This window comes from Pediococcus pentosaceus (genome assembly GCF_001437285.1).
Taxonomy (GTDB): Bacteria; Bacillota; Bacilli; order Lactobacillales; family Lactobacillaceae; genus Pediococcus; species Pediococcus pentosaceus.
The window spans coordinates 57,672-251,581 of the sequence record NZ_JQBF01000004.1 but is presented as its reverse complement, the minus strand read 5'-3'; the positions used below and the strand labels follow the sequence as shown (position 1 = coordinate 251,581).

The following is a 193,910-nucleotide window of genomic DNA, read 5'->3' as shown; positions in this document are numbered from 1 at the left end:
ACGGCCTCTTTTTATTTTTCTCAAAAAAATACTTACGAAAATTTTTTCTTTTTGCTATAGTGAACAAGCTATGTTTTTGAAGAAAGAGGTATTTTTTAATGAATAATGAAGAAAAAAGCAACGGCATGATGCAAGCGCGAGTACCAGTTGAACATCCAATGTTGGTAATGGCGAGCATGTTGATTGGGGCCTTCGTGGGAATGTTTAGTGAGACATCTTTAAACATCGCTTTACCACAATTAATGGATAATTTACATGTGACGACGGGTACTATCCAATGGTTAGTTACGGGATACATGCTTGTGATTGGTGTGGTATTGCCCTTTTCTAGTTTAATATCAAAATGGTTTACAACTAGACAGATTATTATTTTTGGTTTATTAGCGTTTATTGTAGGTTCTGTTATTTCAGCTCTATCATCAACCTTTGCATTATTACTGGTTGGTCGAATGATTCAAGGAATCGCTACTGGTTTAATTTTACCTATGATGTTTACCGTAGCCATGTTAGTATTTCCACCTTATAAATTAGGTGCTACAATGGGCATGTGTGCTTTGGTAATTATGTTTGCTCCAGCCATTGGACCGACATTGACAGGTATTATTTTAGCTAAGTTATCATGGAACTGGATTTTTTGGATGTTCGTTCCTTTCTTAGCAATTGCTTTGTTACTAGCTATTTTTGGATTAAAAGATGTTGGTGAACTTACTAAACCTAAAGTTGATGTAATTTCATTGATTGAATCAATTATCGGCTTTGCTAGTATAGTAACTGGTGTTAGTTTTGCTAGTGAAAAAGGCTGGGGTTCGCCAATCGTATTAGGTATCTTAGCACTTGGAATTATCGTTTTGGCATTTTATGTCAAACGTCAACTTTCGCTTGCTGAACCTGTCCTAAATTTAAAGATTTTTGCCATTCCTGCATTTAGAACTGGTGCAATCTTAGTTATGCTTGATTTTGGTATTATTTTATCAGCAATGTACTTATTACCAATGTACATTCAAAAAGGTTTATTATTACCAGTTGCACTAACTGGAATTATCATGCTTCCTGGTGGTGTAATTAATGCCGCTGTTTCAGCGGTTGCAGGACGTTTATACGACAAGATCGGTGCCAAAGCACCAATTCGTATTGGACTAGTGGTTGCATTAATTGGTGCAATTATGTTGGTATGTACTACGGTAAATACTTCAATTGCTTATTTAATTATTGCTCATGTTATTTTGATGATTGGTTGTCCTTTGGCAATGTCACCAGCTCAAACATATGCTTTAAATTCGCTTGAAGGTCCCCAATCTGGTGACGGTAGTACGATCATGAATACCATGCAACAAATCGTTGGTGCGATTGCAACTGCTTTAGCAACAAGTTTATTAGGAATCGGACAAGTAGCTTATCAGAATCATTTTGGTAAAGGTCATTTGAATGCTGCCTTCACTAATGGTACACACTATGGTTTCTACTTTACGATTGCATTAATTATCGTAGGATTAATTCTTTCCTTTAGTGTTAAAAGTAATAAAAAAGTTGCCAAATAAAAAAGATGAACGAGAATTCTGAATCAGAAATCTCAGTTCATCTTTTTTTGTTGAGTAATTATTTTGCGTCGTAAGCTTGTTGGAAAAGTTCCACAATTTGTTGCTTAGTAGCTTTGCGTGGGTTGGAGAAGGCATTACCATCCTTCAAAGCATTTTCAGCCATTAGTTCGAAATCTTTAGGATCAGCACCCAAATCTTTGATACTTCTTGGAATACCAACATCGTCGTTAAGTTGTTGCATAGCATCAATAGCTTTATCAGCGGCAGCTCTAATGGAAAGGCCGTCGATATTTTCACCCATGGCGACAGCTAAGTCTGCGAAACGATCAGGGCAAGCAACTAAGTTGAAGCGTTCTACAATTGGTAATAGGATAGCACAGCAAACTCCATGAGGAGCGTCGTATTGTCCACCTAATTGATGGGCCATAGCATGTACGTAACCAAGATCGGCATTATTGAAAGCCATCCCTCCCAACATTTCAGCTTCTACCATCTTAGTTCTAGCTTCTAGGTTTTCACCGTTAGATACAGCTTCACGAAGGCTTTCTTCCACTAACTTGATAGCTTGGAGACATTGGCCATCAGTAATATCGTTGCGGTTAGTAGAAACGTAAGGTTCAATGGCTTGGACAAATGTGTCCATCCCAGTTGCAGCAGTTAGAGCAGGTGGAACCCCAAGCATTAATTTTGGATCATTAAATGATACGAGGGGAACATTACGCCACGAAACCACTACGAACTTAAGATGCGTTTCTTCGTTGGTAATAACGCAGTGACGAGTTAATTCTGAAGCAGTTCCTGCAGTAGTATTAACCGCGATCAATGGTGGAAGTGCATTTTCGAGCGTTTCGATTCCAGCAAGTTTGGTGATATCGTCGCCATTCGTCAAAATAATACCAGTACCTTTTCCAGCATCATGAGCTGAACCACCACCAATAGTGATAATTCCATCACAGTCATTATCCAAATAAACTTGTTTTGCTTCTTGGATATTTCTAACTTTAGGATTAGGCTCTACTCCGTTGTAAATAACGTAATCGACACTAGCTTGATCAAGTGAACGAAGGGTTTGTTCAACGGGTCCATTTTCCATTTTTTCCAAAAATTTATCAGTAACGATCAATACTTTAGACATATTGACCATCTTAGCGCGGTCACCAATCTTTGCAATAACTCCAGAGCCAAAGAAGTTGACACTAGGCATAAGGAAATCAAAATTTTCTTTCATTTTAAACGCCTTCTTCTTATGTATTTTCTTACTTACGAGCTAATATTAACACGTAATGTATCCGTTTACAATCGTTGATATAATCGCAAGTTAAACGTTTTTATAGGGTTGAAAATAACTCCTATAAAGCATATACAATATGAACAAAAAAGCAAACAAACTCCTATGGAATTTGTTTGCTTAGTTAATATTAATAAATCATTAATTCATCAATATTAGTATTAGCTTTTGTAACGGCATCTAAGTCTTGAGTAATTCGTCCGTCTTTCATTACTAGTAATCGATTGCCATAGGTTACAGCATCAGAAAGTTGATGAGTAATCATGAGGGCAGTTAATTCGTCTTCAGTAACTCGAGTTTGCGTTGCTTCCATTAACTCGGCACTAGTCTTGGGATCTAGGGCAGCAGTATGTTCATCTAATAGTAAAATAGCTGGTTTCTTAATGGTAGCCATCAAGAAACTTAAGGCCTGTCGTTGACCACCAGATAGGTTGCCAGTAGGTGTTTTAAGACGTTCGCTTAAGCGATTGGGCATCGTTGCAGTAATCTGCTTAAACTCAGCGAGATGCTGCTTTAAACGGCGCAATTTAAGGTTTCGGCGGCTGCCTCGTTTAGTAGCAAGTAAAAGATTTTCGGCTACCGTCATGCGAGGGGCAGTGCCAAGTTTTGGATCTTGAAAAACGCGACTAATAAATTTAGTTCTTTTTTCTTCAGACATATTAGAAATATCGTGACCATTTACCAAAATCTGTCCTTCATCGATGGGTTGATTACCGGCAATGACATTGAATAAAGTAGACTTTCCGGCACCGTTGGAACCCAAAAGGGTGATGAAGTCGTTCTTATAGACTTTTAGATTAATGTTTTTCAAAATTTGAATTTCTTCAGTCGTGTGGCGATTAACATAGACTGAAACATTTTTAAGTTCTAAAATAACAGGTCGTTCCATTTTAATCACGCTCCTTAGTTGGCATGGCTACCCCATGTTTTAAAATTCGGTCAAAATGAAATTTTTTCCGTAACGTTGGTAGCATTAAGCAGAGCGCTAAGACCAACGATGAGATAAGGTTTAAATCGTTAGTATTGAATCCAGCCTTGAGTACCAGTAGGAGGACGAAACGATAAATAATACTTCCACATACTACGGCTACTAAACGTTGATTCATGGTTAATTCGCCAAAAACTACTTCTCCAATAATAATGGAAGCCAAGCCAATTACGATAATTCCAATCCCCATATTAACATCTGCGTATCCATCACTTTGAGCGATGAGTGCACCAGATACTGCAATCATACCGTTTGAAACCATAAGTCCCATATTTTTCATTTGATCGGTATTGATCCCTAAGGATTTCGCCATTTTTTCATTATCACCTGTGGCAATAAAAGCTTGCCCAAGATTAGTTTGTAAAAAGATGGCCAGTATAGCTACAACAATGGTAATAATGATCAGTCCAAGGACTACGCTATCAAAAAATTTAGGTAGTGACGCAAAGAATTGCCCACTGAATAAGGTTTGTTTTCCTAGGAGTGAAACGTTAGAAGTTCCCATAATCCGCAAATTAATGGAGTAACAAGCCGTCATAACTAAAATGCCGGCTAATAGGATTGGAATACGGCCTTTGGTGTAAAGGAGGCCAGTAATTAGCCCAGCAAGCATACCAGCTAGAAAAGCAAGTAATGTCGCGATCAGTGGATTGAGTCCGTTAGTGATGGCAGTAACGCTAACGGCTGCGCCAAGTGGAAAAGTTCCTTCAACCGTCATATCAGGAAAATCTAAAATTCTAAAGGTGAGAAATAGTCCTACCCCTAGAAGGCCCCAGAGTAGCCCTTGTCCAATAGAAGATGTGATTAAGTTCATTTGATTAATTCCCCTTTCTTTTGTGCTTCTTGCATTAAATCTTTAGGAATCTTGATACCTAGTTTTTGAGCTTGTTTAAGGTTAATAGTTAAATCACCATGCTTGATAAATTCAATGGGTGTCTGACTAATTTTTTCGCCGTTTAAGACGCGAGCAGCCATTTTACCAGTAAGGACTCCGAGTTGATATTGATTAACACTGTAGGTGGCAATTCCACCATCTTTAACCATAGAATCAACGGTTGGAAAGATGGGGACGTTGGCAGCATTAGCATTCTTAACGAGGGTTGACATAGCACCGGCAATCGTATTATCAGTAGGAACGAAGACAGCATCAACATTTTGAACCATATTTTGCGAAACTTGGTTTAAGTCATTCGAGTTTGAAATCGAATAAGCTTTAAGTTTAATTCCAGTCTTAGATACCAACTGTTTGAATTTTTTAAATTGAGTAATTGCAGAATTATCACTAGATGTGTAGATAATTCCTAATGTTTTTAAATTTGGCATTAATTTTTGGATTAATTCTAATTGTTCTTCTAGTGGTGCTTGATCGGAAACTCCCGTGATGTTTTTTTCAGGGTGCTTTAAATTTTGTACCAAGGAAGCACTTCGTGGATCGGTAACTCCACTCATTAAAATGGGGGTAGTCGAAGTTGTATTAGCCAAGGAAATTGAGGCGGGAGTGGTAATCCCGATTGATAAATCAACTCCTTCATTTTCGAATTTTTCACTCATCGTCTTCAAGTTGCTTTGATTACCTTGAGCATTTTGATAATCAACTTTGAGATTTTTTCCGACTGTATAACCGGACTCTTTTAGACCAGCATAAACTCCCTTTTGAATTTGTTTTAACGCTGGCTGATCCATATATTGTAATAAACCAATGCGTTTAGTCTCATTTCGATGGTTCGAGGTATGCTTTTGTTCAGCAACAAATGCATATCCTAAAAAAATAAAAATAATGGCGATAAAGCTAAGCATTCTCTTCATAACAAGTTCCACTCCTCTAAATTTATAATAAAAAAAGGCAAGCCCATGGGGTTTGCCTAAAAAAAGCCCACATGGATGTGTATAAAATCCATGCGGGCTTGTTGTTATCGTTTGTTCATCACAAATGAGCCGGCACAGATACGATCTGTCATTCAGGTCGTATCTTGCCTAGACAAAATTACAACCTAATTACCGGCTTTGCCAACCATTATTTACATGTGTTGAATGTAAAAGACTCATTTGTATTACCAACTTTCGAATTAATCTTCCATGAGTATATCTAAAATACTTTTCGTTTGTCAACTAAAAATTTAATTTAAAATAATCCGTTGGTTTAGCTTTGATTAGAAGCGTGGAAATAAAATCGAATTTTGCGGTCTAAATAATAAGTTTTAGAGAAATTAAACAACACATTATTTTTACGATAATGTGATTGATATAAAACAATATATTTATCGCCTTGAGGGAGCCCAGTAATGAAAGCAGCTTCCGAAGTGAAAGATTCAATTCCAACGTATTGGTCGCTAGTATCGACGGATACACCATACTCATTTCTAATGAATTCTAATAAGGAATCATGCGCAGCTTCGATTGGTAAAAAGGGGACCTCTTCGCGTTCGTAATAAGCATATTCAAGGGTATATGCTTGACGATTACGAAAACGATAACGAATTACTCGATACAAATCATCGCCGACTAAGCACCCAAATTCAGCTGCAAGAGCTTCATCAGCTACCACCCGATCGAAAGTGATAACGCGTGAGGTTAGTTTGAGATGATTAAAGCCTTCTGAAACTCCCATGGTTAGGTTAATGGTTTGATCAGCTCGTGGTCCAAAATCGTTGATATAGTAGCCACTACCTTGAACGCGGCGAACGAGTCCCTTTTGACTAAGAATATCGACTGCTTTGCGGATGGTATTACGACTAACATCATATTCTTGCATCAATTCGTATTCAGTTGGTAATTTTTCTTCAAATAGGTGATGTTTAATTTTGTCAATGAGATCATTTGCGATATTCGTATACAACGATGAACGCCTTCTTTCCTTATCAGTAACGCTAATTGATAACTTTTTAACGAATTTGAATTATTGGTACTTGTAAAATTTGTACCTACGTTTTATAATTCAATTGTATCGTAAGCGGTTTCATAGTCAACCGCCAAATTAAATAAAATTACAGGAGTGACTCATTATGGCTGAAAAAACAATTATGTTAGTATGTGCTGCAGGTATGTCAACGAGTTTATTAGTTTCAAAAATGCAAAAAGCTGCTGAAGCTGAAGGTGTAGATGCAGAAATCTTCGCAACAGCTGCATCAGATGCAGATAATAAATTGGCTGAAAAGAATCCTGATATTTTAATGCTTGGACCTCAAGTTCGTTACCTTGAAGGTAATTTCAAAGAAAAATTAGATATTCCAGTAGAAGTAATTAACATGCAAGATTACGGCATGATGAATGGTGAAAAAGTATTGAAGGAAGCTCTAACATCAATGGGTGTATAGGTTTAATTGGGCTTTGAATTAAAAGCGCTTTCGTTTTTTGAGGCGCTTTTTTATATAAATAAATTTAAGGAGCATAACAATGGGCGAACAAGAACAAAATCTAGAAGTGATCATGGGACTAATTATTAATGGTGGGAACGCAAAGAGCTCTGCATTTGAAGCTATCAACGCTGCTAAAGCAGGAGACTTTGAAAAAGCAGATGAAAAATTAAAAGAATCTGATGGTTTTTTGACTGAAGCTCATAACGTCCAAACCGGGATGTTAACTGAAGAAGCTAAGGGAAACCATGCTAAAGTTTCACTACTAACGGTTCATTCACAAGACCACATCATGAATGCCATTACTTTTAGAGATCTAGCTGGAGAAATTGTTGATTTATATAAAAAAATGGCCGAAAAATAAAGTGAGGTTTTAATCATGACTGAAAAGCATTATAAGATGCCGGAAAATTTCTTGTGGGGCGGTGCAGTAGCCGCTCATCAATTTGAAGGCGGATGGCAAGAAGGCGGTAAGGGAGTTAGCATTGCAGACGTGATGACCGCTGGAAACAAAGATACTGCTCGAAAAGTAACGGACGGTATTAAAGATGGAGAAGTTTACCCAAATCACTGGGGGATTGATTTTTATCATCGTTATCCTGAAGATATTAAACTTTTTAACGAAATGGGTTTCAAATGCTTCCGTACCTCGATTGCATGGACTAGAATTTTTCCTAATGGAGATGAAACCGAACCTAACGAAGCTGGTTTAAAGTTCTATGATGATATGTTTGATGAACTGTTAAAATACAATATTCAACCCATCATTACTTTGTCACACTTCGAAATGCCATATCATTTAGTAAAAGAATATGGTGGTTGGACTAATCGTAAATTGATTGACTTTTTCGTACGTTTTGCCGAAACAGTGATGAAACGCTATAAGGGAAAAGTTAAGTACTGGATGACCTTCAACGAGATTAATAATCAAACTGATTGGAGTAATCCTCATCATTTACTTCAAGATTCAGCCATTAAGGTTAAAGCTGGAACACCAGGAATGGAAGAAATGATGTATCAAGCTGCTCATAACGAAATGGTTGCAAGTGCTAAAGTAGTTGAACTAGGCCATCAAATTGATTCGGAATATCAAATTGGTGCAATGATTGCAATGTGTCCAATTTATCCACTAACTGCTAAGCCAGAAGACATCATGATGGCTGAACGTGCTATGCAAACGCGTTACTACTTTGGAGACGTTCAAGCTAATGGTGAATATCCTAATTGGCTTCCTAAATATTGGGAACGCCAAAACATCCATGTCGAAATTAGTGATGATGACCGAGAAATTTTGAAAAAGGGTGCAGTTGATTATATTGGATTTAGTTACTATATGTCATTTACAACTAAATCTACGGATGAAAATACCGACTATGCTTATAAAGAAGCACGTGATTTAGTCGACAATCCTTATGTTCAAAAATCAGATTGGGGCTGGCAGATTGATCCTGTTGGTCTACGTTATTCGATGAATTGGATGCAAGATCGTTGGCACAAACCTCAATTTATTGTGGAAAATGGTTTTGGAGCATACGACCAAAAAGAAGCCGATGGCGCTGTCCATGATGATTACCGCATCAAGTATTTCCACGATCATATTTTAGAGATGGAAAAAGCAGTTGCCTTAGATGGGGTCAACTTAATTGGTTATACTCCATGGGGATGCATCGATTTAATTTCAGCAAGTACTGGAGAAATGGCTAAACGTTATGGATTTATCTATGTTGATCAAGATGACCAAGGTAATGGTAGTCTAGAACGTTCGAAGAAGGATTCATTTGATTGGTACAAACAAGTAATTGCATCTAATGGTGAAGATTTATAGTAAGTTGTTTAAGAATAATCAAGTTTTAAAGAGGTGATGTTGATGTTTAGTTATGAAAAAGTTCAAACGTTGAATCAATTGGAATTGTTTGTGTATAAATACGTAACTAGTCATCTAGAAGAGTGTAAAACCATGACTATTCGAGATTTATCCACGCAGAGTCACGTATCTTCTACGACCATTTTAAGATTTTTGAAGAAAATGGGATTTGAGGGTTTTTCTGATTTTAAGTATGTTTTACGCCATCGAAATGATCAAACTCCTGCTAGTGAATTGAGCCAAGACTTAGGTCCAATAGGTCAATTTCTAAAACAGACTGCTACAACAGAATATACCGAAAAAATGGAAGAAGTTGCTCGCGTGGTTGCACAATCCAACACCCGTTTGTGCTTTGGAATGGGATCAAGTGGTAGTATGGCACAATATGGAGCACGAATTTTATCGAATTATGGGATGCTCACATTGGCCATTACCGATCCTTTCCAACCTCAACCCATCTCGGAACGCGACTATTCTAAAACATTGATTATTTTACTATCAGTCTCTGGCGAAACTGAAGGTGTTTTAACGCAGGCTAATTATTATCGCCAAAATGGGGCAAAAATTGTAGCAATTACTGCTAATAGTGCTTCAACGTTGGCGCAGATTGCGGACTATAGTTTAACTTATGATATTCCCGAAAATAAAGTAGGATCGTTGAATTTTACATCGCAAATCCCAGTTGTCTACCTGCTAGAGCAACTTGGTGAAAAAACTAGTAAATTAGTTTATCATCCTGAAATCAGTCATGAAATTTAAACTAATGAAACGATAATCGGTACTTGACGATTATTGTTTCATTTTTTTGTTCTAAAGGACCAGAGTTAAGTTGACAAAGCAATGAAAGCGCTTAATAATTAGATATAGACAAATAGGAGGTTAGTTAATTATGAAAATAGCAATTGTAGGTTGTACACATGCAGGTACCTTCTCAGCGCAACAAATTTTAACTGAGCACCCCGATTATGAAGTAACGGTATACGAACGTAATAATAATTTGTCATTTTTATCTTGTGGAATCGCCCTTTGGGTAGGTAACCACGTTTCAGATCCTAATAAAATGTTCTATTCATCACCGGAAGCCCTAACTAAGTTGGGTGCTACTATGAATATGGAACATGATGTACTTAGTATCGACCCCGATAATAAAACTTTAGAAGTAAAAGATTTAAAAACCGGTGAAATTAAAACAGATACTTACGATAAATTGGTGGTAACTACTGGTTCAGCACCTATTATTCCTCCGATTGATGGAATCGATAATAAACGAGTTAAACTTTGCAAAAATTGGGCTCATGCTGCGGAATTAAAACGAATTGATGATGACATTAACTCAGTAATTGTAATTGGTGCAGGTTATATTGGAGCGGAACTTGCTGAACAATATGCCTTGACTGGCCGCGAAGTAACCTTGATTGATGGATTACCAAGTGTTTTAGCTAAGAATTTTGATCCTGAAATCTCTGATCGAGTAGCTAAAGATTACACTGATCACGGAGTTAAATTGGCCATGAACGAAATGGTTCAAGGATTTAGTGGTGATGATCAGATTACTGTAAAAACCGATAAAGGCAGTTACACGGCCGACTATGCTGTACTTTGCGTTGGTTTCCGCCCACATACAGAATTATTGAAGGGCAAAGTGGATATGTTGAAGAACGGAGCAATTATTACTAATGAATACATGCAAACTTCGAACCCTGATATTTTTGCAGCAGGAGATTCATCCGTTGTTCATTACAATCCAACTGGAAAAGATGATTACATTCCATTAGCAACTAATGCAGTTCGTCAAGGAATTTTGATTGGACATAACATTGAAAAACCAACGATGAAATATCTTGGTACACAAGCAAGCTCGGCAGTAGCACTCTTTGGTAAGACGATGGCAAGTTCAGGATTAACTGTTGGTGCAGCTAAAGCACGGGGTGTAGAAGTAGACTCTGTAACCTTAGAACAAGACTATCGTCCCGAATTTATGCTTTCAACGACCCCAATCCTAATGCGGTTAGTTTGGGACCCAGAAACACGAGTGGTTCTAGGTGGATCATTCTATAGCGAATATGACTGTGCTCAATCAGCTAATGTAATTTCATTAGCTATTCAAAATAAGATGACGATTGATGACTTATCCATGGTTGATATGTTCTTCCAACCTAACTACGACCAACCGTTAAATTATATTAATGCGTTAGCAATGACGGCGGTGGCCCAAGCGGATGCAAAATAAATAATAAAATAGTTCAAAGAGGCGAAGGATGATGGCAAACAAAACCAAAGTTGCATTAGTAACGGGAGCAGGACAAGGAATTGGGGCAGCAATTGCGACCCGATTGGCTAACGATGGATTTGCGGTGGCAGTGGCAGATATGAATACTGAAACTGCTAACAAAGTTGCTGAAAAAATTAATAGCAATGGTGGAAGGACTCTTCCAATCGTGGTTAATGTAGCAGAACGTGATAATGTATTTGAAGCCGTTAGGACTACGATTCAGGAACTAGGTGGACTTGATGTGTTGGTCAATAATGCCGGCCTAGGACCTACCACACCAATTGATACAATTACACCAGAACAATTTGATAAAGTTTATCACGTTAATGTAGGTGGAGTACTTTGGGGAATTCAAGCAGCAACGGAAGCATTTAAGAAATTAGGACATGGTGGAAAAATCATCAATGCGACTTCTCAAGCCGGAGTTGTTGGAAACCCTAATTTGGCCCTTTACTCAGGGACTAAGTTTGCTGTCCGAGGAATTACTCAAGTAGCAGCACGTGATTTGGCGGATTTTGGTATTACAGTTAATGCTTATGCACCGGGAATTGTACGAACTCCGATGATGATGGATATCGCACATGAAGTTGGACAAAATGCTGGTAAAGATGACGAATGGGGTATGCAACAGTTTGCTAAAGACATTACCTTAAAACGTTTGTCAGAACCAGAAGATGTGGCAGCTGCAGTATCATTCTTAGCAGGACCAGATTCAAATTATGTAACTGGACAAACAATTATTGTAGATGGTGGAATGCAATTTCATTAAAATAAAAAAACTTTTGAAACAGGGGAACTGTTTCGAAAGTTTTTTATTTTTTAAGGATATTTTGAACGATTTTTTGTAATTCAGGCACAACTTCCTGCTCGAACCAAGGATTTTTAGCCAGCCAAATGTTGTTACGAGGTGAAGGATGCACCAAAGGAAAGTATTCGGGAAGAAAGTTACGATAATTTTGCACCAGATTAGTTGTAGTGGTAGAGCGAGGAACATTTAAATAATGTTTTTGCGCATAGGATCCAATTAACAGAGTAAGCTGGATGTTAGGCATAATATCCAGCATTTTTTGATGCCATTTTTCAGCAACTTCTTTACGAGGCGGAACGTCGCCACTTTTAGCTTTACCAGGATAATAGAAATCCATTGGAATTACCGCAATATCACCAGAATTATAAAAAGTATCCCGTGAAATTCCCATCCAAGCGCGTAAACGATCACCACTTTGGTCGTTCCACATAATTTCTGTATCTTGGACTTTTTTTCCGGGGGCTTGTCCCACAATTAAAATTTTTGCTTGGGGATTAATACTATAAATTGGATGCCATCCTTGGGCGGTATAAATTGCATTTTGAGGATCTTGCATGATTTCTTCGAAAAAAGGCATGTTGTAGTCCATCGTTAATCCTTCCTTTAAAACTATTTACAAATTATGGTAACACTAAATGGCACTGAGATAGTAAAAAACAAACATCGTTAAATATAGATGTTTGTTTTTTTTGAAGTAATAGTTTTAGCAATAATTAGAAATAATCTGCCAAAATAGGTTTCTGAGGTACGGTAATGGCATCTAAGTTTTTTACGTTATCTGATGTCCAACCGGCGATTTTTCCATGTTCTACAAAGGATGCTGCTGAGCGATATCCAAAAAGAATTTTAGTTAATTGTTGGATTGTAATCGCGGTATGGGTATCTAATGGTACGTTTGATTTTTGAACTGAACGTACTTTTCCGTCAAATTCAAAAGTCCAATGTCCATTATTTTCAGAAAGGACATCATCAATAACATCCAGGGTGAACTTAGCTGGAGTTGATGTAGGATACTTTTCTAAGAAGTCTTGCAAATTAACAATTCGGGCCATCATATAAGGCTGGACGGTAGTTGTCACGCTATAAGGTTCGTCAACTAGATCAAAATCGATATCAGCGACAGGGCTTTGATAGATAAAGTTTTCGGCAGTAGTTCCATGCTTGGTGACGAATTTCCAAAGTGCTTGGCGACTTTCGATATCGGTGTTAGCAACTTCGTAAATGATAAATTCGCTAGCGGTACGTTCGTAGATGACATAACCAGTAGGTTGTTGATGTTCAAAAGCTACGGCCAGTTGGCGATTAGCAAATTTTTTAGGTAGATAATCCCACCACCAATCGGCTCGGTTTAAACCTCCCCGTTGAGCTAGTGGAGACTGTTGATAGATTGATTTTAGTAAATCAGTATTTGAACTAAAGTCAAGGCGTTTAACTTGGACGTTTTCGGTATTTTTTGAAATACGTGGTAATTTATCGCTAGCCATAGTGTAGGTAACATGGTCAAAAACTTGTTCATAGCCAAAGCGTCGATAGTAACTGAAAGCAAATGGTGCGAGGTAGGACAAAGTTACCTGGTTGTCATACATATCCTGTAAAGCAGCTTTCATCAATTGGCTCGCGCCCCCTTTACCAGATGCTTCGGGAGCGCTCATCACATCGCTAATACCGTTCATTTTAAAATTGGTTCCAAAAAAATTCGTTTCAAAAGGAATACTTAAAATACTAGTTTCAATTTGACCGTCAACGGAGATTCCATAGGGAATAGCGTGTTGGAAACGACGATTCCAGAAATTGCGACGGTTAGCGCTATCTTGCGCATTAAATGCATATAGATATAGTTGATAAATTTCTTCTTGGTATTGTTGATCGAGAATAAAATTACTCATTACTAGTTCCCCCAAAACGTGATTAATACTATCATTATACCATTTTTGAAAACGTTATCTTAAAATTAGACGTCCCATATTAAAATTTTTTTGTTATAATTGATTATTGTAAATAGTAATTATTACTCTTTAGGAGAAAGAAATGCGAAAAAAAATAATTTGGTTAGTGTCAATGTTATTGTTTAGCACTATTTTTGTTGCGGGATGTGCTGGACCTAAAAGTAAGTCCAGTGGCAAAGTAGAAGTGATTAGTACACTTAACTTTTATGGAGAAGTGGCTAAAAAGGTTGGCGGAAATCGAGTGCAGGTTACCAACATTATTGATAATCCAGCAGTCGATCCCCATGATTTTGAGCCGACAACTAAGACGGCTAAATTAATGACCGACGCGGATATTGTAGTTGAAAATGGAGTAGGAACAGATACTTGGGTTCAAAAAATCACTCCTCAAAAAAAGCAGCTTAAGGTTTTAAATATGGGAAAACTCACGGGTAAAGTTGATGGTGATAACCCACATTTGTGGTATAAATTATCAACAATGAAAACCTTAGCTAACCATTTAGCTAAGGAATTAGGGAAAAAGGATCCAAAACATCAAAAAGAATTCACCGAAAATGCTAAGAAATATGTTGAATCACTTCAACCAATCCAACAAAAGATTGATCAAATTAGAGCAAAAAGTACTGGCAAAAAAGTAGCAGTTACAGAGCCAGTATACGATTACACGCTGGATGAGCTCGGGTATAAAGTTAGTGACCGAGCTTTTGCTTTAGCAATTGAAAATGAAACAGATCCATCGCCTAAAATGGTGGAAAAATTACAAAAAGATGTGAAACAAAAACGGATTGAATTTATTGTAAATAATCAACAAACTGGTAATAAAGTAATCGATGAGCTTCTAAAGCTAGCTAAGAAAAACGATACTCCAATCGTGAACGTCACAGAGACGATGCCGAAGGGAAAAAATTATCAAACGTGGATGCTTTCACAGTTAAACCAAATTAGTAAAATACAAGAGGGTAAAAATTAATGACTGAAACGCTTGTTCAGGTTCAAAAATTAGCAATGGATTTTCCAGGACAAAAATTATTTAATAATTTGAGTTTTGATGTAGATCGTCGTGACTTTCTAAGCATTATCGGCGAAAATGGGGTCGGAAAGACGACTTTGATTCGCGCACTACTGAATCAAGTTAAGCCTACGAGTGGTAGCATCAAATTTCGTAAAGGGACGAAGGTAGGCTATGTGCCTCAATTTAGGAATATTGAACGAGATTATCCCTTATCTATTCGAGATTTCGTAGCCTTAAATTTACAAAACGGAAAAATGCCGTGGCTATCCAAAATGGAACGAACGCAACTCGATGAAATTCTTGAAGAAACTGATTTAGTTGATATTCAAAATACTAGAATTGGGCGAGCTTCGGGTGGACAAAAACAGAAAGCCTATTTGGCACAAGCCTTAGTGGATAATCCAGATTTATTGATTTTAGATGAATCAACAGCTAGTTTAGATACAGTTCGTAAATATGAACTATTTAATTTAGTCCAACACTTTAATCAACAGCATGATTTAACCGTAATTTCCGTTACGCATGATTTTGATTTAATGCAACGCTACTCCAATCGTTATTTGATGCTAAAAGAAGATCACTACGCATTGGGAGAAGTAGCTGATATTAAAAATGAGGAGGACTTGCTAGATGTTTAGTTTTGAGTTTATGCAAAATGCCTACATTGCAGGGACCTTCATTGCCATTATTTGTGGAATTATGGGTGTGTATGTTGTAGGACGTAACATGTCATTTTTATCACACATGTTATCTGAGATTGGTTTTTCTGGAGCTGCTTTTGGTATTTTTATGGGATGGCAAGCCTTATCCGGCATGCTATTATTTACAATCGTTAGTTCGATTTTAATCGGTAAAATGAGTGTACAAGCTTCCAAACGAGAATCTGCAATTTCGGCAGTTTCAAGTTTATTTTTAGGATTAGGAATTTTATTCTTATCGATTTCCAATAAAAATGTTAGCTATGCTACAAATATTTTGTTTGGTAGTGTAATCGGGATTGGGCGAGATGAAGTTAATCAGGTACTGTTGTTAACGATCATTTCATTAGTATTTATTTTATTTTTATACCGGCCCTTAAAATATGATTCCTTTGATCATATCGGAGCTTCAGTCAAGGGAATTCATACTAATTTTGTTTCAATTTTATTTTTAGTTGTATTAGCGCTCAGTGTTAGTACAGCAGCCCAAATTGTGGGCTCATTGCTAATTTTTGTACTGCTAACCTTGCCGGCAGCTGCGGCTAAGATTGTTGCCAAAACGGTAAGTGGAATGATGCTCTTTGCGATTAGCGCCGCTTTAATTGGAGTCTGGTTAGGTTTATATTTAGGCTATGTAACTAATTGGCCAGTCAGCTTCTTTATTGCGCTAATTGAATGTGTAATCTATTTTGGTTCGATGATTATAAAAAAAGATAATTAATTAAAAAGACTGAATCCTAAACGATTCAGTCTTTTTATTATATTTTTGGTCTAAATCCGAACATTATTAATGAACTATGATATTATATTCATTGGTAAGTAAAAAGTAAGTAATTTTTTGCGAATAATACGCAAAAGAAGAGTGGAGTGAAACCAATGAAATTGAAGCGAAGTGAACGATTGATTGATATGACGAACTATTTAATCAATCATCCAAGAACGCTCATAACTTCTGGATTTTTTGTTACAAGATATTCATCCGCTAAATCTTCTATTAGCGAAGATTTATCCATTATGAAATTAACTTTAGAAAAACAACAACTAGGAACCATTGAAATTACTAATGGGGCTGCTGGTGGTATTAAATATCTTCCGGGAATTGGATCAGAGGAGGCTCACAAAGTTGTTGATGAGTTAACTGAACAATTAGCGGATCCGAGTCGTAAACTACCTGGTGGGTATCTTTACATGTCTGATTTGTTAGGCCATCCCAGTACCTTACGGGCCATTGGCCGAATGTTGGCTAGCGAATATATGCGTTCTGATGTTGATGCAGTTATGACTGTGGAAACTAAAGGGATTCCACTAGCTCAAGCGGTTGCGAACTATTTAAATGTTCCATTTATTATTGTGCGTCATGAATCCGTGATTACCGAAGGTTCGACTATTTCAGTTAACTACGTTTCACGTTCATCAGAACGTATCCAAAAAATGGAATTGTCTAAACGTAGTTTACAACGAGGAATGAAAGTTTTAATCGTGGATGATTACATGAAGGGTGGCGGCACGGTTCATGCCATGGTTGATTTACTGAAAGAATTTGAAGCCGAATTAACCGGCATTGCCGTCTTCGCAGAAGGTACATACAAGGGACAACGTGCGATTGAAGACTTTACTTCCTTGTTAAATGTCGATACATCTCAAGATGGACAGGTCCAAATTAAGGCCGGAAATTATTTTGAAAGAAACTTTAAGGATATTGAGGAGCGCTAGTAATAATGGAAAAAAATACAATCATTTTAGCTGCAGGTCAAGGTACTCGAATGAAATCAAAACTATATAAAGTTTTGCATCAAGTTTGTGGAAAAGCCATGGTGGACCATATGCTAACTCAAGTTGAAAAAACGAATATGGATCATATTGTTACCATTGTTGGGCATGGGGCAGAAAAGGTTCGTGAACTTTTAGGTGATCGTACAGAATATGCAATTCAAGAACAACAATTGGGTACGGGACATGCCGTTTTACAAGCTGAAAAAATTTTGGGTGATAAAGATGGAATGACCATGATCGTTAGTGGTGATACACCTTTATTTACAGCTAAAACTTTTGAAAATCTTTTTGAATATCACCGTCAAAAAGGAGCGGCTGCTACAATTTTAACCGCGCGTACTGAAAATCCATTCTCATATGGACGAATTGTCCGTAATGAGGTTGGCGTTGTTTCTAAAATTGTAGAACAGAAAGATGCTACCACTGAAGAAGCAGAAATTAAGGAAATTAATACCGGTGTATATTGTTTCGATAACCAAAAGCTTTTTGCGGCACTTCATCAAGTGAAAAACGATAATGCCCAAGGTGAATACTATCTTCCAGACGTAATCGGTATCATGAAAGATGCTGGCGAAATTGTTGCTGCTTATGAAATGGCTGATTTCTCAGAATCAATGGGAGTTAACGATCGTTTAGCACTTTCTAAAGCTACTAAGGTTATGCAACGCCGAATTAACGAAGAACATATGGTTAATGGTGTTACAATCATTGACCCCGAAAATACCTACATTGATTATGGAGTAGAAATCGGTCCAGATACCATCATTGAACCGGGTGTTCAAATACAAGGTAATACTAAGATTGGTTCTAGTTCAGTGATTGGAGCGCATTCGAAGATTGTTGATTCAACAATTGGAGATCGTGTAACGGTAACTTCATCACAAATTGAAAGTGCCATCATGCATGATGATAGTAACATTGGTCCACACAGTCATTTACGCCCTCAAGCTGAGATTGGTGAATTTGCACATGTTGGTAACTATTGTGAAGTTAAGAACGCTAAGTTAGGTGCACGGACTAAAATGGGGCATTTGAGTTACGTTGGAGATGCAGATCTTGGTACGGATATTAACATTGGTTGCGGAGTAGTATTTGTTAATTACGATGGTATGAATAAACATCACTCAACAGTTGGAGATTATGCCTTTATTGGAAGTAATTCTAATATTGTTGCTCCAGTTACCATCGCTGATCACAGTTATGTAGCTGCTGGCTCAACCATTACGAACGACGTTAATAAGTTTGAAATGGGTATTGCCCGCGGACGCCAAGTTAATAAAGAAGGCTACTTTAAAAAGCTTCCAGTTTACGATGCGGCATTAAAAGCGGAAGAAGAAAATAATAAATAATAAAAAAGGATTGCTATAGTGATAGTGACCGCTAAGAGTTAGACTAAATTCTAACTTTTAGGGTGGCTATCATGGCAATCCTTTTTTTGGTATTTAAATTTAGATTATGCACTAAGTTCTTGTTTAGTCGATTTACTTTCTGAGGCTGTCAATTCTTCCAGCAAGACTTGGTAATCAGCACTAATCAGTAAATCATCCTTACGTAATGCATCCATGAATTTAGCACCAATAAAATTATTTAATAGTTGAATCAAGTTATCATAAAAACCATTAATATTTAGAATGCCAATTTTTCTTTGAGGGATGATACCAAGCGCCATATTTGATAATAGCTGGCTTAGTTCCTCTAAAGTTCCTAATCCTCCAGGAAGAATTAAAAAGGCATCACCACTGTTAATTAATAGCTCCTTACGCTGAGCCATAGTAGTCGTTTGAATAAAGGACGTGGTATTTTTTCGAGGAAGTTCATCTTCAAATAGCCCCTCAGGATAAATACCGGTCACTTTTCCTCCATTTTCAAGTACGGCTTGACTAATAGCTCCCATCGTTCCAGATGTAGAACCACCATAGACTAGTTCAATCTTTCTTTTGGCAAGTTCATTGCCGATTAATCGAGCTGTTTCACCATAATTTTTTTGGTTCCCAAAACGTGCACCACAAAATACTGTAATTTTCAATTCTATCCCTCCAATAACATCAAGGTACTAATTATAGTGGGTGTCGTATTTAAATGTCAATATATGGTGTTCATTAATGTGTGTAAGAATATTTGAATGAACAAAATTATAATTTGAATGTGTTTTAGTTAAATCAGTTGCTAAGAACAATAAAAGCATAATATTCGTTAACTTAAATCAATAAATATAGTCTGAGTTGACATCGATGGTTGTATTTCCTTTAAAGTAAGCAATTTTATAACACAAAAACGGGGAAACCAACCGTAAGTAACTTGCTTTTAGGGGGCAAAATGAATTATGATATTATATGGAAAAACTGAATAAACTTAATATTTTATAATCTTTTGGAGGCAAACATGTCTGAACATTATTCCGATCCAAAGCTTAAAATTTTTGCTTTGAATTCGAACAAGCCCTTAGCAGAAAAAATTGCTAAGGCAGTTGGTGTAGAACTCGGGAAAACGTCGGTGGACCGATTCCGAGACGGTGAGATTAGAATTAATATTGAAGAGAGTATTCGTGGAGACGAAGTATATATTGTTCAGTCCACATCTGCTCCAGTTAATGATAATTTGATGGAAATGTTGATCATGATTGATGCTCTAAAGCGTGCTAGTGCTAAGACTATCAACATTGTGATTCCTTATTATGGTTATGCTCGCCAAGATCGTAAGGCGCGTTCACGTGAACCAATTACAGCTAAATTAGTTGCAAACATGATTGAACGTGCAGGTGCAACACGCATTATTGCATTGGATCTTCACGCAGCACAAATCCAAGGTTTCTTCGATATTCCTCTAGATCATTTGATGGGTGCCCCACTATTAGCAGACCATTTCATCGAACGTGGTCTTGATCAGGATACTGTAGTTGTATCACCTGATCATGGTGGTGTTACTCGTGCTCGTAAGTTAGCTGAGTTCTTAAAAGCACCAATCGCTATTATTGATAAACGTCGCCCACGCGCCAATGTTGCTGAAGTTATGAATATCATTGGTGAAGTTAAGGGCAAACGTTGTATCATGATTGATGATATGATTGATACAGCTGGAACCATTACACTTGGAGCTCAAGCTTTGATGGATGCTGGAGCTACAGAAGTATACGCAAGTTGTACACATCCTGTTCTTTCAGGTCCAGCTATTGAAAGAATCCAAAATTCTCCAATTAAGGAATTAATTGTAACGGATTCTATCCAACTTCCAGAAGAGAAGAAGATTGACAAAATTACTAGCATTTCGGTTGGTCCATTGATTGGTGAAGCAATTCGCTTGATTCATGAAAACAAGCCTGTTAGTCCGCTATTCAACAACCGTTTTAGTATTGAAAAAGAATAGTTTTAGATATCGCTAATTTTTATTAGTGATTATTAAAAGATCTCGAAATCTATTTTCGAGGTCTTTTTTGGTAGTAAAAGAATTAAATTTTAATAGAAATATTTAAAAAGTATAAAGAATTGCTATTAAATAGCTAAAAATCTATGGTCACTTTGAAGCGGGTGGAAAAATGTTTTAAAGTAGAAAATAAAGAATTTTAACTAGACTTAAATGAGGAATGGATAATGAAATATTGTTTGAATTGTGGCGAAGAGTTGCCTAAGAAAGCCAATTTTTGCCCTAATTGTGGGGTGACGCTTGAAAATGAAGCCAAAAATGAGCCTTCAACATTAACTCGGGCAGAAATGTACAAACAACGCAGTGAAGAAGCGGAAGAAATTGAAGAAGAACCTCAAACTGAAGAAGCTGAAACCAATAGTCACTCACGTACTCAAGCCCATGCCGGTTCTGAGTGGTTGTCACAAATTAAGAATTTTGTTCTTTGGGTGAAACATAATCCGTTAGTTTCACTTTTACCGATTGTGATTGCTCTAGTAGTCTTAATATGGCTCAATAGAATTGTAGGTATTGGTTTATTAGTTCTGATTGTTTTGTGTGGTTATCTCTATGCTTTAAAGGTTGGTCCAGCTGATAATCAAGCGGAATTAAAGTTACGAATGGGAATAAAGAAAGCTAAAAATGGGATTGCTAATTGGATTCAAGGTCTTAAAAACAAAAAAGATCGTAAAGAAGCTGAGGCTAGAAGTGACTCCGATGTAGAAGTAGAAGACTTCGAAGCCCCCGAGGATGTTTTAGAATCAGAAACGATGGTTACTGATCCAGCGACTTCAGCTCAAGCGGAAGTGAAACCCAAACCTAAAAAGGTGGGACATCCACTCCGTAGTAAACTTTTAATCGCTGGTGCGATATTGCTAATCATTTCTACTTATATTGGACCGTTTGCTTCTGCCGTAGTAGCGGGATATAGCACTCCAACTACATTATTGAGCATTCTAAAAACTTTAGGGCAACAAAAGGTATTGCTTGCGTTACTAATAGGCCCCGTATTAATTATTTTAGGTGCGTGGTTTAGATCGCAATGGATTGTTAAAATTGGTAGTTGGGTTAATCTAATTGCTTATGGGTATACTTTCTATATTATTTATAAAAATGAGGCAGAAACGTCAGGATTTCCAGGAATGTTTAATAACGTCCATCTGGGGTGGAGTGGTTATTTAGCAGTAGGAATTACTATTTTAATATTAGCCTTTGGAAGAGGGCGTAAACGAAGAAAAGTGGAACAATAATATTGCAGGAGGCGATTGAGCTTCCTGTTTTTTATTTGAGAGCACAAAAATAGGATTCTAGACTTCTCACACTAGAATCCCTTTATGAGGAAAGATGTCCCAATCTAACGACAATCTCTTTATTGGAAAAATTTACGATCTTTACACCTTCAACTTTACAAAAACGTATTAAATTGTTCAGCCGTCGTGCTTCTAACCTACCTGAGCTTCTGTTGATAACGTCTGCTGTTGTATCGTTCAATCAAACTCTAAATCTGATGAGGTATACACTGTTTCAGGCTAACGGTGAAATAGACGGTCTTGGAGTTTCATTAAGATATTCTTCGAAACGATAGACCTCCATTGAACTAATTTTTTTGATACTAATTAATCTTGTCTTCATTTAGACAACTTACTCATGTCATCGGACACACCTACTTGATTCAATGTTTAAATGACGTAGAAATTTTCGAACATTACACTTCATACATTTAAAGAAGCCGGCTATCGCAACTACCAACGAAACCATCGCGTGTAATCACTTTAAAACATCGATGCTTTTAAACATCAAAACCTTACATCGTACACCCATGATGGAAACGATTTGCAATAGTTACTCTAATTTGCCCCTTCACTAGATTCTGACAGCCTAAGAACCGAGGCACTTGAGAAGTTTTTGTTAGAAAGGAACTTTTCCTTTCCTCACTTAGTATATTAACACCTTCTGTAAGCGCTTGCAACAAATAAGTCAAAAAAAATATAATTTTTTTGAAGGACAATAATCCTAGTCCACCCAGACCTTTACTCCGCGATATAGATTGTAAATAAACATTCCTAAAATCAATAATCCAATGAGACCGACGATTCCAAATAATACTAGGGAAGACCCACTCAAATTAGCAGTAGAAAAGCTTTGCCCAGTTGCTAATAATCCTAAGAAGAAGGCCACTGGAACTAAAATTGTTGGTAATAAATGAAGCCAAAAAGCAGTAATGGAGTTGCGATGAGCTTCAGGGTGATTACTGTTAGAAGTTAAGGCAAATACGACGATGGGAAAGAGAATGGGCATAAAAAAGATACTTAAATATGATAATGAACTTAAGATTTTATTTTCTGTAGTCATATGAAATCTCCTTTGGGTATAAAAAATGCAAGATTGGGGTTGATTAAATTGCCTCAGCTCTTGCATCTAAGTTATTTGTTTTCTTGTCTAGCTTTAGTTTTTGCTCGTAGTTGATCTTTAAGTTTTTCAATGTCTTCAAAGTGTTTTTCTTGCCACTCCTTGAACGAATAACGCGCATCTGTATCAGTATCGCCAATCTTCATACCAGTTTCTAGCCAAAAAATGGCTTCGGATAAACTACCAAAATTACGCATCCAGAGCGTGTGACCGTTTGCTGAGTCTAGTGCCACGTAAGAGCGGAATTTCTTAGTTAAGTAGGTATGCTTACGGATTTTTAAAGCTTTACGTTGACGTGTTAACTTGTAATCAGGAAGAATGTAATGTCCTGGTTTTTCAAGAATAGGCACGTTGTCTTGTCGTTGACTTTTAAATTCTACAAGCATTTCCTTTGCGGTTGGATGGTCGATAATATGTACGTCAAATTTTGCCATGGGAACTCCTCCTGATTACGTTTATATCAATATTTTATCATAAATGTATAGCTAATTGAAAAAGATACGCTCAAGATTAATACATTTTATTTGAGAAAATGGTTAAAGTGGTATACAATTTTCGTACGGGTTTTTGCCTGTGGATAGGAGAGATTATTGATGAAGAAATATGTTTCAGAAATTATTGGTACGTTCGTACTTGTTTTTGTTGGTACTGCCGCTGTTACAATTGGTAAAGCCGACGTTTTAGGAATTGGATTAGCTTTTGGTTTGGCTGTTACGATTATGGCTTACTCTGTTGGTGCAATTTCAGGAGGACACTTTAACCCAGCTGTCACATTAGGTATGTGGATTAATAAGCGAATCAGTGGAGCAGATGCTATTTATTATGTTATTTCACAATTTATTGGTGCTGTGCTAGCTTCAGGAATGGTTAAGTATTTCCTAAGTGCTATGGGAGCTTCAACTAGCAATCTTGGACAAACTGATTTTGCAAAAATCTCAGCATTTCCAGCACTCGTAACTGAAACTTTGGTAACATTCCTATTTGTGCTTGTTATCTTGCTAGTTACAAGTAAAAAGTATGGTAATGCTAACTTCGCTGGTTTAATTATTGGATTAACGCTAGCATTCATGATTATTGCATCATTGAACTTAACTGGCGGTTCATTGAATCCTGCTCGTAGTTTTGGTCCTGCAATCTTAGTTGGTGGTTCAGCTTTATCTCACTACTGGGTTTACGTTGTGGCTCCATTATTAGGTGCTGCAATTGCTGCTTTTGTTGCTAAGGCAATGGGTAGCGAAGAATAATAGCTAATTAAAAAAAATAAGGATTAACGCTGGGCGAATAATTTCGTCTCAAAACGTTAATCCTTATTTTTTTCGCGTATTTTTACGTCGTTCTAGGTTGAGCTGACGCTGGAGATGGTCGATTTTATGATCAAGTTGATCGATTTTTTTGAAAAGCTTGGTCATATCATCTTCCTGCGTATCAGCTTCAGAAGTAAAGAATCCTGTAATTGTACTAGTGAGCAAACCAATGAACCCAACACCACCAATCATTAGAAAGGCGGCAATAAATTTACCAATGTTGGTGGTAGGTGAAATATCACCATAACCAACAGTGGTGGCAGTCGTAATGGCCCACCATAGGGCTGAAGGATATGAAATATGTTCTACCACAGAATAAAGGAGCGAGCTTAAAACTAAAATAATCATACTGACGGTAAAAAGGTTTAAGAAGCCCGAGGTATAGATAAACCGATGAACGGTCTTAGAAAATTTTCCATCTAATCCAAAACGCCATAATAAATGATGGCTGCGAATTAATTTGAAAACTCGACCAATTCGAAAGATAGCAAAAGCCGGATGTAGTGGGATTAACGATAACAAATCAAAAGTATTGTCAAAAAGATAACGATGAGCATTTTTATTTTTAGGCATTCTCGCAAAAAAATCGACCGCATAAATGATTAAAAATACATGCATTAGATTTAAAATGGTCGTATTTTTCAGACTAATACTCTTAGAAAAAAACGAAGCGGCAACGATTAGGAATGAAATAAAAGCAATCATAGCCAAACAACTATCATATAAAATTTGGAATCTGGTTCTATGTTTTATCATATTAACGTCCTCTGAATTAATAGAATTATTTTAACGCATTTTGAGGAGCTGTAAATAGCTAAGAAAATGATATGATATGAATAACTAATAATAAAGAGGAATTTGATAATGAAGAAAATACTAGCATTACATACAGGTGGAACGATTTCGATGTCTGCCAGCAATGATACTGTTAAAACTAATGAACAAAACCCATTACTAGATAGCCAATTTATCAACAAAAATATTGACCTAATTAACGAAGTGATTTTGAATAAACCTTCAGAACACATTACGCCAGATGATATGTTAATTATTAAAAAAAGGGTCAAAAAGGCACTAGATAACAATGAGTGTGATGGCATTGTAATCACGCACGGAACGGATACCTTGGAAGAAACTGCGTACTTTTTAGATTTAACGATCGAAAATAAAATTCCAGTTGTGCTAACGGGGGCCATGCGCTCTTCCAACGAACTAGGTTCGGATGGTGTGTATAATTTCCAAAGTGCAATTCTGACGGCTGCTTCTGATGAAGCCAGTGATAAAGGGGTTTTAGTGGTCATGAATGATGAGATCCATACTGCCCGTTTTGTTACGAAAACCCATACTACTAATGTAGATACGTTTAGAACCCCAACTTTTGGGCCGCTCGGAATTGTTTATAAACGGGATATCCGATTCTTTCAAGCTTTAGTTAATCAGCATGTTTGTGATATTGACCACCTTGAAAAAGGAGTCTATTTAATTAAAGCTTACGCAGGAATCCCTAAAGAAATATTTGAAATTATTAATCGCCCAGGGACCAAGGGGATTGTAATTGAAGGGCTAGGAGCTGGAAATCTACCAGTAGAAGTAGTCGAGCCCATTCAAGCATTAATTGATAATGATATTACGGTTGTAATGGTTTCACGTTGTTACAATGGCTTGGCCGAACCCATCTACGATTATGTGGGCGGCGGAATTGATTTAGAGAGAATGGGCGTTGTATTCTGCCAAGGTCTCAATGGTCAAAAAGCACGTATTAAGTTACAAGTGGCAGTAAGTGCTGGTATGAATTCCAAAGATATTGCTAAGTATATGCATGACGCGGTGTCATAGAAGTAGATAAGAGTATAATACAGAGTTAATAAGTTTTGAAAGTGAGGAATTAGAATGCCAAGTTCAATTAAAGACGATTTTTATGATGCAGTGAATGGTGAATGGCTAGCAACTGCAGAAATCCCCTCAGATCATTCATCAACGGGTGGATTTATGGACCTAGTTGATGGTGTGGATGAAAATTTGATGAAGGATTTTGCAGAAATGCGTTCAGGTGCCAAAGAACCTAATACGCCAGAATTAAAAGAATTTATCAAGTTTTATGAAATTGCAGCTGATTTCAAAAAACGGGACGAAGATGGAGTAAAACCACTTCTTCCGTACTTAAAACAAATTGAAGATTTAAAGAGTTGGGATGATGTAAATGCCAACTTAAAAGAATTATTTTTTAATGGCGTAGAATTACCAGTAGATTTAGGTATTGAACCTGATTTAAAGGGTAATGGAGCAGATAAACGCAATGTTTTATGGGCTGGTGGTGTAAGTTTAATCCTCCCAGATAAAACCTACTATGATCAAGATAATCCGTCTGGACCACAGTTGATGCAAGTCTTTACCCAAATGATGATGCAATTACTAACGAAGTTGGGTAAGTCTGAAGATGAAGCCCAAGCTATAATTGATGGAGCTAAACGTTTCGATGCTAGTATTGCTCCTTTCCGTAAAAACTCTGAAGAACTTAGCGATGTAGCTAAGCTTTATAATCCATGGGAGTTTGATCATTTCGCTGACATGGTTCAAGAGATTGATGTTAAAAAATTAGTCCAAGCATTGATTGGAACTGTTCCAGAAAAATTAATTATCACTGAACCTAAATTCTACGAAAACTTGCACCAAATTGTTAACGCCGATACATTTGAAGATTATAAAAAATGGGCCTACGTTAACATGGTCCGCTCGTTGTCAGGCTATTTGAGTGAAGAATTCCGCCAAATTGGTGGCACTTTTGGGCGAGCATTATCAGGGCAACAAGAATCAATGCCACAAGAAAAGAGTGCATTTTACTTAGCACGTCGCACGTTTAGCCAAGTCGTTGGTGAATACTATGGACATAAATACTTCGGAGAAACTGCTAAAAAAGATGTTCATGATATGGTGGTTTCGATGATTGATGTTTATGAAAAACGACTGGCAGAAAATACTTGGTTAGGGGATGCAACCCGTTCTAAAGCGATTACGAAGTTACGTTCGTTGAAGATTTTAGTAGGTTACCCAGATGAATTAAAAGCAGTTTATAAGAAGTTGAAAACTAAAACAGCCGCTGAGGGTGGAAGTTTAGTGGAAAACGTTCAAGAATTTTCACGAATTTTCTTAGAAGATCAACTTGCTAAGTATGGTAAGGAAGTCGACCGTAGTGAATGGCATATGAGTGCTGATACAGTAAATGCTTATTATTCACCAGAAGGTAACTTAATCTGTTTCCCAGCTGCTATTTTACAAGCACCATTTTACAGTTTAGAACAAACCGCTAGTCAAAATTATGGTGGAATTGGAGCAGTAATGGCGCACGAAATTTCACATGCTTTTGATCCTAATGGAGCTTTATTTGATGAATTTGGTAACATGGACAATTGGTGGACAGAAGACGATTTGAAACATTTCCACCAACTTTCAGAAGCAATGGTAAAAGAATTTGATGGAATTCCATTTGCGGGTGGAAAAGTAAACGGTAAGTTGGTTGTTACCGAAAATGTTGCAGATGATGGTGGACTTAAAGCAGCGTTGGAAGCAGCTAAGGCTACTAAAGATGCTAATCTAGAAGAATTTTTTACTAACTGGGCCACAATTTGGCGCACTAAGGCTACTAAACAACGAGAAGAGTTGCTATTAGCAATTGATGTCCATGCTCCTGCAAAGTTACGGGCGAACGTCCAAGTAAAGAATTTTGAAGAATTTTATGAAACCTTTGATGTAAAAGAGGGCGATGGAATGTATCTTGCTCCCGAAAAACGAGTTCAAATTTGGTAAAAAATCAAACTAAAAAGACGATTGCTAATCAGCAGTCGTCTTTTTTAGTTATTTCCAAAGTAAAATACGAACTATAAAAGTTTAAATAATCAATTTATGGCGTGCTTTACTTATATTTTAAATTAGTGTAGACTTTATTGGTGCTATTTTTGATTTAGATTCGAACTAAAAGGGAGAAATGATTTTGAAACAAATCGCTAAGTATTTTCAATTTGATAAATTGAAAACAAACTATAAAACAGAAATTATTGCTGGGATTACTACTTATATTTCAATGGTCTACATTATGTTCGTTAATCCGAACGTTTTAGGAGCATCTGGTATGGATAAGGGAGCGGTCTTCACCGCAACAGCATTGGCTAGTGCCATTGGTTGTTTCCTGATGGGGATTATCGCTAATTACCCAATTGCTTCGGCACCTGCCTTAGGAATTAATGCATTCTTTGCTTATTCCGTGGTTATTGGGATGCATGTGCCTTGGCAAACGGCCTTGGCGGGCGTTTTCGTAGCTTCCTTAATCTTTGTTTTAATCACCGTTTTTAAACTACGAGAATTAATTATTAACGCGATTCCAGTCGATTTGAAGCATGCTATTTCTTCAGGAATTGGATTGTTCGTGGCTTTTCTAGGTTTGAGCCAAGGTGGAATTGTGGTTGCTAACAAATCTACGATGGTTGGATTAGGTTCATTCTTAGTTCCTTCCACATGGTTGACCGTCTTTGGGTTGGTTGTGACAATTTTCTTGATGGTTCGCAAGGTGCCAGGGGCTATTTTCGTGGGGATGATTTTAACAACCGTCTTTGGTTTATTGACTGGTTTAATTCATGCACCAGCACACATTGTTTCAGCTGCACCAAGCTTGAAACCAACTTTCTTGACAGCTATTTCACATGTTGGGGATATTAATACTCTCCAACTTTGGGTAGTAGTCTTGACTTTCTTGCTGGTAACGTTCTTTGATACAGCCGGCACATTGGTTGGTTTGGCTACTCAAGCAGGATTTATGAAAGACAATAAGATGCCGCGCGTAGGGAAGGCATTGATGTCTGATTCAGCTTCAATGTTGACTGGATCATTATTAGGTACTTCTCCAGTGGGGGCTTTCGTTGAGTCTTCAGCTGGGATTGCTGTAGGTGGACGTTCTGGCTTTACTGTAGTTGTGACAGGAATTATGTTCCTATTAGGACTCTTCTTCTCACCATTGTTGACCGTCGTTACTTCACAAGTTACCGCACCTGCATTAGTGATTGTGGGGGTATTAATGGCTCAACAAACTCGTGAAATTGCTTGGGATAAATTAGAAATTGCTATTCCAGCTTTCTTAATTATCATTGGAATGCCATTAACATATAGTATTTCAGATGGGATTGCATTAGGATTTATTACCTACCCCATTGCCATGATTGCTGCTAAACGTGGCAAAGAAGTTCATCCATTAATGTACGCACTATTCTTTGTATTTATTGGTTTTATTGCTATTTTAAATGCATAAGTATAAAGTTTGAAAATAATCATTTATAATAAGAACTATGCTTTAAGGCTGTTGAATTAAAATAAAAATTCAACCCTTGGACATAGTTCTTTTTTTAATTTATGAGGTGATTTAATGGCAAAAAAAAGAAAATTTTATGCGGTAAAAAAAGGACGAAAACCAGGACTTTATTTAACGTGGGATGCAGCCAAACAACAGGTTGATGGTTTTGCAGGAGCGGTATATAAAAGTTTTTTGACCAAGGCAGAAGCTGAGGAATGGATGGCAACAGCTTCTAGAAGGGCCACTAGAAAAGTATCAACGCAGACTCCATCGACTGTGACCCCTTCCATTATTCTTTACACTGATGGCGGTTCACGTAACACTGGTAATGTCCGTGGAGGGCATGTCCGTAAAGAAGATGTAGCTGCGTGGGCTTTCTTAATCCAAAAAGATGGTGAAAGTATCTCTGGATCCAATGGGGAATTCGGAGCTACCAACAATCGAATGGAAATTATGGCTTTAATTAACGGTCTCCAAAAAATAATCGACCGCTATGGTGAAAAAGCAGCGGTATTAGTGGTAGCTGATTCTAAATATGTTTTGGATGCAATTCAAAGAAATTGGTTAAGTGGATGGCAAAGACGAGGTTGGAAGAAAGCTAACGGTGAAATTGTAGCTAATAAAGAACTTTGGCAGGCGGTGGCTAGCATTCTAAAACGAATGCCCAACCTAGAATATCGTTGGACTAAGGGACATGCTACGAATGAGGGTAATGTTTTTGTGGATCAATTACTAAATAAAACTATGGATAGAATGTTACAGGAACCAACCGAATTTAAAGCGCCTAAAAAAGCCGTTTCTAATCCTAAACCTAGTTTAGCGGTTCAAGATTCAACGGCTGATTTTGAGCAATTAGGGCTATTCCATAACCAACAAATTAGTGACGATTAAGTTCAAGGGTAATATTTTGATTATCAGTTTGAGAAGCAACAGCGCTGAAACCAACTTGTTCAAGTAAAGTACGAGCAATGGTGTTGTCTTTTAAGGCAGTGGCAAGTAACTTTTCGAGTCCTAACTCTTCAAAACTGAAAATGGACATCCGCCGAAGAACTTCACTCATAATTCCCTTATGTTGTTGATTTCGAAGAATTTCAAAACGTACGGAAGCTGATTTCTGTGCTTGATCAAAGTCCCAGATGCAAAATGTCCCTAAGAATTCATGGGTATTTTGGTCCGTAATCCCCCAAATTAATGCTTCATTATTCATGACCAAACGCATCATTTGGTTAACGTAGGTAGTTGTATCTTCAATAGTTGCATCAATATCACGATCACTAGCTTTAGCGATTTCTGGATCGTGACGCAACTCAAAAATGTCACGAACTTTTGAATGTGTAAGCCAATCTAAGGCAAAATGTTCGGTAAGAATTGGATGATATAGTTCAAATTTATTCATAATTGGGCTCCTTGTTTTTTAATCTTTCCTTTACTGTACACTAGATTCGAAAAAAACTGAATGAAAAAGGGACGATGACATGATATGAATGCCATCGTCCCTTATTTTTTGATTATCTTTGTTGTTGTTTCATAAAATCATTGATGCGTTTTAAGTCATCATCAGTTGGTTTGTAGGAATTTTCCTTGATTCGGTGTAGTTTTTCAACCGACAAATGTGCCCCAAATGCTACATCAGCATCTGTTAGATCATTTTTCTTTTGGCAGTTGATGATTTTTGCTGCTAGTTCTGTCACATCATTCATAATGAATTCCTCCATAAGCTCTTCATCTATAGTTAAAATCGTACCACAATTTTTATAATAAACCTAGGAATTATATTGTCAAAACGCTGAATTTATCCCAGTTTAAAAAAGTTGTCGATATTCGTTTTCGAAGAAGCTATCTTTAGCATATACCAATGAAATCGGACGCGTAAGGTCTAAACCTTGAATTTTGAGTAATGCGAGTTTTTTAGATTCTAATTCCGCTTGGACTAGAGATTGGTACATGAAACTGACCCCGGTCGTTTCTAGGAGTTTAATAATACCAGTGGAACTTCCCAACTCTAGCACTTGCGCAAAATCTTCCTTATAGATGTTAAAAGAACTGGCCCAATCGGTAAAAATTGAGCGGGTACCTGAACCTTCTTCACGAAGTAAAAGAGGTTCCGAAAGTACTTTTTCAAGTGCTAAGTTTTTTTGATTGGCGAGGGGGCTACTTGAACGTGTAACGGCTACAAATTTTTCGTGGGTAACGATTTGGCTACCATATGCATGTTTATCAAAGTTTCCTTCTAAAACAGCAAAGTCTAAAGTACCTTCGTTGATTTGAGATAAAATATCACGCGTGTTAGAAACGATGCATTGAATGTTGTGATATTTTTTTCGCCAATTTTGGATTAAGGCCGGAGCGATAAGGATACTAACCGAATGCGTTACCCCAAACTTAAGATTGGTTGTCGAAATCGGCTGGCGTAATTGGGTTAATAATTTATCTTCTTGGTGTTGAGTAGTTTCAATGAAATGAGCCAGTTGTTCACCTGCACTGGTGATTTCTAAACGAGGATGGTGGTATTCAACTAATTTTAGTTGTAGTTCATCCTCTAAGCTTTTAATTTGTTGAGAAACTGCAGGTTGCGTGATGAATAATGTTCGGGCAGTTTTAGTATATGATTTATTTTTACAGAGTAGTGCAAAAGTGGCGTAACGATTATCTAGCATCTTTTTTGTCCTTATAAGTTTAATTTATAAACCAATTATAAAACATAATTATATTTTATCTACCATTTTTGATACGATATTAAACGTGAAGTTAAGAGATAGGAGAGAAGAAAGATGACTCGAATGATAAAAGATTCAAGCTTTTGGGTAGCTATATTAGTTACATTACTTTGTGCAACAGCAGGATCGCTATTGGCGCAATTGCCTTACTTTAGTTTAATTGGAGCATTGGTAATTTCGCTGGTGTTAGGGATGTTTGTTCAAGTTAGCCCAGCAGTAGTTGAGCGTTCTAAAAAAGGTACTGGTTTTATTTCAAACAAGTTTTTGCGTTTAGGTATTATTTTATTAGGTTTTAAATTAAACTTGGTTGATTTAGCCGATGCGGGTGTTAAAACCATTCTATTAGCTATTTTCGTGGTTACATTTACAATTTTAGGTGTGTATACCTTGGCTCGTAAATTTGGTGTGGATTCTGATCTAGCAATCCTAGTTGCCAGTGGTACTGGTATTTGTGGGGCAGCAGCCGTAATGGGGGTTTCACCACAGATTCAAGTTCCTGAAGACCAACGTGAATTGAAACAAGAAAATGAGGTAATGGCCATTGCGGCGGTTGCCATCTTGGGAACGTTATTTACTTTTATTGAAATTGGATTGAAACCCATGCTTCACTTAACTCCAACTCAATTTGGGGTGGTAGCTGGTGGATCACTTCATGAAATTGCCCATGCGGTTGCTACTGGTGGAGCAGGTGGTCCGGTTAGTTTAGATACGGCGATTATTACTAAGTTATCTCGTGTTTTACTGCTAGCACCTGCTGCGTTAATTATTGGTTTTTGGCACCGTAGCCGTACAAATATAGATCGCGAAAACGTTGTTCGTGGGAAATTACCGATTCCATGGTTCATGGCAGGCTTTATTTTAGCTAGTGTAATTGGAACTTTTGTACCTTTAGGCGCAACTGTATTAGGCTGGTTAGTTAAATTTGCATACCTCTTCCTCGGAATGGCCATGGCTGCTTTGGGAATGTCCGTAAACTTCCGTGTTATTTTCAAACGTGGAAAAGGTGCATTTTTGGCTGCTTTCTTAGGTTCAGTTGTATTATTAATTTTCGTAATTATTGTAAGTAAATTATTCTTCTAAAAAAATAAAAAACGAATTGATGGATTTGCAAAAAGGAGCAGAATCATCAATTCGTTTTTTTAATGACTTAAAATCGTCATCATGATGGGGACCATTACCAGAGAAAGCAGCGTGGTTTCAGTTACCATGATTGACGCAAAATCTGCGTCAGCATCGTAAAGTTGGGCAACTACTGGGGCATTGGTCATCACAGGCATGCAAGATTGTAAAATAAATACTTCTTTCATCATCATGGGCATGTGACTTGGTAATACAAGTAAAGCCATGATGATTGGAGCGAAAATAAATCTTCCGGATAAGACACCTAAATTGTCTTTTTGGAAACGCATGTTTTTCAAACCAGCGTCATAAACAGAAATACCAATGAATAACATGGAGAGTGGGATGGTTAACCCACCAAGATAATTAAAACTCGACATTAGAAAATTAGGGAGTTTGATGTTTAAGACGATGAGAACAATTCCAATCATAAAACCTAATAGCGGAGCGGAAAAAATCTTTCGTAAAGCATCTTTAAAATTCATTTGAATGTGATTGGAACTATCACGTTGAATGAAGTAGACGCCTAGTGTCCAAAAAATTGTGGTATTTGCCATATAATAAACGAGGACGTAGGGAAGACTTTTATCACCAAAGATAGCTAGATTAATCGGTAAACCTACAAAAACGGTGTTGGAGTTGAAGAACATTGACATAAATAGTCCATGTCTCTTAGGATCAACTTTAATAATCCGAGCCACCAACCATGAAATTCCCATTAAAATAAACATTGATAGTACAGGATACCAAAGGTTAGGGAGCAGTTTAACTAATTCACTCTTAGTAAAATCTTTAGTAATCGAAACAATCATGTATGGCGGGAGGGCCACTTGGGTGACAATCTTGGCGATTAATTTTTTGGAACTTTCAGAAAACCAATGGAGCGAAGCGAGGTAGTAACCAACAGCAACCATGACAATGATTACTAAAACGCCTTGAATACTTTGTAATAACATAATTAAAAAATCCCTTCACAATTGTTTAACTACTATTCTAACTCAAAATTAATGGTAAAATTACATTTAGTAAATAAAATGGAGGACATTAAAATGGCATTTATTCAAATTCCACATGACATGACAGAACTACGGATTATGATGGAACAACTAAAAGAAATGGGTAAAGAGGCTAATGAGGATCAACTTATCGAACAAGCAGTGGTCGATAACGCGCAACAGTTGTTAGATGAAGCGCTTGATGGACACTACTTTACCTGTAAGTTAGAAGATGGAAAATTAGTCGTTTATGATGTGATCAATTTGCCAACTGGAAGTATCGAACCATTAGGTAAAAACTTTAAGGAAGACTTTATTACTGACGCGGATAACCTTTGGATTCATCTTTCAAGTAATTTAAACCGAATTGCGGGCGGACGTTAGTTATAGGAGGAACCGATGAGTATTCAATTAATTGCAAGTGATATTGATGGAACTTTTTTGAACGACCAACGTGATTTTGATCATGCTCGTTTTCAAGCGCAACTTGATGAACTTAATCGACGTCACATTAAATTTGTGGTTGCGAGTGGTAATCAAATGGCCCATTGCCAAGAGGTTTTTGCCGACGTAAAGGGCGACATGACTTTTGTAGCTGAAGATGGGGCTTTGACGATGGAACAGGGCCAAATTTTAGATGATAATCCATTGAAACCGGCTTTGTTGAGGGATGCAATAGACTATTTATTGACTACGCCAGCCTTTAAAGACGCTAAAATTATTCTTTCTAGTCAACATCGGGCGTTCACTAATATGGAAAAGAGTGGTTCCGACTGGTCCGCGAGTGCTTATTTCTACAGCCAGCTTACAGCCGTTGATCATTTTAAAGATATCACGGATCCAATTTATAAAATTGATACGCATTGGACCAATCTCGAAGATGTTCGAGAACAAGCCGCAATGTTGAAACGAGACCTTGGAGGAGATTTAGGAAGTGTGATGAGTGGTTTCAATGGAATTGATATTACAATGCCACATGTCACTAAAGCATACGGTCTCCAACAACTTCAAGAATTATGGAAAGTTTCGATGGATGAAACGATGGCCTTTGGGGATACCCAAAATGATGAAGCTATGTTAAAACATGCCCGCTTGGGTTATGCGATGAAGAATGCAGAACAAGAAGCACTTGATGCTACTGATTTAATTACACCGTTGGATAATAATGATAGTGGTGTATTGGATATGATCGATCGAGTGCTTAGTGGTGAGATTGCATAAAACCATGTAAAGTAAATTGGTCGAATCAAATAGACATACTTTAAAAATATCTTGACATTTCCGATTATTCTCAGTATGATTAGTGAAAATTAAATCGAGTCGCTTTAAGTTAATCCAGAGAGGTTAACAAGCTAGCAGAGTCGCCATCAACAGGTGGAGTGGACGCGGTTAGCGCCGGCCCATACCAACTTGTTGGTGGCTTTTTTTGTACCCAAATAGCGATATCGAAAAATTAAAAAGGGGATTCTTGATTATGAATGACGAACTTCGTAGCAAAATTATCCAGCAACTACTTGATTTAAAGGCGGTTTCGATTTCACCCAATGCACCGTTTACTTATGCTAGTGGAATGAAATCACCCATCTATACTGATTTACGAATGACGATTAGCAAGCCAGTTCTACGTTCAGATATTGCTAAAGGATTGAGTGCAGAAATCAAAAAAGCTTATCCTAGTGCTACGGTAATCGGTGGGGTCGCAACAGCGGGAATTCCGCACGCTGCATGGGTGGCTGAAGAGTTAGGCTTGCCATTAATCTACGTTCGATCCAAACCCAAGGATCATGGAGCTGGCAAACAAATTGAAGGTCAACTCCAAGCTGACGACCAAGTAGTTTTAATCGATGATTTGATTTCGACGGGTGGTAGCGTACTTAAAGCGGTTGAAGCAGTTCGTAAAGAAAAGATTCAAGTGATTGGAGTTGCTTCAATTTTTAGTTATGGTTTACCGGATTCAACTAAGAATTTTGCAGAACAAGATACTGAACTACTTAGTTTGCTCAACTACAATCAAATGGTGGATTATCTTCAAACTAGCAATGCCTTATCCGCTGAAGAAGTAGCTTCGGCTAAGGAGTGGCATCAAGATCCATGGAATTGGAAAAAATAGAATAACACTTTGTTTCAATTAAATCGGTTTCCCGAGAGGAACCAATTGAATCGGCTTTTTAAGCTACTCCCAGCGAGACGATTCGATTGGTGAGTAGCTTTTTTTTATAATAATTTAGGAGGAAAAATAATGAATATGCATGACTTAACCACTGTAGAAAGCTTTAGTGAAGAGGACGTATTACATAAAATTCGGTTAGCTGAGGAATTTAAGAACGGTAAGACAATTGAACTTACTCGGCCGGTCTATGCAATGAACTTATTTTTTGAAAACAGTACCCGAACTCATACTAGTTTTGAAATGGCAGAAAGTCGTCTAGGAATGCGACTCCTTGAGTTTGAAGCTAAAACTAGTTCAGTTACTAAAGGGGAAAGTTTATTAGATACGGTTAAAACAATTGATGCAATTCAGACTGATATTGCAGTCATCCGTCATCCGCAAAACGATTATTATAAACAACTGCTAGAAGCCGATTTGAATATTAGTATTGTCAACGGAGGCGATGGAAGTGGACAACATCCTTCACAATCATTACTCGACATGATGACCATTTATCAAGAATTTAACCACTTTGACGGTTTAAAAATTGCGATTGCCGGAGACATCGCACATTCCCGAGTAGCCCGCTCCAATGCAATGCTATTAAACAAGCTGGGTGCAGAAGTTTACTTCGCCGGTCCTGAAGCATGGATGGCCGAAGATTTGAAGGCTTATGGAACCTTCCTACCAATTGACGAATTAGTAGAGAAAGTGGACGTCATGATGTTACTCCGAATTCAAAATGAACGTATTTCTCAAGATACCGCAATTAAATTTGAACCACACGAATATCTTCAAGAATATGGATTAACCTTCGAACGAGCCGATCGAATGCAACCAACTGCTATCATTATGCATCCCGCTCCAGTTAATCGTGGTACAGAAATCGAAAGCAGCTTGGTTGATGGAGAAAAATCAAGAATTTTCAAGCAAATGACTAATGGAATGTACATGCGCATGGCAATTTTAACGGACGTATTAGAGGCCAAGGGATTGATTAAGGGAGGATTGCATTGATGAAAGTTTTACTTAAAAATGCCCGAGTAATAAAAAGTCATCAAGTGCAAAAAGCTGACGTCCTTGTGGAAAACGACCGAATCACTCAAATTCAACCCGAAATTAACGTTGAAGCTGAACAAATCATCGATGTAAAAAAGCAACTTTTAATGCCAGGACTGGTGGATATCCACGTTCATTTTAGAGACCCGGGCCAAACGGATAAAGAAGATGTAGTTAGTGGCAGTGCTGCAGCAGTTAAAGGCGGATTTACGACAGTATTAACTATGCCTAACGTTGATCCTGTCCCGGATACACCCGAAAAAATTACAGCGATGGTAAAACATAATCAAACTGCTGGTAGTCTTCATATCGGACAATACGGGTCCATTACTAAAAAACGGACCAGCGAAGAATTGGTTGATTTTAAAGCTTTAAAAGAAGCTGGTGCGGTAGCTTTTAGTAACGATGGTAACGGCATTCAAACTGCCGAAACCATGTATCAAGCAATGCTTCAAATTAAAGAAGTGGGGCTACCACTAGCTGCGCATGTAGAAGATGAATCGCTAATGCAACACAGGGTGATGAATCAAGGAACGGTAGCCGAAAAATTGGATTTACCAGGTATTTCAGAATTGGCAGAGACAGCTCAATTAGCACGGGACCTTGAAATTGCGCGTAACACTGGCGCTCATTATCACGTTTGTCATGTTTCAAAAGCTCGAAGTGTGGAATTAATTCGCCGTGCTCAGCGAGACGGTGTCCATGTTACCGCAGAAGTCGCACCTCATCATTTATTTCTTGATGAAACGATGATTTCGATGGATAACCCCATGATGAAGATGAATCCGCCACTACGGACCTTGGAAGATCGTCAAGCACTCTTAGGGGGGCTGCTAGATGGCACAATTGGCATGATTGCAACGGATCATGCTCCGCACACGGTGGAAGATAAGGCTGGATCGATGAAGACCGCCTCTTTTGGAATTACAGGGTTAGAAACAGCTTTCCCACTACTCTACACTAAGCTGGTTAAACCGGGACTTTGCACGGTAGAACAACTAGTGGAATGGATGAGCATTCAACCAGCTGAAATTTTTAACCTCAAGGCAGCTGGGCAATTGGAAGTGGGAGATGTAGCTGATTTAACGGTAATGAATGTTGAAGATGAATATGAAATTAAAGAAGCAGATTTTGCTTCAAAGGGAATCAATTCTCCGTTTATTGGTCAAAAGGTTTATGGACAGACACAACTGACCATGGTTGCTGGAAAAATTGTATATCAACGGGAAGGGTAATTTAAAATGAAACGTTATTTAATTTTGGAAGACGGTACTACATATGAAGGAAAGGCGATTGGAGCAAATCGTGAAAGTATTGGAGAGTTAGTTTTTAATACTGGGATGTCAGGATATCAAGAATCGATTACCGACCAATCATATAATGGGCAAATTTTAATGTTTACCTATCCGTTAATTGGAAATTATGGCGTTAATCGAGATGATTTAGAATCCGTTAAGTCAAGTTGCTTTGGAGTAGTGGTCCATGAGGTGGCACGTCGAGCAAGTAATTGGCAAATGAATATGAGTTTTGAAGAGTTTTTAGTATACCAAGATTTACCTGGTATTAGTGGAGTGGACACGCGAGCAATTACTAGACATATTCGCGAACATGGGGCGATGAAAGCAGCATTAGTTAATGAAATTTCAGACGCTAAGTTTGAAGAATTTCATGCAATTAATTTGATACAAAACCAAATTGAAATTAGCTCAACCCATAGCCCATACCCTAATCCAGCCAATGGTCGTAAAGTCGTAGTAATTGATTTTGGACTCAAGTATTCCATCCTACGTGAACTTGCTCGTCGCGACTGCAACGTAATGGTGCTTCCATATGATGCTACTGCAAAAGAAGTTTTGGCCTGCAATCCGGATGGAGTGATGTTTACCAATGGACCTGGCGATCCGGAATCAATGAATGAAAGTGTTCTAGAAATGATTCGCACAGTGGAGGCTGCGGTTCCAGTCTTTGGGATTTGTATGGGACACCAACTTTTTGCCCTAGCAAATGGTGCTAAGACAACTAAGATGAAATTTGGACATCGCGGTTTTAACCATCCAGTTCGCAACTTAGCAACGGGACGAATTGATTTAACTTCCCAAAACCATGGTTATGCGGTCGAACGTGCTTCCATTGCAAACACTGACCTTGAAATTACCCACGAAGAAATTAATGACGAAACCGTTGAAGGACTCAGACATAAACAATATAAGGCTTTTTCCGTTCAATTCCATCCAGATGCTGCACCGGGTCCTCATGATGCGGACTACCTTTTTGATGATTTTATGGAAATGATTGATGAAGCTAAACAAACCCAGGAGGACAAGTAAACATGCCTAAGAGAGAGGATATTAACAAAATTTTAGTACTCGGTTCTGGACCCATCATTATCGGTCAAGCGGCTGAGTTCGATTATTCTGGAACTCAAGCTTGTCTTTCCTTAAAAGAACTCGGATATCAAACAGTTTTAATTAATTCCAATCCAGCAACAATCATGACCGATACGGATATTGCCGATAAAGTTTACATTGAACCATTAACCTTACAATTCGTTTCGCAAATTTTACGTAAGGAATTACCAGATGCTATTTTGCCAACCCTAGGTGGTCAACAAGGATTGAACATGGCAATGGAATTATCTGAAGCTGGAATTCTGGACGAACTTGGAATTGAACTGCTTGGTACGAAATTAGATGCCATCGATCAAGCTGAAGACCGGGAACGTTTCCGAGCTTTGATGAACGATTTGAATGAACCAGTTCCTGATTCAGGAATCGCAACGACGGTGGAAGAAGCAGTTAGCTTTGCGGATCAAAGTGGTTATCCAGTAATTGTACGTCCTGCTTTTACCATGGGTGGAACTGGTGGTGGAATTGCACAAGATGAAGCTGAACTACGGAAGATTACCGCCAACGGTTTAACTCTTTCACCAGTGACTCAAGTTTTAATTGAACAAAGTATCGCCGGACTAAAGGAAATTGAGTTTGAAGTTATGCGAGATAGTGTTGATAATGCCATCGTAGTATGTAACATGGAAAACTTTGATCCAGTAGGAATCCATACTGGTGACTCAATCGTTTATGCTCCCGTTCAAACGTTAACAGATCGTGAAGTACAGATGCTACGGGATGCTTCACTAAGTATTATTCGAGCATTGAAGATTGAAGGAGGCTGTAATGTACAGTTAGCTCTTGATCCAGCCCAAGATCGTTATTACGTGATTGAAGTTAATCCTCGGGTTAGCCGTTCGAGTGCTTTGGCCTCTAAGGCGACAGGTTATCCGATTGCTAAAGTTGCTGCTAAGATTGCGGTTGGATTAACCCTAGATGAAATTTTAAATCCAGTTACCGGAACTACTTTAGCTGAATTTGAACCGGCCTTAGACTACGTAGTTTGCAAGATTCCTCGTTGGCCATTCGATAAATTTGTTCGGGCAGATCGGCGTTTGGGTACTCAAATGAAAGCTACGGGCGAAGTAATGGCGGTAGGGCGCAACGTTGAGGAAGCAACCCAAAAAGCAATCCGTTCTCTTGATATAGATATTAATTATATTGGCGATGAAGAACTCGCTGATTTAAATGAAGCAGACTTAGTCGATGGCATTATCCATGCGCGTGATGATCGGATTTTTTATCTGTATGAAGCAATTAAACGTGGATATTCTGTGGATAAATTAGCTGATCTGACTAAGATCAACGTTTACTATTTGGATAAATTATTGCACATCTACGAAATCGAACAGGAACTAATTGCTACGCCATTTAATGCTGATGTTCTTGAGTTAGCTAAAAAGAATGGTTTCTCAGACGAAGTTATTGGCAAAATGTGGAAAACTAACGAAAAAGAAGTACGAGCATATCGTGAACAAGTGGGATTATCACCTGTTTATAAAATGATTGATACTTGTGCCGGTGAATTTGAATCTCAAACTCCGTATTACTACAGTACCTACGAGCTAGAAAATGAAAGTACTGTCTCGAACCGCAAGTCAATTGTAGTACTAGGTTCAGGCCCAATTCGAATTGGACAAGGGGTTGAATTTGATTATGCTACAGTGCATTCGATTCAAGCCATTCGCCAGATGGGTTATGAAGCCATCGTAGTTAATAACAATCCAGAAACAGTCTCAACTGATTTTTCAATGTCCGATAAATTGTACTTTGAACCCTTAACTGTGGAAGATGTGATGAACGTTATTGACCTAGAAAGGCCGGAAGGAGTAATTGTTCAATTCGGTGGCCAAACAGCGATTAACTTAGCCGAACCACTCGCCGAACGGGGAATAAAAGTTTTTGGTACAACTGTGGAAAACGTTAATCGGGCCGAAGATCGGGATGAATTCAATAAGCTAATTCAGGCTAATGGTATTCGTCAGCCTCAAGGACGTACGGCGACAACAACATCTGGAGCAATCGAAGCCGCAGAATCAATCGGTTATCCAGTTTTAGTCCGTCCTAGCTACGTTCTGGGTGGACGGGCAATGGAAATCGTTCATGCCAAAGAAGAACTTGAAAATTACATGAAGAATGCCGTTAAGGTTTCCCATAACCATCCGGTTTTGGTTGATCAGTATTTAGTTGGTAAAGAGTGTGAAGTTGATGTAATCAGTGACGGTGAGAACGTTGTGATTCCAGGAATTATGGAGCATATCGAACGTTCTGGGGTACATTCAGGAGATTCAATGACGGTTTATCCTGCGCAAACTCTTTCTCAAAAGGTCCAAGATGAAATTGTGAAAGTTTCTATCAAATTAGCTCAATCGCTCGAATGTATCGGATTGATGAATATTCAATTCGTGGTTCATAATGACGAAGCTTATGTCATTGAAGTTAACCCACGTGCAAGTCGGACGGTTCCGATTATGAGTAAGGTTACTGATTTACCAATGGCTCGCCTTGCTACGCGTGCCATCTTAGGTGAAAGTTTGGTCAATCAAGGTTTGAAGCCCGGGTTGCATCCAGCTGGTGAAATTATTCATGTGAAAGCACCAGTCTTCTCCTTTACTAAGTTAGATAACGTAGACAGTTTATTAGGACCTGAAATGAAATCTACAGGAGAAGTCATGGGAAGTGACCGTACTATGGCGAAGGCGCTCTATAAAGCGTTTGAAGGCGCTAAAATGCACATGCCAGACCATGGTAAAGTCTTAATCACGGTTAAAGATGAAGATAAGGGAGAAGCCATCGATTTTGCCCGACGTTTTTGGGAACTAGGTTATCAATTGGTTGCCACTAAAGGAACTGCTCAAACACTTGCAGCACATGGTCTGAAAGTTGAGACGGTTGGTAAGATGACTGAAGAAAATAACATTGTGGACCGAATTCACGATCATCGCATTCAAATGGTGATTAATACCATTTCAGACAGTACTACTAGTGCTGCCGATGGAATCAAAATTAGAAGTACCGCATTAACTTATGGAGTACCACTTTTTACGGCATTAGATACCGTTGACGCTATTTTACAAGTGCTTGAATCACAAGCTTTTACAACATTACATCTTTAGGAGGAAAACAAATGGATCGCTTAGAAACGACAATTGCCGGAGTCAAGTTGAAAAGCCCGGTTATGAATGCTAGTGGGACGGCTGCATATGGACAACAAATGGCTAAAAATATTGATTTAAATGAACTAGGAGCATTCGTAATTAAGTCGACAACTATGGAGCCGCGTGCAGGCCATCCGTGGCCAACTACCGCGGCCACCACTGGAGGCTGGCTGAATGCGGTCGGTTTGAAGAATCCTGGTATTGAACATGTTTTAGCTTACGAACTTCCTTGGTTAGCTGAAAATTATCCGGATCTTCCCATTGTTGGAAGTATTGCTGGTTCTAATCCGGATGATTATGTTGAGGTAGCTAAACGCATGGCGACTGCCCCGAATGTGAAGTTCATTGAAGTTAATATTTCATGTCCTAACGTTGCTAAAGGTGGTCTAGCATTTGGTACTGATCCAGTTGTAGTTGAAGATATGACCCGGCGCATCAAAGCGGTAGTTCCTAATAAACCCGTCTTCATGAAGTTAACCCCGGGAGTAACTGAAATTGTTCCCATTGCTTTAGCTGCTGAACGGGGCGGTGCAGATGGCTTAGTAATGATAAATACCTTAATGGGAATGGAAATTGATTTAGAAACTAGAAAGCCACGTCTTTCCAATGGAACGGGCGGTCTTTCCGGAAAAGCGATTCATCCCATCGCAGTTCGCATGATTCATCAAGTACGCGAAGTAACTAATTTACCAATTATTGGGGTTGGAGGGGTATTTTCTGCTAAAGATGCGTTAGAATTAATGGTAGCTGGAGCAGGGGCTGTTCAAGTTGGATCAGCAAATTATGGTAATCCACATGCTTGCCACGACATTATTCAAGGCTTAGTTCCAGCAATGGATCAATATCACTTTAACAACATTGCGGAGTTTAGCTCCGAGAAATAAGCGGAGGTTTAGTAGTGACTGAACGAGTAGAATTTAAACCAACAAGTATTGATGATTTAAGTAGCCAATATGATGTAATTATTATCGGAGCTGGGAGTACGGGTTTAACCAGTGCTCTAGAACTGACTGAGTTGGGCAAAAAAGTGGTTGTCCTAGAGAAGATGGAGAAGCCTGGTGGAAACTCTATGCGGGCATCTTCAGGGATGAACGCCGCTGAAACAGCAATCCAAAGGCATGAAGGGATTATCGATAGTTATGAATCCTTTTATGAAGATACATATAAAGGTGGCGGCAAACAAAATGATGTCGAAATGTTGAAATATTTTACAAGTCATGCGGATTCTGCCGTTGAGTGGTTAAAAGAACATGATGTTGTTTTAGATGAAATCACTTTGACTGGTGGAATGAGTGTGAAGCGGGCTCATCGCCCTAGTAGCGCCCCTGCAATTGGTGGATATTTAATTCACCAACTACTAAATAAGTTAGCTGAAGAAAAGGTTCCAGTAGTTTGTGGAGCAACGGTTAGGGAAATTGATCGTGGGGATAATCATCAATTTAAAGTTGATTTTACCGACGCCCAAGGCTCAAACCATTTACTTAATAGTGCAGCAATCATTCTAGCCACGGGTGGTTTTGCTGCTAGTGATGCTTTAATTAAAAAATATCGTCCCGATCTCGTTCACTACAAGACAACTAATCACCCCGGGGCAACTGGCGATGGATTACAATTAGCGGAGAATTTAGGCGCTCAATTGGTAGATATGGACCAAATTCAAGTTCATCCCACCGTTTACCAAGATGGAGACCATGCATTCTTAATTGGTGAAATGGTACGTGGGGAAGGCGCAATTTTAGTTAATCAAAGTGGTCATCGATTTGTAAACGAGCTAGACACACGTAAAGTTGTAACGGATGCAATTAACGCTCAAACCCAACCAGATGCCTATCTGATATTTAATGCAGCGTTAGCTAAAAGAGTCAGTGCGATTGGTTTTTACGATCACATCGGTCTAGTTCAACATGGTGATCATATTGATGAGTTAGCGAAGACTTTGGGATTACCAGTTGCTAATCTAAAAGAAACGATGCAACAGTGGAGTGATGTGGTTGCTAAGCGTAAGGATGAAGCATTCAGAAGAACTATGGGATTGGTTGATGGTTTTGAAGAAGGTCCTTATATGGCAATTCATATTGCGCCAGCTATTCACTATACGATGGGTGGACTCAAAACGTCTGCTAAAGCCGAAGTTTTAGATAAAAATTTTAAACCCATCAAAGGATTATATGCCGGTGGGGAAGTTGCTGGTGGATTACATGGAAACAACCGTATCGGAGGTAACTCAATCGCCGAAACAGTGGTTTTTGGATTGCAAGCTGCTCGCCAAGCATTCAAAAATTTATAATAGATATTATGTACAAATATATATAACCAAATTAAAGGTAAGATTTTGTTAAATGTTCCAATTGACAAGGTCTTGCCTTTTTTAGACAATCAATATAAATAGGCTTTTTTTTATAAGTATTATTAGTATAATAATTGTTGAATAGTGAAACTTTTGCAAAGGAGAAAATTTTGACAAGAAAAATCATTTCTTTAGGAATGTTGATTGGATGCATCTTAATCTTAGTTGGTTGTGGACAAAAACAACCACAAACTAAGATTCCTAAAGCAGACGCCGATCATTTAACCATTACAACGCAGTATCATAAAAATAAACAAAACATTGAATTGTTACATAATTTTTTAAAAGATTCAATGGTTCAAAAAGCTGGTATCTACACGAATTTTAATAATAATCAAAAAAAATCCGATAATGCCACGGGACATGATATGTTATCTGAATCATCAGGTTTATGGTTAGAATACTTGGCGCAAACTCATCAAAATAAGGCTTTTCGGGAGTTCTACAAAAATACCAAGAAATATTTTGATCAAGGTCGGCAATTTAGTTATCGCATCGATGGTAAGACTAAGAAAAAGTCCGATGTGAATGCTACGCTGGATGATTTAAGAATTATTCGTGCTTTACAAATTTATGCGCAAAATAATAATAGTAAAAAATATCGACACGAAGCGGCTGAACGGTTTGCTATGCTACAAACAACAAGCATTCAAAAAGCACGGGTACTTAATTTTTATGATGTACGTACTAAAAAAGCTAGTAACGAAAGTTCTTTAGCCTACTATGATTTGGCTACCCTAAAGTACTTTGAATCTGTATCTAAAAAAGAGCGGGGATATTATCGAGAACAATTAAAGCTAGTTGAAAAAGGATATCTGGGAGATATTTTTCCTTTGTACGCTCCGAGCTACAACTGGAAAACAAACCAATATGGCACGAAAAATCTGAATACTTCAGAAGCTTTGATTACAGTCCTGCATTTGGCTGAAATTGGTAAGATGAAACCTGAAACAGTCAGCTGGTTAAAAATGCAAATTGATAATAAGAAGTTATATAACAGTTACACTACTGCTGGAGCAATCGAGGACCATGACCAATCAACAGGTAATTATGCTATAGCAGCAATGATTTTCGCCAGAAATGGTGATCGTAAATATTATCAAAAGGCCATGAACTTGGTTTGGGATGATCAGGTTCGAAATAAGAATTCAAAAATTTATGGGGCATTAGGTGATACAAAAGATAATGACGCTTACTCATTTAATAACCTATTGGCATTGTTAACATCGCAATACTAAAGGATGGGATGAAATGGTTTCGATTAAAAGCAGTTGGAAGGTATTTCAAAAACATATATCACCTGCTGCCGTTGCAACGGCTTTGGCAGCGATTATTTGTGCTGTCATTCTCTTTATACCACCGATTAATGGCTATGCCGATAATGGAGATTTTTATCGGGCAATGTTAAGTAACGGGATTTATCGACTACCAACCAAGGATAATCAGTATATTGGTTATGTGGTAACTAAGTTTGGGATTTTAAAGTATTTTAATGAAAATAACGTTGCTGTTTTTTCATCTCAAGCGCTTTTCGTTAAAGCCGCTGTAATACTAAATAAGTTACTTTATAGTCATCGTTACTTTGATATTCGCTTCTTAGGTATCGTCTATTATGTAGCTTTCTTACCTGGTATCTACCTGTTAACTAAAGCATTAACCGGAACTTGGCGACGTATACGAAGTTATGTGATTGCAATTCTAGTAGTACTTATCTTTGCGGATGCTTCATTTATTCTGTATTTTAATTCCTTTTTCGCTGAACCGGGAATGTTAATTTCATTCTTGTATGTGGTAGGGTCGCTCATTTTATTAGCCCGTGGAGATTATTCTAAACGCTGGAAATTGTTGTTATCCTACTTTATTAGTGTTGTGGTATTAATTACTAGTAAACAACAAAATGCTCCTTTAGCACTAAGTTTTGGAGTCATGTCAGTGGGGCTCTTTTTCCTGCCCGGTTTAAAAAAGGCTAAGAAATTAGCTGTTATGGGTGGTGTTGTTGCTACTTTGGGAGCGGGAGTTCTGACGTATAGTTTAATCAATAAAGAATTCAACGACGTTAATCAATATCAATCATTTTCTCATGGGGTTTTGATGGAAACAGGAGATCCGAGTAAAAATATTGCCAAAAGCGGGCTGAGTGAGCAATTTGCCTTAATGCGGGAGCAAGACTATTATGCTAAAACTTTTGATACCGTTGACCCAAGTTCTCACTACATTAGAAAACATTTGATTGGAAAATATAATTTTGCATGGATTATTAAATATTACGCTAGAAATACTGATCAATTTTTACGTTTACTAGATGTAGCTAGTAAGGATATTATGGTTACTCAAGTCAAGGCAGTCGGCGATTATACCAAGGATTCTGGGAAAAAAGCGGGTCAACAGAGCACCTTTTTCACACTTTATAGTTCACTAGCAGGAGCTTTTTTTCCGGGAAAATATGCCTTTTTGTGTCTTCTGGCTATCACATTTGTGGCTGTATATGCAGTTAGTGCTTATATTGACTTTGTAGCTGGAAGATTATTTGGCGTTGTACGTTTTTTTCTAATACTGGGATTGATGAGCATTTGTGTGTTTGTTCCAATTGTTTCAATTATTGGTGATGGTGATGCTGATTTAGCCAAACATTTATTCATGGTTCCTCTCAGTTTGGACTTTACCTTCATAATGTTTATTTCAGATATTCTAAATCATCAATTGTGGCTAACTGAACAGGAGGAAGATGGAGATGCGTAAAATAATTATGTTTTTTTTAACGATTTTCTTCATGACCCTTGGCGGAGTAGTACAAGCTACCCAAACGGTACATGGTAGTGAAAGGGATGATAATCGTGTTTTGCTCGTTTATGACTCTCAAAGTACTGTCGAACAAGGTGAAAAAAAGATTGATACCTTACAGCGAATGTTAGCAGGGATGGGACTTAAAGTTAAGACAGTTAAAGAAAGTGAATATCAAAAAGGTGAGTTAAACCATAGTTATCAAGGGGTAATTACCATGATTAACTGGAAACAAGCGTCACTGGATAATCCAACTTTCGTTAAAGATCGTAATCAATATGACGGTGTTAAACTTCATATTGGTGAAGGCTTAGATCGAACCGAACAAAAACAGTTACAGGTTAAGCTAAAGACGATTTATCAACAACAATTCATTTTAAGTGACGATAGCAGTACAGAAATGTTGCCATTTGTGGAACGCATGGATGTTTTAACTGGAGTTCCAAAACAAGCACAGAGTTACGGCATGTTAAAGACGCAAAATAATGAAGGTCAATCCTATAAGTATGGGGTAATTAATCAAAAACAAGGTTACTTGCCTTTCTTCAACAATAAAGGACTGGGATTAATTACAGCTAGCAAGATGATAGCTATTTTATTTAATCGTCAAGAAGAAACCAAACCGTTGTTAACGATTACGAATGTTTCACCTTATAGTAATCTAAAGCTGTTAGATCAATTAAGCGTATTCTGTGAAAATCATGGCATACCGTTGGCAGTCAGCACTTCCACAGTAGCTAAAAACACAGAAATGCACGCGTATAAAAGGTTTACCATGTATTTACGTAGACTTGAAGATCGAGGCGGTGTGATTTTCTTACAAGCTCCGGTGATCGGGGGAGCTACTGCGGATAACGCAGGAGAATTGAGTGAATTATTTGATAACTATCTACTTAATTTGGCACAAAATCAAGTTTATCCAGTTGGGATTAGTGCCCAAGGTTTTTGGAATCAGGATCAAGTCTTGAGAAATAGTGCTTTAAAAAAAGCTAATTATCAGATGCTACTTCCTAATAAAAAAGTAGTTTATCTCGATCAAGATAATCAAGGCGGTACCAATAGTCGAAGTTATTTAGCATTACCAGCCTCAAGTTTTAATAAGGTTAAACACCAAGCAGATGTACGATTTGCAATGCCCACAGCGCTAACTTTTAAGATGCCTGATAGTAAGGTTAAGTTGAAAAATTTAAAAGAACAAATTCAAGCGTTGAACTTTGAATGGCAAGCTCCGGATGAAGCCATTAATTCAAAAATTGATTTTGCAAGTTCATCACTTGCTTTTCAAAATGGACAGTATTTGGTGAATGGTAAGGAGACGGAAGTTGAGGTTAATTCAAATATGGAAAATACTGATAAGCCAACTCCTACGCCGGCGCTATTTAAAGGCTTTTTCAGAGTTGAAGGGCAAATTATTACCGTGTTCTTTGCTATTATCTTTACCGTCTTAATCATTTTTATCGCTTTTGGAAGAAAAATTTACAAGAATATGTTTAAGAGATAGGAGGAATGAATCATCACAATTTTGGATTTTTTCCTAATGGTAGCTATCATAGCCATTTGGGGAACGTTAATAATTAATTTGATTTTAACGGTAGCTGGATATACGTGGTATCTCCAAGAAGCTCCCAAACCGGATAAGCAACTTCCTGAAAAGATTCCCTTTGTGACGGTAATGGTACCCGCGCATAATGAAGGAATCGTAATTGTTAAAACTGTTTTATCGTTGCTCAGTTTTGACTACCCCCATGATCACTATGAGATTATTGTGATTAATGACAATTCAAGTGATAATTCGGCAGAGTTATTAAAAGAAGTCCAAAATGATTTTGGCGAAGAACGTTTGAAAGTTATTAATACAGATAATGTTACGGGGGGCAAAGGCAAGTCCAATGCCCTAAATATTGGTTTGAAGCAAGCCAAAGGAAGTGTTATTGCAATTTATGATGCAGATAACGCTCCAGAACGTGGTGCGCTTCGTCTTTTAGTAGCAGAACTTTTAGGAAATGACCGTTTAGCGGCGGTTATTGGAAAGTTTAGAACTAGAAATAAAGAAGCAACTATTTTAACCAGATTTATTAATATTGAAACACTTTCGTTTCAATGGATGGCTCAAGCGGGACGTCAACGGCTGTTTAGGCTATGTACGATTCCAGGAACCAATTATGTTATTAGACGCGAAATTTTAGAAAAAATTGGTGGTTGGGATGTTAAAGCCTTAGCGGAAGATACGGAAATTAGTTTTCGGGTCTACCAGATGGGATATCAAATTAAGTTTCAGCCACGTGCGGTTACTTGGGAACAGGAACCACAAACCTTAGATGTGTGGTTCCATCAGCGAACGCGCTGGGTGAAAGGAAACATTTACGTGGTCGTTAAAAATGCCAAATTACTCTTTAAAAAGGCCGGACGTCCCATTCGCTTTGACTTACTCTATTTCTTGTCAACGTACTTTTTATTGATGACCGCTTTGATTCTATCTGATGTAGTTTTTGTTCTTTCAGTCGCTGGGTTGGCCCATTCAGATTTACAAGGTTTTAGTAATGCTTTGTGGTTATTTGGAATAATAATGTTTGTCATCAGTACCTTTGTCACGGTCACAACCGAAAAGGGTGAAATGCGTTTTAGCAATATTCTTTATATTATTTTTATGTATTTGGTATACAGTCAAATGTGGCTAGCAGTCGCAGCATACGGAATGGTGGGGTATATTCGTGAACAAGTCTTTCATAAACAAGCAAAATGGTATAAAACTAAGCGGTATAAGTAAATTAATTATTTTAACATTAACGATATTATTAATGTCATTAGTCGGCGTGGGTCAAGTGCATGCTGAAGACCTAACTTATACTCAAAATTTTCAAAATGATACAACAACTTTATCTGGTAAATCAACAGCAACTAGCATGTACTTTACCAAGATGGATTATTGGAACGTCAAAAAAGCTACCTTTAATTTTAATTATCAAGTTTCGCAGTTAGCTGATAAAACAACGTCTGATATTACGTTATCAATGAACGGCGTTAAGTTCTATTCATTCCGTCCAGAGCATAAGAGTGGTTTCCAGAGTAAAGCTGTTGAGATTCCGCTAGAACTCCTGCAAGGTACTAATAAACTTGAAATTAAAGGACAAATTTTAAATAAAAAAGATGCTAAGAATTATGATTTAGCACAAACTCCAGCTAATTGGCTAACGGTTAAGTCAGGGTCTAATGTGAATTTCAAATATGAACTAAAAGATCCAGAAAACACGCTCCATTCTTTTTATGATCATTTTTCTGGTGAGGATACAGTAACCAACCAACATTCTAAAATTGTAACGCCTGATCAACCGACGAAGGGGGGATTAACAGCTAGTATGACGGCCTTAGCAGGTGAATCACGTGTGATTACTACTGATAATGATCAAATCAATGTTGTTCAAAATACAAATATGGATGCTACTAAAGGTGATTATATTTTGTATGTCGCTAAATATGATAATCTTCCTAAAGCTTTGAAGCAGGAAATTAGCGAAAAAGATGTTGAGAAAAGAGCGGTAATTAAAACTCACTATACTAAAAAAGGTGATTATTTAATTGTAACGGCCAAAACAGATGGCTTATTAAAAAAAGCTGCTCAGTTTTTTGCTAATTCGGAATTAATGCATCAGACAGATAAAAGTAAGGAAATAGTATCTTCCCTAACGAACACTTTTACATCCGAAATCCAAGATGAAGGTAAATATCAATTAACCAACGCCATTGATAAGATTAAGGGAGCGGGACATCGAGAGACTAGTTATTTTGTAACTTTACCTAATGATCGGACAAATGCAGATGGTTCTAAGGTGAGATTACATTTTCGATATAGCAAAAACCTTAACTTCAAACGTTCCTTAGTGACGGTGTACGTTAATGATACAACCTTAGGAAGTAAAAAATTAACCGCTGCTAAAGCTAATGGAGATGAAGTTACTTTGGAGGTTCCTAAAGGGACTTCCTTAGGAAACAGCTTTGAAGTCCGAGTAGCTTTTGATTTGGAAATGAAGGATCAAGAAACTTCAGATAATTCTGAAACCCCTTGGGCAGAAGTAGATACGAATTCTGAAATGAAGGTTAAATCAGAAAAGAGTAACGATTTACTCTTTACCAACTATCCCACAATCTTTATGAAGAACCAAACATATAACAACTTAGCAGTGGTTATACCTAAAAAATTAACTGCGATAGACTTCAAGAGTTTAACAAATATTTTTAACTTGATGGGCGCTTACGCTAAGAGTAATACTGGAAAAATTAAATTTTATACTGAACAGCCTAATCAAGATACAATGATTAATGATAATTTAATTGTACTTGGGACTCCTTCTAATAATGCAATGATTAAATCCTTGAATAAAGATTTGTATTTCAAATATTCTGATGACTATCGAGGGTTTGTTTCTAATGAAAAGCTCAGTATTGAGGAAGATTAAGGTAAGACGATTGGAACAGCGCAACTAATTCGTTCCCCTGAAAATAGTAAAAAAGGCATTTTAGTCCTAACGGGAGCTACTCCGGAAGCCAGTTATCTAGCTTCGACACAGCTTAATTTTAAGAAGAATATCGATCAATTTACAGGCGATGCAATTGTGGTAGATCAAAATAACACCCACTATAGTTACCGCTTCAAGAAAAACAAATACATTGATCGAAACTTAGAACACAAGCGGACCATTAGTAAAAATAGTCAATTAATTATTTATTTGGGAATTGTCTTTTTAGCTTTGATTGTCATCGGTTTTGGAGTTTACTTAGTTTTCAGAAAGCAAGCCATGATGAATGGAGGTCGTAAGAATGCAAAACAAAAATAGCAAAGAGCATTTGTATGAAGATATTGGGCTACTCCTACTTCTATTAATGCTTAGTATTACGGCCGTTTTGATGATGCTTTCTCAAAACATCGTTGTGAATATAATTTATTTAATCATCACCATGGGAATTTTAATTGTAACTTACTTTATGGGAATTATTCCCAGCTTGTTAGCAAATATGGTGTTTATTGCTTTTCAAACCGTAGTTATGTTGTATGAATATTTTGGTTTGAATCACGAAATCCAGTGGTCGCTGCTTTTCTGGCTAATCATGCCGTTATTAATTTCACTGACCATGTACCTTTCAACGCGAAGTCAGATTGCATTGCAAAAGGCGAATAGTGATTTACATGCGGCTTTGGTAGAGCGGGGCGCCTTTGATCAACAAACTAATTTGCGGACGATGGTTGCATATGTGGAAGATGCCGGAGTATTTATTGAAACTAGTCGACGCTTTGAGATTCCCGTATCCACGCTAATTATTAAAATAAGATATTTTAATGATTTACGGAGAATGATGAGTGATCGCCAACTTCAGCTTTTATTACAAATTGCTTCAGAGGTAATCAAAAGTTCGACGCGTGATAATGATATTACCTATATTTTGGAAAATGAAGATCCAACGTGGGCGATTCTTTTGTACACTAATGCTACAGGAGGAAAAATCGCTGGACAACGGGCTAAAGATGCGTTTGAAAAACGGATTAAGGAAAGCCCAGAGTTAGTGAATCTCGCTATTTCAATGGTTGTGGGTGTTTCAGAATGGAACGCAGAGGAAATGAGTAATCCATATGATTTAATGAATGATGGAATTAAAGAAACTCAATATGATGTTTAGAGCAGCATAAAAAAGAACCTTAACTTCAGAAAAAGAAGTTAAGGTTCTTTATTTTTATTAGCAAATTTTATTACCGATATCTTTCATATCTTTAGCGAGTTCGTCCTTAGTTTGGGCATCTGTTGGTTCGTAATTTTGAACAGTAACGGCACCATCTAAGATGCTACTATCATCACTGAGTTTAAGCAGTCCCATTTTATAATCTAATTTTAGCCCATTACCTAAATAATTAGCCTCTTCTTTACCAGTAGTAAGATTAAGATCCGCATCGTTTTCAATTGTATCCGTGTAAGCTTGATCAGGAACAGATGAGATAACTAGTTGGAATTTATTACCAATAGCACATGATCCACCTAATTTTGAAAATTTACTAGAACCATCATCAAGTGCTAAGAAGATATGCTTACCGTCGATATCTTTCTTTAATAAATAATCTTTTGCATTCTCTGTAATATTAATTTTCATAATAAAATTCCTCCTATGCGTAAAACAAACACTGAGCTCCTACGATTTGATATTACCTTAATTTAAAACAGAAGTTAAATATTGTGCTCAGGATTTGGTTCGGTAAATTAAATCAGTTGTTCTAGCTAGCCCTTCAGGCTAAAATGAAGGAAACAAGTTTTGAGGAGGAACCAGATGGAAGTTAGGGCTGTTAATCATATCGCAATTATTTGTACGGACTACGTTTTAGCTAAAGAATTTTATGTTCATAAATTAGGGATGGAAGTAGTTGCAGAAACGGAACGCGTAGATCGAAACGACGTAAAACTAGATTTAAAATATGGAGATTTGATGTTTGAAATTTTTATCAAACCAGACGCTCCTCAGCGGGTTTCATATCCTGAAGCAGCGGGGCTACGCCACATTTCGTTTGCTACGGATAACATCGAAAAAGATGTAGACTATTTACGTTCCGTCGGGATTAAAGTTGAAGATATTCGGCGGGATGAATTGAATCAGCAAAAGATGACGTTTTTCTTCGATCCAGATGGGTTACCTTTAGAATTACATGAATGATACCAAGGCAGAGTTACGATAATTAATTTTATCGTAACTTTTTTGTATGAAAACGTATTTTTACACATGTCTAAATTTAAACTGTTGCAAAAATAAATATGTGGAGATAGAATAGTTTATCGAGAAAAACATTTTTGGAGGGAATAAATGAAATATGATTTGACGAAAAAATCAACCAAAGGAGCGCAAAGAACTTTAAGAGCATTTTCGGATGCGATGTATAAGCTACTAGCGGAAAAATCGTATGACGATATTAGCATTAATGAAATTTGTAAGATTAGTAATTTCCCGCGGGCAACTTTCTATAACTATTTTGAAGATAAAAAAGATTTATTGAATTATTGTTGGTTATTATTCAAAGAAGAAAGCAATATTGAGCAGTATCATGACGTTGCTGACGAAGATCTTCAAGAATATGTATTGGGTCAAATCTTTGAGGCCATGGATCAGCATCGGGAACTATTAACTCAATTAGCAAAGCATAATGCTAATAATAGTTCGATCGTGAGCAGCATTTATGAGTACTTTAAAAACGAGGCTATTACGATTTTAAAGCAACATCTAAAAAATCAAACTTCGAAAGTACCACTAGAATTAGTAGCAGAGCATTATAGTAATACGATTTTGTTGGTACTTAAGTGGATTTTCATCGAGAATCATCCATTGTCTAAGAGAGAAGCGATGGAATATGTTGATGAGTTACTAGGGAAATAAGCATTAAGAGAAGAGTGAATTGATTAATTATAGATAGGAGAGAAGAGTATGAGTAAGTATATCAAACAAAACATTGCCAAGTTTGTGACTTGGATTATCGTTTTGATTTTAGGAATCGTAATGTTACCTAATATTTCTAGCTTAGTAGCTGAAAAAGGTCAAACCAAAATTCCGGATACGGCTAAAAGCCAAGTTGCTAAAACCATCCAAAAAGATTGGGGCCACAAAATTAGCAATACGCGCCAGGTCGTTTTGGTCTTTAATAATGGTGACCAAGCCTTAACCCATAAGCAAAAAGATCGTATCAATGACACTATTGATAAAATCAAAGATAATAAATCTAAGTATGATATTAAAGGAGTTACTGCTCCTAACGATAGTGAGGCAACTAAGAAGCAATTAATTTCAAAAGATAAATCAACCCAGATAGTGCAACTAGATGTAGGTAAGCGGGATTCAGTGCGTAAGATGAATCAAAAGCTGGTTAAAGAAGTTAAGACGAGCGGAGTGAAAACTTACGTAACTGGTAGTGATATCTTAAATGATGATTTCTCGGTAGCCATTGAAGAGGGTCTTAAAAAGACTGAAGTTATTGCCATCGTCTTCATTTTGATTGTGCTAATTCTAGTCTTCCGTTCCCCAATTGTTCCTTTAATTTCTTTAGGAACTGTTGGACTATCTTTCATCGTTGCTTTATCAGCAGTGATGAATTTAGCTAAATATACAGGATTTACGATTTCAAACTTTACCCAAGTTTTCATGGTCGTTGTTATGTTTGGAATCGGGACAGATTACAATATCTTACTCTATAACCAATTCAAGAATGATTTGATTGAGGGGATGGATAAAGAAACTGCCACGAAGCATTCACTTAAGGTGGCAGGAAAAACGATTCTTTATTCAGGAAGTACCGTTCTATTAGGATTCTTGACTTTAGCATTGGCTAAGTTCTCCATTTACCGTTCGGCAACGGGGGTTGGAATTGGGGTTGCTATTTTACTACTAGCATTATTGACCGTTAACCCCTTCTTTATGTCACTACTCGGGAATAAGGTATTCTGGCCTAGTCATAATTCAAAAGAATCAAACCACAGTAAGTTGTGGGATTGGCTTTCAGGACACTCAGCTAAAAATCCATTGATTGCTTTAGGCATCATCGTAATTTTAGCAATTCCAATGCTGTTAACTTATAACAATAAACTTAATTATGATACAGTCGTTGAACTACCAGCTAATTATTCTGCTAAGCAAGGATTTAAGACGGTGCAAAAGCACTTTAGCAAAGGAACGGCGGAACCTACTACCATCTATATCAAGAGCAATCACAAGCTTGATAATGAAAGTGATTTAAGGGTTATTGATAACTTAACCAACCAAATTAAAGGTATTGATGGAATCAAGACGGTTGCATCAGTTACTCAACCAGGTGGCGATAAGTTAGATCAGCTTTATGTTAATGATCAATTGAAGACGTTGACTTCCCAAACAAGCAAGGCTCAAGCGGGCTTAAAAGAACTTCAAAAAGGTTTAACTGGTGGAGATTTTGATGCTAGTCAACTTGAAGATATCGGTGCTAAAGCGACCTTAATTGGGCAAGAGTTGAAGAGTATCCAATCAACTAGTGGTAGCTCTGTAAGTGGTCAACAATTGATGACGGCCTTACAACAAAAGATGGCAGCGGCTGGTCAACCATTATCACAAACACAAATGACGATTCTTTCTGGAGCAGCTAGCCAAGAAATGGCTTCAGTAAGTTCAATGCAAACTCGCCTTCAAGCAATTGCCACTTATACCCAAGCAATCGGTAATGATGCTCAAACTCTTGGAAATGAACTTAAGGGACAACAACAAAAAATGGCAACCGCTGGTGGCAGCGTTGGTAAACTAAATGACGGGCTATCTGAATCCAATGATTACTTGAAAGAACTTCAAGATTCATCTGCATCTAACACATTATTTGTGCCTAAAGCAGTGTTAGAAAGTGATACATTTAAAGATTCAGAAGATGTCTACTTATCTTCAAATAAAAAGGCCGCTAAGATCACGGTGGTCTTAGATTCAGATCCATTAACTGCTAAGTCGATTAAAAAAGTTGAAAGTCTGCAAACGATGATTAACAACAATATCAAGGGAACTTCATTGAAGAAAGCTTCCGTTTCGATTGGCGGTCAGACTTCTGAAACTTCTGATACATCAAGTATTGCTAATCAAGATTTCTTACGTAGTGCAGTAATTATGTTAGTTGGCATTACGCTTGCATTGATGTTAGTAACGCGCTCTATCTTACAACCGTTCTATATCATTGCTTCATTGCTACTAGCATACGTAGGTGGACTAGGAATTACACGCTTTATTAGTAGTACATTCCTTGGGGAAAATCTATTAGGATGGAATGTACCTTTCTTCACCTTTGTAATGTTGGTTGCCCTTGGAGTAGATTACAGTATCTTCTTAATGATGAAGTACCGTGAATTTGGTAACGAGGATGCTGGAGATCGAATTGTTAAATCAGCAGGAATTATTGGAACCGTGGTAATTTCAGCTGCAATTATCCTAGGGGGAACATTTGCTGCCTTAATTCCAGCAGGAGTTCTGACCTTGACACAAGTTGCTGTTGGGGTAATTAGTGGTCTGGTTATACTAGTCTTCTTAATTCCAGCAATGAATAGTAGTTTAATTCGTTTAACTTATCCAAGAAAAAATTAATCATAAAGTCGTAACTCAATTTGGGGTTACGGCTTTTTATTTGCTTACGATTAATAACTCGTTTATTCTGGGGGTATAAATAATTAGGTGAGGTGATGTTTCATGAAGATTGGGATTATTGCGGCAAGTGGCAAAGCCGGCGCATTGATTACTAAAGAAGCAGTTCAGCGTGGGCACGAAGTGACCGCCATTGTCCGTCATCCAGACCGAGTTAAAATGGATGTTTCAATTTTACAAAAAGATCTATTTGATTTGACTACAACTGATTTAGAAAATTTCGATGTAGTAGTTGATGCATTTAGAGCGGCCGAAGGAAAAGAAGAACAATTTTTGACATCAATTGAGCACTTAGTAAAAATTTTGACAGGAACGTCAGTTAAATTATTTGTAGTGGGTGGGGCAGGAAGCCTATACGTCGATGATCATATTACCCATCTTTATGAAACTCCGACATTTCCAGAAGTGTTTAAGCCCACTTCAATCATGATGGGAAGAGGACTAGAAGTTTTAGAGAATCAGAATGGATTGAATTGGACTTATATTAGTCCGGCGGCTGATTTTAAAGCTGATGGTCCCAAGAAGGGACATTACGTTTTAGGAAATGAAATGCTAATGAGTGATGCTAACGGTAAAAGTGAAATTAGTTATGCGGATTATGCGATTGCTATGTTAGATGAAATTGAAACTGGAGAACATAACTGTGAACATTTAAGTGTAGTTTGGTAAAAAAAGATGGAATCATGCCCGATTTTAAACGAGGTATGATTCCATCTTTTTAATTGTTTTCTGAAATTTTAAATCTTTTTGCTAATATCGTATTCGATGCTGTTTTCAGTTTTTTCGGGATGACGATCCTTAACGTAGAAAATAGCGTACTCCTCATTTTTACTAGGATTATTAACAATTACTAGATCATCGTCTTGACGTTGCTTTTGTTTGTATAGATGTCCCTTACGAACAGCTTCATTATAATCATGGAAGTTACCAATTGAATCTCCGGGATTAAATAAAATGGTTTCACTCATTAAGTCCACCTCCTTGTTGTGCTACCTTAACTATAGCGGATGTTAACGCTATCAACAACCGAAATGGACTCTAATTTAAGAATTTAATATATCCAAAATTTCTTTTTTATAGTGAATGAAATCGGCAGTTAATTCAAAATCGGCCTGTTTACGTTTGGCAGACGTAATTTTAATTTCATGGCTGATGGTAGCTGGTTTACCACTCAGGATATAAATACGATCAGATAAAGTAATGGCTTCATCAACGCTATGGGTAATTAGTAAGGTTGAATTCTGCATTTGACGACTAATATCGGTGTACCACTGATAAATTCCACGTTTGGTTAATTCATCTAGCGCACTAAAAGGTTCGTCTAAAAGGGTTAAGTCCTTAGTTGAAAGGAAAGTTCTTAGCAAGGCTGCACGTTGTTTCATTCCACCAGAAAGTTCATGGGGGTATTTATTTTCATAACCCGTTAAGCCAAAGAATTCAAAAAGTGGTTCGGCACGGGCAATGGCTGCGCTTTTTTTAACCCCTTTGACTAAATCAGGCAAGATTACATTATTCATAATCGTTCGAAAGGGGAGGAGCAAGTCTTTTTGCAGCATGTAGCCTAGGTGTCCAGCTTGTCCAGTAATATCTTCATCGTTAAAGACGATATTGCCAGACTTGGGTTGATTAATACCAGCTATGATGTTAAATAGGGTGGTTTTACCAATCCCACTGACCCCGAGAATTGATACAATTTCGTTTGGTTTTACTGATAAAGAAACATCATGGAGAATTTCCTTGTCACCGAAACTTTGGTTAATATGTTGTACAAGTAATTCTGTCATTGTAATTATTCCTCGATAAGTTACTGTTTTGGTAAGTATTGATTAGTGAAGCCTTGATTTTTAGCGAGTTTTTGTTCAACAAGTTTATGATCATTAAGCCACTTGTAAAAGTTATTCCAGCGCATAGCGTCAATTTTTCCAAATTGGCCGTCTTTAGTTAAGTAGTATTTAGATAAGTAATTTTGACTCTTGTAAATTAACTTCTGATTACTCTTAAGTTCTGGAACGGCCTTCATTAATAAATCAGCAGAAGCTTTAGGATTTTTAGCGGCATATTGATAACCTTCGGTGGCTGCAGCCATGAATGCTTTAGCAGCCTTTGGATTTTGCTTCAAGAAACTATTGTTCCCAATAATGAGCGGGGTGTAGTAATCAAACACAGGATTAATAGATCTAAAACTAAAGTAATTAACTGGATAGTTTTTAATTTCGGCGTTAATACCTGCCCAGCCGTAGAAAATCCAGATTGCATCAGCAGCCTTGGATTTGAGACCAGCGACTTCATCAGTAATATTGTTAGGGACCGTTTTTACCTTAGAAAAATCACCACCATCATCTTTAACCACTTGTTTGATGGTTGCTAGTTCTGTAGGAGTATTCCAGGTTGCATAGCGATAGCCTTGCATTTTTTTAGGGCTAGTGATTCCATCAGCCTTACGCGACATAATTCCTGAAGTATTATGTTGAAGAATTGCTCCCATGGCAGTGAGGGGAAGGGGATTCTTTTTGCCAATTGCACTAGCTAAAGAATCTTGACCAGAAATCCCAATTTGAGCTTTGCCACTAGCTACGATTTGTTCGGCACTATCTTTAGAAGGCTGAACAAACTTTACTTTTAGATGATGTTTTTTGAAGTAGCCTTTTTCTTGGGCAACATAGAGGCCTGTATGGTTAGTATTGGGCGTCCAATCTAAGGCAACCGTAATGGTTTGAGTTTTAGCCGCTGAATTTGATTTTCCACAGGCAGTGAGTAATAGCGTAAAAATAGGTAAAAGGACGATTAGACTAAAAATTTTTTTATGCTTGAGCATGATTAGTTCTCCTCCATGGGGTAATAAGATACTGAATCCAGTTAACAAGTAAAATTAAGGCCAAACTTAAAATTGAAATTAAAAAGATTACCGCAAACATTTTGTCGTAAGCATAGGCCTTCATGACACGGGTCATGTAAACCCCTAAACCATTGAAACCGCCGACCCATTCTGAAACTACGGCGCCTACTAATGAATATGAAACGGAAATTTTTAAGCTAGCAAAAAATGAATCAATTGCATCGGGAAACTTGATGTAAAAATAAATTTTAGGTGTATTAGCCCCTAAAGTACGCATCAAGGTAATGAGATCTTTATCAGTTGAACGAAAAGCATCTAGCATGCCGACTGCAATTGGGAAGAAAGTAGTAGCAACTACTAAAACTACTTTTGGCAAAATGCCATAACCGAACCAAAGGATTAATAAAGGTGCAATCGCGACGGTGGGGATGGTTTGAGTAATCACTAGCAACGGGTAAAGCGCTTTATAAATGGGATGGAATAAATCCATGATTAAGGCTAATCCAACCCCTAAAAGCACTCCAAAGCATAGTCCCCAAAATGCTTCGATCAGAGTAACTAATGAGTTTGAAAATAAGGCGGAATAGTCACTTTTAAAAACTTCTAAAACCGAAAGTGGGGATGGTAACAGGAATTCAGGGATAATCTGGAAGAAACTAATTGCTTGCCAAATGGCTAAGATTAATAAAACAGCTACGATAGGTAGAAAATTAATGCTGGTATTTGTCAGTTTTTTCATGAATGCCAAGAACCTGTCCTTCTGGTTTGTAATTAATCTTTACATAAGACATTACTTGCGGAGCGCCAGCGTCAGCAGTTATTTTAGTAATATTCTTAACGATTTCCATCAATTGATCATAGTCGCCCTCAAGGGTGGTTTCAAAAGCACCTACTTGATAATTAACACCGGTAGATTTTATATATTTGATAGCTTGGTCGACGGCGGCGACTAGCTTCTTTTCGTCTTCCATTATAGGAAGGACTTGAATTGCGACACTTGTGTTCATAAATAAATTCCTCCATTTTTAAAATTTAGGTACAAAAAAAGCCGGCTTAAAAAGCCAGCTTCAATGCATCTTGTGTTAGAAAATAATCATTCTAATATTACAATTGAGTCTTCCTGCGCTGGCATTATCCATATCAGGTTCGAGGGTCAAAAACCATTTAGTTTTAATCTCAGCCAGGTAAAGCCCAGCACCCCTGTTACAAAATCAGTATATCTTAAATTCTAAATAAGTAAAGAGAAAGTTATTTTTAATTTTTTAGGATAAATCCTTGCATTTTGGTTTAGACCATTTTATAATTGGACTATACCAAAAACGAAAAAGGAGATTTGATCATGAAGGTTATTATTGTTAAAGATAACGTAGAAGGCGGAAAAGAAGGATACAAACTATTTGCTGATGCAAAGAAAAATGGAGCAACAACATTTGGGTTAGCTACTGGTAGTACACCGATTACCACTTATCAAGAAATTATTAAGAGTGATCTAGATTTTACGGACTCAATCTCAATCAATTTAGATGAATATGTTGGTTTGCCAGAAGATAGTGACCAAAGTTATGATTACTTTATGCACGAAAACCTCTTCAATGCTAAACCATTCAAGCACTCATACTTACCAAATGGTCGTGCAGCAGATCTTGAAGCCGAAGCCAAGCACTATGACCAAATTATCGAAGATAACCCAATTGATTTACAAATCCTTGGTATCGGACGTAATGGTCACATTGGTTTTAACGAACCAGGTACACCTGCAGACAGTACAACTCACAAAGTGTCACTAACTCAATCAACAATTGATGCTAACGCTCGTTTCTTCGAACATGAAGAAGACGTTCCACGTTATGCTATTTCAATGGGACTTGCTTCAATTATGAAGAGTAAGCATATTTTGATCGAAGCTTACGGCGAAGACAAAGCTGATGCAATCAAAGGTATGATCGAAGGTCCTGTCACAACTGACTTACCAGCTAGTGTTCTTCAAAACCATGATAACGTTACTGTTATTATTGATGAAGCAGCTGCTAGCAAGCTTTCAAACAAATAATTTAAAATATTCAGCCTAACATAAAGTCTTTGTGTTAGGCTTTTTTTATTGCAGTCAAAATGTAAAATTTGTCGATAGTTGAAAACGTTTACGCAAAGAGATATTATGAAATAGTATGTTGGTGGGATAATTGAAGCTAAAACGTCACGCTTAAAAAAAGTTTTTACGACATTTTAAAACCAAAATACATTGAAATATCAATAAATAATAATATTTAAAAATTCTAACGATGAATTTTACAAGCTTACAAACGGATAATACGTTACAATAAGCTATTATTATGAGAGAAGGGGCTATTTAAGTTGGAAAAGACAATTGCAATCAATGCGGGAAGCTCAACCCTTAAGTTTAAATTATTTGAAATGCCGGAAGAAAGGGTTATTTCATCAGGAACTGTCGATCGGATCGGTATTCCAGGATCAAACTTCACGATTAAGACCACTGATGGTAAAAAAGTTGAAATTGACCAACCAATTAAAAATCATGAAGAAGCAGTTAATTTACTCTTAAAAGAGCTATTAAAATTAGACATTATTAAGGATTACAGTGAAATTACCGGTGTAGGACACCGAGTAGTTGCGGGTGGAGAAATTTTCCAAGATTCTGCTTTAATTGATGACAAAGTCTTAAAGCAAATTGAAGACTTAAAAGAATATGCGCCTTTGCATAATCCAGCCAACGCAACAGGAATTCGTGCTTTCAAGAAGGTTTTACCAGATATCACTAGTGTGGCAGTTTTTGATACATCTTTCCATGAAACGCTACCTGAAAAAAATTATCTTTACAGTATTCCTTATGAATACTATGAAAAATATGGGGCTCGTAAATACGGTGCTCATGGTACTAGTCATCAATATGTAGCAGATCGTGCGGCTAAGATGATGGGCAAGCCATTAGAAGAACTAAAAATTATCACCTTACATTTAGGGGCTGGTAGTTCAATTACAGCTATCAAGGATGGAAAATCATTTGATACATCAATGGGCTTTACACCTCTAGCAGGGATTACTATGGCAACCCGTTCTGGTGATATTGATGCCTCTTTAGTAGTTTACTTAATGCAAAAACTTAATATTACTAATCCGGAAGACATCTTAACTATTTTGAATAAGAAGTCTGGTTTGCTAGGACTATCAGGAATGTCACCTGATTTGCGTGATATAATTGATGCCGCTGAAAAAGGTGAACATCGTGCACAAATGGCCATCGATATTTTTGTTAATAATATTGTGAAATACATTGGTTCCTATGCAACTGAAATGGGTGGTTTAGATGGAATTGTATTTACAGCAGGAATTGGTGAAAATAGTGTTCCAATGCGTGAAAAAATTACTTCTAAATTAGGAATTTTCAATGTTAAACTTGACCAAGCGCTTAATGAAAAACGTGGAGAACGTTTCATTAGTGCGGAAGACTCGGCTGTCCAAGTCATGGTAATTCCAACTGATGAAGAATTAGCGATTGCTCGCGATGTTGAAAAGTTTAAGAAAATGGGGGACTAACTCATGGATTTATTTGAAGGTTTGAAGTCAAAAATTAAGGGCCAAAATAGAACAGTTGTATTTCCCGAAGGTGAAGATGTTCGAGTTTTAGCTGCCGCTATTCGATTAGCTGATGATGGCTTAGTTCAATCAATCTTACTCGGAGTGGAAGCTGATATTAAAGCTACTGCTGAAAAGCATGGATTAAACCTTGAAAATGTGCAAATTATTGATCCGAGCCAATATCCGGAAGCCGATCAAAAGGAAATGATTGATAAGTTAGTTGAACGTCGTAAGGGTAAAAATACCGAAGAACAGGTTATCGAAATGCTCAAAGATGTAAATTACTTCGGAACTATGCTAGTTTACTTAGGCAAGGCGGATGCCATGGTATCTGGAGCAGTTCATGCTACTGGTGATACAGTTCGCCCCGCTCTTCAAATTATCAAGACTAAACCAGGAATGCGTCGAATTAGTGGAGCATTTATCATGCAACGCGAAAATGAACGCTATGTCTTTGGGGATGCAGCTATTAATATTGATCCCGATGCAGAAACATTGGCTGAAATTGCGATTCAAAGTGCAGAAACTGCTCGCCTATTTGACATCGACCCTAAGGTTGCAATGTTAAGCTTTTCAACTAAAGGCTCAGCGGCTGGACCAATGGTAGATAAAGTTCGCGAAGCTACTAAGGTTGCCCAAGAACGTGATCCAAAGACCCCATATGATGGTGAACTTCAGTTTGATGCAGCCTTTGTTCCAGCTGTTGGAGCAAGTAAGGCTCCAGATTCGGAAATTGCAGGACATGCGAACGTTTTTATCTTCCCTGAACTTCAGTCTGGAAACATTGGTTATAAGATTGCTCAACGTCTAGGCGGTTTTGAAGCAATTGGCCCAATCTTGCAAGGACTTAATGCACCGGTTTCCGATTTATCTCGTGGAGCTAGTGAAGAAGATGTCTATAAAGTAGCAATTATTACCGCAGCTCAAGTTTAGAAAATAAAAATAGGAATCGGAATTTTTCCGACTCCTATTTTTTTTGTGCACATTCAGGGCAATACCCTTCGACTTCAATATGATTGGCAATAATGTCGTATCCAGTTTTTTTAGCAGCAATGCGGTCGATTTTAGCTAAATCAGATGCGTATTCAGGATAATCAACATCAATGATTTTTCCACAGTTAACGCAAATTACGTGGAAATGAGGATGGCCATAGTAGTCGTAATGAATTCCATCTTCACTACTAGTTAATTCAATGACTAGACCTTGATCTACCAGAAGTTTAAGTGAATTATATACAGTGGCTAAACTTAAGCTAGGTTCTTTGGCGTTGACCGCTTTAAAAATAGTTTCCACAGTTGGATGATTTCTTTTTTCAATCAAATATTCCAGTACTAACCGACGTTGAGGAGTAATCCGTATATGATTATCACGTAAATGGTCAATTGCTTCATCAATAGTCTTTTTCATCATCCTATTTCTCCTATGTGTTATTAACTAATTGAAACACTTTTTAAGTTTGGTTTCAATGTGCCACAATCGAATTTGAAAAAAGTTTTCGTTGCGCCTTTACTTTACCTTTTTTAATTAATAAAATTATAATTAAGCTTATTTGAGGAGGGCGTATACATGAATAAGATTCGCCACCAGTTTGATCAATTGGTGCAAGGTGAATATCGTGAGGCCTTCATTCTGATTCTAGGAATGATTGTGATGCTGATTGGAGAGTTTTCAACCGCATTGGCAGTCACTAAAATTGTGGAAGCATTTGGAAATAATGAAGTTGTCGTACAACTGACTAATATTTTACCTTTGGCTTGGTTAGCTTTAATGTATCCATTGGGCCCAGTTTGGTTGCAAAAAAAGTCAGTCGTTCAGTTGTTAAAGTTATCCTTAGCTATTTTTATAATTGGCTCTTTATTAGTAGGGATAGCTTTTAATATGCCTATTTTATTACTGGGCCGGATTATTCAAACCACGGGGTGTGGAATTCTATTACCAATGCTTCCGAGTTTAATTGCGACAATTTTACCAGAAAAAAATGTGGGTTTAACCAAAATGGGAGATGTTATGTTAGGAGTAGCGCTAGTTTTAGCCTTATTTCTAACCGGAATATCCTTTTTATTGGGAAACTGGCAATTAATCAATATTTTCTTAATTGTTTTAAGTCTGATCATTTACCACAATGCGTCAAGTATTAAAATCGATTTAGAAATCAGTACATATAATATTGAACGGGTAAACGTAGTTCTTTCGAGTGGTTTTATGGTCCTAATTGGTTGGATAGTTACTTTGGGAGATCAAATCACGAGTAGCTGGTTTAGCTGGGGCTTATTGGTGATAGGTATTGGTCTAATCGCAACTTATCTGTGGCGTGAATTATCTGTACCCAATCCGTTGATTGATTTTAAAGGATTATTCAATGTTCGATACTTGCGGGCTGTATTACTCCAAGGAATTGGAGATGCTTCCTTAGTAGTGTTAATGATTATCGGGATTTTATATTTGCGTCAAGGATTACATTATTCAGTCATTATTATTGGATTAGCCTTGATGCCATCGATCGTCGTGATGATTTTAATGCATCATGCTACCAAACGATGGTTTAACAAATTCGAATCGGTCAATAACGTCAGAATGGCAATGAGCTTAATGATGGTGGGATGGGGATGTCTATCCTTATTCTCAACTTACTTAAACCTAATTTTATTTATTGTTTTAACTATAATAATTGAAGCTGGGCATGGATTGTTAATGCAGGTGGGTCAAGAACTCAGCCAAAATCAAAAATCGGCACGTTTAAATAACATGGCCGATATTTTTATGGCTCAGTTCAAATTGATGTCCTCAGGCATGATATTGGCAATTTTGTCAGTTGTTTTGCAGAATGTAACCAACAGTCACACTAGTAACGGATTACCAGGTAAATTATCAACCCTCGTGGGATACCGAGCTACTTTTTCACTTTTCTTTGTGATTACAATTTTAGGTTGGATTATCACGATGTTGGCAGGCAGAAACTTAAACTTAAGCAAACATATTGTAAAATAATTGGGGAATTCAAATGGATTTTAAAGTAGTTTTTAGAAAAACAAAAACGTTTTTAAGTGCTTTACTGAAGCGGTTCAACGATTCGGAAGTTGTAAATAATTCGATTGTTTTAGCGTATTATTTACTACTTTCATTTTTTCCAATGGTAATGTTGATGGGATCGTTATTACCATTGTTTGATATCAAAGTGAACACGGTGCTAGAATACATTGAAACAGTGGTACCGGTGACCATTTACAACATTACCGAGCCCATTGTTAAAGATTTTCTGGGGAGTGGAAATGGCGAGTTACTATCGTTCAGTTTGTTGTTGACAATCTATTCAGCTAGCCAAGCTGTGGCTGCTTTTCAACGGACAATTAATCGGGCTTATGATGTAGCTAAACATCAAAATCCCATTGTTAATCGGATTGTCGCGTTTGTTTTGACCGTAATAATCATTGCTATTATGGGGATTTTGGTATTCCTCTTTAGTTTTGGACAAACGTTGATTAGTTATTTAACTCCAATTCTGAATTTACCAACGCATCTGTTTGATTTGATCGGACAGTTGAAATGGCCTGTAACTATCGTGGGCTTATTCGTTGGATTAGCGTTGTTATACTACTTGGTGCCTAATGCTAAAATCAAATTTAAGTACGTTATTCCAGGATCAATTGCCGCAACCATTGGAACAATGATTATCTCGCAATTTTTCTCATTCTACTTACGAATTTTTGCCCGTTCAGTAACCAGTTATAAGACTTTGGGAACCTTTATTGCGATTATGTTCTGGCTAAATTTCTCGGCAATGGTAGTTATGTTTGGTGGAGTTTTGAACGCTACCTGGCAAGAGCTACGTGAAGGAAAGATTGTGGAAACCTCTGGCAGTCTTAGAAAAGTAGCTGGTAAGTATAAAATTAAAATCAAAAAATAAAAGTTATCCAACAGTGGAATTAACCGCTGAGGATAACTTTTTTATTTTTCTGAATAAACCACTTCAAAAACCTCGGAAACTACCGGCTTATCCTCTGTAAATTGAGTATCATATTTTTGCATGAGTTTAGTAAATTTAGCTAACGAACGTGCCCGCCAATCTTCAATCGATAAGTCGCCTTCACCCTCATTATAGGCATGCTCACCTGAGATTCGAAGGAAAGGTACTAATTCCGAGACGACCGTCTGGATGATTGCGATTGGTTTCATGTCACCATTTAAAAGGATGAAATAATCACCAACCTGAGGAACGGCCTCTTGTTCTGCTGAATAATAGGCAAGTGGTTTCGAGGTAGAACGTTTCTTACCACTTAAAATCAAAGCGTTAAGACGGTTAATTTCGTCTGGTTGATCTTGAGGACCAAACCACCGCGTCTGGTAAGTTTTACCTTCAATTTTATTTTTTGTAGTAAAATCATGCCACATTTTTTCTGCTGGAGTTGTCATAATATCATTCCTTTCGAATGTAATTAACCTATTTTAACATTGTGAAAACGTTTACGCAAAAACTGTGGAATTATGCTATTCTAAGTAAATTTGACGTAAGTCAGCTAAATCTTGATCTGAAAATTCGAGTGCTTCCTTGAAATAATGATCAAATGAACCAAAACGATCAAGAATTAAATCATGGGTATGATCGAGACTGGAAGCAGTCACTGAGAATACACTATTCATTTTTTGGATAAGTTTATCCACATGTTTACCAGTAATTTGGCGGCGAAGCTCATCGGGATCTTGATTGCTGTATACCAAATTAGTTAGAAGGTAGTCTTCACGAATAGTTTGGTAGGGGACCTGAAGGGCTGAAAGAATCAGCATACCGGCCATGCCTGTTCGATCTTTACCAGCTGCACAGTGGAAAAGTAATGATTCTTTTTCGTTGGTATTAGCTAATAAATCGACAAACATCTGATGAAAAGCAATCCGCGAGTGTTCACTAAAAGCCATTGTTAGGTATGGATCATATAAGGACTGTTCATAAGCTTGATATTTTAAATGTTTATTTTGGGGTAAATCAGATTTTTCGTTATCTTGGATAGGATAAACTGGATAAAAACGATAGATAGTTTGGGCTGGGATTTTATCGGAACTCCAGGACGCTTCAGCTGGCGAGCGAAGGTCGATATCATATTTGAGTCCATAATCAGCCAATAGGGCCTGAGTGCGAGGAGTTAAATGACTCAGCTCACCTGAACGGAGCAATTTTTGCCATTTAATAGTCTGATTAAATTTAGTTTGATAACCACCCAGCTCACGAAAGTTTACTGCACCAGGTACATTTAAAATACGTTCCGGTTTCATAAGAAAGAAAACCTCCCTTTATTAATATCATTACCATTATAGTCTGATTTAATTCCATTCGGAAAATAAAAAATTTGAAGGTAAGTAAAAAGACGCTGATTAAGGCGTCTTTTTGGGGAGTAGGTTGTTGAAAACTAAATTCTGTACTTTTTGGAGGAGTAATCAGAATAAAAGTTTAACGAATGAGGAAATTTCTTTCCTCATCCATGTAAATCATATTAAAGCATAAATGTGAATTTTTTGTTAACGAAGTGTATTGAAAGTGACAAACTTTGTTAAGTTAGTTTTAAAATATCTTTATTCTAAGTAAATTTTACGCAAATCGGTAATATCTTGTTCAGTTAGCTTTAGATAATCTCTTAAATAATTATCCATAGATCCAGAAAGTCTACGAATTTCATCCATGGCGGAATTATAATAAGAAATATTTACAGATTGAAGAGCTTTAACACTTTGAATAAAGGCGGAGTTTTTATTTTTGAGTTTAAGATCCATCACAACACCATTTTGATAAGCTTTAGTGGCGCGATTAGTTAAGAGATAGTCAGCACGAATAGTGTCTTCATCCACGTTTAAAGCACTTAATAGAAAGATTGCTCCCATGCCTGTTCGGTCTTTACCAGCCGTGCAATGGAAAAGTAGCGCAGAATCATCAGCACTATTAGCAAGCAACACATCAAAAAACTTGCGATAAGCCTTTTGAGAATGTCTTTGGCGAATTACATCCCGATAAACACGGCGCATTTCGACTAATCCACTAGTAGGATCGCTATTCATTTTACGCTGAAGTTCATCAGTTTGTTTTGTGCTTTGAGTTTCATCAACTCGAAAAACAGGAGCAAAAACATATTCAGCACCTGAAGGGACACGATCAGGAAATTTACTTTTTTCTTCGGGAGAACGGAAATCGACGTCAAATTTAACATTATAATCTTCTAAAAGGCGTATATCTGCATCAGCTAGACCTCCTAGTTTTCCAGAACGAATCAACTTATTCCACTTGATAGTTTTACCATCTAAATTTGTATATCCGCCTAGTTCACGAAAATTCAATCCGGATGAAATAGGTAAAAGTCTTGGTTTTGTCATACAATCTCCTCGCTTTAAATATTATTTTTAACTCGGTTGGCCATGTTGTCATAAATCCGTTTACAATCGCTGCTATTACCTCGTAATTCGTAGTCATCAATCATTTCAAAACCGTAATCTTGGGCATAGCGACGAGCTGTTAAACAGTATTGTTCGTTAAAGTTACGATTTCCACTACCAATTACACCTAAGCAAAATTTTCGGTTATCATGGTAAGCAATATATTCGCCGAGCGTATTGGTCATCAGTTCTTTAACGCCATTATCAATACCATTTCCACCATCAAGATAAGTAGGGACGAAGGCAAAATATGGTTGAGTTTCATCTGCAAAATCAGTCTGATCGGTAACTTCTTTGCTAATAATTAAAGGATTACTAGTATCATTTTGATGCATCTTTTCAGCATAATCTGTCAGATCATCTACAAATGACTGGGTATTCCCAGCAACTGATATATATATAATGTAAATCTGATTTTCCATGTTAAAAACTCCCTGTCTAGAATTTACTTCAAAAAACATTTTACGCCCCTCTTACCTAAAATGATACCACGGTAAAGTTGCAAACTCATAATGTTATGCAAAAGTAAGATGTGATATGGAAACGGTAACAAAAAGTAGTACAATGATAGTTAATAATGTAAGGGGTGAAGAATTTGGAGCCATATCTTGTGTTTATGGATATTGATGGAACCTTAATCGATAACCATCAGAACGTTTTACCGGAGACGAAGAGAACCATCGAAAAATTACAACAACGCGGTGTAATTTTCTATATTGCGACGGGACGGATGCTTTCGCTAGCTGAACTAATTCGCAATAAAATCAACGATCAAGTTGAAATTATAGCTTCAAATGGATCTGTATATCAAAAAGGACATCATTTTCATAAGGAGCATTTAGGATGGAATGCACTTAAGGAAATTTATAATATAACGTCAGAACTAGGTCTTTCGACTAACTTTTTCACAACAGATATGACGTATTACACACACGAAAAGCCGTGGATGTTGAGTCGTTTAGCTCGAGTTCGGGTTATGGCTGATAAGACTGGTAACCGACGTTTTGAGAAAGTTAGAGACCTGGAACATTTACACCAACTTAGTAGTCAAATTATCAATGGGATTACCATTGATAAGACCAAGTCGGAACGGCTAGATGAAGCGCGTGAAAAAATGGAGGCAACTGGGTTACTTAAGGTATCGTCGTCTTCACCAAACAACTTGGAATTAATTCCTAGGCGAATTTCAAAAGCAACTGCTGTACGGGCAATTATGGATAAATATGGCATCCCGCTTGAACGCACAATTGCTTTTGGAAATGACATGAATGACCTAGAAATGATTAAAGCCGTTGGCACGGGGGTTGCGATGGGGAATAGTCCTCAAATCCTAAAAGACGAAGCCGATGCGGTTACGGATAGTAATGTGGAAAACGGGATTGGGAATTTTTTGGAGTCATATTTTAAATAAATAAAAAAGGAAGTAGCCTTTAAAGGACTACTTCCCTTTTTATTTAATCAAACAAAGTCTCGGTTATCGCGACAACAGGAGGAATATCAGCGAGTTCCTCAGGTTTTAGTTTGTGAACTAAGAACCAATCGATATGGGCATTTTCATTATCGAGAACTTCGAAATCATAATTTTGAATTCGGACGTGTTCACCAACTTTGATATCTGGTTTGTGATCAATAACGTAACCACCAAGAGTAACGACGTCTTCTTCTTCAAAATCTGGAACATCAATGCCAAAGTAACGTTCAAAATCATAAACGGTCATTTTACCGCTAACTTTATAATGTCCATTTTCTTCTTTATGAATATAGTCACCAGAAACGTCATCGATTTCATCATTGATGTTGCCGAAGACTTCTTCGTAAATATCCTTATCAGTGATAATTCCACTGGTTCCACCATATTCATCCACAACGACTGAAATTGGTACCTGTTTTTGAATCATTTGTTCTAAAACATCTTGTAAAGCGAGCGTTTCAGGAACGGTAATGATATTACGAAGTAATTTGCTAACTTTGATATCGCCATCAACTTGGCTTTGACGAATAATATCGTAATTGTAAATATAGCCAAGAATTTTATCTTTATCATTATTGGCTACCACTGGGAAACGACTGAAACGGCTTTGAAGATACTGACGTAGAGCTTCATCAACTTTACTATTAATATCTAAGACAACCAGTTGCGTACGGTCAATCATGATATCTTTAGCGACTTTATCATTAAAATCAAAAGCCCGTTGCATGTAAACATAATCATTTTTATCCAATTCACCGCCACTAACGGCATTTCGAGAAAGATTTAAAATTTCTGCTTGAGAGAATATTTCGTCACTTTCATCGGCGGGTTGCATCCCTAGCAAACGGACAATTCCATTGGCCGAAGCATTAAGCAACCAAACGAATGGATAAAAGGTGGTATGGAAATAATGGAGGGGTGTTACGACCCACATTAAAACTTTTAGTGGAATATCGATACTAATATTCTTTGGAACAATTTCTGTAATAACCACTTCTAAGTAAGTTAACAATAGAACCCCAACAACTGCTCCCACAATATGCAGAGAAGCTGAGTTAATTAGGTGAGTTGCTCCAAAAACTTCAACAACAAAATATTCAACGGTTGATTCACCAATCCAACCTAAGATAATACCACAGATCGAAGTACCTACCTGAGTGGTGGATAAATATTCGTTAAGTTTACGAACCATCCGCATCGCCAGTTGATATTTCTTCTTTTTACGAGCACTTGTTGTTTCTTTTTCAGCCTCTTCTAAGGCACTGAGCCGTGTTTGCACTAAAGCAAATTCTGCCGCAACAAAAAAGTAAGCTAATATAAAAGTAATTAGCATCACAATCAGGTTAGAGACTATCTGACCGCTATCCAAAAATAATTCCCCATTTCTTTTTTCTAGTTATTGTTACATTATACAACGAGAATTTTAAAAATAGTATGAAAAGTAGCTTTCTTTTTAATGTTGTATAGTGAAGTTTAATGTTATCATGGAGCTATAATTTATTATATAGTGGATGGAGGTTCTTGTACTATGAAAAAGATTAACATTGGTGGTATGCGCGTTTCTAACGTTGCTTTAGGTATCATGCGAATGAATGCGCTATCAGATAAAGACGCAGCAACGGCCATTGAGGCTGCTTTTGATATAGGAATTAATTATATTGATTCAGCTGATATTTATGGACATGGTGAATCCAGCAAAAAATTCCGTGAAGGACTAAAGCTATCGAGTGTAAATCGTGAGGATTTGTACATTCAATCTAAGGGTGGAATTGAAAATAGTAATAGTGGCGACATCCCTTATGGCAATCGCTATAACTTTAGTAAAGAGCATATCATTGGTGCGGTCGACGGCGAACTTCAGCGTTTGGGTGTGGACTATCTAGATGCCTTTTTACTTCATCGACCTGATCCACTAATGGAACCAGCACAAATCGCAGAAGCTTTTGATGAACTTCAAGCTGCTGGTAAAGTACGTCATTTTGGGGTTTCTAATTTTAATCCAATGCAGGTTGAATTAGTTCAAAAGTACACTAAGCAAAAACTTGAAATTAATCAGCTTCAATTTGGAATTATGCATACAGGAATGATTGATTTTGGCATGCATACTAACATGTTCGACGAACGTAGTATTGATCATGATGGCCAGATTTTGGAATACGCAAGATTACACGATATGACAATTCAAGCTTGGTCACCTTACCAATATGGTTTCTTTGATGGTGTATTTATCGATAATCCTAAATTCCCAGAATTAAATAAGAAGATGAAACAAATTGCAGATATTTATGGTGTAACTAAGAATGCCATTGCAACTGCGTGGATTTTGAGACATCCTGCGCAATTCCAAGTATTACTGGGAACCATGAATCCTCAGCATATTAAAGAATCAGCTGCTGGTAGTGATGTCGAACTTACTGGTCAAGAATGGTATGACATTTACTACGCTGCTGGAAACGACATGCCTTAAATTAAAAAATAGTAACGTCCCTTACTTTATAGTGAGGTGCGTTACTATTTTTTATTTCTTTTGAATGGCTACTCGTAAAATTGTTTTACGCTGGGCTTCTTCAACACGCCGAAAATCATTCATATAGATTTCGGTATGTTCTTTTTCACTGCGTACGTACCCAGCTTCATCGATAAATTGCTCTAATTTGGCGAAACTTTCAGGTTCATCGTCGAACGCACCGACATGTAAAATCTGCGCTACTAATTGTTCTGGTTGATGGTCGAAAAAGACTTGGTCAAATAAATCAGCATCGATTTTAGATTTTGCCCGAACTAACGCTTCTGCAGCAATTGCATCAGTCACAAAATCAGGTTGTTTAATACTGATTGTATATGTGAAATGTTCTTTTTGCATGACTGGCGCATCTAAATATTGAGGTTGAATTCCCCAATATCCTTGGAGCGGATAAACGGTGTATAACTTAAAGTTAGGAATATCCCAATCATTTTTTTGACTCATGCGAATTGTATAGGATAAAAGATAAAGTGTTTGAACTCGCTTCTGAAAATCGGGTAAATTGGGATCACCGTTACCTTTGATACTAAAATAATTTTGAGCAGGGATGGTTAAAATTTGAGGCTTTTTTCTAAGTGAAAAACCAGCTTCTTCTTTACGCCATTCGATTTTTTCGTCCGTCATAAGAATTCCTCGTGAATTACTTAGTTGAGCGCTTTGTTAGCGTCACTGATTTTCATTGTGATATTTTTAGGGTGATCTTGAACCACCACAATGGTTCCCTTACCTAAGAAATCTTTTTCTCCAGTATATTTGACGGTATATTCTTTAGCGACTGCCCCAGAATTTTGAAGTCCCATGACGTATATTTCTTCATCCGTAGAGTCATCACTAAAAACGAATGCGATGGCGGGAGTAACGACAATTTGGTCCTTCTTCATTTGACGTAGGGTATCCCATAAACCATTGATGACTTCGATTGGGAACATCGCTTTTACTTCTTCAGATACTTTTCTTTTTTTAGTTGGATCAAACATTAAATTTTCCTCCGTTTTTATGCATATAAATAGAGTACCATAAATGCTAATTTTTGATAAACAATTCTATGAATCGAGGTTAACTAGTTTTTAAAACTAGATGAAGATGTTATAATGATAGTAAATAAGTAAAGGAGCACTAGTTATGAGTGATTATAAAGAATACCAAAGATGGCTTGAATTAGTACGATTAATTGAATTACCCCATTGGGATGATTTGCCTAATTTTGATCTTTATATGGATCAAGTAGTGGCATTAATGACCGAATACACGGGTCCTTTGGGACTTGAAGCAGTGACTCCGGCGATGGTTAATAATTATGTTAAAAATAAGGTAATTGTCGCTCCCACTAAGAAGAAATATCAAGTTATGCAAATTGCTGATATCTTATTAATTACACTTTTAAAACAATCTTTTTCCATTCAAGAAATTCGTTCAGGAATTGATCGGGTGACTGCTAGTGAGTATCCCAAACAAGCCTACGATCGCTTCATTGATTTAGTTAATAATAAAATCAAGCATATGGGACTATCACGTCCAGACCGTAATGCCAACAATCTAACAGATCAACTTTTAGAAGCAGCTTCCAACATGATTGTTGATCAATTAGAAACTAATCAATTAGTTAAAGTGGTTAAAGATTCGAAAAAACATCAACCGACTAAGATTAAATAAAAAAAGAGGATCTACGATTTATTTGTCGTAGGTTCTCTTTTTTACTATTCAATAATGTCACCGAAAGTCCCGTGAACTAGTTGAGCTAAATCCTCCGCCTTTAATTGAACAGATCGACCAATTTTTCCTGAAGATACGATGATTGTGCCTTGTTCTTTGGCAATATCTGAAATGTAAATAGGAAAGTGCTTAGTTTCATAAATTCCAATAGGAGTATTAGCCCCATGTTCGTAACCCGTGGTGGCAACTAAATCCTTTAATGGAATCATACCAACTTTTTTATTACCCGAAATTTTAGCAAGTTTTTTGTAACTTAGATGTTCATCAACTGGTAAAACTCCAACAATGGGGCCAGTTTTATTTCCAATTAATGCTAAAGTTTTATAAATGAGGTGATCATCAACACCGATGTGATCAACGTTTAATTGCTTAACATCACCATCTTGAAATGTCGGAAAAATAAATTGCTTGTATTCAATTTTGTTTTTGTCTAAAATCTGTTCAACAAGGGTTTTAGAGACTTTTTCTTTCTTCTTTTTACCCATGATCTCACCACCTACCCTTGTATTTTAGCATAGGGAAAATCGTTAGTTAATAAAATCAAAGCATTCAAGTTTGCTATAATGGTGAAAGCAATTAACAATGGGAGATAGTTTAATGGAAGATCTGATCTACAAAAAAATCATTCACGACCTTAAAAAAAGAATCTTTAATAATGAATTTCCAACGATGCGTTTACCAGATGAACGTTCGTTAACTACGGAATATGACGTGAGTCGTAGTTCCGTCAAAAGAGCATTAAGTTCCATGGCACATGAGGGAATAGTTTTTAAAAAACGAGGTTCCGGAACTTTTATCAATCCACTCTATTTGAAAAGTCAATCCTCTTTTAATTATGAAGGATCTAATCTAGGTATCACAGATAGTTTGAAATCCAATGGTAAAAAGCAGGGAATTAAAGTGCTAGATTTTTCAGTAGTTCCTGCTACGGAAAATATGAAGACAGATTTATTTTTAAATGAAGGTGACTTTGTCTATCAAGTTCGTCGCTTACGTTTGTTAGATGATGAACCAATCATGATTGAAACGGGCTATATTCCAATTAAAATTGTGCCGGAGTTATCCAAGGCCATTGTGGAAAAATCGATTTTTAATTATTTAGAGGACGCTCAAGGCCAACACGTAACACGTTCGTTTATGTCGATTCAAGTAGAACCCTCCAATGCGGAAGATCAAAAACTTTTAGGATTAACCGAAAATGAACCCGTCGGTGTTATGTCCGGAATTTTCTTTATGGATGATGGTACGCCGTTTGAAATTTCAAATATGCGAATTCACTACAAATATATGAATTACAGCACATTTGTGTCTGTCGATTAAGCAAAGCATCTAATTTTGATTAGATGCTTTTTTACGTTAGAATAGCCGTTGAAAAGGTGATTTCGTATCATTTTTAAAATTGGACCGTATCAATTTAAAAAATGATTGACCTTTTTTGAGAAAGCGGTTATAATAAATTCATAAATTAAAAACAACCTATTTTTCGCTCACGAAAGGAAGAGTACAATGACAGATTATTCATCAAAAGAATATTTTGACAAGCTTGAAAAATTTTGGCGTGCTGCTAACTATCTTTCAGTAGGACAATTATATTTAAAAGACAATCCGCTATTAAAACGCGACATTAAACCAGAAGATGTAAAAGTTCATCCAATTGGACACTGGGGAACAATTCCTGGACAAAACTACATCTATGCTCATTTAAACCGTGTTATCAACAAATACGGTGTAAACATGTTTTATGTTGAAGGACCAGGTCATGGTGGCCAAGTTATGGTATCTAACTCATACCTTGATGGTTCATACACTGAAGCATACCCAGCTATCACTCAAGATGAAGAAGGTATGAAGAAACTCTTCAAACAATTCTCATGGCCCGGTGGGGTTGCTTCACATGCTGCTCCTGTAACACCAGGTTCAATTCATGAAGGTGGGGAACTTGGTTACTCATTATCACACGGTGTTGGTGCTATCTTAGATAACCCAGACCAAATCGCTGCTGTTGTAGTTGGTGATGGTGAAGCTGAAACAGGTCCTTTGGCTGCTTCATGGCAACATAACCGTTTCATCAACCCTATTACTGATGGTGCTGTTCTTCCTATTTTGGATATTAACGGCTATAAGTTAAGTAACCCTTCACTTACATCACGTATGTCAGATGAAGAATTAACTGAATTCTTCCATGGTCAACATTGGGACCCATACTTTGTTGAAGGTGATGATTCAGAAGCTATGGATCCTAAGATGGCTGAAGTAATGGACAAGGCTATCGAAAAGATTCAAGAAATTCAAAAGAATGCTCGTGAAAACCACGATGAAACTATGCCATACTGGCCAGTAATCGTATTCCGTTCACCTAAGGGTTGGACAGGTCCAAAGACTTGGGATAACAAGGTTATTGAAGGTACATTCCGTGCTCATCAAATTCCAATCCCAGTAGACCAAAAGAACCTTGAACATGTTGATGCTTTGATTGACTGGATGAAGTCATACAAGCCAGAAGAACTATTTGATGAAAATGGTCGCGTATTACCTGAAATTGCAGAAATTGCACCTAAGGGTGAAAAACGTATGGCATCTAACCCAATCACAAACGGTGGAGTTAACCCAACTGACTTGAACTTGCCAGATTATCGTGACTACGCTGTTGATACAACAAAACGTGGACAAAACATCAAACAAGATATGTTGGTATGGTCAGACTACTTACGCGATGTTATAACTAAGAACCCAACTAACTTCAGAATGTTTGGTCCTGATGAAACAATGTCAAACCGTCTATATGGTTTGTTTGAAGTTACAAATCGTCAATTTGTTGCTCCAATCAAGAAAGACTGGGATGAAGCTCTTGTTCCTGAAGGTCGTATTCTTGATGCTCAACTTTCAGAACATTCAGCTGAAGGTTGGCTAGAAACATACACATTGACTGGTCGTCATGGTATCTTTACTAGTTACGAAGCATTCCTACGCGTTGTGGATTCAATGATTACACAACACTTCAAGTGGTTACGTAAGGCTGATGAATTAGATTGGCGTAATGATTATCCATCATTGAACCTTGTATCTACATCAACTAGTTTCCAACAAGATCACAATGGTTACACTCACCAAGATCCAGGTCTTTTGACTCACTTGGCTGAAAAGAAACCAGAATTCATTCGTGAATACTTGCCAGCTGATGCAAACTCATTGCTTGCTATTAGCCCACTAGTTATGAACGATCGTAACAAGATCAACTTGATTATTGCTTCTAAGCAACCTCGTCCTCAATTCTACTCAATGGAAGAAGCAGAAGTTCTTGCTAAGAACGGTTTGGGTATTATTGACTGGGCAAGCACAACTAATGGTGAAGAACCAGACGTTGTCTTCGCTGCTGCTGGTACAGAACCAAATATGGAAAGTTTAGCTGCAATCAACATCTTGCATGATAACTTCCCAGACTTGAAGATTCGTTTCATCAACGTTGTTGACTTATTGAAACTTCAAAGTCCTAAGGTTAACCCTAATGGTCTAAGTGATGAAGAATTTGATCGTTACTTTACTAAGGACAAACCAGTTATCTTTACTTTCCATGGTTTCGAAGACTTAATTCGTTCAATCTTCTTTGACCGTCATAACCATAACTTACACGTTCATGGTTACCGTGAAGAAGGGGACATTACAACTCCATTCGACATGCGAGTTCTTAACGAACTAGATCGTTTCCACTTAGCACAAGACACAATCAATTCTATTCCAGAATTTGCTGAAAAGGGTGCAGACTTCTCTCAACAAATGGATAACACACTTGAACGTCATTACCAATACATTCGTGATAACGGTGATGATCTTCCAGAAGTTACTAACTGGACTTGGAAAGATGTTAACTAATTAAATCAAAACAAAAAAGCTGAAAGCTTTGCCAATAGGGCATAGCTTCCAGCTTTTTTATTTAGTTAAAAAATTAAAATAATCGGGTATAGGAGCAGTGACTTCTATTGTTTCTAGATTAAACGGAAGTGGAAAACGAATTTTCCAAGAATGTAATAACATTGGCTGCTGGGTATTATCCAGATTATATAAAGGATCGCCAATAATAGGGTGACCCAGATATGAAAGGTGAACGCGAATTTGGTGGGTTCGACCGGTTTCTAAATCTACTTGTATAAGACTGCTATTTTCATACTGAGCTAGCACTTGATAGTGGGTAATAGCAGATAAGGGATTTAAACCATTAATTTGGCGTTTACGTTTATCATCGGGGTCAAAACCAATTGGAACGTTAATGGTGCCCTTAGATTGCTCTAAATGGCCGCTAACAACGCATAAATAGGTGCGATTAATGACTTTAGTACTAATTTGGCGACTAAGAATAGGCACGACCACTGGATTTTTAGCAACTAACAAAGCGCCACTCGTGAACTGATCTAACCGGTGGACATTATATGCTTCGTTTTCGGTGTACTTGAAGTAAGCTTGTAAGAAATTCATCATGCTTCCCAATTCATGAGGTTGATTAGCATGAGTTTTAACGCCTGTAGGTTTATTAACGACCATTAAGTCCGAATTTTCATAAAGAATAATTGGCGCTTGCGTAAAATCTGGATCAAACGGCGGAAGGGGGGTGTCAAAATCAGACGATTCAAAATTAAGCTCAATTAAGTCGCCACCTTGGACGATGGTGCTGACGGGAACATATTTTCCATTAACCAAAACGCGTTCGTTAATCCGTAAAAAGTGGATAATTTTCCGCGATAATAACCAAGTTCTTTGCAGTAATTCTCGTAAACTTTGAGGCTGGTATAAACTGGAAAGTCTAATAGCATAGTGCCATTGCATAATGAAACTCCTTAACGAAATAAAAGAATCGACTCAACAAAATGTTCAATCGATCCTTTAAGTATGTGGTATTAATGATAATTATTTCTTTTCTGGTTTAACAATCAATACATCGCAAATCGCGTTACGGCTAACGTAAGTTGCAACAGAACCAACCATTAAACGTTCCAAAGCATTAAGTCCTGTTGAACCAATCATAATCAATTCGTTTTTATGGTCAGCTGGAAATTCGCGTGCAATAACTGGTTTTGGATTCCCAAAACGAATGTGAACACTAACATCTTTAACTCCAGCGTCCTCAGCTTTTTTCTTGAGTTCTTCTAATCGATGTTGGACGTCCTCTGAAAGTTTATAGATTACATCTCCACTAACTGCCCCACCATAAGTATCACTAAATTGATTTACTTCAAGGACATTTAAAATATCGAGATGAGTGTCATTTCTTTTTGCAACTTCAATTGCGCGATCTAGAACAACATCAGTTGTTTTAGACCCATCAACAGGTGCTAAGATATTTTTGTATTGTTGTAGCATGTTACCCACCATCCAATCATCTTTTCTTATACTAATGATATCATTTTCACAAAAAAATGTAAGCCTTTTTACATCGAATTTACCGGATAAACTAAAATATTTCTAATTAGACGGCAAATGCGTTAAAATGAACTTGCGCAAATTAAATGGCGACTACGGCCGCCATTAAGCACTCTGCTTCTCCATGGAGACTGAATGCAAGGGCTCGTGGTAATTACTGCGAGTCTTTTTTATTTCCACCAGAGTTTAATCAAAGCCTGGGTTCCATCGTCGCCTAATCCCTGTTGGTTAACTAAATTATCATAAAGTTGAGTGGCCAGACGCGTGGCAGGTAAATCAACTTGCATTTGCTTAGCTTGATCAAGTGCAATTTTTAAATCTTTAAGGAAATGTTTAGCGAAAAATCCCGGAGTATAGTCATTTTTTAAAATTCGTGGAACGTAGTTTTCCATACTCCAATTTGATGCACCGCCATTGGATAAAGTTTCGAGAACTGTCTTTAAGTCAAGCTGGGCAGCTTTAGCGTATACTAACATTTCAGTTAAGCCAGTCATGGTCCCGGCAATCATGATTTGATTAGCCATCTTAGCATTTTGACAGGCGCCATAAGTACCAAAATAGTTAGTTGCATGTCCAATTTGATCAAAGATTGGTTTCATGGTTTCGAATGCTGTCTGGTTACCACCGACCATAATTGTTAGAGTAGCATTTTGGGCGCCAATGTCGCCACCAGAAACAGGAGCATCTAAGGCCATAACATCTAGTTCATCAGCTTTTTTACCAATTTTTTCGGCTAATATGGGCGAACTAGTTGTCATATCAATTAAAATTTGTCCGGAAGTAACTGTTGAAAAAATCCCGTGATCACCAAAGTAAACTTCTTCCACATCTTGTGGAAAACCAACCATGGTAATAACTGTTTCCACTTGTTGAGTTAGCTCGGTGGGAGAAGATGCCCACTGGGCTCCTTCTTCAAGTAAAGGGTCTGCTTTAGATTTAGTGCGAGTAAAAACAGCGACATCGTGACCATTTTTTAATAAATTATGGATAATGCCACTTCCCATTACTCCGGTTCCAATAAAGCCAATTTTCATAATTAAAACCTCCGTATCTGAATTTTTACTTAATTATAGTGATATTGGAGTGCGATACGCAATATATCTATGTAAAAAAGGGCTTTTAGATGTTAAACTCATAGTTAGAAAACAAAAAAACGAGGGACAAAATGAAAGTATTAGCAAGTGAAGTTATCCAAACATTGAAAGATGCCAGTTTTAAATCAGAGGAATTTAAAATTGGGAAAGCAACTTTAAAAAAAGCCGACGGTACAGGATTTAAACCTGCTTTAGATTTTTTGAAACAGGCCATTCAAGAAAGCCCAATTGCTGAAGCAGTTATTAATGTTAATAAAAGTGTGGTTATTAAAATTCAATCTAATATTATTAATTTACCATTGCTTTATCCCGGCCCTGTGGAGAAACTAACTGAAGCAGAAAAAGAATATGATGTTAATATTTATGCAGTAATTGAAGCAGAAAAAATTAATTCGTCTCATTTACGAATTGATCAAATTGGGACGGCAGAGGATCTAATTAGTGCTAATCCTGATTTACAAGCTAATTTTAAGGATTGGATAGCGGAACAATTTGATCGATTAGATCACCCAGATAAGGATCAAAAAGATAATGAGGAATAAAATAGGAGGTTCCTATGAAGAGATTTGAACTAATAGTTGGAACAGCAATCGTAATTGCATTCTCTACATTAATCCTCTCCATCTACACTCATCATCAGCAAGTAATTCAGCAAGAAAAAGTGGAGTTACAAAAATCAGCCAAAAAGAAATCACTGCCTAAGAGCACTTCTAAAGATAGTGGGTTAGCTGGGGATGAAATTCAAGCCGCAACCACAAAATCAAAAAAGGGCGAAATGAATCCAGTTAATTGGAAAAAATCTTCTGAAAAAAAGGCTTATCCAGATTTAGACAAATATCCGAAAGCTTTTTTGAAGGTATCGATTGCTAAACAACGAGTGTATGTGATGAACGGGGAAAAAGTTTTATATACTATGTACGCGTCGACTGGATCACATGAAAGTCCAACCCCAACAGGGACCTATAAAATTCAGGCCGAGCGGGGCGACTTCTTCTATAATCCAACTTCAAAGGAAGGCGCTAAGTACTGGGTATCCTTTAAAGATCATGGAATCTATCTGTTCCATACTGTTCCAACCGATAAAAACGGAAAATTCCTTGAGGATGAAGCTGAACAGTTAGGTAAAGAAGCTCAATCACATGGTTGTGTGCGTTTGGCGGTTCCAGATGCAAAATGGATTTACGAAAAAGTACCGGAGGGTATGAAAGTTGAAATACATTAGGATTGTTCAAACATGGTTGTTGAAAAAGCGTCATTTTAAAGACGAAATTTTATGGGGAATTGGCATCTTAGTGGGGTTGTTACTAATATTTAAAATTTTGGGAAGATTAATATTAGGAACCACCTTAATTAGTTTTAGTGCACTACTATGGGCGTTACTGCTCTATTTAGTGGTCCTTTTTGTAATCCGGTTTGTTGAAATAAAACTGCGAAGGTAGCTACGATAGTTAAGATTTAATTTTGAGGTCTAATCGAAACTAAATCTTTTTTTATATGATTAAATAAAAACTCTAGCAAAGTTAGATTTTGGTAGCTAACTTTGCTAGAGTTTTTAAGCTTTTTCCTCTGGACGGTTTTTTAATTTACGCCAAATAATTTGGAAAATAGCAGGAATAATAATTAATAGTAAGAATATCAAAGTAAAATACTGCTTGATAAAAGGGGTTTGGCCAAAGAAATAACCCGAAAAACAACAAATTCCAACCCATAATAAGACACCGATGAAATTTAATTTATTAAATTGATGCCAATCCATTTGGGTGGTCCCGGCTACAATTGGAATAAAAAGACCGACAAAGGGAATAAAACGAGAAAATATTAGTGATTTTTTAGCATTTTCATCGAAAACTTCCTGAGTTTGGTTCATTTTTTCGGAATCACTAATACGTTTAGCAATTTTGTTTTTAGATTTAATATTCACTCCATAACGGTATTTAACGATGGCACCGCTAGTAGCTGCAATGATAAAAGTAATCGTTAGGATAAAAATGTTAAGCCGTGAATTAGCTGCGGAAGCAATAGTTCCAGTTAGGAAAAGTACCGATTGTCCTGGTAAAAATGAAAATACAATAAAAGCTGTTTCCAGAAAAATCCAGATAAATAAAATCAGGTAGACCCAGTTATGAAGGTGTTCGGTTAAAGGTGTTATATATGTTAAAGGATGAATCACAAATCCGAGTATGAGATCAAACATTTATCCACCTCGCTTTCTTTTTTCTTTATTAATGATAAAGGCTTATTTGCTAGATTGCAATTACAGCGCCTAATCGGTGTTGTATGTTAATAGATTTCATGTTACATTAGATACATGCGATGAGTCGAGATAGGTCAGACAATTCTTTGAATTGTTTCGCTGCGGCGACTAGTGACCATTTCGCCGGCACACGTTATCTACCGTATTGTAGAAGTGTGAGTCATAATAGGTGTGTGAGCCACCTAACGACTGCGTTAACTTAGTTAATGACCGGTAAAAGAGGATGGACAATTAATTTTGTCCATCCTCTTTTTTTGTCTATTTAATTAAGTAAAGTTGGTCGTGAATTAAATCAAATGATTGATAATGTTGGTTAAGTTGCTGGGTATTTTCAGGTTCAATTAATTTAGCGGTTTTCCAAAAACCAGCACTATTGGTGGCGCCATGAGGTTCGCCAATGCAAATTAAGGTAGGCTGCTTAGTTAGCGAGCGTAGCTTTTCGAGAATTTGAACATCGATTGGAATTCCATCTGGAGACCAGGACATGATTACAAAATCAACTTGATTACCATATTTTTCAATTGCTGATATAGCATCCAGTTTTTCAACTTCGGTGACGAGATGTTTACCTGTTTCATTTTCTTGAACCCAGTCTAATGAATCTGTGGCATAAACGTTTTGCTGTTTTAAGCGTAATCCATGACTGATGTAACCATTACCAGCCATAACTTCTAGAGTAGGTCTACCAGCCAAATAATGAGCTAAATCGCTAATGAACGGGGCTGAAATATACGCCCACATACCGTAGGTTTCTTCAAGGTAGTCGCGATAGGAGCGCAAAAGTTTGTCCAATTTAGGGAGCTCGGCTGTCAATTTTTCCCACAATTGGTCGCCTCTAGGATCACCTAGGGGATATTGATCCTTAATTTGATTAAAAATTTGATCTTGAATATCTTCGGGTAATTCTAGTACCGGTAATTGCTGAGGTAAGAGCTTTTGTTGAATCAGACGATTACTTTCAAGGATCTGATTAATTAAAAAGGTAATCGTGCTATTTTGTTTAAAAAGCTCACGATAGCGCTCAAGGCGAGTAATATAGTTGTTAGTTGTTGAAACGGAGCGTTCCTTTTTTAATTGACGTTTTAGTTTTTTTAATTTTTTAGGATTCATTAAGATTCGTCCTTTGTTTTATTCCAATTCAAAGCGAGTTCTTCTTGTTCACCGGAAGGGCTTAGCGTACGACGCTTTTTACCATGGAAATAACCATCCATTAATTGGAAAATTTCATAGCGATCGTCGCTACTAAGAACCTTATGATCAAAGCTCAATTGGCGACCCGATAGGAATAATTTACTTAAATCATATTCATTCAAGGCAGCACGACCACAAAGGTAATCCATACTAACATCGAAATATTCTGCAAGTTTTTTAACTTCCAAGTATGAGGGAGTTCGAATACCACGTTCCCAATTTCCAATCTGGCTGGATGTATTGGGAGTCTCATCTGGAAAAAGTTCGTTCAACCCCTTGGCAAGAACTTCTAAAGTAATGTGTTTACCGTGCCTTAAAGCACGTAAGCGTTCTGGAAACATGTGCTATCCTCCTGTGACAATCTGTCTATACTCATTTTAATACAGAATGGGGGAATGCGACAAATTAAAGTAAGTGTCACAAACGAGGATTGATTTGGCGCCCAGAAATTATGATGGGTTGATACAACCTTTTTGTAAGAAATAAAACTAATAAAGACGCGTACTAAAAATAAAAATCAAACCTAACGGCTGATAAATTTATTATGAAATTAAACTATTTTTTAAACGTTAAGGAGAATTTGTTATCCACAAATTTGATAATCCGTATATACTAAATAAGTTAGTTCTAGGAGGAAAGTACGATGAAGAAATTATGGAAATGGTTGTTAATAATAATCGGAGTATTATTGGTTATTGATATTGGAGCAGGAATGTATTTCTTCCACGTAGCTGAAGTACGGGGACCCAAAAGTTTTATTTCAAGTGAAAAAACACTTAAGAATGATCCATTAAGAAAACAAAAAGAATGGTATCAAAACGTAAAAAAAGAGCAATGGACAATGACTTCAGCAACCGGAAATTTGAAGTTAAAAGCTTATTATATCCCGGCTGAACATCAAACTAATAAGACAGTAGTAATGGCACATGGATTTTTACAAAGTAAAGAAGCTGAAGGTGCTCCGGCAGCTATGTTTCACGAAATAGGGTACAATGTATTAGCTCCAGATGACCGTGCTCATGGAGAAAGCGAAGGCAAACTAATCGGTTACGGTTGGACCGACCGACGCGATTACATTAAGTGGATGAACAAACTTTTGAAGACTGAGGGTAAAAATCAGCAAATCGTCATGTACGGGGTTAGCATGGGAGGCGCTACGACCATGATGGTTAGTGGAGAAGCTGATGTACCTAAGCAAGTTAAAGCTTACGTCGAAGATTGTGGTTATACTAGCGTTGATGATGAAATTACATATCAAGCTAAATCAATGTATCATTTACCAAAGTATCCGCTAGTTCCAACAGTTAGTTTGATTTCTAAAATTCGTGCAGGTTACGACTATTCTGAAGCCAGCGCCTTGAAGCAATTGGCTAAGAATAAAAAACCAATGTTGTTTATTCATGGTTCTAACGATACCTTCGTTCCTACTTCAATGCTAGAGCCCCTCTACAATGCAACCAAGGGACCAAAGGAAAAGTACGTGGTTAAAGGTGCTAAACATGCTGAAGCGATGAATACTAACTATAAAAAATATAAACAAACAGTTGAAAAATTTTTAGATAAATATATGGATTAAAAAAAATATGGTAGCAAGGTTGCCTCTGACACTAAGCAGTGTAAGGTGACTTGTTATCATGGTTTTTTTATGCGTAAATACTATCATTTTGCATATAAACCCACTCGTCATTGGAGACCTGTTCATATAGCAAACTAGCCAGTTCACGAGAAATATTTTTCTTTCCTAATTGTTCTTGAATAAAGTTATACTCATTTTGGAAGGCGTTAATAAAAAGTTCTTCCTGAATTTCGTTAGCACGAGTGTTGTTTTGAAAACGACGATGACGTTCACGATAGTACTCTTCAATCCAGTGGATTTCTGCTCGATTGTCTGCGTTTAGATGTTCTCTGAGATAAGCAAAAATCTGAGGCGATATTTCATTTTCTACTTGAGCTAATTCGTCTCGAGCATTATTGAATTTTTTGGTAACCACCAAAGGATCTACCCGTTTAATGCGTCGTTTGAAACGATGGCTTAATTTAATAAAGTAAAAACGTGCTCGATACATGAAGTGCTGGATAAACGATTGATGGAGTTGGAAACTTTGGAACAATGACATTCTTTCGTAAAAAGTTTGTTGTTTAACGCTAATTTCACCATTATCCACCATCTCTTGAAGTAGTTTCTCTTCTAAATTAAAACATTTCTGTAAAATTTTGTAAGTAGCGTTTCGTTTAGGACGTTGTAAGATAGACTGTTGGCTTCTTAAAGTAGCAATCACCGCCTGCGTTTCGACCGGATCTTCATCGGCATCATGGACGCGTTTAATGGCGTATTCAATCATTTTTTGGCGGTAGGTGCTAATATCTTCTAAACTGTAGGAATAAGTTTTGGCTGGTAACATCAACGGTAAGATAATACTTGGCACGAGTAAGCTGAGAATGATGACGGTTGCCGCGATGAAAATAATATCATTGCGGAATGGAAAAATCTTACCATGTAATACAATCGGAATAGAAAAGGCCATCGATAGGGTAATAGTCCCATGAATACCATTAATAGCAATTAAAAAATGATTAAGTACTTTATCGGCTGGCCGTATACGGATGTTGGCTAGTTTTAAAGTAACCCATAGGTAGCGAATGATAATCATGACGATGTACAAAATGATACCAACCAAAATGAGATAACCTAGCGAAGAAACCTGACGGCCTTCATTGGTAATATCGTAGATGACGGTTGGAAATGAAACTCCTAGAAGAATAAAAACGAAACCGTTCATTAAGTTAGTAAAAATTTCGTAGGTGGTTTTAGACACCATTTGAGTTTTGGTTGAAGTAAGACGTAAGGATTGAGCTTGAGTACTTTGAATCAATCCAGCTGCTACCACAGCCAAAATTCCGGAAGTATCAAACATTTCAGCCAGAAGGTAGATAGCAAAAGGCTTAATGAAGTTGATGGGGACAATAATGTTGGGGTTATCAATATCGGTTTCAATTAAGAGTAACTGTAAGCGAACAAAAAGCCAACCGACAATCCAGCCGACAATTAAGCCACCAAAGAAGACATATAGGTAATTAAAAATACTTAGAACCGGAGAAAAATGTCCCGTATGAAAGGCAGTCAAAGCTAAATCAAACATTACGATTCCACTTGCATCGTTAAACAAAGACTCATTTTTGAGACTCAGCATGGCCTCATTAGGAAGATCTAGGTTTTCGGTCACGGATGACACTGCAACCGCATCGGTAGGGGTAATAATAGCGGCTAAAGCAAAGGCAAGGGCAATCGGGATATGGGGTAATAAAGCATATCCCAAGTAACCAACTAGAATAATCGTGACAACGGCTAGTCCAATGGCTAGAGAAAAGGTATTACTCAGAGTACGTTTAAGTTTGACAATGTTAGTGTTCATCCCGTCGTAAAACATAAGCGGCGCAATAATTGCTAGCATGAAAACTTCAGGGTTAAGATTGAAATGATTGAAATTGGGGATGAAAGAAAGTGCTAACCCCATCATAATTTGAATAATAGCCCGTGGTAAAAATTTGATTTTAGTATCTAATGCGTTTGAAAAAACGGTGGCGATGATTAAAATCAAAACGAAAAATACAATGGACATGCACAACGACTCCTTTTTTGGTTTCTCTAAACCAAGCGTACCAAAAAGCCACAAAAAAATCGATTTTTGTGGCTTTGGTATAGAAGATATTAATTTTTAGCAAATAATTTAGTGAGATAATCCATAAAGCGCTTGAGATAAAAGTCTGCATCGACATTCAAAGCTACGGAAACGTTGGGATTTTCTTCGTTTAAACGGCCGGGGTCACCAATGGTACGACCCCACATTTCGTCAGTTGTATCAACGAACATGTTTAAATCCATAGTTTTGGAAAATGAAGCATCAAGGGCAATTCCTACCGCCAAAGGATCATGCAAGGCGCAACCGCCAAGATGAGGACTGGTGATTTTGTAAACGTCGATATAGTAATCGACGATATCAGCAAATTTACTACCAGCAGTAGTATCTAGGTCACGCCAAAGTTGCGTTTCTTTTTTTGTTAGTAACGTTCTTAAAGTGACATCTAGACCAACCATGGTTAAGTTAACGTGGCTAGTAAATACGTCATTAGCAGCATGAGGGTCTTGGTTGATGTTAGCTTCTGCAACTGGACTAACATTTCCAGGGACAGTAAGAGCACCACCCATAATAGTTACGTTGCCAATTAAATCGGCGACTTCTGGATCTTTCTTTAAGGCAAGTGCAAGATTCGTTAGGGGACCGGTTGGCACTAGAATTAAATCGGAGTTGTATTTGTGAGCAGCTTCGATAATAAAATCAACCCCGGGCTGTGTTTCAATTGCCCGAGATGGAGCGGGTAGTTCAACTTCACCAATACCATTTTTTCCATGAATTTGAGCACTAATAGGCATAACTTCAAAGCTTTCGGTAGTTTGTGAGTGTTCCTCACCAAGAAAGACCGGAATATCCGTTCGGCCTAGTAATTCAAGAATTTTCAAGCTATTAGTACCAGCGTCAGGGGTTAACACATTCCCGTATGTCGAAACAATACCAATCAAATCAACGTCAGGTGCTGCCAAAGCATATGCAATGGCCATAGCATCATCAATACCAGTATCTAGATCTAAGATCATTTTTTTAGTTGCCAAAAGAACCCCTCCGAATAAACAATTTATGTATTAAACTTACTTTAATCATACGTAAACAAAGCTTAAAAGACAATCCCAAGCATTCTTTTTTATTGAAGAAGCTGGTAATATATTTGGTGGATTATAAAAATGAAATTGATTTAATAAGGGAGCACAGGCAATGACGGAAATGTATGATATTACGATTATTGGTGGGGGTCCAGCCGGTTTATTTGCTGGTTTTTATGCTGGAATGCGCACTGCCAAAACACAAATTATTGAAAGCCTTCCACAAGCTGGTGGACAAGTTGCTGCACTTTATCCAGAAAAAATGATTTACGATGTCGGTGGTTATGCTGGAATAAAAGCAGCTAATTTGGCTAAAGAACTTGAAAAACAAACGCGCTTGGTCGGAACTGAAATTCGTCTTAACGAAACCGTTGTTGATATTCAAGCTCAAGCTGATTTTTACCATGTTAAAACTAATCGGAATGAATACGATACCCGAGCAATTCTTTTAGCAACTGGTAATGGAGCATTTAATCCGCGAAAGTTAGCTGTGGAAGGGTTGGACCATTTAGAAGATAAAAAAATCTACTATCATATGCCCGATGTTGAACATTTTGAAAATCAGGATGTTTTAGTGGCAGGTGGTGGTGACTCGGCCATTGATATTGCGCTTATGCTGGAACCAATTGCTAAAAGTGTCAGTTTGGTGCATCGTCGACAGCAATTTAGGGGGATGGAACGGAATGTACAACGCCTCCAAGAATCGACGGTTAAAGTGATGACACCGTATTTAATTAATGATGTTCGCGAGGCTGTCGAAGGAATCGATGTCGATTTGAAAGAAATTGGTACCGAAGCCTTAAAAGCTACCCATTTTGATAAACTAATTGTTAACTACGGATTTACCTCTAGTAATAAAATTATCAAAGGATGGGAAATCGATTTGGCCCAAGAACATCGTATGTTTGCCGTCGATAGCCTGATGCATACAAATATGAAAAATATTTACGCGATTGGTGATGGGGTAGAGTATCCTGGAAAGTTAAGACTAATTGCAACCGCCTTTGGTGAAGGCCCGATCGCGGTAAATCAAATTATGAACGACTTATATCCAGGCAAACGTGGACCTGTTCATAGTACATCCATGTTTGAAAAATAATCTGAATATATAAAAATGCAGTGAACTTAAAAACTAAGTTCACTGCATTTTTGTTAACTGCCATTGGCATCTGGATTTGTAATTTTAATTCGGTTTTCACTAGTTGATTTGTGGTTTGCTTCAGGAGCATTAGTTTTGTACAAATCTTCAAGTGATTTATCTTGATTCTTGGAGAACATAGAAGTCGATTTTAAGCCTAATTTATCTTCTAGCTTGATGGCTTTCGTTAAACCATCCGAATAATTGTAGTTAGCTGAATTAACCTTTTTAAAGTCCGGATTCTTATAGAAACGGAGGAGATTCTTTTCATTTAACGAATCTGACATCGCTAATTGTTCTTTAGCAGCTTTACGATCTTTTTCAACTTTCTTTTTAAAAGTGGTGTTAGGATCGGTAATCTCATTGCCGGAACTGTCATAAAGTTTACCACCGATAGAACTATAGGTTGGTGTTACATAATCGTTATTTCTAAAAGCAACCACTTGGTCATGTTGCTTAGACAACAGGTCAGTACCAAATTGGATATAGTTTTTGGTTGAGATTCCTAATAAATGCAAGATCGTTGGTAGAACATCAATTTCACCACCATATTGGGATTGAATGCCACCATCTTTCATACCTGGAATGTGAATCATTAATGGGACTCGTTGGAGCTGTGAATTATCCCAATTATTCCAATTTTCAGTTGGATTAGAGCCGAATTCTTTAAAATGATCCGGATCTTGTTCAAAAGTTTTAGCTAGTGCTGTATTAGAGGAATTGGAAATTCCATAATGATCACCGTATAAAACAATCATCGAATCATCATACAAACCGGATTTCTTTAAGAAATTAAAGAATTCTTCAACAGATTGATCTAAGTAATTAGCAGTTTTGAAGTAGTTGTCTACAGTTTTATCGCCAGTACTAGGCGTTTTAAAAGTACTATCCTCATCATCTAAAGTGTATGGGATGTGGTTACTTACAGTGATGTATTTAGCATAAAACGGCTGCTGTAAGTGTTGAAGGTACTTAATTGAATCTTTGAAGAGAAGCTTATCTTTTAGACCATAGGTAGTAGATTTATCCCCAGAAACATCAAAATCACTGGCAGAGAAGAAGTTCTCATAACCCATATTTTTATAAGTGCTATTACGATTCCAAAATGAAGCAGTATTACCGTGGAAAACCGCAGAAGTGTAGTTTCCATGTTGTTTTAAAATTGCTGGAGCAGCTTGGAAGGTTTGATCAGATCCTAACTGAGCGAACAGTGAACCTTGAGCTGTCCCAAACGTACCAGTTTCAAGCATATTTTCAGCATCACTAGTTTTACCTTGACCAACTTGATGGAAAAAGTTACTAAATGAGTAAGTTGATTTACTGTGATAAATGCTGTTTAGGAATGGTGTGACTGTTTGGCCTTCCACTTTATCATCGATTAAGAATTGTTGGAAACTTTCTAGGTGAATGATAATAACATTTTTTCCCTTAGCCTTGGCAAAAGTAACATTCGACGGTTTAGCATAATGATGCTTAACATATTTTTCAATTGAAGTTAATTCACTTTTCTTAGCTTCAGAACGCATTTTATGGTTACGTTCAAGTTGGACACCATCATAAGCAGTAAAGGCATCGAGCCCCATGTATTTAACAATATAAGAACGATCAAAAGTTCTAGTAATTAACTGCGGGCGATCCATTTCCGCGAGCATTAGATTAAATGCAAAAAATAAAAAGCCCAGTGAGGTGATTTGAAACCCAAACTTTTTAGGTAAAGGATGGGGGTCCATTTTTATTTTCTTCAGAACGAGTAATAAGAAAATAACGATGATATCTAACCAGTAGAAAATATCATGAACATTAGTTAAGGACATTGAGCTAGCACTTAAGCCTTGATTAACCTTGGAATAGCCCAACATAGTATTAACGGTCATAAAGTCAGAAAATTCTCTAAAGTAGATTACATTGAGATAGAGCATGACGGTATTGGCGACATCCAACAACATCGCTACCCAATAAAAAATTTTTTTCGGTCGAATATATAATGCAAGTCCAAAGATGAGGACGGTTGTAGCAACTGGATTAATTAAAAGAATTATCCATTGAAAGATACTACCTACACCTAGTGAAATATCAGCTAGATATGCAAACAGAGTCTTCGCCCAAAATAAAATAGTAATAAGGATAAAGAATCCGAATCTAGTATCAATTTTTGATTTTAAAGATTTCATTTTTTAAAGACCTTTCAAATAGAACAAGATTAATGCATAAATGCAATTTTACCATATTTTTTTAAATGATTTGGTTAACTATTGGGTAAGGGGGATGAATAAAATAAAATTTTAATAATTCTTCTGAATTAAGCAGCCATTAATAAGTTATCTGGGTTAATATGATAGATATATTATTAAAAGATAGTTTCGGAGGCGAACTAGTATGGAAGCTAAAATGGTTAGAGGTGCTACTGGACCAGTTTATATGGATGCGTTAGAAATTCGTAAAAAAGTATTTATTGAAGAACAGGGCATTGATCCGGCTCTTGAATTTGACGAAAATGAAGATTTCTTTACTTACTTTGTGGGCTACGACGAAGCTAAACCGATTGTGACGGCGCGAGCACGACGCGTCGATGATGATACTTGGGTTGTACAAAGAGTGGCAACTAAAACTGGATATCGACGTCATGGGTTAGCGCGTGATTTGTTTGAATTTATTGAAGCCCAAGCAGTTAAAATGAACATTAAAAAAATTAAATTACATGCTCAAGAGAGTGCGGAACCATTTTACTTTGCGATGAATTACGAGCGCGTTAGTGGCCCAGAAATGGAAGCGGGCATTGTACATTATTGGATGGAAAAGGCGATTTAATGTATTGGAATAAAAAAGTAATCTTGGTACTAAGTATTGTGCTGATGGGGCTTGCAGCGGTCTTCTTTGTTAAAAATGATGCTTTTTTATATCAAACACCGGTTGGACGTATTGAAAGTGTTAAAAAAATTAGTAAAGCTGTCCAAATTGATAATTTTAAAAATCAAGATTACAGTGTCCGACAACAGCTTAAAGTGAAAATTTTAAATGGTAAAGAGCGTAATCGAATTATCACGGTTAATAATGAATATACTAAGTCGCAGGCGACGGATTTAAAATACCGTAAAGGCCAAACGGTCTTATTACATTTAACCCGACACCACCATCAGATTAAGACAGCTACAATTACAGATTTGAAACGCGACGTGCCTTTGACCATCTTAATTGTGATGGTAATCGGCTTATTAATAATGATGAAGTCGACCGGATTAAGGGCGCTCTTAAGCTTGATTTTAAACACCATTTTATTTTTTATTGCAGTGGAAATCGATGTTCAGCAAGAGGGCTCAGGAGTTTTTTGGATTTTTAGCGGAATCGCGGCCGTTTTTTGTGCGGTAACGTTAGTATTAGTTTTAGGTTGGAACAAAAAAATGTGGGTAAGCTTTACAACGACGATGTTAGGAACTTTCATCGCAGTCGCTATTAGTTTATTAGTCTTTAGACTTACCAATAATGGGGGACTTCATTTTGAAACGATGGAGTACGTAACACAAAATCCCGAACCTTTATTTCTAGCTGAAACAGTACTAGGATCATTGGGAGCGGTAATGGATGAATCAACTGACATTATTGTTAGTCTTGCCAAGTTACGAAAAGAAAATCCGCTAATTTCAATGAAACAGCTCTGGATTTCCGGCCGAAATATCGGGAAAACAATTATGGGTCCTCTCCTTAACGTTTTATTCATGATATTTATGGCAGATACATTTTCAATGATGGCTCTGTATCTTAGAAATGGAAACGGTTGGGGCTACTCGTTTGAAATGAACATGCAACTGGGATTTGTACAAAGCTTAATTAGTGGAATTGGGATTGTATTAACCGTTCCTATTGCTAGCTGGCTGGTTGGCATTTTCTTTAAGAAGGGGGCGGTGCAACATGCATAGCGTAACTTTAATATTGATGCTAATTTTAGCCCTGTTAATGATTATTGTGGGCGGTGCAACGGGAGTCCGGGCCTTTTTAAGTATTATCTTCAATTTTGCCATATTATTCCTAAATATTGCATTAATTGCATGGGGATTTCCGGCGCTAGTAATAACAAGTATTAGTGGCTTGATTATCCTTGCAACCACCATTTTTATGGGCAGTGATGATGATCAAATTACCCAAAATGCTTTCTACAGTTCTGTCCTAGTTTTGATGGTCCTAATCGGGTTAATTTTATTGCTGCAACCCCATTTGTTAGTTCATGGATTTGCCAATGAAAATAATGAAGATTTAGAGGGGATGTCACTTTTAATTGGTATTAAATTCAGTGATGTGATGTTAGCGACAATGATGGTTAGCTCGCTTGGAGCGGTAGCTGAGGCGGCAATTGCTGTGTCGGCTGGGTTACAAGAATTAATTGAGACTACTCCAGACCTAGACTACAGTAAATTGTTTGTACATGGATATGAAATTGGTAAAGAAATCATTGGAACAGCTTTAAATACCTTGTTTTTTGGCTTCTTTGGTAGTTTTCTAGGATTATTCATTTGGTATGTTAAGTTAAAATACAGTTTTAGTGAGTTTATTAATAACAAAATTTTTGCTGCGGAACTTTCAATGATTCTAATTGGATTTATTGGAGTAATTAGCACGGTGCCATTGACAGCGTGGGTAATGCAATTGCGGCAACGCAAACAAAAAGAACTGTAACGACGAATCAGGCTGGTGAAAGCCTGAGACAGTAGTTACAGTTCTTTTTATTAACGTTATTTTTTGAAAAAATTGCTCCAGTTGGCGATGAGATAGACAATCAAAATTAAAGCAAACGAAATTAGAATGGTCAGTGTCCAGCTCCAAGGCGTATTGGCCATTGGTAGGCTAACATTTTGTCCATAAAATCCGAAGACAATGTTGGGGACAGCTAAAATAATAGATAAGATGGTTAGAAATTTCATCGTGTTATTTAAGTTGTTATCCAAGATGTCAGAGTAGGATTTGGAGACTTGTTCGATGATATCAGATGAGAGCTGAGCCATTTCTTGACTTTGTTCAGACTCAATCACAATTTCTTCTAGGCGCGTACGTTGTCCCTTAGTTAATTTTAAGTTTGGCATACGAAGCATGCTATTTAATAATGAAGTATTTGATTTCAAAGATGTTAATAAATAAATCAAACTAGTCTCCAACTGTAGCATGCTTTGAATTCCATTGTGATTTAAACGAGTTTTAAATTTATTTTGAATTTCTTGACGGTCAAAATTAATTCGTGAAACAGCGTCATTAAAGCGAATCGTTAGTTCATAGATCGTATTGAAAACGGCGTTGACCATAAACGAGTTATTAAATTCAAAATTAGGATCACTATTTTTGCGTATTAGTGTTTTAACATTGCGATCTAAAAGTTTATTCACATAGTGAGTTGAATCATGCGTAAAAACCACCAGCGCCTTTGGTAGAAACATGAATGCCGCGGGCTCGGTTTGAACGCCTTCTTTTAAATTAGCACTGAGTGCATGAAAAATGATCAAAAAAATGTTATTGGGTTCGTCAATTTCAGCCCGTGCTCGTTCATTTTTATCAATAGCATAGCTTAAAGCTTCCGATGTAGCATGGTAAGTTTTGACTAAAGTTTGAAGTTCAAGCGTGCTAGGATTGGAAACTTGAATCCAAGAAAAGTCGTCAGACTTTTTAGTAACTTTTAGCATAGTAATAATCCTCACTGTATTTAATATTATTAGTTTAACCCCAATGGGATGAAAAAATATACTAAATCGATTAAAATAAAGTGTTTAGAAGAAAAAAGGAGAAAGAATTTATTGAATATATTAACAAACCTATATGGACCCTTTTTCGATATTAATAATTGGGAAAACGTGTTGTCCTCCAGTTCCGACTGGTTAGTAATTTTTTCATTGGTAATGATTGAATGTATCTTATCGGTCGACAATGCAGTGGTTTTAGCAACTCAAACACAAGTTTTAGAAGATAAAAAAGAACGTGAAAAATCCCTATTTTATGGTTTATGGGGCGCCTATATTTTCAGATTTATCGTTATCGGAATCGGTACCTTTTTAATTAACTTGTGGGAAATAAAGGTAATTGGAGCTTTATACTTAGCCTACTTGGTATTTAGGTTCTTTGACAAGCAAAAAAGAGGACGTAAGACGCGAAAACTAGTTAAAAAAGAAGGGCGACTTTCCGTGTTCTGGCGGGTGGTAATCCAAATTGAATTTATGGATATTGTTTTCTCCGTCGATTCAGTCTTGGCTTCCTTAGCAATTTCATCTAATCCGGTAATTGTTTTAATTGGTGGTCTGATTGGGATTTTAGCCATGCGGGGCATTGCTGAAGTAATCATGAAAATGATGCAAAAAATTCCGGAATTAGAAACGATGGCATACGTATTAATTGGAATTATTGCGTTAAAACTTTTATTGTCCATTCCAATGATTGATATTGAAATTCCATCGATTGTTTTTGCGGGAATTGTGATCTTAGCCTTTTTAATTACAATTGGAATTCACTATGCCAAAAGACCGGCAAAAAAACAATGATATAATTTATGGTAACAAGTTAGTAAAAAGGAGACAGAAATGGCCGTTACAATTAATCAAGATAACTTAACTGACGTGACACAATCTGGACTAACCATTGTGGACTTTTGGGCTCCTTGGTGTGGTCCTTGTAAAATGATGGAACCAGCCTTAGAGAGTTTGGAAAAAACTTATGGAGATCAAATCCAGTTTGCCAAAATGAATGTGGATAACAATCAAGCAGTAGCAGAATCTTTTAAAATTATGAGCATTCCAGCATTGGTTTTGTTTAAAGATGGAAAAGCCATTGAAAAAGTGACGGGGTATTATCCTGAAGCAAAATTAGCCAAATACTTAGAAAAGAAGATATCAGAAAATGAACCAAAGTAAAACAGCGATTGTGATTGATAGTTCAGCCAATATAGCTCCGGAAATCGTGCGTAAGTATCATTTTACGATCGTTAATCAACCGGTTATGTTTGGTAAACATGTTTATCATGAGAATATGGACATTGATTCAGATGAATTTTACCGAATGCTTAAGCTTGAAAAGTATCATCCTACAGCTTCTCAAATTCCAATGAAAGAAATGCAGGAAGTCTTTAGTAACTTAGCTCAAGCAGGTTATGAAGCAGCCTTGTGCATTGGTTTATCGGGAGGCTTGAGTGGTTTTATCAATAGTGTATCAGCATCGGTTCCAGCGATTAAGGATCTCCAGGTTTATCCTTATGATTCGGGTTCTATTTTAGCTGGTGTAGAAAAGGTTGCCATTCTAGCATCTCATCTTCTAGATAATGGAGTAGATATCCACGAAGTTTTACATCAAATGCGTAAATATCGTCGACAGACTCAAGCTTATATTGCAGTAAATAACATTAAAGAACTTCAGAATATGGGAAATATTTCTAACCGAACCTCGTTAGTAGGCTCATTTTTTGGAATGCGCCCCATTCTAACTATTAATCACCAAGGGCGTTTAGAGATGGTTGGTAAAGAACGGCAAATGAAGAATGCGATGGAAGCAATCGAAGAAATTTTTGACAAACAATTAGTTGACCATACCAATTTAGTAGTAACTGTAATTGATGCCAATGATGTAGATCGTAGTATGCAGTGGCAAAGCACTTTAAAGGCTAAATACCCTGGAATGCAAGTTGAGTCACGACAGATTGGTCCGTATGTAGGTACTTATACTGGTAGTAAAGCGATTGGACTAATTTGGTCGCCAAAATTGTGATAGTATAGACGTTAGTTATGAAGAAACGGGTGGATAGAATGATTACATTAAAGTCAGAACGAGAAATTGAAGGAATGGGAAAGGCCGGTGCAGTACTTGCTGGTATGCATATCGGGCTTCGTGACATTATTAAACCAGGTATCTCAAGCTGGGAAATTGAAAAGTTTGCATTAAAATACTTAGACAAAAACGGTGCTGTTCCTGAAGAAAAGGGATTTGAAGGCTACGAATATGCAACCTGTGTAAGTGTTAATAATGAAGTTTGTCATGGCTTTCCACGTAAGGGTTTAATCCTTAAAGAAGGCGACTTAGTTAAGGTTGATACAGTTGTTAGTGTGGATGGCTACATGTCTGACTCATGCTGGGCTTTTGCTGTGGGCGAAGTTAGCGATGAAGTTAAAAAATTAATGGAAGTTACTAAAAAGGCTTTATATCTTGGGATTGACCAAGCTGTAGAAGGCAACCGAATTGGTGATATTGGTCATGCAATTCAATCATATGTTGAAGATGAAATGGGTTATGGCGATGTTCGTGAATTCGTGGGGCATGGTATCCAACCTACAATGCATGAAGATCCAATGGTCCCTGGATACGGTGAAGCTGGACATGGTCCTCGCTTGAAGAATGGTATGACGATTACAATTGAACCCATGGTTAATGTTGGGGGATGGCAATGTGATACTTCCGCTCCAGATGGTTGGACTGTTACTACAATGGATGGTAGTCTCTCTTGTCAATACGAACACACACTAGTAATCACACCAGACGGTCCTAAGATTTTAACATCTCAAGATCCTGTTGAAGATGCTAAGTATTTGTAGAAGCAAAAAAGGAAGCCTTGACTTTTTTAGTCGAGACTTCCTTTTGTTTTTGATGCTAAAATGGTTACATCCTAATCGTTATTTTAGTAATTAGCGATTTCAATCAGATTACCATCGGGATCTTTAATTAAGAGTGATTGAACATTGCCATGAGTTCCTTGGCGAGTTTTAGGATCGTCGATAATTTCGATGAAATAACTTTTGAGATGGTTAACAATTTCTTCCATTGGATTTTTAGCAACAACGGAAAGGGCAATGCTACCAGTAGTAGCTTGAGCTGGAGCAAATTGGGGTTGTTGGTCTGGAGTAACGAAGTAAATTCGTTGTTTGCCAGCGCGAACCCCCGCGAATGGAGCATCGGTTAGAATCGGCATATCGAAAACTTCATGATAAAAGCGTTCGCTACGAGCGACATCAGATACAGTTAGCGTAATATGATCAATTTCACGAATATTCATTGTATGTAAGTCCTCCTAATAACGAGATTAAGTATAGCATAGGCAAATTGGATTGACGATTTGTATAAATTCATGCTACGGTGGTTATTAGTTATTTTAGAAAAGTTAAGGTGAAAAAATGAGTTTATTATCAGTTGAGCATTTGAGCCACGGTTTTGCGGACAAAGAGCTCTACGAAGATGCAAATTTTGAGTTAAATAAAGAAGACCACATGGGAATTGTGGGACAAAATGGTGCTGGTAAAAGTACGTTAATTAAGATTTTAACGGGGGAAACGTTACCAGACAAGGGTCGCATTATTTGGCAAAATAAAGTGACGTATGGTTACTTAGACCAGTATGCGGACATTCCTAAGGAAGATACCTTGTATGAATTTTTAACGACCGCATATGCAGAGTTATTCCGTCAACGTGATTTGATGGAGAAGTACTATGCAGATTATGCTGAAAATTTAGACGACAAGTTGCTAGAAAAAGCTGGAAGAATCCAGGAAAACTTAGATGCCAATAATTTCTATGACATTGATACGGAAATTAATCGAGTAATGACCGGTTTAGGTCTCGACGATATTGGTAAAGATCATATCGTAAGCGAAATGAGTGGTGGACAACGTTCTAAGATTATTTTGGCTAAGTTACTTCTTCAAAATCCAGACGTTTTAATTTTGGATGAACCGACAAACTACTTAGATACTGCTCATATTAGTTGGTTGGCAGATTACTTAAATGGCTTTGAAGGAGCTTTCATGGTGATTTCCCATGACTACGATTTCTTGCAGAAGGTTACTAACTGTATTTGTGATGTTTCATTTAATAAAATTACTAAGTATCGTGGTGACTTCCAATCAGCAATGCGTCAAAAAGATGCGCGTAAGGAAGCCCAATTAAAAGCGTTTGAGAAACAACAAGTAGTGATTGAAAAAGCTGAAAACTTCATTCGTAAGAATAAAGCTGGCCAACGTTCGACGATGGCTAAATCACGGGAGAAGATGTTAAATCGGATGGAAAAAATCGATCCACCTAGTGAAAACTTAAAGGGTCATTTTGATTTTCCATATCTCGATACTGGATCTCAAAATGCAGTTGCTGTGAATAAATTAGCGGTAGGTTACGGCAAGAAGCAATTGCTTGAACCAGTGACATTTTCAATGTCGGCGGGCGAAAAAGTAGCTTTCTCTGGGTTTAACGGTGCGGGTAAGTCAACCTTGATTAAGAGTATCTTAGGAGTAATTCCAGCTTTAGGTGGAGAAGCCCATTTTTCACCATCTGCCAAAGTTAATTACTTCACCCAAGAATTAATATGGGATAATCCTAAATTGACACCATTAGAAACCATTCAAAACCAATACCCTAAGATGTTGCCTAAAACCATTCGGACTAAATTGGCTAAGTGTGGAATCAATGCTGCTGATACTATGAAGCCGATGAAACAACTTAGTGGTGGAGAACAAACTAAGGTTAAATTAGCTTTAATGGAGTTGATTGATTCAAATTTCTTAATCATGGATGAACCAACAAACCATTTGGATGATGAAACGAAGCGGGCCTTAAGTGAAGCGTTACAACGCTTTAAAGGCAATTTGATCGTTGTATCCCATGAGGATAGTTTCTATTCCCAATGGATTGATAAGGAAATTAACGTAGAAAAATTACGTCTAGATCGCGAATAACCAAGCAAAAAAGCAACCCCGTGGGGTTGCTTTTTTAATACTCAATAGCTTAAAAGTCTGTGGTATCTGGATCCTGAGCTAGACCAGCTACACCATGGAAATCATCAATTTTCTTGATGTCGTCATCTGAAAGTTCAAAATCAAAGATTTCGGTGTTTTGTTTAATACGGTCAGCGTGAACTGACTTAGGAAGAGGTAAGAAGCCGTGTTGTAGTGACCAACGAAGTACGACTTGAGCGACACTCTTATTGTATTTAGCAGCGATATCTTTAAGTTCTGGAATGGTAAAAATCTTACCAGTTCCTAGTGGACTATATGCTTCCGAAAGAATACCATGTTCTTTATTGTAGGCCACAACTTCATCTTCAGTATCACTAGGATTTAGGAAGATTTGGTTGACTGCTGGAGTTACTTTGGCAGTTTTCAAAAGTTCATCAAGATGATGAGCACGGAAATTAGATACACCAATCGCACGTACTTTACCAGCATCGAGGGCTTCTTCCATAGCACGCCATGAGTCAGCGTTGCGCTGTTGCCATTCATCACGGAATTGGACTGGATTTGGCCAGTGAATTAGGTATAAGTCGAGGTAATCAGTACCTAATTTAGCTAAACTAGTATCTAACGCTTTTTTAGCTGATTCGTAGCCATGGTCACGATTCCATAATTTAGACGTGAGGAAAAGTTCTTTACGATCAATTCCACTATCTTTAATGGCTTTGCCAACACTTTCTTCGTTTCCATAAGCTGCAGCTGTATCAATATGACGGTAGCCCGCTTCTAAAGCAGCCTTAACTGCATTATAAGCTTCATCACCATCTTTAGATTGCCAAGTTCCAAAACCAACTACGGGGATTTTAACTCCGTTGTTAAGGGTATAAGTATCTGTTAAATTATTCATCAAAAAGCCTCCTTGATTACCAATAAACTATATTAATAATAGCGCTTTTACAGGCGGTAAGCTAGTAAAAAGGACTAACTAAAAATTAGTTAGTCCTTTTTAAATATGACTTATTTAGATTACTTATTGAAAGTTCCAGCTTCAACTTCACGAAGATAATCTGCAAGATGTTTGAAGTAAACTGGTGCATTATCAATCATGTGATGATGGCCACCATTAGGCGTTGTAACTAACTTAGCGTTAGGAATAACTTCAGCCATACGACGTGCTGAATCTAGCGGCATAGTTTCATGTTCACCAAATGTCAATAAGGTTGGAACATTGATATTTTTAATTTGGTCACGAACATCCCATTCGTTAAGTTTTCCAGTAACAACGAATTCGTTATCGCCTTGGAAAGCATTATAAACCGGAGTAGCCATAGTTGGTACTAAATGACGGATTGCAACTGGTTGTTTACGATCAACGTAAGCAGCATTCAAAATGTCAACTAATTTTTGGTAACGTTCGTTGTCCCAGTCACCAGATTTTTCGCAGTCACGCATGAATTGAGCATCTTCAGGAGCAAGAGCTTCATCACGGATTGCATCTTGATGTTCCAAATATTCGTCAATGTTATCGACCATGGATGAAATGATAGCACCCTTAAGATGTTGACCATATTTAAGAGCATACATCATTGTTAATGCGCCACCCCATGATTGACCGATAAGGTAGAAATGATCAATTCCAAGTTTTTGACGAACTTCTTCAACTTCGTCTAAGAAGTAATCATATGATAGATATTTTTCGGCGATTTCAGGATCGGAGTAATCTGGTTGATCAGAATACCATGAGCCCAGTTGGTCATAGTAATGTACTTGGACATTCAAGCCTTGCTTTAAAAGTTCATCGTGGAAGTTTTCCCAATATTCATGGTTTCCACCAGGGCCACCGTGAAGAGCTAATAGATGGATTGAATCGTCGTCACCATCAGTGTGAGACCATAAATGGTATCCATTATCTAGTGTTAAAATTGTTGTTCCTTGTTTCAAAACACTCACCTAGTTTCTTAAATTTAAGCTTATAATATCAGATTTGAAGGAAACTGACCAGAACCCATATTGATTTACCATTGGTTTAATCAATAATAAATTTAAAAATTAAATTAGTGTGCTAACTTTATTTTTAAATGACTTTGGTTTAACTGTAAAGAGTAAAGCAGTTCTTGGTTACCACGAATGGTAGTCTCAAAATCAGTAGCATAGATAACTAGTCCTAATTGATGACCGGCTAATAAGCGGTAGAACGTAGGTTGAAGTTCTAATTTTACATCATAGAATTGATGGGGTTTAACTTCATCAACACAATAATTATTAGTACGATTTTGTAAGTTGATATGGCCTTTGGAAATCATTTTCCAAGGAGTGACCGCATTTTGAAGCGTGAATTCGCGTAGATCATCAGTCCGCCAATCAAAACTACCACTCAAAGAGCGTGGTTGGAGAATGCTAGGTGAAGGATTGAGACGTTTAGCATCTCCAAAATCAACTAATTGGAAACTAAGCATCCCAAATGGTTGGTTAACTGCTACGTTAACGGAAACTTCAGGCGTACCATCGATTAACCAATCTTCTTTAGTTTGTGCTGTTTTAAAAATCAAGCGATTATTACGCATTTGATTTTTACCATTGGTGGCATGTTCTGTGTTTAGCAAATCAGTATGCCAATGCTTTAAATCATTTTTATACATTTCGAAAAATTCTGGATCAAGGGAATCTCGAAATGAAGCTGCCTCGTTTTTAGTTTCAGAAGCACGATCCACCAGCGTTTTAGCTTGTAGTGTAAATTCTCGAATCTCATCGTCCGCTGCTTGCCAATCTTGATAAGTGTTCCAAGTTTCAGGTTCAACATTATCTTGAATGATTACATTAGGAAGGACTTCGTTAGCCCCATTTTGAACGTCAAAAAGTTTGTAACTAAGCCATAGATTCATCATATCGGTGAAATCAATTGAACGAAAAGCATTGATATAAATGTGTTGACCTTGGTGCAGAATAATTTTCTTATTGATCGGTAAGTCCCGAACAGCGTTCCAAAGCTTACCTACATTTCGTGGTTTAACGTTCCAGTCATTGAGGCCATGAACCATTATAATATCAGCTTTAATATTTTTAACGTTATTTAGATAATTCTTACTGTCCCAATATTTAGAATAATTACCTGAGTCACGGTCTTGATCTTTTTCAATACGTTTCAAAATTTGATCAAAGTGGGCTTTGATGCCTAAATAATCCCCAGCATCATGTTTACGACTTAAAACTTCAGCGGCCAGGACATCCATATCTTCGCCTTGGAAAGTATCTGGAGCAGCGACCAAACCACCGTCTCGGTAATAATCGTACCAGCTAGAAATGGCTGCTTCTGAAATGATGGTCTCTAAGCCTTCCACCCCAGTGGTTGCAGCTGCAGTGGCGAGGGTGCCTAGATAAGGAGCGGCCCGTCATGGCAATTTTATGATTAGACCAAGAAGCTTTAATCTCAAGATTATCAGTTTTGTTAGTAAAAGCGCGTCGATTGCCGGCTAGCCATTCGATGATTGCTGTAGTTGAAATGGTTTCTTCGACAGAGCCCGTATCACGAAGTCCATCAGAATCTCGAGTACCAATCCCAGCAGCATAAACCACGGCGAAGCCCCGAGATAAGAAGTAATTATTCAAAGTATAGGGCTGTTCGCGAGCAAAAGTTTCACTTGCTTTTGTAGCCATTCCAGCCACTTTACGTTCAGCAGGAAGTGTTTGGCTGAAGGGTTCGGCAGTGACGTCGGATTTAGAAATTTTTTGAACCGCTTTTTCAGTTAAAGGAACATCAACGTTGTGCGTAATTGCTTCTCCATAACTATCATTTGTCCCTTGATTATAAGGACTCGCTGTATATAGGACTGGAGCTTGGTATCCATGAGCAGTTTGAGCGGGTCGTAAAATTTCGGCTTTAAGTAAATCGCGCTGTCCATCATGATCAGTATCGAGAGGGGCTTCCACATAAACTACTTCACGGATCAACTGATGAGGATCGAAGACTGCTTGGGCTTTTCCATTGAAGAAAAGGGGCTTAGTGGTCGTTGGGTAAAAACTAACGAAATAACCTTGTTGAGTTAGGCGGTCTAAATAGACTTCTCCATTTTTGGTGTGGGTAGTTAGTAAGTTATACCAAGCGTGTGCCACATCCGCACTAGTTTCAAAGTTTTTGAGATCGAGTTCTGGAAGTTGAATTTTGCTAATGGCACTAAGTGGATCTTCAATTTGATAATCAGTATCGGCCTCAAATTGAAGTAATTGGAGTTCTAATAAGATAAAAATTTCTAAAGTTAGTGGTTGATCACTTTCGAAAAAAGCCGCCATAGTTTGATCAGGGGTTGCGAGTAGATTGCTTAACTTTTGTTGGAAAGTTGCTTCGCTATTACTTACGAGGCAAGAACGTTTTAGAAAATCTTTTAACTGGGCTTTCGGATCAGCTAATAAATCAGCATCAATAAAATGAATGTTTTTTAATTCTTCAAGTTCAGTAGTGCGATCCAGTCGTATTCGACCGAATTGATTGTTTTTCATAACATGGAACCTCCACAATATTTATGTTTCATATTATACGCCTAAAGCAATAAAACATAATTAGGCCTTGAAATATTTTAAAAATAAGAAAAAGTTCGTTTTAAATTTCATGAAATAAAAAAATAAGCTTTTATGACGTTTATAAGCATCTATAAACGAACATTAGGTGTTGAAAACAACATTAAAGTATGGAATAATATGGAAGTTGATAAAAAAGATTTTGATGGGGGAACGAAATAATGGATCAAAAATTGGATGATAATGCTTCATATGGATTATTAGACCGAACGTTTCATCTTACAGAACAACATACTACGGTTAAAAGAGAAATTTTAGCCGGTTTAACGACTTTTGTTTCAATGGCATACATTTTGTTTGTTAATCCTACAATCCTAGGGCAAGCCGGGATGGATAAAGGAGCGGTTTTCACAGCAACGGCCATTTCAGCAATTATCGGCTGTGCGTTGATGGCTTTTCTTGCAAATTATCCGATTGCGATTGCGCCTGGATTGGGTGACAATGCCTTTTTCACTTTCTCAGTTGTTTTAGGAATGGGAATTCCATGGGAAAAGGCGATGGCCGGAGTATTTATTGCTTCTGTTTTATTCACAATTTTATCCTTCCTCAAAGTACGTGAAATTGTGATTGATTCAATTTCTAAAGATCTCAAATTAGCTATGGCGGCTGGGATTGGGATCTTCATTGCGTTTATCGGGCTGCAAGGCGGTGGATTAGTTACAGCAAGTAAGACCTCATTAGTTGAGATGGGTTCCTTGTCCGTTCCCACAACGTGGTTAACCATTTTTGGAATTTTTGTAATCGCGATTTTAATGGCGAAAAAAGTGCCAGGTTCAATCTTTATCGGTTTAGTTTCCACTGCGATTTTAGGGTTGGTGACAGGTTTGATTAAAATGCCGGAGCATTTGATTTCCCTTGCTCCTAGTATGAAACCAACATTTGGAGTGGGAATTGCTCATTTGCCTTCAATCGCTGACCCTGAGATGTGGGCCGTAGTTTTAATCTTATTGCTAGTTGCGTTTTTTGATACCGCTGGTACTTTAATTGGGTTAGCTCAACAAGCTGGAATTATGAAAAACAATAAAATGCCACGAATTGGACAGGCTCTAATGGCAGATTCAATTTCAATGTTAGCTGGATCAGTAATGGGAACTACACCCACAGCAACTTATGTGGAATCATCTGCCGGTATTGCAGTTGGTGGACGAACAGGACTGACTTCTCTAACCGTTGGAATCTTGTTTGTATTTAGTATGTTTTTCTCACCACTTTTAACAGTCGTTACAACGCAAGTAACTGCACCAGCTCTAATCGTGGTTGGGGTATTGATGGCTTCTGCGCTTCGTGAAATTAATTGGGATAAATTTGAAATTGCTATGCCAGCCTTCCTCACCATTATTGGAATGCCATTGACTTACAATATTTCCTACGGAATGGCATTTGGATTCTTAACTTATCCAATCTTAATGACCGTTGCTGGTCGCCGTAAGGAAGTTAATTACGTTGTTTGGATTTTAATGGTCGCTTTCGCACTAATGCTATATGTGCTTAATAAACTTCCAAGTTAGTATGAAATAAATTAAAAGAGTTGTGATTAAAGACATTTGCCTTTATCACAACTCTTTTTTTATTGGGCCAGTTTACTATGATGAATTCCATAACTAAAGTAGATAATTAATCCAATTCCAAACCAGATGGCAGAACCAATCCAGGTTTCCACCGAAAGTGTGGTAATTAAATAGATACAAGCCAAGGCTGAAATGATGGGGATAAATGGATATCCGGGTACTTTAAAGCCCGTATTAGGAATATCTTGGCGATGACGCAGAGGAATAATTCCCAAGGATACCAAAGCGAATGCTAGTAAAGTCCCCATATTGACTAAGTTAGTTAATTGATCTAAAGGAACGAAGCCTCCTAGAAAGGCGATAAAAATGGTAACTACCACCATGGCATTGCGTGGCGAATGATGTTCACCCACTAGGTTTCCTAAGACCTTAGGCAACAAACCATCGCGTCCTGTAGCATATACCAGACGGGAACTTCCATAAATCATAGAAATCATCATGGTAGTCATTCCGGCTAAAGCGCCCAATGAAAGTAATCCGGCTACCCAATTTTGATGGACTAACTGTAAAGCTAGGGCAACGGGATTGGCAACATTGAGCTTAGTGTAAGGAACCATCCCCGTAAGAACCAAAGAAACGGCCACATAGAAGATGGTGGCAATAATTAAAGTTCCGATAATGCCAATGGGCATCGTTTTCGAAGGATTTTTAACTTCTGCTGCTGATGCAGAAACTGTATCAAAACCTAAATAAGCAAAAAAGACCGTTGAGGCACCGGCTAAAGTACCGTGCACGCCAAATGGAAAATAAGGTTTCCAATTAGTAGGTTTAACATAAAAGATTCCGACTAAAATAAAAATTAGAATGATAGCAATTTTAACAAAGACCATAAAGTTATTGATCCGAATGGACGACTGGAAGCCTCGATTAAGTAAAAATCCGATTAGCAAGACGATAATAATTGCGAATAAATTAATGTAAGTTCCATGACTTGGATTAAATGATCCAGAAATGGCAGTAGGGATGTGTATCCCAAAACCACCCAGGAGAGAACCAAAATAAGCGGACCATCCAGTGGAAACGGCCGCTACTGCTAAGACATATTCCAAAATTAAGGCCCAACCTAGCACCCAACCGGGAAGTTCACCGTAAATGATGGTTCCATACGAATAGGCACTCCCAGCAACTGGAATAGAGGCTGCAAATTCGGCATAGCACATGCCGGCTAGCGCGCATACAATTGCAGCAATCACGAAAGAAATTGTAATCGATGGTCCAGCCTTCAGTGCTGCAACGGTACCAGGAAGGATGAAAATTCCAGTTCCAATTACTGCACCAATTCCGAGCGCCAGTAAGTCTTTTGGACCAATGGTTTTTTCGAATTTTGAGTCAGACTTTAAGTAATTATCTAATGATTCTTTTCTCAAAATTTTATCTATTATTTTCATAACACACTTCCTTTTCTAATATCTTTCTAATAATACTGAATCAGTTTCACTACGTCAATCGGATTTCTTTTATTAAAAATGTAAATTTGATTAAATTAAAAGAACGGGACTGGTATAATTTATATGGAAGATAATGTGGAGGTTTTAAGATGGCGTTAGAACTTGATGGTGGAGCAGTAGTGTATCAGTTACGTAACAATCAGCCGTATTACTTGCTTTTAGAAAGTGCAACGAGTGGTTTTTGGGGTTTCCCCAAGGGTCATGTCGAAGATAAAGAGTCTGTGATTGAAGCAGCTCAACGTGAAATTCGCGAAGAGACAGGTATTATCACGAAAGTTAACGATAATTTTTTCGAGGTATTAAGTTACCAGGTTGGTAAAAACCTAAAAAAGGTTACATTATTTAGTGCTGAAGTTCCTTTAGATACGACATTACGGTTACAAGAAGCGGAAATTAGTTCAGCTGGATGGTTCGATTACATTACGGCGCGTGAAAAATTATCGTATTTAAACTTGAAACAAGCCTTAGATAAGGCTGATCATTTCATTGCGAGCATAAAACCAAGCGTATAGGTAAAATAAAAATTGTAAATAAGTACAGAAAAAGGGCTGCGACACATTTAAGTGTCACAGCCCTCTTATCCTCATTTGATAAAGCTTATTATAGAGTTTAAATTATGCTAGCTTGCTGAATGAATTATCTTCTAGGCTTTGAAGATTGCGAACAGCCTCTTCAATGGTTACGCCAGTTGCATGAAACTCTGGTTGGGCTTTATCATTAGCGATAAATACCTGCTTTTCTGTATCAAGAGCGATACTATACCATGCTGAGCTATATTTTTTGAATTGCATAATGATAAACCTCCTATCCTTAAAGTGTATTTTAGAAAGCTTTGAAAAGCGCTTTCATTTGTTAGGATACTTTAATTTACAATATTTTTGGAAAAAATGCAACTATTTTGAATTGAGGAGTTAAAAATGGATAAAGTTATTGTGATTGCTGGACCAACTGGATCGGGAAAAACGACGATTGCCGATTACCTTTACCAAAAATATGGAGTGATTAAGGTAATTACCCACACTACGAGACCAAAAAGAAAAAATGAGCAATCAGGAATCGATTATTACTTTGAAACAGACGAGACATTTGATGATAACCATTACTTAGAACAGGTGCAGTATTCTTACTATCGATATGGTTCTTCGTATGAGGGCCTTCGACGTGCTTGGTCAAAAAATTCAATTGCTAGTATTGTATTAGACACAGCTGGAGCAATAACTTACCTTAAAGAGTTAGGGGCACAGGTGGAAATCTTATTTTTACGGGTAAACGAAGAAAAAACTTTGAAGGATCGATTGTTAAAACGTGGTGATAGCTTAGAGGCAATCCAAAAAAGAATTGACAGTCCCGAATATCGACGCGACATGCAGTTGCCAGAAGAGCTTCAAGGGCGGGCGACGGTCATTAATAACGATGATTGGGAGCACACCAAACAAAAAATTGATCAATTTTATCAAAGAGTTAAAGAAGCAACCAAAAAGATACCAAATGAAGGTTAATTATGGTAGGGTAAAACGTAATGATTACTATTTAGAGGTGCAGATTTTTGAACAAAACTAGTAAAGAAATTGCGGTAAAAATTTTAAAAGCTAATAACTATAAATTAACTAAACAACGCCAGAGCTTACTCAATATTCTAGCTATCCATGAGGACCGCTACATGGAATTGACGGAGTTAGATCAGTTAATGCGCCAAGAGTATCCTAAAATGAGCTACAATACAATTTATCGAAACATTAAGGAATTTTCTGAAATTGGGATTGTTGAAGAAAATCAAAATGAAAATGATGGTAAAACCGAAGTAAAGTTAGATTGTAATGAACGGCACACTCATCATCACCATTTTATTTGTAATAACTGTGGCAAAGTACGGGAACTCCAAATGTGCCCTCTAAGCTTCTTTAGTGAGCAATTGCCAGGGGCTGAGATTACGGGACATCATTTTGAGTTATATGGGTTATGCGCAGATTGTAAGCAATTAATGGGTGAAAAGTAGATGATTTTTTTAAGTTATTGCAAACTTAATCAATATTTGAAATAAAAGCTAAATATTTTTGATATGCTTTTTTTAAAGACGGAGGGAAAGAGAAATGGCATATAGGACACCACCTTTTTTAACACCAATTGCGATTGTTACCATGGTCATTGCTTTAAGTGCTACAAACGTAATCGTTAATAAGGCGACCAACACTTCTGAAGGAGCGCCCGTGCGTTCTTCAAAAGTAATGAATAATGAAAGTAGTAGTAATTTAGACGATAAAAATTCATCTGATGATAAATCAAGTAAAAGTTCCATGGATGAAGATAGTAGCTCTAAAGATGATGAAACAAGTAGTTCCAAAGAAGATGAGACAATGGATTCAAATAGCACCGAAGACTCACAAAGTGATGCGGAAAGCTCATCAGATGCTACGGCAAGCAGTGGTAAAACTAGCACAAATACAAATGAAAATAATAATGACGATACTACTAATAATGCATCTAGTGATGCTGACACGGATACAAATCAAGCATCTAGTGCAGCACAAAGTTCGGCAGGTACCACAACTCAGAATGCCCAAGCTGCATCAGGTAGCTCGGCGACTAGCACACAATAGGGGGAATTAACGTGATTTCATTTCTTACATTAGCGAGCCATTATATGGGAATGATCAATGTTAAGAGTAAACTAAAGAATCAAGTTTACACGGTCATGGCATTCGTCGGAAATTGGTATTTACTATATATTGGTATTCGTTTCTTACAAAATGGACGCTATCTTAGAGGATTATTGCTATTAGCAATCTTTTTAGTGTTCTTGTATTTTTCAATTATGAATATTTACTACTTCTTCACGACTAAGAAAGCACCTTTTGATATTTCTCCTATCTTGGAGAAATATGTGGGTGGTGCTCCGGAAGAAATTCGAGAAAAAGAAGAATTTAGACGGCGCTTAGCCCAAGTGGAACGCCAAAGTCGTCAAGCTAGCAGTTCACCAGCAGGGATGTTTGACCAACGGATGCTACTACCTGCACAGGTCGAATCCACGGGCGAACAAAAGCGAAATATTGAACAAATTGCGATGTTGATGAAAAATGCTGGAATCCTTTTTGAGGATTACGGTGGACGAAGTGATGAACAGATTAAGGAACAATTACAACCAGGACAAACGGAAGTTTACGCTATTGGGGACGAAGGCATTCAATTCCCATTTGCTGACATAAAAATGATTAATGGGCAGCCTACCATTTATGCTGGATTAAATCAGATGGAAGAGTTACCAGTTGGCGTAATTACCAAAGTTGGGGCAGCTAGTTTCGAAGCTGCTAAACAAGAAAATCACCTTTACTTGGCGGATGTATTATTAAGTGGCGGTGAGAAGAAAATGATAGGACGCTCAGGGATTATCACTGAAAATGAAAATTTTTTTATAAAAGTGAATATTGCCTATAAACGCCGTAATACCTCGCTTCATGAGGTTTAAAGTATAAAATAATTAAGGACTGTTCAAGCGATATGCTTTGACAGTCCTTTTTTTGTCGCTTATATTTTAAATAGGTATAGAAAAAATGGGAGCTTATAGGTTGTATAAGGATTCGTTTAAATAACCGATGGGCGCAGCTGGAGGGATTTATTATGTCAATGATCGAATTTCATAATGTTGAAAAGTACTATGGGAAGTTCCACGCCCTGACAGATATCAACTTAACGATTGAAAAGGGTGAGACAGTAGTTTTGATTGGACCATCTGGTTCTGGTAAAAGTACTTTAATCCGAACTATTAACGGATTGGAAAGTATTAATAGCGGACAACTGGTAGTTAACGGGTTTGATTTGGCTAGCAAGAAGACCAATATGAATAAGATTCGTCGTGAAGTAGGCATGGTTTTCCAACATTTTAATTTATACAACAATAAAAGTGTGCTTGAAAATATCATGTTAGCTCCTCGTGTAGTTCTAGGACGGAAGGATGATGAAAATAAAAAAGTTGCCATGGAATTGTTAGACTTAGTTGGGCTAGCAGATAAGGCAGAAAGTATGCCATCGATGCTTTCTGGTGGTCAAAAGCAACGAATTGCAATAGCTCGGAGTTTGGCTATGCATCCAAAGTGTATTTTATTTGATGAACCAACATCAGCTTTGGATCCAGAAATGATTGACGATGTTTTAAATGTAATGAAAAAGATTGCTAAAGATTCTTCGATGACCATGGTTGTGGTAACCCATGAGATGGGCTTTGCCCGCGAAGTAGGGGACCGCGTTATTTTCATGGACGAAGGACAAATTCTAGAAGACGATCAAGCTAAGGAATTCTTTGATGGACAACCAAGTAATGAACGAGCACGCCAATTCTTAAGTAAAATTATTAAACATTAGGAGGGGAGAATATGCGAAAAATACTGAAAAGTGTCGCCCTCATTTTCACCCTCATGGCAAGTTTAGTGTTGTTAAGTAGTTGTGGTGCGAAGGGTGAAGTAAAAAATATAGATGCTTGGGATCAAGCCCAAAAGACGGATTCCATCACTTGGGGTGTTAAAGCCGATACTAAACTGTTTGGTTTGATGGATGTTAAAGATTCACAAATTAAGGGATTTGATATCGATATTGCCAAAGCGTTAACCAAGCAAATGCTCGGAAAAAAGGCCAAAGCCAACTTTATCCAAGTTACGAGTCAAACTCGGATACCTTTACTGAAAAACGGTAATTTAGATGCAATTATTGCTACGATGACAATCACGAAAGAACGTGAAAAAGTTGTCGATTTTTCAAATTCATACTTTGATGCTGGTCAATCGCTTTTAGTTAAAAAAGGTAGCTCCATTAAGAGCGTTAAAGATTTGAATAAGCCCGGAACTAAAGTAATCGGGGTGGTTGGATCTAATTCCGTCGAGAATATTAAAAAGTTTGCTCCTAAGGCGCAGGTAATTCAGCTTCAAGATTATGCTCAGGCTTTGACCGCTTTAAAATCTGGTCAAGGAGCAGCGTTAACGACTGATAATGGTATTTTATTTGGGATGGCGGTCGACAATCCTAATTATCAAGTTGTTGGAAAAGCCTTTACTAAAGAACCTTATGGGATTGCAATTAATAAAGGACAAGGTCAGTTGAAAAAGCATCTCAACCAAGCCTTGAAAGAATTGGAAGAAAGTGGCGAGTACAACAAACTAGTCGAAAAATGGTTTGGAAATATCGCTGGATTTGACTACAAGGAGGTTGAAAGATGATTAATATAATTGCTAGTCATGGCTCAGAACTTCTAAGTGGACTGGGACAAACCGTCCTTTGTAGTGTGATTGCACTATTCTTTAGTTTGATCATCGGATCAATGTTTGCGATTTTTGAAGTTTTACCAAGTAAAGTATTACACACCATCGGTAGAATCTATGTAGAAGTGGTAAGAAACATTCCGTTACTAGTAGTAACGATGTTTTTCTACATCGTAATTCCTCAATATGTCGCTTCGATTAATGGATTTGTTGCTGGAACGATTGGATTAACCATTTATACATCAGCCTTTATTGCTGAAACCGTCCGAGCGGGAATTCAATCAGTTAGTGGTGGGCAAATGGAAGCAGCTCGCTCAAACGGAATGACTTATTGGCAAGCAATGCGTTACATCGTGTTACCTCAAGCCTTTAAGATTGTGATTCCACCTCTAGGTAACCAATTTATTAATTTGGTTAAGAATTCATCAGTACTTGCTTTCGTAGCCGGCTTTGACTTGATGTATGTAGGAAATGATATTGCTTCTACTTCCTTTGATACGATTAATTCGTATTTAGTAGTGGGAGTTATGTACTTAATTATAACTATGCCACTCAGTTACTATATGCGTTATCTTGAAAAACGGACGAATCGAGGTGCTGCATGATGAAATCATTTATGGATGCTTACTCAGCAGTAAATTTAATGTTTTTATTAAAGGGGCTTTGGATAACCGTTGAAGTTTCGGTTATCTCAATTATCCTAAGTTATATTCTAGGTGGAATATTAGGATTTATTCGGTATATGAGAATAAAGTATTTTTCAGCGATTGTGGGTTTCATCATTGATTTGATCCGTAATTTACCGTTGATTTTAATTTTCTTCTTTGTTTATTTCGGTTTACCTAACTTAGGTTTGAGAATTGAAATTATTCCTTCATCTATCCTAGCTCTAACCGTTTTTGAATCGGCGATGCTAGCTGAAATTATTCGTGGAGGAATCGAGTCAATTTCTAAAGGGCAAATGGAAGGTGCTCGAGCTAACGGGTTAACGTACTGGCAAGCAATGCGTTACATTATTTTGCCGCAAGCTCAAGTACGAATGATTCCGGCATTAGTTAGTCAATTTATTTCTTTGATTAAGGATACTTCATTAGCAACGATTATTATGCTGCCAGAATTGATGTATCATGCGCAAATCATTTATGGACAAAATACTAATTACATCATCCCAATGTTCGTTGCATTGGCTGTAATGTACTTTATTGTTTGTTATGCGTTATCACTATTTTCGCGTTACTTGGAAAAAAGAATTGCATCATAAAATTATACAAATAGGACGAGTAACCTCATCTAAGGTTACTCGTCCTATTTTTTAACATTGTGTTTACTGATCATTTTGACGGAGCCACTCAGTTCGCTTAAGTTTTGTGAAGTGTTCTTTGCGGATGTCGTCTAAGATCGGGTTATACATTTCATCGATGGTTAGTTCAGGTTTGAAACCTAGTTTCATTTGAACTCGCTTAGATTGGTGATTGCCATCATAGTAACCACACCAAATGTTAGATAATCCTAACGTGGTGAAGCCATCCTTGATGACCGCTGCTGCAGCTTCTGGGATTAGCCCTTGACCCCAGAATGGCTCTCCAATCCAATAACCAATTTCGGCATCATTAGCTCCCATGAAAGATTTCCCACCACCTTTATTAACTATTTCTAGCCCGACGCTACCAATTGCCTCGTCGGGATTGTCCCTTAGAGTTACGGCATAAATAGTAGCTTGCATCAAATATTGTTCAATCAGTTGTCGGCTATTAGCGACGCTGGTATGGACGGGCCAGCCAGCAATGGGTCCAATTTTAGGATTTTTAGCATATTGATAGATGCTGGGAGCATCATCTGGTGTAAAAGGACGTAAATAAAGTCTTTTGGTTGAAATCGGCATTGTTTTTCTTTTCCTCCTATAATTTTTATGTCTTTTGGATGAGAAGATGAATTACTAGATTACTATTGGCTGTTAAAAATCCTCGGCGATCTTCTAAAGCAATAATTCTTTTTTGATTTTTTAAGTATGGTGCAACTTGCTGGTCAAATGATTCTGCACTGGAAGCTTTAATGGGAGTTAGTTGATACTCACCAGGTGCTATTTTTTGAGACGTAGGTTTAGTTGATACTATGCAAATATCGTAGTAGTCAGGAGTAATTACGTAATACAATTTGCGCAATATAAAGTCAGGATTCCAATTCCCATCCATAATTTCGGTTATTCCAAAATCATAATCGATGGGTAAGCGTTTGACCGATTGAAGATAAAATGGTGTTGCAACTTTTAGGGTAGGACTCGCTGAATTTTGATGGATATTTAACTGATCATCTAATATTTTCTCTAGCTGCTCCAACCGATGCCGTTCGGTCTGAATGGCTATTTTTTTAGCTAACAGTAAATCCGTTACGGATGGGTTGGTTTGCAAGATTTGCTTTATAGATGCCACTGAAAAATCCAATTGTCTTAAAAAAAGAATAAAGGATAGTTGGTATGCTTGTGACATACCGTATTTTCGATAGCCATTTGGTGCAATTTCAGCGGGCTTAAATAAGCCCTCATCTTCATAATAACGAATAGTATGATTTGTTGTTTTTAACAAACGTGCTAAGGTTGAGATAGTTACTAATTTTTCTGGCATGCCATCACCTCATTCATAGAGTATAAACCTTAGGGTAACCCGAAGGTCAAGAGGAGTAAAAAAACAGACGTCCATAATTGAGCGTCTGTTTTTACTTTAATTATTGGATTACATAACGAGCAAGGCGTTGATAATCTTTTTCTTTTAATTCTGCGGTAATTTCGGTTCCTTCTTCGGTATAATCGGTCTTTTTTACATCAGCGTTGCCGTTAAGAAAATCGACCACCTGTCCCTCGTTAAAAGGAATTAAGAACTTAGCTTCAACATAATTTTTGAAGACTTGTTTTTTAATTAAAGCGGTAACCATTTCTAGTGATTGAAGTTGTTTAGCTGAATAAGTTAATTCATTGCCATCTAGAGTGGGATAACTAACTCCAGCTAAATCGGCTTTATTAAAGGCGTAAATCATAGGAATATCGGTTACACCGATTTCGTTTAAGGTATCTTCTGTAGTTTGCATCATTTCACGATAGTGGGGGTCAGAAATATCAACAATTTGAACTAGTAAATCAGCTTTAGCAGCTTCCGCCAAAGTCGAACGGAAAGCTTTGACTAATTGATGAGGCAAATGGCTAACGAACCCGACGGTATCACTCAAAACTAATTCTTTTTGATCGGGGAACGTTAACTTACGCACGCTCGTATCCAAAGTAGCGAAGAGCATGTCTTTTTCAAAAACTTGTTTGTCTTCATTGCGACCATACATACGAACTAACCCGTTCATGGTAGTTGATTTACCAGTATTGGTGTAACCGACCAATGCAACACTTGGAATGTCTTTCTTATCGCGTTGCTTACGTTGAATGTCAGAAGAGGTTGTCATTTCCTTTAGTTCTTTATTAATATGATTAATTTTATTACGGATTGTCCGTCGGTTTAACTCCAGTTTAGTTTCACCGGAACCACGGTTGGTGAAGCCGCCTCCTGTATTACCAGCAGTTTGCTGATCCAAGCGTTGGGTGGAACTAGTACGTAATCGAGGTAGTTGGTATTGAAGTTTAGCTAATTCAACTTGAAGTTTAGCTTCACGAGAGTGAGCTCGATTAGCAAAGATTTCTAGAATTAATCCTGTACGGTCAATAAAATGTAGATTAGTTTCTTTTTCAAGATTAGTTAACTGGCTGGGAGAAAGTTCATCGTTTAAAACAATGGTATCCACCTCTAAGGCCGTTGCAATTTGAACCAGATCCTCAACTTTACCTTTACCAAAGTAAGTGGCGGCATTAGGACGCTCTAATTTTTGAGTCACTTGATCAACCACGTCCATATTGTTGGCCATGGCTAGCGACCTTAATTCATCCATGGCATAATCCAGGTTCATATTGGGGAGTTCGAGTCCCGCTATTAGTATTTTCTCATTCATAAAATAAATGGCCTCCAAAGTTTGAAAACGTTTAGATAATTATATCATGGAAGCTGATTAGTTACATGTAATTAACGTTTATGAGATAACATGGTGCTTTGGATTAGAGAATAGTTAAAATAATTAGAGTTTAATATTGATTTTAATATAATTTTAATATATACTCATTTTCATAGTAAAAGATAATTGGTTGAAAATATAGGGAGTGTGTGAGATGAAACTAAAAACAGTTGTAAAGCTCGGCTCAGTTGCATTAGCTTCAACGTTTGTTTTGGCAGCATGTGGTTCGAGCAATTCAAATAGTAAAAAAACAGCAAACATTCAAGAGTCTGCTGAATTAGCAACAATGGATCAATCTAAGGTTACAGATGTGGTTGGTTTTACCCAATTAGGTAGTACAGAAGAAGGACTATATCGAATTGGTAAGAACAATAAAGTTGAAAATGCGATTGCTACAAAAACTAAAGTTTCAGATGATCACAAAACTTACACATTTACTCTACGAAAAGGGGTTAAGTGGAGTAATGGCGATGAGGTAACTGCAAAAGACTTCGTATATGGTTGGCAAAGAACGGTAAATCCGAAAACAGCTTCCCAATACGCATATATCTTCTCGGGTGTTAAAAATGCCGATAAAATTGCTAGTGGTAAAGCGAACTATAAATCATTGGGAATTAAGGCTGATGGCAAGTATAAGTTGACGGTGACCCTTGATCGTCCGATTTCTTACTTTAAACTCCTGATGGGAATGCCAACCTTCTTCCCTCAAAATGAGAAGGCCGTTAAAAAGTACGGTGATAAGTATGGTACTTCGGCTAAAACAACAGTTTATAACGGTCCATATCGAATGGAAGGTTGGACAGGTTCTAACTTAAGCTGGAAGCTCGTTAAGAACAAGACTTATTGGGATAAGAAAAATGTCAAGATGGATACTTTGAACTGGAAAGTGGTTAAAGACACTGGAACGGCTCTGAACATGTATAATAGTAATAAGCTTGATCAAATGACCTTATCTAGTGAACAGGTTAAACAATACAAGAATAATAAAGACTACGTTAAGTACTTAAATGCTTCAACTTTCTACATTGAATATAACCAAAAGAAGGACAAGTACTTTAAGAATGCTAAAATCCGTAAGGCTCTTTCGTTAGCTATTAATCGTCAACAATTTGTTGATAAGATTAAAGGTGATGGATCAACGGTTGCAACGGGAGTAACGCCGGCTAAGTTGGCTAAGGATGAAAAGAATGGCAAGGACTTTGCTTCTGAAGTCGATGTTAAATCAGCTTCGGAATACAATTTGAAAGAAGCTAAAAAGTTGATGGCTGAAGGTCTTAAAGAAGAAGGTATGCGTTCATTGAACTTCCAACTTCTTAGTGATGATACTACCGCTGCTAAGCAGTCAACTGAATTCTTACAATCAGCATTTGAAAAGATACCTAATGTGAAAGTTTCGTTAAGTAACGTGCCATTTAAGAACCGTTTAGCAAACTCGGTCGATGGTAAATTCGATGCAGTTATTACAGCATGGAGCGCTGATTTCTCAGATCCAATCTCATTCCTTCAACTATTTACGTCTGATAACTCACAAAATAACGGTAAATGGGCTAATAAGGAATACGATAAGTTGATTGAGGCTGCGAATACTACTGACGCTGGTAATACTGAAAAACGTTGGGATGATATGTTGAAGGCGGAACAAATCCTATTGAAGGATCAAGCAGTTGCTCCACTTTATCAACAAGGACAATCAATGTTGCGTAAAACCAACCTTAAGGGTATTGTGTATAACTCGGCTGGATTGAACTTTGATTACAAGCAGGCATATATCAAATAATTAAAAATGGGAACAAATTACATTGGGTGAGAGTGATACATTGCTCTTACCCTTTGTGCATATTGGACCAGAGATTGTGAGGGAGATTTATGGCAAGATATCTTGCAAGACGTGTTTTTTACTTGCTACTGACCCTGTTCTTGATTGCCAGCATTACGTTCTTTTTAATGAAGTTAATGCCTGGTACACCATTGAATAATCAAGCAAAGTTAACAAAAGCGCAAATTCAGATTATTTATGAACAATATGGGCTTAATAAGCCGGTGTGGCAACAATACTTGAGCTACATGATTAACGCAGTGCATGGAGATTTCGGAACTTCATTCCAGTTTAGTAATCAAGAGGTTTCTTACTTAATTGGTAGTCGAATTGGACCTTCTGCAACCATCGGGATTCAGGGAATGATTCTAGGTGTGGTTTTTGGAACCATTACTGGATCAATTAGTGCCATTCGCAAAAATACTTGGGTTGATGGAACTGCTAATATTATTTCGATTTTAGGACTTTCTGTACCAAGTTTTGTTTTGGCGATTGTGCTCCAATACTACATCGGACTTAAATTACAATGGCTTCCAGTAGCCGGATGGGGTGGGTTTGCCAGTACAGTCCTTCCATCAATTGCTTTGGCAGCTAATCCCTTTGCAACCACTTCTCGTTTTGTGAGAACCGAAATGGTAGATGTCTTAGGAAGTGACTATATTGAACTTGCTAGAGCGAAAGGGATGAGCAAAATGGGAATAGTTTTCCATCATGCTTTGCGTAATAGTTTGATTCCATTAGTTACCGTAGTGGGTCCATTAGCCGTCGCTATTATGACTGGTTCAATGGTTGTGGAAAATATTTTCTCAATTCCAGGAATTGGGGAACAATTCGTTAAGTCAATCTTAACTAACGACTATCCAACTATTATGGGTGTAACCATGTTGTACTCTGGTCTATTATGTTTAGTTCTATTATTAACAGATATCATCTATGGATTGATTGATCCACGAATTAGAATTACTGGAAAGGGGGAGTAATGTAATGGAAGAAAAAGTGAACTTACCTAAAGATGCCTTTCAACCTGTTAGTAAGGGTGAACGTTTAGATGATGAAAAAATTACTGCCCCGTCGAGAACGTTTTTGCAAGACGCTTGGCGGCGTTTAAAGGAAAATAAAGCAGCCTTTATCAGTATGTGGATTTTAATTATCGTTGCGATTTTTGCATTCACATCACCCATCACTGCTCCACATCCCAATAATTCTAATCCCGATTATGCTAACTTACCGGCTAAGGTTCCAGGAGTTAACATTAACGGCTTTAATGGAACAATTGTGCAAGGTGGGGAACGAATTGATGCTTATAAAGCTAATAAAGTTCCTTCAGATAAGTATTTCTACCTTGGAACAGATTATTTAGGACGTAGCTTAGCACAGCGAATCTTACATGGGACGATGATTTCTCTATTGATTGGGGTTTTCGCAACCATCATTGATTTACTAATTGGGGTAGGGTACGGGATCTTCTCGGCCTGGAAAGGTGGAAAAATCGATATTTTCATGCAGCGAATTATCGAAATTATGTCTTCCGTTCCTAATATTGTAATTATGGTTCTGTTACTATTGGTTTTCAAAAATGGTGGGATTTTACCGATTGTATTAGCGATTGCGATTAACGAATGGACTACAATGGCACGACTAACTCGAGCCCAGACTCTAAGTTTGAAAAATCAAGAGTACATTCTAGCTGCCCAGTCGCTAGGTGAATCGCCATGGAAAATCTCGGTTAAGCATTTGTTGCCTAACCTATCCAGTGTCATCATTATTCAAACTATGTTTACCATTCCAACGGCAATTTTCTTCGAAGCCTTCTTGAGTTATATCGGAATTGGTATTCAAGCTCCTACTGCATCACTAGGAACGTTGATTAATGATGGGCAACGTAATTTCCAGTTCTTACCATTCCAAATGTGGTATCCGGCAATTGTTTTGGCCATTATCATGATTGCATTTAATATTTTAGCTGATGGACTCCGTGACGCTTTTGATCCACGGACAGCCCGTAGATAGGAGGAAATTGATTAATGAGTTCAAATAAAAAAGTACTTGAAGTAAAAAATTTAGCGATTGATTTCCATACCTATGCTGGAACGGTTAAAGCAATCCGAGACGTTAGTTTTGATTTACATCAGGGAGAAACCTTGGCCATCGTGGGAGAATCCGGTTCTGGAAAAACGGTAACTACTAAAACGATTATGGGATTGTTAGCTAATAATGCGGAAGTTATTGGGGGAACCGTTGAGCTACACGGCAAAAATATTTTAAAGATGAATGATCGAGAATTGCAAGACGTTCGTGGTAAAAATATTGCTGAAATCTTCCAAGATCCAATGACGTCATTAGATCCAACGATGAAGATTGGACGACAAGTTGCCGAGCCATTAATGATTCACCAGAAGATTAGTAAAGAAAAGGCGCAAAAAAGAGCACTTGAAATGCTCAAGTTAGTGGGCATTAAAGACGCAGAAAAACGAATTAATGATTACCCGCATCAATTCTCAGGGGGGATGCGCCAACGAATCGTAATTGCGATTGCATTAATTTGTAATCCAGAAATTTTGATTGCTGACGAACCAACTACGGCTTTGGATGTGACTATTCAAGCTCAGATCTTAGATTTAATGAAAGAATTGCAAGCCAAGATTTCGACTTCAATTATTTTTATTACCCATGATCTAGGCGTCGTAGCCAGCATGGCTGATCGAGTAGCAGTAATGTATGCCGGAAAGATTGTGGAATATGGATCAGTGGATGAAATCTTTTATAACCCACAGCATCCATATACTTGGGGACTCTTGAACTCCATGCCTACTTTGGATACAGCTAAGGGAGAATTAGAACCTATTCCTGGTACTCCGCCAGATTTATTGGATCCACCAGTTGGGGATGCTTTTGCTGCCCGTAATCCTTATGCGATGAAGATTGACGAGGAACTTGAACCACCATTCTTTAAGGTTAGCCCATCGCATTATGCAGCAACTTGGTTATTACATCCAGATGCACCCGCAGTGGAACCACCAGCAGAAATTCAACGGCGTTGGAAGATTTATCAAGATACGTTTCAAATCGATTCAGCCGACCTTCGCGTTGGGGAATAGGAGGAAACCATAGTGGACACAACAAAAAAGATTTTAGAAGTAAAACATTTAAAACAGTATTTTAATGTCGGTAAAAAAGACGAAGTCCATGCCGTTGATGACGTTTCCTTTGATATCTACGAAGGTGAAACTTTTGGGTTAGTGGGCGAGTCTGGTTCAGGAAAAACGACTACCGGACGAGCTATTATTCGACTTCAAGATCCAACTTCTGGTAACGTGAATTTTGAAGGAAGAGATATTGCTTCAATTAAGAAGCGGTCAGACATTATGGAATTTCGACGCGAAATGCAGATGATCTTCCAAGATCCGTACGCTTCTTTGAATCCACGAATGAAGATCAAAGATATTATTGCTGAAGGGATTGATATCCATCATTTGGCTAAAAATAAACAGGATCGTTCTGAACAAGTGGAAGAATTGTTGGAAACGGTGGGGCTAAATAAAGACCATTCCAGCCGTTATCCAAATGAATTTTCTGGTGGGCAACGTCAGCGGATTGGGATTGCCCGTGCGTTAGCGGTGCAACCTAAATTCATCATTGCGGATGAGCCGATTTCTGCTTTGGATGTTTCCATCCAAGCTCAAGTAGTTAATCTAATGAAAAAGTTGCAAGAAGAAAAGGGACTGACTTACCTATTTATTGCCCATGATTTATCCATGGTAAAGTATATCAGTGATCGAATTGGAGTTATGCATTATGGTAAGATGCTAGAAATTGGTCCAGCAGAGGAAGTTTATAATCATCCTTTGCATGCCTACACAGCTAGTTTAGTTTCAGCTGTTCCAGAACCTGATCCAGAGTTTGAACGCAACCGGCGTCAGGTTCCATATGATGCAGCCCGCGAATTTGATGATAAAGAACGACGCATGGTTGAAATTACACCTAATCATTTTGTTAAAGCAGCCGATGATGAGATTGAAGAATATCGCCAACGAGCAGAAGCTTACAAAATAAAGTGAGTATAAAAAGAAGCTTGACGTTTTTACGTCAAGCCTCTTTTTTATATTTTAGTAGTTTTACCAAAGTATTTAATTTGTCCACTATTTTCAGTTAACTGAAGTTCCGTAACACTTCCGTTACGAGGACTGTGAGAAACATCGATTTGATCGTTAAACATGGATGTTAAAATGCGAATCAAGGTTCCATGGGAGACCACCAGCAGATGATCGCCATCTTGAGCTTTTTTAAAGGTATAATCCAATCCTTGCTTTAGCCGAGTGACAATTTCATCATAGCTTTCAGCATCATGAAAAGGATCAACGTCCTTCCAGATATCAATAGCGACCTTGATACCATGCATAGCCGTCATAGCATTTAAGGTTGGTTCAACCGTGGAGTGTTGTTGATACAATTTAAACTCTGTTTCGACTGAGTTAGCTCCTTCGAAGTAACCAAAAAATTGTTCGCGAAAAGCTGAAATCATCTCAATTTCTTTTTCATTTTTAGGATGTTGGTTTTGGGCATTGATGTAACGAGCAGTCTTAATCGCTCGGGTAGTATCTGAGCAATAGATATTTGCAAAGTTAACATCAGTAAGCAAATCACCAGCATGCTTAGCATCTGCAACGCCTTTTTCAGTTAGTGGTGAGTCTGACCAACCTTGAAGATGACGATAACGATTAAATAAAGTTTGTCCATGGCGGACGAAATAATAATTGACGGTTTTCATGTAACTCCTATGCTTTCTTAAATGCTTTTTTAAAGATATTAAAGAACAGTGCATAAACAGCAATTGTAATAACGACTACGATTCCCCAAGCAAAGACGCCTGACCAAATTTGGGCATTGTACCCACCTTTAATGGTGAAGTAAGCACCGATGGCAAAGGTGACAATCGCAAATGGGTAAGAAGAACGAGAAACTTTCTTTAATTCATTCCGTTCTACCCAAGCCATAAATGGTAGTAGCGCTGAGAGTGCAATAAAAATAATTGGAATAATAATATTAAGTGCAAGTTCTTTATCGTATAAGTTAGTACCAGGAGTTGCGTCAGTAGGACGAATTCCTAAGAACGAGAAGACGATGGTAATAACGAAACACCAAGCTCCAACTAACCAAGCTACAATATCATTTTTGATGAAAACATATTGTGATGGAAAATCCTTACTATTTTGCCGAATTCGCATAAAGGCAAAGAAAACAAAACTAGTAACGAATGGGGAAACAATCCCATTAATATTAAGTAACCAGTTAAACATATCATTAATACTTGGGAGCCAGTTACTAAGGAAAAGCACTAGTGAAACAATTCCAGTAGTTAACCAGTAACCATTAATTGGTAATCCATCACTGTTTAACTTACCTAGTGATTTAGGAAGATACTTCATAGCTACATCTGAAAGGAAGATTCGGGTACTTGCATCTAAAATTACGGCCAATTGAGCAAACATATAAACTGCTTGACTGACAGCGAAGATGTACATGAATGTATTTCCAATTCCGAATTCATCACCCAGTGCTTGGAAAGCATAGTAAGAGCCATTCATCTTCAAATCATATGGTAAATGATGGGCATTGAAGAACACTGCTAATGAGAATGATCCAAAGACGGTTAAGAAGACGGTCATCAAGAGGAGCATCATCATAGCTTTAGGAAAATCGCGTTTTCCATCTTTCATTTCTTTAACGTATGGTGCGGCTAGTTCAGCGCCGTTGATAGCAAAGATTAACAAACCAAATGTTGATAAGAAATGACCATCAATCTTAGGAATAAATGCTTTTAAATTAAATGGTTGAGTCGCAATATGACGACCGTGCATTAAAGCCACTACGGTCATAATTACAAATAGGATGGTCATCACGAACATCGCACCGCCACCAATGGTACTTAGAATTTCAAGTGAACGGTTTTTGAAGAAGTGTTGGAACCAAATAAATACTAAGAAGACGACGGCAGTAAAAATAGCAAACATGATGGTTGGCATGTATTTTTGTAAATCACCATTGCCTTTGACTAACCAACTAATTGATACAACTACCGAATTAGCAACATCGACTACGTATGGTAAACCAGCAATCCAGTAGAAGAAAGCCACGATGTATCCGGCTAAATCTCCATTGGTAGAACGAATCCAGGATGCTAAACCACCCCCATCTTCGTTGAAAGTTCCACCTAATTGTCCAACCATCATTTCATAGGGCCAAACAAAAAGTAAAATCATTAAAATCCAAGTTGAAACAATTGCTAAACCTTGATTGTGAAAATTATAAATTAAATCGTCGAACCCAATAACCGTTACAAAGTCCATTAAGGCTACTACAGGCCAACTAATATACCTTTTTTTTGAATCTAAAGGTGAATTATCCATTCTTTTATCTCTCCTAAAATTTGTTTACAAAAGCTCTTCGTCTCCATGATTGTTGTATTCATCGAGATGAAGGCCATCTTCGTCTAAAGTAAAACGATTAATACTACCATTTTGAGGACCCCAAGTAATATCTAGTGTTGGATCAGCTTTTCCTGCCATTGAACGAATTGTAGTTCCATGACTGACCACTAAAATGGTGTCTCCATCGTTATGGGTTTCCATCAATTGGGCAAAGCCACGATTGAGACGATCCCAGAATTCTGCATCATTTTCCGCATCATGGAAAGGGTCGGCTGCTTTCATCGCATCTTTTGAAGCAGCAATCGGGTTTTCTTCCAAAAATTCATGGAAAGTTCGTTTACCTGAAACTGGCATTAAAGCTTCGAACCAAGCTTGGGCAGAATCACTACCTTCGTAATAGCCGTAGAATTCTTCGCGGAATTCTGGCATAGTTTCGATTGGTAATTGTTCATGCGCATTTTCAGCCATAATGGCGTTGGCGGTATTCATTGCGCGGGTAGTATCGGAGGCATAAGCCGCATCAAACGCAATGTTTTTCAAACGAGCTCCGGCCCGATGTGCATCAGCATAGCCCTTTTCGGTTAACGGGGAGTCTGACCAACCTTGCATTCGGTTATATTTGTTGAAAATAGTTTGTCCGTGACGAACAAAATATAGTTTTAATTTTTTCATAAAAATCCTTTCCTCACTTATTTTTTGTAAAACCTAAATCATTCTATCATATATCCCGTGTACCAAATTAGCTAAATCTTTGTGAAAACGCATAAAAAGGAGTAAAATTTATGTCTAACAAAACTGAGAGGTGATTCACATTGGCAGAGGGAATTTTTGAATACGAAAATAGACATTTAGATGAAGTTTTAGATAAGGTGGATACTGCAATTGCCAAAGCAGAAAACGACGCCGATAATGCCGAAAAAGATCGTAGTGCGATTGATAAGAATTTTTACAACGATGTTCGAATTAACACTTCCAGTTATTCTGGTATGATGGATACTGCAATTTCAATCCGTCAACAACAGCAATTATTATCTGAACGCGAAAATAGTTGGCAACACGCTAATAAACGTTTAACCACGTTTAAAGAAATGAAAAAGCGGCCCTATTTTGCACGAATTGATTTTCACGAAAAAGGTGAAAAGAAGGATGAAACCATCTATATTGGTTTAGCTTCATTTTCGGACACGGCCGATCATTTTTTGATTTATGATTGGCGGGCTCCCATTTCCAGTGTTTACTATGACGGAAAAATGGGCGATGTGGAATATGCAACGCCAGATGGCACGCAAACGGTAGACTTGAAGTTAAAACGGCAATTTACTATTGAAGATGGTAAATTGATTTCAGTTTATGATACGGACGAAACTATCGGAGATCAAATGCTACTAAACGCGTTGGGTTCTCAATCCGATGTTAAGATGAAAAGTATTGTTTCAACCATCCAAAGAGAACAGAATAAAATTATTCGAAATACCGCAGCCGATTTACTATTCGTTCAAGGTGCAGCTGGATCGGGAAAGACCGCTGCGATTTTACAGCGGGTCGCTTTCTTGCTTTACCGTTACCGCGGTAATTTAAATGCTGGACAAGTCATCATGTTTTCACCTAATCAATTGTTTAATGATTATGTTGATCAAGTTTTACCCGAACTGGGCGAACAAAACATGATTCAGATGACCTATTATCAATTTACTAGACGACGGATTCCAAACATCGACGTTGAAAACTTGCAACAACGTTTTGATAAGAAGCTCACGGATGCGGAACGTAAAATCGAACAATTCAAAGGAAGCTTGCAATTTTTCAAAGCTACTACTAAATATGCGAAATATCTTGGGACGGCAGGTATGCGATTCCGCAATATCATGTTCCAAGGTCAACCGTTTGCTACTAAGGAAAAAATTAAAGACATCTACTATTCATTTAATACTACCTATAATTTGGGTAACCGAATTGAAGGAACTCGGGAAGCCTTGATCCGCCAATTGAACCAAAAAGTAGGTAGTGAATTGAGAACTAAGTGGGTGGAAGAAGCGGTCCAAAACCTTAGCCAAGAAGAATTACACAACCTATTTAAAAACGAGCCCCGTGAATTTAAGGATAATGATGAAGAATTTAAATTCCTTGCTCGTCAAATCGTAATGAAAGAACTTAAACCGGTTCGAAATGCGATTATGCGTAATCGCTTCTTAAGTATTAATGCCCAATATGTCCAAATGCTACGTTCGTTCCCCAAATGGTACGATTTAAAGAAAGTTGGGGTAACAGAAGCAGAATGGGATAACCATGTGGATAAAGTGGTGAACGGGCTTAAGGAGCATCAATTAACCATGGTAGATACAACCGCTTATTTATACTTGTATGATTTAATTACGGGTAAAAAAGGTGATCGTTCCATGCGTTATGCATTTATTGATGAAATCCAAGATTATAATGCTTTCCAACTAGCTTATATTCGGTTCAATTTTCCTCGAGCAAAATTCACACTTTTAGGAGATTTAAATCAATCAATTTACGCCAATGAAACTAGTGATACTTTATTAGCAGAGTTATCAACAATGTTTGATCCAGAAAAGACGGAAGTAGTTCAACTATCTAAGTCATATCGTTCAACACAACAAATTACAGACTTTACTAAGGAAATCTTGGTTAAAGGTGAAGCAATTGAATCCTTTAATCGTGCGGGTGAATTACCAACGGTTTCAATTAATAGTAGTCATCAAGGAATGGTTGAGGCGGTGATCGAACAGCTTCATCGCGATCGCCAAGATCATGAGACTAGCGCCATTATTGGGCGGAGCTATGCTGAATGTGAACAAATCGCGGATGAATTAAAAGCAGCTGGCGAGCAAGTAACGCTAATCCGAACTGAAAATCAGCGTTTGGTGGAAGGTACCATCGTTGTTCCATCTTTCTTAGCCAAGGGATTGGAATTTGATTCAGTAATCGTGTGGAATACCTCAGCGAAGATTTATCAAACTAATCGGGATGAACAGTTATTATATACAATTTGTTCACGGGCAATGCATCGACTCTTAATCGTTGCTGAGAATGATCTTAGTCCGTTAATTACTAAGATTCCTGAAAATTTATATATTAAAAAAGCTTAATAACTTAAAATACAACACAAAGAGCTTAAAATAAGATACTTTTTTATTAAGCTCTTTTTATTATATTTTGATATAGTTAACTATGTAATCACTTTCAAAAACCAAAGGAGAAAAAATAATGATTCAAAGTAGTTATACCGGGTCAGATTCAATTCTCGATAGTTTAATCAACCATGATGTACCATATATTTTTGGTATTCCTGGAGCCAAAATTGATTTGTTATTTGAACAACTGGAACATTCTAACCGAGCAAAAAAACCTAAATTAATTATTACAAGACATGAACAAAATGCGGCATTTATGGCGGCTGGTGTTGGAAGAATTACCGGTAAACCGGGAGTAGTGCTCACTACTTCAGGACCTGGCGTGGGAAACCTTGCAACGGGATTACTAACGGCTACGGCTGAAGGTGATCCAGTATTAGCCATTGGGGGCCAAGTACCACGGAATGACTTATTGCGTTTAACTCATCAAAGTATGCGGAACGCTGCTTTATTTGAACCCATCACTAAGTTTAGTGTGGAAGTTCAAGAACCAGAAAACATTTCCGAAGTTTTAGCAAATGCTTACCGGGCGGCTGAATCATCTAAGCAGGGAGCTAGTTTTGTCAGTTTTCCACAAGATGTGGTTAATGCACCGGTTAGTTCGCGTCCAATCAAACCTTTAAGAAAACCGATTCTCGGACCGGCGAGCCCGATTGAAATTGAAGAGCTAGCTAAAGCCATTCGAAACGCTCAACTTCCCGTATTGCTACTCGGGATGCGGGCCTCGTCTCCCGAGGTGACAAAAGCCGTCCGCGAATTAGTACGGATTGCTAACTTACCTGTTGTGGAAACCTTCCAAGGTGCTGGTATTATTTCTCATGACTTAGAAGATCATTTTTACGGTCGAGTGGGGTTATTCCGCAATCAACCTGGGGATAAGTTATTGAAGCATAGTGATTTAGTAATCACAGTGGGTTACGATGCCATCGAATATGAACCTCGTAACTGGAACGCAGAAGGGGATGGCAAGATTATTGTCATTGATGATTCGCCGTCTGAAATTGATCATAACTTTGAACCTGAAAAGGAATTAGTTGGGGACATCGCGCAAACGATTGATTTGCTAACTCCGCATCTTAAAGATTACCAAGTTGGTGTGGATGGTGAACAATACTTGGAAACACTCCGTGAGTTGCAAAACAAGCAAGACTTGCCACCAGTACCGAAGCAAGATTCCAAACGTATTCATCCATTGTCTATTATTTCTGCACTTCAATATCGGGTTGATGATGAAATGACTGTCTCCGTTGATGTGGGAAGTTTCTACATTTGGATGGCTCGTCACTTCAGAAGTTACCAGCCTCGTCATTTGCTATTTAGTAATGGGATGCAAACCTTAGGAGTAGCATTGCCATGGGCCATTTCGGCCGCTTTGTTACGCCCTAATAGTAAGTCAGTTTCAGTTTCAGGAGATGGTGGATTCCTTTTCTCTGCGCAAGAATTAGAAACGGCTGTCCGTGAAAAGTTAGATATTGTTCATATTATTTGGAACGATGGATACTACGATATGGTTAAGTTTCAAGAAGAAATTAAGTATGGACATTCTGCAGGCGTTGACTTTGGCCCCGTAGATTTTGTTAAATTGGCTGAGGGATATGGCGCTAAAGGATTGCGTGTGGAAAAACCAGAGGACTTGGGTAAAATTCTTGACGAAGCATTTCAAACAGAAGGACCAGTAGTGGTGGATATCCCAGTTGATTATTCTGATAACGTTAAGCTAGGGCAATCACTTCTTCCTGACCAATTATAGGAGGGATTTAAATGGCAAAATTATTTCAACATGGGACGCTCGCAATGCTAGTAGATGGACTTTTTGGTGGGACGCTTGCGGTTTCCGATTTACTGAAGCACGGTGACTTTGGAATCGGAACTGCTGAAGGCCTTAATGGCGAATTAATTATTTTAGATGGAGTCCCTTACCAAGCGCTAGCAGATGGTACAATTAGGGTTATTGGTGATGATGAACTATTACCGTTTGCTAACGTTAATTCAGCGGATTTTGAAGGACGAGCAGTGTTATCTGACATTGAGATGAAAGATGTGGATGCGACACTTGCTAAAGAATTGTCATATCAAAATACATTTGTTGCTATTAAAATTAGTGGAACTTTCCGTACAGTTCAAACTCGGGTGGTAAAGAAACAAGAACGTCCTTATCCAACCCTTAGTGAAACAGCATCTAAACAACAAGTTTTTAATGCTGAAGATGTTAGAGGAACAGTAGTTGGCTACTACACCCCAGATCTTTTCCATGGTGCGGGAGTAGCGGGGATGCATCTTCATTTTATTGACGATCAACACGAATTCGGAGGTCATTTACTAGACTTTAAGGCGGATCAAGTTAAACTTTCTTGGCAACTATTAGACGGTTTAGACCTCAATTTACCAATTCAAGACGCAGAATTTATGGCACATGAGGCTAGTGACGCGGAAAAAATTCAACAATCAATTTCTGAGTCTGAATAAACGAATTATCTATGCTAGAATAGACGTAATTTTTTGAAGATGAGGAATTGGAAATGGAAGCACAAGGTTATTTTGAGTTTAAGCGGGAAGATTGGCAAAATTTAGCCAAACGAGCCGAATTACCACTGACGACGCAACAATTAACAGATATCAAAGCTTTAAATGATCAAATTTCACTCGAAGATGTGCAAGATGTTTACGTGCCGTTAGTACGATTGCTCCAAAAAAAGTATGCGGATTTTGAAAAATGGAATCGCGATAAATTAGACTTTTTACAATTGCCAGTTAAAAAAACGCCTTTTATTATCGGTATTTCAGGGAGTGTGGCGGTTGGTAAAAGTACAACAGCACGTTTACTACAAGAACTCTTGAGTAGCTGGTTTACGAGCTTAAAAACCCAGTTAATAACTACCGATGGATTTTTATACCCTACCGCGGAACTTAAGCGACGGAATATTTTAAATCGCAAAGGATTTCCCGAAAGCTATGATATGAAATCCTTAATTAAGTTTTTAAGCGACGTTAAGAGTGGCAAAAAAGAAATTAAAGTACCGAAGTATTCTCATCAAGTTTACGATATTGTGGAAAATGAGTTTGATACGATTGATCAACCAGATATTCTGATTGTTGAGGGGATCAACGTGCTACAGTTACCGGCTAATGAAACCATTTATGTGAGTGATTTTTTTGATTGGTCCATTTATGTGGATGCGGATGCAAATTTAATTGAGCAATGGTTTTTAGAACGCTTCGGGGTATTGCTTGATACAGCGTTCCATGATCCAACTAATTATTATTACAAATACGCTAAATTACCGCGTTCGGAAGCTTTCGAAATGGCACATAAAATTTGGCGAGACATTAATTTAAAAAACCTAGAAGAATTTATCTTACCGACGCGGTTTAGAGCGGATATTATTCTGCATAAGACTACGGGACATGTAATGGATAACATTTTAGTACGAGTTTAAAAAGATTGCCTAGTGAGCTATTCCTCACTAGGCAATCTTTTTTATTATAGGTTATTTAGTTACTGGTAGCTAAAAGTAAATTATCCACATCATTAAGCTTGATTTGGTGGCGTTCTAGTTTAGTAATTAAATGCTGCTCGTGCCATTGCTTGAAGTAACGACTAATGGTTTCAGGTGTAGTGCCGAGGAGGGTCGCTAAGTCTTTGTTTTTAAGGGGTAAACGAACCGGATTTTGATTTAAAGCAGATGCGGTCTCGACTAAGTAGTCGGCCAGACGACTTGCTACGGATTCCGTATTAGATTTAGTTGTTTGACGCTCTAATTCTAAAAGTCGGCTACCTAATGTGTTCATAACGTTCATTCCAACCTGGGGATAACGCGTAAGTAAATTTTGAAAATCAGCGCGATTAATAGTACAAACCGTTGTGGGAGTGAGCGTAATAGCCGTCGAGTTATGTTCGGTTTGATTAAAGAGCGCGGCTTCACCGTTGATATCACCAGCTTGGAGGAGATATAAGAGTTGTTCTTTACCATTTTCGGCAGTACGAAAGACCTTAATTTGGCCGTTGGCAATGATTGAGAGTGCGTCAATTCGATTTCCTTCTTGATATAAGACCGAATTGGCAGGAAGTTGCTGATGATGCACGATGGATTCCACTACAGCAGTTTGTTCGATATTTAAGTTTTTAAAAATCGGGACTAGTGGAACACAGTGATGCTGATGAAGTTGTTTAGTCAAAATATGACCTCCCTAGATTAGGTTACTTTTATAATAGCTAAAAATAAATTTAAAAAAATTGATCTACGTCAATTTCAACTAGTTTGAAACCTTATATGCTTAATATAACAAATCAAGGAGGTTAGTTGAAATGACAAAAATTATTATGAAATTGGACACGTTAACTTGTCCTAGTTGTATGACCAAAATTGAAGGGGCCTTGAATAAGATGGACGGTGTTAAAGGGGTAAAAGTCCTTTTCAATGCTAGTAAAATCAAGGCCGAAGTCGAACCTGAAATAAAAGGTGAAGCCTTGAAACAAACGGTCGAAAATTTAGGATATACCGTTAAAGACTTAAAAACAAAGGTGAGTGAAAGCTAATGCGTGAAGAAATTGAAGAGCTATATCAAGCTGAACAAAAACAAAATGAAATTGACCATCATCTCCCCACAGCTGGGGCAATGACTAATCACATCTTGGCGAATCTACGGGTGATGTCGACCAAATTAAACCAATTAGAATGGTATATAAAAGGAAACAATTATTTTGCGGATCAACAATTTTTAAGCTCGATGCGCCAAACTGTGGATAACTACTTTAACCAATTAGGACATCAGTTAGTAAATGCAGGAGAAAAGCCTTCATCAATTACTGAAGAATTTTCAGAATATAAAATGTTGACGGAAAATGCGCGCAATAAATATTTAACGGATCAAGAAATGTTAGCAATGTTAGTCGATGATATCCAAACCAGCAAGATGTTTATTAGTCGAGCCATTATTTTAGCCCAAAATGAAAGTAAATTTCCATTACAAAACTTTTTGATTGAGTTAGATGGTAGTTTCAATCAATTTTCAGCAGCAATTCAAGCGCGGTTAGGTAAAGAACCCTTGGAAGGCCTGGAAGAAGATGACGACGAAGAGGATGATGATTAATTTTGGCTAAAATACAGCGATGGTTTACACAACATGGCAATCCCATGCTGGTAGTAGCTGGAACGCTAACCGTGATTGGTTGGTTAATGCAACACTTAGCTGACCAGGGGTTGATTGCCAATGGGGCTTACGGAATAGCAACTTTGGTAGCCGGACTACCTATCATATTCAAAGCCATTTCTGCTTTGCGAGCACGAGTGATGAGCATTGAATTATTAGTTAGTATTGCCGTAGTTGGGGCAGTAGCTATCTTAGAATTTGAAGAAGCAGCAATGGTAACATTTTTGTTTGCCTTTGGAAATTTTTTGGAACAGCGAACGCTACAAAAAACACACCAAGCGATTCAAAATTTAACGGAAATGCAGCCAACAACGGCCACCATGGTGGTTGATGGTCAGTATCAAGAAGTTGAAATTGATGAGGTTGATGAAGGGGCAGTTCTGGTTGTGCGAGTTGGCGACCAGGTCCCAGTAGATGGTGGAATTATTAACGGTAGTGCTGAAGTTGATGAAGCGTTAATTACCGGTGAATCTAAATTAGTGGATAAAACCACTGGAGACCAAGCTTATATGGGTTCGATTGTGGAAAACGGTCAGATTTTAGTGCAAGCTCAAAAAGTTGGCGAAGATACAACTTTCGGAAAAATTATCGAATTAGTGGAAGAAGCCCAGGATAATCAAGCACCGATGAGTAAGTTTATTGATCGTTTTGCCAAGTATTACACACCTTTCGTTTTGGTAGTGGCAATATTAATTTTACTTTTCACTAAAAATTTACGGTTAGCCATCACGATTTTGGTTCTAGCTTGTCCAGGGGCACTAGTAATTGGAGCGCCAGTTTCCAATGTAGCTGGAATCGGGCGTGGAGCTAAGGCTGGAATCTTGATTAAGGGTGGAGACGTAATCGATCAACTAGCCCAAGTGGATACGATTTTGTTTGATAAGACGGGTACAGTTACCGAAGGACGGCCCACCGTTAAAAGCATTAAAGAATATCAAGAAGATCACTGGCTAGCATTAGCAGCCGATTTGGAAAAACAAACGAATCATCCCTTAGCTCGTTCGATTGTGGAATACTACGAAAAGCGTGGGCAAAAAACTACAGCCGATTTTAATTTGCCTATAACAACGATTAAAGGAATTGGAATTAAAAGTGAATATCAAGGGCAAACGATTTGGATTGGTAGTCGTCGTGTTTTAACAGAAAATCAGATTGAGCTAACGGCTCAACAATCCCGCGATTTACAGGCCATTGAAAATGATGGACAATCCGTAGTTTTGATGACCGTTGATCAAAAGCTGGTGTTGATGGTGGGATTAGTCGATCAGGTTCGTAAAGGTGTAAAAGAGACGTTTGAAAAATTAAAACAGAGTGGAATCGACAAGCAGTGGATGCTAACGGGTGATAATTCAGTTATTGCGGAAAAGATTGCTAAGACTATTGGGATTAATCAGGTTAAAGCACAAATGCTACCAGAAGAAAAAGCACTGTTTTTGGAACAGTTACAAAATGATGGTAGGCACGTCCTATTTGTCGGCGATGGCATCAATGATAGTCCTTCAATTGCCAAGGCAAATGTCGGGATTGCGATGGGAAATGGAACTGACGTAGCAATTGAAACTTCCGACGTGGTGTTGATTGATTCTGATTTTAGTAATATCAAAAATGCCCGTCGGGTGGCAAAGGCTACTATGCGAAACACGATGCAAAACGTAGGAATTGCCATTGGAACCGTGGCGTTGTTATTAATCGGTGTGGCTTATGGTTGGGTAAATATGGCCAGTGGGATGCTTTTTCACGAAATAAGTATCTTAGTAGTTATTTTTAATGCAATGCGGTTGTTAAGAATGAAATTTTGAAAACGTTAGGTAGTAAGATAATGACGCGATTGATAGCCTTTTCATCGATTGTGAGGCAAGCTTAGGGGCTATGGTTTTTCCCGTTTTTACTGTATGATAGATGAGTAAGAATAAAAGAATGAGGTGAAGGACTTGGCGAACGCAGATTTATCAAATTTTGATAAAATCATTGTTTTGGATTTCGGTAGTCAATACAACCAATTGATTACACGTAGAATCCGTGAATTCGGTATTTACTCTGAGCTTCTTTCTCATAAGATTACTGCTGAAGAAATCAAAAAGATTAATCCTAAAGGAATTATCTTCTCTGGTGGACCTAACAGTGTTTATGATAAAGATGCCTTTCGAATTGACCCAGAAATTTATAAGTTAGGTATTCCAATTTTAGGTATTTGCTACGGAATGCAATTAATGACTTATAACCTAGGCGGACGAGTTGAACCAGCTGATAACCGTGAATACGGTCATGCTGATATTGATGTGACTGATGATCAAGCGGTTATGTTTAAAGAGCTTCCTGCTAAACAAACAGTTTGGATGAGCCATGGTGATTTGGTTCGTGAAGTCCCTGAAGGATTTAAGACCGTTGCAACTAGCGCAAACTGTCCGATTGCCTCAATGGCTGATGATGCTCGTAAGTTCTACGGGGTTCAATTCCATGCTGAAGTACGTAATACTCAATATGGTAACGAAATTCTCCGGCACTTTGCATTTGACGTTTGTGAAGCTAAAGCTAACTGGTCCATGAACGACTTTATCGATATGCAAGTACAACAAATCCGTGAAACTGTGGGAGACCGTAAAGTATTGCTTGGTCTTTCTGGTGGGGTGGATTCTAGCGTAGTTGGGGTATTGCTCAATAAAGCAATTGGTGACCAATTAGTATGTATCTTCGTAGACCACGGTTTACTCCGTAAGGGCGAAGCAAAGCAAGTTATGGATAGTCTAGAAGGTAAGTTTGGTTTGAACATTATCAAAGTGGACGCTCAAGATCGCTTCTTGAGTAAGCTTGCTGGTGTTTCAGAACCTGAACAAAAACGTAAGATTATTGGTAACGAGTTTATTCAAGTATTTAATGATGAAGCACAAAAACTTAAAGGAATTGACTTCCTAGCTCAAGGTACGCTTTACACTGATGTAATCGAAAGTGGAACAGATACTGCTCAAACGATTAAGTCACATCATAATGTGGGTGGACTTCCAGAAGACATGCACTTTGAATTGATTGAACCACTTCGTACTTTATTTAAAGATGAAGCTCGTGATCTTGGTGAAAAATTGGGAATGCCAGAAGATCTCGTTTGGCGTCAACCATTCCCAGGTCCTGGTTTGGGAATTCGTGTAATCGGTGAAATCACCGAAGACAAACTTCAAATCGTGCGTGACAGTGACTTGATTCTTCGCGAAGAAATCAAGAAGGCCGGTCTCGACCGTGATATCTGGCAATACTTTACTGTTTTACCTGGTATCCGTAGTGTTGGTGTTATGGGTGATGGCCGTACTTACGATTACACAGTAGGTATCCGTGCCGTTAACTCAATTGATGGTATGACTGCTGACTTTGCTCGTATCCCATGGGATGTCTTGCAAAAGATTTCGGTACGTATCGTAAATGAAGTGGACCATGTTAACCGCATCGTCTATGACATTACTTCTAAGCCACCGGCAACTGTGGAATGGGAATAAAAGTAATATAAAATTTAAAATAAGAAACGCATAACTACGGGCTTTTAAGAGTGTTTAATGGGACGGAAAACAATAAAAATTGATATGGTTCCCTACAATTTTCCTACAATTTTTATTGGTGCCAATACAAAAAGTTTTTACGTAGATTTAATCTCTAAATTGGATTTTTCTAAAATCTAATTTAGGGATTTTTTTGTTATTAGACTAGAATATAAACATTTATAGCTAATGATTCTATAGCAAAATAACTTTTAATTGTTTGCTAAGTATTGATTATTGTTGGAAGAAAGTAGTTTTTAATTATAGTAAGTAATTTTTAAAAATCATGTTAGATTGCTTATATTGCGGTGTTTAACTAGTAGTTATCTTTTTGCTAAGAGTTAAACTGAGTTCCTATAACCCCGGGTTTCAGTTATTATTTTTTTATAAGTTTAGATTATGTTATGGTACAATTCTATTATTTGATAAGTTTGCATCCTGTTTTAAACATTTAGTGTCAGAAACTAAACAAAATAGATTACCAAAATAAAAAACTTCAGAAAGACTAACTTTCTGAAGTTTTTTATAGTTTTAATTAAATTGTAAAGTATTAGTTCTCTGAAACTAGGAAATATTGGAAAATGTTTATATCATCTTCAAATTTTATTTCATAGAAGGTGTGGCCGTCAATTTGACGTTCATCATTCAGATCAATATAAGTGCGATCGGGATCAGCAATGTTACCCATTTCAACTTTGTGGCCATTGATTGTCCATTTATCATTGGAATAATCATTAATTACTTCATACTTGATACTACCATCCTTTTTAAATTGAATAGTAGCATGGTCTAAGTTATCGACAGCATTAGCATAAGTAGTAGGATATTCTTTGGTAATATAAAATTTTCGTCCAGCTATCTGTCTAGCTGGATTTTGATAAAGCGATTTCCAACAAAATAAAATAGCTATCAATGTCAAAAGACTGATAAGGATATTACTCATTTGAAACCTCCTGAATTAGTACCTACAAATCCGATGTATTCACACCTCTAATGGTAGATTAGTTAGTTACTTTTAGCAATATTTTTTTATAAAATAGGTAAATTTAGCTATGTTGTTTTACCTTCGATTTCGTTAGTTTTAATTTTGGAAGGTGGTTACTGCATGGTAAAAAGATTCCAATTTATTAGAAAAAACAGAAAAAGAAAAAATTTAACAATCGAACAATTAGCAGAAAAGGCGGATGTTTCGATTGATTTAGTTGCCAGATTAGAGCGTGGAGAACGTGAAGACGTATCTATATCAAAACTAGAAAGTATCTTACACGCTCTTGATCTAGAGCTAGGGGATGTTTTTAAGCACAGTAAATTAGATAAGAAAAGTGATGAATTTGTCAGAAAATTTTTAAAGTTAGATGCCGAAACGCGTGAAAAATATACAGATATATTTCTTAGCATTATTGATTTAAAAAATGAATAAATGTAAATTTATCTATTTTTTGTATCGGCTTACATAAAAATGAAGCATTAGTTACTTCGAATAGATATTTTAGATATTTTTCTTTGAATTATCATCAATTTTTATAATGAAATTCTTATTTATAAATTAAATTATAAGTCATTGATTTACGCGTGCTAGTATATTATACCGCAAATGTTGTGTTTGTTAATACGCTTTCTTCAAATTTTGAACGTATATTCACTAACTCTTATTAAAGATGCTTAAATAAGTTATCGCTAATTTATCATTTTTTTTGGAAAAAATTACTTTTTTAATTTCTACAAATAAATCTAGAAATGTGGTTGACACACTAATTTGTGAGTTTGTATACTAATACGTGCATGTTCGGTTGCTTGAGCAAAATATCCTGGGGTTAATGTTTTATGGGATATAATGCTATACAAAGTTAGAGTGCAGGATGAACAGTAAAGAATTGGGAAGCTTTACTGATTTTCATTAGCATTCTAATTAAGAACATGTAGTTGGAATAGCAGGGAAGTGCTTTTTTATTTAACTATTTAAAAAAGCCAAAGAAAAGGAGTAAGAATATAAGGAGTGTTTATCGTGGGAATACGGATAGATATAACGGGTAAGAAATTTGGTAAATTAGTGGCTAAGTATCCATCAGGGAAAGCAAAAAATGGGAATACTAAATGGCACTGTGTTTGTGAATGTGGACAAGAAAAAGATGTTGAATTACAGCATCTTAAATCTGGTGGCACAAAAAGTTGTGGAAATTGTTCCAGAATGAAATATGACTTACAAGGGAAAAGATTTGCTCGACTAACAGTTTTGGGTAGAGCGGATAAAGTCAGTTCTAATGGAAATATTTATTGGTTATGTCGTTGTGTTTGTGGCAAGATGATTGAGGCCGACAGTTACCGTTTACGAACAGGGAACGTAAAAAGCTGTGGGTGCTTACGTAAAGAAAAGGCTGCTCAAACAATTCGAAAGAATGCAGCAACGGCAGAACAAATTGGAAACAGTAACGCTTTCAAGGATCGGAATGGGAATCCGGTTCAAGCAGTCAACATTGGAGCTAGAAATACTAGTGGTGTAATCGGTGTTTCGTTTGATCATCCCTCACAAAAATGGGTTGCACGAATGATGCATAAAGGAGATTTAGTTTTAAATGCTACATTTCTAGATTTCGAAGAAGCTGTGGAAGCACGTCGAAGAGTTGAACACAAATATCTTAAAAATTTAAGTAGAACAAATTAATTTAATGAAAGACGTAACGCTGATAAAACAACGTTACGTCTTTTTTGATGAACCAATTTGACAAATCTTTCAATTATTTCCATTATAGAAGTTATGTACTTTTAAAAAGTAACCTTGAGAGGAAGAGTTTTAATGCAAGAATCATCAACAAAAAAATCCAATCCGATGGTAGTTGTGGCGATTGTGGCACTGATGTCTTTTATGGGAGTTTTAACGGAAACTTCAATGAACGTTACTTTCCCAGCTTTGATGCGAGAATTTAAGGTGTCATTAAGTACAGTGCAGTGGGTAACGGCAGGCTATTTGTTAATGGCTGCGTTAGTCATGTTAACTTCAGCTTACATGAAAAGAAGATTTACCAATCGACAGTTATTTGTGGCAGCAGCCATCTTGTTTGGATTGGGAGATGTTATCTGTGGCGCAGCGCTGAATTTTTGGGTGCTCTTGGTAGGCCGTTTAATTCAAGCCGGATGTGTGGGGTTATGTACTCCTTTAATGGTTAATATAATTTTAGAGGTTGTACCCCAACACAAGCTAGGAACTTATATTGGGTTAGCCAATTTAATTATTTTAATTGCGCCTGCCATGGGTCCGACCTTTGGAGGGGCCGTGGTCGCTTTTGCAAGTTGGCGAATGATTTTCTGGGGAACATTACCGATTGCATTGATTCTAATGGTTTTAGGGTCTAAAAAAATTAAACAATATACCCCAACTCAAAAACAGTATGCTTTTGATTGGACACGTTTTATTCTTTTAGGGTTGGCACTAGTAGCCCTAATCGTTGGACTCAATAATTTGGGGTCAGGCGCTTATATTTCATTTATCGTTTTACTATTATTTAGTATTGGTTTAACAACGCTGTTTGTAAAAAAATCTAAAAATGCTACTAAAGCTTTATTTTCACTAGACGTATTCAAAAATAAGGCCTTTCTATTTAGTTTTCTACCATATATAATGTTGCAATTCGCTAACGTGGGGATTAACTTTTTACTTCCCAACTACGTTCAAGATGTATTCCAAGCGACATCCTTAATTGGTGGTTTGATTTTGCTTCCAGGGAGTCTATTAAATGGATTTGGACAACCAGTTTATGGTTGGATGTTAGATAACTTTGGCGGAAAATTACCATTATATATGGGTGATATTTTATTTACCTTAGCGCTAGCATCCTTAGCCCTTTGGGGACCACATATGGGAGTATTGGGAATTACCATAGCATACTTAATTTTTGCCATTGGCCGTTCTATGGCGTTTGGTAATTCGGTTGCCTATGGTTTAAAACATATCAACCAAGAACTTCAAAATGACGCTAATGCGCTATATAACACCGGTCAACAGGTGGCTGGTGCGATTGGAACGACGGTTTTAGCGTTAATGATGGGTTCAGTTCATCATCCAGGTTATACCAGAGCCCAAAATATCAGTGCGGGCAGTGGATGGGCGTTTATTCTACTTGTTATTTTAGGATTAATTATCTTGGGCTTCTTTCATCGATTGGTAAATTTAGATAAGCAAATTAAACAGACGAATTAATCGTGAAGTTGTATAATTAAAATTGTATTATAAAATAAGGAGAAAACTATGGCTAAAATTACGCGTCTTTATGATTTATTTCAACCCGAACACTACGATATATTTTTAGATATCAGCCGTGAAACTAAGCATTTTCGTGGTAAAACGGTCATTCAGGGGATAGCCCAGCAGACCGAAATTGCACTTCACCAAAAGGATTTAGAAGTTATGGTGGTTTATGTTAATGATGAGAAAACGCCTTTTGAAATTGATTCAGCAAATGAAGTGATTCGTCTGCAACTAAGTCAAGCTGGTAATGTAACTTTGACTGTTGAATACGAAGCTGAACTAACGGACAGCATGATGGGAATTTATCCATCATACTATGAAGTCGATGGAGTTCAAAAACAGTTGGTTGGTACCCAGTTTGAAACAACTTTTGCTCGACAAGCCTTTCCTGGGATTGATGAACCAGAGGCTAAGGCAACTTTTGATTTAGCAATAAAGTATGACGAATATGATGGAGAAACCATTTTAAGTAATATGCCTGAAATTAAGGTAGTCGATGGAATTCATTATTTTGATACGACGGTTAAAATGTCGACATATTTAATCGCTTTTGCTTTTGGAGATCTTCAAAGTAAAATGACAAAGACGACTAGCGGCGTGCAAGTCGGAGTCTTTGCTACTAAAGCTCATCAAGCTCAAGAACTTGATTTTGCACTTGATATTGCCAAACGTTCAATCGAATTTTATGAAGAATTCTACCATACAGCTTATCCGTTGCCCCATTCATGGCAACTAGCTCTACCTGATTTTTCAGCCGGAGCAATGGAAAACTGGGGGCTAGTAACATATCGTGAAGCCTATCTTTTATTAGATCCTAAGAACACGGCTCTAGAAACTAAACAACTAGTGGCAACCGTCATCGCGCACGAGTTAGCTCATCAGTGGTTTGGTGATTTAGTTACCATGCAATGGTGGGATGATTTATGGTTAAATGAAAGTTTCGCCAATATGATGGAATACGTAGCAATTGATGCGATTGAACCTGATTGGCATATTTGGGAAATGTTCCAAACGTCCGATGTTCCTGCAGCCTTACAGCGAGATGCTACTGATGGTGTACAGTCTGTTCATGTGCAGGTCCAAAACCCAGCTGAGATAGACGCGCTATTTGATGGAGCCATCGTGTATGCTAAAGGAGCACGTATGCTAGTAATGGTGCGGGCCTTGATTGGCGATGACGCTTTACGTACCGGATTGAAGCAGTATTTTAATAATCACCAGTATGGAAATGCAAAAGGGGCGGACTTATGGGCTGCTCTAGGAGACGCTGCGGGGATTGACGTCGGAGCAATCATGCACTCATGGTTGGAACAACCGGGTTATCCCGTAGTGAATGTTGAAGTGGTCGATGGCCAATTAACTATTAGTCAACAACAATTTTTCATTGGTGAAGGACAAAATGCAGGACGGCAATGGCAAATCCCATTAAAAGGTAACTATGAAGTCGTTCCTCAAATTTTAGATCAACCTACTTTATCGTTAGGCGATTATCAACAGCTTCGAAATGAAAATGGGCAACCTTTCCGACTCAATGTTGGCAACGAATCTCATTTCATCGTCCATTATGCTAAGGATTTATTAGCGGATATCTTGGGAGCATTGGACCAACTAGGAGCAATTGATCAGCTGCAAATTCTCCAAGACTTAAGATTATTAGCTGAAGGAAATCAAATTTCGTATGCTGAAATTGTACCGCTACTGGAAAAATTTGCTGATAGTTCATCAGCGGTAGTTAACGATGTTTTATATCGCTTGGCTGGTGATTTGAAGAAATTTGTTCAGCCTGATAGTGAAGAAGAGGCGAACCTTCAAAAACTTTTCAATCAACTTAGTGCAAAACAGGTACAACGTTTAGGTTGGAAACCAAGGGCCGCGGAAAGTAATGATGATCAGTTAACTCGACCTTATGTATTGGGAGCCGCATTATACGCGAAGAATCCTGAAGCAATTTTAGCAGCACATGAACTTTTTGAACAAAATCAAAATCAGTTATCCAACTTGTCAGCCGATATTCGTAGTCATGTTTTGAGTAACGAAGTGAAAAACTTTAATAACGAACGACTATTTAACCAGTTAATGGAACAGTACCGTCAATCGACTGATCCAAGTTATAAAGCTGATTTAAGTAGAGCACTCACTGCTACTACGGATGAAAAGCAAATCAAAGCTATTATTGAAAAATTTGAGGATGCTAGCACGATTAAACCCCAAGATTTGCGAGCTTGGTTCCGAGGTCTATTAGCTAATGCTAAAGGGCAACAATTAACTTGGGATTGGATTCGAAATGATTGGAAATGGTTGGAAGATACTGTGGGTGGTGATATGGAATTTAATACCTTCATCACGGTGATTGCTAATATATTTAGAACACCAGCACGGTTGGAGGAATTCAAAGCCTTCTTCGAACCTAAATTGCAAACGCCAGGCTTAACACGTGAAATTACAATGGACATTAAAGTCATTGAAGGTCGAGTGAAGTTAATACAAGCCGAAAAAGCAGCTGTTAATACAGCCATCGAAAAGATAATTGCATAAAATAAAAAATTCAATCAGCGTTTAACGACGTTGGTTGAATTTTTTTGTTTATTTAATATTTTGAATTTCGCTAGCGTGGTCAGATAAATCACCACCGGCATTTTGAACGACTCCATTAGCGTAGACATAATATGAACCAGCATGGTCGGAAGTAACGTGGAAATAAATAGGGGAGGATTTACCAACGGAACTATAAGCTACTTTCCAACCCTTATCGCCATATTTGGCTTTAACTAGATTGATGGCCGCCTCAGAAGTTTGGATAGTTTCATCAGCTAACGGTTGATGATTATTTTGTTGTTCAGCGGCAGTTAAATCTGCACGACTTAGGTTGTTAGAACTCGTTTTATTTGAGCTATTATGGTTATTTTCAGACTTACTAGAGGAACTAATAGCACTATTGGAAGCTTTGGAAGTAGAACTACTTGCGCTAGCAACGCTTGATGAAGTTTGATCATCCTTAGTTGAAGATGAACTATTAGAACTTGCTTTTGAAGATGATGAAGCTTCTTTATCTTTCTTAGAACTAGCTTTTGAGCTAGCCTTTTTGCTAACCTTTTCTGTTTTAGAAGTAGCATTTGAAGACTGAGAATCTGGTTTTTGGTTTCCAGATCCGCAGCTAGCAAGCGTCAGTGGAACCAATGCTAAAAGTGCAATTGAAGCAATTTTTTTCATAATAAAACACTCCCCCATAATTATTTGTAAATCACAATAATCCTGCCTTGATTCTAACATATATGGTCATTACCTTAAAGGAGGTTAAACACTATAAAAATGGTGTTGTAAACGTTTAAAAGTATTGGAAGGAGGTGTAAAATTACAAAAATGAAACTAAACACGTTAAATCAAAATCATCAAATATAGACTTATACCCCCGCAACGGCTTAGCCAGCTGTTACAATTTTCCACAACTAGTTCGACAGTCCAAAATAACAAATTAAAAAGAATCATTTTTAGCCACTAATACTTAGTGAAACTAAAATGATTCTTTTTGTTATTTAATTACTAACGGTAAAATAACGACCGAATTCATTAAAATATGAGCAATCATCGAAGTTTGAATACGTCCGGTCTTTTTGTACAACCAACAGAATAGCAAACCAATGGCCGCATATAGAAAGATGTGACTATCGTTGTGCATAAATGCAAATGCTAGACTAGAAATGATGGCCATGACGGTGAATCCCAGCGTGGAATCAGATCCAAACATTGCACTGAGGTTACCAAATAAAACTTTTCTAAAAACCAACTCTTCCATGATTGGAGCTCCCACGGTGATCGCTAAAATGAAAAATGGATTGGTTTTAGCCAAAGTCACTAAAGTTGCGGTGTTTTGAGAAGTAGGATTACTTCCAAAAATGATCGTAATATAGCTAATCACAAATTGCAGCAAAATTACTAAGGCTGTTCCAATGATTCCCCAAGCAATAGCATATAGAAAAGATTTACGATTAGATTCGATATGGTTGATTTCGTTGGTTTTACTACTAATAAAGATTAGTAGCAGTGCGCCAACCAAGTAGTCGACAGTTTCAACCCAGATAAACCCAGCCCCCAGATTAATAAACACGTTTAAAATGCTAGGTAGAAGGAAAATTATTAAATACGTAATTAAAGTTAAAATTGAACTCTTAGAAATTTTCATCTCAACCCTCCTTTATTCCTGCTAGTATAGCATATTTAAAGTATTGCTAAATTTGATTGGTTAATAAAGGTCAAAAATACTTGCAATCTAAAAAAATCATGATATAGTTATCATTGTAGTTAGCACTTAGAGATGACGAGTGCTAAACAAATCTTATCAGTAAATTATATTTGGAGGGATTCACGTGTTAAAACCTTTAGGAGATCGCGTTATTTTAGAAGCTAAAGATGAAGAAGAACAAACTGTCGGAGGCATCGTACTTGCAAGCAATGCTAAAGAAAAGTCCCAAACTGGAAAGATTATCGCTGTCGGTAACGGTACAGTTTTAGACAATGGTCAAACAGTACCAATGAACGTCAAAGTTGGCGATACAGTAGTATATGACAAATATGCTGGTACTGAAGTTTCATACGAAGATAAAAAATACTTAGTTGTCCATGAAAAGGACTTAGTTGCAGTAGTTGAATAATTAATTTTTAATTTAGGAGTGTTGATAATGGCTAAAGAAATTAAATTTTCAGAAGATGCACGTACAAAAATGCTTAAGGGTGTAGATAAGTTAGCTGACACCGTTAAGTCAACAATTGGACCTAAAGGCCGTAATGTGGTCTTGGAACAATCATACGGTTCACCTACAATTACTAATGATGGTGTGACAATTGCTAAGGCAATCGAACTTGAAGATCATTTTGAAAATATGGGTGCTAAGTTAGTTTCAGAAGTTGCTTCAAAGACCAACGACATTGCTGGTGATGGTACAACTACCGCTACGGTTCTTACTCAAGCAATCGTCAATGAAGGAATGAAGAACGTTACTGCTGGTGCTAACCCTGTTGGTATCCGTCGCGGTATTGAAAAAGCAACAAGTAAAGCAGTTGAAGCTCTCCACAAGATGTCACATGAAGTAAAAACTAAAGATGATATTGCTCAAATCGCTTCAATTTCTTCTGCTAACCCAGAAGTTGGCAAGTTGATTGCTAACGCTATGGAAAAAGTTGGTAACGATGGTGTTATCACCATTGAAGAATCTCGTGGAGTTGACACAACATTGGATGTTGTGGAAGGTATGCAATTTGACCGTGGATACATGTCACAATACATGGTAACTGACAACGACAAGATGGAAGCTAACCTTGATAATCCATACATCTTAATCACTGATAAGAAGATCGGTAATATCCAAGATATTCTTCCAGTTCTTCAATCAGTAGTTGAACAAAGCCGTTCATTATTGATTATTGCGGATGACATTACAGGTGAAGCTCTACCAACACTTGTTTTGAATAAGATGCGTGGAACCTTCAACGTAGTTGCAGTTAAGGCTCCTGGCTTTGGTGATCGTCGTAAGGAACAATTGGAAGACATTGCTATCCTAACTGGTGGTACTGTAATTACAGATGACCTCGGTTTGAACTTGAAGGACGTTACTATCGAACAACTTGGTCAATCTAACAAGGTTACAGTTACTAAAGATGATACAACCATCGTTGAAGGTGCTGGAAGCCAAGAACAAATCGCTGAACGTGTTGGAATTATCAAACAACAAATCAGTGAAACAACTTCTGACTTCGACAAGGAAAAACTTCAAGAACGTCTTGCTAAGTTATCTGGTGGTGTTGCAGTAATCCGTGTTGGTGCTGCTACTGAAACAGAACTTAAAGAAAAGAAATACCGTATCGAAGATGCTTTAAACGCTACTAGAGCTGCCGTTGAAGAAGGTTTTGTTCCTGGTGGTGGTACAGCACTTGCTAACGTTATTTCAGACCTTGAAGACGTCGAAGCTGAAGGCGATGAAGCTACAGGTGTTAACATTGTACGTCGTGCGCTTGAAGAACCAGTTCGTCAAATTGCTGAAAATGCCGGCGAAGAAGGTTCAGTAATCGTTACAAAACTTAAGGGCCAAAAGCCAGGTGTTGGATACAACGCCGCTAACGACGAATGGGTCGACATGGTTGAAGCCGGAATCGTTGATCCTACAAAGGTTACACGTTCAGCACTTCAAAATGCTGCTAGTGTATCAGCATTATTGTTAACTACTGAAGCAGTAGTTGCTGACTTACCAGAAGACAACCCAGCTCCTGCAGCACCAGCTCCAGGTATGGGCGGTATGATGTAATTTAATTCTTAGAACTAACGATTTAAATTAGGAAGATGCGAAGGTTTGCCGAAAATTCAGCTCTCCAACGCTAAACTAGACTAATTTAAATTAAAAGAATCCATGATGCGATCAGCATTGTGGATTCTTTTTTATTTCCAACTAGGAGAATATGAATTAGAATAACTTAGAAGTTGAAAAACTTCTTTACTGGACTGAGGAATATTACGTTTAAATTACACCTTATTCAGATGAATTCTGTTATTATCAGTATATGAATTATAATCTTAAAAATTGTGCTAGTCATTTTGCGAGATTTGGAGTAGAATTTCACTTGCATATTTTTGAAAATGGAGAGTAAAAGATGTTTTCGTATTTGAAGCGTATTTTAATTGGTAAACCACTGAAAACGCTCGACGAGAGTGGACAAGCTTTAACGAAGTTCAAAGCCCTCGCCTTGCTATCTTCAGATGCTTTATCATCTATTGCATATGGTACCGAAGAAATTTTGTCGGTTTTGATTGTTTTATCTGCCGCTGCAACTTGGTATTCAATTCCAATTGCTGGGATTGTATTAGTGCTATTATTCGCGATTACCGTGTCATACCGCCAAATTATTAAGGCTTATCCATCTGGTGGTGGGGCGTATGTAGTAGCTAGTAAAAATTGGGGGACGTCGGCCGGTCTGGTGGCCGGTGGCTCACTTTTAGTGGATTACATGCTGACCGTAGCGGTTAGTGTGACCTCTGGTACAGAAGCGATTACGTCGGCGATTCCAGCATTGCAAAAGTACCATATTGCCATTGCGGTTTTGATTGTACTGGGGATTATGGCGCTGAATTTGCGGGGACTACGAGAATCAGCTAGTTTCTTAACGATTCCGGTTTACCTATTTATCGTGGTTATTTCCTTGATGATTGTGGTTGGTTTATACAACATTGCAACTGGTCAAGTGGCTTATCATGCGGCTTCCGCAGTGGGATCGGCAGTGCCCGGGATGACTTTTGTGATTTTCCTTAGAGCACTATCGTCTGGTTCTTCTTCTCTGACTGGGGTTGAAGCGATTAGTAATGCTGTTCCTAACTTTAAGAAACCACGTCGTAAGAATGCTGCAGGAACCTTAGCCATTATGTCATTGATTTTAGCTTCATTCTTTGCTGGAATTACGTTCTTGGCATACTACAGTGGAATTACACCAAGTTCTTCTCAAACCGTTTTATCTCAAATCGGTGTGATAATTTTTGGACATGGTATTTTCTACTACATCCTTCAATTATCAACGGCATTGATTTTGGCCGTGGCTGCTAATACTGGTTTCTCAGCCTTTCCAATGTTGGCATATAACTTAGCTAAAGATAAGTTTATGCCACATGCTTATATGGATCGTGGTGACCGTTTAGGCTATTCCAACGGTATTATTTCCTTGGCTGCCGGAGCAATCGTTTTGATTTTAATCTTTGGTGGACAAACAGGACTATTGATTCCATTGTATGCCATCGGGGTTTTCGTACCTTTCACATTGTCACAATCAGGAATGATTGTTCATTGGAAGCGTGAAGGCGGTAAAAAGTGGATGATAAATGCTTCTGCTAACTTGCTGGGAGCTTTACTATCAGCCGTTTTAGTAATTTGTTTGCTATTCTTACACTTTAGCAATGTTTGGCCATACTTTATTGTTATGCCACTCTTGTTAAGAATGTTCTACAAGATTCGTAAACATTACGATGAAGTTGCTGATCAATTACGAGTAATTGAAAAAGGTAAAGTTAACTTGCATGACTATGATGGTTCAACTGTGATTGTCTTAGTTAGCAACGTTACTCAAGTTACTTCTGGAGCAATTAACTACGCTCGTTCAATCGGGGACTACGTAATTGCAATGCATGTCTCTTTTGATGCTAATCCTGAAAAAGAACATAAGACCGCGATGGAATTTAAAGCTGAATATCCAGATGTACGTTTCATTGATATCCATTCATCTTATCGCTCAATTACGAACCCAACCTTACGTTTCTGTGATGTGATTGCCCGGCGTGCGGCTGAACGAAACTACACAACTACTGTGTTAGTTCCACAGTTTGTTCCAAGAAAACCATGGCAAAATATTTTGCATAACCAAACTGGTTTGCGTTTACGTGCTTCTTTGAACTCGCGTGAGAATATTATTGTCTCAACCTATAATTACCATCTGAAATAAATAAAAAGTAAAACCTAGCTGAGGCTAGGTTTTTTTGTGTCAAAATATGAAAAAATAATTTAAATTCTTTGCATTTTTAGTGAAGAAGATTGTATAAGGCTCATGAGTTTAGGTATAATGTGCTTATTACGAACAAAAAGAGGACAAATTATGCGATTTGAAATAATTGTTAGTTTATTTGCGACAATGATCATTTCGGCGATCTTAACACCATTTGTCCGGAGGATTTCATTCAAAGTTGGTGCCATTGACAAACCGACAGCCAGGCGAGTCAATAAAGTACCAATGCCAACCATGGGGGGATTGGCAATCTTCATTGCCTTCAATTTCTCATTATTTTTCTTATTGAGAAATCAAATACCTAATCCGCAGTTTTACGGAATTTTCTTCGGGGAATGCATTATTTTAGTAACAGGAATTATCGATGATATTTTTGAATTAAGACCTATACAAAAAATGATTGGAATCTTGTTAGCGGCGTTAGCGGTGTATCTATTTGCTAACGTTCGGATGACGACGTTAACTTTCCCATTTATTGGAATTGTTAACTTCGGGTGGTTTTCGTTACCAATTACGTTGCTATGGATAGCAGCTATTACAAATGCGATTAATTTATTAGATGGGTTAGATGGTCTAGCGACTGGGGTAACAATCATTGCGTTGTTTACCACAGGATTTACCGGACTATTCTTTCTACCATCTACTAATATCTACATTGTAATCATGATTTTTACCTTGGTAGCAGCTGAAATTGGTTTTTTACCTTACAATTTCTTTCCAGCACGGATTTATCTCGGTGATACGGGAGCTTTATTTATTGGATTTATGATTTCAATTTTCTCACTATCTGGTTTGAAAAATGCAACCTTTATCACAATTTTAATTCCAGTTATGATTTTGGGTGTGCCATTGACTGATACGGTTTATGCAATTTTGAGAAGATTATTAAATAAGGAATCTATTTCACACGCTGATAAACGCCATCTACATCATCGTTTGATGCAAATGGGCTTAACCCATCGACAAACAGTGTTAGTGATTTATGGAATTTCACTAATCTTTTCCTTTATTGCGCTGCTATATCCCGTTTCTACGTTGTGGGGCTCAGTGTTATTAACCATCGGAATTTTGATTGGAATCGAGATTTTTGTGGAAGCAATTGGATTAGTGGGCGAAAACCGTACGCCAATGCTAAATTGGATTCGAAAGCTCGTACGCTCTAATACTTCTAAAGTAGATAGTAATGAATTTAAAGAAGAGAACACTTTAAAAGATAAGGTTCGCACACGTAGTGAACGCCATAAAAAATGAGGATAATAACGATATTAGTCGTTGTCATCCTCATTTTTTTGATATGAAATTTGAACTCGTTTGGTACCTAAATCCTTAAAGGCCACGTTCCCACTAAAAAGACCGATTAGTTCTTGCTTTAAGGGTTCTAATTGTTCTTTGGAAATTGAAATAGTAGTAGTTACTTGGGTAGTGTATTCCGTTTCTAACTGGTTTAAATGATGTTGTTCAAGATAATAAACTAATTGATCATTGTTTTGATAATCAAGTTTAATCGATAAAAGCTCTTGATCAACAAGTTGAATCAAAGCAGCATTATTAACAGCTAGGGAAGTACTTGATCCATAGGCGCGAATTAAACCGCCTGCTCCTAACTTAATGCCACCGAAGTAACGCGTCACGACGATCAATACATTAGTTAAGTTCTCGCGTTTTAAAACCTCTAGGATAGGAGCGCCGGCTGTTCCGGAAGGTTCACCATCATCAGAGGCCCGTTGGATATCTTGCTGGTCACCCAAAATGTAGGCAAAACAGTTGTGATTAGCTTTAGCTTCGGTTGTGCGGATTTCCGTTAAAAGTTGATTGGCTTCCTCTTCACTTTGAATGGGAATAATCCGACTAATAAATCTTGATTTTTTGATATCTTGTTCAATTTTAAAATTTTCTTTGACGGATAAGATTGGTTTCAAGAAAAAGACTCCTTTTTGGGTATTTAATAAATATGGAAGAAATAGAAAAGCAAAAATACTATGGACGGCTAGTTTTACAGCCAATTAATGCAGTACCAACGGATTCGCTTGATTGTCGACCAGCAATTGTAATGAAAGGAAATCAAATTCACTGCCAACGATGTGGCGCAATTACCTCTAGTAGGGATGGGGCATTACCAGATCATCAATTCTATTGCCGTAAATGTATCAACTTAGGTAGAGTTTCTACCCTGGTTCAGTTAGCGACCATTCCTGAGCCTAATAATTTTGTGGCGAATCAGAGTTATTTAGAATGGCCGGGGAAGTTAACTGCTCCGCAAGCTCGCTGTTCAAAAGCGATTATTAATTCCATTGATCAGCAACAAAATCGTTTACTCTGGGCGGTTACTGGGGCAGGGAAAACTGAAATGCTCTTCCCGGGAATTAATCATGCTTTACAAAAGCAAAAAAGGATATGTGTGGCTTCGCCCCGAATTGACGTAGTCTTAGAGCTGTTTCCTCGATTTCAAGAAGCTTTTCCACAGGCTAAAATTGCCTTGCTTCACGGTCGATCCCCAGCTCCCTATGAATATACGCAGTTTGTGCTCTGTACAACGCATCAATTACTACGATTTTACCACGCCTTTGATGTTTTAATCATTGATGAAGTGGATTCTTTTCCCTATGCGATGAATCCTGAGCTGCATTATGCAACCAAGCAGGCCCGTAAATTACAAGGATCGACCATTTATCTTACAGCTACCCCGGACGGAAAACTTTTACAGCAAAGTCGGCAAGCTAAATTAGCTACCAGTTATCTAACTCGGCGTTTTCATGGACATCCACTACCAGAAATTAAAGTAGTGAGTGGGCAAAATTGGATAAAAAAGTTAAGAAAGGGTCGATTGCCAAGCCCATTAAGCCGATTTATTAAGGAACAAATTCAAGCACAGCGCCAATTTTTAATCTTTGTTCCCAAAATTGAGGTGCTACCGAAAGTATTGGAGGCTTTGCAACAGGTCTTTCCCACGGTCAAAGTTTTAACAGTTCACGCAGCAGATCCAGAGCGGGTGGCTAAAGTGCAAATGATGCGTAAACAGGAAATTGACGCTTTAATTACGATCACTATTCTTGAACGTGGAGTGACTTTTCCAGGTATTGATGTCGCTGTTTTAGGAGCAGATGATGCCGTCTTTTCCATGGCAGCATTGGTTCAAATTGCTGGTCGAGTTGGTCGAAGTCCCCAACGACCCAAGGGGACTGTATTATTTATTTGTCCAATGTTAAATCGAAATATAAAAAGAGCTCAAGCCCAAATCAAATTTATGAATCGAAAGGCGAGTGAATGTTGAAAAGTTGCTTACTTTGTAACCGAGGATTAAATAATAATTTAGATTTATCTTTTATTTTAAGTTTCAGAAAAATTACTCCGAAGTTAGTTTGCGAGGGGTGTATAACGAGTTTTTCCACATTAGTAGATCACAAAACGTGTATTAGATGTGGAAAACTTTCAGCAATTCTCGAGTGTGCGGACTGTCAACAATGGAATGATCAGTTCGTAAATCGAGCCATGTTTCAATATGATGAGGCGATGCGTAATTTTTTTCAGCACTATAAGTTTCAGGGAGATTATTTACTGAGAAAAGTTTTTCAAGATCAATTTGTTAATTTTATTCAAAAGATCCTTAAAGAAAACGAGTTGATTGTTCCGATCCCAGTTGATGAGAGTACAATGACCTCACGTGGATTTAACCAAGTAACTGGATTGATGGAAGGTCTGGATTGGAAAGATGTTTTGATTAATCAGCGCTCAAACGATAGTTTACATCAATTTCAACGTTCAAGAAGAGAGCGACTACAGCAAGATAGTTCTTTTATTTTGAAAAGCGGATGTGATATTAGTGGTGAACATATTTTGTTGGTGGACGATATTTATACGACCGGAGCCACCCTTCGACAAGCTCGGACCACTTTACTAAGAAATGGCGCGACCCAAGTCCGTTCAGTCACGCTTTGTCGGTAGTTATTTGGGTATATTCATTGTTTATTGTAGCGTTTTCATTTATAATGAAGTTGTACAGAAATACATGAAGTAGAATATATATTTCTGTTAGTGGATGCAGTTTATCCACAGTTGAAAGGAGAGAAGTCTTATGCTTGATTTTAATGTACGTGGTGAAAATATTGAGGTAACAGAAGCAATTCGGGATTATGTTGAGAAACGAATTGGTAAGATTGAAAAATACTTTGAACAAGGTGCCAATCCAAAGGCTCACGTTAACTTGAAAGTATACCAAGACAAAACGGCTAAGGTTGAAGTAACGATTCCATTGCCATACTTGGTATTACGAGCAGAAGAAACTTCGCCTGATTTATATGCGAGTGTTGACTTAGTAACTGATAAATTGGAACGTCAACTACGTAAATACAAAACAAAAATTAACCGCAAATCGCGTGAAACAGGATACAAAGGGGTTGAAATCCCTAGTGGTGATATTGTAGAGAACGAAGAGGAAGCCAGTCAATTTGATATCGTTCGTACTAAACAAGTATCCTTGAAACCAATGGGAAGTGAAGAAGCAATCTTGCAAATGGACATGCTAGGACATAACTTCTTTATCTATGAAGATGCAGAAAGTGGATCAGTTGATATTGTTTATCGCCGTCGCGATGGACGCTATGGTTTGATCGAATCTGCTAACGATTAGATCCGCTAAATAAATACAAAACAAAATTGCTTAACAAACTTCCAACGGTTTGTTAAGCTTTTTAAATATATTTAAGATTAGTTTGATTGTAATAATAAAAATGATAAACTTAAACAGGTTATCGTTTTTACGATTAAGTTAGTACGGAAGGAAATAGTACATGGCAAACATTTTAAAAAAATGGGTGGAAAGTGATGCGCGTGAGTTAAAAAGACTCGGTAAAAAAGCAGATAAGATTGAAGCCCTAAAAGAAGAAATGGAACAACTAAATGATGAAAAACTTAAGGCTAAAACTACAGAGTTTAAAGAGCGTCTACAAAATGGCGAAACTTTAGATGATATTTTAGTTGAAGCTTTTGCAGTCGCACGTGAAGCAGCTAAGCGAGTATTAGGCTTATTCCCATTCCGCGTCCAATTAATTGGTGGAATGGTACTTCATGGTGGTAACATTGCTGAAATGAAAACTGGTGAAGGTAAGACTTTAACGGCCACATTACCCGTGTATCTGAATGCCTTAGGTGGTAAAGGGGTTCACGTTGTTACTGTTAATGAATATTTGGCTGAACGTGACTCAAGTGAAATGGGTGAGCTTTATAAATGGCTTGGCCTAACAGTAGGGGTTAATTCTTCAGAAATGACTCCCGACCAAAAACGTGAAGCTTACAATTGTGATATCACTTATTCAACGAACAGTGAAATCGGTTTTGATTACTTAAGAGATAACATGGTTGTGTATAAAGAGGATATGGTACAACGTCCTCTAAACTTCGCCTTGATTGATGAGGTTGATTCAATTTTAATTGATGAAGCCAGGACACCTCTGATTATTTCTGGTCAGACTGAACCAACTGTTACGCTATATGAACGTGCTGACCGTTACGTGAAGACTTTGGCTGATGGTGATTACACGATTGATTGGGAATCAAAATCCATCTCATTAACAGAAAATGGGATTCGTCGTGCGGAAAACTTCTTTAAAACCGACAACCTCTACGATGTTGAAAATAGTGCGTTGAACCATCATATTGATCAAGCTCTTCGAGCAAATTATATTATGACTAAAGACAAGGACTACGTGGTTTCAGATGGTGAAGTCTTAATCGTTGATTCTTTTACAGGTCGTGTAATGGAAGGCCGTCGTTTTTCTGATGGACTGCACCAAGCGATTGAAGCTAAGGAACACGTTGAAATTCAAGATGGGGCTAAAACTATGGCCAACATCACTTATCAAAACTTGTTTAGAATGTATCGTAAACTTTCAGGGATGACCGGTACAGCTCGGACTGAAGCAGAAGAATTCCGTGAAATTTACAATATGGAAGTTACAACCATTCCAACCAACCGTCCGGTGGCTCGTGATGACCGTCCAGATTTACTTTATCCAACTTTGGAAAGTAAATTTAAGGCAGTGGTGAAGGAAATCCGTGATTTGCATATTAAAGGTCAACCAGTTCTAGTTGGTACGGTTGCGGTTGAAACTTCAGAATACCTCTCACGCTTGCTTGATCGAGAAGGTATTCCACATGTTGTTTTGAATGCTAAGAATCATGCCCGTGAAGCTGAAATTGTTACCAACGCCGGTCAAAAGGGTGCGGTAACAATTGCTACTAATATGGCTGGTCGTGGTACTGATATTAAATTAGGACCTGGCGTAGTTGAACTAGGTGGTTTAGCTGTAATTGGTACTGAACGGCATGAATCACGACGGATCGATAATCAGCTTCGTGGTCGTTCGGGACGTCAAGGTGATGTCGGAATGTCCCAATTCTATCTTTCACTAGAAGATGACTTGATGATTCGTTTTGGTTCAGAACGAATCAAAGATTTGCTTTCTAGGATGAAAATTGCGGATGAAGATGCAGTTATTCGAAGTGGTTTAATTAGCCGTCAAGTTGAATCTGCTCAAAAACGAGTTGAAGGTAATAACTACGATGCTCGTAAGAACGTTCTTCAATACGATGATGTTATGCGTGCGCAACGTGAAGTGATTTACGCTGAACGTCAACAAGTGATCATGGAAGAAACTAGTCTAAAAGATGTGCTAATGCCGATGGTTGATCGAACGATTGACCGCGTGGTTGATGCCCATACCCAAAAAACTCAAAAGAACTTTGATTTAGAAACCATTGTAGAATTTGCACGGACTGCCTTGGTTTCAGATAAAGACATTCATCAAGCTGATGTGGAAGGGATGTCTGCTAAAGAAATTAAGGACTACTTGAAACAACTAGCTGATCAAATGTACATTGAAAAAGAAAAAGCTTTGTACGACCCAGCTCAAATTCTAGAATTTGAAAAAGTTGTGATTCTCCGAGTGGTTGACCAACACTGGACCGATCATATTGATGCCATGGACCAGTTACGTCAATCGGTTGGACTTCGAGGCTATGGACAGTTAAATCCATTAGTTGAATATCAACAAGAAGGTTACCGAATGTTCAACGAAATGATTACAGATATCGAATATGAAACTACTCGATTATTTATGAAATCTGAAATTCGTCAAAATCTTCAACGGTAGTTGATTTATAATATAAAACTGGGAAGGTAATTTGACCGTTCCCAGTTTTTTAATGTGAAATGAAAAAAGGAGCTAACTTATATGGAGCTAGTTGAAGCAAAACATCAAATTGAAGATATGAAAAAAGAAGTCGCTGACTTCGGGAGGTCTCTTTGACTTAGATGCTTTGAATGAAAGTATCAGTGTCAATGAGGCCAAAATGGCAGAGCCTAACTTTTGGGATAATCAAGAACAGGCTCAAATTGTCATCAATGAAAATAATGAGTTAAAACAAAAATACGATAATTTTAAAAATTTAACCGACCATGTTGAAAACTTAGAGGTAACTGCTGAATTATTGGAAATGGAAGATGATCCTGACGTTCAAAGTGAGTTTGAGAGTGAATTAGCCGCCACGGCTAAATTATTGCAGGATTACCGTTTAGGATTATTGCTTAATGGTAAATATGATGCCAATAACGCAATTATAGAAATTCACCCCGGAGCGGGAGGAACAGAATCTCAAGATTGGGGTTCCATGTTGCTAAGAATGTACACGCGTTGGGCTGAGCAGCATCAGTTTAAGGTTCAAATTGAAGATTACCAAGCAGGTGAAGTGGCAGGAATTAGTAGTGTAACCATGCGAATTGTCGGTCACAACACATATGGTTATTTACGCTCTGAAAAGGGAGTTCATCGGCTAGTAAGACTATCACCATTTGATTCTGCTGGACGACGGCATACTTCTTTTGCATCAGTCGACGTTATGCCGGAATTGGATGATTCGGTTGAAGTTAACATTAACCAAGATGATTTACGGGTGGATGTATATCGTTCTAGTGGTGCTGGTGGACAGCATATTAACAAGACTTCTTCAGCGGTGCGAATTACGCATTTGCCAACTGGAATTGTAGTTGCGAGTCAAGCAGAACGTTCTCAATTACAAAACCGGGCTACCGCTATGAGTATGTTGAAGGCTAAGCTATTTGAGCTTGAAGAACAAAAGAAAGCAGAAGAAAAGGCTAAAATAGAAGGCATTCAACTTGAAATAGGATGGGGATCGCAGATTCGTTCTTACGTTTTCCATCCCTATTCTATGGTTAAAGATCATCGAAGCAACTTTGAGACGGCTAACGTTCAAGGTGTGATGGACGGGGATCTCGATGATTTTATCAATGCTTATTTGCAATGGAAATTGAAAGAAGATAATCCAAAATAGGGGGATTCGGATGTCAAAGACGATATTAGTTGTAGATGATGAGCCAGCAATTGTGACTTTAATTACTTATAATTTGGAACAAGCTAATTATCAAGTTGTGAGTGTGGATAACGGTTTAGATGCGGTGGAAATCGTCCAAAAGGGCTTAGTTGATTTTGTGATTATGGATTTAATGCTCCCTCAATTGGATGGAATTGAAGCTACCAAACAAATTCGCAAGTTTGATGAACAAATTCCAATTATTATGTTGACGGCTAAGACTAGTCAAGTTGATAAAATATTGGGATTGGAATTAGGGGCAGATGATTATATTACCAAACCATTTAGTCCTCAGGAGCTTCTTTCACGGATTAAAGTAATCTTGCGACGGACTGATCGGGCAATTAATTTGGCTGAAATTGATCCAACTCTACAAGCAGAAAATATCGCCATTGATTTCAAAAGAATGGTGGTTAAGAAGAATAATGAAAAAATTCAATTAACACCCAATGAATTTAAACTATTAAGGTATTTATACAAAAATGCCAACCAAGTTTTATCACGCGATCAAATTTTGGAGAAAGTTTGGGGATATGAATATGGGGGACAGACCCGTATTGTAGATATCCACATCAGTCATTTGAGGGATAAACTGGAAAATGATCCCAAACATCCACAGTTGATCAAAACCATTAGGGGGTTTGGATATGAGTTCGTCTCGAAAAAAGGCGATTAAGCGTACCGTGCAATTCGGTTTTGCTAGTCTAATCGGAAATGCCTTTATGGCTTTTCTGGTGTATAAATTAATTGTAAAAGAAAATCCACGAGTAACTAAGGTAGATATGTCACTGTTAATCGCCGTGATTTTATTAATTACGGTTATTGAAATAATTGTATTTTGGAGTAATCAAAAGAAAATTATTGAGCGTCAAAAGTTATTCAGAAAGAACTTAGAAGAAGTTATTAAAGGTAACCATGTTCCCAAGATTCAATTGGATCCAGAAGATCCATTTTATAAATTATCTAAAGTTGTTAATGAAATTGGTACCCATGAGCGTCATCAAATTCACGTTTTGAGAAATCAACAAAGTGAATTAACCGCCATTATGGATAATTTGCCAGTAGGAGTGCTAGTTATTAATCGGCACCGTGAACTACAAGTGGCTAACACGTACGCTATTAACCACTTAGGGATTACTGGACTCGACGTTCCTCACCCATATACCATGGATATTCGGGATCATGAATTAAGTGAATTGGTGGATAACGTGTTTAGAACACGTCAGAGTACTACCAAAACAATTAAACTAGATGGGGACCAGCCATATATTTATGAAACAACGGTTGTTTACAGTCCCAAAGTGCACCATAAATTTGAAATTATTGTGCTACTTTACGATGCAACGGAAACGGTGCGCTCTAAACAAATTGAACGTGACTTTGTTAACAATGCTTCGCACGAACTTCGTACACCAATTACATCGATTGCGGGCTTCGCAGATACGTTACTAAACGGAGCCAAGGACGATCCAGAAACCTTGGATAATTTCTTACGTATTATTAAGGCTGAAAGTGATAAGTTAGTGCAATTAACGGACGATATTTTAACCATGTCGCGCGTTAAGAGTGGTGAACGAGAACGTAAAGAAATTAATTTACATAAGTATGTGGATCAACAACTTAAGTTAGTAGAAAGTAACATCAGTAGCATGAATCTACATGTGGAAAACAATATTCCAGCAGATGTTAATGAAGAAGTGATTGAAAATGATTTATTCCAAATCGTCAAGAATTTGATTACTAATGCGATTAGTTACAATCGAAAAGGTGGAAAAATCAAGATTGATTACGGATCACATCATGACCGTTGGAAGCTCGTAGTGAGTGATACTGGTATTGGAATTCCTTTAGGTCAGACGGACCGCGTTTTTGAACGTTTTTATCGGGTGAATAACGCTACTAAAGGTGGTACTGGATTAGGTTTAGCCATTGTTAAAGAAGCGGTTGACGATATGAATGGTAGCGTTCGAATCGAATCAGATGAAGATAGCGGAACCACGGTGATCGTAAAATTCAAGCGTGATATTAATTAAATATTGTGGAATAAAGTTGAATTTTAATTCGGCTTTATTTTTTTTACACTTTTTACTATTTTAAAATTCTTTACATAATCTTTACATACCTCATATTTAACCTTTACGTTGCCCTTGTATGCTAATAATCGAAGCTAGAGATTAGGGAAAAGAGGCCAGGACATGAAAAAAGTTAATAAGGGGATTATCTTAGCGTCGATGATGGCAATACTCTTGATTTTGACTGGATGTCAGTCTAAGTCATCTCAAAAAAATTCAGTAACGATTGTGGGATCGACGGCGTTACAACCATTAGTAGAAAAAGCTGCTGCTGATTATCAAGTAAAAAATAGCGGTGTGGATATCACTGTTCAGGGGGGCGGATCTGGGACCGGTCTAAGCCAAGTTCAACAAGGCGCCGTAAGTATCGGAAATTCAGATGTTTTTGCAGAACAACAAGATGGAATTGATGCCAAAAAAGTGGTGGATCATAAGGTAGCGGTGGTTGGAATGGCTCCCGTGGTCAACCAAGATGTTCCAATTAAAAATATTTCTATGGCTAATCTACGTAAAGTATTTACAGGTAAAATTACAAACTGGAAACAACTGGGGGGGCCTGATCAAAAGATTGTGGTCATCAATCGAGCCCAAGGGAGTGGTATCCGGAAATCATTCGAACGAGTGGTATTAAAAGGACAACCAGCTTTGAATGCTCAAGAACAAGATTCAAATGGGACGGTACAAAAAATTGTACAAGCAACTCCAGGATCGATTAGTTATCTTTCATTCTCATATTTTAATAACCAAATTAAACATTTAGCGATTGATGGAGTTCAACCTAACGCTAAAAATGTGGAAAATAATCGTTGGAAAATTTGGTCATATGAGCACATGTATACGAAACCTAATGCCAGTGCAGCAACCAATAACTTTATTAAATACATGAAATCTGAAAAAGTACAAAAGAATTTAGTTTCAGACTTAGGTTATATTTCAATCCATGATATGAAGGTAGAACTAACAAGTGATGACCAAGTAATCCCAATTAAAGGAGCTGAGGAATAATGGATGCAGTAAAAAAAGAATTAACGCGTAAATCAAAGGCTTCCAGGCAGGACCAGCGTGGAAAGTTAATTTCCTTAGCTTGTGTAACTTTGATTATGTTGGTAGTCCTTTCAATTTTATACATGATTACTTCTAAAGGTTTAGCAACTTTCTTCGAAAATAAAATGAGTATTGTTGATTTCTTTACTAAGCAAGTTTGGAATCCGAGTGCTAAACCTCAAGCGTTAGTGGGCGCACTACCGATGATTGTAGGATCATTCAGTGTTACCGTTCTTTCAGCCCTTTTGGCAGCGCCATTTGCGATTGCCACCGCCATCTTCATGGTTGATATTGCAGGAAAACGTGGACGTAAAATTTTACAACCGGTCATCGAATTGTTGGTGGGAATTCCATCAGTAGTTTACGGATTTATCGGGTTGACGGTCGTCGTGCCCTTTACTCGAACAGTATTTGGTGGAACTGGTTTTGGAATTTTGTCGGGAACCTTCGTACTGTTTGTCATGGTCTTACCGACCGTAACTTCCATGTACGTTGATAGTTTAAAAGCTGTTCCACAGTTTTATCGCGAGGCTTCATTGGCTTTGGGAGCCACACGGTGGCAAACAATCTACAAAGTTATCATTCGAGCTTCCATTCCAGGCTTACTAACTGCTATTATTTTTGGAATGGCTAGAGCCTTTGGTGAAGCCTTAGCTGTTCAAATGGTAATTGGTAATGCATCGATTTTACCAAGTGACTTAGTATCACCAGCCTCAACGTTAACTAGTGTGTTAACAACGGGAATTGGAAATACAGTTTTAGGGACTTTACCTAATAATGCCTTATGGTCATTAGCATTGGTGCTCTTACTAATGTCCTTGGTATTTAACCTCCTAACAAGGTTTATTGGAAAGAAGGGAGCATTTTAAATGAACGCTAAGAGAGTTGATAAGATTGCTACAGCCGTTATTTATCTATTAGTTGGAATCGTTATTTTAATTTTAGTGGCTCTACTAGGTTTTATCTTGATTACGGGGTTACCACACGTCACTTGGTCATTTTTAACCTCACCAGCATCGGCATTTAATGCTGGAGGCGGGATTGGTGATCAGCTCTTTAACTCCTTTTATCTACTATTTCTAACCTTGTTGATTTCTTTTCCAATTTCACTTGGAGCTGGAATTTACTTAGCGGAATATGCGAAGAAAAATCGAGTAACTGAAGCTATTCGAATTACCATTGAAGTTTTAAGTTCCTTACCATCAGTAGTAGTGGGGTTATTTGGATTTTTACTCTTCGTAGTGCAATTTAAATTAGGATTCTCCATTATCTCAGGAGCGATTGCTTTAACCTTCTTCAACCTACCGCTGTTAACTCGAAATATTGAAAATTCTTTAAATGGTGTTTCTAATTTACAACGAGAGGCGGGGCTTTCATTAGGACTTTCTCGTTGGAAAACCGTTACTAAAGTGGTCGTGCCTGCTGCTCTACCAGGAATCATAACTGGAATTATTTTAAGTGCTGGACGCGTTTTTGGAGAAGCCGCCGCTTTGATTTTTACCGCTGGACAGAGTGCTCCAGTATTAAACTACGCAAATTGGAATCCTTTTAGTGGCGACAGTCCCTTGAATATTTTCCGTCCTGCCGAAACCTTGGCAGTGCATATTTGGAAGATTAATACCGAAGGAATCATGCCCGATGCCAGTCAAGTTTCCGCCGGGGCTTCTGCAGTTTTAATCATTGCAGTATTAGTCTTTAATCTTGGGGCCCGTTGGGCAGGAAATTATGTTTATCGTAGAATCACTGCCAGCAAATAGAATTTGGAGGAAAGCATATGTTGGAAACGAAACGTAAAGAAAAATCAATTTTGACCTTCCCCGCCGATCGCGAAATTGCTTTAGAAACGAATAACCTTCAGGTCTATTATGGCGATAACCATGCCATGCAGGATGCATCTTTGCAATTCCCTCGTTATTCCATTACGGCTTTGATCGGCGCTTCTGGATCGGGGAAATCCACTTACTTGAGAAGCTTGAATCGGATGAATGACGGCATTGCTCGCGTAGATGGCGAGATTATGTATCGAGGATTGGATGTTAATGCGGATGAAGTCGATATTTATCAAATGCGGCGTCGGATTGGAATGGTATTTCAACGTCCAAATCCCTTTGCCAAATCAATTTACAACAATATCAGTTTTCCATTACGCGAAATGGGTATTAAAGACAAATCAAAAATTGATGGCATTGTAGAATCGAGTTTAAAACAGGCGGCCTTATGGGATGAAGTCAAGGATGATTTGAAACGTAGTGCGTTAGCATTGTCAGGGGGGCAACAACAGCGACTATGTATTGCACGTTCACTGGCAATGAGTCCAGATATTCTATTGATGGATGAGCCTGCTAGTGCCTTAGATCCCATTTCAACCCACAAATTAGAAATGACTTTAAATGACTTAAAAGAACAATACACTATTATTATCGTTACACACAGTATGGAACAAGCTTCTCGACTAAGTGATTACACTGCTTTTATGCACATGGGGAAAATTGTTGAATTTGATACGACAGAAAACATTTTTACTAATCCAGCAGTTAAATTAACTGAGGACTATGTCTCTGGAAACTTTGGGTAGTTAGGAGAAAAATATGGCAAAAGATATTATTACGGCTGAAAATGTTCATTTATATTACGGACAAAAGGAAGCTCTGCATGGAATTAGTCTCGGCTTCCCTGAAAAAGAAATTACCGCTCTGATCGGACCCTCTGGGAGCGGAAAATCGACGTTCATCAGAACTTTAAATCGAATGAGCGATTTAAACCCCGAAGTTACGGTTACCGGAGCCATCCGACTTGATGGCGAAGACATCTATTCGCCTAAAACAGATACGGTAGAACTGCGCAAACGAGTCGGAATGGTATTTCAACAGCCTAATCCTTTTCCTTTTTCGGTTTATGATAACGTAACTTACGGGCTACGACTCAGTGGGATAAAAGATAAGGCACTGTTAGATCAACGTGTGGAAGAAAGTTTAAAGCAGGCGGCCGTTTGGGATGAAACTAAAGATCATTTAAAAGAAAATGCTCTTTCATTTTCTGGAGGACAGCAGCAAAGAATCTGTATTGCAAGGGTTTTGGCAGTTCAACCCGAAATTATTTTACTAGATGAACCAACCAGTGCGTTAGACCCGGTATCTTCAGCAAAGGTAGAAGATAGTTTATTAGCAATTAAGGATCAATTCACCATCGCGGTCGTAACTCACAATATGCAACAAGCATCTCGAATTTCTGATCAAACAGCTTTTTTCTTGGATGGCAACTTGGTGGAATTTAGTAAAACAGTCGATATGTTTACACATCCTGAAAAACAGGAGACGAGCGATTACTTAAACGGTAAATTTGGATAGGAGGAACTAGCATGAGAGGGATTTTTGATAATGAGTTGAGGCGCCTATTAGGCAAGTTTACGGAGATGGGAATTAACGTTAGTGAACAGATTTACCGTGCGACTAAATCATTTATTGACCATGATCGAGAAATGGCGCAGAGCGTGATTGATTATGATAATAACGTCAATGAAGAAGAAATTGCTTTAGAAGATCAAGCTTTAAAATTGATGGCCTTACAACAACCCGTGGCTGCCGATTTTCGGCAGGTGATTGTCGTCTTAAAAGCTAGTTCGGAACTGGAACGGATTGGCGATCATGCAGTCGGAATTGCTAAAGAAACTATTCGAATTAAAGGACATCATCGGGATGCTAAAATCGAAGCCGAAATTGCTGAAATGACGAACGTTGTTCGAACGATGCTAGATGTTACGATGGATGCCTACGTAAAAAGAGATAGTAAATTAGCGGACGAAGTAATTAAAGCCAACGAGCAGATTGATAATAGCTATAAAAAAATTCGTAATGAAGTTTTGAGTAATATGAAAACTAACCCCAAACTAGTCACTGGGGGAGCAGGGTATTTAATGGTGGCTAACTACATTGAACGAATTGGCGATCATGTTACCAACGTTGTAGAGTGGATATTATATAATCAGTCAGGAAAGATTACCGAAATTAATGCAGATGTCGCGGATGTGGGTGGAATTGATTAGACCACGAAACGAGTAGTTATTGCTAAATTAAAAATTTAGTAATAACTACTCGTTTTTTTGTATAAAGTTTGCTAAACGAAAGACAAAAGCTGTAAAATTACTATTAACAATAATGTTTAGAGGTGAAGTATTTGAATATGAATTCCAAAACAAAATTTGCTAAATCAAATGACCGTTTGATAACCGGGGTTAGCGGCGGAATTGCCGAATATTTTGGCTGGAGTAAAGCCCTAACTCGGGTGATTATGTTGATGTTAATGTTAGTATCACATGGACTTTTGTTAATCCCATATATTATTTTAGCTTGGTTAATGCCTAGTAAACCAATTGAATCAAATCAAGGTTTTGCCAGCATGTTCAGTAATTATATGGGTGGTATGAACGGTCAGTCTCAAAATAATAAGAAGAGAAAAGAAATTAAAAACGTTGAAGAACACGACGTCAACGAATAAAGATGGGAGAATTTAAATGCGCTTTTGGCAACGAGTATTAGTTAATTGCATTCTTTTTGTGGCTTTGACTGGATTTTTCCAAAGTAATGGAAATTTCTATGTTTCAAGCATCTGGATTGCTTTGGTGGCTAGTTTGATTTTGGCAATATTGAATGCCAGTATCAGGCCCATCCTACAAATTATTTCATTACCAATTACATTGTTAACTTTAGGCTTGTTTAGTATTGTGATTAACGCTCTCATGTTGGAATTAACTTCCGTATTTGTAGGAGCATCTAATTTTTATTTTTCATCCTTTGGAATGACGATGTTGATTTCGGTAATCTTATCCATTTGTAATACTATTATTTCGAACCACTTTACAAATCGTTAGCGAAGGAGGCCCATTCAATGGCCGATGGTGTTTCAGTATCTGAGTTAGTAGAAAAAATAAGATTAGATGTATTTTATGGCGATGAACTATTAGAACAAAAAAAAGTTACAGTTAGTGATATTTCACGTCCAGGTTTAGAGTTAACCAATTACTTTAAATTTTATCCTCATGAACGAATTCAACTGTTTGGAGAAACAGAAATTTCGTACGCTAAGGATAGTATGACTAAAGATGAACGAACTAAGATTTATGATCGAATGGCGGACGTTGATACCCCAGCATTTGTGGTTTCGCGTGGTTTACCAATTCCTGAAGAATTGATCCAGGCCGCCAAAAATAATCAGGTTCCCATCTTAACGTCAACTTTACCAACCTCACGTCTGCTAAGTAACATGACCAACTTTTTAGAAGATCGGTTGGCAGAACGTGATTCAATTCATGGTGAACTACTGGAAATTTATGGATTAGGGGTTTTAATTACGGGAGACTCTGGGATTGGTAAAAGTGAAACGGCGTTGGACCTAATCAAACGCGGACATCGTCTGATTGCGGATGATCGGGTTGATATTTATCAACAAGATGAACAAACCTTAATCGGGGAAGCTCCCCGCATTCTTCGTCATCTTTTGGAGATTCGAGGTGTTGGAATCATTGATGTAATGAATTTATTTGGGGCGAGCGCGGTTAAAAATCACACGGAAATTAGTGTGATTGTTCATCTACAAAATTGGGATAAAGATGCACATTTCGATCGTTTAGGTAACGGCGAACAAACACGACATTTCTTTGAATTAGATATTCCAAAGATTACCATCCCAGTTCGTGTTGGACGAAACCTCGGTGATATTATCGAAGCCGCTACCATGAACTTTAGAGCTAAAAATATGGGATATGATGCAACCAAAGTTTTTGATCGTAACTTAAATGAGTTGATCAAAGATAATTCCCAGAAATAGGAGTGGATTTTGTGAATTTAACGTTAGGAGCACTAAATCCAATTGCCTTTAATCTTGGTGGAATTCAAGTTCATTGGTATGGAATTATCATTGCGTCAGCAGTGGTGTTAGCGACGATTTTGGCAGTTCAAGAAGCTAAAAGGCGAAGAATCGATCCAGATTCTATCTACGATTTGATTTTATGGGCCTTACCAGTGGCGATTATTACCGCTCGAATGTATTACGTTATTTTTGAGTGGGGATATTACCAAAACCATGTCGATGAAATTGTACGCGTTTGGGACGGTGGTATTGCCATTTATGGGGCCTTGATTGGGGCTGGAATCGTGGTCTACCTCTTCTGTCGTGCAAATTGGATTCCAGTTTGGTTAATGTTGGATATCATCGCTCCAGTATTGATTATGGCCCAAGGTATTGGTCGATGGGGTAATTTTATGAATCAAGAGGCTTTCGGCAGAATTACTAGCTTAACATTTCTCCAAAGTCTTCATTTGCCCCATTTTATTATTCAACAAATGCTGATTGATGGAGCCTACCGTCAACCAACTTTTTTATATGAATCGCTTTGGGACATCTTGGGCTTTATTGTATTGATGAGTTTGAGACATAAAAAACATTTATTCAAACAAGGGGAAGTGTTCTTGTCCTATGTAATTTGGTACGCGTTTGGTCGCTTTTTTGTCGAAGGGATGCGCACTGATAGTTTGATGCTATTAGGCATCCGCGTGTCACAATGGCTTTCGGTAATACTTTTTATCGGAGCAATTGGTATATTGGTGTTCCGCCGTAAATCGATGCGAGAACGCCTACCAGATTATTTGGAAGGTAATCAGCTTTCACCAAAATGAACTTGAGTAAAGTACCTTTGTATACGATAATAGAAAGGTACATAAATTATTTTTAAATTTAAGATTGTAAGGGGATTAACTATGGTAAAAAAAGTTGCAGTGTTAGGAGCCGGATCATGGGGCAGTATTTTAGCTAACATGCTTGTCCAAAATGGCAATGATGTAGTTGCATGGACGAACATGGAGGAACAAGCTAAAGAACTTAACGAGCAGCACTCCAATGAACATTACGTTCCCGGTTTTAAGTATGACGAACGTTTAGTAGCAACAACCGACTTAGAAGTAGCGTTGAAGGATGTTGATGCGGTATTGTTTGTTGTACCAACCAAGGTAATGCGATTAGTTGCCCAACAAATGGTTGAAGTTTTAAAGAAAACTGGTCAAAAGCCAATTATTGTTCATGCAAGTAAAGGTTTGGAACTTGGAACGCATAAGCGTTTGTCAGAAGTATTAGCGGAAGAAATTCCTAGTGAATTACGTCAAGCAATTGTAGTTCTTTCAGGTCCAAGTCATGCTGAAGAAGTTGCTAAGCAAGATTTAACGCTTGTTACAGCAGCTAGCTCAGATTTAGCAAGTGCTGAAGCAGTTCAAAAATTATTTATGAATAATTACTTCCGCGTATATACTAATGACGATATTGTCGGAGTTGAAATGGGTGCCGCACTTAAAAATGTAATTGCAATTGGAGCCGGAGCATTACATGGCTTGGGTTACGGCGATGACGCTAAGGCAGCTTTAATCACACGTGGTTTAGCTGAAATTTCTCGTTTAGGAGTAGCCTTTGGGGCAAACCCACTCACTTTCATCGGTTTATCTGGTGTAGGTGATTTGATTGTTACGGCAACTAGTGTGCATTCACGAAACTGGCGTGCGGGTAACGAACTTGGCCAAGGTATGAAACTAGACGAAGTTATTGATACAATGGGAATGGTGATTGAAGGAGTTCCTTCAACTAAAGCCGCCTATGAATTAGCTCAACAAAAAAATATCGAAATGCCAATTACTGAAGCTATCTATGATGTATTGTATAATGAAAAGGGTGTCAAGGAAGCAATCGACGAATTGATGCATCGTGACGGTAGGTCAGAATTAGAGTAAAAATTTTTGGAGGTTAGGTATTCATGAAAAAAGTACGTAAAGCAATTATTCCTGCAGCAGGATTAGGAACTAGATTTTTACCAGTAACCAAAGCTTCACCTAAGGAAATGTTACCAATTGTTGATAAGCCAACAATTCAATACATTGTGGAAGAAGCTCGCAAGTCTGGAATCGAAGATATCCTAATTATTACAGGTAAAGGTAAACGTGCTATCGAAGATCACTTTGATGCGGTTCCTGAACTAGAAGAAAACTTGAAAGCTAAGGGCAAGAAGGAAATGTTGAAGATGGTGGAAGAAACCACTGGCTTAAATATGTACTTCAAACGTCAAAGTCATCCACGTGGATTAGGGGATGCTGTATTAACTGCTAAATCATTCGTCGGCAACGAACCATTCGTGGTTATGCTTGGTGATGATTTAATGGAAGACAAAGTTCCGTTGACTAAGCAATTGGTAGATTCTTTTGAAGAAACTGGTGCTTCAACTTTAGCTGTTTTGCCAGTTCCTCATGAAGAAGTATCTAAGTATGGGGTTATCGATCCTTCTGAAGAAGTTGAAAAGGATTTATACAACGTTTCTAAATTCGTTGAAAAACCAGCCGTAGATGAAGCACCAAGTAACTTAGCAATTATCGGACGTTATGTACTTACGCCAGAAATTTTCAACATTTTGGAAAAACAAGGCCTTGGTGAAGGTAATGAAGTTCAATTAACCGATGCCATTGATACATTAAATAAAAAACAACGCGTATTTGCCAAAGTATTTAATGGCGACCGTTACGATGTAGGTAATAAGTTTGGCTTCTTGAAGACTAATATTGAATATGGTTTAAAACATCCTGAAACAAAAGATGAATTAAAGACCTACATCAAAGAATTAGCCAAAGAACTTGAAGAAAAATAATTATTGTATTTAAAATCAAGCGATTCTGGGTTGACCGGATCGTTTGATTTTTTATATAAAACAAAATGATAGACAGTTATTAAAAGTAAGTGTATAGTGAATGCATTATTAAAAGTGTGGAGGAAAGAGAATGACAAAACAATATGATGTTGTTATTATTGGGGCCGGCCCAGCCGGAATGACAGCGGCCTTATATGCTTCCCGTGCAAACCTATCGGTAGTGATGCTAGATCGTGGAATCTATGGTGGTCAAATGAATAATACTGCTGATATTGAAAACTTTCCTGGCTTTAAATCTGTTTTAGGACCGGATTTATCAAAAGATATGTACGAAAGTTCAACTCAGTTCGGCGCTGAATATGCTTACGGCAGTGTCGAATCCATTCGAGATGACGGAGCTACTAAACTCGTCAAAACTGATATGGGTGACGAGTTCGAAGCTAAAGTAGTTATTATTGGTACTGGTTCTGAATATAAGAAATTAGGTGTACCAGGCGAAGAAGATTTTAGCGGACGGGGCGTTTCGTACTGTGCGGTCTGTGATGGAGCCTTTTTTAAAGGGACAGATGTTGTAGTGGTCGGTGGCGGAGACTCTGCTATTGAAGAAGGTTTATACCTAACACAATTAGCTTCTAAGGTTACCGTGATTCATCGTCGTGACCAACTACGGGCTCAAAAAATTATCCAAGATCGTGCTTTTGCCAATCCTAAGATGGAATTTGTCTGGAACAGTAATGTTACAGAAGTAGTTGGTGAAGGTAAGGTCACGGGCGTTAAAGTTAATAATAACCAAACTGGCGAAGATTCATTTATTGAAGCAGCCGGAATATTCATTTACGTAGGGGTAAAACCCATGACGGCCGCCTTTGCGGACTTAGGTATTTTGGATGAACAAGGTTGGATTCCAACTGATGACCATATGCATACTAAGGTTCCTGGAATTCTAGCTGTTGGTGATGTACGTAAGAAAGATTTACGTCAAATCACAACGGCCGTAGGTGACGGTGGCGTCGCTGGACAACAAGCGTATGAATATATTCAAGCTTTAAATGATTAAAGTCAAAATAAGCCGCGGTGAAAACCGGGGCTTTTCTTTTTGCCAAAATTCAAAAAGTGATTGGTCTATACCTAAAATTAAAAAAACGCTTTCTGGTATTCCATGGGTATTGTATAATGAAAGTAACTATAAGTTACATCATAGGAGGATTTTTGAATGAGTTGGGAAGATTCTGTCAAAGAATGGCAAGATTATGCAGATTTAGATTTTAATTTAAAAAAAGAATTAGCAACTTTAGCTGAAGATAAAGATGCTTTAAAAGAAGCCTTTTATGCTCCAATGGAATTTGGTACAGCAGGAATGCGTGGCGTAATGGGCCCTGGTATCAACCGGATGAATATCTATACGGTTCGTCAAGCAACAGAAGGTTTAGCTAATTTTATGGATACCTTGGATTTTACTGATAAGAAACGGGGAGTGGCGATCAGTTTTGATTCCCGCTATCACTCACAAGAGTTTGCTTTAGCAGCAGCTGGTGTTTTAGGTAAGCATGGTATTCCAAGTTTTGTTTTTGATAGTATGCGTCCCACTCCAGAATTATCATATACAGTACGTGAGTTAAACACTTATGCTGGAATCATGATTACTGCTAGTCATAATCCTAAACAATATAATGGATATAAGATTTATGGTCCTGATGGCGGACAAATGCCACCAATGGAATCTGATAAGATTACAGAATATATTCGCCAAGTAACTGACATCTTTGGTGTTGAAACTCTTACTCAAAGTGAATTAAGAGCTAAGGGCTTAATGACCATTATTGGTGAAGACATTGACCTCAAGTATCTTGAGGAAGTTAAGACGGTATCAATTAATCATGAACTAATCCAACGCTTTGGTGCAGACATGAAGTTGATCTACTCACCATTACATGGTACTGGAAAAGTAGTTGGTGGACGTGCGTTAGAAAATGCTGGTTTTAAGGATTACACTATGGTCCCTGAACAAGCAATTGCTGACCCAGAATTTATTACAACGCCATTCCCTAACCCAGAATTCCCACAAACTTTTGATTTGGCTATTGAATTAGGTAAAAAGCAAGATGCTGACCTTTTGATTGCCACTGATCCGGATGCCGATCGTTTGGGAGCTGCCGTTCGTTTACCAAATGGTGACTACAAATTATTGACAGGAAATCAAATTGCAGCCCTGATGTTAGAATACATCTTAACTGCGCATGATGCAGCGGGTGACTTGCCAAGTAATGCAGCTGCCGTTAAATCAATTGTTTCTAGTGAACTAGCAACCAGAATTGCCGAAGCCCATCATGTAGAAATGATTAACGTTCTAACTGGGTTTAAGTACATTGCTGACCAAATTAAACATTACGAAGAAAATGGCGACCATACCTTTATGTTTGGTTTCGAAGAAAGTTATGGCTATCTTGTTCGGCCATTTGTTCGCGATAAAGATGCCATCCAAGGAATTGTCCTATTGGCTGAAATTGCTGCTTATTATCGTAGTAAGGGGCAAACCTTATATGACGGTCTTCAAAACTTATTTACTACTTACGGATATCATGAAGAAAAGACCATTTCAAAAGATTTCCCTGGAGTTGACGGTAAAGAAAAAATGGCTGCCATTATGGAAAAGGTTCGTGAAGAACGCCCAAGTCAATTTGATCAGTACAAGGTATTAGAAACTGAAGACTTCTTAGCTCAAACTAAGTATGAAGCAGATGGATCTACCCAAGCTATCAAATTACCAAAAGCGGATGTTTTGAAATTTACATTAGATGATGGTACTTGGATTGCAATTCGCCCTTCTGGAACAGAACCAAAAATTAAATTCTATATTGGTACAGTTGGCGAAGATGAAAAAGATGCTTTGAATAAGATTGATGTTTTTGAAACAGCTATTAATGAACTTATAAAATAATATTTAAAGAACTATGACGGAGCTCAAATTGAATGGTTATGCGCGATTCAGTTGGGCTTTTGGAGCATAGTTCTTTTTTATTCTAATTAAGTGAATCGGAAATGGTTTTGTGATAGTATTAGTAACAATTTAAGTAAGTTTAAGGAGAGATTGCCATGGGAATGCATCAATATTTGAAGAGTTTAAGTAATTTAGAAACAATTTATCGGGCACCAGGATTTTTTAAATATCAAAAACACTCGGTTGCAGAGCATTCGTTTAAAGTTGCTGAAATTGCCCAATTTTTAGGTGATATTGAAGAAAATGCTGGTAATGAAGTTAATTGGCGCTCACTTTATGAAAAATCATTAAATCATGATTATAACGAACGTTTTATTGGAGATATTAAAACCCCCGTTAAGTATGCAACACCGGATTTACGAACGATGTTAGCTAACGTGGAAGATTCCATGAAAGACAATTTCATTAAAAATGAAATACCAGTAGAATTTCAAGGAGCTTACACGCGTCGGCTCTCAGAAGGTAAGGATGACACATTAGAGGGAAAAATACTTTCTGTGGCCGATAAAATTGATTTATTATATGAATCATTTGGTGAAATTCAAAAGGGAAATCCGGAAGATGTTTATACGGAAATTTATAAGGAAAGTTTACGGACGATTGTTGAATTCAAAACGATGGCCAGCGTGGAGTATTTCTTAGATAATGTCTTACCAGACCTTTTGAATGAAGAGTTTACTGATCAACTTAAATTGGAACGCATTAGTCGTGCAATTATCGCGTAGTTAAAAATGGCGAAAGTATGTTCGGCGTGATAAAATAGTTATGGTTAATTTCGAGTAAATATAATTTTAGGAAATGGCTGAGAACTGATCCTGATCGGTTCAATCTCAGTCATTTTGTGTGAACGGAGGAAAACGAATGATTAAACGTGAGAATGATCGTGAATTTGAATTGGTTTCTAAGTACCAACCAACGGGGGATCAGCCAACGGCGATCAACGAATTAGTTGACGGTATTAAAAGTGGCGAGAAAGAACAAATCCTGTTGGGTGCAACGGGTACCGGGAAAACTTTTACGATTTCTAACGTAATTCAAAAAGTGAATAAACCAACTTTAATTTTGTCACACAATAAAACTTTGGCGGGCCAATTATATGGCGAGTTTAAACAGTTTTTCCCGAATAACGCGGTAGAATATTTTGTTAGTTATTATGATTATTATCAGCCTGAAGCATACGTTCCATCTAGTGACACTTATATTGAAAAAGACTCATCAATCAATGATGAAATCGATGAGCTCCGCCATTCCGCTACTAGTTCACTACTTGAACGCAATGATGTGATTGTGGTGGCTTCTGTTTCAAGTATCTTTGGTTTGGGTGATCCTCGAGAATACCAAGATCAAGCCTTAACACTTCGAGTAGGGCAGGAGATTGATCGAAATAAGTTACTACGAGAATTAGTTGATATTCAGTACGACCGTAATGATATTGATTTCCAGCGTGGCCGTTTTCGGGTGCATGGCGATGTAGTTGAAATTTTTCCGGCTGCTAATGATGCGCATTCCATTCGAGTAGAATTCTTTGGGGATGAAATTGATCGAATGCGTGAAATGGATGCCTTAACGGGAGAAATTATTGGTGATCGAGATCATATTACAATTTTCCCAGCAACCCATTTTATGACTAACGAAGATCGAATGGAACATGCGATTAAGAACATTGAAGCGGAATTGAAGGACCGTTTGGAAGAATTAGATGGTGAGGGAAAACTCCTAGAAGCGCAACGTTTACGACAAAGAACGACCTATGATATCGAGATGTTAAAAGAAATGGGATACACCAACGGGATTGAAAATTATTCCAGACATATGGATGGTCGTAAACCAGGTGAAGCACCTTATACTTTACTAGATTTCTTCCCCGATGATTTTCTATTGGTCGTAGATGAATCCCACGTAACTATGCCACAAGTACGCGGTATGTACAATGGGGATCGAGCTCGTAAGCAACAATTAGTAGATTACGGGTTTAGATTGCCAAGTGCGTTGGATAACCGACCCCTTAAATTAGAAGAATTTGAAAAACATATTAACCAAGTGGTTTATATGTCAGCTACCCCAGGTGATTATGAAAATGAACGAACTAATAACGTTGTTCAACAGATTATTCGACCAACTGGGTTATTGGATCCAATCATCGAAGTACGCCCAATCATGGGCCAAATGGATGATTTGCTAGGTGAAATTAATCAACGGATTGAAAAAGACGAGCGTGTATTTGTAACAACTTTGACGAAGAAGATGGCCGAAGATTTAACCGATTATCTGAAAGATATGGGAATTAAGGTTGCTTACTTGCATAGTGATATTAAGACGCTGGAAAGAACCCGTATTATCCGTGATTTACGGGTAGGCAAGTATGATGTTTTAGTAGGAATCAATTTGCTTCGTGAAGGAATTGATGTTCCGGAAGTATCTTTAGTAGCGATTTTAGATGCCGACAAGGAAGGTTTCCTTCGAAATACTCGTTCGATGATTCAGGTGGCTGGGCGTGCGGCACGTAATGAAAATGGACACGTTATTATGTATGCTGATCATATGACTAAGTCCATGCAAGAAACCATTGATGAAACTGCACGACGTCGTACGATTCAAGAAGCATATAACCGTGAACATGGAATTACTCCTCATACAATTAAAAAGGATATTCGTTCGTTGATTTCATCAACCAGTGATACTGAGGATAAAGGTAAAAAAGACGACTTCTTGGACGTTGATTTTGCCGACATGGATAGTAAGGATCAAAAAGAAATGATTGCAAACTTGGAAGATCAAATGCGAGCGGCTGCTAAGAAGCTAGACTTCGAAAAAGCAGCTAACTTGCGAGATACCGTTTTAGAATTAAAAGCACAGATTGGTTAGGAGGCCTCTTTTTTGGCAAATGATAAAATTGTTATCCACGGTGCACGAGCACATAATTTAAAGAATATTGATGTTACCATTCCACGCGATAAACTAGTGGTGGTGACAGGGTTATCTGGATCAGGAAAGAGTTCATTGGCTTTTGATACCCTCTATGCTGAAGGTCAACGACGCTACGTAGAAAGTTTGTCAGCGTATGCTCGTCAATTTTTAGGGCAAATGGATAAGCCAGATGTTGATTCAATTGATGGACTTAGTCCGGCTATTTCGATTGATCAAAAGACAACTTCTAAAAATCCTCGTTCAACAGTCGGGACCGTAACCGAAATTAATGATTATTTAAGACTATTATGGGCGCGAGTTGGTCAACCAATCTGTCCCAATGATGGTACACCGATTACCAGTCAGACGGTCGAACAGATGGTGAATCGAGTTTTGGATTTGCCGGAACGTTCCAAGGTGCAAATCATCTCACCGATCGTCCGTGCTAAAAAAGGCCAACATAAAAAGGTTTTTGAAAAAATCAAACGTGAAGGCTTTGTGCGGGTACGAGTAGATGACGAAACCATGGATGTTGAAGAAGTACCAGAATTGGATAAGAACAAAGTTCACACCATTGATATTGTGGTCGACCGTGTGGTGGTTAAAGACGGAATTCGGTCTCGTTTATTTGATTCATTTGAAGCAGCTTTACGCCTCAGTAAGGGTTATGCTACAGCAGATGTGATTGGTGGCGAACCAATCTTGTTCTCAGAACATTATTCCTGTCCGGTTTGTGGGTTCACAGTGGGAGAACTTGAACCCCGACTATTTTCATTTAATGCCCCTTTTGGAGCATGTCCTGAATGTGATGGATTAGGAATTAAATTGGAAGTGGATGAAGATTTAGTCATTCCGGATCCATCTAAGACGTTACGTGAAGGAGCAATTGCACCTTGGAATCCGATTAGTTCGCAATATTATCCAACCTTACTAGAACAAGCTGCTAAAAGTTTTGGAATTGATATGGATACTCCTTTTGAGGATTTACCTAAAGCAGATCGCCAGCTCGTTTTATATGGTTCTAAAGGTAAGAAATTCCATTTCCACTATGAAAATGATTTTGGTGGAGTTCGGGATGTGGATTCCGTATTTGAAGGTGTAATGGTTAACATTGATCGTCGCTATCATGAAACTAATAGTGATTTCACGCGAGATCAAATGCGGTTATATATGCGCGAATTAACGTGCCAAACTTGTCATGGTTACCGTTTGAATCGAAAAGCTTTATCAGTAAAAATTGATGGAAAGCATATTGCCGAAATTTCAGCTTTACCCATCGATAGTGCCATGGAATTTTTCGGTAATTTAAACTTTTCGGAGCAGGATACAGCTGTTGCCACTCCAATCTTAAAAGAAATCAAGGACCGTTTGAATTTCTTACGTAACGTGGGATTGGAGTATCTAACTTTGAGTCGCTCGGCTCGAACACTTTCAGGTGGGGAAGCCCAACGGATTCGTTTGGCGACTCAAATTGGCTCGAATTTATCTGGTGTACTATATATTTTGGATGAACCTTCAATTGGTTTACATCAAAGGGATAACAATCGATTAATTAGTTCCCTTAAAAAGATGCGGGATTTAGGTAACACGCTAGTAGTTGTTGAACATGATGAAGATACGATGTGGGCTGCTGATTATCTTATTGATATTGGACCAGGAGCTGGTGAAAATGGCGGTGAAGTCATGGCAGCTGGTACTCCTAAGCAAGTGGCTAAAAGTCGTAAATCACTGACGGGTAAGTATCTATCCGGAAAGAAATTTATTCCAGTTCCAGAAACTAGGCGTACGGGTAATGGTCAATCTATTAAATTAAAAGGGGTACAAGAAAATAACCTTAAAAATATTGATGTTGACTTCCCATTAGGTGAATTTGTCGCTGTAACGGGAGTTTCTGGCTCAGGTAAATCTACGTTAGTCAATATGGTTTTAAAACGAGTTTTGGCTCAAAAATTAAACCATAATTCTGAAAAACCAGGTAAATATAAATCGGTTAGTGGTATTAAAAATATTGAAAAAGTTATCAATATTGACCAATCTCCAATTGGCCGGACCCCACGAAGTAATCCGGCAACTTATACGAGCGTTTTCGATGATATAAGAGGCTTATTTGCTCAGACTAATGAAGCTAAACTCCGAGGATATACGAAGGGTCGTTTTAGTTTTAACGTCAAGGGTGGACGCTGTGAAGCATGTAAGGGTGACGGAATTCTAAAAATTGAGATGAATTTCTTGCCAGATGTTTACGTTCCTTGTGAGGTCTGTCATGGAACACGTTATAACTCAGAAACACTTGAAGTTAAGTACAAAGGCAAGACAATTGCTGATATCTTGGATATGACGGTGGAAGAAGCAACAGATTTCTTTGTTCCCATCCCTAAGATTGCTCGTAAACTTCAAACCATTATTGATGTAGGATTGGGCTACGTACATTTAGGACAATCAGCTACTACCCTATCTGGTGGTGAAGCGCAACGTATGAAGTTAGCTTCCGAACTACACAAAAAAGCGAATGGTAAGAACTTCTATATCCTAGATGAACCAACTACTGGTTTGCATACAGACGACATCAAACGTTTGTTAGATGTATTACAACGTTTGGTAGATAATGGTAATACTGTTTTAGTAATCGAACATAATTTAGATGTAATTAAAACTGCCGATCACTTGATTGATCTGGGTCCTGAAGGGGGCGCTGGTGGTGGACAAGTGGTGGCTGTTGGTACACCGGAAGCCATTGCTGCGGTACCTGAAAGCTATACTGGTAAATATTTGAAAGAAGTTCTGGAGCGTGCTCAAGAACTTAGTCAGAAATAATACAAAAGGGGCAATTTGTGCTCCTTTTTATATAACTTAAAAAAGACACGCCCGGATGTGTTATACTGGAGTAGCTACCTTTATAGGAGGAATTAATAATGAATGAACGACTACAATTTGTTGTGGTAACAGGAATGAGCGGGGCTGGTAAAACAGTCGCAATGCAAAGCTTTGAAGATTTAGGATTTTTCTGTGTGGATAATATGCCACCTGCTTTATTACCAAAGTTTTGGGAATTAATTAAAGAAAATGGAAAAATTAGCAAAGTAGCGTTAGTCGTAGATTTAAGATCACGAGGTTTTTATGATCAAATCTTAGGGTTACTTACTGGTGAAGAAGAACAACATAATATTAAAACGGATGTTGTATTCTTAGATGCGACGGATGAAGAATTGGTTGCTCGCTATAAGGAAACTCGTCGCGCTCATCCGTTAGCAATGGATGGACGGGTAGCTGATGGCGTTCGTAAAGAACGCGAACTTTTATCACCGATTAAATCAGAAGCACAAATTGTTATTGATACAACTAATATGACACCTCGTGAGTTACGAAGTGATATTTTTGGACATTTCTCAACGAATAAGACGATTCCTAAGTTCCACATTGAAGTTGTTTCATTTGGCTATAAATATGGTAGTCCAATTGATGCCGATATCATTATGGATGTCCGCTTTTTACCTAATCCATACTATGTTACTGAATTAAAAAATAAAATTGGAACGGATCCAGCAGTTTATGACTATGTCATGAATCAACCGGCTACCGAAGAATTTTATACGGATTACTTAAAATTATTGATGGATATTATGCCAGGGTATCAAAAGGAAGGTAAATCTAACTTAACGATTGCCATCGGCTGTACTGGTGGTCAACATCGTTCAGTTGCTATTGCAGAACGTTTGGCAAAAGATTTATCTAAAAAATATGTTACAAATATATCGCATCGAGATGCGCATAAACGAAAGGAAACGGTAAATCGATCATGACCAGAAAAAAAGGTCCTAAAATTGTCGTAATTGGTGGCGGCACGGGACTACCAGTTATCCTTAAAGAATTACACCAACGCAATGCTGAAATTACTGCGATTGTAACGGTCGCAGATGACGGTGGTTCATCGGGTATCATCCGAGATTATGTTAACGTAGTTCCGCCAGGGGATATTCGAAATGTAATGGTCGCTTTATCTGACATTGCCCCTGAATTTAAAGATATTTTTCAATATCGCTTTAGAAGTCAAGATAAGTTTCTTGCCGGACATGCTATTGGTAATTTGATTATTGCGGCGCTTTCCGAAATGCGTGGTGGGATTGATCCAGCCATTCGAGAATTATCAGAAATGCTTCAAGTTGAAGGCCATGTTTATCCTGCCAGTGCACAACCTTTAGTGTTACATGCTAAATTTACGGATGGCACGCTGTTAGCAGGGGAAGCTGAAATCACAGCGGCTCATAAAGACATTAAAGAAGTGTGGGTGGGTAACAATCCATGGAGCGAAAATAAGAAACCCCATGCTGTACCGGAAGCACTGCAGGCGATTGAAGAAGCCGATGAAATTATTTTAGGGCCCGGTAGTCTATTTACCAGTATCTTGCCCAACTTAATGATTGAAGATATTGGACGTGCTGTACTTAAAGCGAAAGCTGAAATTGTTTATATTTGTAATATTATGACTCAAAAGGGTGAAACTATTAATTTTACAGATGCGGAACATGTACGAACATTGAATCGGCACTTAGGACAAAACTTTGTCGATACCGTACTCGTTAATACCGAAATCGTGCCAGAATCCTACATGGATTTCAATCGCTATGATGAAGTTTCCAAACAAGTAGTTCATGATTTTAAGGGATTACGGGAACAGGGTGCACGAGTAATATCGGACAATTTCTTATTGTTGAGAGATGGTGGAGCGTTCCATGATGGGCAGAAAGTTGTAGACGAATTGATGAATGTTTGTAGCAACCCCATCAAGAAGCGTGATTAGGAGGTTCAGAATTTGTCATACGCAAGTGAAGTAAAAAAAGAACTGACAAGTTTGGAAGTTCACGAAAAAAATGCTAAGGCGGAATTGATGGCGTTAATCCGAATGAACGGTGCAATTGGTATCAATAATCGTCAGCTTACATTAAATACACAAACTGAAAATCCAGCCATTGCTAGAAGAATTTATTCTTTACTTAAAGAATTTTATCATTTGGAAGCAGAACTTAGTGTTCGACGGAAGATGAAATTGAAGAAGAATAACTTGTATATCGTTCGTTTACGAACGGGCGTTAAGGAGTTATTGAATGATTTATCGATTTTAAAAGATGATTTTCAGATTAACGAAAAAGTTCCGGAAGGTTTGTTGACCGAAGAATCAGAATTACGGTCCTATCTACGAGGAGCCTTTCTAGCTAGTGGATCGGTAAATAATCCAGAAACTAGCCGTTATCATTTGGAAATTTATTCCCTTTATGAATCACACAACCAAATGATTGCTGATTGGATTAATAAGTATAATTTGAATGCTAGAACGACTGAGCGGCGTAGTGGTTATATTGTTTATTTGAAGGAAGCAGAACATATTGCTGATTTTCTACAATTAATCGGAGCAACTAATTCGATGCTCAAATTTGAAGATGTTCGAATTATGCGTGATATGCGGAATTCGGTTAACCGTTTGGTCAACTGTGAGACGGCTAATTTAAATAAAGTTGCTAATGCATCGATGAAACAGATTAACAACATCCAATTTATTGATGAAACAGTCGGATTAGGTGAATTACCACCTAAATTGCGTGAAGTTGCTGAGGCTCGTTTGATTCATCGAGAAGTTAGTCTTAAAGAACTGGGTGAATTAGTACCTGGTGGTCCAATATCTAAATCGGGTATTAACCATCGCCTGAGAAAAATTAATCAATACGCTGAGAAGCTAAGAGCTTAATTAAAGCAAGAGGATATCTTCAGAAATACTTGAAGGTGTCCTCTTTTTTACACAGTGTGTATTGTAAGGGCTTAATGTAATTGTAATGTAAAAGATTGGAACAAATTATTATGCTAATATTGACTACGATAGATGAATGTCAACTAGGTAAACAAACTAAAGGGGAATACGAGTTTATGAATTCTAAATTACATTACAAAATGTTTAAAGCGGGTAAAAAGTGGGCCTTTGCAAGTATCGCAGCTGCCAGTTTAGGGATCATTGCTTTAGATGCTAATGCAACTAATGTTCGTGCCGATAGCACCGACAATGATGCTACTGATACGGTTGATGATAGTACGACTACTTCACCCGTAAGCGAAGCAAGTGTTACATTAACGAAGACTTCTTTACCAGCTAGTTCAGCAACTAGTGCTAGTGTGACTAGCTCAGCAACTTCAGCAGTTACAAGTACTGCTACTTCCAGCGCTGTAAGTAAATCTGCAACTAATTCGGTGGTGACTTCGAGTTCTGCTAAGAGCGCGATAAGTTCATCTGCTACGTCAACTGCAAGCTCTAGTGCAAAGAAATCAGTTGCTAGTTCAGCGGCTTCATCTGCTAGTGAAAAAACCGTTTCAAGCACTGCTAAGAGCGTTGCTAATAGCTCAAGTGTAGTTAAAAATACAAGTTCTAGTTCTACTAAAAACTCAAGTGCAGCTGTTTCAGTAGTTGCGCATTCAAATTCGAGCGCCGCTTCTTCGACAGCTAGCTCCAAAGCTGCTATTAAAACGAGCTCAGCTACTAGTGTAAGTTCAAGTGCGGTCTCTAAAACAAGTAGTGCTGCTACTACTTCTAAAAATAAAGCGGTAGATAAGAAATCAACTTCAAAGGACTATACGATTGATTATACGCATCAATTAAGTGATGACGAGGGTAGTGATCAGCAAACTAAAAATAACGTAATCATTGCACACGCCACTGGAGTTTATGCACCAGCTGAAAATGTAGCTATTTTTGAAAAACGTGAATGGGACAGTAGCGAAAGCTATGTTCAATATATCGTTGGTGATGGTGGAAAAGTTTATGCAGTTGGACAAGAAGGATACGTCGCTTGGGGCGCAGGCGAATGGGCTAATGAAAATGCTCCTGTTCAAGTTGAGTTAGCACAAACATATTCTGATAGCCAATTTAAAAAAGATTATCAAACTTACGTTAACCTACTAAGGGATTCTGCTAAGAAATGGAATATTCCAACCAGTCTAGATAGTAATGAATATCGTGGTATTAAATCTCATGTATGGATTACTAATCATGTTTGGGGAAACCATGTAGACCCTTATGGATATCTTTCGACCCATGGTATTTCACAAACTCAATTTGCCCATGATCTTCAATATGGATTTGGTAGCAGTAGTGATTCAAGTAATAATACATCTAATGATAGCAACAAAAATAATGCTAACAACAGTAATAAAAATGATTCAAATAGTAATAAAAATAATTCAAGCAAGATAAATGTTGGCGATAAAGTAACCATCAAGACAAGTGCTAAACATTGGGCAACCGGCCAATCAATTTATAGTGCCGTTAAGGGCAAGACTTACAAGGTTATGCAAATTAATGGTAACAAATTGCTCTTGGACAAGGTTATCAGTTGGATTAACAAGGGTGACGTTACGGTGCCAGGGTCTTCATCATCAAATCAATCCAGTTCTAACAAAGGTAACAGTAGTAATAGTAATAAAAATAACAGCAGCAATAAGATTGGTGTAGGTTCCAAAGTAACCATCAATAAGAATGCTAAGCATTGGGCAACGGGTCAATCTATTTACAATCCAGTTAAGGGCAAGACTTACAAAGTTATCCAGGTTAACGGTAGTAAATTGCTTTTAGACAAAGTTATTAGTTGGATTAATAAGGCGGATGTAACATTAGCTGGCTCAAAATCCAATTCAGGTTCATCAAACAAGAATAACGCGGCTTCCATGCATAATGTGAATGTTCATTTAACTAACAAACATTGGACAACTGCACAAACTAATTTTGTAAATGGTATTGCAGCAGATATTGTTAACGTATGTAATAGTAATAAGCTCTATGCTTCCGTAGCTATGGCTCAAGCAGTTTTGGAAAGCGGGTATGGAACTTCATCACTTGCTCAAGAAGCGCACAATTTATTTGGGATTAAGGCTGATAGCACTTGGAAAGGTGCTACCTATACTAAGAGTACTAAAGAGGTTATCAATGGTCGCACAGTTACCATCAATGCCTCATTTAGAAAATATGCTTCTATCAAGGATTCGATTGCAGATTACGCTAAGAAACTTGAATCACGTGCACAATACGCTAATGCATTTGCACCAAAATCAGCTAACTATGTGGCTTCTATTAAAGCTATCAAGGCTGGTGGTTACGCAACTTCAACCACTTATGTTGGTAGTATAATTAACTGCATCAATAGTAATGGTTTCTTTAAATTAGACGGATTAAGCAAAGCCCTTCATCTTTAAGATTTAATTAGGTTAAAATAGGAGACTGGAACATACAATCTGTGTTACAGTCTTTTTATTATATGGGGAAAGGATGAATGGAAGATGAAATATTCAGAGTTTCAATTTGTACAACTTTGGGATGGAAGATTGGGGACTATTACTAAAGTTTTGCCAAGTGGTTATCTTATTGAAGATAATTATTGGGATTGGTTAGCAAGTAAAAATGAGGAAGATCCTGAAAAATACATCTATCCGCATGCTGACATTGAAAAGAATTTCTCAGCCCTCGAAGAGGAAATTGAAGGCGAAGCACAAATTGCCGAAGAAATTTTCGAATTTCGTTACAAAATGATGAAAAGTGCACTAGGAAAATAAAAAAAGACATCGGAATTTTTCCGATGTCTTTTTTATGCCACTAATTATTTTAAGTTAGCATTTTTTTCCATGATACCATCAATCAAACCGTATTCAACGGCGTCTTGAGCTGATAGATAGTTATCACGTTCAGTATCAATATTAATCTTTTCAAGAGGTTGTCCAGAATTTTCAGCTAAAATCGTATTCAATTCTTTACGAGTCTTCAAGATTTGTTCTGCAGCAATCTCAATTTCAGTTTGTTGACCTTGAGCTCCACCAGAAGGTTGATGAATCATAACTTCTGAATGAGGTAGAGCAAAACGTTTACCCTTTGTACCAGATGAAGCAAGCACACTGGCCATTGAAGCAGCCATTCCCATTACGATTGTTTGAACATCAGATTTAATGAAGTTCATGGTATCGTAAATAGCTAAACCGGCGGTAACAACTCCACCAGGAGAGTTGATGTATAGGTAAATATCCTTTTCTGAGTCTTGTGCATCAAGGAAGAGTAGTTGAGAGATGATTGAGTTTGCTAAATCATCGTCAATAGGACCTGATAGCATGATGATTCGATCTTTTAATAGTCGTGAGTAAATATCATAAGCACGTTCACCACGTGATGATTGTTCAATAACTGTTGGGACCAAGTTCATAACTTAGTAACCTCCTTTATTATCGTAAAAAATTTCCTGTTAAATAACTAACATGGCTATAGTTTATATCATTGGTCAAAAAAGGTCAAATATTTTTACTCTTTAAAATAAAAAACAACCTAGCCGGAGAAAATTTTCGACCAGATTGCATATAGCGTCTAATGTACCAGGAGACAATGGTTGTAGCTATTGAATAAATAGTAGTATATAATGCAGTTGTAAGCGAATTTATGCATAAATTCGCTAAGTAATGCGCCATGAGGGAGTCGAACCCTCAGCTTGAGAACCGGAATCTCACGTGCTATCCATTACACTAACGGCGCCTAACAATTTGATTTTACAGTAGGACAGAAGAAAAAACAAGATAATTGCGGAGAATTACTATGGCAATAAAACAAGGATTTAGTCAAAATCAAACTCAACAACAAAAGCAAATCCAACGTTTAGCAATGACGCAGACCCTACAACAGTCGATTCAGATGTTGCAATATAACGTTGAAGAGCTTCAAGATTTTCTCAAACAAAAAGAAATGGATAATCCACTTATTACGGTTGAAATGGCTGCTGAAAAGCCAACCAGTAAGATTTCAGGTGATTCCGATCGACACGAGGCATTTATGAACCAAATTGCTAGCGATACGGAACAATCATTGTTCGACTACTTATTAGATCAGGTTCATTTAACCATGCGAGATACGCCATTAAGACGCCTAGTATTGTTGCTTTTAGACTATGTTGACGATAATGGGTATTTAGGAATATCCAATGAAGCAGTGATTGAAAAGACCGGTGCAGATGAAATTGCCGTGATCGATGCGGTAACTTTACTCCAACAGTTGGACCCGCCTGGCGTGGGGGCTCGCTCGCTCCAAGAGTGTCTAATGCTTCAAACTGAAAATGATACATTTTCTCCAGAACAAGCTTATTTGATTTTGGAAGAATCTTTTGAAGATTTAGTCAATCGTCAATGGGATAAAATCGCTAAAAAATATGATATTCAATTGAGTGATGTCCAAGCGGTTTTTGATTATGTCAGAACATTAACCCCTAACCCCGGAGCAGGATTTGGAAAACAAGAGCATAGTTATATTATTCCAGATTTAATCTTTAGCATTGAAAATGGTGAACCTCAATTACTACAGTCTAAGGCTTCACGTCCTAAAGTCAGCTTCTCACAACATTATTTTGAACAACTTCAAAACGTTGATGAAGAGGTCAAAGCTTATGTCACGGAGAAGAAGAAAGAATACGACTGGATTTCGAAGAGTTTAAGTCAACGGGAAGATACCATTCTCAGAGTTGGAAAGATTATCTTTGAAAAGCAAAGTGAATTCTTTATGAATCAAAGTAAAGAGCTAAAACCGTTGCTTCTAAGAGATGTCGCGAATAAATTACATTTACATGAATCAACAATATCTCGTGCTGTTAACGGTAAATATATTGCAACCCCATTTGGTACGTTTGAACTGAAATCGTTCTTTAGTAATGCTGTTAATCGTGAAAGTGATGTTTCAGCAGATGCAGCAAAAGAAAAGATTAAAAAAATTATCGATGAAGAGGATAAAAGAAAACCTATTTCTGATTCGAAAATTGAGAAAAATTTAAAAGAAAGTGGGATTGCGATTTCGCGGAGAACCGTCGCCAAATACCGCGAAGCCATTGGGATTCCATCTTCTTCAAAACGCAAGCGATTTGATTAATTTAAAAAGCCCCAAATAAGTTGAGTTTAAATTTGCAAAAAAGATGGGGGCTTGTTATAATTTAATTCGTAAGTGAGGTATACAACAAAAGTTAATTCTTGAGTTTGTGTGCCATTTATTTTTAATTTGTTGGGTCGTTTTGTGGCACTGCTGGACAAAACAAGTCCCACAACAGGAGATAACATGGATGATAATGAGATGGATTTATTAGAATCTGTTGTTCCAGGTTTGATTGGTGAATTTCTACAGAGATTTGATATCTTAAAATCAATCGATCTGCTTGCTCCGGTTGGGAGAAGAGTTTTATCGGAACATCTACATCTCAGCGAACGCGTGCTAAGATCACAAACTGATGTGTTAAAAACACAAGGATTGTTGACGAGTTCGCAGGCTGGAATGATGCTTTCTGATGAGGGCCGGCGCGTTATGAATGGTCTCGAACCTGTAGCTAACCGATTCTTAGGCTTAACTAGCCAAGAAAAGCTATTGGCGGAACGTTTGGACATCGAAAGATGTTTTATCGTTCGGGGAGATCGTGCTGACGGAGATGCGGTCACAAAACAACTCGGAACAATTTTAAATGATGCACTTGCAAAATTGTTGCCAGAGGGTAATAATACTATAGTGGTAATGGGCGGTTCAACCATGGCATCGGTTGCCATGCAGTTGTCGCCAGAGCTTTCGAACAATCGAAAGCTAACCTTTGTACCGGGTCGTGGTGGAATTGGTGAATCAGTTGATAAACAAGCTAATTCAGTTGCGGCTTTGATGGCTAAGCGTACTAGAGGTGAAGCCAAGTCATTATACATCCCGGAACAATTGAGTGAGAGCACTTACCACCCCCTTTTAAATGAACCGACTGTAAAACCTGTGTTGGATTTAATTAGTCACGCAGGAGTTGCTATCCATGGTATTGGTAAAGCTGGCGATATGGCCAGACGTCGAGGAGTTAACGAAGAAATCCTAAGTTACCTTCGAAAAGCCAAGGCTGTGGGGGAAGCGTTTGGATCTTTCTATAATCGAGAAGGACACATCCTATATCAAGTTCATCGAATTGGGTTACAGCTGAATGATGTTCAGCATTTCAATCATGTATTCGCCGTGGCTAGTGGTCATGACAAGGCTCAGGCTATTGAGTCGTACATGAAAATCGCACCGCATCAGACAATTTTAATTACTGATGAAGGTGCAGCAAACGCGATTTTAAAAAAGTAAAGCCATTGTGACTTAACTTTTTAAAATAAATTATTTTTTTAGATTCCTAAAGGAGGAAATCTTACTTATGACTGTAAAGATTGGTATTAATGGTTTTGGCCGTATTGGTCGTTTAGCATTCCGTCGTATCCACGAATTGGGTGCAAAATCAAATGACATCGAAGTTGTTGCTATCAACGATTTGACAAGTCCTGCTTTATTAGCACACTTGCTTAAATATGATTCAACACATGGAACTTTTGCTGGTGAAGTTAGTGCAACTGATAACTCAATTATCGTTGACGGCAAAGAATACCGTGTATACGCTGAACCAAAGGCTCAAGATATTCCTTGGGTTAAGGAAGACGGTGTTGACTTCGTACTTGAATGTACAGGTTTCTACACATCAAAAGAAAAATCACAAGCTCATTTAGATGCTGGTGCAAAACGTGTATTGGTTTCAGCACCTGCTGGCTCAGATCTTAAGACTGTTGTTTACAACGTAAACGATGATGTTTTAACTGCTGACGACCGTATCGTTTCAGCTGGTTCATGTACAACTAACTGTCTTGCACCAATGGCTTACTTCTTAAACGAAGAATTCGGCGTACAAATTGGTACAATGACAACAGTTCATGCTTACACAAGTACACAAATGCTTCTTGACGGACCTGTTCGTGGTGGAAACTTCCGTGCTGCACGCGCTGCTGCTGCAAACACAATTCCTCACTCAACTGGTGCTGCTAAGGCTATCGGTCTTGTTATCCCAGAATTGAACGGTAAGTTACAAGGACATGCACAACGTGTTAGCGTTGTTGACGGTTCATTGACAGAACTTGTTTCAATCCTTGACAAGGACGTTACAGTTGAAGAAGTTAATGCTGCTATTAAGAAGCATACAGAAGGTAACGAATCATTCGGTTGGAACGAAGACGAAGTTGTATCAAGTGACATCATTGGCACAACATACGGCTCAATCTTTGACCCAACACAAACAGAAGTTACTAAAGCTGGCGACAAGCAATTAGTTAAGACTGTTGCTTGGTACGACAACGAATACGGCTTCACTTGCCAAATGGTACGTACTTTATTGAAATTTGCTACTCTTTAAGATTAATTCTTAAAAATTGTAGATTTCAAACCGTCTAATCGGTCTAGGGACGGAGGGAGGTCACTTCCTCCGTCCCTTTTTTTAGAAAAAATAATTTATTAATGATTTAGGAGGAAATTCTCTTGGCTAAATTAACTGTTTCAGATTTAGATGTTAAGAACAAGAAAGTTTTGATGCGCGTTGACTTTAACGTGCCAGTTAAAAATGGTGTGATTGGTGATGACAACCGTGTCGTTGCTGCTCTTCCAACAATTAAATACATTATCGAAAACGGTGGAAAGGCAATTCTTTTCTCTCACTTAGGTCGTATCAAGACTGAAGAAGACAAAAAAGAATTGACTCTTCGTCCAGTTGCTCAACGCCTTTCAGATCTTCTTGGCAAACCAGTTACATTTGTTCCTGTAACACGCGGTGCACAACTTGAAGATGCTGTTAATGGCATGAACGACGGCGATGTATTATTGTTCGAAAACACACGTTTTGAAGACTTAGATGGCAAGAAGGAAAGTAAAAACGATCCTGAACTTGGCAAATACTGGGCATCACTTGGCGACATGTTCGTAAACGATGCTTTCGGTACAGCTCACCGTGCCCACGCTTCAAACGTTGGTGTTGCTGAAGCAATGAAGGCTGACGGCAAGCAAGTTGCTGCTGGTTTCCTTATGGAAAAAGAAATCAAGTTCTTGGGTGAAGCTGTTGACGAACCTAAGCATCCATTTGTTGCTATTTTAGGTGGCGCAAAGGTTTCTGACAAGATTGGTGTAATTGATCACTTACTTAATAAAGCTGACAAAGTTATTATTGGTGGTGGTATGACATACACATTCTACGCTGCTAAAGGCATGAGCATTGGTAACTCACTTGTTGAAGCTGACAAGATTGATGTTGCTAAAGAAATCCTTGCTAAGGGTGGCGACAAGATTGTCCTTCCTTCAGACAGTATCGTTGCTGAAAAATTTGATAACGATGTTCCTAA

General features: G+C 37.7%; 181 protein-coding genes, 1 tRNA gene, 2 pseudogenes and 1 riboswitch (1 of these 185 only partly in view). Of the genes and pseudogenes, 125 read left to right on the top strand and 59 right to left on the bottom strand.

Annotation, left to right across the window (positions count from 1 at the left end):
* Positions 1-98: 98 nt before the first annotated feature.
* Complete coding sequence (locus tag IV86_RS06160) at positions 99-1,538, top strand: DHA2 family efflux MFS transporter permease subunit (protein WP_056979439.1); 1,440 nt, start codon at positions 99-101, stop codon at positions 1,536-1,538.
* 58 nt (positions 1,539-1,596) lie between these two features.
* On the opposite strand, the gene IV86_RS06155 is transcribed toward IV86_RS06160, so the two are convergent.
* The 5 genes from IV86_RS06155 to IV86_RS06135 all read right to left on the bottom strand — a co-directional run bounded on the left by IV86_RS06155 (position 1,597) and on the right by IV86_RS06135 (position 6,650).
* On the bottom strand, positions 1,597-2,766 hold the full coding sequence (locus IV86_RS06155; protein ID WP_002832701.1) for an iron-containing alcohol dehydrogenase: 1,170 nt from the start codon (positions 2,764-2,766) through the stop codon (positions 1,597-1,599).
* 190 nt (positions 2,767-2,956) lie between these two features.
* Entirely contained in the window at positions 2,957-3,715 is a 759-nt protein-coding gene (locus IV86_RS06150; RefSeq protein WP_002832702.1) for an ABC transporter ATP-binding protein, read from the bottom strand.
* A gap of 1 nt (position 3,716) precedes the next feature.
* Positions 3,717-4,628, bottom strand: a complete 912-nt coding sequence (locus IV86_RS06145; RefSeq protein ID WP_002832703.1) for an ABC transporter permease — start codon at positions 4,626-4,628, stop codon at positions 3,717-3,719.
* Positions 4,625-5,620 (bottom strand): tryptophan ABC transporter substrate-binding protein, encoded by a 996-nt coding sequence (gene trpX, locus IV86_RS06140; protein ID WP_002832704.1) that lies wholly within the window; start codon positions 5,618-5,620, stop codon positions 4,625-4,627. Before trpX ends, IV86_RS06145 begins: the two co-directional genes overlap by 4 nt.
* Positions 5,621-5,954: 334 nt before the next feature.
* Positions 5,955-6,650, bottom strand: coding sequence for a GntR family transcriptional regulator (locus tag IV86_RS06135; protein WP_002832705.1), 696 nt, complete (start codon positions 6,648-6,650; stop codon positions 5,955-5,957).
* Between the two features lie 166 nt (positions 6,651-6,816).
* Here IV86_RS06135 and IV86_RS06130 point away from each other — a divergent pair, with 166 nt between their 5' ends.
* The 6 genes from IV86_RS06130 to IV86_RS06105 all read left to right on the top strand — a co-directional run bounded on the left by IV86_RS06130 (position 6,817) and on the right by IV86_RS06105 (position 12,072).
* Positions 6,817-7,128 (top strand): PTS sugar transporter subunit IIB, encoded by a 312-nt coding sequence (locus IV86_RS06130; protein WP_002832706.1) that lies wholly within the window; start codon positions 6,817-6,819, stop codon positions 7,126-7,128.
* Positions 7,129-7,207: 79 nt separating this feature from the next.
* Positions 7,208-7,531 carry a PTS lactose/cellobiose transporter subunit IIA gene (locus IV86_RS06125; protein ID WP_011672977.1) on the top strand — a complete coding sequence of 108 codons (324 nt, stop codon included), beginning with the start codon at positions 7,208-7,210 and terminating at the stop codon, positions 7,529-7,531.
* Positions 7,532-7,546: 15 nt separating this feature from the next.
* Positions 7,547-8,992 (top strand): 6-phospho-beta-glucosidase, encoded by a 1,446-nt coding sequence (locus tag IV86_RS06120; RefSeq protein WP_036672818.1) that lies wholly within the window; start codon positions 7,547-7,549, stop codon positions 8,990-8,992.
* A 42-nt stretch (positions 8,993-9,034) separates the two neighbouring features.
* The gene (locus IV86_RS06115) at positions 9,035-9,790 is read left to right on the top strand and encodes a MurR/RpiR family transcriptional regulator (protein WP_056979438.1); all 756 of its coding nucleotides are present in this window, start codon (positions 9,035-9,037) and stop codon (positions 9,788-9,790) included.
* 130 nt (positions 9,791-9,920) lie between these two features.
* The gene (locus tag IV86_RS06110) at positions 9,921-11,261 is read left to right on the top strand and encodes an FAD-dependent oxidoreductase (RefSeq protein WP_002832711.1); all 1,341 of its coding nucleotides are present in this window, start codon (positions 9,921-9,923) and stop codon (positions 11,259-11,261) included.
* 31 nt (positions 11,262-11,292) lie between these two features.
* A complete protein-coding gene (locus tag IV86_RS06105) occupies positions 11,293-12,072 on the top strand; it encodes a (S)-acetoin forming diacetyl reductase (protein WP_056979441.1) in 780 nt (259 codons plus the stop codon).
* A gap of 43 nt (positions 12,073-12,115) precedes the next feature.
* Here the strand turns inward: IV86_RS06105 and IV86_RS06100 are convergent, their stop codons facing one another.
* Both IV86_RS06100 and IV86_RS06095 read right to left on the bottom strand, forming a co-directional pair.
* Positions 12,116-12,700 (bottom strand): uracil-DNA glycosylase family protein, encoded by a 585-nt coding sequence (locus tag IV86_RS06100; RefSeq protein ID WP_080583121.1) that lies wholly within the window; start codon positions 12,698-12,700, stop codon positions 12,116-12,118.
* Positions 12,701-12,824: 124 nt separating this feature from the next.
* A complete protein-coding gene (locus IV86_RS06095; RefSeq protein ID WP_002832715.1) occupies positions 12,825-13,997 on the bottom strand; it encodes a GNAT family N-acetyltransferase in 1,173 nt (390 codons plus the stop codon).
* A 142-nt stretch (positions 13,998-14,139) separates the two neighbouring features.
* Between IV86_RS06095 and IV86_RS06090 the strand changes: the two genes are divergently transcribed.
* The 5 genes from IV86_RS06090 (at position 14,140) to glmU (ending at position 18,889) form a co-directional block, all read left to right on the top strand.
* Complete coding sequence (locus IV86_RS06090) at positions 14,140-15,027, top strand: metal ABC transporter solute-binding protein, Zn/Mn family (protein WP_002832716.1); 888 nt, start codon at positions 14,140-14,142, stop codon at positions 15,025-15,027.
* Positions 15,027-15,707, top strand: a complete 681-nt coding sequence (locus IV86_RS06085; protein ID WP_002832718.1) for a metal ABC transporter ATP-binding protein — start codon at positions 15,027-15,029, stop codon at positions 15,705-15,707. Before IV86_RS06090 ends, IV86_RS06085 begins: the two co-directional genes overlap by 1 nt.
* Positions 15,700-16,488 (top strand): metal ABC transporter permease, encoded by a 789-nt coding sequence (locus tag IV86_RS06080; RefSeq protein WP_002832719.1) that lies wholly within the window; start codon positions 15,700-15,702, stop codon positions 16,486-16,488. The genes IV86_RS06085 and IV86_RS06080 overlap by 8 nt, the downstream gene beginning before the upstream one ends.
* A 155-nt stretch (positions 16,489-16,643) precedes the next feature.
* Positions 16,644-17,480, top strand: a complete 837-nt coding sequence (purR, locus tag IV86_RS06075; protein ID WP_002832720.1) for a pur operon repressor — start codon at positions 16,644-16,646, stop codon at positions 17,478-17,480.
* Between the two features lie 5 nt (positions 17,481-17,485).
* A complete protein-coding gene (gene glmU / locus IV86_RS06070; protein WP_002832721.1) occupies positions 17,486-18,889 on the top strand; it encodes a bifunctional UDP-N-acetylglucosamine diphosphorylase/glucosamine-1-phosphate N-acetyltransferase GlmU in 1,404 nt (467 codons plus the stop codon).
* Positions 18,890-18,993: 104 nt separating this feature from the next.
* Here glmU and IV86_RS06065 read toward each other — a convergent pair whose 3' ends face one another.
* Positions 18,994-19,566, bottom strand: a complete 573-nt coding sequence (locus IV86_RS06065) for an LOG family protein (protein WP_056979437.1) — start codon at positions 19,564-19,566, stop codon at positions 18,994-18,996.
* A gap of 356 nt (positions 19,567-19,922) precedes the next feature.
* On the opposite strand from IV86_RS06065, the gene IV86_RS06060 reads away from it, so the two are divergent.
* Both IV86_RS06060 and IV86_RS06055 read left to right on the top strand, forming a co-directional pair.
* Positions 19,923-20,903, top strand: a complete 981-nt coding sequence (locus IV86_RS06060) for a ribose-phosphate diphosphokinase (RefSeq protein WP_002832723.1) — start codon at positions 19,923-19,925, stop codon at positions 20,901-20,903.
* A gap of 224 nt (positions 20,904-21,127) precedes the next feature.
* Complete coding sequence (locus IV86_RS06055) at positions 21,128-22,189, top strand: zinc ribbon domain-containing protein (protein WP_002832724.1); 1,062 nt, start codon at positions 21,128-21,130, stop codon at positions 22,187-22,189.
* 763 nt (positions 22,190-22,952) lie between these two features.
* Here IV86_RS06055 and IV86_RS06050 read toward each other — a convergent pair.
* Both IV86_RS06050 and IV86_RS06045 read right to left on the bottom strand, forming a co-directional pair.
* A complete protein-coding gene (locus IV86_RS06050) occupies positions 22,953-23,291 on the bottom strand; it encodes a hypothetical protein (protein ID WP_002832725.1) in 339 nt (112 codons plus the stop codon).
* 71 nt (positions 23,292-23,362) lie between these two features.
* Positions 23,363-23,782, bottom strand: a complete 420-nt coding sequence (locus IV86_RS06045; RefSeq protein WP_002832726.1) for a hypothetical protein — start codon at positions 23,780-23,782, stop codon at positions 23,363-23,365.
* Between the two features lie 159 nt (positions 23,783-23,941).
* Between IV86_RS06045 and IV86_RS06040 the strand changes: the two genes are divergently transcribed.
* Complete coding sequence (locus IV86_RS06040; protein WP_002832728.1) at positions 23,942-24,592, top strand: MIP/aquaporin family protein; 651 nt, start codon at positions 23,942-23,944, stop codon at positions 24,590-24,592.
* A gap of 63 nt (positions 24,593-24,655) precedes the next feature.
* On the opposite strand, the gene IV86_RS06035 is transcribed toward IV86_RS06040, so the two are convergent.
* Positions 24,656-25,408, bottom strand: coding sequence for a potassium channel family protein (locus IV86_RS06035; protein WP_029257716.1), 753 nt, complete (start codon positions 25,406-25,408; stop codon positions 24,656-24,658).
* A 108-nt stretch (positions 25,409-25,516) separates the two neighbouring features.
* Here IV86_RS06035 and IV86_RS06030 point away from each other — a divergent pair, with 108 nt between their 5' ends.
* The 4 genes from IV86_RS06030 (at position 25,517) to IV86_RS06015 (ending at position 30,881) form a co-directional block, all read left to right on the top strand.
* Positions 25,517-26,488 (top strand): asparaginase, encoded by a 972-nt coding sequence (locus IV86_RS06030; RefSeq protein WP_002832730.1) that lies wholly within the window; start codon positions 25,517-25,519, stop codon positions 26,486-26,488.
* A gap of 54 nt (positions 26,489-26,542) precedes the next feature.
* Positions 26,543-28,456 carry a M13 family metallopeptidase gene (locus IV86_RS06025; RefSeq protein ID WP_002832731.1) on the top strand — a complete coding sequence of 638 codons (1,914 nt, stop codon included), beginning with the start codon at positions 26,543-26,545 and terminating at the stop codon, positions 28,454-28,456.
* A gap of 184 nt (positions 28,457-28,640) precedes the next feature.
* Complete coding sequence (locus IV86_RS06020; protein WP_002832732.1) at positions 28,641-29,948, top strand: NCS2 family permease; 1,308 nt, start codon at positions 28,641-28,643, stop codon at positions 29,946-29,948.
* A 114-nt stretch (positions 29,949-30,062) separates the two neighbouring features.
* Positions 30,063-30,881 carry a ribonuclease H family protein gene (locus IV86_RS06015; RefSeq protein WP_002832733.1) on the top strand — a complete coding sequence of 273 codons (819 nt, stop codon included), beginning with the start codon at positions 30,063-30,065 and terminating at the stop codon, positions 30,879-30,881.
* Here the strand turns inward: IV86_RS06015 and IV86_RS06010 are convergent.
* From IV86_RS06010 to IV86_RS06000, 3 genes are all read right to left on the bottom strand, one after another.
* Complete coding sequence (locus IV86_RS06010) at positions 30,868-31,386, bottom strand: GNAT family N-acetyltransferase (RefSeq protein WP_002832735.1); 519 nt, start codon at positions 31,384-31,386, stop codon at positions 30,868-30,870. The two genes, IV86_RS06015 and IV86_RS06010, sit on opposite strands and share 14 nt — an antisense overlap.
* Positions 31,387-31,498: 112 nt before the next feature.
* A complete protein-coding gene (locus IV86_RS06005) occupies positions 31,499-31,690 on the bottom strand; it encodes an LBP_cg2779 family protein (protein ID WP_011672994.1) in 192 nt (63 codons plus the stop codon).
* A gap of 102 nt (positions 31,691-31,792) precedes the next feature.
* Positions 31,793-32,647, bottom strand: a complete 855-nt coding sequence (locus IV86_RS06000; RefSeq protein ID WP_002832737.1) for a LysR family transcriptional regulator — start codon at positions 32,645-32,647, stop codon at positions 31,793-31,795.
* A 114-nt stretch (positions 32,648-32,761) separates the two neighbouring features.
* Between IV86_RS06000 and IV86_RS05995 the strand changes: the two genes are divergently transcribed.
* A complete protein-coding gene (locus IV86_RS05995) occupies positions 32,762-33,787 on the top strand; it encodes a YeiH family protein (protein ID WP_029257720.1) in 1,026 nt (341 codons plus the stop codon).
* Positions 33,788-33,846: 59 nt separating this feature from the next.
* On the opposite strand, the gene IV86_RS05990 is transcribed toward IV86_RS05995, so the two are convergent.
* Positions 33,847-34,782 (bottom strand): AEC family transporter, encoded by a 936-nt coding sequence (locus tag IV86_RS05990; RefSeq protein WP_002832739.1) that lies wholly within the window; start codon positions 34,780-34,782, stop codon positions 33,847-33,849.
* A gap of 93 nt (positions 34,783-34,875) precedes the next feature.
* On the opposite strand from IV86_RS05990, the gene IV86_RS05985 reads away from it, so the two are divergent.
* From IV86_RS05985 to IV86_RS05915, 15 genes and pseudogenes are all read left to right on the top strand, one after another.
* Positions 34,876-35,205 carry a hypothetical protein gene (locus IV86_RS05985; RefSeq protein WP_002832740.1) on the top strand — a complete coding sequence of 110 codons (330 nt, stop codon included), beginning with the start codon at positions 34,876-34,878 and terminating at the stop codon, positions 35,203-35,205.
* A 15-nt stretch (positions 35,206-35,220) separates the two neighbouring features.
* Positions 35,221-36,042 (top strand): Cof-type HAD-IIB family hydrolase, encoded by an 822-nt coding sequence (locus IV86_RS05980; protein ID WP_002832741.1) that lies wholly within the window; start codon positions 35,221-35,223, stop codon positions 36,040-36,042.
* 253 nt (positions 36,043-36,295) lie between these two features.
* Positions 36,296-36,931 carry an orotate phosphoribosyltransferase gene (gene pyrE / locus IV86_RS05975; protein ID WP_029257721.1) on the top strand — a complete coding sequence of 212 codons (636 nt, stop codon included), beginning with the start codon at positions 36,296-36,298 and terminating at the stop codon, positions 36,929-36,931.
* 129 nt (positions 36,932-37,060) lie between these two features.
* Complete coding sequence (locus IV86_RS05970) at positions 37,061-37,987, top strand: aspartate carbamoyltransferase catalytic subunit (protein ID WP_011672999.1); 927 nt, start codon at positions 37,061-37,063, stop codon at positions 37,985-37,987.
* Positions 37,987-39,264: a dihydroorotase gene (locus IV86_RS05965; RefSeq protein WP_056979436.1), complete on the top strand. Its 1,278-nt coding sequence runs from the start codon at positions 37,987-37,989 to the stop codon at positions 39,262-39,264. Before IV86_RS05970 ends, IV86_RS05965 begins: the two co-directional genes overlap by 1 nt.
* Positions 39,265-39,270: 6 nt before the next feature.
* Positions 39,271-40,356, top strand: a complete 1,086-nt coding sequence (locus IV86_RS05960; RefSeq protein WP_002832746.1) for a carbamoyl phosphate synthase small subunit — start codon at positions 39,271-39,273, stop codon at positions 40,354-40,356.
* Between the two features lie 2 nt (positions 40,357-40,358).
* On the top strand, positions 40,359-43,532 hold the full coding sequence (gene carB / locus IV86_RS05955) for a carbamoyl-phosphate synthase large subunit (RefSeq protein WP_002832747.1): 3,174 nt from the start codon (positions 40,359-40,361) through the stop codon (positions 43,530-43,532).
* Between the two features lie 11 nt (positions 43,533-43,543).
* The gene (locus IV86_RS05950; protein WP_002832748.1) at positions 43,544-44,458 is read left to right on the top strand and encodes a dihydroorotate dehydrogenase; all 915 of its coding nucleotides are present in this window, start codon (positions 43,544-43,546) and stop codon (positions 44,456-44,458) included.
* 14 nt (positions 44,459-44,472) lie between these two features.
* Positions 44,473-45,861: a flavocytochrome c gene (locus tag IV86_RS05945; RefSeq protein ID WP_002832749.1), complete on the top strand. Its 1,389-nt coding sequence runs from the start codon at positions 44,473-44,475 to the stop codon at positions 45,859-45,861.
* 170 nt (positions 45,862-46,031) lie between these two features.
* Positions 46,032-47,159 carry an LptM family lipoprotein gene (locus tag IV86_RS05940; protein ID WP_002832750.1) on the top strand — a complete coding sequence of 376 codons (1,128 nt, stop codon included), beginning with the start codon at positions 46,032-46,034 and terminating at the stop codon, positions 47,157-47,159.
* A gap of 13 nt (positions 47,160-47,172) precedes the next feature.
* Positions 47,173-48,660, top strand: a complete 1,488-nt coding sequence (wsfD, locus tag IV86_RS05935) for a glycan biosynthesis hexose transferase WsfD (protein WP_056979435.1) — start codon at positions 47,173-47,175, stop codon at positions 48,658-48,660.
* Entirely contained in the window at positions 48,653-50,203 is a 1,551-nt protein-coding gene (locus IV86_RS05930; RefSeq protein ID WP_036672835.1) for a hypothetical protein, read from the top strand. Before wsfD ends, IV86_RS05930 begins: the two co-directional genes overlap by 8 nt.
* Positions 50,204-50,239: 36 nt before the next feature.
* Entirely contained in the window at positions 50,240-51,469 is a 1,230-nt protein-coding gene (locus IV86_RS05925; protein ID WP_056979434.1) for a glycosyltransferase family 2 protein, read from the top strand.
* A 31-nt stretch (positions 51,470-51,500) separates the two neighbouring features.
* Positions 51,501-53,534: pseudogene (locus tag IV86_RS05920) on the top strand (cellulose biosynthesis cyclic di-GMP-binding regulatory protein BcsB).
* Complete coding sequence (locus tag IV86_RS05915; RefSeq protein ID WP_029257730.1) at positions 53,518-54,372, top strand: GGDEF domain-containing protein; 855 nt, start codon at positions 53,518-53,520, stop codon at positions 54,370-54,372. Before IV86_RS05920 ends, IV86_RS05915 begins: the two are co-directional and overlap by 17 nt.
* A 57-nt stretch (positions 54,373-54,429) precedes the next feature.
* Here IV86_RS05915 and IV86_RS05910 read toward each other — a convergent pair whose 3' ends face one another.
* Positions 54,430-54,837 (bottom strand): iron-sulfur cluster biosynthesis family protein, encoded by a 408-nt coding sequence (locus IV86_RS05910; RefSeq protein ID WP_002832756.1) that lies wholly within the window; start codon positions 54,835-54,837, stop codon positions 54,430-54,432.
* Between the two features lie 174 nt (positions 54,838-55,011).
* Here IV86_RS05910 and gloA2 point away from each other — a divergent pair, with 174 nt between their 5' ends.
* From gloA2 to IV86_RS05890, 4 genes are all read left to right on the top strand, one after another.
* Positions 55,012-55,392 (top strand): SMU1112c/YaeR family gloxylase I-like metalloprotein, encoded by a 381-nt coding sequence (gloA2, locus tag IV86_RS05905; RefSeq protein ID WP_002832757.1) that lies wholly within the window; start codon positions 55,012-55,014, stop codon positions 55,390-55,392.
* 147 nt (positions 55,393-55,539) lie between these two features.
* A complete protein-coding gene (locus IV86_RS05900; RefSeq protein ID WP_029257731.1) occupies positions 55,540-56,106 on the top strand; it encodes a TetR/AcrR family transcriptional regulator in 567 nt (188 codons plus the stop codon).
* A gap of 48 nt (positions 56,107-56,154) precedes the next feature.
* Positions 56,155-58,812, top strand: a complete 2,658-nt coding sequence (locus IV86_RS05895; RefSeq protein ID WP_029257732.1) for an MMPL family transporter — start codon at positions 56,155-56,157, stop codon at positions 58,810-58,812.
* A gap of 102 nt (positions 58,813-58,914) precedes the next feature.
* On the top strand, positions 58,915-59,538 hold the full coding sequence (locus IV86_RS05890; RefSeq protein WP_002832760.1) for an NAD(P)-dependent oxidoreductase: 624 nt from the start codon (positions 58,915-58,917) through the stop codon (positions 59,536-59,538).
* 68 nt (positions 59,539-59,606) lie between these two features.
* Here the strand turns inward: IV86_RS05890 and IV86_RS05885 are convergent, their stop codons facing one another.
* From IV86_RS05885 to IV86_RS05865, 5 genes are all read right to left on the bottom strand, one after another.
* A complete protein-coding gene (locus IV86_RS05885) occupies positions 59,607-59,837 on the bottom strand; it encodes a hypothetical protein (protein WP_002832761.1) in 231 nt (76 codons plus the stop codon).
* 75 nt (positions 59,838-59,912) lie between these two features.
* Positions 59,913-60,653 (bottom strand): ABC transporter ATP-binding protein, encoded by a 741-nt coding sequence (locus IV86_RS05880; protein ID WP_056979433.1) that lies wholly within the window; start codon positions 60,651-60,653, stop codon positions 59,913-59,915.
* Between the two features lie 20 nt (positions 60,654-60,673).
* Complete coding sequence (locus tag IV86_RS05875; protein ID WP_002832764.1) at positions 60,674-61,684, bottom strand: ABC transporter substrate-binding protein; 1,011 nt, start codon at positions 61,682-61,684, stop codon at positions 60,674-60,676.
* Entirely contained in the window at positions 61,671-62,444 is a 774-nt protein-coding gene (locus IV86_RS05870) for an ABC transporter permease (RefSeq protein WP_002832766.1), read from the bottom strand. Before IV86_RS05870 ends, IV86_RS05875 begins: the two co-directional genes overlap by 14 nt.
* Entirely contained in the window at positions 62,416-62,712 is a 297-nt protein-coding gene (locus tag IV86_RS05865) for a thiamine-binding protein (RefSeq protein ID WP_011673017.1), read from the bottom strand. Before IV86_RS05865 ends, IV86_RS05870 begins: the two co-directional genes overlap by 29 nt.
* Before the next feature lie 93 nt (positions 62,713-62,805).
* Positions 62,806-62,917: riboswitch (TPP riboswitch) on the bottom strand.
* Positions 62,918-63,044: 127 nt separating this feature from the next.
* On the opposite strand from IV86_RS05865, the gene nagB reads away from it, so the two are divergent.
* From nagB to pta, 3 genes are all read left to right on the top strand, one after another.
* On the top strand, positions 63,045-63,755 hold the full coding sequence (gene nagB / locus IV86_RS05860) for a glucosamine-6-phosphate deaminase (RefSeq protein WP_002832768.1): 711 nt from the start codon (positions 63,045-63,047) through the stop codon (positions 63,753-63,755).
* A 302-nt stretch (positions 63,756-64,057) separates the two neighbouring features.
* Positions 64,058-65,257 carry an acetate/propionate family kinase gene (locus IV86_RS05855; protein ID WP_002832769.1) on the top strand — a complete coding sequence of 400 codons (1,200 nt, stop codon included), beginning with the start codon at positions 64,058-64,060 and terminating at the stop codon, positions 65,255-65,257.
* A 3-nt stretch (positions 65,258-65,260) separates the two neighbouring features.
* Positions 65,261-66,232: a phosphate acetyltransferase gene (pta, locus tag IV86_RS05850; RefSeq protein WP_002832770.1), complete on the top strand. Its 972-nt coding sequence runs from the start codon at positions 65,261-65,263 to the stop codon at positions 66,230-66,232.
* A 34-nt stretch (positions 66,233-66,266) separates the two neighbouring features.
* Here pta and IV86_RS05845 read toward each other — a convergent pair whose 3' ends face one another.
* Positions 66,267-66,710: a Fur family transcriptional regulator gene (locus IV86_RS05845; RefSeq protein WP_002832771.1), complete on the bottom strand. Its 444-nt coding sequence runs from the start codon at positions 66,708-66,710 to the stop codon at positions 66,267-66,269.
* Positions 66,711-66,866: 156 nt separating this feature from the next.
* Here IV86_RS05845 and IV86_RS05840 point away from each other — a divergent pair, with 156 nt between their 5' ends.
* Positions 66,867-68,288: an MFS transporter gene (locus IV86_RS05840; RefSeq protein WP_029257733.1), complete on the top strand. Its 1,422-nt coding sequence runs from the start codon at positions 66,867-66,869 to the stop codon at positions 68,286-68,288.
* A gap of 13 nt (positions 68,289-68,301) precedes the next feature.
* Positions 68,302-69,204: a YihY/virulence factor BrkB family protein gene (locus IV86_RS05835; protein WP_002832773.1), complete on the top strand. Its 903-nt coding sequence runs from the start codon at positions 68,302-68,304 to the stop codon at positions 69,202-69,204.
* Positions 69,205-69,245: 41 nt separating this feature from the next.
* Here the strand turns inward: IV86_RS05835 and IV86_RS05830 are convergent, their stop codons facing one another.
* The 4 genes from IV86_RS05830 to nrdI all read right to left on the bottom strand — a co-directional run bounded on the left by IV86_RS05830 (position 69,246) and on the right by nrdI (position 72,136).
* On the bottom strand, positions 69,246-69,710 hold the full coding sequence (locus IV86_RS05830; RefSeq protein ID WP_002832775.1) for an ASCH domain-containing protein: 465 nt from the start codon (positions 69,708-69,710) through the stop codon (positions 69,246-69,248).
* Positions 69,711-69,785: 75 nt separating this feature from the next.
* On the bottom strand, positions 69,786-70,565 hold the full coding sequence (locus tag IV86_RS05825) for a tyrosine-protein phosphatase (RefSeq protein WP_002832777.1): 780 nt from the start codon (positions 70,563-70,565) through the stop codon (positions 69,786-69,788).
* A gap of 297 nt (positions 70,566-70,862) precedes the next feature.
* Positions 70,863-71,654: a tyrosine-protein phosphatase gene (locus tag IV86_RS05820; RefSeq protein WP_002832778.1), complete on the bottom strand. Its 792-nt coding sequence runs from the start codon at positions 71,652-71,654 to the stop codon at positions 70,863-70,865.
* 14 nt (positions 71,655-71,668) lie between these two features.
* The gene (gene nrdI, locus IV86_RS05815) at positions 71,669-72,136 is read right to left on the bottom strand and encodes a class Ib ribonucleoside-diphosphate reductase assembly flavoprotein NrdI (RefSeq protein ID WP_002832779.1); all 468 of its coding nucleotides are present in this window, start codon (positions 72,134-72,136) and stop codon (positions 71,669-71,671) included.
* Positions 72,137-72,330: 194 nt separating this feature from the next.
* On the opposite strand from nrdI, the gene IV86_RS05810 reads away from it, so the two are divergent.
* Positions 72,331-73,125 carry an HAD family hydrolase gene (locus tag IV86_RS05810; protein ID WP_002832780.1) on the top strand — a complete coding sequence of 265 codons (795 nt, stop codon included), beginning with the start codon at positions 72,331-72,333 and terminating at the stop codon, positions 73,123-73,125.
* A gap of 43 nt (positions 73,126-73,168) precedes the next feature.
* Here the strand turns inward: IV86_RS05810 and IV86_RS05805 are convergent, their stop codons facing one another.
* The gene (locus IV86_RS05805; protein ID WP_029257736.1) at positions 73,169-74,554 is read right to left on the bottom strand and encodes a hemolysin family protein; all 1,386 of its coding nucleotides are present in this window, start codon (positions 74,552-74,554) and stop codon (positions 73,169-73,171) included.
* A gap of 159 nt (positions 74,555-74,713) precedes the next feature.
* Between IV86_RS05805 and IV86_RS05800 the strand changes: the two genes are divergently transcribed.
* Entirely contained in the window at positions 74,714-75,652 is a 939-nt protein-coding gene (locus IV86_RS05800) for an aldo/keto reductase (RefSeq protein ID WP_002832783.1), read from the top strand.
* 51 nt (positions 75,653-75,703) lie between these two features.
* Here the strand turns inward: IV86_RS05800 and IV86_RS05795 are convergent, their stop codons facing one another.
* Both IV86_RS05795 and IV86_RS05790 read right to left on the bottom strand, forming a co-directional pair.
* A complete protein-coding gene (locus tag IV86_RS05795) occupies positions 75,704-76,333 on the bottom strand; it encodes a GyrI-like domain-containing protein (RefSeq protein ID WP_056979432.1) in 630 nt (209 codons plus the stop codon).
* Positions 76,334-76,353: 20 nt separating this feature from the next.
* The gene (locus IV86_RS05790; RefSeq protein WP_002832786.1) at positions 76,354-76,686 is read right to left on the bottom strand and encodes a hypothetical protein; all 333 of its coding nucleotides are present in this window, start codon (positions 76,684-76,686) and stop codon (positions 76,354-76,356) included.
* 145 nt (positions 76,687-76,831) lie between these two features.
* Between IV86_RS05790 and IV86_RS05785 the strand changes: the two genes are divergently transcribed.
* The gene (locus tag IV86_RS05785; RefSeq protein ID WP_002832788.1) at positions 76,832-77,362 is read left to right on the top strand and encodes a DUF1836 domain-containing protein; all 531 of its coding nucleotides are present in this window, start codon (positions 76,832-76,834) and stop codon (positions 77,360-77,362) included.
* 44 nt (positions 77,363-77,406) lie between these two features.
* Here IV86_RS05785 and ybaK read toward each other — a convergent pair whose 3' ends face one another.
* Complete coding sequence (gene ybaK / locus IV86_RS05780) at positions 77,407-77,910, bottom strand: Cys-tRNA(Pro) deacylase (protein ID WP_171030528.1); 504 nt, start codon at positions 77,908-77,910, stop codon at positions 77,407-77,409.
* Between the two features lie 109 nt (positions 77,911-78,019).
* Between ybaK and IV86_RS05775 the strand changes: the two genes are divergently transcribed.
* Positions 78,020-78,742 carry a GntR family transcriptional regulator gene (locus tag IV86_RS05775; RefSeq protein ID WP_002832790.1) on the top strand — a complete coding sequence of 241 codons (723 nt, stop codon included), beginning with the start codon at positions 78,020-78,022 and terminating at the stop codon, positions 78,740-78,742.
* A gap of 186 nt (positions 78,743-78,928) precedes the next feature.
* A complete protein-coding gene (locus IV86_RS05770; RefSeq protein ID WP_056979431.1) occupies positions 78,929-81,292 on the top strand; it encodes a phosphoketolase family protein in 2,364 nt (787 codons plus the stop codon).
* Positions 81,293-81,349: 57 nt separating this feature from the next.
* Here the strand turns inward: IV86_RS05770 and IV86_RS05765 are convergent, their stop codons facing one another.
* The 3 genes from IV86_RS05765 to IV86_RS05755 form a co-directional block, all read right to left on the bottom strand.
* On the bottom strand, positions 81,350-82,240 hold the full coding sequence (locus IV86_RS05765; RefSeq protein WP_056979430.1) for an RluA family pseudouridine synthase: 891 nt from the start codon (positions 82,238-82,240) through the stop codon (positions 81,350-81,352).
* A gap of 81 nt (positions 82,241-82,321) precedes the next feature.
* A complete protein-coding gene (locus IV86_RS05760) occupies positions 82,322-82,774 on the bottom strand; it encodes a universal stress protein (protein WP_002832793.1) in 453 nt (150 codons plus the stop codon).
* Positions 82,775-83,004: 230 nt separating this feature from the next.
* A complete protein-coding gene (locus IV86_RS05755) occupies positions 83,005-83,868 on the bottom strand; it encodes an NAD(P)-dependent oxidoreductase (protein WP_056979429.1) in 864 nt (287 codons plus the stop codon).
* Positions 83,869-83,999: 131 nt separating this feature from the next.
* Between IV86_RS05755 and IV86_RS05750 the strand changes: the two genes are divergently transcribed.
* A complete protein-coding gene (locus IV86_RS05750) occupies positions 84,000-84,470 on the top strand; it encodes a hypothetical protein (protein ID WP_056979428.1) in 471 nt (156 codons plus the stop codon).
* A gap of 14 nt (positions 84,471-84,484) precedes the next feature.
* Positions 84,485-85,150, top strand: a complete 666-nt coding sequence (locus tag IV86_RS05745; protein WP_002832796.1) for a L,D-transpeptidase — start codon at positions 84,485-84,487, stop codon at positions 85,148-85,150.
* A 330-nt stretch (positions 85,151-85,480) separates the two neighbouring features.
* Here IV86_RS05745 and IV86_RS05735 read toward each other — a convergent pair whose 3' ends face one another.
* The 3 genes from IV86_RS05735 to IV86_RS05725 form a co-directional block, all read right to left on the bottom strand.
* Positions 85,481-86,122, bottom strand: coding sequence for a DedA family protein (locus IV86_RS05735; protein ID WP_011673032.1), 642 nt, complete (start codon positions 86,120-86,122; stop codon positions 85,481-85,483).
* 318 nt (positions 86,123-86,440) lie between these two features.
* Positions 86,441-87,292: a hypothetical protein gene (locus IV86_RS05730; protein ID WP_002832798.1), complete on the bottom strand. Its 852-nt coding sequence runs from the start codon at positions 87,290-87,292 to the stop codon at positions 86,441-86,443.
* The gene (locus IV86_RS05725) at positions 87,292-87,714 is read right to left on the bottom strand and encodes a helix-turn-helix domain-containing protein (RefSeq protein WP_002832799.1); all 423 of its coding nucleotides are present in this window, start codon (positions 87,712-87,714) and stop codon (positions 87,292-87,294) included. The genes IV86_RS05730 and IV86_RS05725 overlap by 1 nt, the downstream gene beginning before the upstream one ends.
* Before the next feature lie 302 nt (positions 87,715-88,016).
* Here IV86_RS05725 and IV86_RS05720 point away from each other — a divergent pair, with 302 nt between their 5' ends.
* The gene (locus IV86_RS05720) at positions 88,017-88,949 is read left to right on the top strand and encodes an alpha/beta hydrolase (RefSeq protein WP_002832800.1); all 933 of its coding nucleotides are present in this window, start codon (positions 88,017-88,019) and stop codon (positions 88,947-88,949) included.
* A gap of 67 nt (positions 88,950-89,016) precedes the next feature.
* On the opposite strand, the gene IV86_RS05715 is transcribed toward IV86_RS05720, so the two are convergent.
* Entirely contained in the window at positions 89,017-90,993 is a 1,977-nt protein-coding gene (locus IV86_RS05715; protein WP_002832801.1) for a cation:proton antiporter, read from the bottom strand.
* An 89-nt stretch (positions 90,994-91,082) separates the two neighbouring features.
* On the bottom strand, positions 91,083-92,042 hold the full coding sequence (locus IV86_RS05710) for a nucleoside hydrolase (protein ID WP_011673036.1): 960 nt from the start codon (positions 92,040-92,042) through the stop codon (positions 91,083-91,085).
* Positions 92,043-92,202: 160 nt separating this feature from the next.
* Between IV86_RS05710 and IV86_RS05705 the strand changes: the two genes are divergently transcribed.
* Positions 92,203-93,189, top strand: a complete 987-nt coding sequence (locus IV86_RS05705) for an NAD(P)/FAD-dependent oxidoreductase (protein ID WP_002832803.1) — start codon at positions 92,203-92,205, stop codon at positions 93,187-93,189.
* A 53-nt stretch (positions 93,190-93,242) separates the two neighbouring features.
* On the opposite strand, the gene IV86_RS05700 is transcribed toward IV86_RS05705, so the two are convergent.
* The gene (locus IV86_RS05700) at positions 93,243-95,399 is read right to left on the bottom strand and encodes an LTA synthase family protein (protein WP_002832804.1); all 2,157 of its coding nucleotides are present in this window, start codon (positions 95,397-95,399) and stop codon (positions 93,243-93,245) included.
* Positions 95,400-95,604: 205 nt separating this feature from the next.
* Here IV86_RS05700 and IV86_RS05695 point away from each other — a divergent pair, with 205 nt between their 5' ends.
* Genes IV86_RS05695 through IV86_RS05685 form a run of 3 tightly spaced genes read left to right on the top strand, consistent with a single transcriptional unit; the run spans position 95,605 to position 97,896 of the window.
* Positions 95,605-96,036 carry a GNAT family N-acetyltransferase gene (locus tag IV86_RS05695; RefSeq protein ID WP_002832805.1) on the top strand — a complete coding sequence of 144 codons (432 nt, stop codon included), beginning with the start codon at positions 95,605-95,607 and terminating at the stop codon, positions 96,034-96,036.
* A complete protein-coding gene (locus tag IV86_RS05690) occupies positions 96,036-97,142 on the top strand; it encodes a YibE/F family protein (protein WP_002832806.1) in 1,107 nt (368 codons plus the stop codon). Before IV86_RS05695 ends, IV86_RS05690 begins: the two co-directional genes overlap by 1 nt.
* Complete coding sequence (locus tag IV86_RS05685) at positions 97,135-97,896, top strand: YibE/F family protein (protein WP_056979427.1); 762 nt, start codon at positions 97,135-97,137, stop codon at positions 97,894-97,896. The genes IV86_RS05690 and IV86_RS05685 overlap by 8 nt, the downstream gene beginning before the upstream one ends.
* A gap of 56 nt (positions 97,897-97,952) precedes the next feature.
* Here IV86_RS05685 and IV86_RS05680 read toward each other — a convergent pair whose 3' ends face one another.
* Entirely contained in the window at positions 97,953-98,891 is a 939-nt protein-coding gene (locus IV86_RS05680; RefSeq protein ID WP_002832808.1) for a magnesium transporter CorA family protein, read from the bottom strand.
* Between the two features lie 111 nt (positions 98,892-99,002).
* On the opposite strand from IV86_RS05680, the gene IV86_RS05675 reads away from it, so the two are divergent.
* The 4 genes from IV86_RS05675 to map are packed head-to-tail and all read left to right on the top strand — an operon-like array spanning position 99,003 to position 101,777.
* Entirely contained in the window at positions 99,003-99,740 is a 738-nt protein-coding gene (locus tag IV86_RS05675) for a TerC family protein (protein WP_023440001.1), read from the top strand.
* Between the two features lie 39 nt (positions 99,741-99,779).
* A complete protein-coding gene (gene trxA, locus IV86_RS05670; protein WP_002832811.1) occupies positions 99,780-100,109 on the top strand; it encodes a thioredoxin in 330 nt (109 codons plus the stop codon).
* The gene (locus tag IV86_RS05665) at positions 100,096-100,956 is read left to right on the top strand and encodes a DegV family protein (protein ID WP_002832813.1); all 861 of its coding nucleotides are present in this window, start codon (positions 100,096-100,098) and stop codon (positions 100,954-100,956) included. Before trxA ends, IV86_RS05665 begins: the two co-directional genes overlap by 14 nt.
* A gap of 38 nt (positions 100,957-100,994) precedes the next feature.
* Entirely contained in the window at positions 100,995-101,777 is a 783-nt protein-coding gene (map, locus tag IV86_RS05660) for a type I methionyl aminopeptidase (protein WP_056979426.1), read from the top strand.
* A gap of 83 nt (positions 101,778-101,860) precedes the next feature.
* Here map and IV86_RS05655 read toward each other — a convergent pair whose 3' ends face one another.
* On the bottom strand, positions 101,861-102,235 hold the full coding sequence (locus tag IV86_RS05655; protein WP_002832815.1) for a VOC family protein: 375 nt from the start codon (positions 102,233-102,235) through the stop codon (positions 101,861-101,863).
* A 118-nt stretch (positions 102,236-102,353) separates the two neighbouring features.
* On the opposite strand from IV86_RS05655, the gene IV86_RS05650 reads away from it, so the two are divergent.
* Positions 102,354-103,904, top strand: a complete 1,551-nt coding sequence (locus tag IV86_RS05650; protein ID WP_002832817.1) for an ABC-F family ATP-binding cassette domain-containing protein — start codon at positions 102,354-102,356, stop codon at positions 103,902-103,904.
* Positions 103,905-103,953: 49 nt separating this feature from the next.
* On the opposite strand, the gene IV86_RS05645 is transcribed toward IV86_RS05650, so the two are convergent.
* From IV86_RS05645 to IV86_RS05635, 3 genes and pseudogenes are all read right to left on the bottom strand, one after another.
* Positions 103,954-104,805: an aldo/keto reductase gene (locus tag IV86_RS05645; protein ID WP_002832818.1), complete on the bottom strand. Its 852-nt coding sequence runs from the start codon at positions 104,803-104,805 to the stop codon at positions 103,954-103,956.
* Between the two features lie 119 nt (positions 104,806-104,924).
* Positions 104,925-105,839, bottom strand: a complete 915-nt coding sequence (locus IV86_RS05640; protein ID WP_002832819.1) for a proline-specific peptidase family protein — start codon at positions 105,837-105,839, stop codon at positions 104,925-104,927.
* Between the two features lie 113 nt (positions 105,840-105,952).
* Positions 105,953-108,392 (bottom strand): annotated as a pseudogene (locus IV86_RS05635) (Xaa-Pro dipeptidyl-peptidase).
* 239 nt (positions 108,393-108,631) lie between these two features.
* Between IV86_RS05635 and IV86_RS05630 the strand changes: the two are divergent.
* Positions 108,632-109,978, top strand: coding sequence for an NCS2 family permease (locus tag IV86_RS05630; RefSeq protein ID WP_029257742.1), 1,347 nt, complete (start codon positions 108,632-108,634; stop codon positions 109,976-109,978).
* Positions 109,979-110,037: 59 nt separating this feature from the next.
* Here the strand turns inward: IV86_RS05630 and IV86_RS05625 are convergent, their stop codons facing one another.
* Complete coding sequence (locus IV86_RS05625; RefSeq protein WP_056979425.1) at positions 110,038-111,426, bottom strand: amino acid permease; 1,389 nt, start codon at positions 111,424-111,426, stop codon at positions 110,038-110,040.
* 149 nt (positions 111,427-111,575) lie between these two features.
* Here IV86_RS05625 and IV86_RS05620 point away from each other — a divergent pair, with 149 nt between their 5' ends.
* The gene (locus tag IV86_RS05620) at positions 111,576-111,998 is read left to right on the top strand and encodes a bis(5'-nucleosyl)-tetraphosphatase (RefSeq protein ID WP_002832824.1); all 423 of its coding nucleotides are present in this window, start codon (positions 111,576-111,578) and stop codon (positions 111,996-111,998) included.
* Positions 111,999-112,100: 102 nt separating this feature from the next.
* On the opposite strand, the gene IV86_RS08795 is transcribed toward IV86_RS05620, so the two are convergent.
* Entirely contained in the window at positions 112,101-112,277 is a 177-nt protein-coding gene (locus tag IV86_RS08795) for a hypothetical protein (protein WP_002832825.1), read from the bottom strand.
* Positions 112,278-112,403: 126 nt separating this feature from the next.
* On the opposite strand from IV86_RS08795, the gene IV86_RS05615 reads away from it, so the two are divergent.
* The 8 genes from IV86_RS05615 to IV86_RS05580 all read left to right on the top strand — a co-directional run bounded on the left by IV86_RS05615 (position 112,404) and on the right by IV86_RS05580 (position 117,993).
* A complete protein-coding gene (locus IV86_RS05615) occupies positions 112,404-112,985 on the top strand; it encodes an AAA family ATPase (RefSeq protein WP_011673046.1) in 582 nt (193 codons plus the stop codon).
* 47 nt (positions 112,986-113,032) lie between these two features.
* Positions 113,033-113,482: a Fur family transcriptional regulator gene (locus IV86_RS05610; RefSeq protein ID WP_002832827.1), complete on the top strand. Its 450-nt coding sequence runs from the start codon at positions 113,033-113,035 to the stop codon at positions 113,480-113,482.
* A 94-nt stretch (positions 113,483-113,576) separates the two neighbouring features.
* Positions 113,577-114,083 carry a hypothetical protein gene (locus IV86_RS05605; RefSeq protein ID WP_011673047.1) on the top strand — a complete coding sequence of 169 codons (507 nt, stop codon included), beginning with the start codon at positions 113,577-113,579 and terminating at the stop codon, positions 114,081-114,083.
* An 11-nt stretch (positions 114,084-114,094) separates the two neighbouring features.
* Positions 114,095-114,949: a DUF6681 family protein gene (locus tag IV86_RS05600; protein ID WP_011673048.1), complete on the top strand. Its 855-nt coding sequence runs from the start codon at positions 114,095-114,097 to the stop codon at positions 114,947-114,949.
* Positions 114,950-115,101: 152 nt separating this feature from the next.
* A complete protein-coding gene (locus tag IV86_RS05595) occupies positions 115,102-115,842 on the top strand; it encodes an amino acid ABC transporter ATP-binding protein (protein ID WP_011673049.1) in 741 nt (246 codons plus the stop codon).
* An 11-nt stretch (positions 115,843-115,853) separates the two neighbouring features.
* Entirely contained in the window at positions 115,854-116,690 is an 837-nt protein-coding gene (locus IV86_RS05590) for a transporter substrate-binding domain-containing protein (protein ID WP_011673050.1), read from the top strand.
* Positions 116,687-117,337, top strand: coding sequence for an amino acid ABC transporter permease (locus IV86_RS05585; RefSeq protein ID WP_002832833.1), 651 nt, complete (start codon positions 116,687-116,689; stop codon positions 117,335-117,337). Before IV86_RS05590 ends, IV86_RS05585 begins: the two co-directional genes overlap by 4 nt.
* Positions 117,337-117,993, top strand: a complete 657-nt coding sequence (locus tag IV86_RS05580; RefSeq protein WP_002832834.1) for an amino acid ABC transporter permease — start codon at positions 117,337-117,339, stop codon at positions 117,991-117,993. The genes IV86_RS05585 and IV86_RS05580 overlap by 1 nt, the downstream gene beginning before the upstream one ends.
* 63 nt (positions 117,994-118,056) lie before the next feature.
* Here the strand turns inward: IV86_RS05580 and IV86_RS05575 are convergent, their stop codons facing one another.
* The 3 genes from IV86_RS05575 to hflX form a co-directional block, all read right to left on the bottom strand.
* Positions 118,057-118,614, bottom strand: coding sequence for a GNAT family N-acetyltransferase (locus tag IV86_RS05575; RefSeq protein ID WP_056979424.1), 558 nt, complete (start codon positions 118,612-118,614; stop codon positions 118,057-118,059).
* Between the two features lie 25 nt (positions 118,615-118,639).
* Positions 118,640-119,353 carry a MerR family transcriptional regulator gene (locus IV86_RS05570; RefSeq protein ID WP_011673052.1) on the bottom strand — a complete coding sequence of 238 codons (714 nt, stop codon included), beginning with the start codon at positions 119,351-119,353 and terminating at the stop codon, positions 118,640-118,642.
* Between the two features lie 100 nt (positions 119,354-119,453).
* Positions 119,454-120,716: a GTPase HflX gene (hflX, locus tag IV86_RS05565; protein ID WP_011673053.1), complete on the bottom strand. Its 1,263-nt coding sequence runs from the start codon at positions 120,714-120,716 to the stop codon at positions 119,454-119,456.
* A gap of 214 nt (positions 120,717-120,930) precedes the next feature.
* On the opposite strand from hflX, the gene IV86_RS05560 reads away from it, so the two are divergent.
* The 5 genes from IV86_RS05560 (at position 120,931) to IV86_RS05540 (ending at position 126,650) form a co-directional block, all read left to right on the top strand.
* Entirely contained in the window at positions 120,931-122,553 is a 1,623-nt protein-coding gene (locus tag IV86_RS05560) for a peptide ABC transporter substrate-binding protein (protein WP_002832838.1), read from the top strand.
* An 89-nt stretch (positions 122,554-122,642) separates the two neighbouring features.
* Positions 122,643-123,572, top strand: a complete 930-nt coding sequence (gene opp3b, locus IV86_RS05555; RefSeq protein WP_011673054.1) for an oligopeptide ABC transporter permease — start codon at positions 122,643-122,645, stop codon at positions 123,570-123,572.
* A gap of 4 nt (positions 123,573-123,576) precedes the next feature.
* Positions 123,577-124,602 carry an ABC transporter permease gene (locus IV86_RS05550; RefSeq protein ID WP_002832840.1) on the top strand — a complete coding sequence of 342 codons (1,026 nt, stop codon included), beginning with the start codon at positions 123,577-123,579 and terminating at the stop codon, positions 124,600-124,602.
* A 14-nt stretch (positions 124,603-124,616) separates the two neighbouring features.
* The gene (locus IV86_RS05545) at positions 124,617-125,690 is read left to right on the top strand and encodes an ABC transporter ATP-binding protein (protein WP_002832841.1); all 1,074 of its coding nucleotides are present in this window, start codon (positions 124,617-124,619) and stop codon (positions 125,688-125,690) included.
* A gap of 9 nt (positions 125,691-125,699) precedes the next feature.
* Positions 125,700-126,650 (top strand): ABC transporter ATP-binding protein, encoded by a 951-nt coding sequence (locus IV86_RS05540; RefSeq protein ID WP_029257747.1) that lies wholly within the window; start codon positions 125,700-125,702, stop codon positions 126,648-126,650.
* Positions 126,651-126,691: 41 nt separating this feature from the next.
* On the opposite strand, the gene IV86_RS05535 is transcribed toward IV86_RS05540, so the two are convergent.
* From IV86_RS05535 to IV86_RS05525, 3 genes are read right to left on the bottom strand one after another with little or no spacing between them, the layout of a single operon-like run.
* Entirely contained in the window at positions 126,692-127,360 is a 669-nt protein-coding gene (locus IV86_RS05535) for a histidine phosphatase family protein (protein ID WP_002832843.1), read from the bottom strand.
* Between the two features lie 7 nt (positions 127,361-127,367).
* Positions 127,368-128,999 carry an APC family permease gene (locus IV86_RS05530; RefSeq protein WP_002832844.1) on the bottom strand — a complete coding sequence of 544 codons (1,632 nt, stop codon included), beginning with the start codon at positions 128,997-128,999 and terminating at the stop codon, positions 127,368-127,370.
* Positions 129,000-129,023: 24 nt separating this feature from the next.
* The gene (locus IV86_RS05525; RefSeq protein WP_023440024.1) at positions 129,024-129,692 is read right to left on the bottom strand and encodes a histidine phosphatase family protein; all 669 of its coding nucleotides are present in this window, start codon (positions 129,690-129,692) and stop codon (positions 129,024-129,026) included.
* A gap of 140 nt (positions 129,693-129,832) precedes the next feature.
* On the opposite strand from IV86_RS05525, the gene helD reads away from it, so the two are divergent.
* The 4 genes from helD (at position 129,833) to coaA (ending at position 135,612) form a co-directional block, all read left to right on the top strand.
* Positions 129,833-132,130, top strand: a complete 2,298-nt coding sequence (gene helD, locus IV86_RS05520; protein WP_011673057.1) for an RNA polymerase recycling motor HelD — start codon at positions 129,833-129,835, stop codon at positions 132,128-132,130.
* A gap of 118 nt (positions 132,131-132,248) precedes the next feature.
* Positions 132,249-133,925, top strand: a complete 1,677-nt coding sequence (alsS, locus tag IV86_RS05515) for an acetolactate synthase AlsS (protein ID WP_002832848.1) — start codon at positions 132,249-132,251, stop codon at positions 133,923-133,925.
* Positions 133,926-133,936: 11 nt separating this feature from the next.
* Positions 133,937-134,641: an acetolactate decarboxylase gene (gene budA / locus IV86_RS05510; RefSeq protein WP_002832849.1), complete on the top strand. Its 705-nt coding sequence runs from the start codon at positions 133,937-133,939 to the stop codon at positions 134,639-134,641.
* Positions 134,642-134,694: 53 nt separating this feature from the next.
* Positions 134,695-135,612 (top strand): type I pantothenate kinase, encoded by a 918-nt coding sequence (gene coaA / locus IV86_RS05505; RefSeq protein ID WP_002832851.1) that lies wholly within the window; start codon positions 134,695-134,697, stop codon positions 135,610-135,612.
* 55 nt (positions 135,613-135,667) lie between these two features.
* Here coaA and IV86_RS05500 read toward each other — a convergent pair whose 3' ends face one another.
* Complete coding sequence (locus IV86_RS05500) at positions 135,668-136,351, bottom strand: Crp/Fnr family transcriptional regulator (RefSeq protein ID WP_002832853.1); 684 nt, start codon at positions 136,349-136,351, stop codon at positions 135,668-135,670.
* Positions 136,352-136,481: 130 nt separating this feature from the next.
* Here IV86_RS05500 and IV86_RS05495 point away from each other — a divergent pair, with 130 nt between their 5' ends.
* The 4 genes from IV86_RS05495 (at position 136,482) to guaA (ending at position 140,811) form a co-directional block, all read left to right on the top strand.
* Positions 136,482-136,712: a heavy-metal-associated domain-containing protein gene (locus IV86_RS05495; RefSeq protein ID WP_036672855.1), complete on the top strand. Its 231-nt coding sequence runs from the start codon at positions 136,482-136,484 to the stop codon at positions 136,710-136,712.
* Positions 136,712-137,266, top strand: coding sequence for a Dps family protein (locus tag IV86_RS05490; RefSeq protein ID WP_002832856.1), 555 nt, complete (start codon positions 136,712-136,714; stop codon positions 137,264-137,266). Before IV86_RS05495 ends, IV86_RS05490 begins: the two co-directional genes overlap by 1 nt.
* Positions 137,267-137,310: 44 nt before the next feature.
* On the top strand, positions 137,311-139,125 hold the full coding sequence (locus IV86_RS05485; RefSeq protein ID WP_002832857.1) for a heavy metal translocating P-type ATPase: 1,815 nt from the start codon (positions 137,311-137,313) through the stop codon (positions 139,123-139,125).
* A gap of 132 nt (positions 139,126-139,257) precedes the next feature.
* Entirely contained in the window at positions 139,258-140,811 is a 1,554-nt protein-coding gene (guaA, locus tag IV86_RS05480; RefSeq protein WP_002832859.1) for a glutamine-hydrolyzing GMP synthase, read from the top strand.
* A 589-nt stretch (positions 140,812-141,400) separates the two neighbouring features.
* On the opposite strand, the gene IV86_RS05475 is transcribed toward guaA, so the two are convergent.
* On the bottom strand, positions 141,401-141,793 hold the full coding sequence (locus IV86_RS05475; protein WP_029257749.1) for a hypothetical protein: 393 nt from the start codon (positions 141,791-141,793) through the stop codon (positions 141,401-141,403).
* Positions 141,794-141,955: 162 nt separating this feature from the next.
* Between IV86_RS05475 and IV86_RS05470 the strand changes: the two genes are divergently transcribed.
* The 4 genes from IV86_RS05470 to IV86_RS05455 all read left to right on the top strand — a co-directional run bounded on the left by IV86_RS05470 (position 141,956) and on the right by IV86_RS05455 (position 147,628).
* Positions 141,956-142,270: a helix-turn-helix domain-containing protein gene (locus IV86_RS05470; protein ID WP_002834477.1), complete on the top strand. Its 315-nt coding sequence runs from the start codon at positions 141,956-141,958 to the stop codon at positions 142,268-142,270.
* A gap of 585 nt (positions 142,271-142,855) precedes the next feature.
* On the top strand, positions 142,856-143,512 hold the full coding sequence (locus tag IV86_RS05465) for a hypothetical protein (RefSeq protein ID WP_011673065.1): 657 nt from the start codon (positions 142,856-142,858) through the stop codon (positions 143,510-143,512).
* 132 nt (positions 143,513-143,644) lie between these two features.
* On the top strand, positions 143,645-145,045 hold the full coding sequence (locus IV86_RS05460) for an MFS transporter (protein ID WP_002834475.1): 1,401 nt from the start codon (positions 143,645-143,647) through the stop codon (positions 145,043-145,045).
* A 48-nt stretch (positions 145,046-145,093) separates the two neighbouring features.
* Entirely contained in the window at positions 145,094-147,628 is a 2,535-nt protein-coding gene (locus IV86_RS05455) for a M1 family metallopeptidase (protein ID WP_056979423.1), read from the top strand.
* Positions 147,629-147,676: 48 nt separating this feature from the next.
* On the opposite strand, the gene IV86_RS05450 is transcribed toward IV86_RS05455, so the two are convergent.
* Both IV86_RS05450 and IV86_RS05445 read right to left on the bottom strand, forming a co-directional pair.
* The gene (locus IV86_RS05450; RefSeq protein WP_056979422.1) at positions 147,677-148,303 is read right to left on the bottom strand and encodes a hypothetical protein; all 627 of its coding nucleotides are present in this window, start codon (positions 148,301-148,303) and stop codon (positions 147,677-147,679) included.
* 319 nt (positions 148,304-148,622) lie between these two features.
* On the bottom strand, positions 148,623-149,273 hold the full coding sequence (locus tag IV86_RS05445; RefSeq protein WP_002834472.1) for a CPBP family intramembrane glutamic endopeptidase: 651 nt from the start codon (positions 149,271-149,273) through the stop codon (positions 148,623-148,625).
* A gap of 184 nt (positions 149,274-149,457) precedes the next feature.
* Between IV86_RS05445 and groES the strand changes: the two genes are divergently transcribed.
* The 4 genes from groES to IV86_RS05425 all read left to right on the top strand — a co-directional run bounded on the left by groES (position 149,458) and on the right by IV86_RS05425 (position 154,876).
* A complete protein-coding gene (gene groES, locus IV86_RS05440) occupies positions 149,458-149,742 on the top strand; it encodes a co-chaperone GroES (protein ID WP_002834471.1) in 285 nt (94 codons plus the stop codon).
* Positions 149,743-149,769: 27 nt separating this feature from the next.
* Positions 149,770-151,389: a chaperonin GroEL gene (gene groL / locus IV86_RS05435; protein ID WP_002834470.1), complete on the top strand. Its 1,620-nt coding sequence runs from the start codon at positions 149,770-149,772 to the stop codon at positions 151,387-151,389.
* A gap of 343 nt (positions 151,390-151,732) precedes the next feature.
* Positions 151,733-153,565: an APC family permease gene (locus IV86_RS05430; RefSeq protein ID WP_056979421.1), complete on the top strand. Its 1,833-nt coding sequence runs from the start codon at positions 151,733-151,735 to the stop codon at positions 153,563-153,565.
* A 150-nt stretch (positions 153,566-153,715) separates the two neighbouring features.
* A complete protein-coding gene (locus IV86_RS05425; protein ID WP_011673068.1) occupies positions 153,716-154,876 on the top strand; it encodes a glycosyltransferase family 4 protein in 1,161 nt (386 codons plus the stop codon).
* 14 nt (positions 154,877-154,890) lie between these two features.
* Here IV86_RS05425 and IV86_RS05420 read toward each other — a convergent pair whose 3' ends face one another.
* Entirely contained in the window at positions 154,891-155,544 is a 654-nt protein-coding gene (locus IV86_RS05420) for a YigZ family protein (protein ID WP_056979420.1), read from the bottom strand.
* 32 nt (positions 155,545-155,576) lie between these two features.
* On the opposite strand from IV86_RS05420, the gene IV86_RS05415 reads away from it, so the two are divergent.
* The 29 genes from IV86_RS05415 to IV86_RS05275 all read left to right on the top strand — a co-directional run bounded on the left by IV86_RS05415 (position 155,577) and on the right by IV86_RS05275 (position 188,291).
* On the top strand, positions 155,577-156,896 hold the full coding sequence (locus IV86_RS05415; protein WP_056979419.1) for an ATP-dependent helicase ComFA: 1,320 nt from the start codon (positions 155,577-155,579) through the stop codon (positions 156,894-156,896).
* Positions 156,897-157,135: 239 nt separating this feature from the next.
* Positions 157,136-157,567, top strand: a complete 432-nt coding sequence (locus tag IV86_RS08840) for a ComF family protein (protein ID WP_011673070.1) — start codon at positions 157,136-157,138, stop codon at positions 157,565-157,567.
* A 130-nt stretch (positions 157,568-157,697) separates the two neighbouring features.
* Entirely contained in the window at positions 157,698-158,252 is a 555-nt protein-coding gene (hpf, locus tag IV86_RS05405; RefSeq protein WP_002834463.1) for a ribosome hibernation-promoting factor, HPF/YfiA family, read from the top strand.
* A gap of 160 nt (positions 158,253-158,412) precedes the next feature.
* Entirely contained in the window at positions 158,413-160,773 is a 2,361-nt protein-coding gene (gene secA, locus IV86_RS05400) for a preprotein translocase subunit SecA (protein ID WP_002834462.1), read from the top strand.
* Between the two features lie 81 nt (positions 160,774-160,854).
* Positions 160,855-161,971, top strand: a protein-coding gene (gene prfB, locus IV86_RS05395; RefSeq protein WP_133281366.1) for a peptide chain release factor 2 whose coding sequence is annotated in 2 segments (ribosomal slippage) — positions 160,855-160,926 and positions 160,928-161,971 — 1,116 coding nt in all. Because the reading frame shifts where the segments join, the coding sequence is not laid out codon by codon here.
* A 10-nt stretch (positions 161,972-161,981) separates the two neighbouring features.
* A complete protein-coding gene (locus IV86_RS05390; RefSeq protein WP_002834460.1) occupies positions 161,982-162,686 on the top strand; it encodes a response regulator transcription factor in 705 nt (234 codons plus the stop codon).
* On the top strand, positions 162,658-164,043 hold the full coding sequence (locus tag IV86_RS05385) for a sensor histidine kinase (RefSeq protein ID WP_002834459.1): 1,386 nt from the start codon (positions 162,658-162,660) through the stop codon (positions 164,041-164,043). The genes IV86_RS05390 and IV86_RS05385 overlap by 29 nt, the downstream gene beginning before the upstream one ends.
* 162 nt (positions 164,044-164,205) lie before the next feature.
* Complete coding sequence (locus IV86_RS05380; protein WP_002834458.1) at positions 164,206-165,087, top strand: phosphate ABC transporter substrate-binding protein PstS family protein; 882 nt, start codon at positions 164,206-164,208, stop codon at positions 165,085-165,087.
* Positions 165,087-165,995 carry a phosphate ABC transporter permease subunit PstC gene (gene pstC / locus IV86_RS05375; protein WP_011673073.1) on the top strand — a complete coding sequence of 303 codons (909 nt, stop codon included), beginning with the start codon at positions 165,087-165,089 and terminating at the stop codon, positions 165,993-165,995. The genes IV86_RS05380 and pstC overlap by 1 nt, the downstream gene beginning before the upstream one ends.
* The gene (pstA, locus tag IV86_RS05370; protein ID WP_002834456.1) at positions 165,996-166,883 is read left to right on the top strand and encodes a phosphate ABC transporter permease PstA; all 888 of its coding nucleotides are present in this window, start codon (positions 165,996-165,998) and stop codon (positions 166,881-166,883) included. It abuts the gene before it with no gap.
* Between the two features lie 20 nt (positions 166,884-166,903).
* Positions 166,904-167,701 (top strand): phosphate ABC transporter ATP-binding protein PstB, encoded by a 798-nt coding sequence (pstB, locus tag IV86_RS05365; protein WP_171030525.1) that lies wholly within the window; start codon positions 166,904-166,906, stop codon positions 167,699-167,701.
* 13 nt (positions 167,702-167,714) lie between these two features.
* Positions 167,715-168,473 (top strand): phosphate ABC transporter ATP-binding protein PstB, encoded by a 759-nt coding sequence (gene pstB, locus IV86_RS05360; protein WP_002834094.1) that lies wholly within the window; start codon positions 167,715-167,717, stop codon positions 168,471-168,473.
* An 11-nt stretch (positions 168,474-168,484) separates the two neighbouring features.
* Entirely contained in the window at positions 168,485-169,168 is a 684-nt protein-coding gene (gene phoU / locus IV86_RS05355) for a phosphate signaling complex protein PhoU (RefSeq protein WP_002834093.1), read from the top strand.
* Between the two features lie 137 nt (positions 169,169-169,305).
* Positions 169,306-169,620, top strand: a complete 315-nt coding sequence (locus tag IV86_RS05350) for a PspC domain-containing protein (protein WP_002834092.1) — start codon at positions 169,306-169,308, stop codon at positions 169,618-169,620.
* 16 nt (positions 169,621-169,636) lie between these two features.
* A complete protein-coding gene (locus tag IV86_RS05345) occupies positions 169,637-169,993 on the top strand; it encodes a phage holin family protein (RefSeq protein ID WP_002834091.1) in 357 nt (118 codons plus the stop codon).
* 17 nt (positions 169,994-170,010) lie between these two features.
* Positions 170,011-170,949 (top strand): HPr(Ser) kinase/phosphatase, encoded by a 939-nt coding sequence (gene hprK / locus IV86_RS05340; RefSeq protein WP_002834090.1) that lies wholly within the window; start codon positions 170,011-170,013, stop codon positions 170,947-170,949.
* Positions 170,950-170,960: 11 nt separating this feature from the next.
* A complete protein-coding gene (gene lgt / locus IV86_RS05335; RefSeq protein ID WP_002834089.1) occupies positions 170,961-171,797 on the top strand; it encodes a prolipoprotein diacylglyceryl transferase in 837 nt (278 codons plus the stop codon).
* An 81-nt stretch (positions 171,798-171,878) separates the two neighbouring features.
* Positions 171,879-172,895 carry an NAD(P)H-dependent glycerol-3-phosphate dehydrogenase gene (locus IV86_RS05330; protein ID WP_002834087.1) on the top strand — a complete coding sequence of 339 codons (1,017 nt, stop codon included), beginning with the start codon at positions 171,879-171,881 and terminating at the stop codon, positions 172,893-172,895.
* 23 nt (positions 172,896-172,918) lie between these two features.
* The gene (gene galU, locus IV86_RS05325) at positions 172,919-173,800 is read left to right on the top strand and encodes a UTP--glucose-1-phosphate uridylyltransferase GalU (RefSeq protein ID WP_002834086.1); all 882 of its coding nucleotides are present in this window, start codon (positions 172,919-172,921) and stop codon (positions 173,798-173,800) included.
* A 130-nt stretch (positions 173,801-173,930) separates the two neighbouring features.
* A complete protein-coding gene (trxB, locus tag IV86_RS05320; protein ID WP_002834085.1) occupies positions 173,931-174,857 on the top strand; it encodes a thioredoxin-disulfide reductase in 927 nt (308 codons plus the stop codon).
* A gap of 156 nt (positions 174,858-175,013) precedes the next feature.
* Positions 175,014-176,738 (top strand): phospho-sugar mutase, encoded by a 1,725-nt coding sequence (locus IV86_RS05315; protein WP_002834084.1) that lies wholly within the window; start codon positions 175,014-175,016, stop codon positions 176,736-176,738.
* Between the two features lie 155 nt (positions 176,739-176,893).
* A complete protein-coding gene (locus IV86_RS05310; RefSeq protein WP_002834083.1) occupies positions 176,894-177,523 on the top strand; it encodes a YfbR-like 5'-deoxynucleotidase in 630 nt (209 codons plus the stop codon).
* 136 nt (positions 177,524-177,659) lie between these two features.
* Positions 177,660-179,663, top strand: coding sequence for an excinuclease ABC subunit UvrB (gene uvrB, locus IV86_RS05305; RefSeq protein ID WP_011673075.1), 2,004 nt, complete (start codon positions 177,660-177,662; stop codon positions 179,661-179,663).
* Between the two features lie 12 nt (positions 179,664-179,675).
* Positions 179,676-182,519 carry an excinuclease ABC subunit UvrA gene (gene uvrA, locus IV86_RS05300; protein ID WP_056979417.1) on the top strand — a complete coding sequence of 948 codons (2,844 nt, stop codon included), beginning with the start codon at positions 179,676-179,678 and terminating at the stop codon, positions 182,517-182,519.
* 98 nt (positions 182,520-182,617) lie between these two features.
* Positions 182,618-183,505 (top strand): RNase adapter RapZ, encoded by an 888-nt coding sequence (rapZ, locus tag IV86_RS05295; protein WP_002834080.1) that lies wholly within the window; start codon positions 182,618-182,620, stop codon positions 183,503-183,505.
* Complete coding sequence (locus IV86_RS05290) at positions 183,502-184,503, top strand: gluconeogenesis factor YvcK family protein (RefSeq protein WP_002834079.1); 1,002 nt, start codon at positions 183,502-183,504, stop codon at positions 184,501-184,503. Before rapZ ends, IV86_RS05290 begins: the two co-directional genes overlap by 4 nt.
* Before the next feature lie 12 nt (positions 184,504-184,515).
* Positions 184,516-185,445 (top strand): DNA-binding protein WhiA, encoded by a 930-nt coding sequence (gene whiA / locus IV86_RS05285; protein ID WP_002834077.1) that lies wholly within the window; start codon positions 184,516-184,518, stop codon positions 185,443-185,445.
* Between the two features lie 176 nt (positions 185,446-185,621).
* Positions 185,622-187,934, top strand: coding sequence for a glucosaminidase domain-containing protein (locus IV86_RS05280; RefSeq protein ID WP_056979416.1), 2,313 nt, complete (start codon positions 185,622-185,624; stop codon positions 187,932-187,934).
* Between the two features lie 84 nt (positions 187,935-188,018).
* Positions 188,019-188,291, top strand: coding sequence for a hypothetical protein (locus IV86_RS05275; RefSeq protein WP_002834074.1), 273 nt, complete (start codon positions 188,019-188,021; stop codon positions 188,289-188,291).
* A gap of 44 nt (positions 188,292-188,335) precedes the next feature.
* On the opposite strand, the gene clpP is transcribed toward IV86_RS05275, so the two are convergent.
* Positions 188,336-188,929, bottom strand: a complete 594-nt coding sequence (gene clpP / locus IV86_RS05270) for an ATP-dependent Clp endopeptidase proteolytic subunit ClpP (RefSeq protein ID WP_002834073.1) — start codon at positions 188,927-188,929, stop codon at positions 188,336-188,338.
* Positions 188,930-189,180: 251 nt separating this feature from the next.
* Positions 189,181-189,252: transfer RNA gene (locus IV86_RS05265), tRNA-Arg, on the bottom strand.
* Positions 189,253-189,312: 60 nt separating this feature from the next.
* Here IV86_RS05265 and rpoN point away from each other — a divergent pair.
* The 4 genes from rpoN to IV86_RS05245 all read left to right on the top strand — a co-directional run.
* Positions 189,313-190,629: an RNA polymerase factor sigma-54 gene (gene rpoN, locus IV86_RS05260; RefSeq protein WP_011673077.1), complete on the top strand. Its 1,317-nt coding sequence runs from the start codon at positions 189,313-189,315 to the stop codon at positions 190,627-190,629.
* A 183-nt stretch (positions 190,630-190,812) separates the two neighbouring features.
* A complete protein-coding gene (locus tag IV86_RS05255) occupies positions 190,813-191,844 on the top strand; it encodes a sugar-binding transcriptional regulator (RefSeq protein WP_056979415.1) in 1,032 nt (343 codons plus the stop codon).
* 67 nt (positions 191,845-191,911) lie between these two features.
* A complete protein-coding gene (gap, locus tag IV86_RS05250; RefSeq protein ID WP_002834069.1) occupies positions 191,912-192,934 on the top strand; it encodes a type I glyceraldehyde-3-phosphate dehydrogenase in 1,023 nt (340 codons plus the stop codon).
* Between the two features lie 122 nt (positions 192,935-193,056).
* Positions 193,057-193,910, top strand: the 5' portion of a protein-coding gene (locus IV86_RS05245) for a phosphoglycerate kinase (RefSeq protein ID WP_002834068.1). It continues 349 nt past the right edge of the window; the window shows 854 of its 1,203 coding nt (coding positions 1-854); its start codon is at positions 193,057-193,059; its stop codon lies off the right edge, out of view.

What these genes read in the sequence shown, in the direction of transcription:
- IV86_RS06160 (WP_056979439.1), top strand. Translation starts at nt 99, where the DNA reads ATGAATAATGAAGAAAAAAGCAACGGCATGATGCAAGCGCGAGTACCA.
- IV86_RS06155 (WP_002832701.1), bottom strand. Translation starts at nt 2,766, where the DNA reads ATGAAAGAAAATTTTGATTTCCTTATGCCTAGTGTCAACTTCTTTGGC.
- IV86_RS06150 (WP_002832702.1), bottom strand. Translation starts at nt 3,715, where the DNA reads ATGGAACGACCTGTTATTTTAGAACTTAAAAATGTTTCAGTCTATGTT.
- IV86_RS06145 (WP_002832703.1), bottom strand. Translation starts at nt 4,628, where the DNA reads ATGAACTTAATCACATCTTCTATTGGACAAGGGCTACTCTGGGGCCTT.
- trpX (WP_002832704.1), bottom strand. Translation starts at nt 5,620, where the DNA reads ATGAAGAGAATGCTTAGCTTTATCGCCATTATTTTTATTTTTTTAGGA.
- IV86_RS06130 (WP_002832706.1), top strand. Translation starts at nt 6,817, where the DNA reads ATGGCTGAAAAAACAATTATGTTAGTATGTGCTGCAGGTATGTCAACG.
- IV86_RS06125 (WP_011672977.1), top strand. Translation starts at nt 7,208, where the DNA reads ATGGGCGAACAAGAACAAAATCTAGAAGTGATCATGGGACTAATTATT.
- IV86_RS06120 (WP_036672818.1), top strand. Translation starts at nt 7,547, where the DNA reads ATGACTGAAAAGCATTATAAGATGCCGGAAAATTTCTTGTGGGGCGGT.
- IV86_RS06115 (WP_056979438.1), top strand. Translation starts at nt 9,035, where the DNA reads ATGTTTAGTTATGAAAAAGTTCAAACGTTGAATCAATTGGAATTGTTT.
- IV86_RS06110 (WP_002832711.1), top strand. Translation starts at nt 9,921, where the DNA reads ATGAAAATAGCAATTGTAGGTTGTACACATGCAGGTACCTTCTCAGCG.
- IV86_RS06105 (WP_056979441.1), top strand. Translation starts at nt 11,293, where the DNA reads ATGGCAAACAAAACCAAAGTTGCATTAGTAACGGGAGCAGGACAAGGA.
- IV86_RS06100 (WP_080583121.1), bottom strand. Translation starts at nt 12,700, where the DNA reads ATGGACTACAACATGCCTTTTTTCGAAGAAATCATGCAAGATCCTCAA.
- IV86_RS06095 (WP_002832715.1), bottom strand. Translation starts at nt 13,997, where the DNA reads ATGAGTAATTTTATTCTCGATCAACAATACCAAGAAGAAATTTATCAA.
- IV86_RS06090 (WP_002832716.1), top strand. Translation starts at nt 14,140, where the DNA reads ATGCGAAAAAAAATAATTTGGTTAGTGTCAATGTTATTGTTTAGCACT.
- IV86_RS06085 (WP_002832718.1), top strand. Translation starts at nt 15,027, where the DNA reads ATGACTGAAACGCTTGTTCAGGTTCAAAAATTAGCAATGGATTTTCCA.
- IV86_RS06080 (WP_002832719.1), top strand. Translation starts at nt 15,700, where the DNA reads ATGTTTAGTTTTGAGTTTATGCAAAATGCCTACATTGCAGGGACCTTC.
- purR (WP_002832720.1), top strand. Translation starts at nt 16,644, where the DNA reads ATGAAATTGAAGCGAAGTGAACGATTGATTGATATGACGAACTATTTA.
- glmU (WP_002832721.1), top strand. Translation starts at nt 17,486, where the DNA reads ATGGAAAAAAATACAATCATTTTAGCTGCAGGTCAAGGTACTCGAATG.
- IV86_RS06060 (WP_002832723.1), top strand. Translation starts at nt 19,923, where the DNA reads ATGTCTGAACATTATTCCGATCCAAAGCTTAAAATTTTTGCTTTGAAT.
- IV86_RS06055 (WP_002832724.1), top strand. Translation starts at nt 21,128, where the DNA reads ATGAAATATTGTTTGAATTGTGGCGAAGAGTTGCCTAAGAAAGCCAAT.
- IV86_RS06050 (WP_002832725.1), bottom strand. Translation starts at nt 23,291, where the DNA reads ATGACTACAGAAAATAAAATCTTAAGTTCATTATCATATTTAAGTATC.
- IV86_RS06045 (WP_002832726.1), bottom strand. Translation starts at nt 23,782, where the DNA reads ATGGCAAAATTTGACGTACATATTATCGACCATCCAACCGCAAAGGAA.
- IV86_RS06040 (WP_002832728.1), top strand. Translation starts at nt 23,942, where the DNA reads ATGAAGAAATATGTTTCAGAAATTATTGGTACGTTCGTACTTGTTTTT.
- IV86_RS06035 (WP_029257716.1), bottom strand. Translation starts at nt 25,408, where the DNA reads ATGATAAAACATAGAACCAGATTCCAAATTTTATATGATAGTTGTTTG.
- IV86_RS06030 (WP_002832730.1), top strand. Translation starts at nt 25,517, where the DNA reads ATGAAGAAAATACTAGCATTACATACAGGTGGAACGATTTCGATGTCT.
- IV86_RS06025 (WP_002832731.1), top strand. Translation starts at nt 26,543, where the DNA reads ATGCCAAGTTCAATTAAAGACGATTTTTATGATGCAGTGAATGGTGAA.
- IV86_RS06015 (WP_002832733.1), top strand. Translation starts at nt 30,063, where the DNA reads ATGGCAAAAAAAAGAAAATTTTATGCGGTAAAAAAAGGACGAAAACCA.
- IV86_RS06010 (WP_002832735.1), bottom strand. Translation starts at nt 31,386, where the DNA reads ATGAATAAATTTGAACTATATCATCCAATTCTTACCGAACATTTTGCC.
- IV86_RS06005 (WP_011672994.1), bottom strand. Translation starts at nt 31,690, where the DNA reads ATGAATGATGTGACAGAACTAGCAGCAAAAATCATCAACTGCCAAAAG.
- IV86_RS06000 (WP_002832737.1), bottom strand. Translation starts at nt 32,647, where the DNA reads ATGCTAGATAATCGTTACGCCACTTTTGCACTACTCTGTAAAAATAAA.
- IV86_RS05995 (WP_029257720.1), top strand. Translation starts at nt 32,762, where the DNA reads ATGACTCGAATGATAAAAGATTCAAGCTTTTGGGTAGCTATATTAGTT.
- IV86_RS05990 (WP_002832739.1), bottom strand. Translation starts at nt 34,782, where the DNA reads ATGTTATTACAAAGTATTCAAGGCGTTTTAGTAATCATTGTCATGGTT.
- IV86_RS05985 (WP_002832740.1), top strand. Translation starts at nt 34,876, where the DNA reads ATGGCATTTATTCAAATTCCACATGACATGACAGAACTACGGATTATG.
- IV86_RS05980 (WP_002832741.1), top strand. Translation starts at nt 35,221, where the DNA reads ATGAGTATTCAATTAATTGCAAGTGATATTGATGGAACTTTTTTGAAC.
- pyrE (WP_029257721.1), top strand. Translation starts at nt 36,296, where the DNA reads ATGAATGACGAACTTCGTAGCAAAATTATCCAGCAACTACTTGATTTA.
- IV86_RS05970 (WP_011672999.1), top strand. Translation starts at nt 37,061, where the DNA reads ATGAATATGCATGACTTAACCACTGTAGAAAGCTTTAGTGAAGAGGAC.
- IV86_RS05965 (WP_056979436.1), top strand. Translation starts at nt 37,987, where the DNA reads ATGAAAGTTTTACTTAAAAATGCCCGAGTAATAAAAAGTCATCAAGTG.
- IV86_RS05960 (WP_002832746.1), top strand. Translation starts at nt 39,271, where the DNA reads ATGAAACGTTATTTAATTTTGGAAGACGGTACTACATATGAAGGAAAG.
- carB (WP_002832747.1), top strand. Translation starts at nt 40,359, where the DNA reads ATGCCTAAGAGAGAGGATATTAACAAAATTTTAGTACTCGGTTCTGGA.
- IV86_RS05950 (WP_002832748.1), top strand. Translation starts at nt 43,544, where the DNA reads ATGGATCGCTTAGAAACGACAATTGCCGGAGTCAAGTTGAAAAGCCCG.
- wsfD (WP_056979435.1), top strand. Translation starts at nt 47,173, where the DNA reads ATGGTTTCGATTAAAAGCAGTTGGAAGGTATTTCAAAAACATATATCA.
- IV86_RS05930 (WP_036672835.1), top strand. Translation starts at nt 48,653, where the DNA reads ATGCGTAAAATAATTATGTTTTTTTTAACGATTTTCTTCATGACCCTT.
- IV86_RS05925 (WP_056979434.1), top strand. Translation starts at nt 50,240, where the DNA reads ATGGTAGCTATCATAGCCATTTGGGGAACGTTAATAATTAATTTGATT.
- IV86_RS05915 (WP_029257730.1), top strand. Translation starts at nt 53,518, where the DNA reads ATGCAAAACAAAAATAGCAAAGAGCATTTGTATGAAGATATTGGGCTA.
- IV86_RS05910 (WP_002832756.1), bottom strand. Translation starts at nt 54,837, where the DNA reads ATGAAAATTAATATTACAGAGAATGCAAAAGATTATTTATTAAAGAAA.
- gloA2 (WP_002832757.1), top strand. Translation starts at nt 55,012, where the DNA reads ATGGAAGTTAGGGCTGTTAATCATATCGCAATTATTTGTACGGACTAC.
- IV86_RS05900 (WP_029257731.1), top strand. Translation starts at nt 55,540, where the DNA reads ATGAAATATGATTTGACGAAAAAATCAACCAAAGGAGCGCAAAGAACT.
- IV86_RS05895 (WP_029257732.1), top strand. Translation starts at nt 56,155, where the DNA reads ATGAGTAAGTATATCAAACAAAACATTGCCAAGTTTGTGACTTGGATT.
- IV86_RS05890 (WP_002832760.1), top strand. Translation starts at nt 58,915, where the DNA reads ATGAAGATTGGGATTATTGCGGCAAGTGGCAAAGCCGGCGCATTGATT.
- IV86_RS05885 (WP_002832761.1), bottom strand. Translation starts at nt 59,837, where the DNA reads ATGAGTGAAACCATTTTATTTAATCCCGGAGATTCAATTGGTAACTTC.
- IV86_RS05880 (WP_056979433.1), bottom strand. Translation starts at nt 60,653, where the DNA reads ATGACAGAATTACTTGTACAACATATTAACCAAAGTTTCGGTGACAAG.
- IV86_RS05875 (WP_002832764.1), bottom strand. Translation starts at nt 61,684, where the DNA reads ATGCTCAAGCATAAAAAAATTTTTAGTCTAATCGTCCTTTTACCTATT.
- IV86_RS05870 (WP_002832766.1), bottom strand. Translation starts at nt 62,444, where the DNA reads ATGAAAAAACTGACAAATACCAGCATTAATTTTCTACCTATCGTAGCT.
- IV86_RS05865 (WP_011673017.1), bottom strand. Translation starts at nt 62,712, where the DNA reads ATGAACACAAGTGTCGCAATTCAAGTCCTTCCTATAATGGAAGACGAA.
- nagB (WP_002832768.1), top strand. Translation starts at nt 63,045, where the DNA reads ATGAAGGTTATTATTGTTAAAGATAACGTAGAAGGCGGAAAAGAAGGA.
- pta (WP_002832770.1), top strand. Translation starts at nt 65,261, where the DNA reads ATGGATTTATTTGAAGGTTTGAAGTCAAAAATTAAGGGCCAAAATAGA.
- IV86_RS05845 (WP_002832771.1), bottom strand. Translation starts at nt 66,710, where the DNA reads ATGATGAAAAAGACTATTGATGAAGCAATTGACCATTTACGTGATAAT.
- IV86_RS05840 (WP_029257733.1), top strand. Translation starts at nt 66,867, where the DNA reads ATGAATAAGATTCGCCACCAGTTTGATCAATTGGTGCAAGGTGAATAT.
- IV86_RS05835 (WP_002832773.1), top strand. Translation starts at nt 68,302, where the DNA reads ATGGATTTTAAAGTAGTTTTTAGAAAAACAAAAACGTTTTTAAGTGCT.
- IV86_RS05830 (WP_002832775.1), bottom strand. Translation starts at nt 69,710, where the DNA reads ATGACAACTCCAGCAGAAAAAATGTGGCATGATTTTACTACAAAAAAT.
- IV86_RS05825 (WP_002832777.1), bottom strand. Translation starts at nt 70,565, where the DNA reads ATGAAACCGGAACGTATTTTAAATGTACCTGGTGCAGTAAACTTTCGT.
- IV86_RS05820 (WP_002832778.1), bottom strand. Translation starts at nt 71,654, where the DNA reads ATGACAAAACCAAGACTTTTACCTATTTCATCCGGATTGAATTTTCGT.
- nrdI (WP_002832779.1), bottom strand. Translation starts at nt 72,136, where the DNA reads ATGGAAAATCAGATTTACATTATATATATATCAGTTGCTGGGAATACC.
- IV86_RS05810 (WP_002832780.1), top strand. Translation starts at nt 72,331, where the DNA reads ATGGATATTGATGGAACCTTAATCGATAACCATCAGAACGTTTTACCG.
- IV86_RS05800 (WP_002832783.1), top strand. Translation starts at nt 74,714, where the DNA reads ATGAAAAAGATTAACATTGGTGGTATGCGCGTTTCTAACGTTGCTTTA.
- IV86_RS05795 (WP_056979432.1), bottom strand. Translation starts at nt 76,333, where the DNA reads ATGACGGACGAAAAAATCGAATGGCGTAAAGAAGAAGCTGGTTTTTCA.
- IV86_RS05790 (WP_002832786.1), bottom strand. Translation starts at nt 76,686, where the DNA reads ATGTTTGATCCAACTAAAAAAAGAAAAGTATCTGAAGAAGTAAAAGCG.
- IV86_RS05785 (WP_002832788.1), top strand. Translation starts at nt 76,832, where the DNA reads ATGAGTGATTATAAAGAATACCAAAGATGGCTTGAATTAGTACGATTA.
- IV86_RS05775 (WP_002832790.1), top strand. Translation starts at nt 78,020, where the DNA reads ATGGAAGATCTGATCTACAAAAAAATCATTCACGACCTTAAAAAAAGA.
- IV86_RS05770 (WP_056979431.1), top strand. Translation starts at nt 78,929, where the DNA reads ATGACAGATTATTCATCAAAAGAATATTTTGACAAGCTTGAAAAATTT.
- IV86_RS05765 (WP_056979430.1), bottom strand. Translation starts at nt 82,240, where the DNA reads ATGCAATGGCACTATGCTATTAGACTTTCCAGTTTATACCAGCCTCAA.
- IV86_RS05760 (WP_002832793.1), bottom strand. Translation starts at nt 82,774, where the DNA reads ATGCTACAACAATACAAAAATATCTTAGCACCTGTTGATGGGTCTAAA.
- IV86_RS05755 (WP_056979429.1), bottom strand. Translation starts at nt 83,868, where the DNA reads ATGAAAATTGGCTTTATTGGAACCGGAGTAATGGGAAGTGGCATTATC.
- IV86_RS05750 (WP_056979428.1), top strand. Translation starts at nt 84,000, where the DNA reads ATGAAAGTATTAGCAAGTGAAGTTATCCAAACATTGAAAGATGCCAGT.
- IV86_RS05745 (WP_002832796.1), top strand. Translation starts at nt 84,485, where the DNA reads ATGAAGAGATTTGAACTAATAGTTGGAACAGCAATCGTAATTGCATTC.
- IV86_RS05735 (WP_011673032.1), bottom strand. Translation starts at nt 86,122, where the DNA reads ATGTTTGATCTCATACTCGGATTTGTGATTCATCCTTTAACATATATA.
- IV86_RS05730 (WP_002832798.1), bottom strand. Translation starts at nt 87,292, where the DNA reads ATGAATCCTAAAAAATTAAAAAAACTAAAACGTCAATTAAAAAAGGAA.
- IV86_RS05725 (WP_002832799.1), bottom strand. Translation starts at nt 87,714, where the DNA reads ATGTTTCCAGAACGCTTACGTGCTTTAAGGCACGGTAAACACATTACT.
- IV86_RS05720 (WP_002832800.1), top strand. Translation starts at nt 88,017, where the DNA reads ATGAAGAAATTATGGAAATGGTTGTTAATAATAATCGGAGTATTATTG.
- IV86_RS05715 (WP_002832801.1), bottom strand. Translation starts at nt 90,993, where the DNA reads ATGTCCATTGTATTTTTCGTTTTGATTTTAATCATCGCCACCGTTTTT.
- IV86_RS05705 (WP_002832803.1), top strand. Translation starts at nt 92,203, where the DNA reads ATGACGGAAATGTATGATATTACGATTATTGGTGGGGGTCCAGCCGGT.
- IV86_RS05700 (WP_002832804.1), bottom strand. Translation starts at nt 95,399, where the DNA reads ATGAAATCTTTAAAATCAAAAATTGATACTAGATTCGGATTCTTTATC.
- IV86_RS05695 (WP_002832805.1), top strand. Translation starts at nt 95,605, where the DNA reads ATGGAAGCTAAAATGGTTAGAGGTGCTACTGGACCAGTTTATATGGAT.
- IV86_RS05690 (WP_002832806.1), top strand. Translation starts at nt 96,036, where the DNA reads ATGTATTGGAATAAAAAAGTAATCTTGGTACTAAGTATTGTGCTGATG.
- IV86_RS05685 (WP_056979427.1), top strand. Translation starts at nt 97,135, where the DNA reads ATGCATAGCGTAACTTTAATATTGATGCTAATTTTAGCCCTGTTAATG.
- IV86_RS05680 (WP_002832808.1), bottom strand. Translation starts at nt 98,891, where the DNA reads ATGCTAAAAGTTACTAAAAAGTCTGACGACTTTTCTTGGATTCAAGTT.
- trxA (WP_002832811.1), top strand. Translation starts at nt 99,780, where the DNA reads ATGGCCGTTACAATTAATCAAGATAACTTAACTGACGTGACACAATCT.
- IV86_RS05665 (WP_002832813.1), top strand. Translation starts at nt 100,096, where the DNA reads ATGAACCAAAGTAAAACAGCGATTGTGATTGATAGTTCAGCCAATATA.
- map (WP_056979426.1), top strand. Translation starts at nt 100,995, where the DNA reads ATGATTACATTAAAGTCAGAACGAGAAATTGAAGGAATGGGAAAGGCC.
- IV86_RS05655 (WP_002832815.1), bottom strand. Translation starts at nt 102,235, where the DNA reads ATGAATATTCGTGAAATTGATCATATTACGCTAACTGTATCTGATGTC.
- IV86_RS05650 (WP_002832817.1), top strand. Translation starts at nt 102,354, where the DNA reads ATGAGTTTATTATCAGTTGAGCATTTGAGCCACGGTTTTGCGGACAAA.
- IV86_RS05645 (WP_002832818.1), bottom strand. Translation starts at nt 104,805, where the DNA reads ATGAATAATTTAACAGATACTTATACCCTTAACAACGGAGTTAAAATC.
- IV86_RS05630 (WP_029257742.1), top strand. Translation starts at nt 108,632, where the DNA reads ATGGATCAAAAATTGGATGATAATGCTTCATATGGATTATTAGACCGA.
- IV86_RS05625 (WP_056979425.1), bottom strand. Translation starts at nt 111,426, where the DNA reads ATGAAAATAATAGATAAAATTTTGAGAAAAGAATCATTAGATAATTAC.
- IV86_RS05620 (WP_002832824.1), top strand. Translation starts at nt 111,576, where the DNA reads ATGGCGTTAGAACTTGATGGTGGAGCAGTAGTGTATCAGTTACGTAAC.
- IV86_RS08795 (WP_002832825.1), bottom strand. Translation starts at nt 112,277, where the DNA reads ATGCAATTCAAAAAATATAGCTCAGCATGGTATAGTATCGCTCTTGAT.
- IV86_RS05615 (WP_011673046.1), top strand. Translation starts at nt 112,404, where the DNA reads ATGGATAAAGTTATTGTGATTGCTGGACCAACTGGATCGGGAAAAACG.
- IV86_RS05605 (WP_011673047.1), top strand. Translation starts at nt 113,577, where the DNA reads ATGGCATATAGGACACCACCTTTTTTAACACCAATTGCGATTGTTACC.
- IV86_RS05595 (WP_011673049.1), top strand. Translation starts at nt 115,102, where the DNA reads ATGTCAATGATCGAATTTCATAATGTTGAAAAGTACTATGGGAAGTTC.
- IV86_RS05590 (WP_011673050.1), top strand. Translation starts at nt 115,854, where the DNA reads ATGCGAAAAATACTGAAAAGTGTCGCCCTCATTTTCACCCTCATGGCA.
- IV86_RS05585 (WP_002832833.1), top strand. Translation starts at nt 116,687, where the DNA reads ATGATTAATATAATTGCTAGTCATGGCTCAGAACTTCTAAGTGGACTG.
- IV86_RS05580 (WP_002832834.1), top strand. Translation starts at nt 117,337, where the DNA reads ATGAAATCATTTATGGATGCTTACTCAGCAGTAAATTTAATGTTTTTA.
- IV86_RS05575 (WP_056979424.1), bottom strand. Translation starts at nt 118,614, where the DNA reads ATGCCGATTTCAACCAAAAGACTTTATTTACGTCCTTTTACACCAGAT.
- IV86_RS05570 (WP_011673052.1), bottom strand. Translation starts at nt 119,353, where the DNA reads ATGCCAGAAAAATTAGTAACTATCTCAACCTTAGCACGTTTGTTAAAA.
- hflX (WP_011673053.1), bottom strand. Translation starts at nt 120,716, where the DNA reads ATGAATGAGAAAATACTAATAGCGGGACTCGAACTCCCCAATATGAAC.
- IV86_RS05560 (WP_002832838.1), top strand. Translation starts at nt 120,931, where the DNA reads ATGAAACTAAAAACAGTTGTAAAGCTCGGCTCAGTTGCATTAGCTTCA.
- opp3b (WP_011673054.1), top strand. Translation starts at nt 122,643, where the DNA reads ATGGCAAGATATCTTGCAAGACGTGTTTTTTACTTGCTACTGACCCTG.
- IV86_RS05550 (WP_002832840.1), top strand. Translation starts at nt 123,577, where the DNA reads ATGGAAGAAAAAGTGAACTTACCTAAAGATGCCTTTCAACCTGTTAGT.
- IV86_RS05545 (WP_002832841.1), top strand. Translation starts at nt 124,617, where the DNA reads ATGAGTTCAAATAAAAAAGTACTTGAAGTAAAAAATTTAGCGATTGAT.
- IV86_RS05535 (WP_002832843.1), bottom strand. Translation starts at nt 127,360, where the DNA reads ATGAAAACCGTCAATTATTATTTCGTCCGCCATGGACAAACTTTATTT.
- IV86_RS05530 (WP_002832844.1), bottom strand. Translation starts at nt 128,999, where the DNA reads ATGGATAATTCACCTTTAGATTCAAAAAAAAGGTATATTAGTTGGCCT.
- IV86_RS05525 (WP_023440024.1), bottom strand. Translation starts at nt 129,692, where the DNA reads ATGAAAAAATTAAAACTATATTTTGTTCGTCACGGACAAACTATTTTC.
- alsS (WP_002832848.1), top strand. Translation starts at nt 132,249, where the DNA reads ATGATTCAAAGTAGTTATACCGGGTCAGATTCAATTCTCGATAGTTTA.
- budA (WP_002832849.1), top strand. Translation starts at nt 133,937, where the DNA reads ATGGCAAAATTATTTCAACATGGGACGCTCGCAATGCTAGTAGATGGA.
- coaA (WP_002832851.1), top strand. Translation starts at nt 134,695, where the DNA reads ATGGAAGCACAAGGTTATTTTGAGTTTAAGCGGGAAGATTGGCAAAAT.
- IV86_RS05495 (WP_036672855.1), top strand. Translation starts at nt 136,482, where the DNA reads ATGACAAAAATTATTATGAAATTGGACACGTTAACTTGTCCTAGTTGT.
- IV86_RS05490 (WP_002832856.1), top strand. Translation starts at nt 136,712, where the DNA reads ATGCGTGAAGAAATTGAAGAGCTATATCAAGCTGAACAAAAACAAAAT.
- IV86_RS05485 (WP_002832857.1), top strand. Translation starts at nt 137,311, where the DNA reads ATGCTGGTAGTAGCTGGAACGCTAACCGTGATTGGTTGGTTAATGCAA.
- IV86_RS05475 (WP_029257749.1), bottom strand. Translation starts at nt 141,793, where the DNA reads ATGAGTAATATCCTTATCAGTCTTTTGACATTGATAGCTATTTTATTT.
- IV86_RS05470 (WP_002834477.1), top strand. Translation starts at nt 141,956, where the DNA reads ATGGTAAAAAGATTCCAATTTATTAGAAAAAACAGAAAAAGAAAAAAT.
- IV86_RS05460 (WP_002834475.1), top strand. Translation starts at nt 143,645, where the DNA reads ATGCAAGAATCATCAACAAAAAAATCCAATCCGATGGTAGTTGTGGCG.
- IV86_RS05455 (WP_056979423.1), top strand. Translation starts at nt 145,094, where the DNA reads ATGGCTAAAATTACGCGTCTTTATGATTTATTTCAACCCGAACACTAC.
- IV86_RS05450 (WP_056979422.1), bottom strand. Translation starts at nt 148,303, where the DNA reads ATGAAAAAAATTGCTTCAATTGCACTTTTAGCATTGGTTCCACTGACG.
- IV86_RS05445 (WP_002834472.1), bottom strand. Translation starts at nt 149,273, where the DNA reads ATGAAAATTTCTAAGAGTTCAATTTTAACTTTAATTACGTATTTAATA.
- groL (WP_002834470.1), top strand. Translation starts at nt 149,770, where the DNA reads ATGGCTAAAGAAATTAAATTTTCAGAAGATGCACGTACAAAAATGCTT.
- IV86_RS05430 (WP_056979421.1), top strand. Translation starts at nt 151,733, where the DNA reads ATGTTTTCGTATTTGAAGCGTATTTTAATTGGTAAACCACTGAAAACG.
- IV86_RS05425 (WP_011673068.1), top strand. Translation starts at nt 153,716, where the DNA reads ATGCGATTTGAAATAATTGTTAGTTTATTTGCGACAATGATCATTTCG.
- IV86_RS05415 (WP_056979419.1), top strand. Translation starts at nt 155,577, where the DNA reads ATGGAAGAAATAGAAAAGCAAAAATACTATGGACGGCTAGTTTTACAG.
- IV86_RS08840 (WP_011673070.1), top strand. Translation starts at nt 157,136, where the DNA reads ATGCGTAATTTTTTTCAGCACTATAAGTTTCAGGGAGATTATTTACTG.
- hpf (WP_002834463.1), top strand. Translation starts at nt 157,698, where the DNA reads ATGCTTGATTTTAATGTACGTGGTGAAAATATTGAGGTAACAGAAGCA.
- secA (WP_002834462.1), top strand. Translation starts at nt 158,413, where the DNA reads ATGGCAAACATTTTAAAAAAATGGGTGGAAAGTGATGCGCGTGAGTTA.
- IV86_RS05390 (WP_002834460.1), top strand. Translation starts at nt 161,982, where the DNA reads ATGTCAAAGACGATATTAGTTGTAGATGATGAGCCAGCAATTGTGACT.
- IV86_RS05385 (WP_002834459.1), top strand. Translation starts at nt 162,658, where the DNA reads ATGAGTTCGTCTCGAAAAAAGGCGATTAAGCGTACCGTGCAATTCGGT.
- IV86_RS05380 (WP_002834458.1), top strand. Translation starts at nt 164,206, where the DNA reads ATGAAAAAAGTTAATAAGGGGATTATCTTAGCGTCGATGATGGCAATA.
- pstC (WP_011673073.1), top strand. Translation starts at nt 165,087, where the DNA reads ATGGATGCAGTAAAAAAAGAATTAACGCGTAAATCAAAGGCTTCCAGG.
- pstA (WP_002834456.1), top strand. Translation starts at nt 165,996, where the DNA reads ATGAACGCTAAGAGAGTTGATAAGATTGCTACAGCCGTTATTTATCTA.
- pstB (WP_002834094.1), top strand. Translation starts at nt 167,715, where the DNA reads ATGGCAAAAGATATTATTACGGCTGAAAATGTTCATTTATATTACGGA.
- phoU (WP_002834093.1), top strand. Translation starts at nt 168,485, where the DNA reads ATGAGAGGGATTTTTGATAATGAGTTGAGGCGCCTATTAGGCAAGTTT.
- IV86_RS05350 (WP_002834092.1), top strand. Translation starts at nt 169,306, where the DNA reads ATGAATTCCAAAACAAAATTTGCTAAATCAAATGACCGTTTGATAACC.
- IV86_RS05345 (WP_002834091.1), top strand. Translation starts at nt 169,637, where the DNA reads ATGCGCTTTTGGCAACGAGTATTAGTTAATTGCATTCTTTTTGTGGCT.
- hprK (WP_002834090.1), top strand. Translation starts at nt 170,011, where the DNA reads ATGGCCGATGGTGTTTCAGTATCTGAGTTAGTAGAAAAAATAAGATTA.
- IV86_RS05330 (WP_002834087.1), top strand. Translation starts at nt 171,879, where the DNA reads ATGGTAAAAAAAGTTGCAGTGTTAGGAGCCGGATCATGGGGCAGTATT.
- galU (WP_002834086.1), top strand. Translation starts at nt 172,919, where the DNA reads ATGAAAAAAGTACGTAAAGCAATTATTCCTGCAGCAGGATTAGGAACT.
- trxB (WP_002834085.1), top strand. Translation starts at nt 173,931, where the DNA reads ATGACAAAACAATATGATGTTGTTATTATTGGGGCCGGCCCAGCCGGA.
- IV86_RS05315 (WP_002834084.1), top strand. Translation starts at nt 175,014, where the DNA reads ATGAGTTGGGAAGATTCTGTCAAAGAATGGCAAGATTATGCAGATTTA.
- IV86_RS05310 (WP_002834083.1), top strand. Translation starts at nt 176,894, where the DNA reads ATGGGAATGCATCAATATTTGAAGAGTTTAAGTAATTTAGAAACAATT.
- uvrB (WP_011673075.1), top strand. Translation starts at nt 177,660, where the DNA reads ATGATTAAACGTGAGAATGATCGTGAATTTGAATTGGTTTCTAAGTAC.
- rapZ (WP_002834080.1), top strand. Translation starts at nt 182,618, where the DNA reads ATGAATGAACGACTACAATTTGTTGTGGTAACAGGAATGAGCGGGGCT.
- IV86_RS05290 (WP_002834079.1), top strand. Translation starts at nt 183,502, where the DNA reads ATGACCAGAAAAAAAGGTCCTAAAATTGTCGTAATTGGTGGCGGCACG.
- IV86_RS05280 (WP_056979416.1), top strand. Translation starts at nt 185,622, where the DNA reads ATGAATTCTAAATTACATTACAAAATGTTTAAAGCGGGTAAAAAGTGG.
- IV86_RS05275 (WP_002834074.1), top strand. Translation starts at nt 188,019, where the DNA reads ATGAAATATTCAGAGTTTCAATTTGTACAACTTTGGGATGGAAGATTG.
- clpP (WP_002834073.1), bottom strand. Translation starts at nt 188,929, where the DNA reads ATGAACTTGGTCCCAACAGTTATTGAACAATCATCACGTGGTGAACGT.
- rpoN (WP_011673077.1), top strand. Translation starts at nt 189,313, where the DNA reads ATGGCAATAAAACAAGGATTTAGTCAAAATCAAACTCAACAACAAAAG.
- IV86_RS05255 (WP_056979415.1), top strand. Translation starts at nt 190,813, where the DNA reads ATGGATGATAATGAGATGGATTTATTAGAATCTGTTGTTCCAGGTTTG.
- gap (WP_002834069.1), top strand. Translation starts at nt 191,912, where the DNA reads ATGACTGTAAAGATTGGTATTAATGGTTTTGGCCGTATTGGTCGTTTA.